197 protein-coding genes and 2 riboswitches are annotated in these 230686 nt (G+C 33.0%); of the genes, 90 read left to right on the top strand and 107 right to left on the bottom strand.

Annotated elements, in window-relative coordinates; genetic code table 11:
- The first annotated feature begins 25 nt into the window (after positions 1–25).
- Both thiH and RC62_RS15790 read left to right on the top strand, forming a co-directional pair.
- Positions 26–1168 (top strand): 2-iminoacetate synthase ThiH, encoded by a 1143-nt coding sequence (thiH, locus tag RC62_RS15785; protein ID WP_055096922.1) that lies wholly within the window; start codon positions 26–28, stop codon positions 1166–1168.
- 59 nt (positions 1169–1227) lie between these two features.
- On the top strand, positions 1228–1938 hold the full coding sequence (locus RC62_RS15790) for a HesA/MoeB/ThiF family protein (RefSeq protein WP_055096924.1): 711 nt from the start codon (positions 1228–1230) through the stop codon (positions 1936–1938).
- Here RC62_RS15790 and RC62_RS15795 read toward each other — a convergent pair.
- The 4 genes from RC62_RS15795 to RC62_RS15810 form a co-directional block, all read right to left on the bottom strand.
- Positions 1935–2729 (bottom strand): MOSC domain-containing protein, encoded by a 795-nt coding sequence (locus tag RC62_RS15795; RefSeq protein WP_055096927.1) that lies wholly within the window; start codon positions 2727–2729, stop codon positions 1935–1937. The genes RC62_RS15790 and RC62_RS15795 overlap by 4 nt on opposite strands.
- Positions 2726–3370 (bottom strand): leucyl/phenylalanyl-tRNA--protein transferase, encoded by a 645-nt coding sequence (gene aat, locus RC62_RS15800; protein ID WP_055096929.1) that lies wholly within the window; start codon positions 3368–3370, stop codon positions 2726–2728. The genes RC62_RS15795 and aat overlap by 4 nt, the downstream gene beginning before the upstream one ends.
- A 110-nt stretch (positions 3371–3480) precedes the next feature.
- Positions 3481–3852, bottom strand: coding sequence for a DUF3127 domain-containing protein (locus RC62_RS15805; protein WP_017497965.1), 372 nt, complete (start codon positions 3850–3852; stop codon positions 3481–3483).
- A gap of 31 nt (positions 3853–3883) precedes the next feature.
- The gene (locus tag RC62_RS15810; protein ID WP_055096931.1) at positions 3884–4759 is read right to left on the bottom strand and encodes a flavin reductase family protein; all 876 of its coding nucleotides are present in this window, start codon (positions 4757–4759) and stop codon (positions 3884–3886) included.
- A gap of 163 nt (positions 4760–4922) precedes the next feature.
- Here RC62_RS15810 and RC62_RS15815 point away from each other — a divergent pair, with 163 nt between their 5' ends.
- Positions 4923–6071 (top strand): sensor histidine kinase, encoded by a 1149-nt coding sequence (locus RC62_RS15815; protein ID WP_055096933.1) that lies wholly within the window; start codon positions 4923–4925, stop codon positions 6069–6071.
- Positions 6072–6142: 71 nt separating this feature from the next.
- Here the strand turns inward: RC62_RS15815 and RC62_RS15820 are convergent, their stop codons facing one another.
- Both RC62_RS15820 and greA read right to left on the bottom strand, forming a co-directional pair.
- Complete coding sequence (locus RC62_RS15820) at positions 6143–6532, bottom strand: HIT family protein (protein ID WP_055096935.1); 390 nt, start codon at positions 6530–6532, stop codon at positions 6143–6145.
- 65 nt (positions 6533–6597) lie between these two features.
- Positions 6598–7074, bottom strand: coding sequence for a transcription elongation factor GreA (gene greA / locus RC62_RS15825; protein ID WP_055096937.1), 477 nt, complete (start codon positions 7072–7074; stop codon positions 6598–6600).
- A gap of 155 nt (positions 7075–7229) precedes the next feature.
- Here greA and RC62_RS15830 point away from each other — a divergent pair, with 155 nt between their 5' ends.
- Positions 7230–7643, top strand: coding sequence for a Rieske (2Fe-2S) protein (locus RC62_RS15830; protein ID WP_055096939.1), 414 nt, complete (start codon positions 7230–7232; stop codon positions 7641–7643).
- A 54-nt stretch (positions 7644–7697) separates the two neighbouring features.
- On the opposite strand, the gene RC62_RS15835 is transcribed toward RC62_RS15830, so the two are convergent.
- The 5 genes from RC62_RS15835 to RC62_RS15855 form a co-directional block, all read right to left on the bottom strand.
- Complete coding sequence (locus RC62_RS15835) at positions 7698–9860, bottom strand: TonB-dependent receptor (RefSeq protein WP_055096941.1); 2163 nt, start codon at positions 9858–9860, stop codon at positions 7698–7700.
- 257 nt (positions 9861–10117) lie between these two features.
- The gene (gene arfB / locus RC62_RS15840; protein WP_055096944.1) at positions 10118–10522 is read right to left on the bottom strand and encodes an alternative ribosome rescue aminoacyl-tRNA hydrolase ArfB; all 405 of its coding nucleotides are present in this window, start codon (positions 10520–10522) and stop codon (positions 10118–10120) included.
- Complete coding sequence (locus RC62_RS15845) at positions 10522–12636, bottom strand: DUF4301 family protein (RefSeq protein ID WP_055096946.1); 2115 nt, start codon at positions 12634–12636, stop codon at positions 10522–10524. The genes arfB and RC62_RS15845 overlap by 1 nt, the downstream gene beginning before the upstream one ends.
- The gene (gene pnuC / locus RC62_RS15850) at positions 12597–13220 is read right to left on the bottom strand and encodes a nicotinamide riboside transporter PnuC (RefSeq protein ID WP_055096948.1); all 624 of its coding nucleotides are present in this window, start codon (positions 13218–13220) and stop codon (positions 12597–12599) included. Before pnuC ends, RC62_RS15845 begins: the two co-directional genes overlap by 40 nt.
- A gap of 28 nt (positions 13221–13248) precedes the next feature.
- Positions 13249–13977 carry a geranylgeranylglyceryl/heptaprenylglyceryl phosphate synthase gene (locus tag RC62_RS15855; RefSeq protein ID WP_055096950.1) on the bottom strand — a complete coding sequence of 243 codons (729 nt, stop codon included), beginning with the start codon at positions 13975–13977 and terminating at the stop codon, positions 13249–13251.
- A gap of 82 nt (positions 13978–14059) precedes the next feature.
- Here RC62_RS15855 and RC62_RS15860 point away from each other — a divergent pair, with 82 nt between their 5' ends.
- The 3 genes from RC62_RS15860 (at position 14060) to RC62_RS15870 (ending at position 15425) form a co-directional block, all read left to right on the top strand.
- Positions 14060–14656, top strand: a complete 597-nt coding sequence (locus RC62_RS15860) for a Crp/Fnr family transcriptional regulator (protein WP_055096952.1) — start codon at positions 14060–14062, stop codon at positions 14654–14656.
- Positions 14657–14736: 80 nt separating this feature from the next.
- Complete coding sequence (locus RC62_RS15865; RefSeq protein WP_055096953.1) at positions 14737–15024, top strand: hypothetical protein; 288 nt, start codon at positions 14737–14739, stop codon at positions 15022–15024.
- The gene (locus tag RC62_RS15870; protein WP_055096956.1) at positions 15021–15425 is read left to right on the top strand and encodes a group III truncated hemoglobin; all 405 of its coding nucleotides are present in this window, start codon (positions 15021–15023) and stop codon (positions 15423–15425) included. The genes RC62_RS15865 and RC62_RS15870 overlap by 4 nt, the downstream gene beginning before the upstream one ends.
- A 179-nt stretch (positions 15426–15604) precedes the next feature.
- On the opposite strand, the gene RC62_RS15875 is transcribed toward RC62_RS15870, so the two are convergent.
- A complete protein-coding gene (locus tag RC62_RS15875; protein WP_055096958.1) occupies positions 15605–16267 on the bottom strand; it encodes a 4'-phosphopantetheinyl transferase family protein in 663 nt (220 codons plus the stop codon).
- Positions 16268–16564: 297 nt separating this feature from the next.
- Between RC62_RS15875 and ahcY the strand changes: the two genes are divergently transcribed.
- The 9 genes from ahcY (at position 16565) to RC62_RS15920 (ending at position 23308) form a co-directional block, all read left to right on the top strand.
- Positions 16565–17881: an adenosylhomocysteinase gene (gene ahcY, locus RC62_RS15880; RefSeq protein WP_055096960.1), complete on the top strand. Its 1317-nt coding sequence runs from the start codon at positions 16565–16567 to the stop codon at positions 17879–17881.
- A gap of 182 nt (positions 17882–18063) precedes the next feature.
- Entirely contained in the window at positions 18064–18348 is a 285-nt protein-coding gene (locus tag RC62_RS15885) for a hypothetical protein (protein WP_055096962.1), read from the top strand.
- A 9-nt stretch (positions 18349–18357) separates the two neighbouring features.
- Positions 18358–19437 (top strand): WG repeat-containing protein, encoded by a 1080-nt coding sequence (locus RC62_RS15890; protein WP_055096964.1) that lies wholly within the window; start codon positions 18358–18360, stop codon positions 19435–19437.
- Positions 19438–19482: 45 nt separating this feature from the next.
- On the top strand, positions 19483–19815 hold the full coding sequence (locus tag RC62_RS15895; protein ID WP_055096967.1) for a DMT family transporter: 333 nt from the start codon (positions 19483–19485) through the stop codon (positions 19813–19815).
- A 132-nt stretch (positions 19816–19947) separates the two neighbouring features.
- Positions 19948–20793 (top strand): methylated-DNA--[protein]-cysteine S-methyltransferase, encoded by an 846-nt coding sequence (locus RC62_RS15900; RefSeq protein WP_055097737.1) that lies wholly within the window; start codon positions 19948–19950, stop codon positions 20791–20793.
- A gap of 73 nt (positions 20794–20866) precedes the next feature.
- Entirely contained in the window at positions 20867–21589 is a 723-nt protein-coding gene (locus RC62_RS15905; RefSeq protein WP_055096969.1) for an alpha/beta fold hydrolase, read from the top strand.
- Positions 21590–21591: 2 nt separating this feature from the next.
- Positions 21592–22305: a 2OG-Fe(II) oxygenase gene (locus RC62_RS15910; protein ID WP_055096971.1), complete on the top strand. Its 714-nt coding sequence runs from the start codon at positions 21592–21594 to the stop codon at positions 22303–22305.
- Between the two features lie 162 nt (positions 22306–22467).
- Positions 22468–22713: an Ada metal-binding domain-containing protein gene (locus RC62_RS15915; RefSeq protein WP_055096974.1), complete on the top strand. Its 246-nt coding sequence runs from the start codon at positions 22468–22470 to the stop codon at positions 22711–22713.
- Positions 22700–23308: an alpha-ketoglutarate-dependent dioxygenase AlkB family protein gene (locus RC62_RS15920; RefSeq protein WP_055096976.1), complete on the top strand. Its 609-nt coding sequence runs from the start codon at positions 22700–22702 to the stop codon at positions 23306–23308. The genes RC62_RS15915 and RC62_RS15920 overlap by 14 nt, the downstream gene beginning before the upstream one ends.
- Before the next feature lie 26 nt (positions 23309–23334).
- Here RC62_RS15920 and RC62_RS15925 read toward each other — a convergent pair whose 3' ends face one another.
- Together RC62_RS15925 and RC62_RS15930 are read right to left on the bottom strand one after the other, a co-directional pair.
- Entirely contained in the window at positions 23335–23655 is a 321-nt protein-coding gene (locus RC62_RS15925) for an MmcQ/YjbR family DNA-binding protein (protein WP_055096978.1), read from the bottom strand.
- Between the two features lie 31 nt (positions 23656–23686).
- Complete coding sequence (locus tag RC62_RS15930; RefSeq protein WP_055097739.1) at positions 23687–24439, bottom strand: NUDIX hydrolase; 753 nt, start codon at positions 24437–24439, stop codon at positions 23687–23689.
- A gap of 306 nt (positions 24440–24745) precedes the next feature.
- Between RC62_RS15930 and RC62_RS15935 the strand changes: the two genes are divergently transcribed.
- Together RC62_RS15935 and RC62_RS15940 are read left to right on the top strand one after the other, a co-directional pair.
- Positions 24746–25003, top strand: a complete 258-nt coding sequence (locus RC62_RS15935; RefSeq protein ID WP_055096979.1) for a hypothetical protein — start codon at positions 24746–24748, stop codon at positions 25001–25003.
- A 403-nt stretch (positions 25004–25406) separates the two neighbouring features.
- Positions 25407–27428 (top strand): DUF3857 domain-containing protein, encoded by a 2022-nt coding sequence (locus RC62_RS15940; RefSeq protein WP_055096980.1) that lies wholly within the window; start codon positions 25407–25409, stop codon positions 27426–27428.
- Between the two features lie 57 nt (positions 27429–27485).
- Here the strand turns inward: RC62_RS15940 and RC62_RS15945 are convergent, their stop codons facing one another.
- The 8 genes from RC62_RS15945 to RC62_RS15980 form a co-directional block, all read right to left on the bottom strand.
- Complete coding sequence (locus RC62_RS15945; protein ID WP_055096981.1) at positions 27486–29711, bottom strand: glycoside hydrolase family 3 N-terminal domain-containing protein; 2226 nt, start codon at positions 29709–29711, stop codon at positions 27486–27488.
- A gap of 6 nt (positions 29712–29717) precedes the next feature.
- A complete protein-coding gene (locus RC62_RS15950; RefSeq protein ID WP_055096983.1) occupies positions 29718–30557 on the bottom strand; it encodes an endonuclease/exonuclease/phosphatase family protein in 840 nt (279 codons plus the stop codon).
- A gap of 172 nt (positions 30558–30729) precedes the next feature.
- Positions 30730–32487, bottom strand: coding sequence for a cellulase family glycosylhydrolase (locus tag RC62_RS15955; protein ID WP_055096987.1), 1758 nt, complete (start codon positions 32485–32487; stop codon positions 30730–30732).
- 63 nt (positions 32488–32550) lie between these two features.
- Positions 32551–34818 carry a glycoside hydrolase family 3 N-terminal domain-containing protein gene (locus RC62_RS15960; protein ID WP_055096989.1) on the bottom strand — a complete coding sequence of 756 codons (2268 nt, stop codon included), beginning with the start codon at positions 34816–34818 and terminating at the stop codon, positions 32551–32553.
- 37 nt (positions 34819–34855) lie between these two features.
- Positions 34856–36316 carry a glycoside hydrolase family 30 protein gene (locus tag RC62_RS15965; RefSeq protein ID WP_055096990.1) on the bottom strand — a complete coding sequence of 487 codons (1461 nt, stop codon included), beginning with the start codon at positions 36314–36316 and terminating at the stop codon, positions 34856–34858.
- A gap of 69 nt (positions 36317–36385) precedes the next feature.
- Positions 36386–37846, bottom strand: a complete 1461-nt coding sequence (locus tag RC62_RS15970; RefSeq protein ID WP_055096992.1) for a glycoside hydrolase family 30 protein — start codon at positions 37844–37846, stop codon at positions 36386–36388.
- A gap of 202 nt (positions 37847–38048) precedes the next feature.
- On the bottom strand, positions 38049–39590 hold the full coding sequence (locus RC62_RS15975) for a RagB/SusD family nutrient uptake outer membrane protein (protein ID WP_055096994.1): 1542 nt from the start codon (positions 39588–39590) through the stop codon (positions 38049–38051).
- Between the two features lie 18 nt (positions 39591–39608).
- Positions 39609–42740, bottom strand: coding sequence for a SusC/RagA family TonB-linked outer membrane protein (locus RC62_RS15980; RefSeq protein ID WP_055096996.1), 3132 nt, complete (start codon positions 42738–42740; stop codon positions 39609–39611).
- 343 nt (positions 42741–43083) lie between these two features.
- On the opposite strand from RC62_RS15980, the gene RC62_RS15985 reads away from it, so the two are divergent.
- On the top strand, positions 43084–45963 hold the full coding sequence (locus tag RC62_RS15985; protein WP_055096997.1) for a triple tyrosine motif-containing protein: 2880 nt from the start codon (positions 43084–43086) through the stop codon (positions 45961–45963).
- A gap of 61 nt (positions 45964–46024) precedes the next feature.
- Here the strand turns inward: RC62_RS15985 and RC62_RS15990 are convergent, their stop codons facing one another.
- Positions 46025–47311, bottom strand: a complete 1287-nt coding sequence (locus RC62_RS15990; protein ID WP_055096999.1) for a UDP-N-acetylmuramoyl-tripeptide--D-alanyl-D-alanine ligase — start codon at positions 47309–47311, stop codon at positions 46025–46027.
- A 116-nt stretch (positions 47312–47427) separates the two neighbouring features.
- Positions 47428–49110: a gliding motility lipoprotein GldJ gene (gene gldJ, locus RC62_RS15995; RefSeq protein WP_055097001.1), complete on the bottom strand. Its 1683-nt coding sequence runs from the start codon at positions 49108–49110 to the stop codon at positions 47428–47430.
- Between the two features lie 213 nt (positions 49111–49323).
- Here gldJ and porU point away from each other — a divergent pair, with 213 nt between their 5' ends.
- The 8 genes from porU to RC62_RS16035 all read left to right on the top strand — a co-directional run bounded on the left by porU (position 49324) and on the right by RC62_RS16035 (position 61526).
- Complete coding sequence (gene porU / locus RC62_RS16000; RefSeq protein ID WP_055097002.1) at positions 49324–53160, top strand: type IX secretion system sortase PorU; 3837 nt, start codon at positions 49324–49326, stop codon at positions 53158–53160.
- Between the two features lie 42 nt (positions 53161–53202).
- The gene (gene porV / locus RC62_RS16005) at positions 53203–54408 is read left to right on the top strand and encodes a type IX secretion system outer membrane channel protein PorV (protein ID WP_055097004.1); all 1206 of its coding nucleotides are present in this window, start codon (positions 53203–53205) and stop codon (positions 54406–54408) included.
- A 77-nt stretch (positions 54409–54485) separates the two neighbouring features.
- Positions 54486–54968, top strand: a complete 483-nt coding sequence (gene cdd / locus RC62_RS16010) for a cytidine deaminase (protein WP_055097005.1) — start codon at positions 54486–54488, stop codon at positions 54966–54968.
- A gap of 158 nt (positions 54969–55126) precedes the next feature.
- Positions 55127–56125 carry a pyruvate dehydrogenase (acetyl-transferring) E1 component subunit alpha gene (pdhA, locus tag RC62_RS16015; RefSeq protein ID WP_026983801.1) on the top strand — a complete coding sequence of 333 codons (999 nt, stop codon included), beginning with the start codon at positions 55127–55129 and terminating at the stop codon, positions 56123–56125.
- Between the two features lie 6 nt (positions 56126–56131).
- Entirely contained in the window at positions 56132–57784 is a 1653-nt protein-coding gene (locus RC62_RS16020) for a dihydrolipoamide acetyltransferase family protein (protein ID WP_055097008.1), read from the top strand.
- A 115-nt stretch (positions 57785–57899) separates the two neighbouring features.
- Positions 57900–59747 carry a hydrolase/aminopeptidase gene (locus tag RC62_RS16025; protein ID WP_055097009.1) on the top strand — a complete coding sequence of 616 codons (1848 nt, stop codon included), beginning with the start codon at positions 57900–57902 and terminating at the stop codon, positions 59745–59747.
- Positions 59748–60014: 267 nt separating this feature from the next.
- The gene (locus RC62_RS16030) at positions 60015–60566 is read left to right on the top strand and encodes a carboxymuconolactone decarboxylase family protein (RefSeq protein WP_055097012.1); all 552 of its coding nucleotides are present in this window, start codon (positions 60015–60017) and stop codon (positions 60564–60566) included.
- Between the two features lie 81 nt (positions 60567–60647).
- Positions 60648–61526 (top strand): helix-turn-helix domain-containing protein, encoded by an 879-nt coding sequence (locus RC62_RS16035; protein ID WP_055097013.1) that lies wholly within the window; start codon positions 60648–60650, stop codon positions 61524–61526.
- Here the strand turns inward: RC62_RS16035 and RC62_RS16040 are convergent.
- Positions 61523–62767: a glycosyltransferase gene (locus tag RC62_RS16040; protein WP_055097015.1), complete on the bottom strand. Its 1245-nt coding sequence runs from the start codon at positions 62765–62767 to the stop codon at positions 61523–61525. The two genes, RC62_RS16035 and RC62_RS16040, sit on opposite strands and share 4 nt — an antisense overlap.
- 114 nt (positions 62768–62881) lie before the next feature.
- On the opposite strand from RC62_RS16040, the gene RC62_RS16045 reads away from it, so the two are divergent.
- Positions 62882–63463 (top strand): tRNA-(ms[2]io[6]A)-hydroxylase, encoded by a 582-nt coding sequence (locus tag RC62_RS16045; RefSeq protein WP_035685975.1) that lies wholly within the window; start codon positions 62882–62884, stop codon positions 63461–63463.
- Positions 63464–63512: 49 nt separating this feature from the next.
- Complete coding sequence (locus tag RC62_RS16050) at positions 63513–66275, top strand: AsmA-like C-terminal region-containing protein (RefSeq protein ID WP_055097017.1); 2763 nt, start codon at positions 63513–63515, stop codon at positions 66273–66275.
- 40 nt (positions 66276–66315) lie between these two features.
- Here RC62_RS16050 and RC62_RS16055 read toward each other — a convergent pair whose 3' ends face one another.
- From RC62_RS16055 to rplU, 4 genes are all read right to left on the bottom strand, one after another.
- The gene (locus RC62_RS16055) at positions 66316–67602 is read right to left on the bottom strand and encodes a hypothetical protein (protein ID WP_245176838.1); all 1287 of its coding nucleotides are present in this window, start codon (positions 67600–67602) and stop codon (positions 66316–66318) included.
- Positions 67603–67659: 57 nt separating this feature from the next.
- Positions 67660–68241 (bottom strand): hypothetical protein, encoded by a 582-nt coding sequence (locus tag RC62_RS16060; RefSeq protein ID WP_055097020.1) that lies wholly within the window; start codon positions 68239–68241, stop codon positions 67660–67662.
- 193 nt (positions 68242–68434) lie between these two features.
- Positions 68435–68695, bottom strand: coding sequence for a 50S ribosomal protein L27 (gene rpmA / locus RC62_RS16065; protein WP_035685981.1), 261 nt, complete (start codon positions 68693–68695; stop codon positions 68435–68437).
- A gap of 24 nt (positions 68696–68719) precedes the next feature.
- Positions 68720–69160 carry a 50S ribosomal protein L21 gene (rplU, locus tag RC62_RS16070; RefSeq protein WP_055097022.1) on the bottom strand — a complete coding sequence of 147 codons (441 nt, stop codon included), beginning with the start codon at positions 69158–69160 and terminating at the stop codon, positions 68720–68722.
- Between the two features lie 274 nt (positions 69161–69434).
- On the opposite strand from rplU, the gene RC62_RS16075 reads away from it, so the two are divergent.
- On the top strand, positions 69435–70757 hold the full coding sequence (locus RC62_RS16075) for a M16 family metallopeptidase (protein WP_055097024.1): 1323 nt from the start codon (positions 69435–69437) through the stop codon (positions 70755–70757).
- 12 nt (positions 70758–70769) lie between these two features.
- A complete protein-coding gene (locus RC62_RS16080) occupies positions 70770–72818 on the top strand; it encodes a M16 family metallopeptidase (protein ID WP_055097026.1) in 2049 nt (682 codons plus the stop codon).
- A gap of 365 nt (positions 72819–73183) precedes the next feature.
- Here RC62_RS16080 and RC62_RS16085 read toward each other — a convergent pair whose 3' ends face one another.
- Together RC62_RS16085 and RC62_RS16090 are read right to left on the bottom strand one after the other, a co-directional pair.
- Positions 73184–73417 carry a hypothetical protein gene (locus RC62_RS16085; RefSeq protein WP_055097028.1) on the bottom strand — a complete coding sequence of 78 codons (234 nt, stop codon included), beginning with the start codon at positions 73415–73417 and terminating at the stop codon, positions 73184–73186.
- 432 nt (positions 73418–73849) lie between these two features.
- A complete protein-coding gene (locus RC62_RS16090; RefSeq protein WP_055097031.1) occupies positions 73850–74716 on the bottom strand; it encodes a DMT family transporter in 867 nt (288 codons plus the stop codon).
- A 102-nt stretch (positions 74717–74818) separates the two neighbouring features.
- Between RC62_RS16090 and RC62_RS16095 the strand changes: the two genes are divergently transcribed.
- Positions 74819–75196 (top strand): heavy-metal-associated domain-containing protein, encoded by a 378-nt coding sequence (locus RC62_RS16095; protein ID WP_055097033.1) that lies wholly within the window; start codon positions 74819–74821, stop codon positions 75194–75196.
- A 66-nt stretch (positions 75197–75262) separates the two neighbouring features.
- Here the strand turns inward: RC62_RS16095 and gldD are convergent, their stop codons facing one another.
- Genes gldD through mutY form a run of 4 tightly spaced genes read right to left on the bottom strand, consistent with a single transcriptional unit; the run spans position 75263 to position 78668 of the window.
- Positions 75263–75823: a gliding motility lipoprotein GldD gene (gene gldD, locus RC62_RS16100; protein WP_055097035.1), complete on the bottom strand. Its 561-nt coding sequence runs from the start codon at positions 75821–75823 to the stop codon at positions 75263–75265.
- Positions 75824–77119 carry a gliding motility-associated protein GldE gene (locus tag RC62_RS16105; protein WP_055097038.1) on the bottom strand — a complete coding sequence of 432 codons (1296 nt, stop codon included), beginning with the start codon at positions 77117–77119 and terminating at the stop codon, positions 75824–75826. It lies immediately after the preceding gene.
- A gap of 23 nt (positions 77120–77142) precedes the next feature.
- Entirely contained in the window at positions 77143–77583 is a 441-nt protein-coding gene (locus RC62_RS16110) for a single-stranded DNA-binding protein (RefSeq protein ID WP_055097040.1), read from the bottom strand.
- Positions 77584–77621: 38 nt separating this feature from the next.
- Positions 77622–78668: an A/G-specific adenine glycosylase gene (mutY, locus tag RC62_RS16115; protein WP_055097043.1), complete on the bottom strand. Its 1047-nt coding sequence runs from the start codon at positions 78666–78668 to the stop codon at positions 77622–77624.
- A 141-nt stretch (positions 78669–78809) separates the two neighbouring features.
- Here mutY and RC62_RS16120 point away from each other — a divergent pair, with 141 nt between their 5' ends.
- From RC62_RS16120 to RC62_RS16130, 3 genes are all read left to right on the top strand, one after another.
- Positions 78810–79100, top strand: coding sequence for an HU family DNA-binding protein (locus RC62_RS16120; protein ID WP_007805026.1), 291 nt, complete (start codon positions 78810–78812; stop codon positions 79098–79100).
- A gap of 400 nt (positions 79101–79500) precedes the next feature.
- The gene (locus RC62_RS16125; protein WP_055097045.1) at positions 79501–81045 is read left to right on the top strand and encodes a ribonuclease E/G; all 1545 of its coding nucleotides are present in this window, start codon (positions 79501–79503) and stop codon (positions 81043–81045) included.
- Positions 81046–81388: 343 nt separating this feature from the next.
- A complete protein-coding gene (locus tag RC62_RS16130) occupies positions 81389–82180 on the top strand; it encodes a hypothetical protein (RefSeq protein WP_055097047.1) in 792 nt (263 codons plus the stop codon).
- Positions 82181–82193: 13 nt separating this feature from the next.
- Here the strand turns inward: RC62_RS16130 and pbpC are convergent, their stop codons facing one another.
- A complete protein-coding gene (gene pbpC, locus RC62_RS16135; RefSeq protein ID WP_055097050.1) occupies positions 82194–84569 on the bottom strand; it encodes a penicillin-binding protein 1C in 2376 nt (791 codons plus the stop codon).
- A gap of 132 nt (positions 84570–84701) precedes the next feature.
- Positions 84702–90383, bottom strand: coding sequence for an alpha-2-macroglobulin family protein (locus tag RC62_RS16140; protein ID WP_055097742.1), 5682 nt, complete (start codon positions 90381–90383; stop codon positions 84702–84704).
- Between the two features lie 219 nt (positions 90384–90602).
- Here RC62_RS16140 and RC62_RS16145 point away from each other — a divergent pair, with 219 nt between their 5' ends.
- Complete coding sequence (locus tag RC62_RS16145; protein WP_055097053.1) at positions 90603–91148, top strand: hypothetical protein; 546 nt, start codon at positions 90603–90605, stop codon at positions 91146–91148.
- Positions 91149–91167: 19 nt separating this feature from the next.
- Here the strand turns inward: RC62_RS16145 and RC62_RS16150 are convergent, their stop codons facing one another.
- Together RC62_RS16150 and RC62_RS16155 are read right to left on the bottom strand one after the other, a co-directional pair.
- On the bottom strand, positions 91168–91800 hold the full coding sequence (locus RC62_RS16150; RefSeq protein WP_055097055.1) for a hypothetical protein: 633 nt from the start codon (positions 91798–91800) through the stop codon (positions 91168–91170).
- 11 nt (positions 91801–91811) lie between these two features.
- Complete coding sequence (locus tag RC62_RS16155; RefSeq protein WP_055097744.1) at positions 91812–92255, bottom strand: nucleoside deaminase; 444 nt, start codon at positions 92253–92255, stop codon at positions 91812–91814.
- A gap of 62 nt (positions 92256–92317) precedes the next feature.
- Between RC62_RS16155 and RC62_RS16160 the strand changes: the two genes are divergently transcribed.
- The 3 genes from RC62_RS16160 (at position 92318) to RC62_RS16170 (ending at position 95981) form a co-directional block, all read left to right on the top strand.
- Entirely contained in the window at positions 92318–93091 is a 774-nt protein-coding gene (locus RC62_RS16160) for a hypothetical protein (protein ID WP_055097057.1), read from the top strand.
- 66 nt (positions 93092–93157) lie between these two features.
- Positions 93158–94945 carry a 1-deoxy-D-xylulose-5-phosphate synthase gene (locus RC62_RS16165; RefSeq protein WP_055097059.1) on the top strand — a complete coding sequence of 596 codons (1788 nt, stop codon included), beginning with the start codon at positions 93158–93160 and terminating at the stop codon, positions 94943–94945.
- Positions 94946–94979: 34 nt separating this feature from the next.
- Positions 94980–95981, top strand: coding sequence for a DUF3078 domain-containing protein (locus RC62_RS16170; RefSeq protein ID WP_055097061.1), 1002 nt, complete (start codon positions 94980–94982; stop codon positions 95979–95981).
- Between the two features lie 94 nt (positions 95982–96075).
- Here the strand turns inward: RC62_RS16170 and RC62_RS16175 are convergent, their stop codons facing one another.
- Both RC62_RS16175 and RC62_RS16180 read right to left on the bottom strand, forming a co-directional pair.
- Positions 96076–97422, bottom strand: a complete 1347-nt coding sequence (locus RC62_RS16175; protein WP_055097063.1) for a deoxyguanosinetriphosphate triphosphohydrolase — start codon at positions 97420–97422, stop codon at positions 96076–96078.
- Between the two features lie 564 nt (positions 97423–97986).
- On the bottom strand, positions 97987–98328 hold the full coding sequence (locus RC62_RS16180; protein WP_055097064.1) for a hypothetical protein: 342 nt from the start codon (positions 98326–98328) through the stop codon (positions 97987–97989).
- Positions 98329–98561: 233 nt separating this feature from the next.
- Here RC62_RS16180 and RC62_RS16185 point away from each other — a divergent pair, with 233 nt between their 5' ends.
- The 6 genes from RC62_RS16185 (at position 98562) to RC62_RS16210 (ending at position 102961) form a co-directional block, all read left to right on the top strand.
- The gene (locus RC62_RS16185; protein ID WP_055097066.1) at positions 98562–98996 is read left to right on the top strand and encodes a helix-turn-helix domain-containing protein; all 435 of its coding nucleotides are present in this window, start codon (positions 98562–98564) and stop codon (positions 98994–98996) included.
- Between the two features lie 149 nt (positions 98997–99145).
- Positions 99146–99874, top strand: coding sequence for a hypothetical protein (locus tag RC62_RS16190; RefSeq protein ID WP_055097068.1), 729 nt, complete (start codon positions 99146–99148; stop codon positions 99872–99874).
- On the top strand, positions 99858–100640 hold the full coding sequence (locus RC62_RS16195) for a toxin-antitoxin system YwqK family antitoxin (RefSeq protein WP_055097070.1): 783 nt from the start codon (positions 99858–99860) through the stop codon (positions 100638–100640). The genes RC62_RS16190 and RC62_RS16195 overlap by 17 nt, the downstream gene beginning before the upstream one ends.
- Before the next feature lie 7 nt (positions 100641–100647).
- The gene (locus RC62_RS16200) at positions 100648–101427 is read left to right on the top strand and encodes a hypothetical protein (RefSeq protein ID WP_055097072.1); all 780 of its coding nucleotides are present in this window, start codon (positions 100648–100650) and stop codon (positions 101425–101427) included.
- 22 nt (positions 101428–101449) lie between these two features.
- Positions 101450–102235, top strand: a complete 786-nt coding sequence (locus RC62_RS16205; RefSeq protein ID WP_157472549.1) for a hypothetical protein — start codon at positions 101450–101452, stop codon at positions 102233–102235.
- Positions 102236–102295: 60 nt separating this feature from the next.
- Positions 102296–102961: a hypothetical protein gene (locus tag RC62_RS16210; protein ID WP_055097077.1), complete on the top strand. Its 666-nt coding sequence runs from the start codon at positions 102296–102298 to the stop codon at positions 102959–102961.
- 104 nt (positions 102962–103065) lie between these two features.
- On the opposite strand, the gene RC62_RS16215 is transcribed toward RC62_RS16210, so the two are convergent.
- A complete protein-coding gene (locus tag RC62_RS16215; RefSeq protein ID WP_055097078.1) occupies positions 103066–103647 on the bottom strand; it encodes an outer membrane beta-barrel protein in 582 nt (193 codons plus the stop codon).
- Between the two features lie 146 nt (positions 103648–103793).
- Between RC62_RS16215 and gldA the strand changes: the two genes are divergently transcribed.
- Together gldA and RC62_RS16225 are read left to right on the top strand one after the other, a co-directional pair.
- Positions 103794–104690 (top strand): gliding motility-associated ABC transporter ATP-binding subunit GldA, encoded by an 897-nt coding sequence (gene gldA, locus RC62_RS16220; protein ID WP_055097080.1) that lies wholly within the window; start codon positions 103794–103796, stop codon positions 104688–104690.
- Positions 104691–105175: 485 nt separating this feature from the next.
- A complete protein-coding gene (locus RC62_RS16225) occupies positions 105176–107299 on the top strand; it encodes an outer membrane beta-barrel family protein (protein ID WP_055097082.1) in 2124 nt (707 codons plus the stop codon).
- 111 nt (positions 107300–107410) lie between these two features.
- Here RC62_RS16225 and RC62_RS16230 read toward each other — a convergent pair whose 3' ends face one another.
- The 18 genes from RC62_RS16230 to RC62_RS16315 form a co-directional block, all read right to left on the bottom strand.
- Entirely contained in the window at positions 107411–108820 is a 1410-nt protein-coding gene (locus RC62_RS16230; protein WP_055097084.1) for a pyridoxal phosphate-dependent decarboxylase family protein, read from the bottom strand.
- 122 nt (positions 108821–108942) lie between these two features.
- Positions 108943–110166 (bottom strand): dicarboxylate/amino acid:cation symporter, encoded by a 1224-nt coding sequence (locus tag RC62_RS16235; RefSeq protein ID WP_055097087.1) that lies wholly within the window; start codon positions 110164–110166, stop codon positions 108943–108945.
- Positions 110167–110261: 95 nt separating this feature from the next.
- Positions 110262–110915 (bottom strand): class I SAM-dependent methyltransferase, encoded by a 654-nt coding sequence (locus RC62_RS16240; RefSeq protein ID WP_055097089.1) that lies wholly within the window; start codon positions 110913–110915, stop codon positions 110262–110264.
- Between the two features lie 235 nt (positions 110916–111150).
- Positions 111151–112107, bottom strand: a complete 957-nt coding sequence (metF, locus tag RC62_RS16245; protein ID WP_055097091.1) for a methylenetetrahydrofolate reductase [NAD(P)H] — start codon at positions 112105–112107, stop codon at positions 111151–111153.
- A 78-nt stretch (positions 112108–112185) separates the two neighbouring features.
- Positions 112186–114861, bottom strand: coding sequence for a methionine synthase (metH, locus tag RC62_RS16250; protein WP_055097092.1), 2676 nt, complete (start codon positions 114859–114861; stop codon positions 112186–112188).
- Positions 114862–115200: 339 nt separating this feature from the next.
- Complete coding sequence (locus RC62_RS16255) at positions 115201–115473, bottom strand: hypothetical protein (protein ID WP_055097094.1); 273 nt, start codon at positions 115471–115473, stop codon at positions 115201–115203.
- 60 nt (positions 115474–115533) lie between these two features.
- Complete coding sequence (locus tag RC62_RS16260) at positions 115534–116103, bottom strand: hypothetical protein (protein ID WP_055097096.1); 570 nt, start codon at positions 116101–116103, stop codon at positions 115534–115536.
- 42 nt (positions 116104–116145) lie between these two features.
- Positions 116146–117150 (bottom strand): homocysteine S-methyltransferase family protein, encoded by a 1005-nt coding sequence (locus tag RC62_RS16265; protein ID WP_055097098.1) that lies wholly within the window; start codon positions 117148–117150, stop codon positions 116146–116148.
- A gap of 350 nt (positions 117151–117500) precedes the next feature.
- Positions 117501–117614, bottom strand: a riboswitch (SAM riboswitch).
- Positions 117615–118057: 443 nt separating this feature from the next.
- A complete protein-coding gene (locus RC62_RS16270) occupies positions 118058–118252 on the bottom strand; it encodes a type II toxin-antitoxin system RelE/ParE family toxin (RefSeq protein WP_245176839.1) in 195 nt (64 codons plus the stop codon).
- 89 nt (positions 118253–118341) lie between these two features.
- Positions 118342–118569 carry a hypothetical protein gene (locus tag RC62_RS16275; protein WP_055097100.1) on the bottom strand — a complete coding sequence of 76 codons (228 nt, stop codon included), beginning with the start codon at positions 118567–118569 and terminating at the stop codon, positions 118342–118344.
- Between the two features lie 337 nt (positions 118570–118906).
- Entirely contained in the window at positions 118907–119959 is a 1053-nt protein-coding gene (locus RC62_RS16280; RefSeq protein ID WP_055097101.1) for an NAD(P)/FAD-dependent oxidoreductase, read from the bottom strand.
- 189 nt (positions 119960–120148) lie between these two features.
- A complete protein-coding gene (locus tag RC62_RS16285) occupies positions 120149–120730 on the bottom strand; it encodes a bifunctional precorrin-2 dehydrogenase/sirohydrochlorin ferrochelatase (RefSeq protein WP_055097102.1) in 582 nt (193 codons plus the stop codon).
- A gap of 42 nt (positions 120731–120772) precedes the next feature.
- Complete coding sequence (cobA, locus tag RC62_RS16290) at positions 120773–121549, bottom strand: uroporphyrinogen-III C-methyltransferase (protein WP_055097104.1); 777 nt, start codon at positions 121547–121549, stop codon at positions 120773–120775.
- Positions 121542–123632, bottom strand: a complete 2091-nt coding sequence (locus RC62_RS16295) for a HEPN domain-containing protein (RefSeq protein ID WP_055097106.1) — start codon at positions 123630–123632, stop codon at positions 121542–121544. Before RC62_RS16295 ends, cobA begins: the two co-directional genes overlap by 8 nt.
- A 100-nt stretch (positions 123633–123732) precedes the next feature.
- Entirely contained in the window at positions 123733–124977 is a 1245-nt protein-coding gene (locus tag RC62_RS16300; RefSeq protein WP_055097108.1) for a sulfate adenylyltransferase subunit 1, read from the bottom strand.
- Between the two features lie 132 nt (positions 124978–125109).
- The gene (gene cysD / locus RC62_RS16305; protein ID WP_042566295.1) at positions 125110–126009 is read right to left on the bottom strand and encodes a sulfate adenylyltransferase subunit CysD; all 900 of its coding nucleotides are present in this window, start codon (positions 126007–126009) and stop codon (positions 125110–125112) included.
- Between the two features lie 348 nt (positions 126010–126357).
- Entirely contained in the window at positions 126358–127068 is a 711-nt protein-coding gene (locus RC62_RS16310; protein ID WP_055097109.1) for a phosphoadenylyl-sulfate reductase, read from the bottom strand.
- A gap of 27 nt (positions 127069–127095) precedes the next feature.
- Positions 127096–127998 carry a sulfite exporter TauE/SafE family protein gene (locus RC62_RS16315; protein WP_055097111.1) on the bottom strand — a complete coding sequence of 301 codons (903 nt, stop codon included), beginning with the start codon at positions 127996–127998 and terminating at the stop codon, positions 127096–127098.
- Between the two features lie 311 nt (positions 127999–128309).
- Between RC62_RS16315 and RC62_RS16320 the strand changes: the two genes are divergently transcribed.
- Entirely contained in the window at positions 128310–129092 is a 783-nt protein-coding gene (locus tag RC62_RS16320; protein WP_055097112.1) for a sulfite exporter TauE/SafE family protein, read from the top strand.
- Between the two features lie 73 nt (positions 129093–129165).
- Here the strand turns inward: RC62_RS16320 and RC62_RS16325 are convergent, their stop codons facing one another.
- The 11 genes from RC62_RS16325 to RC62_RS16375 all read right to left on the bottom strand — a co-directional run bounded on the left by RC62_RS16325 (position 129166) and on the right by RC62_RS16375 (position 142633).
- On the bottom strand, positions 129166–129576 hold the full coding sequence (locus RC62_RS16325) for an RrF2 family transcriptional regulator (RefSeq protein WP_055097114.1): 411 nt from the start codon (positions 129574–129576) through the stop codon (positions 129166–129168).
- 149 nt (positions 129577–129725) lie between these two features.
- Complete coding sequence (locus RC62_RS16330; protein ID WP_055097116.1) at positions 129726–129920, bottom strand: hypothetical protein; 195 nt, start codon at positions 129918–129920, stop codon at positions 129726–129728.
- A gap of 22 nt (positions 129921–129942) precedes the next feature.
- The gene (locus tag RC62_RS16335) at positions 129943–131115 is read right to left on the bottom strand and encodes a trans-sulfuration enzyme family protein (RefSeq protein WP_055097746.1); all 1173 of its coding nucleotides are present in this window, start codon (positions 131113–131115) and stop codon (positions 129943–129945) included.
- Between the two features lie 151 nt (positions 131116–131266).
- Positions 131267–131692 carry an OsmC family protein gene (locus tag RC62_RS16340; protein WP_055097118.1) on the bottom strand — a complete coding sequence of 142 codons (426 nt, stop codon included), beginning with the start codon at positions 131690–131692 and terminating at the stop codon, positions 131267–131269.
- Positions 131693–131882: 190 nt separating this feature from the next.
- Positions 131883–134297 carry a bifunctional aspartate kinase/homoserine dehydrogenase I gene (gene thrA, locus RC62_RS16345; RefSeq protein ID WP_055097120.1) on the bottom strand — a complete coding sequence of 805 codons (2415 nt, stop codon included), beginning with the start codon at positions 134295–134297 and terminating at the stop codon, positions 131883–131885.
- Position 134298: 1 nt separating this feature from the next.
- On the bottom strand, positions 134299–135282 hold the full coding sequence (locus tag RC62_RS16350; protein WP_245176840.1) for an alpha/beta fold hydrolase: 984 nt from the start codon (positions 135280–135282) through the stop codon (positions 134299–134301).
- A 77-nt stretch (positions 135283–135359) separates the two neighbouring features.
- A riboswitch (SAM riboswitch) is annotated at positions 135360–135468 on the bottom strand.
- 188 nt (positions 135469–135656) lie between these two features.
- Positions 135657–135860: a hypothetical protein gene (locus RC62_RS16355; protein ID WP_055097124.1), complete on the bottom strand. Its 204-nt coding sequence runs from the start codon at positions 135858–135860 to the stop codon at positions 135657–135659.
- A 612-nt stretch (positions 135861–136472) separates the two neighbouring features.
- Complete coding sequence (locus RC62_RS16360) at positions 136473–137561, bottom strand: aspartate kinase (protein WP_055097126.1); 1089 nt, start codon at positions 137559–137561, stop codon at positions 136473–136475.
- A 264-nt stretch (positions 137562–137825) separates the two neighbouring features.
- Positions 137826–139130 (bottom strand): O-acetylhomoserine aminocarboxypropyltransferase/cysteine synthase family protein, encoded by a 1305-nt coding sequence (locus RC62_RS16365; protein WP_055097128.1) that lies wholly within the window; start codon positions 139128–139130, stop codon positions 137826–137828.
- 66 nt (positions 139131–139196) lie between these two features.
- Positions 139197–139382, bottom strand: coding sequence for a hypothetical protein (locus RC62_RS16370; protein WP_055097131.1), 186 nt, complete (start codon positions 139380–139382; stop codon positions 139197–139199).
- A gap of 404 nt (positions 139383–139786) precedes the next feature.
- The gene (locus RC62_RS16375; RefSeq protein WP_055097133.1) at positions 139787–142633 is read right to left on the bottom strand and encodes a TonB-dependent receptor plug domain-containing protein; all 2847 of its coding nucleotides are present in this window, start codon (positions 142631–142633) and stop codon (positions 139787–139789) included.
- A gap of 530 nt (positions 142634–143163) precedes the next feature.
- Between RC62_RS16375 and metK the strand changes: the two genes are divergently transcribed.
- Positions 143164–144414: a methionine adenosyltransferase gene (metK, locus tag RC62_RS16380; RefSeq protein ID WP_055097134.1), complete on the top strand. Its 1251-nt coding sequence runs from the start codon at positions 143164–143166 to the stop codon at positions 144412–144414.
- A 340-nt stretch (positions 144415–144754) separates the two neighbouring features.
- Here the strand turns inward: metK and RC62_RS16385 are convergent, their stop codons facing one another.
- Positions 144755–146221: a M28 family metallopeptidase gene (locus RC62_RS16385; protein ID WP_055097137.1), complete on the bottom strand. Its 1467-nt coding sequence runs from the start codon at positions 146219–146221 to the stop codon at positions 144755–144757.
- A gap of 180 nt (positions 146222–146401) precedes the next feature.
- Between RC62_RS16385 and RC62_RS16390 the strand changes: the two genes are divergently transcribed.
- Positions 146402–148177 carry a DUF4153 domain-containing protein gene (locus RC62_RS16390; protein WP_055097139.1) on the top strand — a complete coding sequence of 592 codons (1776 nt, stop codon included), beginning with the start codon at positions 146402–146404 and terminating at the stop codon, positions 148175–148177.
- A gap of 37 nt (positions 148178–148214) precedes the next feature.
- Here RC62_RS16390 and RC62_RS16395 read toward each other — a convergent pair whose 3' ends face one another.
- The 3 genes from RC62_RS16395 to RC62_RS16405 form a co-directional block, all read right to left on the bottom strand.
- Positions 148215–150452 (bottom strand): hypothetical protein, encoded by a 2238-nt coding sequence (locus RC62_RS16395; RefSeq protein ID WP_055097141.1) that lies wholly within the window; start codon positions 150450–150452, stop codon positions 148215–148217.
- A 92-nt stretch (positions 150453–150544) separates the two neighbouring features.
- Positions 150545–153232 carry a carboxypeptidase-like regulatory domain-containing protein gene (locus RC62_RS16400; RefSeq protein WP_055097143.1) on the bottom strand — a complete coding sequence of 896 codons (2688 nt, stop codon included), beginning with the start codon at positions 153230–153232 and terminating at the stop codon, positions 150545–150547.
- Positions 153233–153277: 45 nt separating this feature from the next.
- A complete protein-coding gene (locus tag RC62_RS16405; RefSeq protein ID WP_055097145.1) occupies positions 153278–154183 on the bottom strand; it encodes a GLPGLI family protein in 906 nt (301 codons plus the stop codon).
- 222 nt (positions 154184–154405) lie between these two features.
- Here RC62_RS16405 and RC62_RS16410 point away from each other — a divergent pair, with 222 nt between their 5' ends.
- The 4 genes from RC62_RS16410 (at position 154406) to RC62_RS16425 (ending at position 156666) form a co-directional block, all read left to right on the top strand.
- Positions 154406–155221, top strand: coding sequence for a hypothetical protein (locus RC62_RS16410; protein ID WP_055097148.1), 816 nt, complete (start codon positions 154406–154408; stop codon positions 155219–155221).
- Positions 155221–155835 (top strand): deoxynucleoside kinase, encoded by a 615-nt coding sequence (locus RC62_RS16415; protein ID WP_041516522.1) that lies wholly within the window; start codon positions 155221–155223, stop codon positions 155833–155835. The genes RC62_RS16410 and RC62_RS16415 overlap by 1 nt, the downstream gene beginning before the upstream one ends.
- A 164-nt stretch (positions 155836–155999) precedes the next feature.
- A complete protein-coding gene (locus RC62_RS16420) occupies positions 156000–156296 on the top strand; it encodes a type II toxin-antitoxin system HigB family toxin (RefSeq protein ID WP_055097151.1) in 297 nt (98 codons plus the stop codon).
- Position 156297: 1 nt separating this feature from the next.
- A complete protein-coding gene (locus tag RC62_RS16425) occupies positions 156298–156666 on the top strand; it encodes a type II toxin-antitoxin system HigA family antitoxin (RefSeq protein ID WP_055097153.1) in 369 nt (122 codons plus the stop codon).
- A gap of 69 nt (positions 156667–156735) precedes the next feature.
- Here RC62_RS16425 and RC62_RS16430 read toward each other — a convergent pair whose 3' ends face one another.
- The 6 genes from RC62_RS16430 to RC62_RS16455 all read right to left on the bottom strand — a co-directional run bounded on the left by RC62_RS16430 (position 156736) and on the right by RC62_RS16455 (position 165366).
- Positions 156736–159288, bottom strand: coding sequence for a sodium-translocating pyrophosphatase (locus RC62_RS16430; protein ID WP_055097156.1), 2553 nt, complete (start codon positions 159286–159288; stop codon positions 156736–156738).
- Positions 159289–159402: 114 nt separating this feature from the next.
- Positions 159403–159933: an inorganic diphosphatase gene (locus tag RC62_RS16435; RefSeq protein ID WP_055097158.1), complete on the bottom strand. Its 531-nt coding sequence runs from the start codon at positions 159931–159933 to the stop codon at positions 159403–159405.
- A gap of 132 nt (positions 159934–160065) precedes the next feature.
- Complete coding sequence (locus tag RC62_RS16440) at positions 160066–160665, bottom strand: DNA-3-methyladenine glycosylase family protein (protein ID WP_055097160.1); 600 nt, start codon at positions 160663–160665, stop codon at positions 160066–160068.
- A 50-nt stretch (positions 160666–160715) separates the two neighbouring features.
- Complete coding sequence (locus RC62_RS16445; RefSeq protein ID WP_055097163.1) at positions 160716–161768, bottom strand: acyltransferase; 1053 nt, start codon at positions 161766–161768, stop codon at positions 160716–160718.
- 51 nt (positions 161769–161819) lie between these two features.
- A complete protein-coding gene (locus tag RC62_RS16450) occupies positions 161820–164321 on the bottom strand; it encodes a DUF5686 family protein (RefSeq protein ID WP_055097165.1) in 2502 nt (833 codons plus the stop codon).
- A 67-nt stretch (positions 164322–164388) separates the two neighbouring features.
- Positions 164389–165366, bottom strand: coding sequence for a pyruvate dehydrogenase complex E1 component subunit beta (locus tag RC62_RS16455; protein WP_055097167.1), 978 nt, complete (start codon positions 165364–165366; stop codon positions 164389–164391).
- A 489-nt stretch (positions 165367–165855) separates the two neighbouring features.
- On the opposite strand from RC62_RS16455, the gene RC62_RS16460 reads away from it, so the two are divergent.
- From RC62_RS16460 to RC62_RS16475, 4 genes are all read left to right on the top strand, one after another.
- On the top strand, positions 165856–166602 hold the full coding sequence (locus RC62_RS16460) for an electron transfer flavoprotein subunit beta/FixA family protein (protein WP_055097169.1): 747 nt from the start codon (positions 165856–165858) through the stop codon (positions 166600–166602).
- Positions 166603–166706: 104 nt separating this feature from the next.
- Complete coding sequence (locus tag RC62_RS16465) at positions 166707–167675, top strand: electron transfer flavoprotein subunit alpha/FixB family protein (protein ID WP_055097172.1); 969 nt, start codon at positions 166707–166709, stop codon at positions 167673–167675.
- 163 nt (positions 167676–167838) lie between these two features.
- Positions 167839–168462: a bifunctional nuclease family protein gene (locus RC62_RS16470; RefSeq protein ID WP_042566126.1), complete on the top strand. Its 624-nt coding sequence runs from the start codon at positions 167839–167841 to the stop codon at positions 168460–168462.
- 67 nt (positions 168463–168529) lie between these two features.
- Positions 168530–169381, top strand: coding sequence for a thymidylate synthase (locus tag RC62_RS16475; RefSeq protein WP_055097174.1), 852 nt, complete (start codon positions 168530–168532; stop codon positions 169379–169381).
- Between the two features lie 51 nt (positions 169382–169432).
- Here RC62_RS16475 and RC62_RS16480 read toward each other — a convergent pair whose 3' ends face one another.
- Entirely contained in the window at positions 169433–169729 is a 297-nt protein-coding gene (locus RC62_RS16480) for an isoamylase early set domain-containing protein (protein WP_055097176.1), read from the bottom strand.
- Positions 169730–169966: 237 nt separating this feature from the next.
- Here RC62_RS16480 and RC62_RS16485 point away from each other — a divergent pair, with 237 nt between their 5' ends.
- From RC62_RS16485 to RC62_RS16505, 4 genes are all read left to right on the top strand, one after another.
- Positions 169967–170311, top strand: coding sequence for a 2TM domain-containing protein (locus tag RC62_RS16485; protein WP_055097178.1), 345 nt, complete (start codon positions 169967–169969; stop codon positions 170309–170311).
- A gap of 12 nt (positions 170312–170323) precedes the next feature.
- Entirely contained in the window at positions 170324–170806 is a 483-nt protein-coding gene (locus RC62_RS16490; protein ID WP_055097180.1) for a dihydrofolate reductase, read from the top strand.
- Between the two features lie 578 nt (positions 170807–171384).
- Positions 171385–172116, top strand: coding sequence for a bifunctional demethylmenaquinone methyltransferase/2-methoxy-6-polyprenyl-1,4-benzoquinol methylase UbiE (gene ubiE / locus RC62_RS16500; RefSeq protein ID WP_055097184.1), 732 nt, complete (start codon positions 171385–171387; stop codon positions 172114–172116).
- Position 172117: 1 nt separating this feature from the next.
- Positions 172118–172831 carry a porin family protein gene (locus RC62_RS16505; RefSeq protein WP_055097187.1) on the top strand — a complete coding sequence of 238 codons (714 nt, stop codon included), beginning with the start codon at positions 172118–172120 and terminating at the stop codon, positions 172829–172831.
- A gap of 9 nt (positions 172832–172840) precedes the next feature.
- Here RC62_RS16505 and RC62_RS16510 read toward each other — a convergent pair whose 3' ends face one another.
- Entirely contained in the window at positions 172841–173569 is a 729-nt protein-coding gene (locus tag RC62_RS16510; protein WP_055097189.1) for a TrmH family RNA methyltransferase, read from the bottom strand.
- Positions 173570–173606: 37 nt separating this feature from the next.
- Between RC62_RS16510 and RC62_RS16515 the strand changes: the two genes are divergently transcribed.
- From RC62_RS16515 to RC62_RS16530, 4 genes are all read left to right on the top strand, one after another.
- Positions 173607–176162, top strand: coding sequence for a BamA/TamA family outer membrane protein (locus RC62_RS16515; protein WP_082421309.1), 2556 nt, complete (start codon positions 173607–173609; stop codon positions 176160–176162).
- A gap of 60 nt (positions 176163–176222) precedes the next feature.
- Positions 176223–177290 (top strand): class II fructose-bisphosphate aldolase, encoded by a 1068-nt coding sequence (fbaA, locus tag RC62_RS16520; protein WP_055097190.1) that lies wholly within the window; start codon positions 176223–176225, stop codon positions 177288–177290.
- A gap of 116 nt (positions 177291–177406) precedes the next feature.
- Entirely contained in the window at positions 177407–178261 is an 855-nt protein-coding gene (gene accD / locus RC62_RS16525; RefSeq protein WP_055097193.1) for an acetyl-CoA carboxylase, carboxyltransferase subunit beta, read from the top strand.
- 299 nt (positions 178262–178560) lie between these two features.
- Entirely contained in the window at positions 178561–178953 is a 393-nt protein-coding gene (locus RC62_RS16530; protein ID WP_055097196.1) for a helix-turn-helix domain-containing protein, read from the top strand.
- A 340-nt stretch (positions 178954–179293) separates the two neighbouring features.
- Here RC62_RS16530 and RC62_RS16535 read toward each other — a convergent pair whose 3' ends face one another.
- Positions 179294–180541: an ABC transporter permease gene (locus tag RC62_RS16535; RefSeq protein WP_055097198.1), complete on the bottom strand. Its 1248-nt coding sequence runs from the start codon at positions 180539–180541 to the stop codon at positions 179294–179296.
- A gap of 165 nt (positions 180542–180706) precedes the next feature.
- Between RC62_RS16535 and purH the strand changes: the two genes are divergently transcribed.
- The 6 genes from purH to rodA all read left to right on the top strand — a co-directional run bounded on the left by purH (position 180707) and on the right by rodA (position 187968).
- On the top strand, positions 180707–182233 hold the full coding sequence (gene purH / locus RC62_RS16540) for a bifunctional phosphoribosylaminoimidazolecarboxamide formyltransferase/IMP cyclohydrolase (RefSeq protein ID WP_055097200.1): 1527 nt from the start codon (positions 180707–180709) through the stop codon (positions 182231–182233).
- A 54-nt stretch (positions 182234–182287) separates the two neighbouring features.
- Positions 182288–183316: a rod shape-determining protein gene (locus RC62_RS16545; RefSeq protein ID WP_007804822.1), complete on the top strand. Its 1029-nt coding sequence runs from the start codon at positions 182288–182290 to the stop codon at positions 183314–183316.
- A 110-nt stretch (positions 183317–183426) separates the two neighbouring features.
- Positions 183427–184251: a rod shape-determining protein MreC gene (mreC, locus tag RC62_RS16550; RefSeq protein ID WP_055097203.1), complete on the top strand. Its 825-nt coding sequence runs from the start codon at positions 183427–183429 to the stop codon at positions 184249–184251.
- The gene (locus RC62_RS16555; RefSeq protein WP_055097205.1) at positions 184244–184750 is read left to right on the top strand and encodes a hypothetical protein; all 507 of its coding nucleotides are present in this window, start codon (positions 184244–184246) and stop codon (positions 184748–184750) included. Before mreC ends, RC62_RS16555 begins: the two co-directional genes overlap by 8 nt.
- On the top strand, positions 184747–186717 hold the full coding sequence (gene mrdA / locus RC62_RS16560) for a penicillin-binding protein 2 (protein ID WP_055097207.1): 1971 nt from the start codon (positions 184747–184749) through the stop codon (positions 186715–186717). Before RC62_RS16555 ends, mrdA begins: the two co-directional genes overlap by 4 nt.
- A 15-nt stretch (positions 186718–186732) precedes the next feature.
- On the top strand, positions 186733–187968 hold the full coding sequence (rodA, locus tag RC62_RS16565) for a rod shape-determining protein RodA (protein WP_055097209.1): 1236 nt from the start codon (positions 186733–186735) through the stop codon (positions 187966–187968).
- A 224-nt stretch (positions 187969–188192) separates the two neighbouring features.
- Here rodA and RC62_RS16570 read toward each other — a convergent pair whose 3' ends face one another.
- From RC62_RS16570 to xrtF, 6 genes are all read right to left on the bottom strand, one after another.
- The gene (locus tag RC62_RS16570) at positions 188193–188873 is read right to left on the bottom strand and encodes a DedA family protein (protein WP_055097211.1); all 681 of its coding nucleotides are present in this window, start codon (positions 188871–188873) and stop codon (positions 188193–188195) included.
- Positions 188874–189004: 131 nt separating this feature from the next.
- A complete protein-coding gene (locus tag RC62_RS16575) occupies positions 189005–189346 on the bottom strand; it encodes a heavy-metal-associated domain-containing protein (RefSeq protein WP_055097213.1) in 342 nt (113 codons plus the stop codon).
- A gap of 40 nt (positions 189347–189386) precedes the next feature.
- Positions 189387–191393 carry a TonB-dependent receptor plug domain-containing protein gene (locus RC62_RS16580; RefSeq protein WP_055097216.1) on the bottom strand — a complete coding sequence of 669 codons (2007 nt, stop codon included), beginning with the start codon at positions 191391–191393 and terminating at the stop codon, positions 189387–189389.
- Positions 191394–191506: 113 nt separating this feature from the next.
- Positions 191507–191905: an HYC_CC_PP family protein gene (locus RC62_RS16585; protein ID WP_055097218.1), complete on the bottom strand. Its 399-nt coding sequence runs from the start codon at positions 191903–191905 to the stop codon at positions 191507–191509.
- A gap of 46 nt (positions 191906–191951) precedes the next feature.
- Positions 191952–192398 carry an exosortase F system-associated membrane protein gene (locus RC62_RS16590; RefSeq protein WP_055097220.1) on the bottom strand — a complete coding sequence of 149 codons (447 nt, stop codon included), beginning with the start codon at positions 192396–192398 and terminating at the stop codon, positions 191952–191954.
- The gene (gene xrtF / locus RC62_RS16595; protein ID WP_055097223.1) at positions 192388–192924 is read right to left on the bottom strand and encodes an exosortase family protein XrtF; all 537 of its coding nucleotides are present in this window, start codon (positions 192922–192924) and stop codon (positions 192388–192390) included. Before xrtF ends, RC62_RS16590 begins: the two co-directional genes overlap by 11 nt.
- Before the next feature lie 71 nt (positions 192925–192995).
- Between xrtF and RC62_RS16600 the strand changes: the two genes are divergently transcribed.
- The 10 genes from RC62_RS16600 (at position 192996) to rpe (ending at position 202449) form a co-directional block, all read left to right on the top strand.
- A complete protein-coding gene (locus tag RC62_RS16600; protein WP_055097225.1) occupies positions 192996–193451 on the top strand; it encodes a GAF domain-containing protein in 456 nt (151 codons plus the stop codon).
- A 166-nt stretch (positions 193452–193617) separates the two neighbouring features.
- Positions 193618–193884 carry a 30S ribosomal protein S15 gene (rpsO, locus tag RC62_RS16605; RefSeq protein ID WP_055097227.1) on the top strand — a complete coding sequence of 89 codons (267 nt, stop codon included), beginning with the start codon at positions 193618–193620 and terminating at the stop codon, positions 193882–193884.
- A 163-nt stretch (positions 193885–194047) separates the two neighbouring features.
- Positions 194048–196183: a polyribonucleotide nucleotidyltransferase gene (locus tag RC62_RS16610; protein WP_055097229.1), complete on the top strand. Its 2136-nt coding sequence runs from the start codon at positions 194048–194050 to the stop codon at positions 196181–196183.
- A 229-nt stretch (positions 196184–196412) separates the two neighbouring features.
- The gene (locus RC62_RS16615) at positions 196413–196841 is read left to right on the top strand and encodes a hypothetical protein (protein ID WP_055097231.1); all 429 of its coding nucleotides are present in this window, start codon (positions 196413–196415) and stop codon (positions 196839–196841) included.
- 128 nt (positions 196842–196969) lie between these two features.
- Positions 196970–198727 carry an ATP-binding protein gene (locus RC62_RS16620; protein WP_245176841.1) on the top strand — a complete coding sequence of 586 codons (1758 nt, stop codon included), beginning with the start codon at positions 196970–196972 and terminating at the stop codon, positions 198725–198727.
- Positions 198720–199466 carry a LytR/AlgR family response regulator transcription factor gene (locus RC62_RS16625; protein ID WP_055097234.1) on the top strand — a complete coding sequence of 249 codons (747 nt, stop codon included), beginning with the start codon at positions 198720–198722 and terminating at the stop codon, positions 199464–199466. Before RC62_RS16620 ends, RC62_RS16625 begins: the two co-directional genes overlap by 8 nt.
- Positions 199467–199652: 186 nt before the next feature.
- Positions 199653–199904, top strand: a complete 252-nt coding sequence (locus RC62_RS16630) for a hypothetical protein (RefSeq protein ID WP_055097236.1) — start codon at positions 199653–199655, stop codon at positions 199902–199904.
- A 161-nt stretch (positions 199905–200065) separates the two neighbouring features.
- Positions 200066–200434, top strand: coding sequence for a hypothetical protein (locus tag RC62_RS16635; RefSeq protein WP_157472551.1), 369 nt, complete (start codon positions 200066–200068; stop codon positions 200432–200434).
- Positions 200435–200577: 143 nt separating this feature from the next.
- A complete protein-coding gene (locus tag RC62_RS16640; RefSeq protein WP_007804760.1) occupies positions 200578–201441 on the top strand; it encodes an RNA polymerase sigma factor RpoD/SigA in 864 nt (287 codons plus the stop codon).
- Between the two features lie 345 nt (positions 201442–201786).
- Positions 201787–202449, top strand: a complete 663-nt coding sequence (rpe, locus tag RC62_RS16645) for a ribulose-phosphate 3-epimerase (RefSeq protein WP_055097239.1) — start codon at positions 201787–201789, stop codon at positions 202447–202449.
- 79 nt (positions 202450–202528) lie between these two features.
- On the opposite strand, the gene RC62_RS16650 is transcribed toward rpe, so the two are convergent.
- Positions 202529–203368: an AraC family transcriptional regulator gene (locus tag RC62_RS16650; protein WP_209435108.1), complete on the bottom strand. Its 840-nt coding sequence runs from the start codon at positions 203366–203368 to the stop codon at positions 202529–202531.
- Between the two features lie 83 nt (positions 203369–203451).
- Here RC62_RS16650 and RC62_RS16655 point away from each other — a divergent pair, with 83 nt between their 5' ends.
- The gene (locus tag RC62_RS16655; RefSeq protein ID WP_055097241.1) at positions 203452–204990 is read left to right on the top strand and encodes an MFS transporter; all 1539 of its coding nucleotides are present in this window, start codon (positions 203452–203454) and stop codon (positions 204988–204990) included.
- 11 nt (positions 204991–205001) lie between these two features.
- On the opposite strand, the gene RC62_RS16660 is transcribed toward RC62_RS16655, so the two are convergent.
- Together RC62_RS16660 and RC62_RS16665 are read right to left on the bottom strand one after the other, a co-directional pair.
- Positions 205002–205784, bottom strand: coding sequence for a DNA/RNA non-specific endonuclease (locus tag RC62_RS16660; RefSeq protein ID WP_055097243.1), 783 nt, complete (start codon positions 205782–205784; stop codon positions 205002–205004).
- A gap of 94 nt (positions 205785–205878) precedes the next feature.
- Positions 205879–208065: a carboxy terminal-processing peptidase gene (locus RC62_RS16665; RefSeq protein ID WP_055097245.1), complete on the bottom strand. Its 2187-nt coding sequence runs from the start codon at positions 208063–208065 to the stop codon at positions 205879–205881.
- A 212-nt stretch (positions 208066–208277) separates the two neighbouring features.
- On the opposite strand from RC62_RS16665, the gene surE reads away from it, so the two are divergent.
- From surE to RC62_RS16690, 5 genes are all read left to right on the top strand, one after another.
- Entirely contained in the window at positions 208278–209057 is a 780-nt protein-coding gene (gene surE / locus RC62_RS16670) for a 5'/3'-nucleotidase SurE (RefSeq protein ID WP_055097247.1), read from the top strand.
- A complete protein-coding gene (locus tag RC62_RS16675) occupies positions 209050–209322 on the top strand; it encodes a hypothetical protein (RefSeq protein ID WP_055097249.1) in 273 nt (90 codons plus the stop codon). The genes surE and RC62_RS16675 overlap by 8 nt, the downstream gene beginning before the upstream one ends.
- A gap of 70 nt (positions 209323–209392) precedes the next feature.
- Entirely contained in the window at positions 209393–210511 is a 1119-nt protein-coding gene (gene lpxB / locus RC62_RS16680; protein ID WP_055097251.1) for a lipid-A-disaccharide synthase, read from the top strand.
- 12 nt (positions 210512–210523) lie between these two features.
- Complete coding sequence (locus RC62_RS16685) at positions 210524–211009, top strand: C40 family peptidase (RefSeq protein WP_055097252.1); 486 nt, start codon at positions 210524–210526, stop codon at positions 211007–211009.
- Positions 211010–211065: 56 nt separating this feature from the next.
- Entirely contained in the window at positions 211066–213087 is a 2022-nt protein-coding gene (locus RC62_RS16690) for a ComEC/Rec2 family competence protein (RefSeq protein ID WP_055097255.1), read from the top strand.
- 17 nt (positions 213088–213104) lie between these two features.
- On the opposite strand, the gene RC62_RS16695 is transcribed toward RC62_RS16690, so the two are convergent.
- From RC62_RS16695 to RC62_RS16725, 7 genes are all read right to left on the bottom strand, one after another.
- On the bottom strand, positions 213105–213551 hold the full coding sequence (locus tag RC62_RS16695; RefSeq protein WP_055097257.1) for a hypothetical protein: 447 nt from the start codon (positions 213549–213551) through the stop codon (positions 213105–213107).
- Between the two features lie 263 nt (positions 213552–213814).
- Positions 213815–214255 (bottom strand): hypothetical protein, encoded by a 441-nt coding sequence (locus RC62_RS16700; RefSeq protein ID WP_055097259.1) that lies wholly within the window; start codon positions 214253–214255, stop codon positions 213815–213817.
- A 270-nt stretch (positions 214256–214525) separates the two neighbouring features.
- On the bottom strand, positions 214526–214978 hold the full coding sequence (locus RC62_RS16705; RefSeq protein ID WP_055097753.1) for a hypothetical protein: 453 nt from the start codon (positions 214976–214978) through the stop codon (positions 214526–214528).
- 222 nt (positions 214979–215200) lie between these two features.
- Entirely contained in the window at positions 215201–215668 is a 468-nt protein-coding gene (locus RC62_RS16710) for a thioredoxin family protein (RefSeq protein WP_055097262.1), read from the bottom strand.
- 53 nt (positions 215669–215721) lie between these two features.
- Positions 215722–217206: a peptide MFS transporter gene (locus tag RC62_RS16715; RefSeq protein ID WP_055097754.1), complete on the bottom strand. Its 1485-nt coding sequence runs from the start codon at positions 217204–217206 to the stop codon at positions 215722–215724.
- Position 217207: 1 nt separating this feature from the next.
- Positions 217208–218884 (bottom strand): peptide MFS transporter, encoded by a 1677-nt coding sequence (locus RC62_RS16720; RefSeq protein WP_055097264.1) that lies wholly within the window; start codon positions 218882–218884, stop codon positions 217208–217210.
- 36 nt (positions 218885–218920) lie between these two features.
- Positions 218921–221092 (bottom strand): S9 family peptidase, encoded by a 2172-nt coding sequence (locus tag RC62_RS16725; RefSeq protein ID WP_055097266.1) that lies wholly within the window; start codon positions 221090–221092, stop codon positions 218921–218923.
- Between the two features lie 182 nt (positions 221093–221274).
- On the opposite strand from RC62_RS16725, the gene RC62_RS16730 reads away from it, so the two are divergent.
- Together RC62_RS16730 and RC62_RS16735 are read left to right on the top strand one after the other, a co-directional pair.
- On the top strand, positions 221275–222588 hold the full coding sequence (locus RC62_RS16730) for a hydroxymethylglutaryl-CoA reductase, degradative (protein WP_055097268.1): 1314 nt from the start codon (positions 221275–221277) through the stop codon (positions 222586–222588).
- Between the two features lie 117 nt (positions 222589–222705).
- Complete coding sequence (locus RC62_RS16735) at positions 222706–223626, top strand: GYDIA family GHMP kinase (protein ID WP_055097755.1); 921 nt, start codon at positions 222706–222708, stop codon at positions 223624–223626.
- Between the two features lie 71 nt (positions 223627–223697).
- Here the strand turns inward: RC62_RS16735 and RC62_RS16740 are convergent, their stop codons facing one another.
- From RC62_RS16740 to RC62_RS16770, 7 genes are all read right to left on the bottom strand, one after another.
- Positions 223698–224117: a hypothetical protein gene (locus RC62_RS16740; RefSeq protein WP_055097271.1), complete on the bottom strand. Its 420-nt coding sequence runs from the start codon at positions 224115–224117 to the stop codon at positions 223698–223700.
- 283 nt (positions 224118–224400) lie between these two features.
- Entirely contained in the window at positions 224401–226500 is a 2100-nt protein-coding gene (locus RC62_RS16745) for a peptidylprolyl isomerase (protein WP_055097273.1), read from the bottom strand.
- A gap of 108 nt (positions 226501–226608) precedes the next feature.
- On the bottom strand, positions 226609–227871 hold the full coding sequence (locus RC62_RS16750) for a hemolysin family protein (RefSeq protein WP_055097275.1): 1263 nt from the start codon (positions 227869–227871) through the stop codon (positions 226609–226611).
- Between the two features lie 3 nt (positions 227872–227874).
- Positions 227875–228069, bottom strand: a complete 195-nt coding sequence (locus tag RC62_RS16755; RefSeq protein ID WP_055097277.1) for a hypothetical protein — start codon at positions 228067–228069, stop codon at positions 227875–227877.
- Positions 228070–228071: 2 nt separating this feature from the next.
- Positions 228072–228629: an LPS export ABC transporter periplasmic protein LptC gene (gene lptC / locus RC62_RS16760; RefSeq protein WP_055097279.1), complete on the bottom strand. Its 558-nt coding sequence runs from the start codon at positions 228627–228629 to the stop codon at positions 228072–228074.
- Positions 228630–228681: 52 nt separating this feature from the next.
- Positions 228682–229914 carry a hypothetical protein gene (locus RC62_RS16765; RefSeq protein WP_055097282.1) on the bottom strand — a complete coding sequence of 411 codons (1233 nt, stop codon included), beginning with the start codon at positions 229912–229914 and terminating at the stop codon, positions 228682–228684.
- On the bottom strand, positions 229911–230642 hold the full coding sequence (locus tag RC62_RS16770) for a type III pantothenate kinase (RefSeq protein ID WP_055097756.1): 732 nt from the start codon (positions 230640–230642) through the stop codon (positions 229911–229913). Before RC62_RS16770 ends, RC62_RS16765 begins: the two co-directional genes overlap by 4 nt.
- Between the last annotated feature and the right edge of the window lie 44 nt (positions 230643–230686).

The following is a 230686-nucleotide window of genomic DNA, read 5'->3' on the forward strand; positions in this document are numbered from 1 at the left end:
TCTGCGTGAAACGAAACACAATCCAATGAAAACATTTAAATCAGTTTTTGAACTATATAACTGGGATTCTATTCAATCTAAAATATACCAAACTACATCAAAAGATGTAGAATGCGCTTTATCTAAAACCAAACGTAATCTTGATGATTTTTTAGTTTTGATTTCTCCTATTGCGCAAAATTATCTGGAGCAAATGGCGCAGGAATGCCATGATATTACCAAGAAACGTTTTGGGAAAACGATCCAAATGTATGCACCGCTTTATTTAAGTAACGAATGCCAGAACATCTGTACGTATTGCGGCTTTAGTTTAGACAACAAAATAAAAAGAAAAACACTTTCAGATACCGAGATTAAATTAGAAGTCGAAGCTTTAAAAAACCTTGGTTTCGATCATGTTCTATTAGTTACCGGAGAAGCAAATTATACGGTAAATATTACTTATTTTTTAAATGCAATTGCTTTAATTCGAAAAGAGTTCTCGATTATTTCGGTTGAAGTCCAGCCACTTTCTACCGAAGATTATGAACGTTTACATGAAGCAGGTGTATATTCTGTTTTGGTATATCAGGAAACGTATCATCAGGAGGTATATAAAAAATACCACACCAAAGGCAAAAAATCAAATTTTGATTATAGACTGGAAACGCCTGACCGAATTGGAACCGCCGGAATGCATAAAATAGGATTAGGGGTTTTATTAGGTTTGGAAGATTGGCGAACGGATAGTTTTTTTAATGCTTTACATCTGGATTATCTTCAGAAGAAATATTGGCAAACTAAATATTCGGTTTCTTTTCCGAGATTACGTCCCGCCGAAGGAATTATCGAACCGAATTTTATTATGGATGATAAAGATTTGACGCAACTTATTTGTGCGTATCGTTTGTGGAATGAAGATCTTGAAATCTCAATTTCGACACGGGAAAATGAAAAATTCAGAAACAATATTATCCCAATCGGAGTTACAAGCATGAGCGCCGGATCTAAAACAAATCCGGGTGGTTATGTAGTTGATCCACAATCTTTAGAACAATTTGAAATTAGCGACGAACGTTCAGCAAAAGAAATTGCTCAAATTATAACGAACTCTGGCTATGAACCTGTCTGGAAAGATTGGGATAAAATTTATAGTCATAAAGAGAAAAGTATTGAAGTCTTAAAGTAAAATATTTTTACTTCAATTCTAACTTTCATTATCGACTTTCTAACTTTAAGACTTAAATTATGAGCATTATACAAGAATTTCTCCGCTATAACAGACAAACTATTTTACCCGAAATTGGTGACGAAGGTCAGGAAAAACTAAAAAAAGCAAAGGTTTTAGTTATTGGTGCCGGCGGTTTAGGTTGCCCAATTTTACAATATATTGCCACGGCAGGAGTTGGTTTTATTGGAATTATGGATTTCGATATAATTGAAATTCACAATTTGCACCGACAGATTTTATATACTGAAAATGAAATTGATCAGGAAAAAGTTATTGTTGCCCAAGAAGTAATTTCAAAACTAAATCCGTTAATTAAAGTAATTGCAATTTCAGAAAAACTAACAATTCAAAATGCATCTCAAATCATTCAGCAATATGATATTATAGTCGATGGTTCAGATAATTTTACAACACGTTATTTGGTAAATGATACTTGTGTTGCTTTACAAAAAACATTGGTATATGGGAGCATTCTTAGATTTGAAGGCCAGCTTGCTGTTTTTAATCATAACGGAAGTAAAAATTTACGTGATTTATTTCCGGAAATGCCAGACCCAAAAGAGGTTCCAAATTGTAATTTGAATGGAGTTTTAGGAAGTGTACCGGGAATTATTGGTACAATGATGGCACATGAAACGCTAAAATTAATTTTGGAATTACCAACTTTAAAAAACGAACTCGTACTTTTTAATATGCTGGATTGGAATTTTACAAAACTGAATTTCTAAAAAACAACCTCATCTCCAACTGTAATAATTCCCGAATTTAAACTTACAGCATTCGTCCCAAATAAAACAGAGTTGTCTACTACCCGATATTTACTTAGAGTTTTTAAAGGTTCTTTTTTTAATTTTCCGTTTTTAGGATCATTATTCACCATAATGCATCTTCCGCAAGGTTTGATGTTCTTAAATTGTACTTCACCAATCTTAAAAGTGGTAAAGTCATCTTCTTCATGAGGACTCTGACTGGTTATGACAATATTGGGACGGAAGCTCAAAACAGTAATTTTATCTTCTAATTTTTCATTTAGAAAATCTATACTTTTAGTTCCCACGAATAGATATGGGTAGCCGTCAGCCAGACTTACATTGAAGACTTCTTTTGATTTAGAACTTTCATGTTTGCGGTCTCCAATTCTAATGATTTTAACGAGTTTGCATTTGAATCCCAAGCAATCACTAAACCATTTTGAAGTGGCTTGATTTACCTCAACAACTTCACTTATATCATCCCAAACATCAACTTTTAAAGAATCATCTAAATGTTCATCAATAGAAAATTCATGTTTTTGATTTTCGAAAGTAATAGCAATTTTTCCATCTGAAATCTGCGGATAAAACTGGCTCATAATTCTATGTTCTCTCTGTGTGATCATTTGATTTTCATCATCAATCAACATCCATCTTCGGTCATTTTCGAAGCCCATTTCTTCTGCGAAGGCTTTCTCACAACTAATTCCGGCTAGACTTTTTATTGGATAGATATAAATTTCTTTTACACTATAAATTGCGCTCATTGTTGTTTTGTTTTTAATATCGACATAAATTCTTCACGATCAATTTCGCGGCAGCCTAAACTTTCTAAATGTGGGTTGTAAACCTGACAATCCAAAAGTTTATAATTTTCTTTTTTTAAATAATTCACCAAAGCAATGAAAGCTGTTTTTGATGCATTTGATACTTTCGAGAACATACTTTCTCCACAAAAAACATGTCCTAAATCAATACCATATAAACCTCCAACCAAAACCTCATCTTGCCAAACCTCAACAGATTTTGCAATTCCCTGCTCATTGAGTTTGCAATATGCATCGATCATTTCGTTTGAAATCCATGTTCCGTCCTGACCTTCACGTTTTATGTTTTGGCAATTAGAAATTACATCTCTAAAGTTTTGATTAAACGTAACTTTAAACTGATTTCGATTCAAAATATTTCGCATACTTTTCGATACAATCAATTCATCTAAAAACAAAACCATTCTTGGATCCGGTGACCACCAGAGAATGGGATCACCCTCGTTAAACCAAGGAAAAATTCCGCTTTTGTAAGCCAGTTTTAATCGCTCTGTATCTAAATCCCCACCAATAGCAAGAATTCCTTCTTCATCGGCTTCTGAAACTGGAGGAAAAAATAAATCTTTGATTATATAATACATTTTTTTTAATTGCAATAATTATAAAGAAACGATCAAAAAACAAAATTCCAAACCCCAATTGCATATTTTATGAATTGGAATTTGGAATTTATTTTTGAGACTTAAACTTATTAGAACGGTAAATCGTCTGGTTCGTCTTCGTTTAAATTAGTTGCTGGTGCAAAAGCTTCTGCAGCAGGCATAGGAGGAGTTTGTCCAGGACCTTCAGGTGCTAATCTTTCAATTCTCCAACCTTGAATACTATTGAAATATCTGGTTTCTCCTTGTGGATTAACCCATTCTCTTCCTCTTAAATTGATAGAAACTTTTACTGCCTCACCTTGTTTGTAGCTACTTAATAAATCACATTTATCTTGCGTAAATTCGATCAAAATATGCTGTGGATACTGCTCATCTGTGGTAACAACCAACTCTCTTTTTTTGAATGCAGCACTAACTTGTTGCTCTGGGTTAACCACTTTTACTTTTCCTGTAACTTCCATCTTCTTCTATATTAATTATTGTTTCTTTTCTTTATTTTTTTGCTAAAAGCACTTTCCATGCGGATGAAATATCATCATTGTTAAGATATTTTTTAGCTTCTAAATGTACTTTTTCCTGATCATCTGAGCTGAGCACTCCTTTTACGGAAAAGTTTTCTTTCACAAATATACTAACTTCTTCCGTTGTAGGCAAGGATTCAATATTACCTAATTTGCCAAGATCGTTTCCGTTAAAAACGGGGCTTTCCTTGATGTAATTTGGTATAACATCAACTCCAACTCCCAATGTTGTCAAGGGTTTTGGCACTTCAAACAATCCTTGATTAGATCTTGAATACCAATTACTTCCTAATCTCGAAACCAGGTCAATTTTATGCTGATCAATGGCTCCGTCTTCATCTAAAACAGATTCATGGATATGAATTTTTACTACTTCGCAAAGAATCAAATTTCCTGCTCCGCCCTGATCTCCTAACGGAATAATTTGTGTGACTTTGCACTCAAACTGCACGGGAGACTCTTTTACACGATATGGTTTTACAAAATCTGACGGAATTTGTGTTAACCCTGCTTTTATAAATTCATTTACACCATCACCATATTCAGTACTTGCTAATGATGTTTGTTGTACCAAGTCATAATTTACGACATTAATCACTACTTCACGTGTTGCTTCTGCATTGATTAAGGTATGTTTTACAGTATTGTCACGAACACGACGAGCAGGTGAGAAAACCAAAATTGGCGGATTGGCACTGAACACATTAAAGAAACTAAAAGGAGACAAATTCGGGATTCCTTTTGCACTAATCGTACTGGCAAATGCAATGGGTCTTGGTCCGACAGCACTTTGCAGATAACCTTGTAATTTTGCCGTAGTAATTTCTTTAGGATCGATGCTAATCATAGAATTTTCGTTTTAACCGAATCTCATTTCGGCAAGTACAAAAGTATAGAAATCGTTTTTGCCAAAGAAATAGTTTAGGACTTAAAAACAAAAAAATCTTTTAAAGTCCCACAAAATATTAAATGTGTTTATTTCGTTATATTTATACCTCAAAAATTAGTTTATGCGCTTTTCTGAAAGTAGAAATACAACTCGTTGGATCATTATTTTTATCTCCTTTTTAATCATTTCGCTGATTCTTTGGAATACTTATACGTTTTTTCAAATTTTCAAAAATGAAGAACGGTTAAAAATGAACCTTTGGGCAAATGCACAAAAAACATTGGTTAATGCTGATGAAAATACAGATCTAGATTTACCGCTTAATATTTTAAACAATAACACCTCTGTTCCGGTTATGCTCACAATGTATGACAAAGTGATCAGTTCTGTAAATGTTCCTGAAGAGGTTCTGGCAGACAAGAAGAAATCAATGTCGTATCTAAATAATTTAAAAAACGAAAATGAGCCTATTATTATCGAATATGCGCCTGGAAAACATCAGGAAGTATATTACGGAAACTCTGCGTTGCTTAATAAACTTAAATACTATCCCGTTGCTTTATTATTAATCATCTTTTTGTTTGGTGCTTTAATTTATAACTTCTACAAAAGCACAAAAATGGCTACTCAAAATAAACTTTGGGCAGGAATGGCAAAAGAGACAGCGCATCAAATTGGTACTCCTTTATCTTCATTAATTGGTTGGGTCGAAATATTAAAAACAGAAGAAATTGATCCATCAATAACTATAGAAATAGAAAAAGATATTGAACGATTACAAACTATTACAGATCGTTTTTCTAAAATTGGCTCGGTTCCGATTTTAGAGGAAATAGACATTGTTGCAACAACTTTACATACTTACGAGTATCTACAATCCCGTTTTTCTAAGCAGGTTGCTTTTTCATATCATGCTCCAAAAGAGCCTATTCTGGCTATGATAAACCCAACATTACACAGCTGGACGATTGAGAATTTAATAAAAAATGCAATTGATGCCATGAAAGGCAAAGGATTTCTGGATCTTCAAATTGAACAAGATACTCATCATGTAAAAATAAACGTGAAAGATTCCGGAACCGGAATTTCTAAAAAACAATTTAAAACGATATTCGAACCGGGGTTTACTACAAAAAAACGCGGTTGGGGATTGGGGCTTTCTTTAACCAAACGTATAGTTGAAGAATATCATAGTGGGAAAATAAAGGTCCTTCATTCTGAAATTGGAAAAGGAACTACATTTCAAATTTCTCTAAATAAAAAAGTGTAGCAAAAATTACTTTACTACACTTTTCTATGTTTTTGTCGGGACTTCGACTTCGTTTAGCCTGACATTAGGTTTTACAAATTTGCCTGAATACTTTTAGCCAAAGTTTCAAATTCTTCTTTATAAAGTGACACTTTATCATGAAAACGCATTTCATCCATATGGTTTAATGGAATTAAATGAACGTGTGCATGAGGAACTTCTAATCCTACAACTGCAATACCAACCCTTTTGCAAGGAACGGTTTTTTCTAAAGCAATTGCAATTTTTTTAGAAAACTTCATTAATCCTAAATACAGTTCATCATCCATATCAAAAATCTTATCGATTTCTTGTTTAGGAATACAAAGCGTGTGTCCTTTAGCATTTGGATTTACATCTAAAAAAGCCAAATAATTGTCGTCTTCAGCGATTTTGTATGCAGGAATTTCTCCGTTTACTATTTTGGTAAATATTGATGACATTGTTTATTCGTTTATTTTATTAATTGTTTAACCGATTTAACGATTAAACAGTTAAACTTTAAAAATTAGTCTCTTGTAATTTCAAGAATTTCAAATTTCAAAACTCCGTTTGGAACTGTAATTTCTGCTACTTCTCCAACAGATTTCCCCAGTAAACCTTTTCCAATAGGAGATGTTACGGATATTTTCCCTGTTTTTAGATCTGCTTCACTTTCAGCAACAAGTGTATAGGTCATTTCCATTCCATTGCCTTGGTTCTTGATTTTTACATTAGAAAGCACCAATGCTTTTGAAACATCCAGTTGTGATTCGTCTATTAATCTTGCATTAGAGTACACTTCTTCAAGTTTGGCAATCCTCATTTCCAATAATCCTTGTGCCTCTTTTGCTGCATCATATTCGGCGTTTTCAGATAAATCACCTTTGTCTCTTGCTTCTGCTATATCTTGAGATGCCTTTGGACGCATTACACTTTTTAAATGCTCCAACTCATCTTTTAATTTTTTTAATCCTTCTGCTGTATAATAAGATACTTTACTCATAACTTCGTCGTTTATATAAATACAAAAAATCCCATCGGAACGGGATTTTGTATTACAAATATACTATTATTTTTAATAGTACATAATTATATGTTAATCATATAAAAATCAAATCTAAATAAATTATTTTTGTTTCACTAATTCTTATTAAAATAATGAAAAAATTCTGGCTCTTAATCGTATTTGTTTCTATACTTTTTTCTTGCAGTGACAATAGCGTCAGCAATAAAAATCCTTACATACCAAGTTATGCAGTTAACTTATCAATTGATATGAATTTGCCTGCTTATTCAAATCTTAAATTTGTAAGCAACGGTATCATTGTCCCTAATTATGGTGCAAAAGGAGTTATCATTTTTAATGCAGGAAGTGGTTATAATGCATTTGATGCAGCATGTCCTAATCAGGCTTTAACCTCGTGTACTGCTATGACACTTGATGGTATAAATGCGGTTTGCTCTTGTGATAAGTCAGAATATAGCTTGTTTACGGGACTTGGCGGAAAAGAATATCCGTTAAAACAATATAGGGTTGAAGTTATAGGAACAGTAATTCACGTATATAATTAAAATTAAAAAAGCCTGAAAGTTTATATTTTCAGGCTTTTTTAATATTTTACTATTTTAGAATTTTAGTGTTAATCCTGCCAGGAAATTTATTCCTGACTGAGGATAATAGTACGGATAAACATCATACATATATCCGTTTGAAACATACTTTTTATCTAAAACATTATTTACCAAACCAGTAATCATAATTGATTTAAAGATTGATTTTGGTTTTATTTCATAAGAGATATTCAAATCATTTACAAAATAATCCGCCAATTTTGCTGCTGGCAATTCTATATTGTTCATGTATTGTTCTCCCACATATTTTTGTAATAACGAAATATGTAAACTCTGAACAGGGCTATAAACAATAATATTTCCTGCAATAACATTTGGCGAATACGCAATATTTGTTGTTCCGTAATATGCTCCTTCAACTGCTAAATCAAGATTTTTATTGCTGCTTAATGTAAAGTTTGGCCTAAGAATAAATTTCTCTGAAAGTTTAATTGTAGCATCGACTTCAAATCCCAGACGGTAACTTTTCTCGGTATTTGCACGAATTGGAGCACCAACATCATCAAGTGTTCCCGTTAAGATCAACTGGTCTTTATATGCCATATAATATACATTCGAATTCAATTGAAATTTCTCTGAATTGAATCTCCATCCTAATTCGAAATCATTTAATTTTTCCGGCTTTACATTTCCACCTTCATAATCCGTTCTGTTAGGTTCGCGATTGGCTCTGGCGTAAGAAAAATAAAGGGTATTGCTGCCATTGATTTCATAGTTTAAACCTGCTTTTGGATTAAAGAAGTTAAAATTATCATCTACTAATCCTGTTTCGTTACTATTGGCTTTATATTTTACATTTCTATACTGCAAATCACCATAAAAACTCAACTTTTCGGTGAACTGATAATTGGCTTTTGCAAAAATATTTCCATCTGTTTTAGTAGATGAATCATCATAGTAATGATCTCCTGGTTCTGATTGAGAAGCATATCTGGCCCAGATTACTTTTCCAAAATGATCTCCTTCATATTTATTCCAGCCACCGCCTAAGATAACATCCAGTTTTTCTTCTTTGTATTTTACTGAAAAAGTAGTTCCGTAAAAATCATTATCCAACCATTTCTGACGCACTAAATCTGTTGTGGTTATTGTACCAACCGGCTGTAAATTATAATCAGCCATATCAGCATCTTCTTTATAATTTTCGTAATATCCTTTTCCTTTAGTATAGTGAATCGCTAAATTGCTGCTCCACTTATCAGAAAATGATTCACTCCAGTGCAACTGATAATGATCTTGTTTGTAATTATCCGTCTCATTGTCATAATAACGTGTATTTCCGGCTTCATCAGTATATTGTCCTGCTGAATTATAAGTTCTGTTGTTAACTAGTGTTTCAGCATCAATTCCGTTCCAGGATTGATATGTTTTCTCTGTTCCGCCAAAAACCAGCGCTTTTATCAAAGTTGTTTTACCCACATAAGTCCCTTGCAGGAAATATGATTTTAAATCAGAACTTGCCCTGTCTATATAACCATCGGATTTAAGCGAAGACAAACGCCCTGCAAGTTCAAAATGATCATTTAACAAGCCGGTACTAAATTTTACGGTGTTCTTATTCGAATTAAAACTTCCGTATGAACTTGAAACTTCTCCGGTAGCTTTAGTTGCATAATTATCTGTAAGCATGTTTAAACTGGCCCCAAAAGCTGAAGAACCATTAGTCGACGTTCCTACTCCTCTTTGTAATTGCAAACTCTCTACAGAAGAAGCAAAATCAGGCATATTTACCCAGAAAGTTCCCTGACTTTCAGCATCATTATAAGGAATTCCGTTTATAGTGACATTAACCCTCGTTGCATCGCTACCACGAACTCTGATTCCTGTATATCCAAAACCATTTCCAGCATCTGATGTTGTAACAACTGACGGCAAATAGTTCATAAGAATTGGAATATCCTGACCCAGATTTCTATATTTGATATCCTTTTTATCCAGATTACTAAAGCTAACAGGTGTTTTTGTAGTAACACGAACTGCGGAAACCAACACATCGTCAAGTTTGTTGACTTTTGTAGAATCTTGTTCTTGTGCAATAGAGGAAAGAGAATAGAGTAAAGAAAACAGAATTAAGAAAATAGGTTTAATTCTGCTTCGGTTTTGAACCTTAAAAGCTTTGTAATTTAGTACCTCAGTACTTTTAAAAATAGTTTTCATCCGTAAAAAATTACGAATAAAAGGGGGAATTATTCTTTTGTTAAATATTAATAAATGTTTCACGACAAAATATAGTGTGCACGCTAAAATTGTCGTTTTTTCCCTTAGCGACATTACTCGCTCAGGTTCTTTGGGTATGATCTCAGCTCGTTATTTAGAGCACCCCTTTGAGACAGGGCAAATTTAGGAAAGATTTTTAGATATTTAGATTGTTTGACAAGTAGATTTTTAATTAATTCAAAATCAAAAAATGTTTCTTAATCTAAATTTGGTTTTCTGCGGGATTGTTTGATTTCAGAGATATTCTTTTTGTCTTTAATACGCTTTTTAATCACCGATTTTGGAATTTTCGTTGCCTTCCGAATTTTAGGAACAAACAGTCCTTTTTTAATAATTTCTAAAAAACGTTTAATGACAATATCCTTGTTTTTAAGCTGACTTCTGTCTTCATCACAATTTAAAATAAGGATATTTTCAGATGTCAAACGTGATGCAATATTAGTTTGGAGAAGCAATTTTTCTTCTTCAGATAAGCCCTGAGAAGCATTTGTATCAAAAGTAAGCACTACTTTTGAAGATACTTTGTTTACATTTTGTCCGCCTGCACCACTACTTCTTACCGCTTTAAAACTTAACTCTGATATGATTTTTTCTATATCCATTATTGAGGCTGATGAGCAGGTTTTAATAAATCATTTACCGTTTTTACCGGATTAAAAGTAATTAAAGGAACTGCAACAAAAATAGTTAGCCAATTTGCCATTGCACCATTCCATAATCCTGGCAATTCATAGCTTTTAACTATTTTTCCTTCTACACTTTTCTCTACAATAAAACCTGCTTTGTGATCTACAAATTGTAATAAATTAAATTTTTCGTTTTTATAGTTTCTGATCCCGCAAATTAAATCAACGGGATTAAAATGAGTTGCTTCGGTTAGAATTTGCTGTTGTTTTTTATTTGTCAGATCTACTTGTGAAGTTTCTACAATTTGTAAAGAAACAGATCCTCTGTCATTCATTACCCAAAATGGTCCTCCTCCCGGTTCTCCTTCATTTTTAACCATTCCGCATACTCGAATTGGCCTGTTTAATAAATCTTTGATTTTACTGATCTTATTTTCAAAAGTAAATTTATTAAAATCACTATTTAATTCAACATTTAACCTTTGCAATAAAAATGCAACTATTTCTTCTATATCTTTATCTTTTATCTCTTGCTTTTCGATTGCATTTAAATATCCAAAAACTTTTTGCTGCACTTCAATCAAAACACCAGCCAGAGCTTTTTTATACAATGAAATTTTATCGATATGATTTTGAATTACATTGTCTATATTTTTTATAAAAATAATATCTGAATCGAGTTTATTTAAATTTTCTATAAGCGCTCCATGTCCGCCAGGTCTAAAAACCAACTTATTTTCTATATCCCTGACAGGAATATTTCTTGCGTCTACACAAATAGAATCCGTGCTTTTATGCTGGTAAGAATAACCAATATCTATTTTAACTCCGGAAACATCCTCAACTTTACCTTTAAGAATCTCAACTTCATTTTCAAACAAATTCTGATGTGTTTCAGAAACAGTAAAATGTAAATTTGATATTTTATTTGCCGTCGCATAATGCACACATTCGTTCAAATGCTCTTCTATGGGATTTGCGATGTGAGTTTTATATTGATGAAATGGTAAAACAGCTTTTGGCTTATTTGCAAAATCAAAATAATCCGAAGCCAGTAATGTTTTTATAAAATAATAGTTTTTATAATCTCTGTCTAAAGTTTCAAACTCAGGATAAATCTCTCTAAGCTTATTGTCTAATGCCTCGAAAAAAGGAAATTTATCCATTGCGACAATAAAAATAGACAAATTGCTGTCTTTTTTTCTATTGATATAAGCATTTATAGTTTCTTTTTGGATATCGAAATCATTCAAAAAGGCACTCAAAAACTTAAACATTCTACTTGCTGCGCCTGAGGCAGGAACAAACTTCTTTAATTTAAATTTTTCTTTTTGGAGATCAAAATAATGCGCTTTTTCTTCAAATTCAGCTTCTGACAAGCTTAAAATACCATTATTAATTGTAGCCGGACTAATTAGGTTGCTTTTTAAAATTCCATTTTTAAAAACTTCTAACTGTTTCAAAATTTTATCAAAAGAAATTCCATGATCATAAATCTGGACAAAATCTGCTGATGAAATACCATGCTGTTTTGCAATCGATAAGTTATCAATTATCGAAATCGCTTTTGCCAAACGGCTTTCCTTATTTCCGGAAAGTGTGATAAAAGGCTTCTGAGCATCAATAAGAGTTTGTTTAAAAACCGAAAACACAGTTTCCCTGCCATCAGGAGTATCTCGTATATCATCTCTCTCCCAAGGCACATCTATATCTGTAAGAAAAAACAAATCGTATTCATGTTCTAATGCAGCTTCGTTTAAAAGCGGATCAGAGAAACCATAATACATCTCAGAAAAAACTTTGGTAACCATTAAGTTCGTATCAGAAAACAAATATTTTTTTGCTGATGAAAGCTTTTTATTTTCTAAAGCTACTTGCCCGTAAGCAATAGGCAACATATCATCTGCAACACAAATATGTTGATTTTCTTCCCACTTTTTCTGCAAATAATCGCGTGCAAATTCAGGAACCCATTCGGTTTCATAATATTCCGCAAGTTGTTTTGCTAATGTGGTTTTACCTGTACTTTCAGGACCAAATAAAGCAATTTTTATGATAGCTGTTTTTTGCTGTCTAAGATTTTTCTCCATTCTAAATAAGCTGAAATAGCCAAAATTGTAAAAATTAAATACTGAAGTGACAACATTCCCAAACCGCGATAAGCATAAAGGGGCACAACAATAATATCACCAATGATCCAAAGTGTCCAGTTTTCGATCTTTTTCCTGGCCATATACCACATTCCTGCAAAAAATATCCCTGAAGAAATCATATCGACATAATTGTCATTTTTGATCTCATAATCAAAATACTTATAAATTCCGAAAACTACAAAAATGGTTACAAAAAATAGTATAACTCCAATTATTTTTTCGTTAGTATTTGTTCTCGTAATAGGTAAATTATCTTCTACAGTTCCTCCTTTTGCCCAAACATACCAGCCATATATACTCATTATAGAGAAATATCCGTTAATAATCATATCTCCAATATAACCGGCAACATATAATAAATAGACTGAAATTAAAGTTGCAATCAATCCTGTTGGATATACCCAGATATTTTCTTTTTTAGCAAACCAAACGCTTAATATCCCACAAACAAAAACCAGAAACTCTAAAGCAATATGCCATAAAGGAGCATTTTTGTAACTTTCAAGAAAAAATTCTATCATCAGACGGGTTATTTTGGGGTTTTTCTATTTACGATTCAAAGAAATGACTGTCATTTTCAAAAGCAGTTCCTATAACAACCAGATCTGCGCCAGCATTATAAGCATTTTGAATTCCGTGCAAATCTACAATTCCTCCTCCAACAATAATAGGGATATTAACATTTTGAGCAATTAGCCCTATCATTTCCAGCGGCACTGTTTTTTTGGCTCCGCTTCCTGCTTCTAAGTAAATCAATTTATTACCTAACATTTCTCCTGCTTGTGCAGTGGCCAGAACCAAATCAAAATTTTCCCTGTTTAAAGGTTTTGTTTTACTTACACGTGCTACGGCAGTTTCATTACCGCTTTCGATCAGGATATAACCAGTTGAAATTACCTCAAGATTTGTTTTTTTAAGAATTGGTGCTGCCTGAACCTGATATTCTATTAAATAATCCGGATTTCGTCCGGATAATAAAGACAAGAATAAAATAGCATCAGCCTGAGCCGAAATTTGTGACGGATTGCCGGGAAATATTACAATAGGCAAATTTGTTTTTTGTTTTAGTGCGTCAATTAATTCTTCAATGATCGTAGACTCTACAATACTTCCTCCCACAAAAACATGTGTTGCAGGAGATTGACTTATTTTAAGCAATAAATGATCTAAATTTTCCCAAACAATTTTATCAGGATCCAAAAGTATGGCTAGTAATTTTTGACCATTGTCTTTAGCTTCCAGAATTTGTTCGTGTATATTGGGTATTTTTTGTCTCATAACGGGCGTAAAAGTAAAAGTTTTTTAATGTAGAAGAACTATTTTGAATGAATTATATTTGTGATATAGCTAAAACAGAATTATGATTACAGTTGATCTGCTGCAAAAATATGGTGCTCTGAAAAAATCTTTCGGCAAAAATGAAATTATTTTTGAAGAAGGAAATTTACCATCACATTATTACCAGGTTATTTCCGGTGAAGTAAAAATGAGTAATTACAATGATGATGGACGCGAATTTATTCAGGGTATTTTCTATAAAGATCAATCTTTTGGAGAACCTCCTTTATTTTTAAATCAAAATTATCCTGCTAATGCAATTGCTGTCGATGACTCTGAAATTCTTTTACTGACCAAAAATAATTTCATGAAATTACTGGAAGAAAATCCAGCTGTGAGTATTAAAATAATCGAAAATTTAGCACAGCGTTTATATTACAAATCAGTTATGGCAGCAGAAATGTCTACGCAGGAACCTGAACATAGGGTTTTGAAATTAATGGATCACGGAATTGCTTATTTTAATTTTAAGAAAGATGAAAACGGATACCTCATTAATTTTACAAGACAGCAAATTGGAGATTTAACCGGTTTACGTGTAGAAACAGTTATTAGAACGATAAAAGCTTTAGAAAAAAAGGGTATTTTGAAAATTATAAACAGAAAAGTATACAGATAAAAAAGTTCTTGTTTTATGATTTTAATCATAAATTAGAGCTCTAAAGTGCTTGTACCTTTGTTACTCTAAAAACAAATATTATGACACTTTATCAAACAACATTCGAAAATTTCAATAAAAATTATATGGGTTCTGCAGCAATGGCTGTAATTGGTCAAAGCTGTTTAGGAGGTGCAGCTGCAATGTATATTCTTTCTCACGGAACCTCTATTGGACAAATGATTCAATTGGCAATTATTGTTTTGGCTTGTGTTTTTGCCAACACTTCAATTTTAGCTCAAATGAAACATAAAGTGGTTTTTAACCTTATTATTTTAAGTGCTTTTTTAAGCCTTTTACTTATATTTCTGAATAGTTTTATATTATGAGAAAACAAATAGAAAACAGGGCTGATATTACTTTTTTAGTCCATCAGTTTTATGCTAAAATAAGAGCCGATGAAGAGATCGGCTTTTATTTTAATACGATGATCAAAGATTGGGACACACATCTTGAAAAGCTGACTGATTTTTGGGAAACTAATTTGTTTGCCGTAAAAAAATACAAAGGCAATCCACATGCCGTACACAATGAAGTTGATGCTCATTTTGGAAGCATTATTACAGCTGAAGTATTTGGAATCTGGCTCAATCATTGGTTTCAAACTATAGACGAACATTTTGAAGGCGAAAATGCCGATACGCTAAAACGTCGTGCCAGAAAAATGAGTACGTTTCTATTTATGAGTATGTTTGAACATCGTAAGAAGATGACCGAAGCTGCTAATTAAACATATTGTATATCCTTGCGAGGAACGAGAAATCTCCGCAAGTAACTCCGTAACAAGAATCCAATCTTTGTCGAGCTTCTTGCGGAGATTTCTCCTCTGTCGAAATGACAAGATTGCCGTGGTTTTTGGAATTTGGATTTTTTCTTTCGAAATTCTGGGATTGGAATTTTATTTAAACTTTACTTCTCAAAAGCATAAACCAATGTAAAATCCTGTCCGGAAGTACTCGATTTTATTTCTTCATAATGCACATTAAATTCTATTACCAAATCATTAAAATGAAGACTGGCCGTAGTCTGATTTTCATCTAAAGAAAAAGCATCAATCCGAATGTGATCTTTAAAGCTAATTCCTTTTTCGTTTCTGATTTTAAAGATAGCTTCTTTTGCGCCCCAGATTACGGTAAGCTCCCTGATATAATCGGCTACATTTTGAGTTTCGGAGTTTTTGGATAAATAACTGTTTTCTGTATCGACAAATTTATCGGCTATTCTAAGAATTTTTTCGCGTTGTAATTCCATGTCGATTCCTACCGTTTCGTCGCTAATTATAATTGCTGCAAAATCATGCGAATGTGTAATCGAAATATAATTATGACAATCAAAGTAAGGTTTCCCAAACTCGTCATAATGCAATTCATGATCTGTAAAACCCATTTCCTGTATCAACATACGAACACTCAAAAAAGCACGCTGGTGCATTTGTGACTTCATTCCGTTTAGACGAAGTTGTGTTTTTTCTTTCAAAACTACCTTGCTCAATAACTCCTCAAAAGATTCGGTTATTTGCCAAACTAAGATTTTGGTAGTTTCGTTGAATTGTATGGTTTGAAATAAAGGCATGCTTTTTTAATTATGAATTAGGAGTTTTAAGTTATGAATTATTTTTCTGATTTAAAAACTGAATTTCTTATTTAACGTCTGGTCTTTTTAGCCCTGATGGAAACGGCATCCTTTTGTGGTGGGTCCACCACAAAAGATATAGTGGACAGCAGGATTAGCTTCTAAAAACCACTATTGAACTAATACTCTATAAATTAAGAAATTAAACATTTCACAAATCTGACAGAAAGTAGCCTAAATTAAAAACCTATTCCGTAAATTTGCAAAAATTTTACAATATACAAATATACACTATAAATGAGTACTACAACTACGCCTTATGTGGCTTTCAAAGTAAAAGACATCTCTCTAGCGGCTTGGGGAAGAAAAGAAATTGAATTAGCTGAAGCTGAAATGCCAGGTTTAATGGCGCTTCGTGCTGAATATAAAGACGAACAACCTCTTAAAGGTGCTCGTATTGCCGGATGTTTGCACATGACAATCCAGACTGCAGTTTTGATCGAAACTTTAATCGCTCTTGGTGCAGAAGTTACTTGGTCTTCTTGTAACATTTTCTCTACTCAGGATCAGGCTGCTGCTGCTATTGCTGCTGCAGGAATCCAGGTTTATGCTTGGAAAGGTCTTGATGAGCAATCATTTGACTGGTGTATTGAGCAAACTTTATTCTTTGGTGAAGACAGAAAACCATTGAACATGATTCTTGATGATGGTGGAGATTTAACTAACATGGTTATTGACCGTTTCCCTGAATTAGTTCCTGGAATCAAAGGATTGTCTGAAGAAACTACAACTGGAGTTCACAGACTTTACGAAAGAGTAAAAGCCGGAACTTTACCAATGCCTGCAATCAACATTAACGACTCTGTTACTAAATCTAAATTTGATAACAAATACGGTTGTAAAGAATCTGCTGTAGATGCTGTACGTCGTGCAACTGACTTAATGTTAGCTGGAAAAAGAGTAATCGTTTGTGGATACGGTGATGTTGGAAAAGGAACTGCTGCTTCTTTCAGAGGTGCTGGATCTATTGTAACTGTTACTGAAATTGACCCAATTTGTGCTTTACAAGCTGCAATGGACGGTTACGAAGTTAAAAAATTAAACACTGTAATTACTAATGCTGATATCATCATTACAACTACAGGAAATAAAGATATTGTTCTTGGAGAGCACTTCGAGCAAATGAAAGATAAAACTGTTGTTTGTAACATTGGTCACTTTGATAACGAAATTGATATGGCATGGTTGAACAAAAACCACGGTGCATCTAAAATCGAAATCAAACCACAAGTTGACAAATATACTATCGCTGGAAAAGATATCATCATTCTTGCTGAAGGTCGTTTAGTAAACCTTGGTTGCGCTACAGGTCACCCAAGTTTTGTAATGAGTAACTCATTTACAAACCAAACTTTGGCACAAATCGAATTATGGAAAAACAGCGCTGCTTACAACAATGACGTTTATATGTTGCCAAAACATTTAGATGAAAAAGTTGCTGCTTTGCACTTAGCTAAATTAGGAGTTGAATTGGAAACTTTACGTGACGATCAGGCTGCTTATATTGGTGTTCCGGTTGAAGGTCCTTTCAAACCAGAATACTACAGATACTAATAAATTTTTAGATTTCAGTCCCGAAACTTCGGGATAGATTATCTAATCTAATACCTATTTAACCCCTATAAGTTTTTAGAAACTTATAGGGGTTCTTTTTTTGATTTCAGATATAATTCCAGATTACATTTAATATATTTGAAAGAAAATTCACTTTCTCCCTAAATACACCACAATAAAATATGATTGAAAAAGTTTTATGTGAACAACATGGTTCAAAAGATATGTCTTTTGCGTGTATTCATATTGCAATGTCAATAGATCCAAAAGAAAAAGTTGGCTTTTTTTATTCAGAAGCAGAAGAAGATCTTCCGCAAATTGCCTGGTGTGCAGAATGCGAACAATGGCTTCTTGACAATGGTGAAGAATGGACTGATGTTTTTCAAACCAAAGCTGACTTTAAAATATTATGTGCTGATTGTTTTGATGAAGCCAAAAACAATGAAGTTGAAATTCATATTCGATAAATAAATCTCATGAAAAAAAGTATCATTCTTTATACACTGTTTTTTACAACCTCTTTTTTATTTGCACAAAATAAAGATACCTGGATTTCATTTTGGGACAAAGACACCACGCATATAGGTTTTAAAGACAAAAGCGGTAAAGTAAAAATAGAACCCAAATTTATGGGACTAACTTCTGCCAATAAATTTGATGATATTATCGTAGTTTCAGAAGAAGTAAATGAAAGCTGGAAAAGTTACTATCTAACTAAATCAGGCAAAATCACAGGCCGAGATAGTTTGTACGTTTTTGATAATGGCCCAGATTGCGAGAATGAGGGTTTTATTCGTTTTAAAGATTATAAAACTGATAAAATGGGCTTGTTTAATGGCGAAGGAAAAATTGTGATTCCTGCTGAATACAGTGATCTTACACGAGTAAGAAACGGAATGATTATCGCATTAAAAGGCGCTGTTAAAATAATGGATCCAGGCGGAGACGGGCATTTTTATTGGTCTGGCGGAAAAGAATATCTTCTTGACACTAGTAATAAAATCTTAATAGAAAATTTTGGATATAACGACGAAATCAATTTTTATTCTCTGCAAAAATCAAAAGAACCCAGTAAGGATGAAATAAGAGACAATTTTCCGGCTATTGACGGACAATATTATTCGTTTATAAATTTCGATAAAGAATTTAAATCCTGGCTAAAAAACAATATAATTACTGATCTCTCAAAAGACAATCTATTGAGATTCTCTTATAATAAAATTACCTACTGGAAAGAACCAAACGGCTGGATAAGTGAATCAAAAGCTACATTCATCAATAAAAATTATAAACTTATAAAAGCTAAGTTAGCAGAACTGAACACTAAAAATTGTGATTATAATGTTTTTTCTGAAAGTTTAAATCAATTTATTTATGAAGGAAAAGAATTTGAAGAATATTTCAATAATTGCAATCAATCTAAAGACTGGAAATATCCTGTAAAAAATATTGTGATCTCTAATAAAAATGAAAAACAAGATCATTTTGAGTTTTTAAGAACTGAAAACGGGTATCAGTTAATCAGTGTCTCAGTAGGAAAAGACAATCTTAAATAATTCTTTTCACGTAAATACAAAGCTTAACTTTGTAAAAAATGTGATATGAAAAATTTCTTCTTTTTAGGCATTGCCATTATATTCGAAATCATTGCTACTTCGGCATTAAAAAAATCAGAACAATTTACACAGTTTATTCCAGGCATTATTACAATTGTGGGTTATTTTGCTGCGTTCTACTTTTTGAGTTTTGCCATTAGAACCATTCCTGTTGGGATTGCTTATGCTATTTGGTCCGGAGTTGGGATTGTTTTAATTACTATAATTGGTGCTGTATTCTTTAAACAAATTCCAGATTTACCGGCCATAATTGGATTAACTTTAATTATGATTGGAGTTGTTGTAATCAATGTATTTTCGAAAACTACGGCGCATTAATTTCGAATTTTAGAAAAATTTACAAGTTACTTCAAAACCTGAAAACAAAATAAAACAACAATAAATTGCGCAAGTTTCGGATTTTATAGCCACAGAATCCTGTTGATATTTGTATTATAAAATTGAATGAAAATGAACACACAGGAAAACATCAATTATAATCGAATTGCCGATGCGATCGATTATATTAAAGTCAACTTTAAGGAACAGCCTAACTTAGACGAGGTTGCCGAGAAAGTACATTTAAGTCCGTTCCACTTTCAACGCTTGTTTACAGAGTGGGCAGGAACGAGTCCTAAGAAATTCTTGCAATATATTAGTGTTGAACACGCCAAAAAAATACTCAAAGAAAATAATAATGCTACTTTATCTGATGCCGCTTTTGATACCGGATTATCAGGAACAAGCCGTTTGCATGATTTGTTTATAAACATCGAAGGAATGACTCCTGCGGAATATAAAAATGGCGGTAAAAATTTAGAAATAAATTTTAGTTTCGCCGAAAGTCCGTTTGGAAACATTATCGTTGCATCGACCCATAAAGGAGTTTGTTTTATGGCTTTCGCCGAAGATGAAGAAACTGGTTTTGAGGATCTCAAAAATAAATTTCCAAATGCAGTATTTTCGAGAAAACTAGATTCTTTACAGCAAAATGCTTTGTTTATTTTCCAGAATGACTGGAGTAAATTGCCTGAAATAAAACTGCATTTAAAAGGAACCGATTTTCAATTGAAAGTTTGGGAAACGTTATTAAAAATCCCAATGGGACAACTTTCTACTTATGGTTCGATTGCACAAAAAATAGAAAAGCCAAATGCATCTCGTGCTGTAGGAACTGCAATTGGCAGCAATCCTGTAGCTTTTTTAATTCCGTGTCATCGTGTAATTCAATCTTCAGGAACGTTTGGCGGATACATGTGGGGAAACACCCGTAAAACTGCTATAATTGGTTGGGAAGGTGCGCAAATTAGTTTGTAATTGAGCAAGAAACAGATTTTATTTCCCTGAATGCAAAGGTAATTTTGTCTCATAAATATTAAATTTAACAGAGATGAAAACATTTATTTTAATTCATGGTTCATGGCATAGCGCCTGGAATTGGCACAAAGTTATTCCGGTTTTAGAAAGTAAAGGTCATAAAGCAATTGCAATAGATTTGCCTGGAATGGGAAGAGACAAAACACCCATTCAGGACGTAACATTAAAAACTTCGGTAGAGAAAATTTGCACATTAATTGATACTTTGGATGAGCAGGTAATACTTGTTGGACATAGTAAAAATGGAATCATGATTTCGCAAGTTGCGGAATACCGACCTGAAAAAATAGAAAAACTGATTTATCTCGCTGCCTATTTAATTCCGGATGGCAAAACCCAAAGCGAATATTCTGTTCAGGATATTGATGGTGTTTTAAAACCGTATGTAACCCGATTTCCAGAGTTAAATTCGCATACTTTACAAACAGAAATCTACAAAGAAGGTCTCTATCATGATTGTGAAGATTCTATAACACAAATGGCAAAGCTATTATTGAGTCATGAACCGATAGCGACAGGAATTACACCTTTAGAATTATCCGAAGATAAATATGGCAGCGTTCGTCGTTTTTATATAGAATGTACTGAGGACAAAGCCGTAACACCATTTATTCAAAGAAAAATGTATACTGAAACTATTTGCGAAAAAGTATATTCTATGCCAACCAGCCATTCTCCTTTTTTTAGTAAACCAGAAGAATTATCAACCATATTTTGTGAAATAGCAACACTATAAAAATGCAGAATATACAATCTAAAATTGCTTCTCTTAATTGGGAAAGCATCACCGAATCTATGCACGAAAATGGATTTGCTATCATTCAAAACGTGTTGAATAATGAACAATGTGAAGATCTAAAATTTGATTATGATAATCCTAATTTATATCGAAAAACAGTTGTAATGGAACGCTATCGTTTTGGTTTAGGCGAATATAAATATTTTAATTATCCGTTGCCTGATTTGATTCAGACAATTCGATCATCGATTTATCCTAAACTTGCCCCAATTGCAAACGCGTGGATGAAAGCATTGAATATAAACACCTTTTTTCCAGAAAGTCATGAAAAACTATTAGAACAATGTCATTCAAATAATCAGTTAAAAGCAACTGTTTTAATTTTAAAATATGGCAAAAGCGGCTTTAATACCTTACATCAGGATTTATACGGTGATGTATATTTCCCAATTCAAATTGTGCTTTTCCTGAATGAACCTGACAAAGATTTTACCGGCGGTGAATTCGTTTTAACGCAACAAACTCCCAGAGCGCAATCTAAAGCAATTGTACTGAAACCGAAAAAAGGAGATGTTTTAGTTTTTACAACCAATTTCAGACCTGTTAAAGGTACAAAAGGATATTATCGCGTGAATATGAAACATGGCGTGAGCGAGATTCATTCTGGTGAGCGGCATACCTTGGGGATTATTTTTCATGATGCGTTAAGTTGAGCTTCAAAGGTACAGAGGCACAAAGGTTCAGAGGTTTTAACACACAGTATATCTGTAGAGACGCACAGCAGTGCGTCTACGCAAAGATTGTCGTCATGATTAATTACCTAACGTTAGACGCACTGCTGTGCGTCTCTACGATAAAAACATCTACAAAAACAAATGATTCAACATTACAAAATTTCAGATTCAGATCTCCGGATTAAAATTAAAAATACCGAAATTTGCTTTGGTGGAAACCGAAAACTAAAAATCTACGGCACTTTAAAATGTTCTTCGGGTAAAAGAATGAAACGCGAAAACCGGGTTTTCTTTTTATCTGAAAATGAAGCCATCGAAAATGGTTTCAGACCTTGCGGACATTGCATGAAAACCGAATATCAAAACTGGAAAAATGGACTTATTTAATCCCGAAACTGACGAAACTACGAATTTGCTTCCTAAAGACGGAACCGTTAATTATTATGGCAAATTGTTTTCAAGAGAAGATTCAAATCATTATCTCCATGTATTACTCAATAATATTGAATGGAAAAATGATGAAGCCATAATCTTTGGAAAATTAATTGTTACGAAACGTAAAGTTGCCTGGTACGGAGATTCGGGTTTTGAATATACGTATTCGAATACCACCAAAAAAGCACTTGCGTGGACAAAGGAATTATTGGAACTAAAAGCTGTCATTGAAGAAAAAACAGGAGAAACATTTAATTCCTGTTTGCTTAATTTATATCATTCCGGCGACGAAGGAATGGCGTGGCACAGTGATGCCGAAAAGGATTTGAAGAAAAATGGCGCTATTGGTTCGGTTAGTTTCGGGGCTGAAAGAAAGTTTGCTTTCAAACATAAAGAAACCAAAGAAACTGTTTCTTTAATTTTAGAACATGGGAGTTTGTTAGTTATGAAAGATACAACACAAACGCATTGGCTACATCGATTACCGCCAACAAAAACAACATCGAAACCAAGAGTAAATCTAACTTTTAGAACTATTGTTGAGTAAACCTGTTAGGTTTGCCAGTTCGTAGATTATCTTTTTTTTGATGCAACATTTTGATAGGAAAGCTTTAAAGCATCCTCAAACATTTCTGGTCTTACTTTTGAAAGTTCGACAATTGTCCAGCCTTGTTTTCCCCATTTATTAGGTATTGGATAAAAACTCATTTCGCTTGAAGCACAAAAAACCGATTGATCGATTTCGTTTAATTTTAAAACGGCTTGATTATTCTTTTCATCAAAAGTGGCGAATATTTTTTTATTGATTCGGAAAGACGTTTTCTCAAAATGTAATTCTTCTGTTGTATTTGGATATGACAATGATAAAGTTCTGAATGTTTCAATTGTTATCATAATTGCTGATTTTAAAATGAAGTTTGAATTCTTACCAACCCTGATTTAAACCATTTTTAAGAACCTCATCATATTTATCTTTATCAAAAGTATATAAGTTTGGTGCTTTGTGTGCGACGTTACTTTTCTTTTCATCGAGTTTTGTAAGGATTCCGATGTTGGTGATTTTTCTTAGAAAATTTCTTCTGTCCAGTTTTTTGTCTAAAATGGTTTCATATAATTTCTGAAGTTCCGGAATGGTAAATTTTTCAGGCAATAAGTTATATCCAATCGGCATTAAATTCAATTCGATTCTAAGGGTATTCAAGGCTTTATCCAGAATTTGTTTATGATCTAAAATAAGTTCAGGAACTTCTTTATGGTCAATCCAATCTATAATTTCCTGACTGTTTCCTTTTTGCGGAATGGCTTTTAAAAAATCAACCAGGGCATAATATCCAATAGTTACAAAGCGTTGCGTGAACCATTTTCCTGCTTCTTCGGGAATTTTATAATGCTCTAAAACTGCTTTACCAAAATGCTGATCATTGCGTTTTACTTTTCCAAAGGCTGCAAATTGTCGCAGGAAAATACCATCTATTCCTGTACGTTCATTTAAAACAGTTACTGCCGCTGTATCTATATCCTCATCAATAGGAATAAATCCGCCAGGTAAGGACCATTTGTGTTCATAAGGAGTTTTAATCAACAAAACTTTTAGCTGATTATCATGAAAACCAAAAATGACACAATCAATCGAAAGTCCTGGTTGGTAATTTTCGTTATTTTCTATTATTCCTTTCATTTTTCTTAAATCTGTTTTCATCCTTAAATGAAGATGCAATTTAAGGCATTTTTATAAATGAGAAACATTTTCTCACAATTGAGTTTTTTATCTCCGTAAAAAAGACAGAATTTCCAAAATGTATCAATCATAATTTTCACTTAAAATTAAAATCGAATCAAAAAAATAATTACATTGCGTCATTATAACACAATTAAAAAATAATTTGTTATTATTTTATTTTACAGAAAGAATAATATTACATGAAATTTTGTATTTGTAATTTATTTAATTCAATTAAAAAAGTCGAAAGTTAATGCAGGAGATATGAGTACCAATCTGTTAAAAAATTTAAATGAAAAAATTAGAACAAAAATCTGGACTTCATTCGGTTTTGTTTCTAAGACATATTTGTTAGAAGCTTCTTTAAAATATAGCGAGGAGCAGGAAAGAATTTTCAACCAAATGATTGTTGAAACTGAAGCAAAAGATAAAAAAGCAAAACGTGAAGCTTTTGATAAAGCATTGTTTGCTTCATATAAAGGAATAGGCGCTATGGATTTTATACATACTGTTTTGAAATAATTTCTAAAGCATAATGGGCGATTTCAATTTTAATTGAATGAATTATCCAAAATTACTGGTCTAAAAGTTACTGAACCTTGCTAAAAAAGCAAGGTTTTTTTATGGAACAAAAAAAATATCAGTTTTATTTTACATAAAAACACTTTATACAAATGCCTAAAAGTCAAAACATAAGTATTAGAAAATCTTTTATTTTCACTTAATTTTTAAGTTGAACAATAATAAAAACAGATATTTTTTTAATTTGGATTGTCAATGTCAATAAAATGATGCAAATTTATTAAGAAAATTAAACATATTAATTTTTTACAATCAGTACGTATTCCTTGAAATAGTCTGCCTCGGCTGAACAAAATAAAAAAGGATACTTACATTAATTATTTGAAAATATAAAAATACAACGATGGAAAATCTTATTCAATCAGAGAATTACAAAATTCAAAAACCGGCAGAATGGGCTGCTAATATTAATGACAATCAACTTATTGATTACATTAAAGAATCAGATTTTGCAAGTAAACAAATAGATGAAGGAAGAGACTATTGCTATTTTTTAGATAAAATTTATTATACAAATGATGAAGAAAATAGTGAATATGCGTGTGTAGCTTATACGCTTAATGAACCCTCTAATCTCGAAAATGCTTCGGTAATGGATGTCGTGGTCGAAGAAAACGAGACTTATATCATACACAGAATAAGTGTTTTAAGAGAAGGTGTTTTAATTGATAAAATTGCTGACACAAAAATTAAAGTCCTTGACAGCGAAAATCAAAGTGACGGAGGCGTTTTGAGCAGCAATAAAAAAATAAATATTACCATTAAGGATTTACGTCTTTATGACGTTTTAATAATGGAAGATTCGCGCGTAAAAGTATTTACTGAACGTGACTTTTTGCGCAAGGAATTTTTAAAATTTGTTTGGGTGAGTCCAAGTACATATTGGGCTTACGGAAGTTATAAATTTACATTTATCAATGACCGTAAGAAAGCAATCGCCTATAAAAAAACTTTTTTCAGGGATGAAGATGGAAATGTACTGGCACCGGAAATCAGTTCTCTGGAAAAAGGACAAAGATTTACGATCGAAAGGGAAAATTACATCAATTTTGTTGATTCAAATCGTGAGGTCGCTCCTTTTATTGATTTTGCAACTGATAGTAACTGGATCGACTTGTCTAATTATATTTCTCCTTTATATGAAGATGTATACAATAAAGCGGCTTTACAGGATTTTGCTCCAAATCTGGTTGAAAAACTGGATGCCATTACCAATAAAGATGAGCAATTGCAGTTTGCAATAGATTATGTTCAAAATCACGTTTATTATGTTTTCAATGCAGATGAAATGAACGGTCACAAACCGCAGGAACCTTCTGTGACATATCAAAATAAACAAGGAGATTGCAAAGCAAAATCGGTTTTATTAAAAGTAGTCCTGGATTATATTAAGGTAGATTCTTCAGTAGTTTTGGTTAATTTTAATACAGATCATTATCTGAAATATTATTTACCTTCATTACTTACTTTTAATCACGTAATTGTAAAAATCGATTATAAAGGCGAAACCTATTTTATTGATGCAACAAGCCGTGATGAATTTGGGTTGATTGAAAATCGCGGATTTATTTATTTTATGCATTATCTTGAAGTTAAACCAAATCAGGATTTACAGTTAAAAAAACCACATAGATTCCCATATTACGGTATAAATGAAAAGGCTGATTTTAATGTAGAAAACAATATTGGAAAACTTTCCTTAACCACTACTTACAAAGGAAACCGTGCCAATTATATGCGTAAGTATTTTAAAAACACAAATAAAAGAGAAATCATAGACAGCTGGAATAATTTCTTTTTTTATACGCTGAATTACAATAATGACCGAAACGGAACTGATGTTAGAAACATATTCAAAGATGCAACAATTGAAGCTTTAAGCGATGACAAACAATTGAACGAATACACTATTCAGTATAAAGCGACTGTTGAAGATCCTTATTTTGTAGACTCGCAAAAGAATCGTTTCCTGATGTATTTTGATCGAAATGTAATTAAAAATAATGCAAGGGATTTTCTGCACACAGATATCGCTTTCTGGCATAATTTTGACAACGAAAAATATGAAATCAATCTTTATACGGATCAAAGAATTGATGTAGAAGAAAAATTTACTACTCAGGAAAGCACCATAAAAAATCCGTATTTTGATTATACGAGCCGTAAAAAAGTTACAAAAAATGGTGCAACTATTAATATTGATTATACCCCGTTGGTAAATTTAGAAATTCCGGCAGCAGATTTTGAAGAATTCAGAAATGCCCATCATGAAGTTGCAGATAGTAACTTTGGACTTGGAATTGATATTATTGAACAAGGTTTTATGAATTTGATGAAATTTAATTTCAAGAAATTAGTAAAGTAATGATAACAAAAAAATGGGCTTTTAATAAAGCCCATTTTTTATTTAATCTTGTTTTTTTTAAAGCAATTCAAAATCAGATTTTAATTTGATATCTGCTGATGAAGCTCCGATCATTACTTCAAAATCTCCCGGTTCTGCAACAAACTCTAATTTATTATTGTAGAATGAAAGTTTCTCTTTGTCGATTGTAAACTCTATTGTTTTAGATTCTCCTGCATTTAATTTTACTTTCTGGAAATCTCTTAATTCTAAAACCGGTCTAACGACAGATCCAAATTTGTCTTTTAAGTATAATTGTACCACTTCCTCTCCGGCTACTTTACCAATATTTGATAATTGAAAAGAAACCTTAATCGTTTCATTATTTTTCATTTTAACCGAAGATAATTTTAGATCTGAATAATTGAATTTAGTATAACTCAAACCATATCCAAACGGAAATTTAGGTGAATTTTTTAAGTCAATATAAGCTGAAACATAGTTGGTCTCACTTTCGGTTTTTGCCGGTCTTCCTGTACTGTAATGATTGTAATAAATAGGTACCTGCCCTACTTCTCTCGGGAATGTCATTGGCAATTTTCCAGAAGGATTATAATCTCCAAATAATACATTTGCTATTGCATTTCCTGCTTCTGTACCTAACCACCACGTATATACAATTGCCGGAACATTATCTGCTGTCCAGTTAAAAATTAATGGTCTTCCTGCATTTACCAACACTACAACTGGTTTTCCGGTAGCCTGAATTGCTTTTATCAAATCTTCCTGCACGCCCGGTAAATGAAGATCGCTTCGGCTTTTTGCTTCGCCGCTCATGTCACGTCTTTCTCCTATGCTCAAAATAACAACATCGGCTTGTTTGGCAGTTGCAACAGCTTCTGCAAAACCATCTTTACTGTCTCCATCTACTTCACAGCCTTTAGCGTAAAGCAATTTGGTGTTTTTACCTACTTTATTTTGTAAACCATCCCATTGCGAAACGATCCATTTATTGTAGTCTACTTCAGGTAATTCTACAGACCAGAATCCCATGTTTTCTTTGTATTCTTTTACCATTGGTCCAATAAAAGCGATTGTTTTCAGGTTTTTAGAAAGTGGTAAAGTCTCCTTTTCATTCTTTAATAAAACAATACTTTTTTGTGCTACATCAAGAGCTGCTTTTCTATTTTCAGGATCATTTAAAGCCTTGTCAGCTCTTTTTTGGTCTGAATATCGGTACGGATCATCAAATAATCCCAGTTCATATTTCTTGCGAAGAATTCTTTTTACGGCATCATCTATTAAATCCACAGATACTTTACCTTCTTTTACTAATTTGGCTAAATTATATCTGTAAGCATTGCTTTCCATATCCATATCGCTTCCGGCAGTAATTGCAGAAAGTGCCGCCGCTTTTAGGTCTTTTGAATAACCATGTGCTACCATTTCGCTAATCGAACCCCAGTCTGAAACAACAAAACCCTGAAAATTCCATTTTCCTTTTAAGATATCGCGCTGCAAATGTGCATTTCCTGTAGCTGGAATTCCGTTTAAGTCATTAAATGAGTTCATAAAAGTAGCTGCTCCGGCATCAAGTGCTGCTTTGAATGGTGGTAAATAAGTTTCCCACAACATTCTTTCACTCATATCTACAGAGTTATAGTCTCTTCCGCCAACTGCTGCTCCATAAGCTGCAAAGTGTTTTACACAAGCCATAACTGAGTTTAAATCACCCAATTTATTTCCCTGAAAACCTTTTACTCTTGCATAAGCAATTTTAGATCCCAGATAAGTGTCTTCTCCGGCGCCTTCCATAACACGACCCCAACGAGGATCACGGCCGATATCTACCATTGGTGCAAATGTCCAGTGAATACCACTTGCAGAAGCTTCTGTAGCGGCAACTCTCGCTGCTAATTCGATTGCAGCCAAATCCCAACTTGCAGCTTCTGCCAACGGAATCGGGAAGGTAGTTTTGTAACCGTGAATTACGTCCTGACCAAATAATAAAGGAATTTTAAGTCTCGATTGCATTGCCAGTTCCTGATATTGTCTGGTGTATTTTGTACCAACAACATTCAGCATTGAACCTACAATTCCTGCTTTTATCTCGGCTTGTTTGTTTGGATTAATAGTAATTGGCCCTGTCGCAGAATTATCTCCTGTATACTGATTTAGCTGACCAATTTTCTCTTCGATAGTCATTTTTTTCAACAGAGCATTTACTTTCTGATCTATTGTTTCCTGTTGGGCAACCGCAAAAAAGGACACCATCAACAAGGTAAATGTGGTTAATTTTTTCATTCTTATTTAATTAATTTCTATATAAACAGGTAAGTGATCTGATGGATATTTTAAATCTTTAGAGTCACTTAAAACTGCATGTTTTTGAACTGATAATCCACTTTTTTTAGAAATAAAAATATAATCTAAAAGCAATGTAACAGGCTCATTATGTTTAAAATCGTTAAAAGTTCCTGTTGGTCCAAAAGGTTTTTCTTTCGAAACATCTTTGGTATCATCCATTACTTTTTTTATTGCTACAATTTGTCTGGTATCAGGTTCTGAGTTAAAATCTCCCATTAAAAAAGCGGGATATTTTTTAGTATTTATTTCCTTCATTTTTGAAAGAACCAATTCTACTCCTTTTACTCTTGCTATTTCACCCATATGATCCAGATGAAGATTAAAAACCCAGAATACTTTTTTCGTTTTTAAATCTTTAAAAAGTCCATACGTACAAATTCTATTGCAGGCTGCATCCCAACCTCTTGAAACTTTATCTGGCGTTTCTGACAACCAAAACGTGTTTGATTCCTCTAACTGAAAACGATCTTTTTTATAGTAAATCGTACATGCTTCTCCTTTTCCTTCTTCTTCTCTGCCTATTCCGAATCTATTATAATTTGGCAAAGCCAAAGCTATATCTGTAACCTGATTGGGAGTTGCTTCCTGAACACCAAAAATATCCGGACTGTAAAATTGAATTTGCGAGGCAAAATAATCTTTCCGGTTTGGCCAGGCATTTTCTCCATCAGAGGCAACATCCAAACGGATATTGTAGCTCATAATTTTTAAGTTCTGACTATAAAACGGTGTAATTACAAAAAACAGAAATACTACTAAAAAAATTGATTTTATCTTTTTCATTTTAAAAAATTTAATTCCGTAAAGCTACCATTTCACTGGCCTCAAAGAAAAAAAATAAGTTTAAAACAATGTTAATTATATATTTTCCGATAATTAATATTAAATACAACATAATTATTTATTAAAGTTTTTTCTTTCAAAAAAAAACTTTCTTACTCTTAAAAATCTTGTGCTATTTTTTTGAACTTACTTTTTTACCTTCTGAAAAATCTAAATAATTTAAATTGAATCCTCCTTTTTCAAAAACGGCTTTGATTTTATTTATACCTGCATGTAACTCTATACCAGATAAAACTATAGTTTTCCATTTATCATTTCCTCCGGTTGCCGGAAGTGTTATTACTTGTGATTTATTTCCGTTTTCTGTTTCCAGATAAAATTTTCCTTCTAAGTTTTCGCTTGAATAACGAATAGCAACTTTGTATGTATTTTGTTTTACAACTTGAGCCGTAAACTGTAACCATTCTCCATCTTCGATAAAAGAAACCTGATAACCGTTTGAACCTGAATCCTTACATGGTAAAATATCAACACCATCATTTCGCATCGTGTTTCCTTTATTCCATTCGTCAAATTTTCCGGTTTCTACTCTGTAATTTATAAAGTCCTTATCCAGATAAGCAGAACCATTTGTGCCAAAATCATACTGTGTTGCGGCAATTTTACCGGGAATCATATGTTTTATATAAGGTTTCGTATCATTAGTCTGCACTTGTCTAAACATCGCATCAATTACATCCGGTTTAACTGTTACGTTCTCCATTTTATAATTATCTGCCATTTTCATTAAAGCTTTTTTTGCAAAATCAACCGACGGTTTTTGACCACCATCTTTCCAATATTTTAATAAAACATCGTATTCAGGAATTTTCGTTACTGAGGTTACGCCAGCAATATTTTCGATTTTTTTCATTGGCCAAAAAGCCCACCCAATATTGTTACTTTCTACTAATGTTAATGCATCTTTAAACCAGACATTAGAATTTTCTCCACTTTCGCCTAACCAGATTGGCACATTATATTGCATTCTGTAATCCAACATTTTTTTAATAGATTCTTTGGTATTATAGTTCCAGTATTTATGAAAACTCAACGCCATATTTTCATCCCATAAAGGAAAAATTCCATTGTAATTATTTCCCCAGCAGTTTCCTTCAATAAAAATCAAATGGTTGGTATCAGCCTCACGAATTGCTTTTGTTACCCGAACCATTAAATCTCTCAAAGGTCCGTTTGAATTTTCGTCACAACCGTTTTTATTAGTTCCGGTGAAATTCCAGTTTGGTTCATTGATAATATCATATGCTCCAATCCATGGATTATCTCTATAACGAGAAGCGAGTTTTTTCCATAATGCAATCATTTTTTTCTGATTGGCTTCACTTTCCCAAAGTGATGGTTTTGTGGTATCATAGTCAGAAATTGCAGCATCATTACCTTGTCCTCCCGGAGCAGCATGCAAATCCAGAATAAGATACATTCTATTTTCGGCACACCATTTTAGCAAATTATCGGTCATGGTAAAACCTTCTTCTATCCAGGTAATTTCTCCGTTTTTCTCTTCCTGAATTGATGGTGTGTAAAGGTTATAATGCATTGGTAAACGAATCGAATTAAAACCCCATTTAGCTAAAGAATCGACATCACGTTTTGTAATTCCGTTTGCTTTGTATGCGGCATAAAATTCTTTTGTCCCTTGTTCTCCAACAACTTCCTGAATTTTTTGTTTAATCACATATTGCGGACTTGCAAAGGGTTGTGTTTGCAGCATATATCCTTCCTGAACCATCCATCCTCCTATGCCAAGACCTCTTAATATGATGTTTTTTCCATTACCGTCAACAATTTTTTGCCCGTCTCTATGCAGGAATCCTTGCCCAAAAGTTGTAATGGAAAGCAATAATTGGAATATGATTATGATTTTTTTCATGCTATTTCATTAAAACTGAATACCTGCAAGGCATCAAAACCTTGCAGAATCCTCATTTTGTTTCTACTTTAAAAAGAAATCCTTTTTTTGATTTCCTATCTGAATGGTAAAAGTTCCTTTTTCAGAAATCCATTTCAAATCTTCGTTTACAAATTGTAGATCTTTCTGGTTCAAAGTAAATTTTACTGTTTTTGTTTCTCCCGGATTCAGGCTTATTTTTTCGAATCTTTTCAGTGCTTTGAATTCCGGTGTAATACTGGCTACATTATCTGACAAATACAATAAAACGGCTTCTTTCCCTGCTTTTGACCCTGAGTTTTTAACCTCTACAGAAACATTTACTTCGTCTGTATTATTGATTTCAGATTTGTCAATTGTTAAATTTGAATAGACAAAAGTGGTGTATGATAATCCTGTCCCGAATTCGAATTGAGGAGAGTAACTTTTCTCGTATTTGGCATCATTATTTTGTTCATTTTCAGAAATACTTTCGGTATATTTTCTATTGTATTTCTCTAATGAATTAGGATATTTTGGGTAATTGTAAGGTAATCTTCCGCTTGGGTTTACATCTCCGTATAAGATATCTACCAATGCTCTTGCCCCTTCATTTCCGGGAAGATAACATTGAATAACAGCACTCATTTTATCTTCGAAATCACTGATCAATCTTGGTCTTCCTTCGTTTAAAACTAAAATAATCGGTTTGTTTAATTTTGATAAGGCCAAAGCTAATTTTATCTGAGACGGACTCATATACAGATTGCTGATATCTCCCGGAGTTTCTGTATAATTTTTTTCTCCTAAACACAAAACAATTTTAGACGCTGTTTTAGCTAATTCTACTGCTTTCTGAATTTCGGCTTCATCTTCTTTTTCAAGATCTGTACCTGGTGTATAAAGCACATTTTCTTTTCCTAATTTATTCTGGAAAGCTTCGAGTATTGTAAATTTATCAGCTGCATATGTATCTGAATTTTCACCTTGCCAGGTATATGACCAACCTCCGTTAAGGTATTTCATGCTATTAGCGGTTGCACCTGTAACTAATATTTTTTCGTTTTTATTTAATGGTAAAACAGAAGCGCTGTTTTTTAATAAAGTAATAGATTCTGCAGCTGTATTATAAGCTTCCTGAATATGCTCTGCTGATCCGAATTTCGGGTAATCTTTAAGATCTGCTACTGAATTTTGGAATAAATTCAATTCGTATTTCATTCTTAAAATCCTTGTAACAGCGTCATCTATTCTGGAAACTGGCACTTCGCCTTTTTTTACCAAATCAACTAAATCGGTATAAAAAGAAAATTCTTCAGGAACCATACTCATATCTATACCAGCCATCACCGCAATACGAACTGCATCACGTTTAGATTCAGCAACTTTATGTCTTGTATATAAGTAAATAATGTCTTTCCAGTCTGTCACTACTACGCCTTGAAAACCTAATTCTTTTTTAAGAATATCAGCAATCAAATGTTTACTTGCATGCACCGGAGTTCCGTTGATTTCTCCAGAACTTACCATAACACTTTTTGCACCTGCGTTTATTGCAGCCTGATAAATTGTTAGATCATATTGTCTTAAAAGTCTTTCCGGTATAATACTTGGTGTTCTGTCTTTTCCGGTAGTTGTGCTTCCATAACCTATGTAATGTTTCATACATGAGGCAACACTATATTTTGAACCTACATTGTTATTTCCTTCAAAACCATTTACTAAAGCAACAGCCATTCTTGAGGACAAATAGGCATCTTCTCCAAATGATTCCCACATTCTTGACCATGCCGGATTTCTTGGAAAATCTAAATCTGGAGAAAAAACCCAGGGAATTGAGGATGCTCTGGTTTCGTAGGCAGAAATTTCGGCTCCGCGTTTTACCAAGTCGGTATTAAATGTTGCCGCTAATCCTATTTGCTGTGGAAACAAAGTTGCTCCGGCAGTATAACTTGCGCCATGAATAGCATCTATCCCGTATAAAACCGGAATTTTAAGCCTTGATTTATTGGCTTCGTTCGAAATTGCTGTTAATGTTTCCTGCCATCTTTTTAATGTTGGCGCTCCGGGATTTGGCACATTCAGGATAGAACCAATATGATAATCCTGAACTCCCTGCTTTAGTTTGGCAGCATCAAAATATCCTGGTTTTGCAGGATCTTCAAATATAGTCACGGTAATCTGAGTCATCTGACCTACTTTTTCTTCAAGGGTCATTTTAGACAATAGCTCAGAAACTTTAGCATCAATATCTGATTTTTTATTTTTTGTTTCCTGACTCCATGCTGCTCCACAAATTAATAAAGCCAGCAATAGCAACTTCGTATTTTTCATTTTAATATTTTAAATTAATATTTCATTAATTAAATCTCTAATATTCCAGCGTTTGCATAGCATGAGCCGGTATTGTAATCGTTTTTGTTAGTGTATTCTTTTTGATGGTATAAACCACTTCTTTATCAGATGCATTCATTACAACGGTAACAATTTTGCCGTCGGTATTTTTAAACGAAGTGCTTAGCAAGCTTTTATCACTAAGAGTTGCTTCGATTCGTTTGGCATTTGGCCTGATAAATTTTGATAAATGACCTATATAGAAATACATTGGTGTGTATATCAATTCATCTTTTGAAGTGTTAGCATGAATTGGTGCAAAACAAAAATTACCCACATGATTTGGTCCTCCGTTTTGATCCAACAGGATATTCCAATCTGTCCATGCAACGGTTCCGTTATTAAAATCATTGATCATGTTAAGCCCGTAACGTTCTGCATTTCCCCAAAACTGAAATTTTGCAGCATCAAATTTTTCGATACAACCTTCAGTAAAAATCAAATTTTTGTTTGGGAAAGCTTTATGGACTTCCGCTACAGATTCGAATTTTGGTGTTCCTCCATTCCACGTTTCATACCAATGAAATCCAATTCCCCATGCGTATTTTGAAACTTGAGGATCTGAAAAAACCAGTTTGGCCCTTTCTATTAACATGTCTCCCCGATTATGGTCCCAAATAATTATTTTTTTTGAACCAAGATTTTCTTTTTCTAAAGTTGGCCCAAGAAAGTTTTTTAGAAAATCCTTTTCGGCTTCAGGCGTATAAATGCAGGATTCCCATCTTTGGCTTGCCATTGGCTCATTCTGAATGGTTAATCCCCAAACCGGAATTCCTTCTTTTTCATATGTTTTTATAAATTTTGCATAATAATTTGCCCAGGATTGAGCAAATTCAGGCAATAAAACGCCGCCATGCAAAATATCATTATTGTCTTTCATAAAAGCTGGGGGACTCCATGGGCTAACAAATAATGTTAATTTCCCGCCGGCAGTTTCAATTGCTTTTTTGATTAATGGAATTCTGTACTTTCTGTCGTGATCAATGTTAAAGGTTTTTAAATCTTTATCTCCTTCCTGAATATAGGTATAACTTTCGCTGCTAAAATCGCAACTATGAATATTGGTTCTCGCTAAAGAATACCCTATTCCTTTGCTTTTATCGTAATAAGCGGTTAGAAATTCTTGTTGCTTTTTTGGTGATAATTTGGCAAAAACCTCTGCACTTGCATCTGTAATTGCACCGCCAATTCCCAACAAAGTCTGAAATGTTTTTTTTGAATCTATGGTTATAGAAACAGTTGAATTTGTTTGTGGTGAAGTCGAGATTAAATCATTTGATAATGACAATCTTAAATTGGTGTTTTCAGCAGTAGTGTAAACATTAATTTTTGAATCCGATTTGGATTTAGCAATACCAGATTGTGCTGCAACCTTTGATAAACAACATAATTGCAGGATTAATATTGGAATTATTAAAATTTTATGGGTAGATTTCATCGTATTTTTTAAATGCTATTAAAAAATAAGGGCTAAATAAATAGCCCTTAACTACTAAAAAAAAATAAATTAATACACTAAGGTTTGTATTGCGTGTGCCGGTATTTTTACTACTGTTTTTTGAGTGGCAATTATTAAATTATAGGTAATATCATTATCTGTATGATTCATAACCACTGTAGACATTTTACCATCTGGATTCAAAAATGAAGTGCTTTGCAAATAACTTCTGCTTACCGCAGTGCTCACACGAACCGCATTTGGACGAATGAATTTGGAGAAATGTCCAATATAATAATACGATGGAGTATAAATTAATTCTCCCGTTGTGGTATCTGCATGTATTGGAGCAAAGCAAAAATTGCCAACATGATTTGGTCCTCCGTATTGGTCGAGAAGAATATTCCAATCTGTCCAGCCAACCGTTCCGTTATTAAAATCGTTGATCATTGATGTTCCATATCTTTCGGCATTTGGCCAAAATTGATATTTAGCAGCATCAAATCTTTCGACACAACCTTCTGTAAACATCAGTTTTTTGTCTGGATAAGCTTCGTGAACTCTGGCAACATTTTCAAACATTGGCTGTGCTCCTGTCCAGGTTTCATACCAGTGAAATCCTATTCCCCAAACATATTTTGAAGCTTCAGGGTCTGAGAAAATTACGTTTGCTCTTTGCACCATTAAATCACGATTGTGATCCCAGGCAATAATTTTGATTCTTTCAAGACCTTCTTTTTTAAGAGTTGGTCCAAGATAATTTTTCAGGAAATCTCTTTCGTCTTCGGCAGTATACAAACAAGATTCCCAGGTTTGTGTTGCCATTGGTTCATTTTGAACAGAGGTTCCCCAAATTGGTATTCCTTCTTTTTCGTAAGCTTTGATAAATTTGGCATAAAAATTTGCCCACGGCTGATAAAATTCAGGGAGCAATGTTCCGCCTTTAAGCACATTTTTATTGCTTTTCATAAAAGCGTTTGGCGACCATGGAGTTGCATAAGTAACTAATTTTCCTCCGGCTGTTTTTATAGCTTGTTTTATTAACGGAATACGATATTTTCTGTCATGTTCTATCGAAAATGTCTTTAGATCTTTATCGCCTTCTTCGATATAAGAATAACTCGCACTACTAAAATCTGAACTTTGAATTGTAGTTCTCAGTAATGTATATCCTATTCCTTTTTGGGTATCGTAATAAGCATTTAAAAATTCTTCTTGTTTTTCTTTTGAAAGTTTTGCGAAAATTTCGGCACTTGCATCCGTAACTGCACCACCAATTCCCATAAAAGTCTGGAATTTTTTTGATGGTTCAACAAAAACTGAAATCTCAGTTTCTACTGGTTGTTTAGATGCTGTAAAAGATAAATTATCTGTAGGGGTTAACCTTAATTTTGTATTATCAGCAGTGGTATACACTGTGATTTTTTTGTTATTTGTAGTAAATGCCTGTTGCTGTTTTTGATTTTTTTGCTGTGAAAAAACAGCTAGAGAAAAACATAAACAAGTAATGATAAAGCCGTTTTTTTTCATTGTATGTGTTTTAATAATTAAAACTTTTTTGCAAATCCATTCAAAATGATTAAAAAATAGCCCATAATCACAGTGAACATGGGCTATTTTGACAACCAAACTTAACTTAACTTAAACTTACTTTCGTATGTACTTGTTTAAAAGACTGAGATTTTCATCTCAGTCTTTTTATACAAATGCTAATTTTTTATTCTTATAGATATTAATTATATCCTTGGTTTTGAACCATTTTAGTATTATTAAATTCACTGTAAGGAATTGGGAAGGCTTCATTTTTATTAGCAGCAAATCCTTTGAAAGCAAGTTTAGTTGCTGCCTGACCTGTTCTTACTAAGTCATACCAACGGTGTCCTTCTCCTGCAAGTTCTAATCTTCTTTCAGCATATATAGCAGCCAACGAAACTGGTACTGGTGACAGACCAACTCTCTTTCTTACTTGATCTAAAAGTTCCTGAGCTCTTGCTCCTGTTCCTCCTAAAGCTTCTGCTTCCATCAAATAAGTATCAGCCAAACGAATTACGTATGTATTAATACCAAAGTTCAGGAATGGGTTTGCAGCTTTAATATCTTCGTTAACAGGTGCATATTTTATAAAGTGAAATCCTGTTTCATTGTAACTGTCAGTATATTTTAAAAGTCCGTTTGGATCATCATTTCCACTTCCTCTTGCAGTACCAGCATCAAAAATAGTAGAGGCATAACGAGGATCACCTTTCATAGCAGCTTCCAGATCCTTAGTAACAACCATGAATCCCCAACCATTAATATAGTCCGGTAAACCGGCAGTAACTCCGGCTGCTTTTCTTGAATAATCTCTAATACCCATTAATTGAGCAGCAACGTTACCTTCATCATCACCATTTACTTCAAAATTACTCCAGTCAGCATTTGATTTATCTGAATAACTAATTTCAAGAATGGATTCTGAGTTAAACTCATGTTGTTTATCCCACAATTGACGAAAATCAGACATTAATTTATATCCAAAACTGCTTGTTTGTCCCGGAGTACCATTTACTAAAGCAAATTGTGCAGCAGCTTCAGTTTTTTTGTTATCATATAGATATGCTTTTCCTAAAAGTGCCGTTGCAGCACCTTTTGTCAAACGTCCTAATTCATTAACTGGTAATGTAATTGGCAAGTTTGGAATTGCTTCATTTAAATCTTTTTCGATTTGAGCATATACTTCCTCTGGCTTAGCCTGTAAAACTTCCGGAATTTCGTTTCTTCCCAGTGGTTTTAATATTAAAGGTACATTCTTAAACATTCTAACCAGATCAAGATAGTAGTAAGCACGTAAAGCTTTTACCTCTGCCATGAATCTTGCTTTTTTAGTCTCATCCATAGGGATTGCTGGAAGTTTTACGATCATGATATTACATCTGGAAACACCTTTATAATAATTTGCCCAGATTGCCGGTGGAATATTAGTTGGTGTTATAGAATAGTTTGACGCTACCTGAAGACCTGGCTGATCACCGGCTCCTCCTCCTCCTGCAAAGAAATCATCTGATGCAGAATTTAAGAATAATAACGGTGCGTTTTCCATCGCTCCGGCGTATTTACCCAATTTATCATAAGCAGCTACTAAACCGGAATAAGCTTCTGTTTCGTTTCTGTAAAAATTATCTTCAAGTACGACACCATCTCCTTTTACCTCTAACTTTTCATCGGTATCGCACGATGCAAGTGTCAATAACACTCCAAAAGCGATAAATGATTGTTTAAAACTTATAAGTTTCATAATATTTTATTTTTTTAATTAAAATTGCAAATTAACTCCTAACATGTACGATTTTGCCTGAGGATAAAAACCTCTGTCAACACCTTGTACATTGTTCATCCCAGCTGTTGTAGGTCCTCCAATTTCAGGATCAAATCCAGTATATTTTGTAATAGTGAATAAGTTCTCTCCAGTTAGGTAAAGTCTTACTTTCGTTAACGAAATACTGTCTATCCAATCTTGTGGAAATGAATATCCAACCTGAATTGTTTTGAATCTGAAGAAATCACCTTTTTCTAAATTGAAATTTGATGGATTGCTAAAGTTTTTGTTAGTATCATCTACAGTAACTCTAGGATAAGAATTTGTTGATCCCGGTCCTGTCCAACGACCTAATACTTCAGTCTGGTAATTTGCATTAGTAATATCAAGTCTTCTTAAACCTTGATAAATCATGTTTCCGCCTGCACCCTGACCAAAAACTAATAAGTCAAATCCTTTATAGTCTACGTTTAAAGTTAAACCGTAAGTAAATTTAGGTAATGAAGTTCCTAAGAAATCTCTATCGTTACCATCAATTTTACCGTCACCGTTTATGTCTTGCCAACGGAAATCTCCTGGTTTAGCATTTGGCTGAATTAATCCTCCTGAAGCATTTTTATATGCATTTACTTCATCAACACTCTGGAAAACTCCAGCTGTTTTAAATCCGTAGAATGAGTTATAAGCCTGACCAACCTGAGTTCTGTTAATTTCATAAGAAGTCGATTGTACTGTTTCATCACCTGCGATAAAATTCACTCCTTTATCTATATAAGTAATTTCATTTTTGATATAAGAGAAGTTTCCGTTTAATGAAAGGTTTAATGCTCCAATTTTTTTACGGTATCCTAACTCAACATCAATACCTTTATTTTGCATGTCAGCTAAGTTTGCATAAGTGTCTCCACTTGCTCCAACGAATCCAGGAATTGGCACTTTCATTAAGATACCAGATGTTTTTTTGTTGAATAAATCGATACTGAAATTAAAATCATGAAAAAGTGTACTTTCAAAACCAATGTTTACTTGTTTTGTTTCTTCCCATTTCAAATCAGGATTTGCAATTGCGTTTGGACTTTGTCCTGTAGCAGGAGTTCCGCCAATTGTATAATTTCTTTTATTTCCAATAGTAGAAAGGTATAAGAAATCCGGAGATGAATCATTTCCTGTAACTCCGTAACCTCCTCTAATTTTTAAGTTGTTTACAACATTATTTTCTTTCCAGAATCCTTCTTTAGAAGGTACCCATCCAAGAGATACAGAAGGGAATGTTCCGTATTTATTGTTAGGTCCAAATCTTGTAGAACCATCACGACGAAGAATACCTGTAAAAATGTATTTCTCTTTGTAATCATAGTTTAATCTTGAGAAAATAGACTCAACTCTATGCTCAACAGCTAATGAATTATAAGCATTAACAAATTTATCAGCAAGAGGAATATCTACGTTAAAAGAAGCCTCAGCATGTGTTGTTGCAGGAATTCCCTGGTAAGTAGCATCATTACCAGATGTAATGTTATCTACATAAGTACCTTTACCTAATAAAATACTGAAGTTGTGGTCTCCAAATTTTTTAGCATAGTTTAAAGTATTCTCCCAGTTCCAGCTAAATGATTTTTTGTAAGATCTGAATAATTCATTTTTATCTCTTTTTGTAGCTCCGTTTAAGAAGTATACCGGAGTAAAGTTATCAGAACCATAGTACGCTAATTTAGCACCCGCTGTAGATCTGAATTTTAAACCTGGCAAAATTTCAGCTTCAACAAAAATATTCCCAACAAAATTTTCAGAAAAATCATTATTTCCTAATCTTGTCTGAGTATATGCTAATGGGTTTGTGTTTTCCTGAGTTACAATAGTCGAAATACCATAGTAATTTCCATTTGCATCTTTAAGCGTATTTGGATTTGCATATATAGAACCTGGTCCGGTTTTAGAAGGATCAGTTTCAATCATTGGAGTCAATGGATCTAAGTTGATTGCTGATGCCAATGGCCCTCCAAATTCGTCATTTGTATTTCCGATACCAACAGTTTTTTCGTTAGAATATCCTAAAGTCTGACCAATTTTAATGTATTTTCCAATTTTATGATTAGAGTTTAATCGGATATTTTTTCTGTTGTAATTAGAAATATCAGTAGTAATAATACCTTCCTGATCAGTTAATCCAAAAGACATATAGAATGTAGAAACATCATTACCACCACTAAAACTTAATTCGTGAGAAATACGCTGTGCATGATTGTTAAAAATAGCATCCTGCCAATCTGTTCCTTTGCCATAATTAGTGTTCGTAGCAAAAGGTGCCGGCTTTCCACCATTTGTATAAGCCTCATTCATAATTGTTACATACTGAGAAGCATCTAACAAGTCTAATTTTTTTGCTGCCTGAGACGTTCCGGCATATCCTGTATAATTTACAGAAATTTTACCTGCTTTCCCTTTTTTAGTTGTTACCAAGATAACCCCAGCAGCAGCACGAGAACCATAAATAGCTCCAGAAGCACCATCTTTTAATACCTCGATAGATTCAATATCTGATTGATTCAAATATCCAATTCCACCGTTATCTACAACAACACCATCAACAACCCATAACGGATCATTATTGTTCAACGTAGTAAAACCACGAATACGTATTGTAGAAGCTGATCCAGGCTGACCTGCATTTGCAGCAATAGAAACTCCTGAAACTCTACCTTGTAAAGCTTGTTCTACTCTTGTTATAGGTAAACTTTCTAAGTCTTTTGCTTTTACACTTGATATTGCTCCTGTAACAACACTTTTCTTTTGAGTACCATATCCTACTACTACAACCTCATTTAATGATTGAGATTCAGGACGCAATTTAATTTCAAGTTTTGTTCTTCCGTTTACCGGTTCCTGAACAGTTACGTATCCTACAAAGCTAACAGTTAAAGTTCCGTTTGAAGGAACTGTAATTTGAAATTTTCCATCAAAGTCAGAAGCTGTCGCTTTACTTGTACCCTTAATTAAAATTGTTGCCCCAGGGACGGGTAATCCACTTTCATCATTAATTGTTCCGCTTACCGTAACATCCTGTGCCATTGCGATAACTGAAAACAGTAGAGACGAAATACAAAAAATAAGTAATTTTGTTAATTTCATTTTTCTAAAAATTTTGGTTAATTAATTAGTAATTTGATGCAATAATAAAGTTAAATTTTTACTATCAACAATAAAATTTCATTACAAAAACACATCAAAGCTTATTTTAATACGCTACAAAAACACATCAAATTATTTTTAAATTATTGATTTTTAATATTTTAAATGAAATAATATATTGTTATAAAAATGTTAAGTAAAAAAATAAACACTACATTTATAAAATAATAACATTTTCATGATATATTCAAAATAATTCTGTGAAAAGGCAAGATTGCAAATAAATAATTAAAAAATAAAACTCTTTATAAAACATTTCTAATAAAAATACATTATAAATTTTATGAAATTCATAAATACATTTTTTACACTAATTATAATTATTTTCTTACATAGTATTGGTATTGCTCAGGTAAAAGATATAGGTTTGCCTGGAATTAAAAATTATAAAAGAGCTGATTACCGCGGTGGGACTCAAAATTGGAGTATAGATCAGGATAGAAAAGGCAATATGTATTTTGCAAATAATAATGGCCTGATACAATTTGATGGCTCAAGCTGGCATAAATTTTCTCTTCCTACTCAAACCGAAATAAGAAGTTTAAAAATAGATGCTGCAGGGAAAATTTTTGTGGGAGGAAATAATGAATTTGGTTATTTTCAGAATGATGAAAAAGGCAATTTAAAATATCATTCTCTTTCTGATTTAGTCGAAAAAAAAGACAAACAAAACATAAACCTGATTTGGAGAATACACATCTTTAATGGTGAGGTAATTTTTCAATCCTTCACAAAAGTATTCTTCTTAAAAAATAACAAACTAAGAGTTATAAATGCCCCAACAAAATTTCAGTTTTCATTTTTGGTAAACAATCATCTTTATTTCCAGGACAAATCATTGGGTATTCTTGAGTACAAAAATCAAAAATTAAAACAAATAGAAGGAACAACTGTATTTAATGACAAAGAAATCTGGTCCGTATTTCCTTTACCAAACAATAAAATGTTACTGGCAACCTTAGAAAAAGGATTATTTATATCCGATGGCAAATCTGTTCAGCCCTGGGAAACGGAAGCCAATGCTTTTATCAAAAAAAACACATCACTTGGGGGTTCTATAATAAAAGGAAGGTTTATTGTACTTAACTCTGTTTTAGACGGTGTTATAATTTGCGATTTAAAGGGAAAAATAATTCAACATTTAAATCGCCAAAAAGGACTTCAGAACAATACCATCTTAACATCCTTCATTGATAACAAAAACAATATTTGGTTAGGATTAGATAACGGTATCACTTTTATTAACGAAAATTCTCCTTTCTCCTATTTCGATTACAGTTATAATATAGGTACCGTATATGCTTCGACTATTTACAATGGAAATCTATATGTAGCTACAAATCAAGGATTATTTTATCATTCCTGGAATAATCCTTTTAAAGACAGTCCTTTTATAAGAGTAGAAGGAACGATTTCGCAAGCCTGGAATATTCAAGTTTTAAATAGAGTACTTATTTGCGCCAGTAATAGCGGAGCATTAGTTATTGATCAAAATAAAGTCTCTAAAAAACTCGATACAAAAGGATATTTTGGTTTTAAGAAGATACCCAATCATGATAACTATATTATAGGAGAAAGTTATAACGGATTTACTATTTTTAAAAAGACAGCTTCAGGATTTGAATATTCACATCAGGTTTCAGGATTTGACGAAACCACAAATACATTTTCGATAGAATTGGATGAAAACTATTTATGGCTAAAAAAAGATCCTTTTCTCTACCAGATGACTTTATCTGAAGATTTAAAGAAATTTGTCTATATCAAAAAACACAAAGACATCAATCCTTTATATCCCGGAATTGGGAGTCTTCAAAAGATAAATAATAAAGTTTATTTTCAGACAAAAAATCATTTCTACCGATTTTCTAAGGAGCAGGGAACTTTTTTTGAAGACAAAAAAATAACTGCACTTTTTAAGGACATTCCAACTATTAATACTTTAATAGAAGATTCTCAAGGTAGTTTATGGTATGCTTTTAATGAATCTTTGGGTGTTTTAACGAAGAATAAAAATGGAAATTTTATAAAAAAACAAGCTCCATTTTCTAACCTGTCCGGAAATCTGGTAAACAACTATATTTCTGTAAACACAATTGACCCTGAAAATATTTTTATCGGATTAACAGATGGACTGACTCATTATGATTCTAAAATTTCGAATACATTTATAACAAAACCTAAAGTATTTATAGAAAGTTTTTCGTTTCCGGGAGATACAATTTTAACGGGTAATATACCAGATAATGAGCAAATATACACAGTTCCTTACAGCTCGAATCATGTTAAATTTACCTTTTCTTCACCTACATATGAAAATCAGGAAAACGTAACATATTCATACAAATTAGAACCTTTTGAGGAGAATTGGCGCAGTTGGTCAGCACTTTCTATAAAAGAATATACCAACTTGCGAGAGGGCACTTATATCATGAAACTTAAGGCTAAAAATAGTTATGGTATAGAATCTGATGTCTCTGAAATTACTTTTATCGTTTCACCGCCATGGTACAGGCATTTTTTAGCTTATTTAGTTTATATCATTTTACTGATCACATCAGTTTACATCATTTCTAACCGAATTAAATTGAAAATTAGAAAAAACAGATATTATGAAACAATTGAGCAAAGAAGATTATATCTGGAAAAAGAATCAAAAATCAGACATGAACAACATGAACTTGAAAAAGAAATCGAGAAGTTAAAAAGCGATAAACTTCAAATAAAAATCCTGGCAAAAGACAAAGAATTAGTAAACAATTCATTACAGGTAGTTAAGAAAAATAAGATTCTAAACGGAATTATTCACAAACTAAAAGATATTGATACAAATATATTAGATGATTCGACCAAATTCGAATTCAATAAATTGCACAAAAGTATTGTAAAGGAGGTAAATACAGATAAAAGCTGGAAAGACTTAGAAAAACACATCAAGAACGTTCATTTTGAATTTCTAAAGAGATTAAAAGAAAAATATCCAACTATATCACCACGCGAACTGGATTTATCTACTTATTTATTAATGAATATGTCGACAAAAGAAATAGCCGAAATTATGAATATTTCAACCGGAGGTGTCGAGTTAGCGCGCTATCGTTTAAGAAAAAAACTAGGACTGAACAAGAAAGAAAATCTAATTGGTTTCTTAATGAGTATTTAAATAAAAACAAAGCCTTCCGGCGATTCGGAAGGCTTTGTTTTTATTTAAATACTCATTATTACTATTCAATAAATTCTAATGTTCGCTCCAGGGCCATTCCTCTTGAGCCTTTTACTAAAATTGTATTTTCATTAAAATGAATTGTTTTAAGATAAGCGACAAAAGCATCAAAAGTTTCAAAAAAATGAATATTATCTTTAACGATCTTATTGTCATAAAATGATTTACCTATAAGATAACACATCGATTTATCCTGATTTACTAAAGAATCAACAATTAATTTATGCTCCTGATGACTTTCATTTCCTAACTCAAACATATCACCCAAAATCATTATTTTATTCTGATTCTCAAGTTGAAGGAAATTTGTTATTGCAACTGCCATACTACTAGGATTAGCATTGTATGCATCCAGAATAATCTGATTTGAACCAATTCTTAACAATTGCGACCTGTTGTTCTCCGGTATATAATTTTCGATTGCTACTTTTATATCCTTTTCGTCTACTTTAAAATAATGTCCTATAGCAACTGCAGCATTAATATTATTAGCGTTGTATAAGCCTATTAAATGCGATTCTACACTAAAATTATCATAGTCGATTACAACAAAAGGGTTCGCTTTTATATTTTTGATATTTACATCAGCTGTCGCATTATTAACCCCAAAAGTAAAAGATTTAATACTTGTGGATTTTTCAATCTGTATTGGATCTTCTAAATTTACAAAGGCTACTTTATTATTCTTTGCCAGATATTGATACATCTCGCTTTTACCCTCGATTACCCCCTGAACACCGCCAAAACCTTCTAAATGTGCCTTTCCGAAATTGGTAATATAGCCATAATCCGGTTGGGCAATTTCACATAAAAATTCAATTTCTTTTTTGTGATTTGCTCCCATTTCAACAATACCTATTTCAGTTTCTTTGGTAAAAGACAGCAAAGTCAACGGAACTCCAATATGGTTGTTTAAATTACCTAAAGTAGCTTTGGTTTTGTATTTTTTAGATATTACTACATTGATTAATTCCTTTGTGGTCGTTTTGCCATTACTTCCAGTCAGGGCAATTATTGGCAGCTTTAGATAAGCGCGATGAAATTTTGCTAATTCCTGTAATGATTCTAAACTATTTTCAACAAGAATAGTTCTCTCGTCAATAGCATATGAAGCATCATCAATAATAACGAACAGAGCTCCTAATTCCAATGCTTTAGCAGCAAAAGTATTGGCGTCAAAATTATCGCCTTTAATCGCAAAAAACATAGAATCCTTTTCAATTTTTCTAGTATCTATTGAAACTGATTTGCACTGCAAAAACAAGTTATGAATGTCTTGAATATTCATTTATAAAAATTTTTATTGGTCATAAAAATAGAAAAAAACAATAAAAAAGTTCCAAATTCCATACTGAATATTCAGCTTTTGGAATTTGGAACTTTTTATATTAAAATTTCTAAGACTTAGTTTCTAGGCGATTTTCTTTTTTCAGCTTTTGCACCTACTCTTGACATTGCACATCTAAATCCGATATAATCTGTTGCCATATCTTGAGGGAAATATCTTCTTTGAGCTGGATCTAACCAGTAAGCTCTATCTCTCCAAGAACCACCTTTGTAAACTCTTACGTTATCATCGATAAACGTTGTACGTTTACTAGAGTTGTCATATTTTCTAACCATCTGACCTAAACTATCTGTTGTTACATTATGTTTAGGAGCATTATACATTGAATGATCCGCTTTAGATTCTGACTCGTCTCCAAAATCAAAATATTTAGATGATTGTTTATCACCATCTCTATAGTTGATGTTATCACTTGTACTGAAGTTTTGTCTCAAATAAGTTTCATTTTCATCAACTGGAACCTGAGCAATTTCTCCTGGTAAGTTTGTTGCAACTTTTTTACCGTTACTTAAGGTTTTGTATTGAATGTTATCTTTAGTGATAATTTCAATTTTACCATCTTTACCAATTTTGTTTTTAGCATATTGATTTCCTCTAAAGTAGTTAAAATCATTTGCTTCATTATCAATAATAGGTCTGTAAACATCGGCAACCCATTCGGCTACGTTTCCAGCCATATCGTATAATCCAAAATCATTAGGAGCATAGCTTTTTACAGCATTTGTAATATCTGCACCATCATCAGACCAACCTGCAATTCCACCGTAATCACCGTTTCCTTGTTTAAAGTTAGCCAATTGATCTCCTTTGTTTTTACGTTTAGATGAACGTGTATAATCTCCGGACCAAGGATATTTCTTTTGTCCTTTATATATATTGTATTCTCTTTGTCCAACATCTGCAGCTGCAGCATACTCCCATTCTGCTTCAGTAGGAAGTCTGTATTCTGGCAAGATAACCCCTGAAGAACGTTGTGCGTAAACATTTTTCTCTTCTGGCACTACACCATCTTTTCCAGCTTTTGGTTTTCTACCGTTAGGGTTTTTCTTTAACACAAGTTCTTCATTACCACCATAAGTAGTACTTGGAGAAGCAACATAAGCTTCTGTGTTAAACAAACTTTCAGCGCTAACGTCTTGTGTTTTAGCACCTTTTTTAAGGTAACCGTTTTTCTCTAAGACAGCTTCGTTTACACGATCAGTTCTCCATTTACTAAATTCAACTGCCTGAATCCAGTTTACACCTACTACAGGATAGTTGGCATAAGATGGGTGTCTTAAATAGTTATTAGTCATCGTTTCGTTATATCCTAAACGATTTCTCCATACAAGTGTATCCGGAGATGCACCTTCATAAATATTTTTGTAATTCTCTTCTGTTGGAGGGAAAACCTTCTTTAACCACTCCAGGTATTCTAAGTACATACCATTTGTAACTTCAGTTTCATCCATATAGAATGACTGAACGTGCTGTTGAGTAGGTGTGTTATTCCAATCGTGCATAACATCATCTTGTACTTTACCCATAGTAAATGTACCTCCCTCAACAAAAACTAAACCAGGACCAGCCTGTTGTTTTTTTCCTGCATTTCTGGCAGCAGTTCCATTCTGACTATCTACATCCCAACCAGTTGCTCTGGAAGCGTGACTGGAACTCGATTTTTTGCTACAACTAGCCGTGCCCAACATCAATACCATTGACATCATTAATTGCAAGACTACAATTTTGTTTACTTTCATACTCATTCTTAGGTGATAAATTTAGGTGCTGCAATATAATAATTAACATTTAATTAGCAACATCTGTTCTAATAATTTTATTTAGCTGTTTTTTACCAGAAAATAACCTATAGTTACGAACGCAAAAATATACTTTTTATTATTTACTATAACATGAAATACTATATTTTTACTTACTAAAATATTTTTAATTTAAAACCGATTTATTTACTGATGAAACAAGCCTTAATCTTATATCTTTTTTTACTTCCTTTTATCTCCTTTTCCCAGATAAACAGGGAGTTTACAATAGATTGGCAAAATAAAAAAGAAATGAGTTTTGGTGATTTAAAAATAAAAATCCCATACTTCTCCGGAGGCAGTTTTAGATATGATACTACTAAAAAAAGCATAACGTTATTGCTTAACCTGAACGAATCAGGCTATTCGAACAGCAATTCTATACAAATTACGAACATAGTATACGAATCAATTTCACTTACAGAATTAGGGGATTTAGCAATTGAAAACATTCCTGAAACGCCAAACGAAGCATTAAAAATAACTAATTCAAGAGATAAAAGACAAACTTTTTTGTTTTTGTCACCTATAATAAAGGAAGGAAATAGTTTTAAACGAATTAAATCATTTTCTTATTCCACAACCACTTCTACATCAAAAAGCAGTAATGCATCCTCATTTCAAAAAACAAATTCAGTTTACAATTCGGTTTTGACATCCGGCGACTGGTATCGTTTTTATGTCGAAAAATCAGGAGTTTATAAAATTTCCAGATCTTTTCTGCAAAGTTTAGGTTTTGATCCTGCAAAGACTGACCCAAGAAGAATCAAGATTTATGGAAATGGCGGAAAAATGCTTCCTTTAGCCAATAACACTTATTATCCCGAAGACCTGATCGAAAATGCTATTCAAATCATAGGAGAAAGCGACGGAATCTTTAATAATGAAGATTACATTCTTTTCTATGCCGAAGGAGTTGAGAACTGGAACGCTGAAAGCCAGACTAATCTCAATTTATACGACACAAAATCGTATTACTACATCACCGTTAATGGTGCCGAAGGAAAACGTATTTCAAATATAAATCAACCAACAGGAAATACAACTTTAGAGCTGACCACTTTTGACGACTATCAATTTCATGAAATCGACAAAACAAACATTGCGCATTTAGGCCGCCAATGGTTTGGAGAATCATTCGATATTAATCAGGAACAGGAATTTGAGTTCAATTTTCCAAACATTGAAACTTCAGTTCCTGTAAAAATAGAATTAAATGCAGCTTCTGCAGCATATACCCAAACCTCATTTACAATTTCTGCAAACGGTCAAAACATCAACAATATTAATTTCCCAACTTTAGTAGCGAATTCTGATGAGAAATTCTACACTCAAAAACTCCGTTCAAACAGTACATTTACAGGAGCTCCAACCGTAAAAATCAAACTTACCTATAATAATAATGGTGTCCCGGGATCAAAAGGATACCTTGATTATATTAATTTGACCGCCAAAAGAAAACTTTTAGGAACTGGAAAACAATTTAAATTTCAATATGATTTAGCAGGCTCAACCGCAGGAATTGTAAATTATACTATAGGCAGCGCTACAGGAATTTCTCAAATTTGGGACATTACAGACCTCTATAATGTATCAAAAATAGAAAACAGCAATCAGTCGACTTTTAGTTTCAAAGCATCTTTAGGAGAAATTAGAAAATATATCGCTATTGATCCTGCTGATTATTTTACACCTTTAAAAGAAAGTCAGCCAAAAATCACCAATCAAAACTTAAAAGGCAGCCTGTTCAAAAACACCCAAAACAGCTTTCAGGATATTGATTATGTAATTGTAACTCCAAAATTTTTAGTTTCTCAAGCCGAAAAATTAGCGAGTTTTCATCGTACCTACTCTAATTTGAATGTAAAAGTAATCACATTAGAAAGTATCTATCAGGAATTTTCTTCAGGAAAACAAGACATTGCTGCAATCAGAAACTGCATTAAATACATTTATAATAATGCATCCTCACCGGATAAGAGAATAAAATATTTAAATTTATTTGGAGACGCTTCATTCGATTACAAAAACCGAATCACAAATAACAATAATATTGTACCTATATATCAATCCGTAATTAGTAACACTACGGGCGAGGCTTCATTTGCTTCTGATGATTTTTATGGATTAATGGATGCTGACGAAGGCGTCGTTGTTTATCCTTTTGGTGGAATCGACATTGCTGTTGGCCGAATGTTGGTTTCTGATAATTCGCAAGCTGCCGAAATCGTAAACAAGGTTCTGGAATATCACGACCCAAAATCTTATGGAAACTGGAGAAATAATATCGTTATGGTCAGCGACGATTCTGATAAAGCTTCAGATATAACCATACAATCTCATCAAAACAATCTTGCCGATAAAATATCTACTGAGAAACCTTTTTTCAACATGGATAAAATCATTCTGGATTCTTATACACAAGAAGCTTCTGCCGGAGGATCGAGATATCCTAAAGCCAGAACAGATTTATTTAACGCTTTCGAAAAAGGCGCTTTGGTATTTAATTACCTGGGACACGGTGGTGAAGATGGATTGGCAAGTGAGCGAATTTGGGAAAAATCAGACGGGCAAAACCTAAACAATCAATACAAATATCCTTTATTTATTACTATTACCTGCGAATTTTCCCGATTTGATGATCCAACAAGACCAACAGCCGGAGAATATACATTTTGGAACCCAAAAGGCGGCGCAATTTCAATGTTGACCACCATTCGTGCCATTGGACAATACAATGCAGAAGATTTTAATGACAGCCTAAGCAAAAATTTATTCTCATACGGCTCCAATCAATATACTACTATTGCAGAAGCACTGCGAATTTCTAAAAACGAAAATCCGAGTTCTGCCAGTAATGTTATTTTTTATTTGGGAGATCCTGCTTTAATGCTGGCAATTCCGAAACCAAGAATTAATTTAACAAAAGTAAATGATATTGTGATTTCTCAAGCGATTCCGGATTTTAAATCTTTATCAAAAATTAAAATTACCGGCGAAATTACAGATGAGAACAATACTCTTTTAAGCAATTACAATGGCGAACTATCAACTGCAATTTTCGACAAATTAATCACAACTACCACCCTAAATAATGATGGTTATAGCCCTGCAATGTCATTCAAAATTCTGGGAGAAACTATCTTTAGAGGAAATGCATCAGTAACCAACGGTCAATTTGAATTTAGCTTTGTTGTACCCCGCGACATCCGTGTTCCTGTTGATTTTGGCCGAATCAGTTTTTATTCGAAAAAAAATCAGCTTCAGGAGAATCAATCAGGCTATAATACCACTATAAAAATTGGTGGAATAAATGAAAATGCTCCTCAGGACAATATAAATCCAAAAGTTAAGTTATATATGAATGATGAAACTTTTGTATCAGGTGGAATTACCAATGAATCCCCATTTTTATTAGCATTTCTTGAAGATGAAAACGGAATCAATACAGCAAGCGGAATCGGACATGATATTGTAGCAATTCTAGATGGAGATGTAAGCAATCCTTACATTTTAAATGATTACTACCAAACTAAATTAGACGATTATACGAATGGAAATTTACGATTTCCGTTAAGAAATTTAGCCGCAGGAATGCATACAATAACGTTCACTGCATGGGATGTTTATAATAATCCCGTGACAAGTGAGATACAATTTATAGTTGTTGGAGACGAGTCCCTGACATTAACACACGTTCTTAATTACCCTAATCCATTTTCGACCTATACCCAATTTTGGTTTTCACACAACAGGCCTTACGAACCCTTAGATGTTCAGGTTCAGGTTATGACAATTACCGGAAAAGTAGTATGGACAAAAAATCAGGTTGTCACAACAGAAGGCTTTTTATCCAGAGAAATAACCTGGGACGGAAAAGATGATTTTGGCGACAGAATAGGCAAAGGAGTTTATATTTATAAACTTACCGTCAAATCTAATTTGACAAATAAAAAGGCAGAAAAATACGAAAAGCTTGTCATATTATAATTATATATATATTTGTAATCTAAATACCATTAAGTTCCCTAAATGAAAAAAATATCACTACTTTTAATTTGTTCTTTTATTCTTTTTAAAGTACAGGCTCAGGAAAATCGACCTATTACCACAGGAGTCCCTTTTTTATTAGTTGCAGCAGATGCCAGAGCAGCAGGTTTAGCTGATCAGGGTGTCGCCACATCAGCTGATGCTTACTCTCAGCAATGGAATCCTGCAAAATATGCTTTTTCAGTAGACAAGCAAGGCTTCTCTCTAAGCTACACTCCTTATTTAACAGACTTAGCCAATGATATTTCTCTTGGACAAGTTACTTATTACAACAAAATTAATGAACGAAGTGCTTTTGCAACTAGTTTTCGTTATTTTGGTTTTGGAGATATCGAGCTAAGAACAACAGGAGATCCAAACGAGGCCGCAAGGATCGTTTCTCCAAACGAATTTGCGCTGGATGGTTCCTATTCTTTGAAACTAAGCGAAAAATTCTCAATGGCAGTTGCTGCAAGATACATTCGCTCAAACCTGAAAATTGCTTCAGAAGATGTAGACGCTTCAGCAGCAAGTACTTTTGCCGTAGACATTGCAGGATTCTACCAATCTGAAGAAATCGCTTATTCAGACTTCAACGGAAGATGGAGAGGTGGTTTTAACATGCAAAATATGGGTCAGAAAATAAGCTACGACAACGATGATTTAAGTTCTAACTTTTTACCGGCAAATCTTAGATTAGGTGGTGGGTTTGATTTTATATTAGACGACTATAATAAAGTAGCACTTAGCGTGGAATTTACCAAACTTTTAGTACCAACTCCTCCGGGACCAGGAACTCCGGTAGATGCTAATGGAGATGGAGATTATAATGATGTTGGAGATATTTCGCAAGAACAGGCAGATGCAACAAACTTCAAAAACTACAATAACATTGGATGGGTTTCCGGAATTTTTAAATCTTTTGGAGATGCTCCGGGTGGTTTCAGCGAAGAATTAAAAGAAATTACCTATAGTGTAGGTGCAGAATATATGTATCAGGATGCTTTTGCATTAAGAGCCGGATACTTTCACGAAAGTCCTGAAAAAGGAGCAAGACAATTTTTCTCTTTAGGAGCCGGATTTAAATATAACATCGTAAAAGTTGATGTTTCTTATTTATTTTCAACATCAAAAATTAAAAATCCTTTAGAAAATACACTTCGCTTTTCTTTAACCTTTAACTTTGGCGACAAATACGAAGTTTATTAAACAGATAATACAATAAAACAATAACAATCCAAATTTCTATTTTTTAGGAATTTGGATTTTTTTTCCCTTAAAAACAAATGAAAGAAATTAGCATAACATCATCCTTTATAGTTTACGACAGCTTACAAGAACTTGCACAAGACATCCAGGACTTAATGAATCAGGCTGTTGAAGTTCGTAAAAAAGCTTATGCCCCATATTCACAATTTAGAGTTGGAGCAGCTTTATTATTAGATAACGGAAAAATAGTTCTGGGATCAAATCAGGAAAATGCTGCTTACCCATCTGGATTATGCGCAGAAAGAGTCGCTATTTTTCATGCCGGAAGTATTTACCCTGAAGCCAAAATCTTAAAAATGGCTATTACAGCAGCTTCAGACACTAATCAGACTACGGCGCCAATTCCGCCTTGTGGTTCATGCCGACAATCTATTGCAGAATACGAAATCAGGCAAGACACCCCTATAGAAATCTTTTTTATGGGCGAAATAGGCGAAGTTTATAAATCTGCATCCCTGAAAAATTTGCTCCCATTTATGTTTGATAAAAAGTTCTTGTAAAAAAAAGCCAAAAAGTACCTTTTAAATTTTACTTCTTAATAGGAATGTCTTATTTTTGCATCCCGACCTTTCGGGCGCAAATTTGTGGGAGGAAACTATTTTGCGTTATAGGCAACAATTGATAACACAAACAAACTTTAGCAAAAGAAAGAATTCAGATGAAAGAAGTTACAAAAGAAGTATATTTAAAGTGGTACGAAGACATGCTGCTTTGGAGAAAGTTTGAAGACAAACTTGCAGCATTATACATTCAACAAAAAGTTAGAGGTTTTTTACACCTATATAATGGTCAGGAAGCTGTACTAGCAGGTGCCTTGCACGCTATGGACCTGACTAAAGATAAAATGATTACTGCTTACAGAAACCACGTACAACCGATTGGTATGGGAGTTGATCCCAGACGAGTAATGGCTGAACTTTTAGGAAAAGCAACAGGAACCTCTAAAGGTATGGGAGGTTCTATGCATATTTTCTCTAAAGAACACCGTTTTTACGGAGGACACGGAATCGTAGGTGGACAAATTCCGGTAGGAGCTGGTTTAGCTTTTGCTGATAAATATTTTGAAACCGGTGGAGTTACTATGACCTATTTTGGTGATGGTGCTGCAAGACAAGGTTCATTACACGAAGCCTTCAACATGGCTATGCTATGGAAATTGCCAGTTGTATTTATCGTTGAAAACAACGGTTATGCAATGGGAACTTCTGTAGAAAGAACTGCAAATCACACTGACATCTGGAAACTTGGTTTAGGATACGAAATGCCTTGCGGACCTGTTGACGGAATGAATCCTGTAAAAGTGGCTGAAGCAATGACTGAAGCTATCGACAGAGCTCGTCGTGGTGACGGACCAACTTTCCTTGAAATGAAAACGTACCGTTACAGAGGACACTCTATGTCTGATGCACAACTTTACCGTTCTAAAGAAGAAGTTGAAGAATACAAAAAGATTGACCCGATTACTCAGGTTTTAGATGTAATTATGGATCAAAAGTATGCTACAGAAGAAGAAATTGAAGCAATTGACCAAAGAGTTAAAGATCTGGTTGAAGAATGTGTGAAATTCGCTGAAGAATCTCCATATCCTGAATTACAACAATTATACGATGTAGTATACGCACAAGAAGACTATCCATTTACACCTCATAAACTATAATATATTATGGCGATAAAAGTAACAATGCCTCGTTTGAGCGATACTATGACGGAAGGAACGGTAGCGACTTGGTTAAAAAAAGTAGGCGACAAAATTAGCGAAGGTGATATCCTTGCTGAAATTGAAACAGACAAAGCAACAATGGAATTCGAGTCTTTCAACGAAGGAACTCTTTTACATATTGGAATTCAGGCTGGAGAAACTGCTCCGGTTGATTCATTATTAGCAATCATTGGTAACGAAGGAGAAGATATTTCTGCTCTTTTAGCTGGTGGTGATGCTCCTGCAGCTGCAGAAGCGCCAAAAGCGGAAGCTGCTCCTGCTGCTGAAGCAAAAACAGAAACTCCTGCTCCTGCTGCAAAAGCTGCAACTGAATTACCAAAAGGTGTTGTAGTTGTAACTATGCCACGTTTGAGCGATACAATGACAGAAGGAACTGTAGCAACCTGGTTGAAAAAAGTAGGTGATGCTGTTGCCGAAGGTGATATTCTTGCTGAAATTGAAACTGACAAAGCTACTATGGAGTTTGAGTCTTTCAATGAAGGAACATTATTATATATTGGAATTCAGGAAGGAAATACTGCACCAGTTGATAGTTTATTAGCTATTATTGGACCTGCAGGAACTGACATTACAGGAATTGCAGACAATTATACTGCCGGAGGAACTACAAGTGCTCCTGGAACTGAAGAAAAAGCTGCTCCTGCTGCTGAAAAAGCTACAGAAGCTGTTGCTGAAACTTCATCAAATGGAGGAAGAATTTTAGCTTCACCATTAGCAAAGAAAATCGCTTCTGACAAAGGAATTCAATTAACTCAGGTTAAAGGTTCTGGAGAAAACGGACGTATTGTAAAAAGCGATATCGAAAACTTTACTCCATCTGCGCAAGCACAACCAGCTGCAACCACAACTGCTGCTGCTCCAAAAGCTGAAACTGCTGCTCCTGCTGCACCAAAAGTATTTGTTCCTGCCGGAGAAGTTTTCACCGAAGAGATCAAAAACTCTCAAATGCGTAAAATTATCGCAAAACGTTTGGCTGAATCATTATTTACTGCACCTCACTATAACTTAGTGATCGAAGTAAGTATGGACGAAGCAATGGGCGCAAGAGCGACAATCAATACTGTTCCGGATACTAAAGTATCTTTTAATGATATGGTAATTAAAGCTTGTGCTTTAGCATTGAAAAAACATCCAAAAATTAACTCTCAGTGGAAAGAAGATGCTATCATCATCAACCACCACGTTAACATTGGTGTTGCCGTAGCTGTTGAAGACGGATTAGTAGTTCCTGTATTGAAATTTACAGATGCTATGAGTTTATCTCAAATTGGTGCTTCAGTAAGAGATCTTGCCGGAAGAGCTAAAAACAAAAAACTTGGACCACAAGAAATGGAAGGAAGTACTTTTACAGTATCTAACCTTGGAATGTTTGGTATTACTGAATTCAATTCAATTATCAACCAACCAAACTCTGCCATCCTTTCTGTAGGCGCAATTGTTGAGAAACCAGTAGTTAAAAACGGTCAGATTGTAGTAGGAAACACAATGATGTTATCATTAGCGTGTGACCACAGAACAATTGACGGTGCAACTGGCGCTCAATTTTTACAAACATTAAAACAATACATCGAAAGCCCGGTTACAATGTTGGCATAATTTCAATGTCAGCCTGAGCCAAGCTTAAGGTTATTTATAATAAAATCCCGTCCCGAAGTTTTTCGGGACGGGATTTTTTGTTTAATTTCCCTCCACTAATTCAATACTTCATAAAATGAAAAAAATAATCCTTGCCACTTTATTCCTGACCATAATTGCCTGTCAGAAAAAGGAACAAACCGAAAAAGCAACTGGCGTTACAGACGAACACAGCTATTCTAAACCAGAACTTGCTGTTGTAAAACATTTGGATCTGGATATAAAAGTTGACTTTGATACGCAGACTATTTCAGGAAAAGCTTCCTGGTTAATTAACAATGTAAGCAAAGGAAATGAAATTATCTTTGACGAAAATACACTTAACATTACAAAAGTAACTTTAGGCGATGATGAAAAAGAAACTAAATTCGAGCTTGGAAAAGATGTTGAATTTCACGGTAAACCTCTTCATATTACCATCGAACCTACTACCACTAAAGTAAACATTTACTACAGCACCACTAAAGACGCCGTTGCATTGCAATGGTTGAAACCAGAACAAACTGCTGATAAAAAGAAACCTTTTCTTTTCTCACAAGGCGAAAGCGTTTGGTCTCGTACCTGGATTCCGTGTCAGGATTCACCGGGAATTCGTTTTACGTATAATGCAAAAGTTACGGTTCCTAAAGATTTATTAGCTGTAATGAGCGCCGTAAATCCTCAAAAGAAAAATGATACCGGAGTTTATACTTTTAAACAAGACAAAGCGATTCCTTCTTATTTAATGGCAATTGCCGTTGGAGATTTGGAATTTCAATCTATAGACAACAGAACCGGAGTTTATGCAGAACCATCAATGCTAAAAAAATCGGCCTGGGAATTTGCCGAACTTGGAAAAATGGTTGTAGCTGCCGAAAAACTTTACGGTCCTTACCGTTGGGGACGTTACGATGTTTTGGTTTTACCTCCAAGTTTTCCTTACGGAGGAATGGAAAATCCAAACTTAACTTTCCTTACTCCGGGAGTAATTGCCGGAGATCGTTCTTTAACTAGTTTATTAGCGCACGAATTAGGTCACAGCTGGAGCGGAAACTTAGTTACAAACGCAACCTGGGATGATATCTGGTTAAACGAAGGTTTCACGACTTATGTTGAACATAGAATTGGTGAAGCAATCTTTGGAGAGAAAGAATTTGAAATGCAAAATGTTATCACTCGTAAAGAATTAGTCGATAATGTTGCCGAATATGGAGACACAAGCCCGGATACAAGATTAAAAGTGAGCCTTACAGGAAGAAATCCAGACGACGGAATCAGTATGATTCCTTATGTAAAAGGATATGCTTTTTTAAGAGTAATCGAAAATGCTGTTGGACGTGAAAAGTTTGATGTATTTATCAAAAATTATTTCGACGCACACGCTTTCAAATCTATCACAACAGAAGATTTCCTTAAATACTACAACGAGAACCTTATAAAAGGAGACAAGGCACTTGCAGATAAAATAAAAGCCGAAGACTGGATCTACAAACCTGGAATTCCATCAAATATTACTACTGTAAGTTCTGCCGATTTTGATGCAATTGACAAAATTCAGACAAGCTGGAGAGAAACAGGCGTAAAAGGATTGAGTCAAAAAATCACAACAACGAGTGAAAAACAGTATTTTATAGATCACCTTCCAACAGATATTACGCCAAAAGAAATGGAAGCAATTGATGCAGAATTCAACTTTACAAAAGGTGGTAATTTTATTATCAAACGTCAATGGTTTGTTCCGTCTATTCGTTATAAATACACCGCAGCATATCCTGCAATTGAACAATTTTTAATTGGAAGCAGCAGAACAGGATCAGTAATGATGCTTTATAAAGAAATGGCAAAAACTACGGAAGGAAAAGTTTGGGCAAACAAAATTTTTGACAAAGCAAAATCAGGTTATCATGCTACGACTGTTCAGGCAGTTGAAGGCATTTTGAAGTAGTTTTCAGTCTCGGTGTTCAGTTTACAGTCGAAGTCTCAGTCGCAGTTTCAGCGAGACTGTAAACTGAAAACTGTGACTGCAACTGTAAACTAAAATTTATCATCCCCGATTACACCTCGTAATCGGGGATTTTTTTTATCAAAAAACAATCATAGGGAAAATTGTCCATTATATAGCGTAAATCCTCCATGTTCTAAAATCTGTAATCGTCGCACCTTTGTAATGTCAAAAGACAACAACTAATAAATAACATAAAAATTAAATAAAATGACACGATTAACAGCATTAAACCCAGAAGAAGCAACAGGAAAAACTAAAGATTTATTCAACGCTGTACAAGCTAAACTAGGCGTTGTGCCTAACATGATGAGAACAATGGGAAATTCTCCGGCAGTTCTTGAAGGATATTTAAACTTAAGCGGTGCATTAAGCCACGGAAAATTAAGTGCAAAAACAGGCGAATTATTAGCCTTAACAATTTCAGAAAGCAACTCTTGTGATTATTGTGTAGCTGCTCACACTTTTATTGGAGAAAAACTATTAAAAGCAGATCCACAGGTTTTACATGACGCAAGAACAGGAAATTCTGCTGATGCAAAAACAGGCGCTATTCTTCAATTTGCCAAAACATTAGTAAGTAAAAATGGCTTAGTAAATAATGAAGATGTACAGGCAATTAAAAACGCAGGAGTTTCAGAAGCAGAAATTGCAGAAACCGTAGCGCATGTAGCGTTGAATGTTTTAACAAACTATTTCAATAATACCGCTAATACACAAATCGATTTTCCAGCAGTTCCTAGTTTAGAATTACAAAACTAATCGAGCAAAAAACAATTTATATAGATAGTCGTGAATTCTTTTTCATGACTATCTTTATATTTTCAAAAAAGTAGTTTTATTATGAGCAATCAAAACGTGTACACTTTAATAAATCCGCAAAATGGTAATTTAGCATTCAAATTACTTCCGTTTGATGACAACAGCCACTTCGATCACTTACAGCGCAATAATTATTTCTCGCTAATATGGGTAACCAAAGGAAAAGGGAAAGTAAAAGCTGATTTTGCCGAACACCATTTTGAAGAAAACTCACTCCTCGCCTTTTCTCCATATCAGCCATTTATGCTTTGTGTGAGCGAACCAATAGAAGGAATTGCAATACATTTTCATCCTGATTTTTACTGCATTCATTACCACCAAAAAGAAGTTTCGTGCAATGGCGTTTTATTCAATAATGTGTATCAACCGCCATTTACAATAATTACTGAAGATGCTGCTTTGACTTTTAAAATGGTTTTGGACCAGATGAAAACTGAAATTCAAAATACCGGATTAGCACAATATGACTTGTTGATTTCTTATTTAAAGATATTCCTGATTACAGCTTCAAGATTAAAGAATCAGCAATTAGAAGAAATGAAATCTGCTCCGGATTCTAAAGAACCTTTTATTCTTCAAAACCTGAAAGATGCAATTGAGCTTAATTTTAAAATTAAACATTCTGCAGGTCACTATGCAGAAATGCTCAATATCTCGGCGAAAGCCTTGGCGAAATTATCCAAAAACTATTTCAACAAAACCCTTACCGATCTAATTGCCGAAAGAATCATAATCGAAGCCAAAAGAGAATTATACATGACCAATAAAACGGTAAAAGAAATAGCTTATGAATTAGGTTATGATGATGAACATTATTTTAGCCGATTCTTTAAAACTAATGCTGATGTTTCGCCACAATTATATCGTGAAACAGTAGGTTTTGGTAAAATGGAAGTTTAATTTTTATTCTTAGCTTCAATCCATTTTGCCATGTATTTTGTGCTTTTTAAAGTATGATGCTGCAACAGGTTTCCCATGAAATTATGCAGGCGATGACTTTCAGAATTATTTAGCAATGCATTAATCACCTCGATTAATTGTACTGAATATTTACTGATTTGATAGCATTCATTTATAAGTGTTATTCCATTATTTTGAGATTGTTTCCAGAGATTTTCATCCTGATACAACTCAACGGCTTTTTTTGCAAACTCTTCAACATCATCCGTGATAAAACCATTCCACGGTAGATTATTATGCATGGCTTCAGAACCAATTGTTGTCGTTATACTTGGCGTTCCGCATTGCATAGCTTCTAATAGTTTACCTTTTAAACCTGCGCCAAAACGAATTGGAGCCAAAACAATTCTGGATTTTTTTACAATTTCATTAGCATCAGCCGCCCTTCCCATAATAAAAAAACCGTTTTTTGGCTGATGCAATTGCAGTACTTTTTGCGAAGGATATGCCCCGTAAACTTCTAAAACAGCGTCAGTAAATTGTTTTTTGATTAAAGACCAAATTGTTTCTTTAAGATACTGAACCGTATTCCAGTTAGGTTCATGAAGAAAATTACCAATGAAAACAAAATTCTTTCGTTCCTGAAATGATGGTAATTTCACTAAATCTCCCTCAGACATTTCATCGATCAGAAAAGGCAAATAATGCAGTAAATCTGAATCGATTTTAAAAACATCTTTTAGAATTTCCATTTCAAATTCAGAAATAATAAAAGACAAATCACACCTTAAAATACTGGCGATTTCTCGTTTTGCAACTTCTTCAGACAGTAAATTATTCAACTCAAATATTCTGTTTTCTTTAAATGCTTTTTGTCTTGCAGTTCTCAAACAATGCAAATCTTCGGTATCTAATAAACGAATCGCTTTTGGGCAATTTTCAGAAACCCGCCACCCAAATTGTTCTTCGATCATAAAGCGATCAAATAAAACTATGTCGGGATTAAGTTCGATTATAAAATCATCAAAACTGGAATTATTCAATTCAATTGATATTTTCTTTACGCCAAATTCAGATAAATCGACCATAAAATCGCTATCTAAAGCAGGGCTTGCAAACGTAATTTCAAATCCATTTGCCACAAAAATAGAAATCAATTGCATCATTCTTCCGCCCGCGGCAGATGAATTTGGTTCAGGCCAAACAAACCCAATAATCAACAGTTTTTTTATCTGACTCATTTTACTTGTTTCAAGTTACAAAATAATGCTTTTTTGAGCGCATTTGCACACTATTTACTGACTTTCGGTGATAAAAAAGACTAATTTTGCAGTTAACTTTTTTTCAATATCGTTATGTTAGGATTAAAATTAGCCACAGACCCACGCTGGGTAAATATAGTAGAGTCGAATATCGAAGAAATTTTGACAGATCACGCCTGGTGTGAGCAAAAAGCCGCTTCGAATGCCATTAGTCTGGTTACTTATAACTCTGAATTAGAGGAATTAGTAACTGAAATGCTTGTAATTGCCAGAGAAGAATTAGAGCATTTACAAATGGTGCATGACATTATCAAAAAAAGAGGTTTGACTTTGGGACGCGAAAGAAAAGATCATTATGTAAATGAACTTTTTAAATTCATGAAAAAAGACGGAAGCAGAAAAGATGCACTTTGCGATCGCTTATTGTTTTCGGCTATGATCGAAGCCAGAAGTTGTGAGCGTTTCAAAGTACTTTCAGAAAATATCAAAGACGAGGAATTGGCTAAGTTTTATCGCGATTTAATGATTTCTGAAGCAGGTCATTATACTACATTTTTAGGATTTGCAAGAAAATATACAGACAACATAGATATCGATAAACGATGGAAAGAATGGATTGAATATGAAGGTTCTATTATCACTAATTACGGCAAAAGCGAAACTGTTCACGGATAATTATCCTTTACCAAAATACAAATATTTCCTGTAAACACCTCAATTTGTTATGTCTACAAATAAAACGAAGTCCATTTTATTAAAAACGGCAAAATATCTCGCAATAACTTTTGTCGTTGTTATAGGATTGTTGTTTTTGACCCCAATTGTATTTGCTGATAAAATCAAAGAGCAAATTAAAAAGACTGCCAATGAAAAACTGAGCGCAGAATTAAATTATTCTGATGTTTCGGTTTCGTTTTTTCATCATTTCCCTTCATTGACTTTAACTTTAAATGATTTAAGCCTTAACGGATCTGCTCCTTATAAAAATGAAAAATTTATTACCGCAAAAGAAGTCTCTTTTGGGATAAACGTAGCAAGTTTAGTTTTTAGCAAAGAAGTAAAAATTGATCAGATCTATTTGTCTGATTCTTTTATTAATGTAAAAGTAAACGACAAAGGAGAAGCGAATTACAATGTTTATAAATCATCAAAACCATCAAATCCTAAAGATAGTACTGATGCTGATGCATCGCTAAAACTGGAAAAAATTGAAATCATAAACAGTAAAATTATTTATGACGATTTATCCACTAAAGTACATTTTGATGCCTTTGGTTTTAACTACTTAGGAAAAGGAGATTTAAATCAGGCCGTTTTTGATTTATACTCAAAAGCTAAAATCGAAAAATTAAATATTGTTTATGAAGGCGAACCGTATTTAATGAATAAAAAAATTGATGCTGACTTAATTACTAAAGTAAACGTTAACTCCTTATCTTTCTTTTTTGAGCAAAACAACCTTAAAATCAATCAGCTTTTAGTAGATTTTAAAGGGAAATTTGATTTTCTGAAAGACGGCTACAATATGGATTTTATCATAAAATCTGACGACAGTAATCTATACGATCTTTTTACAGCTTTACCTCCCAAATATATTACCTGGCTGTCTAAAACAGAAATAACAGGTAAAACAAATCTGCTTTTTACCTTAAAAGGAAATTATATCGCCTCACAAAATATTGCTCCTGATCTAAATTTGGATGTTAAAATAGACAATGGCTTTGTAAATTATAACAAAAGTGCTTTTCCGGTTTCGAATTTAAATTTAGAAGTTAAAACTACAGTTCCTTCTTTAAATCCGGACCTTTTGACTGTTGATGCAAAAAATTTATCTTTAAATATAAATAAGGATTATTTAAAATCTAAATTTTCTGTAAAAGGTGTGAATACTCCTGAAATAAATGCTGATTTTAAAGCAAAAATCGATCTTGAAAAACTAACAAAAGCACTTGGGATTCCAGATATCGTTTTAAAAGGAAGTTTGGCAGGAGATGTAAAAGCAAATGGAAAGTTTGATCAGAAAAACAAACTTTTCCCGGTTACGAAAGGAGTTATCGATTTGGAAAATGGTTACTTAAAAACCAAATATTACCCAAATCCGATTACAAATATTACAATAAAATCAAAAATTGAGAATCAAAAAGGAACATTTGATGATTTAAAAGTAAGCCTAAAACCAACACAGTTTACTTTTGAAGGAAAACCTGTTTTTGTAGAAGCTGATTTAAGTAATTTTAATGATTTAACTTATGATATTAAAGCAAAAGGTGAACTTGATATCCATAAAATCTACAAAGTTTTTTCTCAAAAAGGACTTGATTTAGATGGTTTTATAAAAGCTGATTTAGTCTTGAAAGGTAAACAAAGTGACGCCGAAAAAGGAAATTACAGCAAACTTTATAATAAAGGAACACTTGAACTTAGAAACATAGGAATTGCATCAGAATACCTGCCTAAAAAATTCATTATCAAAGAAGGGATTTTTAAAATCAATCAGGATAAAATGTCTTTTAATAACTTTTTGGCCACTTATGGGGAATCTGATTTTAAACTGAATGGGTATTTACAAAACGTCTTTAATTACATAACTACAAATACGGGTGTTTTAAGAGGTTCTTTTAAAGTTACATCACGATACATCAATGTAGATGAATTTATGTCTAGCACACCGGCAAATACATCTGTAACACAAACCAAACCCGAAGCTTCGACGCCTGCTCAAAGCCAGGCAAAACAAACCGGAGTTATCATAATTCCAACAAATTTAAATTTGAATTTTACAGCTAATGCTCAAAAAGTAAATTTTGACAAATTGAATCTTCAAAATGCGACAGGAAATTTAAACATGAACAAAGGAAAATTGAGCATGCAGAATACCGGTTTTAATTTAATTGGCTGCAATGTTGCCATGAATGCCAATTACCAGGCTATAACGACTCAAAAAGCGAATTTTGATTTTAGTCTTAAAGCATCTGATTTTGATATTAAAAAAGCATATAATGAAATTGAAGTTTTTAGAAAAATGGCCAGTGCAGCTGAAAAAGCACAGGGAATTGTATCTGTAGATTATCAATTAAAAGGGCGTTTAAATGGCAATATGAATCCTGTTTACCCATCGCTTACGGGAGGCGGAATACTTTCTGTAAAAGATGTAAAAGTACGAGGATTGAAAATGTTCAATGCCGTAAGCAAGGAAACCAGTTCTGAATCGATGAAAAATCCTGATGTCTCTAAAGTCGATATTAAAACTACTATCAAAAATAATATCATGACGGTAGAACGATTTAAATTCAAGTTTGCAGGCTTTCGACCAAGAATTGAAGGCACTACAAGCTTAGACGGAAAACTGAACTTAAAAATGCGTTTAGGCCTACCTCCTCTTGGTATATTCGGAATTCCGCTAACTGTTACCGGAACACAAAATAGCCCTAAAGTAAAAGTGGGACGAAAAACCGAAGATCTTGAAGAAACAAAAGACACTGAGTAAAATAAAAAACCTGTTCATAACTGAACAGGTTTTTTATTTTTTAACCAATATATACGATCTTTGAAACATACAAAATACCTTTCGCCAACAGCCATAATAAAACTGCCATTCCTAAAAATCCCCAAGCTGATCTTCTGCTTCTTTTCCAGCTCATAAAAAAGGTTGGAATCTCCCAATACTTTATAATAATATAAATACTGGTTCCAACTAAAGACGCCCAAATCATTTCTCCGGAATGAATATAAAAACTATAAAACAGAGTTGCTGAAAGAAAGAGAATTGTAATAATCTGCAGATAATAGTAATTCTTATAATTGTCTTTAAAATTATGTTTAAGCGATAAAATCAAAAATGATATAATAAGCATACTTGCTAAGGCTGTTATTACATATGAAAAAAGTGGATTATGCTGTGCAATAAAAAAACCTAAGATAACTAAAGCCACAATAACACAAGCCGCCAGCGAGTAAATACTTCTTTCGACCCAAGTATCTTCAAACGGAATTAAAATTGGTGAAATGTATTTTTCTAAAACACGCCAAAAAGGCAAAGCACAAACAACCGCCATACTAGACACGACGATTTCGTAATTATACAATACATCACCGGGAATTTTATATAATACATATAAAAGAGCAATAGTAACAATAATAGCGGGCAGACAAATTGTTTTTACCGTTTCCCATTTATTACTCCCCCAGAAATTATTCCTTATTTCAAAAACATATTTCTTAACTAGATATTTCTGAGTAAAAATAGCCGTTGACTGGCTCCACAATAAAAATAAACCGGTATGGATTACCACAGTTCGCAACGTCATTTCTTCTATATAACATCCCAAAACAACACAAGCAATACCTGCCAATAACAATTCATAAGTTAATAAAATTGCCGAGAATAAAAGCCTGAAGATTGGCGCAAATTGTTTTATCAGTATATCTATTAGCAAATTCCAGTAATTGCGTAATAAACCTATTATGGCACATATCGCAACAAATGCCGCCAGATACAGCATCCAATTGGTAAGAGATTGTGTCTGCATCCATAATTGAACAGCAGAATTTTTTACTGGACTATAAACGACATGCGAATTGATATAAATTTCGTTTGCCAACTGATTTCTAAGCGTATCGTTAATTACAGAAAACTGATTCTTGTGTTTTTGCCAATATGCATTTGCATTAGAACCGCTTTTTTGAAGAACAGCAAATTCGTATAAAATCTTTTTTTGGTTATCGTTTAATGATACGATTTGTTCAGCAGGATGAATTTCTTTTGCAAATAAACTTGTGCAGAAAAGAAATAAGAAGAAAACTATTTTTTTCAAAATTTGAGTAGATTTATCCAACCAAAAATACAAATAATAAGTCCAATATATAATCTGTTATTTATTAATCTTCTGCTTTCTCGAAACTACAGCAAATAAAAACCTTGATATTATATACAAAAATACTGGTCGAATACACAGATACAAGAATGCACCAATTAATGCCAATATAAATCCAATTCCTGTTGGGAGAACAGCGCCAAATGTAAATGTCATACCAATTACAAACCCAAGAATATATTCGGCTCTGTAAACAGGAAAAAACAAGCCGGATAAAAGAATTATTAAAAGTATATAAGCCGGGAAATTTGCATACCCCAAAGTAAAAAATACTGAGAGAATTACACCCATAATCAACGCTCCCAGAAATCCGTAAAATATTGCGAAAACAGATTTTTTTGATTCATCATCTTCAACATTTATCACTCTCTTTTTTATCCAATAAAACAAAACCCATGAAAGTAAAGGAAGTAAAAGAGCTCCCCACCAATTAGAAATTTCAGGTAAATTTTTATCATTCAAAACATGATGACTTGGCACTCCTCCGTGATAATAATTCCATGCTAATAACAACCAAATAAAAATTGCTATTATGCCTGTAAAATAAAGGCGAATTTTAAAGAATCTTTTTTCGCTCATAAAAATCTGATTTTAAATAATTAATATCGAATGTACACTTTTATAACATATGTTGTATTATGACATAAAATGTTACACTATTATTACTATGTGATTTATTTTTACTCAAAAAAATTATTTTATAAACTTTATTAATTTAAAACAAAAAACCCGTTCGCAATGCGAACGGGTTTTGTAATAAGTAATCTAATGATTATGCTTCGAATGGAAGGATAGATACATAAGATTTGTTATCTCTTTTCTTTTGGAACTTAACAACTCCAGCTACTCTTGCGTGTAGTGTGTGATCTTTACTGATGTAAACATTTTCACCTGGATTATGTTTTGAACCTCTTTGTCTAACGATGATGTTCCCAGCAATAGCAGCTTGACCTCCAAAAATCTTAACGCCTAAACGTTTTGATTCTGATTCTCTACCATTCTTCGAACTACCGACACCTTTCTTGTGAGCCATGACGTATGAGTTTAAATATTGTTATTATTCTTTAGTAGCTTCTTTTTTTGCTTTTGGAGCTGCTGCTTTTTTCACTTTAGGAGCTTCTACTTCTTCAGTAGATACTTCTTCTGCTACAACCGCTTTTTTAGCTGCTGCTTTTTTAGTTCCTCCAGCTGCAGTAATACCTTCAATTACAATTTGAGTAAGATATTGTCTGTGACCATTTCTCTTTTTGTATCCTTTTCTTCTTTTCTTTTTGAAAACGATAACTTTATCTCCTTTTAAGTGTTGTAACACTTTAGCTTCTACTGAAGCACCTTCTATAGCTGGGGCGCCTAAAGTTACGCTACCATTATCATCTAATAAAAGAACTTTGTCAAAAGAAACTTTTGAACCTTCTTCGTTAGTCAAACGGTTAACATAAACCTTTAAGTCTTTGCTTACTTTAAATTGTTGCCCTGCTATCTCTACGATTGCATACATACCAAATTGATTTATTGATTTTTAAGGTTGCAAATATACAATTAATAATTTACTGTGCAATTTCTTATTCTAAAAATATTTATTTCGCTTTAAAGTCTGTTTTTCAAGGGATTTTGTCTGTCGAAAAAGGAGTTTTAAACATGAATGATTGTTAAAGTATCACCAAAATGAGACTTAACACTTATTTGATAATTAAAAAAAGTTAATTTTGATGTAACGATAATCAACTCTTGGCTACCTACATAATATAGGTAAATAAAAATTATTAATCTTTATGAAAAATTCAATAATGATGTTAAGTGCAGCACTAATGCTCGGCGGAGTGGCTCATGCTCAAAAGGTAGCTTTTGAAGAATATAATCTAGATAACGGCATGCATGTTATTCTACATAACGACCCATCTGCTCCGGTTGTGATAACCTCAGTAATGTATCACGTAGGATCAAAAGATGAGCGCCCTGACCGAACGGGTTTTGCACATTTCTTTGAACATTTATTATTTGAAGGAACACAAAATATAAAACGTGGCGAATGGATGAAAATCGTCACTGCAAATGGCGGAGTGAATAACGCCAATACTTCTGACGACAGAACGTATTACTACGAAGTTTTCCCTTCAAACAGTCTGGAACTTGGTTTATGGATGGAATCAGAAAGATTAATGCATCCTATCATCAATAAAATTGGTGTTGAAACACAAAATGAAGTCGTAAAAGAAGAAAAAAGAATGCGTTACGACAATCAGCCGTACGGAAACATTCTTCCGGAGGTTAAGAAAAACATGTTCAAAAATCATCCGTATCGCTGGACAACTATAGGATCTATGAAAGATCTTGATGCCGCAACACTCGAAGAGTTTCAGGCTTTTAATAAAAAATTCTATACGCCTAACAATGCCGTTCTGGTCGTAGCAGGAGATTTTGACAAAACCAAAACTAAAGAATGGATTCAGAAATATTTTGCTCCAATTCCGAGAGGAGAAGAAGTAAAAAAACAAACTTTTGTCGAAGAACCAATTAATCAGACTATAAAAGCAACTTACGAAGATCCTAATATTCAGATCCCAATGATTGTTGCTTCATACAGAACTCCTTCGATGAAAACCAGAGACGCCAGAGTTTTAGACTTGATCTCTTCTTATTTAAGTGACGGAAAAAGTTCAAAATTGTACAAAAAAATAGTCGACGATAAAAAGATGGCGCTTCAAATTGGAGCTGTTGGTTTTAGTCAGGAAGATTACGGAATGTACATTTTATATGGTTTGCCAATGGCGCCAAACACAACAGCCGATATCTTAAAGGAAATGGATGAAGAGATTGTAAAAATTCAAACTGATCTGATTTCTGAAAAAGATTATGAAAAATTACAAAATAAATTCGATAATAATTTCGTGAATGCCAATGCCAGCGTAGAAGGAATTGCCGAAAATCTAGCTTCTTATTACCTTCTCTACGGAGACGTTAATTTAATTAATACAGAAATTGACCTTTATCACTCTATTACAAGAGAAGAAATTAGAGAAGTGGCTAAAAAGTACCTAAATCCTAACCAGCGTTTAATTTTAGACTACATTCCTTCAACTAAAGTTCAAAACTAAGCTTATTGAATCATGAAAAAAATACATACATTTTTAATCCTTTTATTCCTGACTGGAATTATGCAAGCACAAGATCGTCCACAACCAAAACCAGGCCCTTCGCCAGTAGTCAATATCAAAAAACCTCAAACTTTTGTTTTGGCAAACGGCATGAAAGTTTTGGTAGTTGAAAATCATAAATTACCAAGAGTAAGTTTTAATCTAACACTAGATAATGCTCCTTTTACAGAAGGAAACAAAAAAGGTGTCGACGAATTAACCAGCAGCTTAATTGGCAACGGAACTAAAAAAACAACCAAAGAAGCTTTTAACGAAGAAATTGATTTTTATGGAGCAAGTATTAATTTTTCGTCATCTGGTGCTTATGCAAGTTCACTTTCTAAATATTCAGGACGTGTTTTAGAACTTTTGGCCGAAGGCGCTTTACAGCCCAATTTTACTCAAATTGAATTTGATAAGGAAAAAGCAAAATTAATCGAAGGCCTTAAAGCCGATGAAAAAAGCGTTCCTGCAATTGCAAACCGAGTTGTTGACGTTTTGGCTTTTGGTAAAAATCATCCTTCAGGAGAATATTTATCAGAAGAAACCGTAAAAAACGTAACTCTTGCTGATGTTCAGGCAAATTACACTACTTATTTTGTTCCTGAAAATGCCTATTTAGTAATCATAGGAGATATTAAATTTAAAGAAACAAAAGCAGCTGTTGAAAAACTTTTTGGCGGATGGAAAAAACAAAACACACCAAAAAATACGTATCCAAACCCGGAGAATGTTTCTAAACTTCAGATAGATTTTGTAGATGTTCCAAATGCGGTTCAATCTGAAATTTCACTGGTTAATACCGTGAACTTAAAAATGAGCGATCCTGATTTTTTTCCTGCAGTAATTGCAAATCAAATTTTAGGTGGAGATTTCAATAGTTATTTGAACATGAATTTACGCGAGCAGCACGCCTGGACATATGGCGCAAGTTCAAGCATTGGAGCCGGAAAATATGTAACCAAATTTAAAGCTTCATCTGCCGTTAGAAACACTGTTACTGACAGCGCAGTAGTTCAGTTTATAAAAGAAATTAAAAGAATCAGAACCGAGAGAGTTCCTCAGGAAGTTTTAAGAAATGTAAAAGCAGGATATATTGGCCGATTTGTAATGCAGGTTGAAAAACCACAAACTGTTGCCCGATATGCTTTAAACATTGAAACAGAAAATCTTCCGGCAGATTTTTACGAAAAATATATTCAGACTATAAACGATGTTACTGCCGATGATATTTACCGCGTTGCAAATAAATATTTCCTTCTGGACAATATAAGAATTGTGATTGCCGGAAAAGGTTCTGATGTAATTACTGGTTTAGAAAAACTTCAAATTCCGATTTTCTATTTTGATAAATACGGAAATCCGGTTGAAAAACCTGTTACTAAAAAAGAAGCTCCAACCGGAATTACTGCTAAAACTGTTTTCGAAAATTACCTTAAAGCAATTGGAGGAGAAAAAGCAGTTTCTGCCGCAAAAACATTGGCAATGACCGGAACCACAACTGTTCCTCAAGCGCCGGGACCTTTGACTTTTACTTCTAAACTAGATTCTAAAGGCAAAATGATGGTTTCGCTCGCAATGGGAACCATGAATTTAATGAAACAAGTGGTAAACGAAAAAGGAGCTTATATCGAGCAACAAGGTCAACGCAAGAATCTTGAAGGTGCAGATCTTGCCGATATGAAAGCCAGCGCTGCTCCTTTTGAAGAATTGCAATTACAAAAAAGAACAGACTTAAAAGTAGACGGAATAGAGCCTGTAAATGGCAGCGATGCTTATGTAATAAAAGATGGCAAAACAACGTATTACTACGATGTAAAATCAGGCTTGAAAACAGCAAAAGGTAAAGTTCGCGAACAAGACGGAAAATCGTCTTCTCAAATAACCAACTTTAACGATTACAGAGAAGTAAAAGGCATTAAAGTTCCTTTTAATCTGGTGCAAAATGTAGGTTTTGAATTAGATATTAAGATGACCGATATTAAGATCAACGAAGGAGTTTCTGAGAAAGATTTTTTATAAAAAAGGTTCAAAGGTGCAAAGGCTCAGAGTTGCAAAGGTTCTGGGTCGTTATCCCGAAGCTTTGGGATTATGATTTTAGAAGCTTTGTCAAAGTTTAAAATTTTGACAAAGCTTTTTTTATGCATTTTTTTGTCAGGCTGAGCGAAGTCGAAGCCCTTTCTCACGCTATTATCATAACCGCAATCTTGTCATTTCGACCAAAGGGAGAAATCGCACAAGAAACTCTATTCCTAAAATTATCAACCTTTGTCGAATTATTAGTGTGATTTCTCCCTTTGGTCGAAATGACAAAACATACTTAAAACTTTTACAAAATTCATTAAAAGCAAGAAAGGCTGTCGATTATGACAGCCTTTCTTGTTTAATCATTCAACATCCAGATAAGGACTTAGAATTTCTGCTAATTCATTCAACCAATAAAAACCGTTTTCAAGATTTGTTTTCTCGGTTTCGAGTGTTTCACAATCCCGCATTAAGCTTAAAGCAAGCATATGATTTACTTGTCGGATTGTTTTTGCCATAAATTGTGGATCAATTGAATTGTTGAAAAAATCAGTTAATCGCAATTCTGTTTCTTTTGAAAGGGTGTTTGTACTCATAATTTAGAACAGTTAGGAAATATAAAACCCACACATTTTAGGTGTCCTACGCTGTTCAAAGCGTTGCGATTGTTTCCAATATCGCCACCATATTGCGCGGGCATAAGTTTTTTCGTAGTCATAATTTGAACAGTTAGGACTACGAAGATAGCCAAAACTTTCATATAAGTAAGAATTTTCTTTAACAAAAGCTTTGTCGGGCTTTCCCTCTTTTTTTGTCATCCCGAGGAACGAGGGATCTTCGCAAGAAACTAACACAAGTTCTTACTCTATACTGTCGAGTAACTTATGGAGATCCCTCGTTCCTCGGGATGACAAAAATACGCATACAATAATTGTGGAGAATTTTGCGTGAAATATTTTTTAATCCTAATTTTCAAATCTTTACAACCTTGAGTCTTCGACCTGACAAAGGTATTCAATTCAAGGCTCTTATTTCTTAGCTGATAAATAAACTCCAATCAAAATAATAAAAGCTCCAAAAAACTGGATTGGCGTTAGCATTTCGTTATCTAATAATCCCCAGAAAAATGCTACTATTGGTATTAAATAGGTTACTGATGTTGCAAAAACAGGCGATGACATTTGTATTAACTTAAAGAATACAACATTAGCGATTCCGGTTCCTAAAACACCCAGAATCATTACAAAAAAGATAGAATGCTGCGTAACATCCAAGCTTATTCTTTGAGAAATATCTGTGGTGCTTAAAATAATCAAAGCAGGTATAAGTAAAACGGTAAAGTTTCCGGTTGTGATACTTACAGAATTTAAATCAGACAAATATTTCTTGATCAAATTGACATTGATTGCATAACATAATGTTGCAATTACAACAAGAACTACATAATAATAGTTTTGTCCGGGATGAGCAGATGCTCCGCTTAAAACCAACAACATACAACCAACCAAGCCTACAAAAACACCTAAAACCTGACGTTTTTGAAACTGGATTCCAAAAGCAATTATTCCTAACACTAATGTATTTAAAGGTGTAAGCGAATTTAAAATAGCCACTATCGAACTATCTACTTCCGTTTCTGCAATAGCAAAAAGATAAGCTGGGGTAAAAGTCCCGAAAATTGATGTTATGGCAACAAATTTCCATTGGCGACGCGAAATTTTCTTTAGACTATTAAAGCCAAAAATCAATAAAAAGAGCGCTGCAAAAATAATTCGGAACGAACCAACCTGAATTGCCGTTAAACCAACCAAACCTCTTTTTATTAAAATAAAAGAACTTCCCCAAATAAGCGAAAGAACAAATAAATACGCCCACTTTAATTGCTTTGCATCCATAAATACCATTTTGATACAAATTTGTAATAAATTTATGAACTGACCTCTTCATTTTTATTAATTTTGCAAAAGAACATCACTATTAAATTAAAATCATACACAATGAAATTTACAAAGATTATAGCCACTTTTGCCATAGCAGGTTTAGTATTGGTAAGCTGCAAAAAAGAAGAAGATAAAAATCTGGCAAACATAAAATCAGAAACCACAGCTGTAAAAGAACATAAAGCAATTGCTGCCGAAAATGTTCAAACCGCAAGTTTCGAGATCGAAGGAATGACTTGTGCAATGGGATGTGCAAAAACTATCGAAAAAGAATTATCTAATCTTGACGGAGTAGAAAAAGCTACTGTTGATTTTGATAAAAAAACCGCTACTGTTGTTTTTGACAAAACGGTTCAAAACCAAGATAATTTGACAAAAGTTGTTCAGGCAACCGGAGACGGAAAAACATATAAAGTATCAAATTTCAAATCGTAATTTTGAAATTTAACCTATAAAAAAGGGCGTTCAATTGAACGCCCTTTTTTATGCTTGTGCTTTTTTTTATTTCCACTTCAGAGTTTCCATCAACCTTTGCATATCATTTTTGATATAACTCGCCGCCGGCATAATAGAATCAAAATTAGGCTTTGCATAAAAATAAACTGATCCGGTTATAAAATGCTTTGTACTGTCTGTTACGTAAAACTGAGAGTTTGTAGCCGCGTTTCCGTCAACTTGATAAAACATACCGTAAACCTTTTTTTGCGGGTTTAAATACGGTTGTTCTAATATATCATCTGCTTTAATAACATGCTCATAAGTTAGTTTTTGAGCATCTTTTAGCAATTTCTCAATATTGCCATTTACAGGTTTATAAGTCAGGTAGATAGTGGCTTTCATTTTTGGATATGTAATTGCAAATCCGCAATCTTTTTCACCTTTAATTACTGCCGCCTCATTCATTTCAAAAGCAAAGGGACAATTGTTTTCAAAACCAACATATTTTGCTTCGGGATAATCTAAACGCAAATAACCTGAAGGCTTAGGCACCACATCATTTTTACAACTTAAAACAGTCAATGCCAGTAAAATTGTTGCTATTGAAATTGTTTTTTTTAACATTTAATCTATTGTTACTTTTATTTGTTTCACACGCTTTTTATCCACCGTTTCTATCGTAAAGACACAATTATCAAAAGCTACTTTTTGATCTTTTTTAGGAAAATTACCCAGGATTTCTAAAATAAACCCTGCTAATGTTTCGGCTTCTCCTTTATGTGATTCGAAAATATCTTCATTAACATCAACAATTCGATAAAAATCTTTCATGTTGATTTTTCCTTCAAATAGAAAATTCTTCTCATCTATTTGAGAAAAGTTTAAATTTTCATCGTCAAATTCATCACTAATATCCCCTACTATTTCTTCAATAACATCTTCAAGAGATACTAATCCTGATGTTCCTCCATATTCATCAACTACAATTGCCAAATGACTTTTAAGACTTTGAAAATCCTTTAATAAGTTATCCAGTTTTTTATTCTCAGGAACAAAAAAAGCTTCTCTTATCAAAGACCACCAATCAAATTCTTCTTTATCAATATGTGGCAATAAATCTTTTACAAATAAAACGCCTTCAATCTGGTCGATATTATCTCTGTAAACCGGAATTCTAGAAAATCCTTTTTCAATTATTTTCGGACAAATAACCGAAAATGGTTCTGATATTTCTAAAGCAAAAATATCAATCCTCGGGCTCATAACCTGCTTTGTATCTGTGTTTCCAAAAGAAACTATCCCTTCCAGTATTTTTTGTTCTTCGCTTGATGTACCCTCAGAATCTGTAAGTTCTAAGGCTTGTGAAAGCTGATTTATTGAAAAACTATTCTTTTGTTTTCCCAATTTGTTGTGCAAATATAGTGTAACACTGCGCATGGGCAAACTAATTGGCGATAGTAATGTATCTAAAAATGCAATTGGGTATGCAACGCGTTTTGCAAATTTTATATTGTTTCGACTGGCATAAACTTTTGGTAAAACTTCTCCAAACAACAAAATAAGAAAGGTAACCAGAATAATTTCAAGAATAAATTTAAAGACTGGTGAATTTACGCCTGCAAAAATATTTTGTCCTATAAAGGAGAACAATATAACGACTCCAATATTAAAAAAATTATTGGCGACTAGTAAGGTTGCGAGAAGTTTTTTGGGTTTATCTAAAAGATTGGAAATAATTTTTCCTTTCGGATTATTTTCCTGCAGTGTTTCATCAATGTCTTTTTGAGATAAAGAAAAAAGCGCAACTTCGGCACCTGAAACAATTGCCGAAAGAAACAGCAAAATAAATATTCCAACAAAACCAATTATCAAATTGGTGTCTAATGTGGTATTAAAAAATAAACTGGGCTCCGGGTCCAAATTAAAAAAGATTAGTTAAACAATCAAAAAGGTAAATCATTTACAGGTAAACCTTCATTTGTCGCATCAAAGTTAGTGTTTTTTGCTGATTCTGATTCCTGATGCGGTTTATGATTTCCAGTTTCTTTTTTGGTAGTCAAGAAAGTAAACTCTGTTACCTGAATCTCAGTTGTATATTTCGTTGTACCATCTTCTGCCTGCCATTGACGCGATTTTATACGCCCTTCTATATAGATTTTATCTCCTTTAGAAAGGTATTTTTCGCAAATTTCGGCGGCTTTATTACGCACAACTAAATTATGCCACTCCGTTGAAGTTATTTTTTCGTTGGTCGTTTTATTGATATAAACCTCATTTGTAGCGAGCTGAAAACGTCCAATGCAATTTCCTCCATCAAAATAATGCATTTTCACATCATCGCCCAAATGGCCAATTAGCATCACTTTATTTAATGTTCCGTTCATAATTATTTAGTGGTATTTACCCCAAAGATACATTTTTTTTAGCAATTTATTTCCTGCTTTTCTATAAAATTATAAATCACAATAGGAAAAGGAAATGTTTTTAATTTACTGGTATTCAATCCGTTTTCGATTATTTCTTCAATTTTAATTTTCCAAAACTGGATATGAAGATGTTGGTGCGAGAGTTTATGAATTACAGTTGTTTCGCTACATTCCTCTATACTTAATATAGTATAAGAAGAGAAAAAATCGTTCTGAGCCGCTACTGAAACAACATCAAAGCCTACAATTTCAGTAGTTTCAAATAAAGGAAACTCGTATAAATTATGCCAGATTCCTTTAGCGGTTCTTTTTTGAATTAAGGTATTTCCCAAAACATCTTCTAAAATAAGATAATTAAAGAAACGGTTTGTTACTTTAAGTTTTTTAGATTTTACCGGCAAAACAGATACTTTCTTTTTTTGCAAAGCTGCACAACTTTCATTAAAAACACAAACAGAACAATCAGGACTTTTAGGCACACATTGCAAAGCACCAAATTCCATTATAGCCTGATTAAATATTGCAGGATTATCTTTTGGCATTAATTCGTAAGCGAGCGCTGTAAATTCTTTCTTTGTTGCCGGCAAAGCAATATCAGATTCTATATCAAAATAACGCGAAAGCACTCTAAAAACATTTCCGTCGACAACAGGAACAGCTTCATTATAAGAAAAAGATGCAATTGCTGCTGCAGTATATTCACCAACTCCTTTTAATTTTAATAGTGCATCATAGTTCTCAGGAAAAATTCCATTTAGCTCATTTGCGACATATTGAGCCGTTTTATGCAAATTTCTGGCTCGGGAATAATACCCTAATCCCTGCCAAAGTTTCAAAACCTGCTCTTCTGAGGCATTTGCCAAATCAAATACGGTAGGAAATTCCTGCGTAAAAGCAAAAAAATATGGCGTTCCTTGCGCAACTCTAGTCTGTTGCAACATAATTTCTGAGAGCCAAATATGGTATGGATTGGCCGTTTTTCGCCATGGTAAATCACGTTTGTTTTGTAAATACCATTTTATCAATATGTTAGAAAAATTCATTGCAAAATACTTAGAATACAAAAGTAAATGTTTATGTAATTAAAATTTAACGAATTAGCTTGATTAATTATTTTTTTAATTCCTATATTTGCAAACTCAAAAAAATAGTACACCATTTATAAAAATAAAATAGGAAAGAAAATGACGAAAGCAGATATCGTAGCGAAAATTTCAGAGAAACTAGGTCTTGAAAAAGGAGATGTTCAAGCAACAGTAGAAACTTTTATGGAAGAAGTTAAAACTTCATTAGAAACTGGGGACAATGTTTACCTAAGAGGTTTCGGAAGTTTTATCGTAAAAACCAGAGCTGAAAAAACAGGTAGAAACATTTCTAAAAATACTACTATCAAAATTCCAGCACACAACATTCCTGCTTTTAAACCTGCAAAAGTTTTTGTGGAAGGAGTAAAAACGAATAACGAAGCAAAATAATATTAATTAATCATAAAATCGACACGATATGCCAAGTGGTAAAAAAAGAAAGAGACATAAGGTAGCTACGCACAAAAGAAAAAAAAGAGCGAGAGCTAACCGTCACAAAAAGAAAAAGTAGTTTTAAACTACTTTTTTCTTTTTAAACGTTCATTGAAATTGGAATTTAGTCCCAGTAAACTGTCACAGTCCGCAGCGTAAAACTGCTCACTAATACTGCAAACTATTTACTAACATTCCCCCGGGTTCAATACCTGTTAAAAAATATTGTTTAATCCATCTGTAAATAAGATTTTAGATCTTAGTCCCGATAATTATCGGTATAGATTTTAGATTTAAAAAAATCTAAAATCTATTCTCTATACTCTATTTTCTGAAAAAACAGATAAAAATTTACAGTGTGAATAAAGAATTAATCATTAGATCTAGTTCTGAAGCCGTAGATTTTGCCTTATTAAAAGATGGAAAACTAATTGAATTACACAAGGAAGAAGAGAAAAGCAACTTTCAGGTTGGTGATATTTTTATTGCCAAAATACGAAAACCCGTTGCTGGTCTTAATGCTGCTTTTGTAAATGTAGGCTTCGAAAAAGATGCTTTTTTACATTATCACGATTTAGGACCTAACTTAGCTTCCCAACTGAAATTCATAAAACTTGTAAGCGCAGGTAAAATAAAAGATTTCTCCCTAAAAACCTTTCAGTTTGAAAAAGAGATTGACAAAGATGGCATCATTACTGATATTTTAAGTGCCAATCAATCTGTTTTAGTTCAAGTTGTAAAAGAACCTATATCGACCAAAGGTCCAAGGATAAGCGCTGAGCTTTCATTGGCAGGAAGATTTATTGTTCTCGTTCCGTTTTCTGACCGTGTTTCTATTTCTCAAAAAATAGAAGACAAAAAAGAAAAGGATCGTTTAAAAAAACTTGTTCTATCGATCAAACCTAAAGGATTTGGTGTTATTGTTCGCACAGTAGCCGAAGGCAAAAACGTAGCCGAATTAGAAAAAGATTTGCAGAACCTGCTTGGCAGATGGACTGCAATGTGTAAAAAATTACCAACTGCTCATCATCCTTCAAAAGTATTAGGAGAGCTCAACAGAGCTTCTTCGATATTAAGAGATGTATTCAACGATACCTTTAGTGGTATTCAGATAGATGACGAAGAGTTGTACCATCAAACGAAGGAATATCTGCAAGAAATTGCACCTTCAAAACAATCGATTGTTAAGTTTTATCAATCAAATGACACTCCAATTTTCGAGAAATACAATATAGAGAGACAAATCAAAACTTCATTTGGAAGAACCGTTTCCATGAGCAAAGGTGCTTATCTTATAATCGAACACACTGAAGCTCTTCACGTTATAGACGTAAACAGCGGAAACCGTTCGAATAAAGCAACCAATCAGGAAGACACAGCCATGGAAGTAAATATGATTGCTGCCGCTGAAATTGCCAGACAACTTCGTTTGCGTGATATGGGCGGGATAATCGTAGTTGATTTTATTGATATGTCTAATCCTGAAAACAGGAAAGTCTTGTTCGACTTCTTGCGAGAAGAAATGAGCGACGATAAAGCAAAGCATAAAATCTTACCGCCTAGTAAATTTGGTTTAGTTCAAATTACCAGACAACGCGTAAGACCAGAAGTTAATATTAAAACTAGAGAAGAAGATCCAAACAATGAACATGGCGAAATTGAAGCGCCAATTTTAATCATTGATAAAATCGCATCTGATTTAGACAGAATTTTAAAAACCCACAAGGGTGTTGTACTTAATGTACATCCGTTTGTGGCTGCATACCTCAGTAAAGGTTTTCCATCATTACGTTCAAAATGGTTTTTTGAACATAAGAAATGGGTGAAAATCATACCTCGTGACGCTTACACGTACTTAGAATACCATTTCTATGATAAAAAAGGAAATGTTATTTCAGAATAAAAAATCAAAACCGCCTCTCGAAAGACTGGCGGTTTTTTTGTGACTATTTTTCTTTTTTTTTGCCACGAATTGCACGAATGAACACGAATTAATTTGTCGAATTTTGTGCAATTCGTGGCGAATAATTTTATTTAGGAACAATTTCCAGCTATCCTTTTCAAACGAAGTTCACTGAACTCCAATTAAAATAAAAATTAAATGAAGTAATCTTTTATTTTTCTAAAGAAAAAAAATAAAAGGATTTTTCACTTCTATCCGCGCCAGCACTTAGTTTTCATAAGAACATTATTTATTTTTAAATACTTTTCTTATATTTAATCAAACAAAATACTCAATACTTATAATGCTATTAAACACATCAAAACCTTATTTTAAAAATAAGTCTCTTTATATTCTGTTCGTTTTAATGCTTTTTACAATTAATACTTCTGCACAAAATGATACTCTTTTTTTTGATCAAAATTGGAAAAACACTATTAAAGAGTCTGCTATTTATTACAGAACTAAGCCTGTAAAAATAAAAACTAAAAATGCAATTGGTTACAAATTAGCAGCTACTGATTCACTTTACATAATTAATGATTATTATTTAAAAAATAACAAACTTCAATTTGAAGGCTATTCTGAAGACAGCGAAGGCAAATATCTTGTTGGAAAAGCAAAATGGTACGATGAGAATAATAACCTTTTGGATTCAAGAGATTTTAATTATAAAAATTACAATAAAAGTAAATTTGAATTTCCAAAATGGCCAATTCTATATCTGGACTATAAAATTGCAAGCAAAAATCAATTTATTGGAGGCCTGGAATTTTGCTTAGATTGTGAAAGCAAAAACAAATTATTTTTAGGATTAGGATTCGGAGTCACTTCTTATAATCATACTTACTACGGCTTACCTGATTTACATTTATCCTATAACACTGAAAAATTCTTATTTATAAAAAGTGGTATTTCAGATAAACATGCATATGCCTTAGCAGGAGCGACACTTTTAAATTTTTTAGATTTAGGTTTTGGTTATTCACAATCTTTTAATAAAGACAAAATTCCGGTAATCAATGGTTTTACTTTTGGAGCGACTTTCAGATTTTCAAGCAATCAAAAAGTATATACCCAAATCAAAATCATGTAATCAAATCTGAATTTTATTCTCTTACGATCTCTATTTTTCTTCTAATTTCATTTCCATAAGCATCTACAACCGTGATATAATGTGTTCCTGAACTTGGCGTAACAGGCAATTCGTGAAACGTTTTAGTTGTTGTTTTATAAACATCATCAACATACCAAAACAGTTCCTTATCTCTTTCTGAATAAGCGACCTTAAGAATTACAGGCTGCACCTGGCTATTGAAATTCTTTGTTAGATATATTTTACTGTTTGCTTTTGGATAAATAAAATCCATTGTTGTGGTTTGTGTTCCCTGACAATCTTCCTTAAAAGGCGGTAAGGGCAAATACTCAATATGCTGGCTTTTATAATACCACGCCATTACCGGAGGCAAAACAAACCAGTTTTTAGTCACAATATTATCTATGTTTTCGCAACTGCTGTTGACCTGAAATTTTTCTGCTTTATCTAAATGTACGGTTTTATGATACGGACAAACTACGGTTGATTTTCCTTTTTTAGGAACCCATTGCTTGATTTTAGGGCAGCCTTCTTTTGCTAAATAACCACTTAAACGACACACCTCAACTTCATCCAGATCTTTATATGGCGTTTGAAACCATCTTTGTCTTGGTAATAGATTAAAAACATCAAATAAAATTGGCGCGGAACTTGTAACTCCTGTTAAAGTTGGCCTTCCTTCTCCTGTAGCATTTCCTACCCAAATACCTACTACGTATTTAGAATTTGTGCCAATTGCCCAGGCATCTCTGTTACCAAAACTAGTTCCGGTTTTCCAGGCAATTTTCAGGGAACTGTCATAAAATTTCCAGGCTTCGTCTCCTTCCGGCCTGTTTACTTCTTCCATCGCGTTATAGGTTAACCAAACTGATCCGGCACCTAATATATTCTTCTCATCTGTTTCTGAACCAAAATCAGTCTCAAAATCGCTTCTGTAATTAAGTTCTGCAAATTCATTAGTTCTATATTTCTCTTGATTTTTAGTATAATAATTAACCGTAGAAGATAAATTAGCATAGGTTCTGCATAAATCCCACAAATTACTTTCAGCACCGCCCAGAATAAGCGATAATCCGTAATGGTCCGGTGTTTTATTAATATCTCTTAATTTGAATTTTTGCAATTCTTCATAAAATTTATTCACTCCAAAATCCTGCAACATCAAAACGGCAGGAATATTCAATGATCGTGACAAAGCTCTGTGCGCAGGCACAGCTCCATCAAAAGTAAGATTAAAATTCTCTGGTGTATATCCTGAAATTTGTGTTGGAATATCAGGTATCAGCGTATTTGGCAATAACTCTCCATCGTCTAACATTGCAGCATATAAAAGAGGTTTTAAGATACTTCCGGTACTTCTTGGAGCATCAATAATATCTACATCTTTTTGATGATCCTTATCTGTAGGTGCGTTCCCAACATAACTCATTACGTTTCTATTTGAAACATCAATAACCAAAATCGCCAAATTATTTACTTCATTCTGTTTGTATTGATTATAATAATAGCGGGCAATTTGATTCACCCTGTTTTGTAAAGCATAATCAATAGTAGTTTTTACTCTTGTTCCTTCATCTTCTTTTGCCACTCTTTGCAATAAATGCGGTGCAATTTGAGGTAAATTATATGGTTTCTGTGGCAATGGTTCTTCGATGGCAAGCTCATATGTTTGTTTATCAATAATTCCTTCCTGCTGAAGTTTTAGTAAAAGCCTATTTCGTTTATTCAACAACTTAATCTGATTTTTACCCGGATAAATCAAACTCGGCGCATTAGGTAAAACAGCTAAAGTAGCATTCTCAGCCCACGACAATTGATTCGATTGTACGCCAAAATATCGCCATGAAGCCATTTCAAGTCCTACAACATTCCCGCCAAAAGGGGCATGAGCAGCGTATAACTCCAGAATTTCGTTTTTAGAATACCCTAATTCTAATCGCGTTGCCATGATAATTTCTATCACTTTTTCGAAATACGTTCTTCCTTTTCCTTTTCGGGATAGTCGGATCACTTGTTGCGTTAATGTACTTCCTCCTCGAACTACTTTACCCGCTTTTCTATTTTGTTTGATCGCATTTACCATCGCAACCGGATTAAAACCCGGATGTTTATAAAAGTATTCGTCTTCAAAATAAACAATACATTTTTTGAATTTATCTGGCACACTGTCTTGCGCAGGAAAACGCCATTGTCCGTCACGAGCAATTTTAGCTCCTAATAATTCTCCTTCTTTACTCTCGATAACGGTAGAATATGGTTCCTGAAACAACGTTCGGGGTATAGAGAAATAATAAATCAGCAAGAACAGAAATGCAATTGCTGATTTTATTTTATTCTTTTTAATCCAATTTATAATGCGTTGAGAGAACGCTATTAATTTATTTTTCAAAGCTTTTAGTTTTAGCCCACGGGTTATACAGATTGAACTGGTTCGCACGGATCTTTTTTTATTTGGATCGTAACAAATTAAATTTAATCTGTGAACATCCGTTTAATCCGTAAAACCCGTGGGCCATATATTTTATTTCACCACCTCAACCCAAAAACCTTTTGTTCTGGCCAGGAATGTATTATCGTACATCGCTTCACATTGCAGTCCCGGTAAATAATAATTCCCTAAATACGATGCGTTTAGCAGGATTCTGAAAACTTTTGTCTCTCCCGCTTTTAATCCAAAATAGAAATTAGTTCTGTCATCGCGAATGTCAATGTAATCGGCAATATTGTTTGTTGCATCTCCATAATCTGTAAAACGCGTATTTACAATTTCGAAACCTGAAGGCAAAATTTGCGACAATGCTACATTCTGAACCCCTTCATTTCTTTGATTTCTAATAGTTACCTCTGCAATAAATTCGGTTCCCTGATTTATTTTCGAAACATTTACGGTTCCTCCTTTTCTGTTTTTGAAAACAATAGCTGCCGAAACATCGCTCTGAATCACATTTTCTTGCCCAATTGGCAGTATTCCGGTATTTAAAACACGAACATAGATTGTATTGCTTTTATTGTTTTTTAAAGTAATACTATTAGAACCCGTTTGAACAACCAGACTTCTGTCTGCAATTGTTTTTTGAGTATTTATAGTTTCACCTTTTCCGTTTTTACTAAATTGAATATTAATTCCTTTTGGACCATTACCAGCTGCAAATTTTGACATTGCATACAAACAATAAGCGGTTGTTTGTGTACTCATCCATTGATTATTAGACATTTCTTTGGCTAATTTCGAAGCCATTGTAAATGCTTTTTGTTTTTGTCCTAAAAGCAACATAGTTTCCAGGGCCATTGCTCTGTTTCTTTCGCCTGAGCCATAATAGTAATAATTATAATCACTCGATTCATTATCAATACTGGTTTGCAACAATAGATTTTGTCCTGCTGATTTTTGACCTGCTAAAACATATGCTGCTGCCAAACGAAGCTTACTTTCGTTCGAAATTCCTTTTGTCTCGCGCAATCTGTTCATTGAAGATAAATCAGCATTTCCTGCTAAAGCCAGCGTGTATAATCTATAAGCCTGAGCGAGATCATTTCCATATTTTTGTTCAAAGCGCCATTGTTTTGCTTCTTTTTGTTGATAAGAAGTCCATTTTGATTTGAAGTTTATTGGTAAAACATATCCTTTTTTCTCTGCTTCTATCAGGAAATGTCCCGCATACGAAGTTCCCCAATCATCAGCGATCGTGTTACCTTGCCAATATGGCAATCCTCCGTTCGACAATTGAAAACTTCCTAATCTGGTAATTCCTGCTGTGATATTTTTTTGAATTAGAGTTTTACGATTTGCATCCAGATCAACCACATCATCCAGAAATAACTGAGGAAAAACAGATGAAGTCGTTTGCTCTACACATCCATGTGGATATTGAATAAGAAATTGCAATCTTCCGTTTAGATTAATGGTTGGCATTGACGAAACTTCCAATCTCGCTTTATTGCTTCCGGACACTCCAAAGGTTTTCCATGAAACTGTTTTTGTAGCGTTTGGAGGTAAAATAATATCTGTAAAAGTACTCGTAACCGGATTTGGGTTCGTCATATCAATTTCGACATCATAAACTGATTTCTCACTTCCAGAAGTTGCAATAACCTGAACTTTCGCAATGCCGGTTGCAGATCCTACTACAAGATTAAAATAAGCCATTTTTTCATCAGGTTGTGCAAAAGTCAATTTTTGAGTTGCACTTCCCATTACTTTTAATCCTGCACTTGTTTTAATTTGAATCGAAACGTTTTTAATCTTATTTTCTGTTGCAAAAACGGTTACAGGAATTGTTACTTTCTCTGATGGTGATATCTTTCTTGGTAATGAAGCCAAAACCATCAACGGACTACGAACCGGAGTTGCTTTTTCTACACTTCCGTATGCGCTTGTGTTTGCATCACCTGCGACAATCATAGTTCGAACAGAACCAATATATTTTGGTAATTTTAACTGATGTGATTTCGTTTGTCCTTTTTCTAATTTAAATGGTCCATAATACAATACAACCGGTTTAAAACGATTGGCTTTTTTAGCTTTTCCACCACCTAAATCCTGATCTCCACCAATACTGAAAATCTGATTTATTTTTCCGCCATAAGCACCAATAACATCATCATAAATATCCCATGTTTTTACTCCTAAGGCTTCACGAACATAGAAACTATCCCAGGCATTTGGCGTTTTAAAACGAGTTAAATCCAGCAAACCTTCATCAACAACCGCAATAGTATAGGTCATTTCCTTGCCTGTTTTCTCTCCTGCTTTTACAGTAAATGTCTGTTCTGGTTTTAGCACGTCAGGCATTGAGAGTGTAGGCGCGAGAATAGTGTTTTTATCCACTACTTCGATAGGTACGATACCGTACATACGAATAGGCGAATCATTTTTAGTCGATGCATGAGGCTGTAAAAGTGTAATATTAAAATACACGTTTGGCGCCATTGCTGCTGTTATAGGAACTTCGACTTTAGTCTCTCCTTGTTTTGTTTTAGCCCATAATGTCTGCACAACTCTTGAACCATTTTCGATTGAAATTAAAGCACGGCCGCCTTCACTTGAAGGAAAAGATATTTGCGCTTTTTCTCCCACTGCATAATTTTTCTTATCGGTCGAGAACACTAACATATTAGCTGTTGAAGCATCTCTGTTGCGTGTTTTTCCGGACCAAATTGGCCAATCGATATTTACTGTCAAAGCTGTTGCATGACCATTTGTATCGTCTGAAACGCGAATTAAATAACGCCCCCATTCTTCATCTGTCAAAGAAAACTGAATACTTCCTTTTCCGTTCGAATCTGTATTGATTACAAAGGTTTTATATGAAGTGGTTGCATTCGAAGAATTATAATTTGACAGATTATCATTCGAAGCATCCCACCACCAACGCCAATCGACTTTAAAAACTTTTACTTCAAGGCCATTGACTGATTTTGGTCTTCCGTTTTCATCAACCGTAACAATATCAAAACGATTATTAGTCCTGGTTTCCAACATATTGTACTTATTAAGTTCCGGAGCTTTTATACCCACATAAGTTTTATACGGAGAATAAGTTGTTGAAATAACATCTGTACTAAAATCTCCTCCTTCTTCATATACTTTTGTAATGAATGATGCACGAAGCATTCCCGGAGCCTGACCTTGTAATTTAGGTTCAATATTTACGGTTGCTTTCCCATTTTCATTTAATTTTCCTGAGAAAACATTAATTTCCTCGGTACTAAATTGTCGTACAATATCATCAAAAGTAAATTTCTCATATCCTTTAAATGTTGTTGCTTGTTGCGAAAATTTAGCCTGCATTTCTACATTCAGATTTTTCGCAATTGCACCATGAAGCCATGTAACTTCCAGATTACTTGTATTTGGATAAGAAGATGAAAGTGTCTTTCTGGAGAAATTATTCTTTATTTTTAAACGATTCGGCTTGATGGTCTCAATTTTAATACTCTTATAAAATTTAGCTCCACCAACACTTATCATAGCTTCCCAATTTCCTGTTGGCGCTTCAGCACTTGTTGGAACTATAAAAGAATAATGGTTTAAATCGTTCGTTTTCTGAATGGTTTGATACGTTGTTTTACCGCTCGGGTCATTTAATCTAAATTTTATAGGATGTGATTTTGGTAACTTATTCGATGCATCATTTAATATAAACGACAAATACAAATTATCGCCCGGACGCCAAACGCCACGTTCCCCGTATATAAATCCTTTTAACCCTTTTTGTAAAGTCTCACCGGCAACATCAAAATTACTCACAGACAAAGAAAGTCCGTCATCCAGTTTTACATACGTCGATTGATCGCCCAAAGTAACGATTGCAAAATAAGCGAATTTATCCAACTGAAAAGAAGCAATTCCGTCACTGTTTGTCGCTCCGGTCGTTATTTTTTGTTGCTGATAAGTATACAAATCAACCCTTGCATTTGAAACAGGTTCTGTCGTTACAATATTATTTACGGCAAATAAATAAGATTTATTCTCTCCTCTTTTGGCAATAACTCCTAAATCTGTAGCAAGAATATTGGTAGCAATTTTTGCATTATAATAATATGAGTTTGTACACGGATTTTCGCTTTCTCTCCAGTCATAACCTTCATAATCATAGTCATAATCATCGTAGGAGTTTCCGCTGTAGTTTACATCATTTTCATCTACTTCGTCTTCGTCTTCATTATTCTGATCCGTATCTGATGTTTCGCATTTATAGAGCGAATATTTCTTTTTATAAACAAATTCTACCCTGTAAATTGCTCCCGGTTCCGGCGTTATTATTTTAGATAGATCCAGGGCAAACGTATTCCATTTACTTGGAGTTATTAAGCCGCTTTCATTTAATTTAAGCGTTGTTTTAGCAATGGGCTGTGCTACTTTTTTAAGATTCTGGCTTCCGTTTAATTCATTATATTGAAGAAACTGAAGAATATTATTTTTGTAAATTTTATATACCTTTACATCAACGGCACTTAAGTTTACAGCTTCAAAATTCAGCTTTAAATTATTTGAACTTGGCAAAATTGTTCCGTTTTTAATAAAACGAACACTTGGTTTTATTTGGTCAAAAGTAATTTTCTCGGTATAGTTCGAGTCCATTTTTTTTCCGTATTGACTTTCGATACCTTCAAAAACTTCCAGAAGCAATTCTCCGGTAAGTACGGGCTCAGGTTCTTGATCAGGAACAACCTCAACGACATCTTCAGCAACTGAATCAACAGCAACCGCAGCAGAATCAACAGTAACCGAAGTAGAATCAACACTTGAATAATCTGTCTCTTCTACCACAACCGGGGCAGGAACGTCTTTTTTAGCCGGAGCTTCATTAGTAAAATAAACTTTTAGTACGTTTCCTTGTGTAGAAAATTTTAAGTTATTGGTATTCTGGATTGAAACCAAACCTTTAAAATCCTGTCCTTTTTGTAATGGCTCTGAAAAATTAATTAAAACCGACTGATTACTTCCTTCCGGAACATCAACTTTTACTATTTTAAATTCGTTTATGCTCGAAATTGCATAATCTAATTGTCCCTTCTGATCAATATCAAAATCGTTTCCGTCATAGGCAATTTCAAGATTGGTTGCTTCATCGTAGCGCTGAATACTATCAATTATAAAATTGAATTCCTTAGCAGAGCCTGATTTTTTTTCGAATTTAATTTTAAGGTTGTTTCCTTTCTGACTTGCCGAAACTAATTTTACAGCCGTTTCAACATCAATATTGTCTGCTGTTTTTAAGACACAGTTCAAATATTGGTATTCTTTACTATACGACTGAATATCTGCTGTATTTATAGTAAAATCCTGCTTGATTGTTTTTACCGTAAAGTTAAATTTTGAGAGTTCCTTTTCTTTCTCTTTCGGAATCGTGATTAGTTTATCTAAGTTTAAAGTAACCTGATATTCTGTTCCGGGTTTTAATTTTTTCTCCGGAATAAAAGCAAGAGTATTGCTGGAGAGCGCAACAACTTTTCCGTCGACACTTGGCGAAATATCAAGCAAATCACTGTCTAGAACCTGATTGACTTTCCAGTCTTTTTTATCGAATGCTAAAACCACCCGAATATCAGATTCTGAAGAGACGATTCCTCCCGTAAAACTAACAATATACTCTTTGAATAGTGAAAAATCGGAATTAAAATCGGCAGCTGATTTTCTACCGCAAGATTGAAAAATAAAAAACACACAAAACACGAGAATTAATCCTTTTTTTTTCAATTTCATTTAGAGTTAATGGTTAGCAAATTACAATTTTAGTTCGATTTACCGTTGTAAGCGATAATAGCAAATTACAAATAAAACTATGATAAATGTAAAATATTTTCTTCTTCCTTTAAGAAGAAAATTCTCTAACAATAATTATTTAACTTTTGTTGAAGTTTTGCATGAAATCAAACAATAAATGTATTATATTTCGTACGATTTAACTTTTATATGATGTCAAACAATTCACAAAAATATTCCTCCCAAAATGAATTTATTATAAGAAATAAAAAATTTGTAATTAATAGTCTATTGGTATTAACCTTTTTAATTTCTTTATTATTTATAGATTTTTATTTACTACCAAAGACTAAAACCAAAGACATTCTTATTTCTTATTCAACTAATAGAGCAAGAAAAAGCAGATATGGAAAAGACAAGGAAACGGTTTCATATAACTACTACACTAAAAAAGAACACTCTTTTTCAACCAAAAATTTCCTTATAGAGGAAAATGAAGTAGAAATTGAATATTCATTTTTATTAAAAAGTGTTTCAGAAGTTAAATCAAAAGATGAAGATTATTCAAAATATCTAGTTAATGGTTTAAATCCTAACGGAATCCACATTTATTCTTGTACTGTACTTCTTCTTTCAATAGCAGTAAGTCTAAAAATACTGCTGTTAAAAAAAGGTTGTTCTGAAAATACATTTTATAATATTGTCTGTTTTAACGGATTCATTTTATTTGTATGCCTTTATATGGCGTATTTATTCTAATACAACAAAAGCAGAATTATTAAAGTAACTCTCCAAGTTTAGATAATGCCTCATCCAGATCAGTAAAATGTTCTTGAGAATTTGCCGCGTAAAACATTTGGTTACCACCCAGAATTATAATTACATCATCATCATGGTTTCCATAAAATTTAATTCCCTCAAGCCATTGTTTAAATGACACTCCTTTGTCTGAGAAATTTTTGATGATAAAATCCAGATCGTGCTGCTCTAATTCATAAAATGTATTACCGGCAAATTCTAATCCAAAACCGGCCTGAAGAAAAGCCATTGCAGTAAAAAAATCTGATAATTTCTCTGTTTCCAGATTCCATTCCTTTTCATCAAAACTCATATAAACCGGCGGATCAGATTTTGATAAATCATCTTTATGAATTCCCCAAACACAAGCTTTCTGATTTTCAGAATAAAATATCAAATAATCATTGTGTTTATAATATTGAAAACGTTCCGGTACAATTAATAAATCCTGAGTATGATTTAAATTTTGAACTTTTCCTAATTCCTTATAATAATCAACAAATACCTGAGGAAGATTGCCGAAGATATTTTTAATTAGTTGAATTTCATCATCAGAAAATCCATTAGGTTCTGTAATATGAAATAAGCTTTTTATTATTGGGAAATATGTCATAATTATTGAATTTACTTACGTCTTTCAACAAAAAAACGTTTCATCAAATCTGCAGCTTCATTTGCCATAATCCCGGAAACCACAGTAGTTTTAGGGTGCAATTTTGTTCCCATGGCCATAAAACCACGTTGTTCGTCACGAGCGCCAAAAACAATTTTCGAAATCTGACTCCAATACAAAGCACCTGCGCACATTTGGCAAGGTTCAAGCGTAACATATAAAGTACAATCTTTTAAATATTTACCGCCAAGAAAGTTAGCAGCGGCTGTTATTGACTGCATTTCGGCATGAGCCGTAACATCATTTAACAGTTCGGTTAAATTATGGCTGCTTGCAATTACTCTGTCAGCAACAACAATTATGGCACCAACAGGAATTTCGCCTTTCTCAAAAGCTATTTCAGCTTCCTGTAAAGCTTTTTTCATAAAATATTCGTCGGTGAAGGGATTTATCATAATTGCAAAAATAAGGTTTTCATACTTATTTTTTATTACATTTAAATTCTGATATTCAAAAAATGGAAAGAAATTACAAAATAACAATTCCTGAACCTTGCCACGAGAACTGGGATAAAATGTCGCCAACAGATAATGGTCGTTTTTGTTTAAGTTGTTCTAAAACTGTTGTTGATTTCACGGCAATGCTTCCGGAGGAAATTCAGCAGTATTTTATTTCACATAAAAATGTCTGTGGAAGACTTAAAAGTGAACAGTTAAGCGAAATAAATATTCAGATTCCATCTCAAATATTACACAGCCAAATCCATTATCAAAAAATGTTTTTATTAGCACTTTTTATAGCTATGGGTACTACATTATTTAGTTGTCAAGACAAAGACGGAAATAAGAAAAAAATAGATACAATTGAAGTTGTAGAAGATGTCAAACCAGAACAACATGCTACTACTGGAATTATTTTGATGCCTATAGACAAACTTAACGCCGAAGAACATTCTCAATCTGAACAAGAAGAACCTCAATCTGGACATTACGGAATTATTTATAATTCAAATGATTTAGACATTGCAGCTGTTCCAAAAAATGGAATAAAAAAATTCAATTCTAATTTTTCAAAAAATCTTATCACAGCAAAACAAGGAGAAATATCCGTTTTATTTGTAATTGAAGGCGACGGAAGTCTTAGCAATTTTAAAATACTTGAAAATACAACGTCAGCAAGTGAAAAAGATATTATCGGAATTTTAGAAAAAACTCCAAAGTGGATTCCTGGAAAACTAAAAAACAAAATCGTTAGATCAACTTACGTTTTACCCATTACAATTAAAAAGTAAAATACTGCTGATAGAACCTTATGCCCTAATTAAATTTAAAACCGTAAATTTGCTTTTTACCTTACAATGAAAAGCAATTTACTCTTAAACATACACAATCCAACAGATTTACGCTCACTTTCTGAAGCGCAACTTCCTCAAATTGCCCAAGAATTACGTCAATTTATTATAGATGTTGTTTCGGTCAAAGAAGGACATTTGGGTTCTAGTTTAGGCGTAATCGAATTGACAATCGCGTTGCATTATGTTTTTAATACACCTGAAGATCAATTAGTTTGGGATGTTGGACATCAGGCTTACGGACATAAAATCCTGACTGAAAGAAGAGAAATTTTTAATACCAACAGGCAAATCGATGGTATATCCGGTTTCCCTAAAAGAAACGAAAGTATTTATGATACTTTTGGTGTCGGACATTCTTCTACTTCTATTTCTGCCGCACTGGGAATGGCAATTGCGTCTCAGTTAAAAGGTGATTTCAACAAACAACATATTGCGGTAATTGGCGATGCTTCTATCGCATCCGGAATGGCATTTGAAGGCCTGAATCATGCCGGAGTAACTGATGCCAACTTATTGGTTATTTTGAATGATAATGCAATTGGGATTGACCCAAGTGTAGGCGCACTTAAAAAATATCTTACTGCTGTAAAAGAAGGCAAAAATCCCAGACAGAATAACATGATAAAGTCTTTGAATTTTGACTATTCAGGACCAATTGACGGACATGATATTCCAGCTTTAATTAAAGAATTAAAACGTTTAAAAAACATAAAAGGACCTAAATTCCTGCATATTGTAACTACAAAAGGAAAAGGCCTGCAACAAGCCGAAGAAAATCAGGTAAAATATCATGCGCCTGGAAAATTTGATGCTTCAACCGGCGAAATTCATTTAAAATCTGAAGAGAATTTACCGCCAAAATATCAGGATGTTTTTGGTTTGACCATTTTAGATTTAGCCCGAAAAAACGAAAAAATTATCGGAATCACGCCAGCCATGCCTTCAGGAAGTTCATTAAAATTTATGATGGATGAAATTCCGGAACGCGCTTTTGATGTTGGCATTGCAGAACAACATGCGGTAACGCTTGCTGCCGGAATGGCAACGCAAGGCATGATTGTGTATTGCAATATTTATTCTACTTTTTTACAACGTGCTTATGATCAGGTTATTCATGATGTGGCGTTACAAAATTTACCGGTTATTTTTTGTTTAGACAGAGCGGGTTTGGTTGGTGAAGATGGTGCAACGCATCATGGTGTTTTTGATATTGCCTATTTGCGTGCAATCCCTAATATAATTATCTACGCTCCTATCAACGAAATTGAATTGCAAAACATTTTATATACAGCTCAATTAGGGCTAAATCATCCTATTGCTATTCGATATCCAAGAGGTCGCGGCGTTCTGCCAAAATGGGAAGTAGAAAATTTCGGACATTATGAGAAAATAAATATTGGAGAAGGAAAGTGCTTAAAATCCGGAACAAAGACTGCCGTTTTATCAACTGGAACAATTGCAAATAATGTGACTTTGGCAATTGCTGAATCCCAAGATCCGGAAGCAATTGCCCACTACAACTTTTCTTTTATTAAACCACTAGATATCAAATTATTAAATGATATATTTTCTAATTTCGAAAGTATAATAACGATTGAAGACGGAACCATAAATGGCGGATTTGGAAGCGCTGTTTTGGAGTTTGGAGCGCTGAATAATTTCAAAAATAAAGTAAGAATTTTAGGTGTTCCGGATATGTTTATTGAACACGGAACGGTAAATCAGTTACAACAATTGTGCAACATCGACGTTAAAAGTTTGATAAATCTTTTTTCTAACGATACAAAATAATTATTTTGCACCACCAAAAAAAACTGAAATCCTAATGAAATTATTGCGTTCTACCCTTTTGCTTCTATTGCTTTTGTGTACCTCACATAACTTTGCCCAAATTATACAAACGACTTTAGCCCCAAACGAATTACCGCCGCCGCCATCAAACTGGACGAAGAAAAATCAGGTGGGTTTTGATATTTCAGAAATTGCATTTGTGAACTGGAGCGCCGGGGGAACAAGCTCAATTTCAGGATTGTTTAAAGGTGAATTTACAAGAACTTTCATAAAAGGAAATCATAAATGGGTGAATGAACTTATTGTTAAGTATGGCTTAAATAAACAAGACGGTACTGAACTTAGAAAAACTGATGATGCCGTTTTGCTGAATTCTACTTATGGATTCAGAAAAGATTCGCTTTCAAATTGGTATTATTCGGCTAAATTTAACTTTAATACGCAATTTACAGACGGTTATAATTACCCTAATAGAGATATTGCGATTTCTAAACCTTTTGCTCCGGCATATGTGTTTTTAGGAGCTGGAGCTGAATACTCTGACAAAAAGAAAAATCAAACATTTTATTTCTCTCCTATTACGTTAAAAACTACTTTGGTATTAGATCAAACTTTAGCAGATCAGGGATCTTTTGGTGTTAAAAAAGCTGTTTATATGACAGATCCTTTAAATCCTGACAATAAGATCCTGATAGAAAACGGACAGAAAGTAAAAGCCGAATTTGGTATTTTATTAACCGGATATATGAAAAGTGAGATTTACAAAAACATTTTCTACGAAAACAGATTAAGTTTATATACAGACTATTTAAATAAGTTTGGTAACGTCGACGTAGATTATGACACTCGTTTAGATCTGGTTGTTAATGCTTATGTAAAAGCAAATATTGGTATTCATTTAGTTTATGATGATGATATTAAAACTAAAGTCGATGTTGTTGACCCTGTTACAGGATCTACTTCTCAGGTAAACGACGGACCAAGAGCACAGTTAAGGCAAGTTTTAGGTGTGGGTCTTGTATATGCTTTTCAATAAATAAAAAATTTATAGCTCGCTATTGAGCAAAAAATAACCCATAAAATATAGTTTTATGGGTTATTTTTTTGAGATCAACTAAAATTAAGGTCTATTAATTTTTCTTTCTTCCGTTAATGGTTTCGAATAATTCTAACGCATTTCCGTCTGTTAGCAACGAAACATAATGACAAATATGAAGTAAACGTTCGTATAAATTTTCTTTTTCTAATTGATGCTTTTCCGGCAACATTTTCAAAATTAGCTTATCATAGTTTGATGCCGTTCCTTCATTTTTATTATTAAATGCTGTTATAAATTTATCTAATAAAGTCTGGATGATTTCATAACCCACAATTTCTTTCTCGATAACCTCACGGCTTTGATAGATTTTTTCAACACTTAAATTGATGATATCATTCATCTGTGCTTTATATTTACTCTTATCTGTTAAAGCAAAAGGAAATTTTCCCGCCAGAATAGCTTCTTCATTTTCAATAAAAACATCAACAGCATCATTAATCAAAGCGCCAATAGCCAAAGCACGCAAATAACTAATTCTGTCTTCTTTTGTTTCTAACAATTTATATTTAGAAACGCCAATATTATCTTTTACCAGTTTTATTAGATATTCTAAAGCATAATCTTCAGATACAAGGCCTAAATTTATTCCGTCTTCAAAATCTATAATAGTATAGCAAATATCGTCTGCAGCTTCAACAAGATAAGCTAGAGGATGTCTTTCGTAACCAATATCGTCTCCTGATTTATTGGCGATCATTCCCATATCTTTTGCTACTTCTTCAAAAAACGATTTATCAGTCTGAAAGAAACCATATTTTTTGTCAGCAATATCATTTGTTGGCTTTTTTGGCAAACTCTCTTTTGGATATTTCATAAAAGCACCCAATGTGGCGTACGAAATTCTAAGTCCTCCTTCGATTCCCGGGCGACTTGCCGTAAGAACCGAAAATCCGTTTGCGTTACCTTCAAAATCAATTAAATCCTGCCATTCTTTGGCCGTTAACTGATCTTTATATTTTAATCCGTTTCCTATCGAAAAATATTCTCCTATTGCCTTTTCACCAGAATGCCCAAAAGGCGGATTCCCAATATCGTGTGCCAAAGAAGCTGCAGCTACAATAGCTCCAAAATCATTCATATGATAACCGTGAATTTCTTTTAGATGAGGATATTTCTCAATGATTTTTTTACCAACTAAACGTCCTAAAGAACGTCCAACGACAGAAACTTCTAAACTATGAGTAAGTCTTGTATGAACAAAATCGGTTTTAGAAAGCGGAATAACCTGTGTTTTATCCTGTAATGATCGAAACGCTGCCGAAAAAATAATCCTGTCATAATCAACCTCAAAACCTAATCTGGTGTCATCTTGTTCTACACGTAATCTTTTGCTTGTATCGCCTTGGCGTTTGAGTGATAAAAGTTGTTCCCAGTTCATTTTGATATTTTAGATTGTAGATTAACGATTTTAGATTATTGATCTAAAACGTCAAAAATACATTTTATTTTAGGATAATATTGTATAAAACATGCCACAGATTAATTTGATCAAATGTTTTATTTACCACGAATTTCTACAAATTTACACAAATCATTGTGTTTAAATTAATTCGTGAAAATTGGTAGAAATTCGTGGAAAAAAAATATTAAAACTCCAGAGCTGTACTATGCTTGATTTCTCCCATTACAAAAATACTGTTCGTGTTTCCTATGTTTTCTATTGTAGATAATTTTTGTTTTTTATATCAACTGGTGAGGTCGAAGTTCTTGTAGTTATAAATTAGTTTCGACTTCACACTGTTGGCATTTTTATGTTTTGGGTTTTGCATTTTTTGGAATTTCTTTTGAAGCATAAAATTCAGTTTTCAAAACACCTTTTGTCCCGCTATCCGCTATATCTTTTTCTTCCGCCACGGCGGGCACAAAAGGATATCGCTTCTATCGGGGCTATTGGAGAAATTTTGTTTTCAAAACGCTTTAAAAAAGAAAATAAAATAATCTGTCACGTTGCCTCAACAGGATTTTGCGAATCTGTAATAAGCAATTGATTTATTTTACTTAACAGCTCAAATTCATCCAAAGGAAAAATTTCAAGTATCATTTCTAAAATAAGAGATACATTAACAGGACTTTTGTTTGTATCTAAAATTTTGTGTTTATCCTGATCCAGCGTCAAGACACACATTTTTAGCATATTGGTTATAACGCAGCCAAGCTCATAATAATCCAGCATTTTTATTTGAGCCGTATACAATTCTGATTTATTATCCGGTTTTAAAGTGTTGAAATACGGAGCAATTATTTTTTTGAGATTCTCGTTTTGTTTGATTTCATGTATTCCCATAATTATTCTGTTTTTTTTGATTTGTGTTATTAACTTAAATGTTCGACTATTGTAATCGTTTACAGAATATCTCTTTTTTACTTATTCTGTACTAAAAATCGTACTTTTGTTTACGACCGCAATTAACCTATAGATAATTGTAGTAGCAAACCAAAAGTGATTGTATTTCACAATTGACGATTGTATTTCACAAACCAGAAAACTTTTACAGAATTTTTAAATATCTTTGACTTATGAACACTACAGCAAAACCCAAACACATTGGCAGAAATATTAGCCGAATAAGAGAGCTTCGAGGTATGAAACAAGAAGCACTTGCCATTGCAATTGGTGTAAGCCAGCAATATGTTTCTAGTATTGAGGGAAGCGAAAATGTTGATGAAGAAAAACTAAATGCAATTGCTGAAGTTTTAGGTGTTTCTGCCGAAGCAATTAAAAATTATAGTGACGAGGGAGTTATTAATTATTTTAATACTTTCACTGAAAATGATTTCAGTAATATTCAAGGTGCTATTGTTGGAAACGTTAATACATGTACATTCAATCCTTTAGACAAATTAATCGAAGCTTACGAAGAAAACAAAAAGCTTTACGAACGTTTGCTTCAGGCAGATAAAGATAAAATTGAATATTTAGAAAATTTCATAAAAGAAAAATACCCTTTATAAGATATATATTAATTACAAAAAAGAGACTTTAGGGTCTCTTTTTTGTTTTAAAGTCAATTATGTTAATATATTAGATAACATTGCGTAAGAATTATTTTATATTTATTATTGCTAAAAATAAGTAATAACCTATAAAATATATATACGCCATGTTTGACAATTTTAATGATTTTACCAATTATAGTACTTTTACGAAAGATGACGATTTGGGACAATATACATCCTATGCAGCTTATAACAGAGATTTATTGCGAGTAGTCGATTTTTACGGACGAACTCCGTTTGATTGGTACCGAAATAAAATAACCGGACAAATAATCTGGCTTGATGGAAAAGCTGAAATTAATCACTATTCTAATTTAGGGCATATTTGGGGAAAAACATTTCCTAATAATGACAGAATTTTGTTAGATGGAAATACCAAAAAAATATATTTCAACAACGAGGTCATTTATGATTTTAGTCCAAAAAAATCGTTTTTTTCAACCTTAGGAATAGCATTTTCTGATGGTTCAAATAGTCAAAATCCAGGCGCATTGCCCAGAGGAGGAAGAAATGTTACCTGGATTGATTTTGGAGGTTTATTGGAAGCACTCACAACTATATTTGCATTTGAAGTAAGAGGCAATAAACCAAAAGGAAAAGGAACAAATGGCGGAAAACCGACACAGGAAGACAAAGTTGATGATTTTATAAATGCTAATGATTTTGGAGCTAATGGAATAAAAGCAGTTAAAGAAACTTTAGACAAACAAAAAGCTAAAGAAAATAATGCAAATAGTACTAAATCTAATAAAAATATAAGAACAACTTGGTATGATAAAAGTGGAAAAGAAATTAGAACAGAGGTTAAAATACACGATGACAAAAAAAAATAAAATTTTAACAATTATATTTTTTTCAATTCTATTAGGAATCGTCGTACTCTATTTCTGGTCTAGTACTGAAAAAAAATATGTTTTACGTGAGTATTATCCAAACAGAAAACAAGCTTCAGAATATGAATACGTCATTAAAGATGTTGATACTATTTTGCATGGTAAATTTATCCGCTATAATAAAGAAGGAAATAAAATAGCGGAAGGGAATTTTGTGAATGGAGAACCAACCGGAAAAAGCATTTATTATTTTGATAATGGTACAATAGAATCAATATTTTATCGTAAAAACAGTAAAATTATACAGGAAATTACTGAAAACTATCCATCAGGAAAAATTATGCAATACACACTATATGATTATTTAGGCTTGTCAGCGTTTATTGCCGGTTTTGACAAACAAGGAAATATTGATAATTATGAAGGTTATCCAATAATGGAAACATATCAATATAGAATCGCAAACAAAAAGAGATTTAAAACAAAAATTGAGCAATATCTTAAAGTTGGAGACACCTTAAAACAGCAATATTTAGTAGCAAATATTCCTAATACTAAACGTAGTCTTAAAATTGAAAATTTAGATATAGACAATACAAAAGCTAAACGAACATTCAAAAAAACGTCTCAAACAGGTATTGAAGTAAAAGAAATATTAATTAAAAAAGGAATTAATAAAATTAGAGCTGTTGTGAAGTATGAATTTAATGATAAAAACAAAACAGTTATTAATGATACGATTTCTTTTAAGGTTAAAGTGAATTAGCTAGGAAATGAATAGAAAATACAAAATAATCTTACTATTAGCTATTATAGTAATTAGTTGGGTATTGGTGTGTTTTTATTTTAAGAATGAAAAAGTATATACTTTGAAAGAATATGATCCCAATACAAAACAAATAGACATTTCTGAATATGTTATCAGAAGTGGAGACACTATTTTTGAGGGTAAGTTTACTCAATATAATAAAAAAGGAAATAAAATAGCGGAAGGTAATTTTGTGAATGGACACATAAAAGGAAAAAGCATTTATTACTTTGATAATGGTATTATAGAATCAATTCATTATAGAAAAAATAGTACGATTACAGAAGAAAGCATTTATAATTATCCAAATGGCATGGTTAAAAAATACCTAATGTACGATGATTTTGGAATACTTGATTTCTTAATTCGTTATGATGAACTTGGAAATGTAAAAAGCTATGAAGGTTTGCCATTAATAGAAATTTATCAATATAAAATCGCAAACCCAGAAGAATTTAAAAGAAAAATTGAGCAGTATCTTAAAATTGGAGACACCTTAAAACAGCAATATTTAGTAGCAAATATTCCTAATGCTAAACGTAGTATTAAAATTGAAAATTTAGATATAGACAATACAAAAGCTAAACGAACATTCAAAAAAACATCTCAAACAGGTATTGAAATAAAAGAATTATTAATCAAAAAAGGAATTAATACAATAAGAGCTGTTGTTAGGTATGAGTTTAATGATAAAGACAAAACAGTTATTAATGATACGATTTCTTTTAAGGTTGACGTGAATTAAAATTATTTAGCTAGAAAAGAGAATGAATAGAAAACACAAAATAATATTAATATTAACTATTATAGTAATTAGTTGGGTATTAGTGTTTTTTTGTTTCATATATGGAAGAGTGCAGGTTTTAAAAAGATATAATACCGAAACAAAAGAGACCACAACACTTGAATATATAATTAGAAATGGTGATACTATTGCACATGGTAAGCTTGCACGTTATAATAAAGAAGGAAAAAAAGTAAAAGATGCTAATTTTATTAATGGTGAGATTAGTGGTGAGGTTATTAATTATTTTGATACTGGTGTTATAAAATCAATGTACTATTATAAGCTTGATAATAATAGAATTCCTGATGAAAATATAGAGAACTTTCCATCAGGAAAAATTATGAGCTATACATTATATGATGATTTAGGTATATCAGCTTTTACAATTTATTTTGATGAAAAAGGCAGTGTAAAAAATTACGATGGTTATCCAATATTAGAAATTCATCAATATAAAATAGAAAATAAAGAAAAATTTAAAACCAAAACAAATCGACATCTTAAAGTTGGAGATACTGTAAAATATCAATTTTTAATAGCCAGCATCCCAAATGTCAAACGCGACATTACAATAGAAAATTTAGATGTAGATAATTTAACAGCTAAACGAACATTTAAACAAATGTCTCGAGTAAGTTTTGATGTAGAAGAAATATTGACAGAAAAAGGAATTAATACAATAAGAGCTGTTGTGAAGTATGAATTTAATAATAAAGAAAAAAAAGTTATTAATGCAATGATTTTTTTTAAGGTCGAAGTGAATTAACCATAACTGTACAATCAATATAGAAGAAAAACAAACATTTATGAATCTCAACAGAAAATTATGAAAAAGAAAAATATAATAATAGTGACTGCTATACTTACTTTGATTGCCGTGTTTTTTTATTTTAAAAATGAAAAAGCTAATACATTAAAAGAATATTCGTCGAATATACAAAAAGAGAAGTCTCAGTATGGTATTAAAAAGGGAGATTCAGTTTCTAATAGCAAATTAACTCCTGATAGTGAGCAGGTAAATGAAGGTATTGAAGAAAAAATTGAGAATTTCCCGTCAGGAAAAATTATGCGCTATACATCATACGACGATTCAGGCAAGCAAGCTTATACTATTCTTTTTGATGAAAAGGGGAATATAGAAAACTTTAAAGGCCTGCCATTAAGAGAAACGTATCAAAATAAGATGGCAGAAAAAAGAAGACTTAAACAAACTGTCAATCAAAATCTAAAAGTGGGAGATACCCTAAAATATCACTATTTAATAGCAAATATACCTAATTCTAAACGTAATTTTAAGATTGAAAATATAGGTGTAGACAATACAAAAGCCAAACGAACATTACAAAAAGTATCTAAGACAGGTATTGATGTAAAAGAAGTATTAACCAAAAAGGGAATTAATACGATCAAAGCAGTTCTTACTTATGAATTTAATGATAAAGAAAAAAACTCTTATACTTATACAGAAATTTTTGAGATCATTGTGTATTAAACAAGAATCATATTACCCCGCTTTTATTAAAGTATTCAGTACTAAAAACAAAAAAAGCATCAGCCGCGGCTGATGCTTTTCTGAAATTGAATATAAAACTAAGATTAGAAGTTTTTAGAAATTCCAATGTTAAGTGTTTGTCCAAAATTGAAGTAGAATTTACTGTAATCAGCACCGTTATTATCATAACTTAATGTTTCGTATCCTAAACCACCAATACTGAAGTTAAGACCAAAACCTTTTTTCATGTTGATAAAAAGAGCCGGAGTTACACCAATATACATACCATCTGCTGTAGATTTTGCATAAGCATTTCCAGGACCGTATTCTTTGTATTTTTGGTTTTGAAAACCTACACCCATATCAGCAAAAACTGCAAAAGTCTGGCTCAATGGCACAGAGTAACGTGCAAATGCTCCTAATTTGAATGCATTAGTTTTTTCTTCGATAGTTCCGTTATCTTGATTAGAAGATGCTACTGTAAATTCACCACCAATAGTCCAGTTATCAGTAAATTGGTAACCAACTTTAGGAGAAAAGCTAAAAGTATTTGTTTTTTCTTCGTTAAATCTGAACTCAGATTTTTCAGAAGTAAATGCGATGTTACCACCAACTAAGATTGTTCCTTTTTGTGCATTTGCAAAGCCAAAAGTAGCTAAAGCAAGAATAAGTAAAATTTTTTTCATTATAAATTATTTTTTTAATTTAATACTCCTTTAACAATAACGGTGCCGTAGGTGTTGGTCTTTAAGTTTTTTTTATGATTTCTTTAAAAGATAAAAATGTAGCAATCGAGCGTATTTCTGTTTACTTTTGTAGCAAATAAATATTCATGTCGATAGAAGTAAACAACATATCAAAAAGTTACGGAACTCAAAAAGCTCTAAATTCAATTTCTTTCTCTATACAAAAAGGAGAAATCGTTGGATTTCTTGGTCCAAATGGAGCAGGAAAATCTACTTTAATGAAAATTTTGACCACCTATTTATTGGCAGATAACGGCTCAGCCCTTGTAAATGGTCACGATGTCATGACAAATGCAAAAGCAGTTCAGCAATCTATTGGATATTTACCGGAGCATAATCCATTGTATCTGGATTTGTATGTTCGTGAGTATTTGGCTTTTAATGCCGATGTTTATAAAGTTGCCAAATCAAGAATTGAAGAAGTTATTCAACTGACAGGACTGACACCGGAAAGTCATAAAAAAATTGGGCAACTCTCTAAAGGATATCGCCAGCGTGTGGGACTTGCGAATGCTTTATTGCATAATCCGGATGTTTTAATTCTGGATGAGCCAACTACCGGATTGGACCCGAACCAGTTAATGGAAATACGTAATGTTATTAAAAATGTAGGGAAAGATAAAACCGTTTTTTTATCGACTCACATTATGCAGGAAGTTGAAGCAATTTGTGATCGTGTCATAATTATTGACAAAGGACAAATTGTTGCTGATAAAAAATTAGATCATTTAGTATCCGGAGACAAAGAACAAGTAATCGAGGTAGAATTTGACTATCAGATTCAAGAACAACTTTTAGCAAAGCTTGAAAATATTACCTCATATAAAAATATCCACGATATGACCTGGGAATTAACTTTTGTTGCAGATAAAGATATGCGTCCGGCTATTTTTGATTTTGCCAACGAAAACGGTTTAAAAACATTACAGCTCAATCAAAAGAATAAAAATCTGGAAGCAGTATTTAGAGAAATTACTAAATAGGTTACAGTTTTCAGTCTCAGTCTCAGTTTATATAAAAAAGCCAATTCTTTAAAAAATAAAAAGAATTGGCTTTTTTATGGTATATATTATTTGTTGTGTCTAATCTCCGGGTGCATAAACCTTATATTTTTAGGGCTTTTATCTTAAAACTCTTCCTTCTATTTATAATTTCTGATTTTTTGCAAAATCAGAAATTACTAGTTATCAAATTATTACATTTTTAGTTTACAAATTTTAACTATTTTTATTTAGACTTGATATAAATAGTGTTATATTTGAAAACTGAAACTTCAAATACCATGTAATGTTTTCCGCACTCAGCTCAATCAAAATCTATATTTTTAAGTTATTAAGCCGTTTTTTGCATCTTCGAAAAACACTTTCTGATAAACTGGAAAGTATTGTTTTAAAATAAAAAAACTTCTTAAATCAATTCCATTCTATATTAAACCTCCTACTCCAACAAAAAATCAACTCCAGATATCATGAAGAATTTTATAACATCTATTATGCTCGCATTTTCGGTCTACGGATATTCGCAGACAGAAAAAGAAACCGACAGTATTGTCGAAACTTCTATAAATGTTTTAGATGAAATAGTAATCACAAAAAAGAAAGTTTTATACACTCAAAAATCAGACAGATTAGTTTTTAATGTCGAAAATAGTATTGTTTCTGAAGGCGGAACTGCATTAGATGTTTTATCCCGCGCTCCCGGTGTTGTAGTATCTCAGGATGGCGAATTGTCTATTAGAGGACAGCAAGGAGTTGGTGTAATGATAAATGGCAAACTAACACAACTTTCTCAAAAGGAACTGGCAAATTATTTAAAATCGACAACCTCATCTAATATCAAACAAATAGAAGTAATTACCAATCCTTCGTCTAAATATGATGCGACCGGAAAAGCCGGAATTATTAATATTGTTTTAAAAAAGCCAAATGCAGGCGGGCTTAAAGGAACTGTATTTACGAATTATGGGCGAGGCCGAAAAAACAGAACAAACTCAGGTGTAAATTTAAGCTACAATAAAGAGAAATTAGGCGTTTACGGAAACTATAGCTATACTTTTAGAGGCGAAGAAGAACGTAAAGAATTCGACCAAAATCAATATACGGATGCAATACGCCAGACCATTTCGACAAAAAACCATCAAACGGCAACTACAGATGAACCATTGACATCTAACAATTTTAAAATAGGAACAACTTATGAGGTTTCTCCCAAAACAAATTTAGAAGTTTATGTTGATGCAAAAATTGGTCGCTATCAAAATATCGCCAACGGTAAAAATACATTGCTCAATGCCTTAGATCAGGTACAATTTGATGCTTTGACGTATAATGACAGCAAAGAAAAATGGAATGATTATACGTATGCTTTTTCAGGAGTTCATAAATTTAATACCGAAGGAAAAAATATGTCTTTTGATTTTGAATATGAAACGTCAAAATTCAGATCGAATCAATTTCAGAATGCTAAAAACATAGATCCGGAAAGCACCGCTGCCATTAATGACAGAAGAGGTTTTATCCCGTCTCAATTGAAAGTTTTTACAGGAAAAGTTGATTTTACAAATCCGCTAAACGAAAAACAATCTATAGAATGGGGATTCAAAGCCAGTCTAAAAAATAATGATAATCCATCAGTTTACGAATACAACGAGAATAATCAGTGGATTGTCGATAGTAATTCGACGAATCATTTTGAGTACAAAGAGCAAATTTATGCGGCTTACGTCAACTATAAATATCAACTGGAAAAATTAAATATTCAGGGTGGTTTACGATCAGAATATACTGCCATAAATATTTTGCAGAAAACCTTAAATGAAGAGCACAAAGACGATTATTTAAAATGGTTTCCAAGTGTTTCAATGAAATATGAATTGAGCAGTAATCATTCCTTACACGCATCATACAGTAAAAGAATTAACAGACCAAGTCAGTTCGATTTAAATCCGTTTCGCTTTTACGATGATTCGTTTAATTATTCTCAGGGAAATCCAAATTTAGTTCCTGAAATCACACATTCAGCGGAAATTGGATACGCCTGGAAAAGTGCTTTTATGGCGTCATTATATTTTAGCAAAACCAAAGATGTTTTTACTGAAGTTTACCTCTATAATCCAGATAATAATACAACAGTCACTTCACAAATCAATGTTGACAAATCATATAATTATGGTGCTAATATTACCAATACAGCCGAAATTTATAAATGGTGGTCTGTAAATACGCTTTTTAATATATTCGAAAATAAATTCATGGGGAATGTTGTAAATACTGATACAATTGATCCTATTGTGACTTTAAATCTAAGCGTTCAAAACTCATTTACTATTACAGAAAGCTGGAAAGCCGAAGCAAATGCGCAATATCAATCGAAATCAAATCTGGGTATTTATGAAAGAGATCCTTTCTTTGATTTTAGTATCGGAATATCTAAACAGGTTCTTTCTAAGAAAGGCAATATCAAACTTAATATTACAGACATTTTTAATACCAATAATTTTCACATCAATTCAGTTTTAGCCCAAACAAATATCAATAAAAGATATGATCTTGATAACCGAATTGCCACAATAGCTTTTACGTATAGGATATAATATTTGGATCTTTAGTTTCCTTGTTTTTTGTTTTTTTTTGATGGAAAAGAGTCTGTTTGTAGTTAGCAGACTCTTTCTGCTTTTATTTAAAGTACAGCACAAAAATATTGATTACAAATCCAGATCTGAAAGTGTTTTTATTAATTCTTCGATAATTATTTTAATATCTTTTTCAGTTGTTCTCCAATTGACAAATGAAGCCCTGATCCCTTTTCTATTTTGATACACAGTTGGCGTCATAAATACTTTTCCTTTATCATTTAAGTGAGTTAAAAACGCAGAAACTTTTTCCTGATTGTGATCTCCTTTCAAAGTAAAACAAACATTATTGAGACGAATTGGAGCCAAAAGTTCAAAATTATCATTTTCGATAAGTGCGTTTGCAAAATGTAAAGCCAGTGCGGCACTATTTTCTATAATATCCTGAAAACCTTGTTTTCCATAAGCGACTAAAGAAAACCAAACTGGTAAAGCTCTTAAACGGCGCGAGTTCTCAGGCAACACATTCAGGTAATTAAAATTATCCAGCGGATTTCCTAAATACGGCGCATTAGAATTCTGAAAAGTTTCTATTTGAAGATTCATATGCTCTTTTTTAATTAAATAAAAAGCACTTTCATAAGGAACATTCAGCCATTTATGACAATCAATTGTAATACTATCTGCTCCTTCCCAACCTTCGGTAAGGTGTTTAAATTTATCCGAAACAGCAGCAAAACCACCAAAAGCAGCATCAATGTGCCACCAGAATTTATGCTTTTCTTTAAGTTTTGAAATGGCTTCAAAATCATCAAAATCTGCTGTATTCACAGTTCCGGCGCTTGAAATAAGGATAAAAGGTTTTCCGTTTAAATTTTGAATATGCTGTTCTAAATCAGCAATATCAATTGCTTCACGATTGCCTTCTATGGTTTTAATTGTGGTGTAATTATTACTGCCTACACCTAACATTGATAGTGTTTTTATCGAAGATGAATGTGGTGTTGCAGTTAGGATATTTATCGTTTCTGAGATCCCGTTTTTAGCAAAGTCTTTGCCTGATTGAGCGCCAAACCATTGTCTTGCCACACCTAAACAAGTAAAATTAGACATTGTTGCTCCGGTTACAAATCCACCTGAAAATGACTTAGGCAAGTTTAGTAATTGCAACAACAAATTGATCGTTTCAAATTCTATTAAAGCAGAAACTCCTCCCTGTGCTTTTACAGCTTGTGTGTTTTGATCATAAACAGTTGTGAGCCAATCTCCAACAATTGAAGCAGGTGTAGAACCTCCGGTTACAAATCCCAAATATCTTGGCCCTGGAGAAGCAACCATCAAAGGTGCTAATCTCTCATTAAATTCTTTTAAAGCAGCTAATGATCCTAAACCTAATTCGCTTAAATCTCGGGTTGGATCGATTGTATTTTTATTTGAAGTTGGAATATTTTCAAGATTATGCAGAAAATCTATTCCTTGTTGTTTTACCTTGTTAAGTATGTTTTCGATATCATTAAGATCGTGTTGAAGTATTGAATTCATTATATATTACTTAGATGCTTAGCCCAAATATCATCCCGTATTAAAAATAATACGCAGACTTTATAGATTAAGCTGATTAATACTGATTTAATTATAAAAAGATTTGCTTTGGAAGTTTTGTGTTACCACTTGGTTTTTTCAGAAAAACGAGAGACCATCATAGAACAAATCACATCACCGTTTGCATTTAATAAAGTAGCAATTGGATCAACAAGAGTTCCTAAGATCATGGCAACCGGCAAAGCTTGTTCCATTGGCAACCCATAAACGGTAATAGCCAAAACTTCTCCAATATATCCGCCATTTGGAATTCCGCCTTCAACAATCGAGACAATTACTGTAATTCCTAAAGCAAGAAGTATTGTCAACGGATCTGTAAAATCTTTTCCAAACATAGCAAAAAGAACGGTAATTTTTAAAATCGAAGACATACTCGAACCATCTTTATGTAAAGGTCCTCCAATTGGGATAACGAGATTCCTGACATGTTTTGGAATATTCATTTTTTCGGCAGCATCAAGATTTGCCGGAATTGTAGCAATACTGCTGCAGGTTCCTATCGCGGTTAAAGATGGCGTAATATTGTTACTCCAAAACACTACAAATGCTCTTTTGCCTCCTGCTAATAAAGCATATAAGCTAAAAAAAACAAAGAAATAAAAAGTACACGCAGCATAATAAACACCTAATGGTTTTGCATAAGCCCCAAACAATTGCGGGCCAAAAACTCCAACCTGATAAGCAAAATAAGCGCCCAGACCAATTGGTGCCAATTTCATAATCATAGTCAGAAGCTGCTTCATGACTTCGTTTCCGGAATCGAGAAAATTTCTAAAACCAGCTCCTTTTTCTCCAGATTGTAAACTGGCAAATCCTAGCAAAAACGAAAAGATTATAAGAGCTAACATACTCTTTCTGGACAATAATTCGAAAAAATCATTTACTGTAACCAATCTTGCTATTTGATCACCAATACTTCCGGATTGGATATTTTCTATAGGAACTTTAGAGACTATAATACTCTGATGAATTGGAAAGATATAAACCGCCACTATCATTACAATAGCCGAAATAAGAATTGTTCCTAAAAAAACGGCGAGCATAATTAGAAAAAGCTTTCCTAATTTTTCCGTTTTTTCTAAATTGGCAATAGACGAAGCAATCGTAAAAAAAATAAGCGGAATAATTGCTGTAAAAAGTAAGTTCAGGAAAATATCTCCAAGCGGTTTTATTACCTCAACATCTTTTCCGAAAACTAAACCCAAAATACTTCCAAGTATGATTCCGCCAAGAAGTAAAAGAATACTACTGTAACTTTTGAGAAAATTGATTTTTTTAACCTCCATAAATTTAAAGTATTACGATTCAAAAAAGAAAAATGAAATAAAAATCAATTAAAGTAGTCAAAAAAAGAACTCGAAATATAGAATACTTTCTTTTCTTATTTTTCTAAAACTAAAGTAGTAAAAGCTCTGTCGACCAATTCACCAGTCTTACTTTTTACTTTCTCTGTTAAAGTTTCTTTGTTGATTATTTTGAAAGCTGTTTTATGAACCAATTTTTCCGCTTTTTCAGTACTATAAAGATCAAATTCGAATTGAGTAAAAGGAAGCTGCTTCATAAAGCTTTTCTCAGCAAAAGTGATGCATAAAATTCCTTTTGGCTGTAAAACCCTGTAAATTTCCAAAAGTAATTTTTCAGGTTGCTGCCAGAAATAAATTGTATTTACGGTAAAGATCTTATTGAAAAATGCATCTGCAAACGGAATTATATTTCCGTCATAAACTGAAAAGAAAGCTTGTTTTTGGGAGACAAAATTCCTGTTGATCTGGCGTGCTTCCTGAAACATTAATTCAGACATTTCAAGTCCGTAATATTTAATATTTTCAGCCTGTTCAAAGATAAATTCTACATGTCCAGCATTTCCGTGACCTAATTCCAGAATTATATTTCCTGACTCTATATGTAGATTTTGAATCGAATGATGCGTCATATTGATGTTGGTTTCATTCATCATATTGCCCATTTCGATCCCTTTTTCTCCCGTAGGATGTTTCAACTGAGAAGCTATTGCTTGTAATTCTTCTTGTTTCATAATGGTAAATTTAAATAAAATTCCAAATTAAAAAATTCCAAATTCCAAACTGTTTGATCATTGCGAGGAACGAAGCAAAAGTATATTTTTACGTTTTTTTGTCATTCCCAGGAACGAGGAAGCTCCACAAGAAGCTCGACAAAGATTGTCCGCTTTTCTGTGCGGAGTTACTTGCGGAGATTCCTCGTTCCTCGGAATGACAAGACTGGGTTCAATGACTAAAACGAGTAAACTCTTAAAAAAGATGGCTCGCAATCTGGCGAATATTCTCAGATTTACCCATTGAATAATAATGTAAAACAGGAACTCCGGCAGCTTTTAATTCTAACGATTGCTGAATCGCCCATTCAATCCCCACTTGTCTTATTTCTGCATTATTCTTGCACGAATCTACCGCATGAATCAAATCTTCTGGCAAATCTATACGGAAAATTTGAGGTAAAACCTGTAAATGCCTTTGAACCGCGATTGGTTTAATTCCAGGAATAATAGGAATTGTGATTCCCATTTCTCTTGCCTTTTCTACAAAGTTGAAATATTTTGCATTGTCAAAAAACATCTGCGTTACCACATAATCAGCTCCCGCATCTACTTTTTCTTTCAGTCTTTTTAAGTCAGATTGTAATGATGGAGATTCTAAATGTTTCTCCGGATAACCGGCAACTCCTATACAAAAATTGGCTCTGTTATCAGCATCCATTACTTCATGAAGATATTTTCCCTGATTTAGTAAACTAATTTGTTTCACTAAATCAATCGCATAATCGTTTCCTCCGGCTTTTGGCATGAAATATTGTTCGTCTTTCATAGCGTCACCTCGTAAAGCCATCACATTGTCGATTCCCAAGTAGTTACAATCTACCAAAAGATATTCGGTTTCTTCTTTTGTAAATCCTCCGCAAAGTACGTGAGGCACGGTATCTACGTTGTATTTATGTTTTATAGAAGCGCAAATTCCAAGCGTTCCTGGACGCATACGAGTTAATTTTTTATCTAAAAGCCCGTTACCTTTGTCTATATAAATATACTCTTCGCGAGAAGTCGTTACATCAATAAACGGTGGTTTAAACTCCATCAACGGATCGATATTATCGTATAATTCCTGAATGCTTTTCCCCTTTTGAGGCGGAATAATTTCAAATGAGAATAATGTTTTTCCTTTGGCGTTTTCTATATGTTCTGTTACTTTCATTATTAAGTCTTAAAGTTGTAAAGTCGAAAGTCGAAAGTCTTTCCTTTCGGACTTTAAGACTTTTGACTTTTGACTAATTTAATCTGCTATATTAGGGTTTAACCATTTCATTGCGTAATCTGTTGGAACGTTTCTTCGTTTGGCGTAATCTACCACCTGATCTTCTTTTATTTTTCCGAGTCCGAAGTATTTACTTTTCGGGTTTCCGAAATAATATCCAGAAACCGATGAAGCCGGCCACATTGCCATGCTTTCCGTCAGGGTTACTCCAATTTCATCGGCCACGTTTAAGAGTTTCCAGATTGTTGGTTTCTCTAAGTGATCTGGACAAGCCGGATATCCTGGAGCAGGACGAATTCCTTTATAATTTTCTTCGATCAAATCTTCTGTCGAAAGCGATTCTTCAGCATCATAACCCCAGAAATCCTGACGCACTTTTTCGTGAAGATATTCGGCGAAAGCCTCAGCAAAACGATCGGCTAATGCTTTAACCATAATTGAATTATAATCATCCAAATCTTTTTCGAATTCGGCTGCCCATTCATCTACGCCAAAACCAGTTGTAACACAAAATGCTCCTATATAATCTGTAATTCCGCTATCTTTTGGCAAGATAAAATCAGATAAAGCGATATTTGGTGCCCCTTTTGTTTTTTGAGATTGCTGGCGAAGTGTTAAGAATTTCTCCAACACTTTTCCGTTTTCATCACGCAATTCAATATCGTCATCATCAATCTGGTTTGCCGGGAAAATCCCGTAAATACCTTTTGCTGATAATTTTTTCTCTGCCAAAATCACTTTCAGCATTTCCTGTGCATCTGCAAAAACCGAAGTCGCTTCTGTTCCCACAACCTCATCTGTTAAAATTGCCGGATATTTCCCGAACAATTCCCATGTTCTAAAAAATGGCGTCCAGTCGATATACGGAACCAAAACATCCAGTTCTACTTCGATGATTTGTTTGCCTATTACTTTTGGTTTGGTTGGCGTATATTCGTCCCAATCCAATTGTAATTTGTTTTTACGTGCTTGTTCGATTGTTAAAAAGTTTTTATCTCTAGAACGATTCAAAAACGTTTCTCTAAACGCATCATATTCTGCACGAATATCGCTTGCATATATTTTTCGGTTATGATCTAACAGGTTTCCTGCAACAGTAACGGCTCTAGAAGCATCGTTTACGTGAATTACAGTTTCTCTATATTGTGGCGCAATTTTCACGGCTGTATGCGCACGCGAAGTCGTTGCTCCACCAATCATAATAGGAATTTTGATTCCTTGTTTGTCTAATTCTTTGGCCAGATACACCATTTCGTCAAGCGAAGGTGTAATCAATCCGCTTAAACCAATAATATCTACATTGTGTTCAATCGCCGCAGCAATAATTTTTTCCGGAGGCACCATAACACCAAGATCTACAATCTCATAGTTATTACACGCCAAAACTACCGAAACGATGTTTTTACCAATATCATGAACATCACCTTTTACGGTTGCCATCAAAATTTTTCCGTTTCCTTGTTTGTCTCCCGCTTGTTTGCTTGCTTCGATATAAGGCAATAAATACGCAACGGCTTTTTTCATTACACGTGCTGATTTTACAACCTGAGGCAGGAACATTTTCCCGCTTCCGAATAAATCTCCAACGACATTCATTCCCGTCATCAAATTGATTTCGATAACTTCAATAGGTTTTGTTGCTGCCAAACGAGCTTCCTCAACATCTTCTTCAATAAAAGCGTCAACTCCTTTTACCAATGAATGCGTAATACGTTCCTGAACCGTTCCTAAACGCCATTCCTGAATCGCCTTTTCATCACTTTTTACTTCGCCTTTTACGTTCTCAGCAAAGTCCAAAAGTCTTTCTGTTGCGTCGTCGCGTCGGTCAAGAATTACATCTTCAACGTGTTCTAATAAATCTTTAGGGATATCATCATAAATCGAAAGCATTTCCGGATTTACGATTCCCATTGTCATTCCGTTCTTGATCGCATGGTATAAAAACACCGAGTGCATCGCTTCACGAACCGTATCATTTCCTCTAAAAGAGAATGAAACGTTACTCACACCACCACTAATATGCGCATGGGGCAAGTTATCACGAACCCATTTTGTACCTCTAAAAAAGTCCAAAGCATTTAAGCGATGTTCTTCCATTCCGGTTGCAACTGGGAAAATATTCAAATCGAAAATAATATCCTGTGGAGGAAAACCAACTTTGTTAACCAAAATATCATACGAACGCTGACAAATCTCTACTCTTCGGTCAAAATTATCGGCCTGACCTACTTCGTCAAAAGCCATAATAATAGCCGCAGCTCCGTAACGTTTGATTAATTTAGCATGGTGAATAAAGGCTTCTTCGCCTTCTTTCAACGAAATCGAGTTTACAACACTTTTTCCTTGTACTACTTTTAGACCTGCTTCAATGATTTCCCATTTCGAACTGTCGATCATAATCGGCACTCTCGAAATATCGGGTTCTGATGCAATTAAATTCAAAAATTTAGTCATTGCCTGAACCCCGTCAAGCATTCCCTCATCCATATTAATATCGATGATTTGCGCTCCTCCTTCTACCTGCTGTCTTGCAATATCAAGTGCCTCGTCATACTTCTCTTCCTTGATTAAGCGAAGGAATTTTCTTGAACCCGTAACATTCGTACGCTCTCCAATGTTTACAAAAACACTGTTAGGCGTAATAATCAACGGTTCTAATCCTGCTAATACAAGGTCTCTTCTATTTTCTGCCATTTTCTTTTTTCAATTTTCCAACGGAATAAATTCCGTTGCTACAATATGTTTCGTTCCTCTGGAACTTTTATTTTAACGTCTTGCTTGTCTTTGCGAGGAACGAAGCAATCTCATTCTTATATTTTACAATCTTATTTTGTTATTTTGGGCGTGCCCCTCCGGGTCGGGCTATCCGCTATTAGTCCTCGCACTTCCTTCGTCAGGCTGTGGGCTAGCCGCTTCTATTCCTCACGCGACACTCGGTTTCAAAATAACTTTATATTCTTCACGATTTCAATTATCGTTTTTTAAACAATTTTATTTTGCTACCGATCTGTTGTTCCTACGGAACATTTATTTTTAATTAAATTCGTAGTCAATAAAAACATGTTTTTCGAATCCTCCGCAAAACACCTTTTCTATCCATGTCTTAAATTCTAAATTTGTCGTAATGTGATATATTTTACCATTACTTTCTATTTTGAATTTTTCGTTATTATCAATCTTGCTTCTAATACTTTTTAGTTCAGAAACACAATACAAATATGGACTCGCTGTATCGTACCAATGTGAATTTAGAAATCCTTTAAAAACTTCTCCATCTTCTGAATAAACAATATGGTCTCCATCCATTTTTGATATTGCTTGTATTTATAGAAATCTATATTAAAAATAAATTTTCAAAAAAAAACTTTATTTTGCAGGCACCGGTGAGATGCTTGCGCTAGCTGTAATATTCAAAGCTATTTCGTTTAATGATCGAAGTAACTCATTTATATTATTTTTTGCCGAAACTTCATTGGCTAATCGTAACCTTTTTGACCCAATAAGTGCATCTGACATTTTAGCGCTACCCGATTGTTTAATATTCTTACTAAACTTTAATTCATTTTTGTAATAAAACTTATACTCTATTGTCGTTTTGACCGTAAAAGTCGTACCAAAAAAAGGTTGATCTACAGAGATTAAATTAATTTCAAGAACCCAGTCGTCGTCATTTGTAATCGAATCTATTTTCGAAAATACTTCAGATTCAATAACAGACTTTTTAAATGCCTCTTCAAAATTTTCATTAGAAATCTTAGACGTCCATAACGGATTTGTTTTTTTTCCGCCTGTAACAGATTTTATGTAAATTTTATCTCCAATTTTTTTTTCTGCTTTATAATTTTTAACCGTCATCCCTTCAATGCTTGCTGACGAAGCACATTGCGTAAGTAAAATTGAAAGAAAGACTAATAAACCTAAATATTTTAATTTCATATTAATTCTTCAAGAACAACTATATTTTCTTTATATAAATTTTTACACCAATACTGGCGCCACTCTCGGCTTATAATCCTTCGCAACTTCAGCAATTAATCTGATGTGATCCGGAGTTGTTCCGCAACAACCACCAATAATATTGATTAAATTATCGTCTAAATATTCTTTGATAAATGCCTGAGTTTGTTCCGGTGTTTCATCGTATTGTCCGAATGCGTTTGGTAAACCTGCATTTGGATGTGCCGAAACATTAAAGCTTGTATGTTGTGCTAATGTTTTCAAATACGGTTTCAACAAATCGGCTCCAAGAGCGCAATTGAATCCTACACTCAATAACGGAATATGCGAAACTGAAATCAAAAACGCTTCTACGGTTTGTCCCGAAAGTGTTCTTCCTGAAGCATCTGTAATTGTTCCTGAAACCATGATCGGGATATCAAGATTACGTTCATCTTTTACTTCTTCGATTGCAAAAAGTGCTGCTTTGGCATTTAAAGTATCAAAGATTGTTTCTACCAAAAGTAAATCGCAGCCTCCATCTATTAAGGCTTCGACTTGTTGTTTGTACGCAATACGTAAATCGTCAAATGTTACGGCTCTGTAACCCGGATCGTTTACATCTGGTGACATACTTGCTGTACGGTTTGTTGGGCCAATTGAACCGGCTACAAAACGTGGTTTATCCGGATTTTTGGCTGTAAATTCATCGGCTACTTCTCTGGCAATTTTAGCCGATTCGTAATTTAATTCGTAAACCAAATCTTCCAGGAAATAATCGGCCATACCGATCGTAGTTCCTGAAAATGTGTTGGTTTCTACAATGTCTGCGCCAGCTTCATAATAAGCGGCGTGGACATCGCGGATTGCTTGTGGTTGTGTTATGGATAGTAAATCGTTGTTTCCTTTTAACGGATGTGGAAAATCTTTGAAACGCTCTCCACGAAAATCTTCTTCGGAGAAATTATAGCGTTGCAACATCGTACCCATTGCTCCATCAAGGATTAGGATGTTTTTTTTTATTGCTTCCTGAATTGTTATTGACATATCTTTTTGACTTTTAGCTGTTAAGACGCTAAGGTTCTAAGTTGCTAAGTTTTTTATTTAATTATAATTCTAACGTTTACTAAACCAGACGGGTTTTTAAAAACGCATCAGGTTTAGTACGATATTTTGATTCACATTAATTCCAAAAATTCACTATTGATGGCTCATTAGCCCCGATTGAAGTGGAAATCCTTTTGCTTTTTTCTTTAAAAAGCAAAAGATTGCAACGAAAAGCGGGAAAGATTGACGGCAAAAATGCGCCAATGATTCGCTCATGATACCAAAGTGAATTCGGTAAAATTATATTGTAAGTTGTCAGGAAGAGTTTTGAGAAATACTTTTATGTATTTGTGTTATCTATCTTTGATACTAAGAATAGTATAAAGTAGAATGTAGCACCTTCTTTATGATAAAGGGTTGCTAAGGTTTCATTGGGTCTTTCCCTCCGCCTTTCGTGATAACTTTCAGTAATTTTAAGAACAGTGCAAAGTAAAGACATAACCTGAACAATTGCAAGTGTTTTTTAAAGTTTCTAAGTGGCTAAGATTCTGAGAGTCTAAGTTTCTTTTTTTTAAGGTGCTGAGAGACTAAGATTCTAAGATACTGAGTTTATAAGTAAAATATTAAAAGCTCCGAAGGAGCTTAATGTTTATAGCAAAAAAACATCATTTTTATAGAAAGCTCCAGCGGAGTAACATAGTGATCATGTTTTGAACATAATATTTCACCCCGCTGGGGCTCTATTTAAAAACTCAATTATGCTATTCTATAAATATATCATCCCTCTGGGATTCTTAATAATAGTGAATAAAAAAGAAACCATAATAGTTTGAGCTTTATATATAAAATCTTTTATGACTAAATCCCTACAGCCAGCAGTCTTAACTTTTTAGTTTACAAATTGACCTTAGTGTTTAGGCTTTTGTTTTGTTCCTCTAAAATTGATAATCTCAACACTATTGGATTCCTTATTTACTCTATAAATTAAATAATTATTTTTGTCTACAATTGCTTTATGTAGCGATGCGCTTTTTTCAGATTTTGGAAATTGTTCTGGATTATGACTGATTTGATTTATTACTTGCTGGATTTTATTTTCCAAATTCAAAATTTCTTTTGCTGTCCATTTAGCTTCCAAATAATCAATAACTTTATTAAAGCCTTTTACAGCTTGTTAAGTCCAAATAAATTTTAATGCCATTTCGAAAATCTTTTCATAACATCTTCATGGCTGGTAAATTCACCTTTTTCGGCTTGGTCTAATCCAATTTGAATTTCATTTTTCTCAGATTGTGATAATTCATCAAACCAATCATTTTGATTTGCCTTCAAAACTAATTCGAGTTTTTCTAAAATTCTTTCATCTTCCACCTTAACCAACTCTTGAATAAATTGATATTTTCTAGCCTCTAAATTCATGATAATCAAAATTTATAATTACAAAGATATGTTTTTTTTGAAGGTTCTGAGAGGCTAAGATACTAAGGTTCTAAGTTTTTCATCTTTTATGCGATTTAGCTCCGGAGGAGCATCATATTTATAGAAAAAACAATCAGCATAACACAAAAACTCCAGCGGAGCGAAATATATGTCGCTCCGCTGGAGCTCTTTTACAAACGAATAATTTCTTTTCTATAAACATGTCATCCCTCTGGGATTCTTAACAATAGCGAATAAAAAAAGCCCAAACTAAAAGTTTGAGCTTTTTTTATAAAAATCTTAGAGCCTTAGTTACTTAGAACCTTAGCGTCTTAGACTAAACTATCGCCTTAACAACCGCTTTTGGAGCTTCTTTACGAGTTCCGTCAAAACCGTCTACACCAGAAACTGTTGTATATTTAAGGACATATTTTTTACCCGGATTGATAATTCCGTATGCTGCCTGACACATTAAAGTTGCTTCGTGGAAACCACAAAGAATTAATTTTAATTTCCCGGGATATGTATTGATATCTCCAATGGCAAAGATTCCGGGAATATTGGTTTGGTAATCTAATGCATTGTTAACTTTAATAGCATTTTTCTCGATTTCTAATCCCCAATCTCCTATTGGACCTAGTTTTGGTGTTAGTCCGAAAAGTGGAATAAAGAAATCTGTTTCGATTTTACGGTGTGCTCCGTTTTCTTCGATATCTAATGATTCAACATGCTCTGCACCATTGATTCCAATTACTTCTGCAGGAGTAATTAATTTGATTTTTCCGGCTGTTTTTAATTCCTGTACTTTTTCTACTGAATCAAGAGCTCCTCTAAATTCATTTCTACGGTGAATCAAAGTTACTTCTGAAGCTACATTTGCTAAAAAGATACTCCAGTCTAATGCTGAATCTCCTCCTCCGGCAATTACAACTCTTTTATCTCTGAATTTCTCCGGATTTTTGATAAAGTATTTTACTCCTTTATCTTCATAAAACTCGATATCTTCGATAAGTGGTTTGCGAGGCTCAAAACTTCCTAAACCTCCTGCAATAGCGATAACCGGTGCATGAAATTTAGTTCCTTTGTTTGAGGTTACAATAAAACTTCCGTCTTCTTGCTTGTCGATTGTTTCTGCACGTTCTCCTAATGTATAACCTGGTTCAAATTGTTTAATTTGCTCTTGTAAGTTATCAATTAAATCTCCTGCTAAAACTTCAGGGAAACCAGGAATATCATAAATAGGCTTTTTAGGGTACAATTCTGAAAGTTGTCCTCCTGCTTGTGGCAAAGCATCTAAAATATGACATTTTAATTTTAATAATCCTGCCTCGAAAACGGCAAATAAACCTGTTGGTCCTGCTCCAATTATAAGTATATCTGTTTTAATCATTATGGTATTTGTTTATAATCATTCTTAATAACACAAAGAAACGAATAATTTATTCTAATTTCAATGATTTTTATCATTGATTTCTTTGGGGGATTTTTTACTCTCTATTTTTTTATGAAGCGGTAATCTGGCTCATACATCGGGTTAAAACCCGACGCTACAATATGAACCGTTCCTCCGGAATTCTTATTATTCCTTATTTTTCAATGAAGCTGTGATCTCATTCATCTTTTTAACCTTATCTTCAAAATCACCTTTTAATGTTTTTCTGTATTCATTAAGGTTCTCAACCATTTTGTTGATATCATCGGGAATCACTTCTTCAAAAAACTCCCGAAGTCTTTTGGCTGTTGTTGGTGATTTTCCGTTGGTCGAAATGGCAATTTTCACATTTCCTTTTGTTACGATTCCTCCTAAATAATAATCACATAAATCCGGCGTATCGGCAATATTGCAAATCAAATAACGCTTTCGGGATAAATCATATACTCTTTTATTGACTTGTAAATCATCCGTACAAGCGATAACCATATGACGTTTTTTGAGCATTTTCTTTTTGAACTTCGATTTTGTTAATGTAATCGAAGGATGTCTCTCGGCCAAAACCTTTATTTCTAAATGGAAATTTGGCGCTACTACCTCAACATTTGCATTGGGACTCGACTTTAATAAAAAAGAGAGCTTTTCTAACCCAACGTTTCCTCCTCCCACAATTAAAACATTCAGACTATGAAGTTTTAAAAACACAGGATATAATTCGTTTTGTTCCATTTTAATTTATTTTCATCCAATCAAAATTAGATGATTTTTTTCTTATCGAACAATTTCTTTTGACAAAAACTCTTCGTAAAAACCTTTTAGTTTATTGCTTTCGCGAACAACGTTTCCAAGAACAATAATAGCTGGTGAACTCAGTTTTTGCTGTTTTACAATCTCTAAAATCGAATCTACAGTCCCAACTCCTACTTTTTCTTCGACTGTTGTTCCGTTTTGAATAATCGCTACAGGCAAATCTCCTTTATCTTCTTTTTGAAACAAATCGATAATCTGAGGCAATTTGTGCATTCCCATCAAAATAACCACTGTTGCAGAGGATTGTGCTGCCAAAGCTACATCTGATGATAATTTTCTATCAGATGTTGTTCCGGTAATCGCCCAAAAACTTTCTGAAACACCTCTTTTTGTAATGGATATTCCCTGACTCGCAGGAACTGCCACTACTGAAGATATTCCTGGAACTACAATTGTTGGAATTCCGAAACTTTCGATAAATTCAATTTCTTCGCTTCCGCGCCCGAAAATAAATGGATCTCCACCTTTTAAACGCACTACATTTCCATACGTTAATGCATTATCTACAATTAACTGATTGATTTGATCTTGCGTGTAAGCGTGATTTCCTATCTTTTTTCCAACAAAAATTTTGATGGCATTTTTAGGTGCATGTGTTAGTATTTCATCATTGGCTAATGCATCGTACAAAACCACATTCGCTTCAGCAAGTGCTTTTACGGCTTTGAGCGTAAGCAAATCCGGATCGCCGGGACCTGCGCCAACTAAAGTTACTTTGGGTTTTATTGTATTAAGCATTTGCTAATTCTTGAGCTCTGTATTTTTCTATTATATCAAAAAATGAAATTCCTTGTTGAATATATGCTTTCGCAAATGCTTCTGAAGGCTCATTTTGATTGATTTGATATACCAATTCTCTAAATGTTGTTGGTAATTCTATTTTTGATGTTGCAATGAAAACAGTATCAAATAAGTCTACAATTCCTGCATGGTTATTTGTTTTTTCGTTTTCTGAAAGCAATAATGCTTTTGCCCCATTTACAAATCCTGCATAAGCATGATAAATTGCATCTGACCATTTTCCTTCGTCGAATGATTCCTGAGCGAAAGTCAATTTGTCTTTTGCTTCTAATAATAAAGTAGCTACTAAATCGATCACAACTCCGGCACATTCTCCAACTCCAACAGCTTTTACGTAGTTATCTGCGTTACCCCAGTCTACGAAATCAGCTTCGGTTAAATTGGTTACATCAGCGAAAGGTTTCAAAATTTCGTAGAAATATTTCTCTCCTTTTTGATCGTAATAATTCAGGAATTTTTCTCCGTTTGCATTCGCATCAAAATCATTTAAGATTGTACGCAAAGCATCCGGACCTCTACGGCTTGGAATTTTAATTACTTTATCGGCAAAACGTCCTGATCCGTTTCCTAATCTTCCTCCACCTAATAAAACCTGCAATGCCGGAGCTACTAATTTTCCTGAATTGATTGACATTCCCTGAAAACCAATTGCTGACATATTGTGTTGCCCACAAGCATTCATACAACCCGAAATTTTAATTTCGATTTCCTGATTGTTTAAGTATTGAGGATATTCTGCATTTAACACTTTTTCTAATTCTTCTGCAATACCGGTACTACTTGCAATCCCCAAATTACAAGTATCTGTACCGGGACATGCTGTAATATCTGCGGTTGAATTATAACCTAAATCAACAAAGTTCAACTTAGCTAATTCCTGATAAAAGAAAGGCAAATTAGCCTCTTTTACGTGACGTATTACAATATTTTGACGCAATGAAAAACGTAATTCGTTTGCTGCGTAATTTTTAATTAATGCGGCTAATAATCTGGCTTTATCCGTATAAAAATCTCCTAATAAAACTTTGATTCCAATAGCATAATAACCTTCTTGTTTTTGTGCAATTACATTCGATTTTTTCCACGCTTCATAAGCTTTTGTATCTTCTATTGTAACTTGTGGCACTTCTAATAATGGTTCCGGAATTGGCCCGTCAAAAGCGGTTGTGTCGATTTCGTATGTTTCAAAAGCGATTGCTTTTTTCTCTTTTTCAACCAAATCAAGGAAAACATCTCTTCCCATTTCTTTGATTAAAAATTTCATACGGGCTTTCATTCTTTTTGCACGTTCACCATATCTATCAAAAATACGGATGATTCCTTCTGCCGTTGGAATAATTTCATTCGCCGGAACAAACTCTGAAAGCAATTCAGCATGTGCTGGTTGCGATCCTAAACCTCCTCCAAACATGATTTTGAAACCACGAACACCATCAACAATTTTCGGGATAAATCCTAAATCGTGTAAATAACTCAAAGCTGTATCTTCGTCTGAAGAAGAGAACGAAATTTTGAATTTACGTCCCATTTCCTGACAAATCGGGTTTCTTAATAAGTATTGAAACAAAGCGTGTGCATAAGGCGAAACATCAAATGGTTCGTTTACGTCTACACCTGCTAATTCGCTTCCTGTAATATTTCTAACGGTGTTTCCACAAGCTTCACGCAAGGTGACATCATCTTTAGCCAAATTTGCCCAAAGTTCCGGAGTTCTGTCTAAACTTACATAGTGAATCTGAATGTCCTGACGTGTTGTAATATGCAAACGTCCTGTAGAATATTCATCAGAAACTTTAGTGATACGCACCAATTGTTCGCTCGTAACTTTACCGTACGGTAATTTGATACGAATCATTTGAACACCTTCCTGACGTTGTCCGTAAATTCCGCGTGCTAAACGAAGACTACGAAAACGCTCATCATCAATTTTTCCTCCACGGAATAAATGAATCTTTTTTTCTAAATCGATGATCTCTTTCTGAACAATCGGATTTTCTATTTCTGTTCTAAAACTTTCCATTTGTTTTTTGCTTTAGGCTTTAAGCTATAGGCTATAAGCTTTTTTAACTTTGTATTTTTTTTTGCTTAAAGCTTATTGCTTAAAGCTTACAGCAGTAAAACTATCTAATGAATCCTACTCCTGCTGTGGTATTTGTTGCTGTATCAATTAAGATAAAAGCGCCGTTTGATTTATTATCATTATAGGCATCAAAATATAATGGTTTACTTAATTTGATGCTTACTTCTCCTATTTCGTTTATCGCTAATTGCGATGCTTCTTTTGTTCCTGAATAATCTGTTGAGATGGTATTTTTGATACTTTCTACTTTGGCTAAAACTGAATTTGTATTGTGTTGTACAATATATTTTGTACCTGCAACCAGTTTTTTACTGTCCATCCAGCAAACTGTTGTATTAATTTCTTTTTCAATTTTTGGAAGTTCTGATGATTTTACAATCATATCGCCTCTTGTTACATTGATATCATTTTCTAATTCGATTGTGATCGAAGATCCTGCAACGGCTTCATCATATTGTTTATCGAAGAAGTGAATTTTTGATACTTTTGATTCTGTCAAAGAAGGAAGAACGGTAACGGCATCTCCAACTTTAATAGAGTTTCCGTATAATTTTCCAGCATATCCTCTAAAATCATGAAATTCTTCTGTCTTTGGACGAATAACTGTTTGAACTGGAAAACGTGCTTTTCCTGTTTCAAAAACATCTGAAGAATGCAATCCTTCTAAATGCTCCAGAACAGTTTGTCCTGTATACCAAGGCATATCTTTTGACTGATCTACTACATTTCCACCATTGATCGCACTTAACGGAATGTAACTTACATTTTGTTCCTTAAAAGTACTTTTAGCGTTTAACGCCTGAAAATCTGTTTTGATTTTATTGAAAACTTCTTCAGAATAATCTACTAAGTCCATTTTATTAATGGCAACAATTACCTCTTTTACTCTCAATAAATTATTGATAAAAAAGTGACGGTATGTTTGCTCAATTACACCTTTTCTGGCATCAATTAAAATAATAGAAACCTGAGAAGTCGAAGCTCCTGTAACCATGTTTCTGGTATATTCTACGTGACCCGGAGTATCAGCGATAATATAACTTTTCTTTGCTGTCGAAAAATAAATGTGCGCAACATCAATCGTAATTCCTTGTTCTCTTTCAGCCACTAAACCATCAGTTGCTAATGAAAAATCCAGATAATCATATCCTTTTTGTTTACTGCTTTTTTCGATTGCCTCGATTTTATCTGTAGTCAATGATTTTGTGTCGTACAATAATCTCCCGATCAAAGTACTTTTTCCGTCATCTACACTTCCTGCTGTTGCTATTTTTAAAACTTCCATTCTTAATATATTGTTTCAGGTTTAAAGCTTCATGTTCTTTCGAAACTTATAAATCTGTATGTTTTTGTTTTTTTGATTCTAACTTTTAATTCTGAATTGCATTTATAATTTATAATTCACAACTCATAATTATTAAAAGTACCCTTGTTGTTTTCTCTTTTCCATTGCGGCTTCGGAACGTTTGTCATCAATTCTGGCTCCTCTTTCAGAAATGGTAGATTCTCTAATTTCTCCTACAACTTCCTGGATTGTTGCTGCATAAGATTCAACAGCGGCTGTACAACTCATATCTCCAACGGTTCTGAAACGAACAATTCTTTCTTCGATTTGTTCGTCTTCTTCCTGATACACATAAGGAGAATGCGACCAGATTAAACCGTCTCTCAAAAAAACTTTTCTTTTATGTGAAAAATAGATTGACGGAATTTCGATGTGTTCTTTTTCGATATAACTCCAAACATCTAATTCTGTCCAGTTTGAAATTGGGAAAACACGAACGTTTTGTCCGTTTTCTATTTTTCCATTCAAAATATCAAATAACTCAGGTCTTTGATTTTTTTCATCCCATTGACCGAAATCATCACGAACTGAAAAAATACGCTCCTTTGCTCTTGCTTTTTCTTCATCACGACGCGCACCACCAATACAAGCATCGAACTTAAATTCTTCAATTGCATCTAAAAGTGTTGTGGTCTGTAAACTGTTTCTACTTGAATATTTCCCAGTTTCTTCAACCACTTTTCCTTCATCAATAGCATCCTGAACATTACGAACGATTAATTCCAAACCTAACTCTTCAACCAATTTGTCTCTGAAAGCAATTGTTTCAGGAAAATTGTGTCCTGTATCAACATGCAATAGAGGAAACGGAATCTTAGCAGGAAAAAATGCCTTTTGTGCCAAACGCACTAATGTTATAGAATCTTTTCCTCCAGAAAAAAGTAAAACAGGCTTGTCAAATTGTGAAATTACTTCTCTGAAAATGTATATCGCTTCACTCTCTAAAGCGTTTGTTTTTAATACTGAACTCATTGTGTTTTTTTGTTTAATGCTTGAAAGTTTATAGCTCCAGATTATTATTGTGAGTTAATCTAAAATCTCTAAAACGATCGTTATTCTGTGTATTTTGTTTTTGTTTTTTCAACGGAATAAAATTCCATTGCTTCATTCTAAATCCATCGGATAAATTGGCTACCTCATTATAGAAACATCGGGTTAATCCCGAAGCGTCGGGACGACGCTACAATACGAATCTTCATTTCCCCCGGATTAAAATCCGGCGCTACAATATAAATCGTTCCTCCGGAACTTTAATCTATTGTCTTGAATCTATATTCTTGCTTCTTTATTCTATTCTCTTCCTTCTATTCTCTTTCCTCTTTACTCTTTTTTAGCACTATGCAAACCACACTCTTTATGACTGGATTCCCACCACCATCTTCCGGCTCTGATATCTTCACCAGGAAAAATTGCTCTTGTACATGGCGCACAACCTATACTTACGAAACCTTGTTTGTGCAAAGCATTTTGAGGAACATTGTTTTCTGACAAATACGTTTCTACTTCTTCTAAACTCCATTTCAATAATGGATTAAATTTTATGATTTCGAAACCTCCATCGTATTCAAACAATTGTAAGTCATGTCTGTTTTCAGATTGTTCGGCTCTTAGACCTGTAATCCAAACTGAGTTTCCTGCCAATGCTTTTCTCAATGGAACTACCTTTCGAATAAAACAGCATTCTTTTCTATTTTCTACCGAATCATAAAAGCTGTTTGGGCCTTTATGTTTTAATAAATTCTCTACAGCTGTTGTTTCTGGAAAATAAACTTCTATAGGCTTTTTATATTTTTTTAATGTTTTATGAAAAACATCGTATGTTTCCTGAAATAATCTTCCGGTATCTAATGTAAAAATGGTAATATCTGTATTACTTTTTGCAATAAAATCTGTAATTACCTGATCTTCCTGACCAAAAGAAGTTGAAAAAATCACTTTTCCCGGAAATTCATTTGCTAAAAAAACCAGCGTTTCATCCAGCGAAAAGTCTTTTGTCTTATCTAATAATAATTGTATAATAGTCGCACTCATATTCTCTCTTTCTCTTTCTAAAAAATATTACAATAATTTAGATAATGTTTTTAAACTCAATAATATAATTAATATTCCAACTGCTACCATCATTGGTTTTCTTTTGATTTTATTTACCAGATAAGCCCCAATTGGCGCTGCAGTTACTCCTCCTAAAATCAAACCTATAATAACCTGCCAACCGTGAATTCCGCCAAAAAGCATGAAAGTAATTCCGCTTGCAAATGATACTGCAAATTCAGCAGCATTAACAGAACCAATAGTATAACGGGGGTTTCTTCCTCTTCCTAATAATGTTGACGTTACGATTGGTCCCCAGCCGCCACCGCCAACAGCATCCATAAAACCTCCAAAAGTGGCTAAAAATCCTAATTTTTTAGTTTTCTTTTTAACAATGGTTTTAGCTAAAGCTTTTCTGATAATTATAACGGCCAAAACAATCATATAAACAGCAATAAATGGCTTTATAACATCACCATTAATAACATCAGATAATAAATAAGCTCCAATAATAGAACCTAAAACTCCCGGAATCAATAAATGTTTTACCAATTTTTTATTGATATTTCCAAATCTATGATGAGAAATTGCTGATGCTCCGGTAGTAAACATTTCTGCAACGTGAACTCCTGTGCTGCTGATTACAGGTGGAACTCCGTAAGCTAATAAAAAAGATGTAGAAGTCGCTCCATAACCCATTCCTAATGTTCCGTCTACCAATTGGGCAAAAACTCCTATAGCAAAAAACACCAAAAACTCCTGATCAAATCCTCCAACAAATCCATCTATAGAAAACTCAGCATAATGGTTGTATATCAACACAGATAATAACCCTACCAACAAAACAACAGGAATTACAACCCATAGTTTTTCTTTTAATAAGACATCCGGTTTGATGCTGACATTATCTATTTTCAGTTCCTTCTCCATCGTAGAATGATTAAATTTGTTTTCAAAAACTATTACCCTATCGGGTTAATAGATTACTTTGCAAAAATACTATTTATTTCTAAATAACAAAGTAATATTTTCGATTTTTTAAGTGTCTAATTACAGCTATATTACATTTAAAGCTGTTCTGAAAAATTCAATAAATTAATTTAACAAATAATATCGATCACGATATATTTAAAACAGTATTTCATTAAAAATGATTTGCATTTCAAATACCTTTCCTAATCTCTACAATATCTATAGGATAATTATAAAATTGTTGTTATTTTAGCAACAAATTTTTATTCATGGATTTTCAAATAGGTCTTGTAATCGCCGGTTTAGTAGTAGGTTTCGTAGTTGGATTAACAGGTGTGGGAGGCGGCTCATTAATGACTCCAATTTTGCTGTATTTTGGTATTCCGCCTACGACTGCAGTTGGAACTGATTTACTATATGCTGCTTTTACTAAAATGGGAGGCGTATTTGTACACCATAAAAAAGGTAATATCAATTGGACAATTACGGGTTGGTTAACTTTAGGAAGTGTTCCTGCCGCTTTATTGACTTTATGGATATTGAATAGCATAAAAACCGACATATCAACCATAAACGCTGTAATAAAATATAGTTTAGGCTGGGCTTTGCTTTTTACTTCGATTGCTATTTTATTCAAAAAGAAGCTTTTGGTATATTCTCAAAAACATGCCGGTGATAAATTTCACAGCGAAAGTCATACTCAAAATATGCTGACTATTGGTATTGGTGTTTTACTTGGGGCAACCGTAACATTAACATCTATAGGAGCCGGAGCTTTAGGAACTGTAACTTTATTTTTTCTTTATCCGCTTTTACCAACGCCACGTTTGGTAGGTACCGAAATTGCCCATGCTGTTCCGCTAACTCTGGTTGCCGGAATTGGACACGCCTCAATGGGAAATCTTGACTTAATTTTATTAGGCCAATTGCTAATGGGATCTCTTCCGGGAATTTTTATAGGAAGTATGTTAAGCGGAAAAGTACCTGACACTTTCCTTCGAAATGCAATTGCAGTAATGCTTTTCCTGGCTGGATATAAATTGATTTTTTAATTTATCTACCATATAAGTGATATAAGTCCTGAATTAAATGAACTTATATCACTTATATGGTGAAAAAACTGGTTTAAAATGCAATATCAGCCAAGGAATTACTCTCTAATATTTTAAGCGTATTATCACGAACTTCCATCATCAAACGTCTTGCTGCACAAGTAGTTTCATCGTCACAATCATCGCATCTTTCATAAAAATTATGACTCGCACATGGAAGTAACGCAATTGGACCTTCAAGAATTCGGTATACTTTTGCCATACTAATATCCTTTGGGTCTTTTATGAGATAGTAACCTCCGCCTTTTCCTTTTTTTGCCCCCAGAAAACCGGAGTTTCTAAGTAACAACAATATACTTTCTAAGAATTTTATCGAAATATGTTCACTTTTTGCAATTTCGGCAATTTGTACTGGTTCATTATTTTCACGTCTAGCCAAGTAAGTTAAAGCCTTAATTCCGTATTTTGTTTTCTTTGAAAGCACTTTTTAAATATTTTAGACTTTAGAGCGTAGATTTTAGATTTCTGATCTAAATAAACATTCTAAATATTTTTCTGCAACAAAAATAAGCTTTTTGAACGAGAATAATAACAGATTAGAAAAGTAAGTTCTACTAAATTAGTATAGTTTAACTAATTTACTTCCGGAACTCCAATTAAATTCAAATCATGGAATTTAATATCACTGTCTAAGGCATTTTTATCAACAACATATGTAGCAGAAATAGCATCATGCCATATCCTTCCTGACTTTCCTAAAAAGGATAATGCATCAAAAAAGAAATGACGACTTTTAATTATAATTTTATCATAGTTAAAAATCGCCATTTTATTATAATTATCTAATTCTTTAAGAAAGTGCTTGTTTCAAATCAGCAATTACATCTGCTACTGTTTCTAAACCTACAGAAACACGAACTAATCCTTGAGTAATTCCTACTGCTAATTGATCTTCTTCAGACAATTTACTATGCGTTGTTGAAGCCGGATGCGTAACAATTGTTTTTACATCGCCAATATTTGCTGAAAGAGAACATAATTTAATCTTGTCCAGAAATTTTCTTCCTGCTTCAAGACCGCCTTTAATTTCTATCGCAATAATATTACCACCTAAAAGCATTTGTTTTTTGGCAATTTCATATTTTGGATGAGATTTCAAAAATGGATATTTCACCGTTTCTACATTTGGATGGCTTTCTAAAAATTCAGCTACTTTTAAAGCATTTTCACAATGTTTATCAACACGAACTGCCAAAGTTTCTAAACTTTTTGATAAAACCCATGCATTAAATGGCGACATTGCCGGTCCTGTATTTCTTGAAAACAGGTAAATTTGACGAATTAATTCTCCTTCTCCAACTACAACTCCTCCTAAAACACGACCTTGACCGTCTATTAATTTTGTTGCAGAATGAATGACTAAATGCGCACCGTATTTAATAGGCTGCTGAATATATGGTGTAGCGAAACAGTTATCGATTATTAAAATCAAATTGTGTTTTTTTGCAATAGTTCCTAATAATTCTAAATCAATTACATCAACACCAGGATTTGTAGGCGTTTCAGCGTATAGAATTTTAGTATTTGGTTTAATAAAACTTTCTATTGTTTCTGGTTTATTGATATCAAAATAAGATGTTTCGATTTTCCATTTTGGAAAATAAGTCATGAACAACGCGTGAGTTGATCCAAAAACACTTCCTGCAGAAACAATATGATCTCCTGATTCTAACAATGCGGCAAACGTAGAATATATTGCAGCCATTCCGGTTGCAAAAGCATAACCGGCTTCAGCACCTTCCATCGCACAAACTTTGTCAACAAATTCTGTTGTATTTGGATTGCTAAAACGGGAATAAATATTGCGGACTTTTTCTTCCGTGAAGGATGCTCTCATGTCCTCTGCATCTTCAAATACAAAACTTGAAGATAAAAACAAAGGTGTTGAATGTTCCTGAAATTGTGTTTTTTCTAAATGTGTACGTATGGCTAGAGTTTCAAAGCCAAATTCTTGTTCGTTCATTGTGTGTTTTTGTTTTTTTTTTGTTCCAAGTTTCAAGTTTCAAGTTTTTCGCTGAGAAAAACAAAACTTAAAATCTAAACTAAAGCGAGTCAATTTCATTTATACCCGATCTGAGCATTTTCTAATTCACAAATTGACTCATTTTCTAATTTTATAATGCTTCGTTGTTCAATACAACTTTATATTTGATTGTAGCTGTTGGTTCAACTGTTTTGGCTACTGAACAATATTTCTCGAAAGAAAGTTGCGCAGCTTTTTTTGCTTTCTCAGGATTGATATCACCTTCTAAGTAAAAAACCACATTGATTTCTTTAAATGGTGTTGCTTCTCCAACTTTTACACGTTCTCCTTCAACTTCGGCGTTAAATGATGTTATTTCCTGACGTTGTTTCTTTAAAATTGAAATCATATCAATGGCGCTGCATCCTGCAACTCCCATTAATACAAGTTCCATCGGACTTGCACCTAAATCGCTTCCGCCAAATTCGGCTCTGCTGTCAACGTCAACTACATGACCTCTTTCATTTTTGAGTTTAAAATGAAAAGCGTCGTTTACTCTGTCTAAAGTTACTTTCATTGTGTTGTTATTTTTTTGTTTTTTGTTGTTTTATTCTTCGCAATCTTGTCATTTCGACGTAAGGAGAAATCACACCAGATTGGCGACAAAGATTGAACGAATTTCGTGTGTGATTTCTCGTTCCTCGAAATGACAAACTAGGCGTATAAATCTAAAATCTGCAATCTAAATTCTAAAATCCAAAATCTTCCTACCCTTTATCAGATAATCTCAAAATATCTCCAAAAACTCCTCTCGCTGTTACTGCAGAACCTGCACCGGCTCCCTGAATTACGATTGGTCGGTCTCCATAAGATTCTGTATAAATTTCGAAGAAAGAATCAGATCCTTTTAATCCGCCTAAAGCAGTATCAGAAGGTACTGAAACTAGTTTTACTTCCAGAATTCCTTTGTCATTTTGCAAATCTCCGGACAATTCACCAATGTATCTTAATACATGATTTGGTTTTTGATCTGCTTTTATTTTATCGTAAATTGGGTCAAATTCTTTTAGTTTAGTTAAGAAATCTGATACATTTCCTTCACGCAAATGTTCCGGAATTAGATTCTGAATTGAGATTTCTTCAAACTCATTTTGTAAATCTAATTCTCTTGCCAAAATCAATAATTTTCTACCAACATCATTTCCACATAAATCTTCACGCGGGTCCGGTTCTGTATAGCCGTTATCGATTGCTTCTTGCAATATCTGGCTAAACGGAGCATCTTTTGCTGAGAAATTATTGAATAAATAACTCAATGTTCCGGAGAAAACCCCTTTTATTTTTGTGATATTTTCACCCGAAAGGTGCAATAATTTTATGGTATCAATTAATGGTAAACCTGCACCAACATTGGTTTCGTACAAATAATTCTTTTGGTTTTCGGCTAAAGCTTTCCTTAATTCTTTATAAAAGCCATAACTTAAAGTATTGGCAACTTTATTCGAAGAAATCAAGTCGAAACTGCTTTCTGCAAGCGTAATGTAGTTTTCTACAAATGTGGCACTTGCGGTATTATCTATTGCAATTAAATTTTCTAAATGATATTGATTTGCATAAGCAATTACATCATTTATAGTATAATCAAGTCCTTCTTTCTGAATATCATTTTTCCATCCGGAAGTTACGCCGTTTTTGTTTAAAAGTAATTTCTTAGAATTTGCAATTGCAAATACATTCAGTTTAATGTCTTTACGTTTTTCGATTGCAGCAGCAGATTCTAAAATCTGATTGATTAAAGTTCCGCCTACTAATCCGTGACCAAAAATAGCAATATTGATCTTTTTAGAAACTCCAAAAATCTCTCCGTGAATTACGTTTAATGCTTTATTTAGTTCTGCTTTTTTAACTACCAAACTCACGTTCTTGCCAGTAACCGTGTTGTTAAATAATATTGGAACTATTTTATTTTTTATTAAAGCCGTATATGGTTTATGAAAAGTGCTTAAATCCTGACCAATAATCGAAATTACCGAAACATTATCTGTAACCGTAATTTGGTTTACATCTTTAGAATAAAAGTCATTTTCAAACTCTTTTTCAAGTTCTACCATCGCAAGAGTCGCTTTATCTGTTGCAACAACAAGACCAATTCCTCTTTCTGAAGAACCTTGTGAAATAATACTTACGCTGATATTATGATCGCCCATAACCTTAAAAATTCGGGCATCAACTCCGGCTTTTCCAAGTAATCCACGGCCTTCAAGATTCACCAGCGACACGTTTTCTAAAACCGAAAGAGTTTTGATTCCTTCTTTAGTCGAATCTGAAGTGATTAAAGTTCCGCGATTTTCATGATTGAATGTATTTAAAATACGTAGCGGAATATTTTTTTCTAATAAAGGAATGATGGTTTTTGCATGTAAAATCGTTGCTCCAAAATTCGCTAATTCATTTGCTTCATTAAACGATAAAAACTCTATTTTTTTTGCATCAGCAACAAGATCCGGGTTTGCTGTATAAATTCCGTCAACATGAGTGAAGTTTTGTAATTCTTCGGCATTTAGATAATTAGCAATTAATGATGCGGTATAATTACTTCCGTTTCTTCCTAAAGTCGTGGTGTCGTTATTGTTGTTTGATCCAATAAAACCGGTTACAATATTTACGGTTGAACCGTTATGTTCTTTAAAATAATTGATGACATTTTTCTTGGAAAGTTGTTCCAAAGGTTGTGCATCACCAAATTTAGAATCGGTTTTTAGCAATTCTCTCGAATCAACAAAATTAGCCGGAACTCCTTTTTCTTTTAAAATAGCAGTTAATAATTTAGCTGAAAGCAATTCGCCTTTCGACAAAATCTGATCTTTTATTTTGTTACTATAATCTCCAATTAAGCTAACGCCTTCAAAAAGTTTTTCTAAAACATTAAATTCTTCAGACAGATCTACTTTTGGATAATCTGATATTTGATAGGCTTTAAAATTCTCAAATAATGGTTTATAATTGCCATTTTTAGCGGCAAGTTTCAAAATATATTCTAATTCATCTGTTGCATTTCCGCGTGCTGAAACTACAACTGCAATTTGTTCTCCTTGATTTACTTTATCAGAAATGATTGAAACTACTTTGTTAAGTCCTTCTCCGTTTGATAACGATTTGCCTCCAAATTTTAATATTTTCATTTTATTTTTCTATTGTTTCTGCCTTAAAAATATCGGCAAGTAAATGATCTAGTTGTTTGTACTCGATTAAAAAAGCGTCATGTCCGTGAACCGAATCTATTTCGCTGTAAAAAACATTCTTTTTGAACTTCTTTAATTCCTGAAATGTTTCACGATTTTCTTTTGGTGTAAAAAACAAATCTGAGTTGATTCCGATAATATGGATCGCAGTATTTGTTCTGGACAATAAAGTTTCAAAATCGTCACTATTTCTGGTAATATCTATGGTTTTAAGCAATTGGTTCATCAGTTTATACGATGCCAATTGATATCTTTTTTGTAATTTTTCGCCGTGATGTGCCAACCAGCTTTCGATATTAAAAATCGAAAGGTTGTCGTTGATCGTACGTTGAAATTTTTCTTTGAATGATTCAGGAGAGCGATAACACAACATGGCATGAATTCTGGCATCTTCGATAGGTCTTGAAGAATTGTTCAGGATTTGCTCTTGTAAATAACAATTAGCAATCATCCAGTCTGTCGATTTCCAGTCTGTTGCAATCGGAATTAAGTTTTGGGTAATATTAGGTTCTAATGCAAGAATTTCCCAGGCAATTCCTCCACCAACAGAACCGCCAATAATGGTGTGCAATTGGTTGATATGTAAAGCTTGAATTCCTTTTATAAAAATTCTGGCAATATCTCTGGTTGTAAAATCCTGATAGTTTTCTATTACGAAAGAATCGTTTCCGTTGCCGGGAACATCAAATGCCAAAATGGTATATTTGTTAGTATCTATTGTTTTTTCGTTCCCAATTAAATCATTCCACCAACCATTTTCGCCTGTAACCTGAGCATTTCCAGTCAATGCATGATTCACCAAAACAATAGGCGCGCTATGTAATGGTAAGCCAGAAAGTGTAAAACTTAGCGGTATTAACGGATATGATGCACCACTTTGTGTGATGAAATCGTGAATTATAATGGGACTTGGTATATTTTCCAATTTCAAATCTTTTTATTATTGATTTGTATGTGGAAATATTAGAAAGAAAGTACTAGAGTGAAACTAGAAAATTCTTGTTGTTATCTTTCCACGTTTGGGCGTGGTAGAATGCAGCACCTTCTTCGATTTAACGAAGGGTTGCTAAGGATTCATCGGGTCTAATCCCTCGTCCTTTCTTTATAACATTTCAATACGTTTTTGAACTTAAAGGTGCAAATTAACTACTAATTTCTTAAACAAACAAATTTTATCGAAACTGATTCCGCAATTTCTTAAATATAATTCAAACAAAAATTATTGTACGCAAAAAATTACCGAACAAATTGCCCAGTAAAATTAAGCAGGTATTCCCCTATTTTATGATACTTTTTGATTTAGATAAAAAGTGTTTCATTTTCTTTTGAATACATCAAAAACAATAATGAGTTTGGCTCTTTTTTCTCCGCTATTTTATCTGCCTCAGTAATTCCAAATCTTGGATGTACCAATTCATTTGCTGGCGGTGGCGGATTGTTTCTTCTAGCTTTCAAATTTTTTAATGTAGAAAAAGTTTTTGTTATGTAGTTTAATTTGCTCATGATATTTAAGTTTATGTTCGTTAATGTTTTATAATCTTTATTGTTTGTTTATTTTTTTGTTATAGCTACTAAATGAAATAAAAAAACCCTTTTGGGTTTTAATACCAAAAGGGTTTAAGTTTTATACAACTTATATATACTTTTAGTATCAACAGACGCGTACACAAATACGTGCGACGTTAAACATCTTGTTCATCTGTAGGGATTTATTCATCTGTGATTTACTTGCTATTTTAAAAAATTCTTGCATTTGTTTCATTTTAATAAGCTTCTCGAAATTATTGAAAAATACTTTTAACTTAATCTTCTTTTAAAATCAATAAGATTAAAGTTCATTCAACTTTTGATCCCGATCGACATAACAATATGTTAAATTCTAAATTTACTTCTGGTAATTTTGAGGTATTACAAATGTGCGAATATTTTTTCAATTATGCAAGTGAGGATCAGCAAATTAATCCTAAAAAACGTTAAAAAACATCTTTTTATCGTTAAAAAACATCTTACAAATTTAAGATTTAAATAATTGAGCGTTAAAACCTACAAAAAAATACGTTAAGAACTTTCCTGTTTCAACATATCAAAGAACAACTTACTACTAATAGAAACCACTTACAGCCAAACTGCTTCTTTATTTTTTATTTTTTCAGCGACTTTCAAAATGTCAGTTATTATCCCTCTTGAAATAGCTTGTTTACATGCCGAAGCACTTTGAATTGCAATTGGAACATCTGCATATGATTGTGTATAAATCTCAAAAATGGTATCTGAACCTTTTAATTGTCCAATAGCAGATGAAACAGGTTCTGAAATTAATTTAACTTCTAACGTATTTTTCTGCACATCAAATTCACCTACATATCTTAATACATGATTCTCTGCCTGGGTTATTTTTGCAATTTTAAACGATTTGTCGATTGCGTCTTTATTAAGGATTCCGTTTTTCTCCAGATGTTCTTCTGTAATAAGAGAATTGATTTTTATATCTGAAAGTTCAAAATCCTTACCAATTTCCCTTGTCAAGATCAGCAATTTTCTCGCTGTATCATTTCCGGAAAGGTCTTCCTTAAAAGTAGAACGCATCAGGCCCAGTAAACTTGCATCTTTTAAAAGGGATGAAAACGAAGCTTCTTCAGTTGCAAATCTATTAAAGACGTAACTCAGATTGTCAGAGAAAACACCTCTTATTTTCGTAATTTTTTCTCCGGAGTAATACAAATCCCTCAGAGTTTGCAATACCGGAAAACCTGTATCTACTGATGTTTCATACAAAAACTCTTTATCGTATTTTTTAAGATTTGTCCTGATCTCTTTATAGAGATCAATGGGCAATGTATTGGCTTTTTTATTTACCGCTACAATATTAAATCCGTTTTCGATCAAAGTATTATAATGGTGAATTAGCTCATCACTTGCTGTCGCATCAACCGCAATTAGGTTCTCAAATTCATTTTGCTTTGCAAATTCAATAATATCCTGTACTTTAAAAGGAACTGCCAATTCTAAGAAATTAGTTTCCCAAGCATATCCTACGCCTTCTTTCTCGAAAAAAGCAACTGTTGAATTTGTTATAATCGGAAAATGAAAGTCAACATTTTTACTTTCGAGAAAAAACTCCTGACTTTCGATAATTTGATTAATCAAAGTACTTCCGATATTTCCAATTCCAAAAAGGATGATATTTATTTTAAGCTTTGACATGATTTTTGATTTATTGGGGGTTAATTAAACCATATAAGTGATATAAGTTCATTTAATACTATCAACGTATATGATTTAGACATACTGTTTAGACAACTTAGACGCACTGCTGTGCGTCTCTACTAAATTGTGCGCCTCTACTAAAATGAACTTATATCACTTATATGGTGAAAAAACTTTTATATAGATCGTTTTTTATAAAAAATCACCTCTAGCAGAACTCACGCTACTAAAGGCAATTTTTCAAACAAAAAACAAAAAAACCTAATTTTTATTAATGCTGTATTGCGATTGGGTAACGCTGGCGAAAGCAGCTTGCAAATCAGCAATTAAATCTTCGATATCTTCAAGTCCTACAGAAAGTCGGACTAAATCTTTTGAAACTCCCGTTTCTAACTGATCTTCATCAGATAATTGTTGGTGCGTTGTACTTGCCGGATGTATAATTAGTGATTTTGTATCACCAATATTGGCCAGAAGCGAGAACAATTTTGTTTGGTCAACTACTTTTTTAGCCGCATCAAAACCACCTTTTAGTCCAAAGGTGATAACACCACTTTGTCCTTTTGGTAAATATTGTTGTGCGAGATCATAATATTTATTGTTTTTTAAACCTGGATAGTTTACCCAAACTACCTCATCTTGTTTTTCCAACCAAGAAGCTAATGCTAATGCATTCTCGCTGTGTTTCTGAATTCGGATTGGTAATGTTTCTAATCCCTGAATAATCTGAAAAGCATTAAACGGACTTAAAGCTGCACCAAAATCACGTAAGCCTTCGATTCTTGCTTTTGCTATGAAAGCTGCATTTCCTAAGGCTTCGTGGTACACTAGTCCGTGATATCCTGCAGAAGGTTCCGTAAATTCAGGAAATTTTCCGTTTGACCAGTCAAAATTTCCTGCATCTATAATAACACCTCCTAATGAAGTTCCGTTGCCTGAAATATATTTGGTTAAAGAGTGAATCACAATATCTGCTCCGTATGCAATTGGATTCAATAAATAAGGAGTAGCTACAGTGTTGTCTACAATAAAAGGTACTTTAAAGTTTTTGGCTTCTGCCGAAATTCCTTTCAGGTCTAATACATCTAATTTTGGGTTTCCTAAAGATTCTACAAAAAAGGCTCTTGTATTTTCTTTGGCTGCTTTAGTGAAATTTTCCGGTTTAGACGGATCTACAAATGTTGTCGTAATACCCAAACGAGGTAAAGTAACGCTTAACAAATTATATGTTCCTCCGTATAAACTGTTCGAAGCCACAATATGATCGCCCGCTTTTAGCAAAGTCAGGAAAGTTGTAGAAATTGCAGATGCTCCTGATGCTGTAACTACAGCTCCAATTCCACCTTCGAGCGCCGCCAGTCGTTGTTCTAAAACATCATTTGTTGGATTATTTAATCGGGTATAAATAAATCCGGCTTCGGCAAGACCAAATAAATTGGCAGCGTGATCTGAATCGTTAAATACATATGATGATGTCTGGTAAATTGGTACAGCTCTGGTTCCTGCGTTTTTAGTAACATCATGTCCTGCGTGTAATGCGTTTGTTGCAAATTTTTGTGTGCTCATAATTTCTTAGTTTTTAGGTATTGTTAATACTTATATATTGATATTGTAATTAATTTTTGAATTGATTTAAACAAAAAATTCTTCTGCTTCTTCTTCAAGATCATACAGATGAAACAGTAATGATTTTTGACTTTTTATTTTTTGCTCTGTATTTATTCTTATAACTTCTGTAGTTATCTCTTCTGATTTATTGTTTTTTTGAGAATCGTTTCTCAATAAATATTCTATTGCAATTGAGTTTAGTGTTTTCATAATTTGAAATTTAAAAATGTTAAAAAAAAAAGCCCTTTCGGATGGCGACCAAAAGGGCTTATAGATCTAACTATAACAAAGATTTTATCTTTTACTTTTGGCAACAACGAATTGGGATGCACATTTGCATCATCTCACAACATATCATCATATTTTTCGCTATTGTTTTCATTTTTATTTTATTTGAATTATTCTTATTTTTAAACTCGACTAATTTGATAGAGTAAATATATAAAGTATTTTTAGATCTACCAAATTAAAAATTGACATTTTACATTATTTTTTTAGAAGCCCTGTAAATACAGGTGTTTCTTTATAAAAAAAGTTAGCCACAGATTAAAATGATTTAAAAAATTTGTGCAAATCAGTTCGATCCATTTAATCTGTGGTTAATTATATTCTGCTTAAAATTTGAAACTTAATCTGGCAAAACCAAATCTTCCGTTTAATCCAAATTGTGACACTGCTCTTGAATAAGCAAACTGATTTGCATTTGTTAAGTCGGCACTAGGCGCAGGAGACAATGTTGGTGTTGTATTAGTAAAGGCCGGAGTAGATGGATTATTTCTATCCGGATATACATCTCCTATATTATTAAAACCAACTGTGAATCTGAATTTCTCGTTGATTTGATATCCAAAAGATAAATCAGTAACTATTTTTGAGCTGTATTCAGGATGTTCGTAAACTGAAGATGATCCGTCAAGATTTACATCTGTTGCTCCGGGATCTGTAACTTTTCCGAAATAGCTGTTTCTTAAATAAATATCCAATTTTTTGATATTGAAAGTTGTCATTAAATTCGCTTTTAATTTAGGAATTGCTTCTTCTAAATAAATACGGCTTGATTCCGGAAAAAATGAATATATATAAGGATCACCACCTGCATCAATAATAGATTGAGGAACATTTAATTTCCCCACTCTTTTTGTTGTATTGTAACTTAAAGCAAAATCATTTCGAATTGTAAAATCCTGAATTACATCATATTTTTGAGAAATTACGACATCAATACCTTTCGTTTCAGAGTTGATTCCGTTGGTCCAGAACGAAGCTCTTTCCACTCCTTTTAAATCAAATGCTTGCTGAAACAATGTCAATGCATCTCTTTGCTTGTCAGATGTTGCACCTGCTATCTGGGCATCAGTTGGTCTTGCATATTGTCCGGTTAATACCACTCTGTCATCGATTCTTGTAAAGTAAGCATCTGTTGCAATGGTAATATTTGCTTCTGGAATCTTGAATGTAAATCCTGTACTGATACTTTTAGATTTTTCAGGTTTCAGACTTTCAACTCCAATACTTTTTGCTGCTTGCGAATCGTTTGTAAAATAACCTACCTGATACGGAGAACCATTTATAAATTGAGTAGAACTTGCTTCAAAATATTTTTGTTGTAATGATGGTGCTCTAAAACCGGTTTGACCTGAAATTCTCCAGTTAATATTATCATTCAATTTTAAAAGAGATGCCAGTTTAAAAATAACTGTACTTCCAAAATCTGAATAATTCTCGTAACGGGCAGCTCCGTTTAAAAGCCAGTTTTTAGTGGCATTCAATTCTAAATCAACATAAGCCGCACCGCTTTTTCGGTCTTTTTCTTTAGCATCTGCTGGCTGAAATCCAGAAAATCCCTGCGCTCCTGCTCCACGTTTGTTGCCAAAAAAGTCAGTCACAATTAACGGTGAATTACTTGGCAGAATTCCTGAAACTAAATTTCCGTTTATATCATACAACCCGTAAGAAGCTTCTTCTCCAGATTTGATCTGATAATTTTCATATCTGAATTCTCCACCAAAAGCAAGGTTTAATCCTTCTAAAACATCCAGCTTTTTACTGAAATCTAAATTGGTCGTACTTTGCAAAAACGAAACTTTACCGGCATCAAAACTGGTACCTGAATTGGTTCCTAAAGTTGCATTGATCGTGTTGTTTACATCATATTTAAAAGAGTTCGTTCCCAGGTTTGTACTAAGATCAGTATCAAAACCAAATAATTCTGTTGTAACTCCAACCGCAGATGAAGCATCTAAAATATCCGATTGTATTTCCGGCAAAAATCCGTTTTCATACACTTGCGTGAAAGTTCCGGAACCATTTGGCAATCTGTTAAACGCATATGATTTACCATTTCTATACGAAACTCCACCAAAAGAGTATAAAGCTGTGGTTTCTGTCAGGGGATATTTAGTATTATAGTACAATTGTCCCGAAGCTAATTCTGACTGACCAACACTCATATTATAATCACTTCTTTCCTGCCCTCTGTAAGCAATTTCGTTATTGGTTACATCAAAATTTAAAGCCGTTTGCATTTGAGCCAATGTAGCTGCAGATGAGATTGCTGTTTGTTGTGCCGGTGTAAAATAACTTACTTGTGGCGCATATTGCTTTAATGAAGTAAGAATTTGTGCAGAATTGGGCGTGTTATTTATATTACTATATAAGGAGTTAATAGCAACTCCATTTTGAGCCGCTCTGTTTTCGACAGCATTATAGGCATTAAAAATAGCATTATTCCTAATTCCGGCTCTGCTCGTGGCTTGTCTTGTTACGGCACTTCCGGTAATATTAAGGAAACTTCCGGCTTTCCCTAAAGAGGTTCCGTAATTTAAATCTACTTGTAAATTTTGACCATCGGCACCACCTTTAAAATTATTAGATCCTGATGATAAATTTGTACCATATTGAATTCCTCCTGAAATATAATTAGCATTCTTTTTTAATACAATATTGATCACTCCCGCAATTGCATCAGAACCATATTGAGCTGCAGCTCCATCACGCAAAACTTCAATTCTTTCGATAGCAAATGACGGGATTGCATTTAAATCTGTTCCTACAGAACCTCTTCCGGGAGATCCGTTTATATTTACCAGAGCACTTGAATGTCTGCGTTTACCATTTACTAATATCAAAACCTGGTCCGGTCCCAAACCTCTTAATTGTGCCGGATCAACGTGATCTGTAGCATCTGCAGTAGATGTTGCATTACTTGTAAAAGAGGGTGCAACATAATTTAAAATCTGCGTAACGCTGGTTTGTGGCGATCCTTTTGTTATATCTGAGATATTAAAAACATCAACCGGAACGGGAACATCTGTTTTTACACGGTTTTTACTTCTGGATCCTACTATTGTTACTTCTGATAATTCATTGTTCTTTAAAGTATCCTGCTCTTTTTTATTATCCTGGGCATAGATTCCGGAAAATGTTAAAAGACCTAATGCTAATACTACATTTTTTTTCATGTGTTCTTCTGATTGATTACTATTTTGATTTGAAAGTGTGGTTTAATACTCTGTTGCTTTTTGAGCAAAAAAAAACCTCTGCAATTAGCAGAGGTTCTATATATATTTTTGAAAAAAATCTACAATAGCGTCTCTGCGGAAGGCTCCGGCATCTTACAAGACATATTGCAAATTGTTGATTTCATCTTTTCTTTTATTTTGATAGGGCAAATTTGCAAACTATTTTTTAATCGACCAAACAAAAGCAGAAATAATTTCTATTACCCTATCAATTTAGTATGTTTGTGTTAAATTTCTACTTATAAAAATAAAAAAAGTTGAACTTTAATTTGCAAATCAAAATGGTTTTATACCTTTGCACCCGAATACAGAGGAAAAATTTGAACTGATTGCAACCTCTTCATAATGAAACGGTTCGTTATGAATGCTGAAAGATTAATTTCAGTAGTAAAAAATGCTAAAGCAGGATACCTCCTTTAGCACTTTCAGCAATTACTTTTCCTCGCTTAATGTTAATTTAATAAATTATTATGGCTTATTTATTTACGTCAGAATCTGTTAGTGAAGGGCATCCAGACAAAGTTGCAGATCAAATTTCGGATGCTTTAATTGATAACTTTCTGGCATTTGATGCTGACTCAAAAGTAGCTTGTGAAACTCTTGTTACAACTGGTCAGGTAATTTTAGCAGGTGAAGTAAAATCGAATACTTATCTTGATGTGCAGCAAATTGCCCGTGAAGTTATCCGTAAAATCGGATATACTAAAAGCGAGTATATGTTTGAAGCAAACTCTTGTGGAATTCTTTCTGCAATTCATGAGCAATCAGCAGATATTAATCAGGGTGTTGACAGAGCTAAGCCAGAAGAGCAAGGTGCTGGAGACCAAGGAATGATGTTTGGTTACGCAACTAACGAAACTGAAAACTACATGCCATTGGCACTTGATTTATCTCATAAATTATTACAGGAATTAGCAATTTTAAGACGTGAAAACAAAGAAATTACTTATTTACGTCCTGATGCAAAATCGCAGGTAACTTTAGAATATAGCGATGATAACAAACCAACTCGTATTGACGCGATTGTAATCTCGACTCAACACGACGATTTTGATGAAGAAGCTACAATGCTGGCTAAAATCAAAAAAGATATTATCGAAATTTTGATTCCAAGAATCATTGCAAAAAATCCAGCTCACGCGCATTTATTCAATGATAAAATCAACTACCATATTAACCCAACAGGAAAATTCGTTATTGGAGGACCTCACGGAGATACTGGTTTAACAGGAAGAAAAATCATTGTAGATACTTACGGTGGAAAAGGTGCTCACGGTGGTGGTGCATTCTCTGGAAAAGATCCTAGTAAAGTAGACAGAAGTGCTGCTTATGCTACACGTCATATCGCTAAAAACTTAGTGGCTGCAGGTGTTGCTGACGAGATTTTAGTTCAGGTTTCTTATGCAATTGGAGTTGCTGAACCAATGGGAATCTTTATTGATACTTACGGAACTTCTAAAGTAAATTTAACTAACGGTGAAATCGCTAAAAAAGTAGAAGCTATCTTTGATATGCGTCCTTACTTTATCGAGCAACGTTTGAAATTAAGAAATCCAATCTATAGCGAAACTGCTGCTTACGGACACATGGGACGTAAACCAGAAGTGGTAACTAAAACTTTCTTTGCTCCTGGAGGACACGAAAAAACAGTTACTGTTGAGTTGTTTACTTGGGAGAAACTTGATTTCGTAGATAAAGTAAAAGCTGAATTTGGATTGTAAATTTAGATTATTGGACTAACTTAGATTATTAGATTTTTTTGACAACTAGTTACTCTTAAACATAAAAAAGAGGCTATCTATTCATTTAGATAGCCTCTTTTATTTTTAATTGATATCGTTTTGTAATATCAAATCTGTGTGTTTATTTTGAACGCGGATGAAACTGATTTACTTCGTAAAGACGCGGATAAAACGGATTTTTTTCTTGGGTTATGTTGTTTCAAAATTTAAAGAATAATTAAATCTGTTTTTATCTGCGTTTTCGCGATAGCGAATCCGTTTTATCCGCGTCTTAATTTCAGCGCTAATAAAATGGTTTTTTATTTTTTTTAAGATTATTCTATCGCTCTAATTGTACGTTTGGTAATGTTTTAGGACGACCTGCATCATTAGATAAAATCCAGCCTGTACGGTACATCCACTCTGTCATTTTATGCAATTTTACGAAATCAATATTTTCAGATTCATCCATTGGGGTGTGATATTGACTGTGCAAAACACTGGTGTAAAAAACAGATGGAATTCCTCTTTTTGCATACGGTAAATGATCTGAACGAAAGTAAAAATACTCAGGATGTTCTGGTCTGTCCCATAATTTATCTAAATCAAATTTAGGCCCTTCGTCATTTGCTCTTTTAGCAATTGCCACTAAATCTGATGAATTTTCATGAGGAGAACTAGAGCCTAAAAGCGCTGCCTGGTTTACATTATTTCTACCAATCATATCTCCGTTTAACACTGCAATAATATCCTTTTCCGGAACTGTTGAGTGTGCTGCATACCATCTTGAACCTAATAAGCCACGCTCTTCTGAACCGTGAAATACAAATAGAGAAGTTCTTTTTCCGGGTTGTTTTTTATACGCTCTTGCAATGGCTAACATAGCGACACAAGTACTTGCGTTATCATCTGCCCCGTTATAGATAGAATCCTTACCGTATTTTTGTCTTACTCCATCGTGATCCTGATGTCCGCTAAAAAGAACATATTCCTTTTTTAATTTAGCATCTGTCCCTTCAATTATTCCTACAACATTCACAGATGGATATTTGTAGGTTTCAGAAATTACTTCTGTAGACAATAAATCTTTAGTGCTTTTAAGATATTCTAACTGATCATTGTGTACCCAAAAAACTGGCATTGTCGCACCAATTTTATCGCGAAAACCTTCTATTCCGTAAATACCTCTTGTCATTTGTGGTTCAACCTGAGACCAGCTTTCTTCAGCCAATGCATCTGCTACCATAATAAGTGCCGTTGCTCCTTTTTTAACTACAAGATCGTAATATTTATTTCTAACAAGGCCTGGATAACGTCTGTCAAACAACGAAATATCATCAGCAATTCCTTCTTTTGAAGCTAGTAAAACAACTGCTTTTCCTTTGATATCTGCTTTTTCGATTTCTTCTTTTGTAGCAGCTCCCAAATATACTAATGATGCATCTACTTTAATATTTGTAGTTTCTGCTACAAGAACATCTTTCCACAATTTATATTCTTTTTGCCCAATTTTAAACTTTGTATTTGGCGTCACCTGATGCCTGTACATATCAAAAAACTGAAAATAAGTTCCGTCATCACCAGCCGGAGCCATTCCTGCTTCTTTTGCTTTATTTGCCAGCCACATTGATACTTTTAACTCATCTAAAGTTCCTGCTTCACGACCGTTAAAATGATCACCAGCCATCTGGTACATATCTGTTTTAAGGTCTTTGTCTGTAATTGCCGAAACGAGAGGTTTTTTAATTGCCTGCGAAAAAACTACTCCTCCATAAGCAATCAAAACGAGGATCATTTTATTTTTCATACGTTTTAATTTAGTATTCCAAACTTAGTAATTTATTGAGAAAAAATCATCCATTTGGTTTTGAAATAGTACTGAAATGTAAAATCAATAAAATGCTGATAACATTTTTTTGTCATTACTATTATTATTTGGTTATCTCTTACAATTTACCTTTCTTAGTACAATATAACTGATTAAAAAATGAGCAGACTTCCTTCTTTACAAAACGTTCTAAACGCAACACTAAAAACGGTTCTCAGATTTCCCCTGGAAAATATAACGGCCATTTTAGGAACTATTTTCGCCATTATCCTTAATGAGAAAAACTATAATGATCCTAATAAAGAGTTTTATGAAAAAGCATTAATGAGTGCTTCTTTATGTCTTGTATTATTTCTTTCTGTTAGTTTGTTTTTCCTGGCCTCAAAAAAGAATACTATTTTACGCTTTATAACCAGTATAATACTTGGAAGCTTTATTGTTCTGTTTGTGTTTAATTTTCATAAGGATATTACAGATCTTGAAATACAACAGTTTTTAGTGCTTAATATCGCTTTGCATTTGTTAGTTTCATTTGCCGGTTTCTTGCCCAGATCATATGATCAGGATGAGTTTTGGGAATTTAACAAACAGCTTTTTCTAAGAATTTTAACCGCTGGATTATATAGTGTTGTACTTTATTGCGGATTATCACTGGCTATTTTGGCAATTGACAAATTATTCAATGTAAAATTTTATGATCACATTTATATTCATATCTTTTTTGTGATTGCCGGGATCTTCAATACTATATTCTTTTTAAACGGAGTTCCTGAAACGAATAACAGCGAGAATCCTTTGATTTTAAAGTATCCTAAAGGGCTTAAAAATTTTACGCAATATGTTTTGTTACCTTTAATAAGCCTTTATCTGGTGATTTTAATTTGTTATGAAGCTAAAATACTTGTTACGCTTTCTTTGCCTGTTGGATGGGTTTCGTATCTTGTTTTGGTATTCGCTATTTTTGGTATTCTGTCTTTTTTATTGGTTCATCCTATTGCGACCGAAACCAACAATCTATGGATGAGAACTTTTAACAGATGGTTTTATTTTTTGTTGATTCCGTTACTGGGACTACTTTTTTGGGCGATTTTATACCGAATCAATCTTTACGGATTTACACATGAACGTTATTATGTTCTTTTATTATCGATATGGCTTTCTGTTATTGTGGGATATTTTTTAATTCGAAAACAGCCTAAAATAAAGTTCATTCCGGTAAGTTTGTGTTTGGCAGGAATGCTTTCTCTTGCTGGTCCGCAAAGTGCTAATTTTATTTCAAAAAACAGTCAATTATCACGATTTGAATCTTACATGAAAAAGTCAAATCAAAAATTGACTTTCGAACAAGAACAAGATTTAAGCAGTATTGTTTCTTTTCTTGAAGATAATTATGGTGTAGAAATAATGGTTCCTTATGCCAAAACAAAACTTGAGACGCTTCTTAAAACAGATAAATTTCCAAGCGATTATGAAATCATGGAAGCTTTAGGATTTGAATATAGATCTCCTTATGATAAAAAAGAAAAAAACAAAGATGAGTTTTATTACTATTATTACGAAAATGATCAAAATAATGTAGAGAACATTCACGGCTATGATATATCCTTTACTCTTTCTTCTTATCAAAACAAATTCGAGTGTAATGATTGTATAAAAATCGAAAACAAAAGCTATTCAATTCAATCTCATGATAAAGACTACGGTTTAGATCTTCAAATTAATCAAGACAATATTCCAATACAAATCAATGATTTTGTAAATAAAAATGCAGATTTTAAAGAGAACTATAATGCAAATAAAAAAATAACTCAGGAAGTAGAGACTCCAAAATATAAAATTATGATTACCTATCTTAATGCGAATGGGAAAATCAAAAACAATAAAAAGATATTAAACAACTACAACATAAAAGTGCTGATAAAAATTAAGAACTAAAAAAAAGCCTTTGAAATATTTCAAAGGCTTTCTAATTTTAATATGTTCCGTTTTCCATTTTACTTAATGTTTCGCGAATCTCTGTAGCGGTTTCTTCTTCTACATAATCCGTTAAATATTTAACTGCGAGAGTCTGCGTTTGAATGGCTTTTTCTTTTTGTCCGTCTTTATAATACAATTGTGCTAATGTATCTAAATAATAAGGATTGTTTTTAGTGACAACCAAACTATATTCTGACCATGTAATAGCTGATTTTAAAAATCCTAAATTACCAGGTTTAGAGACTACTGTCCATGCTGCCGAATTGCATAGGTTTGAATGGTATTCTTTAAAGGCGTTCCATCCGTTATAGGCATAATCAGAAGTAGGATCCATTGAAGTAAACATAGTATCTAATCTTTCGATAACACTTCCTTTATCTGTAGCCAGATTGGTATTGAAATAAGTACCAAACTCTTTTAAATAATTTGTATTTGAACCGTCTTTATCTTCTACCTCAGCTAAATAAGTAAAATAATTTTGATAACATTCAAAGTTTCCTTTTCCTGCGGCGATTAGTTTTTTATAGACTGAAATTGTTTTACTTTCATTTTTTTCTGCTGCAATATCATTTTCTGCAACATATTTATTTTGCTGTAAAGCTGCTGCAATCTCTGTGTTCAAACTTCCTATTATATGCGTTTCTCCTTCTTTAGCAGTAAAAGCTGTACGTTCTGCGTCGATCGCATCATAATGTTTTATCAGATAATCTATGGCAAGAAAATCAGTATCATTTAAAACCTTGTCTTCTTTAAAAAATTGTTTTGAGAATCCTTGATTTTTAATTTCTTTCAAAATAGTTTCTGCCAGATACAGGTTTGGTTTTGTATCTTTTTGATGTGTCTCAATTAGTTTTTTCCAGATTTGGGCAACCTCTTTTTTATCTAAAGCTGTATGTACAAATTTAAATTCAGCAGCATTATCATCTGTTGTTACTGTATAATCTGTGTCGTAATCATAAGGTATTTCAAGAATTGCAACTTTATTAAAAGCCTGAATTAAATCAGTGTCTGTAGCTTTTTTATTTTTTACTGTTTTACTAAAAGCAGCTAGTCCATCTATTCTTTGTAGTTTTTTGTACAAACCGTCATAATAACTTAACTGATATTGTTTTTCTGTTAGATTCGATTTTGCAGTTGCTAAAATTTCTCCATTACCATTTAAAATAATTACACTTTGAGTATCAGCAATTTTATTCGTTTTGAGCCATTTTTTATCATCAGCATTCGCCAGATAAAAATTATACAAATCATATTCAGGATTGTATCCCTCATACATATTATAGCTAACCTGTGATTCCTGATTTTTGATAAAAGTATCAAAATCAACTTTCGCCGAAGTATTTTTACCATCAACTGCCATTACTAAAAATTTATTCTTAGCATTTTTTGTCGATGCAAGAGCACTTTTTAAATTATCTTCAATCTTAAACTTAAAATCAAAATTTGTTGATGGATAAGATTCTACTGCAACAGCTGTAGAATCACTTGCCAATCCAAAATCCTCTGTTACTAAAGGTTCTTTTCCTGCATAAGTCCAATTTACGACTGTCTTATTTTCCAGCGGAACTACTTTTGAAACCTTTTCCGGCTGTACATCTTTTGCATTACGAAAAACCAAGGGATCTTTTCCTGACTGCTCTGAAATCATCAGTTCATTTGATTTCTGATTAAAAAAACCTTTAATATTTAAATCCCCTAAAACCTGAGGCTGGTATTTAATTGTAACTTCGGAAACATCTTTTGGCAAAGCAAATTTAGATACTTTGCTATTTCCTCCATATTCTTCGTAAACCAGGTATAAATAATCTGCACGATCGATTTCAAAATCTACGTCAAGTTTATCGCCTTCAGGATTTACTTTATCTCTAATATCTGACAATCTTTGATATTGAACATCCCCGGAACCGGTTTGTGTACCCAGATAGAAAGAATAATAGTAGACAGCATCTGAGAACTTTACTTTTACTTTTTTTGCTTTTTTATCATTTTTAAACGTCAGATCAAAAGCGCTTTCGGCTTTTACACTTGGAATAAACAATAATGAATCGCCTTTAACTTCATAGTTACCTGAATAAAAAACCAATTCGTATTTATTATCATCTAATAAATTTAGCTTGATCTTCTGACCTTTGTTTGTAGACAGATAAGATCCTTTTTCAATATTTTTTGTTTGAGAAAAAGAAACAGATATTAAACAAAAGAACGCTGAGAAACTCCATATAAAATTACGCATGCTTAAAATTTTAGTTGTTACTATTTAAAACAAAGATATTTCTTTCTTATTTAAAAAAAGTATCAAAAACATAACGCATTGTAATTAAAATACTATAAATTATATTTCATCGAAAATATGATGTATCTAGGCTGTACAGTGTATTGCGAAACTCGGGTAGAAAACTGCGAGAAGCTGTCATCGTTGAGGTACTTGGTATTTAATAAATTTGTGGCTGCTATTTTATATTCCCATTTGCTGTCTTTTTTTTGATAAATTAAACTGGCGCTTAAAAAATCATATTCATTATCGACTGACTTATTCCCATTATAATAATGATAAAACTCATACTCAGAAACAAACGAAAAACTGTTGAGAAAATAATAATCTAATCTTGCAAAAGGTTTATCTGTATAATAAGTTGAGCCGCTGTATTTGTTAATCAGCGCATTATAACCAAATTCCAAATTCGGGAAATTTTTATAATTTGTTGAAGCTTTTACGGTATAACTTTGACTAAAACTTTCTGTAGTTGCCAAAACATTATTCTGGATATTATTAAATTTAGACCAATTGAAAGTCGCATTTACTGATGCTTTATAATTCTTTAAAAAAGAACGTCCATAATTTCCCATTCCGGTAAAAGTTTCATCGGCTAAATTTGAATTATAAGGCGTTGACGATTGATTAATACCATCAAAATCTGCTTTTGTTTTAATAGCATCAACTTTTTTGGTATATGTTGCGTTAGCAAAAATATTTTCAAAATTGAACATATTATACTTAAAATAGCGCAATGAATGTACTTGCGAAGTAGCGTTTTCCAGTAAGCGATTTCCCCGAAACAAACTACTGTAATCTGATAAAACAAACCCCGAAGCCAATTGATTAATATCTGTAAAATCATTTGACAAAGAGAAATTATAGGTTAGTGTTTCTGACTTTTTTATTTGATATAAAGCGAAAAAATCAGGCAGCACTTTCATAAAACTCTGAGAATAATCAGTTCCTGATTGTGTATTTTTCATAGTATAGGAATGTACACTAACACCTGGTGTCAAAGTAAATTTTCCTGCTAAAATTTTATAATGAAACCCTAAAAACACATCATTGAAATTATAGTTTACCTGATTGTTATTTTCAGCACTATTCAGGTCATTTTTATCTCCATTATCCAAAATCTGAAAAATATGCGAATTAAAATCCTGATACGAGAATGTGTTTCCAAGTGTAATATTGATATTGCTTTTTGGTGTCACCATATAATAGTAATCCAATTTAGCATCTAATTTATTAGTTTTTACATATCGATCCTGATTAAGGTCATTTCTGTCTTGTCCTGAAATATAGCCCGAAAAATCAAAAGGCTGTGTACGTAAATTGGCATTATAAAAGGGGTTTTCATCCTGATACAAATGCTGCATTTCAAAGGCAAAAATATTCTTGTCGCTTTGTGTATAATACAAACTCAGATTTTGATTTATAGATGTTGGATCTTGTTTTTTATTGGTCAAAATGGTTTCTAATGATGAAACATCGCTTACAACTGATTCTCGCAATAATTCTGTATCTTCATTTTGTTTGGAGAGTTTCGTTAAAATATCATAATCAAACTGAAACTTATCGTTTGGTTTATAAGTAGAACTTAGTTTAAAAAGGCCTAAATTATTTTTTTGATGTGTTAATTCATCTCTTTTTTGCTCATCTCCGGAATCTAAAATTGTTGTTTGCGACTTTGTTTCAAGATCTGTTTTTGAGGTCGATAATATTCCGAAACCACTAATATTCCATTTTTTGGTGATGGAATAAGCAAAATTTGTTGCTCCAAATTTCGTTTCAATTTCTTTTGCGCGGTTGTTTCTTAAAACCGAAATTCCCAAATCGTTTGAGGAGACATTAAAATTACTCCCACCCTTCTTCATCATGTTTTTAAATCCGCCTGTAAATTTAAAATAATCCTGGGCCGTTAATGGTAATTCTCCTATGTTGTTAAAATTTGTAATTAAATTAATGCTGTACTTAGGACTGTAATAAAATAGTTTGGGATTAATAATGTATCTGCTATCCAGTTCTCCAACACCAGTTCCCGCGGTTACATCGCCAAACCAAAAGTTCTTTTTACCTTCTTTCAGCTTTATGTTCATTGCAACATTGTCCTGATCATTTTCTAAACCTTTTAAAGCTCCAACTTCATTATAATTTCTCAAAACCTGAATTTTATCAATTGCATCTGCAGGAATATTTTTAACGCCAAGTTTGGTATCTCCATCAAAAAAGTCTTTTCCTTCAACCATTAATTTACTGACTTTTTTACCTTCGACTTCAATTTCTCCATCGGCATTTACCTCAACTCCCGGAAGCTTTTTAAGTACATCTTCCAGCTTTTTTTCGGTTCCGGATTTAAACGAATCTGCATTATAAACAATAGTATCGCCTTTTATAGAAACAGGCATTTCACGAACAATTTCAACACCTTCGAGTTCGATTCCTGCATCATCCATAACAATGTTCTGAACGATATTTGTATTTTGCGTTGACAAAGCAATTTCTTTCGATTTCATACCCAGATAACTCACTTTAATCGAGTAAGACGTATTGGGCTTTAATGTGAGTTGAAATTTTCCTTTATCATTTGTAATTCCGTAAGAATCCATTGCTTTTGTAGCATTATTAACTGCCATGATATTGGCCATTTCTAACGGATTTTTTTGTTCGTCCTGAATAAAACCATCAAAACGAACACTTTGTGAAAAACATATGGAGGTAAACAGAAAAACCAGGATAAAGAGAGTCTTGTTCATTATAAAAATGATTAGAATAAATAAAAAAAAACTTAGAATTGATGTTTATCTTCCCATCATTGGCGGTGGTCCTCCGGCGCGGCCACGATTCATTTCTCTAAATTCTTCCATTTTTTTAATTACGGTTTCGTCGTACTCTTTTTGAGAAATTACTTTTCCTTTTTTAGCAGGTTTTATCTCGACTTTATCTTTAGCATTCAAAACAATTTTAGAGCACAAAATTGTTGTTCTTCCATCATTTACTTCTAATATTAAACCCGGCAGTCCCCAATAATTTTCAGGACCTTGATTTACAGGAATCTCTGGCGAATACCAAGCTGTGATTGTAATTTCTTTTGGCATTTCAAAATTATCCTCAAAGTTGGTTTTTGTTTCTCCCGAAGTTTTCTTTGCATCCTCTTTTTTGTCTTCAGGTTTTTTATCGTCGTTGTTTTTTGGTCTGAAATTTCTAAAATCAGTTTTACTGGCTTCTTTCACCGCAGTTGCCTTGTAGCAGGTATATCCACCTATTTGTTTGGTTTCAGATTCCATTTTCCAGTTCAGTTTTGGTAAAGAATCTATAACCAGAAATTCTTTTCCCATAAATTCCTTATCAACTGTATATGATTTCGTTTTTACATCTTTATAGAAAGTTCCGCCGCCGCCCATGAACGAATTCATCATAATACGCATTCCGCCGCCTTGCTGTCCCGGAGCTTCTAATTTTTCTTCTTCTTTGTAAATAGAGGCCGATTTGTCAAAATTCAGAATAAAAGTTTTTTCCAGCATTTTTTTCATTCGCTCTTCCATGTTTTTTTGCATCTCAGGAGTAATATCACGATTACCCCGCATACCTTCAAATTTTGGAGCTTGCGTTTTTGACTCATAAACAGCCATTCCCTGAAAATCTTTTTGAGCTTGCATCTGAGTAAATACAAGCATTAAGGATATATAATAGATTACTTTTTTCATTGTGTTTTCTTTAAATTGGAGTAAATCCGATAAAATGTATATTCAAATGTATTATTTATTTTAAAATACCGAAAGTTAAATATATCAATACCTGTAAGATATAGACAAAACCGACTATTACTTAGACTATTAAGACATAATGAGGTTTAAGCACGAAATCTCTAATTATTTAAGTATTCTTATTCTCGTTTTTTGTAATTTGGCTCTTTAGAAATTACTATTATGAGCAAAACGGTGCATTTTTTTTTAAACCTTCTTTTCATCGCCTGCTCTTTTTCAGCTGTATTTTCACAAAATCCAAAAATAAAAACCAGCTTGATTTCTCATTCTGCAATTGATGCTGATGAGTTTTCAGGATATGATTCTTTTGGATATTGGTACCAGATTAAAAATAATGTTTTTAGTAAAGTTAAGGACAAAGAAGTATTTGAATATAAGAATGTTTCCCTGGGACAAATCACAAAAGTCGATTTACAAAATCCGCTTAAAATTGTATTGTTTTACGAAGATTTTAATACTGTCGTTTTATTAGACAATCAACTGAATAAAATTACAGAGATTAATTTTTCTCTTAACAATACGCCAATTGTTGCTTCAGCGATTGGAATGTCTACACAGAATCAGTTATGGATTTATAATGCATTAAACCAGCAAATTAGTCTTTTTGATTATTTAAAAAATGAGTACAAAACAGTTTCTACTCCATTAGTAGAATCCATAAAACATTACCAAACAGACTTTAATACATTTTATTGGATCGATAAAAAAAACAACTGGTTTTCCTGTGATATTTTCGGAAAAACAACTGCTTTAGGAAAAGTACCTGATTTTGATGAAATAGAGATTATTAACAATCATCAATATCTTTACAGGAATGCTAATTTGTTGTATTTTAAAGACATTGCAAGTACAAATTCTAATGCATTTTCAGAAATTGAAATTTTAGAAAAATCGTTTGACAAATTCTGCTACAAAGACCAAATTTTATCTATTTTTACAGCTAAAGAAATAACAAATTATAAAATCGTAACACCGTAATGCACATAGCAATAGCAGGAAATATAGGAGCAGGTAAAACAACTTTAACTAAATTATTAGCGAAACATTTTAAATGGGAACCTCATTACGAAGATGTAGTTGATAATCCGTATTTAGATGATTTTTACCATCAAATGGAGCGCTGGTCGTTTAATTTGCAGATTTATTTCCTGAACAGTCGTTTTCGTCAGGTATTGCAAATTCGCGAAAGTGGAAAGAAAATTATTCAGGACAGAACGATTTATGAAGATGCTTATATTTTTGCTCCCAACTTATATTCAATGGGATTAATGACAAGCCGTGATTTCGAAAACTATACTTCGCTTTTTGAGTTAATGGAATCATTGGTAAAAGCTCCTGATTTATTAATTTATTTAAGAAGTTCTATTCCTAATTTAGTGGGACAAATTCACAAACGCGGACGTGATTACGAAAACTCTATTTCTATTGATTATTTAAGCCGTTTGAACGAAAGATATGAAGCTTGGGTTCAGACTTACACAAAAGGAAAACTATTGATTATTGACGTCGACAATATAAATTTTGTTGATAATCCGGAAGATTTAGGAAACATCATTAATAGAATTGATGCTGAATTGAACGGGTTGTTTTAAAAATACTAATTTCACAATTTACTCAAATAAAAAAATGCCTCTAAATAATTTTAAAGGCATTTTATTTAAAAACTCAATTACTTGTAATTATTTTCTTATTTTTATTCAGATTTGAAATAATTTCCCTTATTGGGAAAAATTAAGTATATTTGTCAAAGTTAATTATGAGAGTCATAGCAAAAAAAACACTGCAAAATTTTTGGGAGAAATTTCCAAATTCAAAACAACAGTTATTATCATGGTATCAGGTTTTTGACAAAAATAATTTTGATAACTCAAATGCGGTAAAAGCTGTTTTTGGTTCTGCAGATTTTATAGGAAACAATAAAGTTATATTTAATATATGCGGAAACCATTATCGATTAATTGTAAAAATTAATTATACTACACAAATTGTCTATATTTTATTTGTTGGAACTCACAGTGAATATGATAATTTAAAAAATATTAAGACTTTATAATATGGAAATAAAACCTATAAAAACAGAAAAAGATTATGACCTAGCTTTAGAAAGAGTAAATGCTCTTTTTGACGCCGAGCCTAATACAGTTGAAGCTGACGAATTAGATATTTTAGTAACACTGATTGAGAAATATGAGCAAATACATTATCCAATTCCTGAACCTGATCCAATCGAAGCTATCAAATTTATGATGGAGCAAAATGGACTTACGCCCACAGATTTAGGTATTCTTTTAAATAGTCGTTCAAGAGTTTCAGAAATTTTTAAACGAAAAAGAGCTTTAACAATAACACAGATTAGAGTTTTAAATGAAAAACTACATATTCCTGCCGAAACCTTAATCAAGGAATACGCTTTAAATAAATAAAAAAATGCCTCTAAAAATTTAGAGGCATTTTTTATTTCTAAAACTTTGACAAAGCTATCCAGTTATGCTTTATTTCGCTGCTTCAATTTTTGCTTTTACTTCAGCTTCTGTACCTTCATAAACTTCGGTGGTTGTTTTACCATTTTCTGTTTTTGTCACAGTTCCGGTTGTAACTCCGTTTACTGTTGATAAATTAACCTCAAGTCTGTTTTTGCTGTATTTCGTTGTATCAAAACAATCTGTTCTCTGGTTGTTTACATATTTTCCGTTTGCATCATAATGCGCCAAACATTTTGCAGTTTCTTCGGCAGTGCAGCCTTTTTCTTTGCACATTTTTATGCACTCTTCTTTTGTCATCATCGAAAGGTCACCACATTTAGAAACTGCTCCGGCGTGCATTTCGGTTTTAGCACAACACGAGCCTTTTTCAGCTAAACCTGAAGTGGAATGTCCTTCTCCTAAAATAGGCGCAATTACCAAACCAATCAAACAAGTTAATTTGATAAGGATATTCATTGATGGTCCTGAAGTATCTTTAAACGGATCTCCAACTGTATCTCCCGTTACGGCAGCTTTGTGTGCATCAGAACCTTTATAAGTCATTTCGCCATTGATTAATACTCCTGCCTCAAAAGATTTTTTAGCGTTGTCCCATGCTCCTCCTGCATTATTTTGAAAAACTGCCCAAAGTACTCCTGAAACGGTAACTCCAGCCATGTATCCTCCTAACATTTCAGCAATTAACTGGTTGTTATCTGCATAAACTAATTTTCCTAATATTACAATTGCAATCGGAAAACCAATCGTTAATATTCCCGGCAGCATCATTTCGCGTAAAGCGGCTTTTGTTGAAATTTCAACACATTTTCCGTATTCCGGTTTTCCGGTTCCTTCCATAATTCCGGGAATTTCCTTAAACTGACGACGTACTTCGTAAACCATATCCATCGCGGCTTTTCCAACAGAATTCATAGCCAAAGCCGAGAAAACTACCGGAATCATTCCGCCCACAAATAACATGGCTAAAACTGGCGCTTTAAATATATTGATTCCGTCAATTCCTGTAAAAGTTACATAGGCTGCGAATAAAGCTAATGAAGTTAAAGCTGCAGAGGCAATTGCAAAACCTTTTCCGGTTGCTGCAGTTGTATTTCCTACTGAATCTAAAATATCTGTTCTGGTACGAACTTCTTTTGGTAATTCGCTCATTTCAGCAATTCCTCCGGCATTATCGGATATTGGTCCAAAAGCATCAATAGCCAATTGCATAGCAGTAGTTGCCATCATTGCAGAAGCTGCCAGCGCCACTCCATAAAAACCTGCTAATGCATAAGAAATCCAGATCGCCGCTGCAAATAATAATACAGTTGGAAACGTAGAAATCATTCCTGTTGCTAAACCTGCAATAACATTTGTTCCTGCTCCTGTAGAAGATTTTTGTACAATTGCCATAACAGGTTTTGTACCTAATCCTGTATAATATTCTGTAACTGACGAAATAGCGCCACCAACAACTAAACCGACTAAGGTTGCATAAAAAACCCTCATTGATGAAATATCTTTAGAACCTTCGCCAAAAAAGCTCATTTGCATGGTTTCCGGCAACATATAACGTACTAAAAAGAAACACGCAATTGCTGTTAGAACAATCGAAACCCAGTTTCCTATATTTAATGCTTTTTGTACCTGGGCTTCTTTTGCATTGTCATCGGTAATTTTTACCAGTGTTGTTCCAATAATCGAAAATAAGATTCCGAAACCGGCAATTGCCATTGGGAGTAAAATTGGGCCAATACCTCCAAAAATATCCTGAATATTTCCACCCATATCTTTGATCACGTAATTTCCTAAAACCATTGCTGCCAAAACAGTTGCTACATACGAACCAAATAAATCAGCTCCCATACCTGCAACGTCTCCAACATTATCTCCTACGTTATCTGCAATTGTAGCAGGATTACGAGGATCATCTTCCGGAATTCCGGCTTCGACTTTACCTACTAAATCCGCACCAACGTCAGCCGCTTTTGTATAGATTCCGCCTCCAACTCTTGCAAACAGTGCGATAGATTCTGCTCCCAGTGAAAACCCTGCTAAAGTCTCTAAAACTTTAGTCATATCATCTGATGAAGTCCAAACCCCATTCATGAATATTTGAAAGAAAACAATAAAAAAACCTGTTAATCCTAAAACTGCCAGACCTGCAACACCCAAACCCATTACGGTACCACCACCAAAAGAAACCTTTAAGGCTTGTGGCAAACTTGTACGGGCAGCCTGAGTTGTTCTGACATTTGTTTTAGTGGCTATTTTCATTCCCATGTTTCCGGCTAAAGCAGAGAAAAATGCACCAAAAATAAATGCCACCACTATTAATATATGTGTAGTAGGAACGATAAAAGATATTCCGGCTAAAACTAAACTGGCTCCAATTACAAAAAAAGTCAGTAATCGGTATTCCGCTTTTAAAAATGCCAGGGCGCCTTCATAAATGTGATCAGAGATCTCTTTCATCTTGCCATCGCCAGCATCCTGTTTTAAAACCCAAGTCCTTTTTATTCCCATGAAAAGTAATCCTATAATTGCCATGACAATTGGCAAGTAAATCATAAATTCGTTCATAATATTTTAATGGTTATTGGTTAATATTCAATAAACTAACTAAAACGAATTTAAACAAAAAAGCAATACTCCTGACGATAGTATTGCTTTTTTTATAATAAAATAGGGTATAAATTATTTAATACTAAATAATCCTTCCGGTTTGTTTTCAATATCGTTAAAACGTTTTGTACACTCAGCAATAATTGCAAAAGCTTCGTTTACGTCTCCCCATCCTTCTACATCTACTTTTTTATTTTCAAGATCTTTATAAACCTGAAAGAAATGCTCAATTTCTTTTACTAAGTGTGGGTTCATATCTGAAAGATCTGTCAAAGAGTTCCAGATTGGATCTGAAACAGGTACACAAATAATTTTTTCATCCGGTCCTTTATCATCTGCCATATGGAAAACACCAATTGGTTTTACTTCCATAACACATCCTGGAAAAGTTGGTTCGTTTACCAAAACCAATACATCAAGAGGATCTCCGTCAAGTGCCAAAGTTTCAGGAATAAATCCGTAATCAGCAGGATACATCATTGAAGAGAATAACATTCTGTCAAAACGCATTCTTTTGATTTCAAAATCGTACTCGTATTTATTTCTACTTCCACGTGGTATTTCGATTAATACATCGAAAGTTGTTAGTTTGTCTGCGGTCATTTTCGTTTTTTATTATTTCTATAATTTCGATTGCAAAAGTAACTAAAGAATCCTTTTTTGCAATACAAAAAGCACATTAATCTATGTATTTATTCATTAATTAATATACTTTTCCATTTATATAACAGACAGTTAATAGGTAATCTTTCTATTTCGTTTATTTAAATAATAATGCCAAAGCAAATATGTCGCATAAGAGCGATACGGACTCCATTGTTGTGCATGAATTTCCATTTCGGATTTATCGTGAATATTAAGCAATTCTTTGATCGTATTTATAACTGCAATATCACCTAACGGAATTAAATCTGGTTCCTGAAGACAGAACATTAAGTAAATATCGATAGTCCAATTTCCAATTCCTTTTAATTTAATAAGTTCTTCTCTAACCTCTTTTGCTGATTTTGAAGCTAAACTTTCAATGTCAAGTTCTTTATTTAAAACAGCATCAGCCAGAATTTTAATATATTTTGTTTTCTGACGACTTACTCCAAGCTTTCTAAATTCTTCATCTGATAAAACCGACATGGTTTGTGGGGCACAAGTCGTATAAGTTTTGATTTTTAAGAAGGTGGCTTTCGCCGAATCTATCGAAACTTGCTGTTCAAGTATCAGTAATACTAAAGTTTCGAAACCTTGCGGACGTTTGGGGATTTGAGGCAATCCATACTTCTCGATGATTTCCTGAAATATTGGATTTTTAGTCGATAAAAAATCAATAGCTTCTTGCATAATTAGGAGTTTAGCTCTAATTACAAAAGTACATTATCTATTTTATTATTTTATCCTGATATATATTTACCATAAGGCAATTTATTTATAGAATATATAACCACAGTAGAAATTAATAGACAAATTAAAGTTACTAAAGGAATTGCAAATAAAGGATTTATAAAATCATAATCTATTTTAATTGCCCACATGAATCGTAAAATTAAAATGTGTACCAAGTAAATGCCATAACTGTATTTACTAATAAAATTACTGATTTTTAGCATTATCGGATTAGAGATTTCTAAATTCTTAAAAAAAAGAAAAAGGCCAACACAAACCATTAAAACATTTAAGGTATCGTAATCATAAAAATATCCCTCAAAATTATTGTTGTCGTGAGATAAAAAATAGGTTCCAAATATTGTAATACTGACTCCAATAAGGATTAGAAAGAGGGCAATCACATTCATTATGCTCTTGCTATAAGTAAAAGACTTAATTGACAAATAATATCCTAAAACTAAATATCCAATAAACCCCGAGAAATAGGTTAAATCGATATTAATTCTGAATCTGCATAATAATGGCTGATTGATAAATAAAGTAAAAATCCATATGGATATAAAATATAAGATTTCTTTTTCCGTAGCGTTTTGAATCCATTTACTTATGATAGGTACAAATAGATATATCCCAATAATCATATAAATATACCAGAGATGATAGGAACTGCCATTTAGTAATAGATGAATTACCCATTCGATAATTTCGAAAAAAGACATTTCATGACCTGCAGCAATATTATCATTTACTGCAAACATTGCATAAACAAAGCTCCAAAATAGGAAAGGTAAAACTATTCGTGAAAATCTTTTTTTAAGGAATTCGTTTAATTCATATGTTCTGCTTAACATCAATACTCCGGTTAGCATCACAAATACAGGTACACAAAAACGCGCTAAACTATCATAAACATTCCCTGTGGACCAAACAAAATTCGAGACATAACCATATTGATATAAAATCTCCGCTGTAACATGTACAAGAATTACACTAATCGTCGCTACAACCCTTAGATTAGTTGTCCAGCTCATTTTATTACCCACTTGGTTTTCACTCATAAAATATTATTGGTTAATTATAATTATGAAAGCGAAGAATCTAAATGATGTTTAGAAATAAAATCCAAAAGATCCTTTTACTGCAAATTTATTGGCATCCGGAGTATTTAAGTAACTGCCTCTCCAGGAGAAATCAATACGGAAAACTTTAAAGATATTTCCAATTCCGGCATTATATTCCCAATACACATTTTCTGGTGCATTATAAGGTTGATCTGATGCGTTTATTGCTCTATTTGCGTTTGAAATTGTTCCGTAAACTCCTTTTACACCAATGAATTCTCTCCAGTTTAGTTTTCTCATAAATGGAACTCTGGCAAATAATCTTCCGCCAAAATCATGATTCCATTGTAAAGTAGTATACTGATCTGTAATAAATTCGTAGAAGTTTAAGTTACTAAACGTATTCTCTATCGTAAAATAAGTCTGGTTACCCGGAATTACGCTCATTAATCCTAACGGAATTGTTCCAAAGGTTTTCCCGGTTTCAAGGATAATATTTGATCGCCCTAATGGTCCAATAATAATAGGCTGTTTGTAGAATAATTGTATTTTCTCGTAAGCAAAATCACTTTGCATAACTCCTTTAAGTCCATAACTAAAATTAACGAAGAAGTGGCTAAATGGGCTATCTACAAGATCTCTTTCTACTCCAAAACCAATCGTTTTACGTTTTGGCATAAGTTCAAACTGTACATTAGCTTCAAACTGTTTTACTGCACTTTGTATTACACCTGCAGGATTTACGGGCGTTGGCAAAGTCGTATAATAATCTAAACTAAAAGTTGGTGATGCCGATTCTAATGTTCTGTACGAAATACCGGCCTGAACAACAAAGTTTTTTATGGGCTCCATTTCTACAGAAACATTGCTCAAATTAATATTGGTTAGTTTTCCGTTACTTCCTGTTGTAAACAACGCCGAAGAAGCAAAACTTCGTCCTAAAATATCATTTGTTGTGGTTAAACTTGCACCAATTTGCTCGATATCACGCCTGTTCCCTCCGGAGATAATTACACGTTTTTTCTTGTCGACCATCCATTTTCCTGAAACTCCGTATTTGAATTTATTATCATCAAATCCGTAAGCAGTATAGGCTTGTACACGCCATGGATCATTTGGTCCAAAATAAGTTCTTCCTCCTACTCTTAACCTCAATCCTTCTACTTCATTATATCCAAATGTGGAAAAAATAGGACCGTAGTCGAAATTTTTAAATTCTACATAACCACTTCCTAAAATAGAAACTAAATTATAAAGTTGTTTAAATCGCTTGACTGTCTGCAAAGTATCCAGCATTTTATAAATACCTGCTTCATCTTTATTTAATTTCTCAAAACGATTTTCTTCCCAAAATTCTGCCGGTCGTTCATAAACAGCGTTGTCTATAAAATTGACTTCTTCTTTATAAAATTTCTCCGGTTTTTGAAGATTAAATTTATGGTTACGGTACAAAGTTGTTCTTTTACCATAAACACCCTTAGATTTTTCTTTTTTATTCAAAGCAAAATCAGACATCATATAATCGCGGGTCAATAGAAAAACAGAATCATTTTCTACTTCAAATTCCTGCTCTATATAAATATCTTTTACCCAGTTAATATTGGCGCTTTTAGTAACGCCCATATTAATTTTCTTAATCGCAAAAGTGGTGTCGTTTACCCAAAAATCTCCTTTAAAAGTTAATTCGTTTTTACGTCTTGGGTAAAATACAATATTATAGCACCATTTTTTATCGATGTACGCACTGTCTTTCAACACATAATTATAAACATCGATTCCGGTTTTTGACAGCGGACTTGTAAAGCTTTTATCAAAAAATGTAAGGTGATTGTCGTAGATATTATAATCTGAATAAAGATCCTTGACAAATGATAAAATCTGTTGATTTCCGTTGAAACCGGATGTTTTACTTCCGTTCAGATTTTCTTTTACTTTCTTTAATTTATTATCGCCATAAACATCATAAACAGATTCATTGATGAAGATTGGCAAATACGTTTTTCCGGTAACATCTGAAGTATCAACATGATTAAATACAAACTCCATTCCTTTAAAGAGTTTGTTTTTCATAAAAGCACTATCGATTGTGTTCATATCAAACTCAACTTTCTCGTACTTTTGCATTTGATATTGGTTAAATTGGTAAAGACCGTTTTTACGTTTTCTTTCCCAAATTTTTCTCAATATATCCAATGCCGGATTATTTTTCTTAGAAGTCTTTCCGGTAAAGATTACAACTTCATTAAGCGCTTCGGCTTCTCCCAGGATAATTTTAAAATCATAATTTACAGCCTTTTCCAATGGAACTTCCTTATCTGAAAATCCTGCAGATGTAACTAATAAAGCCGTATAGGTATTTGGTGATTCCAGATAAAAACGTCCGTCTTCATTAGACACTATTCCGGTATTCGAACCTTTAAAAACAACATTTGCGAAAGGTATTGGCTGATTAGATTTATCCAAAACAATTCCGCTCACTTTCGTTTGTGCAGTAGCAATATTTGCAAGCGCAAATACAAAAAATAGGCTGAGTAAAATTATTTTTTTCATAATCTGGCAAAAAAAAACTTCATCAATTAATATGACTGATGAAGTTTTATAAGTATCGTTTAATTTACTATTTGTACATTACTTTCTTTACTGCTTTTACTACATCAGCTGCATTTGGCAACCAGTCTTTTAGTAAAACAGGAGAGTAAGGTGCAGGTGTATCTGCAGTTGTAATACGTTGAATTGGCGCATCAAGAAAATCAAAAGCTTGTTCCTGAACGATATATGTAATTTCAGATGAAATACTGGCAAATGGCCATGCTTCTTCTAAAATCACTAAACGGTTTGTTTTTTTAACAGATTTCAGGATAGCATCTTTATCCATTGGACGAACTGTTCTTAAATCGATAATTTCACATGAAATACCTTCTTTTTCTAATTCATCAGCAGCAATAAAAGCTTCTTTGATAATTTTACCAAAAGAAACAATAGTTACATCTTTACCTTCACGTTTAACATCAGCAACTCCTAACGGAATCGTGTATTCTCCGTCCGGCACTTCACCTTTATCACCATACATTTGCTCAGATTCCATAAAAATTACAGGATCATTATCACGAATTGCAGATTTTAAAAGTCCTTTTGCATCATAAGGAGTCGAAGGCACAACAACTTTAAGACCAGGAGTATTTGCAAACCAGTTTTCTAAAGCTTGTGAGTGAGTAGCTCCTAATTGACCTGCAGAAGCAGTTGGTCCACGAAAAACGATAGGCACATTAAATTGTCCTCCTGTCATTTGACGCATTTTAGCAGCGTTATTTATAATTTGATCAATACCTACTAAACAGAAGTTGAAAGTCATGTACTCCACAATAGGACGACAACCGTTCATAGCTGATCCTACTGCAATTCCTGTAAAACCAAGTTCAGCAATTGGAGTATCAATTACTCTTTTTTCGCCAAACTCAGCAAGCATTCCTTTTGAAGCTTTATATGCTCCGTTGTATTCTGCAACTTCTTCGCCCATTAAATATATGGATTCATCGTGACGCATTTCTTCGCTCATCGCTTCGCAAATGGCCTCTCTAAATTGTATTGTTCTCATATTTATATTGTATGTTGAATTTTCTGAAGAGCAAAAATAAATATTTTAAATAACTTAAAAGCATAAATTAGATTTAAAATCACATGAACTTCCTCCTGCCTTGTGCTTTTAACTTTTTAAAAATTATTGTGATATTTACGAAATCGATATAATAGCAAGTTTTAATTATCAAAATGCTTATTTTACAAATTCAGCTCTTTTTGTTTAATTCTAAAATTAACAGAATTATCTCTCTAAACGAAACAATGGGCAAAGCAGTATAAATCAGCCTAAATTTAACAGTTGTCCAGACTCCCCAATTTGCAAAATTACTAAGAATCAGTACAAATGAATGAATTATTTATTTTAGTTTGCAACAAAAAGAGTTCTAAATTTCAGAATCTGCGAAATCGTAATAGTTTTTAAAAAATATTATGCGTGCATAGTATATTATTCCGATTTTAATTTCTAAATTTGTAAAAGCATATTATAAATATAAAATATATACTTATGAAAATATTAGTTTGCATCAGCCACGTGCCTGATACTACTTCAAAAATTAACTTCTCCAATGGTGACTCAGAATTCGATACCAACGGTGTACAATATGTAATTAATCCTAATGACGAGTTTGGTTTGACACGTGCTATCTGGTTTCAGGAACAACAAGGCGCTACTGTAACAGTAGTAAATGTTGGAGGCCCTGATACTGAACCAACTTTGCGTAAAGCATTGGCAATTGGTGCAAATGAAGCAATTCGTGTAAATGCTAACCCAACTGATGGTTTTTTTGTTGCAAAACAACTTGCTGAAGTAATTAAAAACGGAGGTTACGATTTGGTAATTGCAGGAAAAGAATCTCTTGATTATAATGGAGGAATGGTTCCCGGAATGATCGCAGGAATTACAGGGTCTAACTTTTTAAACTCTTGTACCTCTATTACTGTTGATGGTAATAATGTAAAAGCGGTTCGTGAAATTGATGGCGGAAAAGAAACTGTAAGCACTACTTTACCTTTAATAATTGGTGGTCAAAAAGGCCTTGTTGAAGAAAAAGATCTTCGTATCCCAAACATGAGAGGAATTATGACTGCAAGAACAAAAGCACTTACTATTCTTGAGCCAGTTGATGCTCCTGTAAATACAAAAGCAGTGAAATTTGAAAAACCAGCTCCTAAATCAGCAGTAAAATTAGTTTCTCCTGACAATTTAGATGAGTTAGTTAATTTATTACACAACGAAGCGAAAGTAATCTAGTAATCAGTTTTCAGTCGCAGTTTTCAGTTTAACACACTTGAAACCTGACCCGAGAGCTTCGCTCGAACAGGCGAAGCAAACTTTAAACTTTTAAACAAAAAAATATGTCAATATTAATATATGCAGAATCTGCAGAAGGAAAATTTAAAAAAGTTGCTTTTGAACTAGCTTCTTACGCTAAAAAAGTAGCTGAATCATTAGGGACAACGGTTACAGCTTTAACAGTAAACGTTAGCGATGTAAGCGAATTATCTAAATACGGAGTTGATAAAGTACTTAAAGTAACCAACGATAAATTAGCAGGTTTTACAGCTAAGGCTTACGCCGATGTTATCAAGCAAGCTGCTGAAAAAGAAGGAACAAAAGTAGTATTACTTTCTTCGACTACAGATAGTATTTATCTTTCATCATTAGTTGCAGTAGCTTTAAATGCTGGTTTCGCTTCTAACGTTGTTGGATTACCAGTTAGCACTTCTCCTTTTCAGGTAAAAAGAAATGCTTTCTCAAACAAAGCTTTCAACATTACTGAAATCAGTACAGATGTAAAAGTTCTTGGATTAGCTAAAAACTCTTACGGAATTTTTGAAAGTGCAGGATCTGCAACCGAAGAAGATTTTAATCCGTCAATTGGCGACAATGATTTTGGAGTAAAAGTAGAATCTGTTGAGAAAGTAAGCGGAAAAGTATCTATCGCGGATGCTGATATCGTAGTTTCTGGCGGACGTGGATTAAAAGGTCCGGAAAACTGGGGATTAGTTGAAGATCTAGCAGCGGTATTAGGTGCTGCAACAGCATGTTCTAAACCGGTTTCTGATTTAGGATGGAGACCTCACAGTGAACACGTTGGACAAACAGGAAAACCTGTTGCTACAAATTTATATATTGCAATAGGAATCTCTGGTGCAATTCAGCATATTGCGGGTATCAACTCATCAAAAGTAAAAGTGGTTATCAACAATGACCCTGAAGCTCCTTTCTTTAAAGTAGCAGATTACGGGGTGGTTGGGGATGCTTTTGAAATTGTTCCTAAATTAATTGAGAAATTAAAAGCTTTCAAAGCACAACATTCTTAATTTAAAAATCCTATAAAAATATAGCTGCCTAAAAACAAGATAATCGTATCTTTGTTTTAGGTGGCTTTTTTGTTCCATATTTTTTGATTAAAATTGCACCTTTATTTTCCAATCAAAAAAAGTATTAAAATGAGGCATTAATTGCCCTTTTTTACCCACATATATGAGTCTAGTAAAATTATCCATAAAAGGAATTTCATACAGTCAAACTCAAAATGGCGCTTATGCCTTAATTTTGAATGAAGTTGATGGCGAAAGAAAATTACCAATTGTTATTGGCGCTTTTGAAGCCCAGTCAATTGCTATTGCTTTAGAAAAAGAGATTAAACCTCCACGCCCGCTAACACACGATCTATTTAAAAACTTTGCAGAAAGATTTGATATTGTCGTAAAACAAGTGATTATTCACAAACTTGTTGACGGTGTTTTTTATTCCAGTTTAATTTGTGAAAGAGATAAAATCGAAGAAATTATTGATGCGAGAACTTCTGATGCAATTGCGTTAGCGCTACGCTTCAACGCTCCGATTTTTACTTATAAAAACATTTTAGACAAAGCAGGTATTTATTTAAAATCAAATACTGCCGAGACAGATCAGGGTTCTCAGGAAATTGATGATGTACTTTCTAATCCGGAAACTTTTGGCCATGAAGAAGAAAGCAATCAATCCGGTGATGTGTATGCCAAACATAGTTTACAGGAACTGAATGAGCTTTTAGATCAGGCTGTTTCTCAGGAAGATTATGAAAAAGCAGCTAAAATCAGAGACGAAATCTCAAAAAGATAATTTTAAGGCTATAGGCATTAGGCTACAAGCTTAAACGCAAAATACAAAACACAAGCTTAAAGCAATCATGAAGCAATATTTAGATTTAGTACAACATGTTTTAGAAAACGGTTGTCAAAAAGGAGATAGAACAGGAACAGGAACCAAAAGTGTTTTTGGCTACCAAATGCGTTTTGATTTAAGCGAAGGTTTCCCAATGGTGACCACCAAAAAATTACACTTAAAATCTATTATTTACGAATTGCTTTGGTTCTTAAAAGGAGACACAAACATAAAATATCTTCAGGAAAACGGAGTAAAAATCTGGGATGCTTGGGCAGATTCTAATGGAGATTTAGGACCTGTTTACGGACATCAATGGCGTAATTGGAATAGCGAAGAAATTGATCAGATCTCTGAATTGATTACAGAACTAAAAACGAACCCAAACAGCCGAAGAATGTTAGTTTCGGCTTGGAATCCATCGGTTTTACCGGATACAAAAAAGTCATTTGAAGAAAATGTAGCCAATAATAAAGCTGCTTTACCTCCATGTCATGCCTTTTTTCAGTTTTATGTAAGTAGTCCTGATCCTGAAAAAGGAGAAACAAAAGGAAAATTATCCTGCCAATTGTATCAACGAAGCGCTGATATATTTTTAGGAGTTCCGTTTAATATTGCTTCTTACGCATTATTAACAATGATGATTGCTCAGGTTTGCGAATTAGAATACGGCGAATTCATCCACACATTTGGAGACGCACATATTTACAACAATCATTTTGAACAATTAGAATTGCAATTAACACGTGCCCCTAAGCCATTACCAAAAATGATCTTAAATCCGGAGATCAAAAATATTTTTGATTTTGACTATAATGATTTCACACTTGTTGATTATGAACCTCATGCGGGAATAAAAGGAAGTGTTGCTGTATAAATTATAAAAAAATCCGCTTAATGAATTAAGCGGATTTTTTTATAGTTTCAGTTACACAACCAATACACTATTTTCACTTCCGGCAAAATCATTCCATTTATATGAATCTGCCTCCGGATCATTAACATAACTTCCATCAATTACGTATTTAAACTCGTAAATTGCATCTTTAACCAAGTCATAAGTAGCTTTAAAAGTACCGTTTTTTAACTTACTCAAAGTTCCTTCTTCAATATTCCAGTTGTTAAAATCACCAACAACCGCCGCCGAACTTGCGTCTTTAGCATCTATAGAGAATGTTACTTTACAAACCGGCTTTGTTTTAATAAATTGTTTCTTTAAAGACATAACTATTTAGTTTTTAGATTTATAGACTAAATTACAGAAATTCACATGAACTTTTGATATCTTCACATCCGATTTGTGATTATATCAAAAACGATTTATGTTTTTAGCTATATCAATAAATAAAACCCCTTAAAATTTTGAATTTAAAACTCCATGCTTATTTTAGACGAAATATTCGAGAATCTAAATAGGGTGATTACAAAATAAATTTTAACTTTATAACCTCATTTAAATCTTATGGAAAAAGAAGTGCACGAACAATACGAATATGCCCGAAGAAGACTTAGACAAAAAAAAATCCTGTATTTTCATTTTGTACTTTTTCTGCTAGGAAGTCTATTTATATTTATTGCCAATAGATTTTTTGGTTTTGGGGCTAATACAGAACAGAATTGGTGTATTTGGGCTATCACAATATGGTTCTTTATCTTTATTTTGCATTTTATAAAGGTATATATCACAGACAGGTTCATGAACAAAAAATGGGAAAGAGAACAAATTGACCGACTTGTTGCTTTGCAGCAAAAAAGAATTAGTCAATTAGAATCCAGATTAAATGAGGATACTGAAAATAAAATTTAGTTTTAGAATACCATGATTATAATGATAGCGGCTGTTGCCGAAAACAACGCACTTGGAAAAGACAATGAATTGGTTTGGCATTTACCAAATGATTTTAAGAGATTCAAATCGCTTACAACAAATCACCACATCATTATGGGAAGAAAAACTTTTGAAAGCTTTCCAAAACCACTTCCTAACAGAGTTCACGTAGTAATAACACGTCAGAAAGATTACAATCCGGAAGGCTGTATTGTAGTTGACAGTATTGAAAATGCAATTGCTGCATGTCCTGAAAATGAAGATTCATACATTATTGGCGGAGGCGAAATTTATAATCTCGCTTTACCTTATACCGATATTATAGAAATTACAAAAGTGCATCACACTTTTGAAGCTGATACTTTTTTTCCTAAAGTTAATAGTAATGAATGGCAACTTGTAGAATCTGAGGAAAATTTTAAAGATGATAAGCATCTTTATGATTACACTTACGAGACATACATCAGGAAATAAAAAAACATCCTCTTGTGAAGGATGTTTTTTAAAAAACGATTGACTTTTAGATCTGACTTATTCCAGAAATAGTTTTGGTAAAAAAAATCACAAATGTTAAAAACATTTGAATAACTGAATAACATTTAATAAATGTTAATTGAGAACGAATCTCAAAAACGCCTTTAATAACAAATACCACTAAGATATTAAAGGCAAGAAAATTAAAATTTCCAAAAACAAATTTAATCCTAAGAACGTATTTCACACTTTAAAATAGTATTGGCCCCAAGAACAATACTTTCAAAACTACTTCAGAACAAATGAAATTACCAGTGCAAAAAAGCATTCATTTGATTTAGTCTATTATTCCATCAATCATTAAAACTTTTCTTTTAACTGAAGCAAAGTTGGCTATAAAATCAGCATCCCACAATACCCACTTTCAGTGATTTTTTAATGATACCTACTTCTGGTGATAGCCAAAAAATAAAAAACTAATAAACAATTCTGAACCTTTGCCTAAAACATTTATTTACAAATTAAAAAACTCAATTACAGTTAAGTCAGATTGTATTATATTTGCGTAAATAAAAAAAATGTCTGAAAAAATAACCCCATATAAAGACTCTTCTTTAGGTAAAAAAGAGCAAGTTGCCCAAATGTTTGATAACATCTCTGGGAACTATGACAATTTAAATCGTGTAATTTCATTTGGAATTGATATTAAGTGGCGAAAAAAAGTACTAAAAATTGTTTCAGATAAAAAGCCGAAAATCATTCTTGATATTGCAACAGGAACTGGTGACTTAGCCATTTTAATGGCACAGACTAATGCTGAAAAAATAATTGGCCTGGATATTTCTGCAGGAATGCTTGAAGTTGGAAAAAAGAAAGTTGAAGAAAAAAAATTAGCAAATACTATTGATTTAGTTCTTGGAGACTCAGAAAACATTCCTTTTGGCGACAACTATTTTGATGCCATAACAGTTGGTTTTGGAGTTAGAAATTTCGAGAATTTAGAAAAAGGATTTGCTGAAATTTTAAGAGTCCTAAAACCAAACGGAGTTTTTGTTATCCTGGAAACATCTGTACCGGATAAAACACCTTATAAACAAGGCTATAAATTTTACAGCAAAAACATACTTCCAATCATCGGGAAATTGTTTTCTAAAGACAATTCTGCTTATGGATATTTGTCTGAATCTGCTGCTGTTTTTCCTTACGGAGAAGCCCTGAACAATATTTTGAGAAAAATTGGGTTTATAGATGTTGTGGCTATGCCTCAAACTTTTGGTGTCGCAACAATTTATTCTGCATCTAAAAAATAGTATGAAAAAAACTGTAGTCTTAATTTTATTGGTCTTAACGACAACGCAAGGATATTCTCAATTTGCTAAAAGCATGTTTAGTAAGGATCCAATCATAAATCTTGAAAACTGGCAAAAACAGCGCCTGTATTTTGGATATTATCTGGGATTTAATAGTTTCGATTTTAAATTTGATTATAAAAATCCTGCTCAGGATATTCAGGTAAAAAAGACTACTGGTTTTAATGTTGGTGTTGTTGCCGATTTAAGATTACAGGAATATATTAATTTGCGTTTTGAACCAGGTCTATATTATACAAAACGCGATTTGTATTATCCAAACCTAGCTTTAGAAAAAGATTATTTAAGAGAAGTAAACAGTACTTATATTCATTTTCCATTATTACTAAAATTCTCTTCTTTACGTACCGGGAACATTCGTCCGTATTTAGTTGGAGGAATGTCTACTACATTAAATTTATCCAGTAATTCGAAATCAAAAGATGATAATTTTGAGGGCAAATTCAGAGTAAAACAATGGACTGCGGCTTACGAGCTTGGTTTTGGAATTGATATTTTCTCTGAATACTTCATATTTTCTCCTTCTATTCGAGGTATGTTTGGTATTACTGATGAATTAATTCGAGACAATCCGGCAAATGGACCAAGCCCGTGGACAGGAAATATTGATTCGATGAAATCCAGGGCGATTTTAATAAATTTTACTTTTCATTAAAACAAAATCCTAACTATTTCGTTTAAACTCACTAAGAATAATTGCGGTTGCAGTAGCTACGTTTAAACTTTCAGTTTTTTGCAGCTCTCCAAACCTTGGAATTGTGAGTCGGCTTGTAACCATTTTTTCAATTTCTAATGAAATCCCGTTGGCCTCGTTACCCATAATAATGATGCCGTTTTGAGGTAAATTAGATTGATAAATGTTATCTCCGTCCATAAAAGTTCCAAAAACCGGAAGATTAGTTTCTGCAATAAAACTTTTCAAATCAACATAATTCACATTTACCCTTGCAATCGACCCCATTGTCGCCTGCACTACTTTTGGATTATAAATATCGACAGTTTCTTTTGAGCAAATAATTTGCTTGATTCCAAACCAGTCACAAAGACGTAAAATCGTTCCTAAATTTCCAGGATCGCGAATATCGTCTAAAGCTAAAATCAAACCCGAATTGATGATTTTATTTTCGGACGGGATTTTAAAAACCGCCAAACATGAATTTGGAGTTGATAAGGCACTTATTTTTTTAAGTTCCTGCTCATTAATAAGCGTACGTTTTGAAGAATGAACTTCTTCAAAATCATTTAGAGTCGTGTATAAATGCTCTAATTCAAAATTGGATAACAACAATTCCTGAATTACTTTTACTCCTTCGGCAAAAAATAATTGATTTGCAAAACGTTGCTTTTTTTGATGTAAACCTGAGATAAGTTTTATTTGGTTTTTACTAACCATAAAATAATGTACTTTTGAATTAAATATTTAAGAACACTTGAAAAAGAATTCCACAAAAATAACAGCATTTATTCTAATAGCAATATTTATTTGCGGTTGTAATGCTGTAAAAAGAGTTCCTGATGGAAAAAACCTTCTTGTTAAAAACAATATTCTGGTAAACGGAAAGCAAACCAATGATGAAATAGCATCTAATCAAATGTATCAAAAACCAAATGGTACTTTGTTAGGATATCGTTTACGCTTAAATTTATACAATTTGGCCAATTTAAATCCAGATTCTACTTATCAGGCAAAATTTAAAAATCATCCGGGTTTATATGAGCGACAAGCAAAAATTTTATCTGCAAAACAAGTAGACCGACTTGGGCAGTCTTTTATAAATAAAGGAATTAATGAGTTCTTAAAAAACACAGGCGAACCTCCTGTAATTATTGATACGGCAAAAACAAAAAAATCTCTTTTACGTTTAAAGTTTTACTATTTTAATAATGGTTATTTTAATGTTGCAACAGATTACAGTATTGATAGTGTTGCGAGAAAAAAAGCCAAAATAAATTATCTTATTACAACTGGTCCTGCCTATACTCTTGACACTATAAAAACTAATATCATGACTCCGGCTTTGGATTCATTATACAAAAACAATAATGAACCATCATTTTTAAAAACCGGCAAACAATATAAGACAGCTGATTTTGAAGAGGAAAAAAACCGTCTTACCACATATTTTAGAAACCATGGCGCTTACTTTTTTCAGCCTACTTATGTTACTTTTGATATTGATACTATAGGTAAAAAGAACAAAGCTGATGTTACGCTGATTGTAAACAACAACAATATTCAGGAAAGAGACTCAAGCAGAACTGAGCCTTTTAAATTGTATAAAATAAGCGATGTAAACATCTACACGGATTATTCTCCTGCAAATGCAAAAGCAAAAATTGCAGATAGTACAACTTACAACAACTTTAATCTATACAGTTATAAAAAGCTAAAATACAAACCAAGAGCTATTACTGATGCTATCTTTATCAATAAAGGGAGCACTTTTTCTGACACGAGAACGACTCTTTCTTCCCGATATTTAAACAATCTGAAAATCTTTAATTATCCTTCGATTCAATATGAAGTTGATAAACGCGATTCTACAGCGCAATCATTGATTGCAAATGTTTATTTAACGCCAAGAAAAAAATATAGTTTTGGAGCTACTTTTGACGTAACACATTCTAACATTCAGGATTTTGGAATTGGAGCCAGTATATCTGAAACCATCAGAAACGTATTTAACAGGGCTGAAACTCTGGAGATTTCTACGCGTTTAAACATTGGGTCCTCAAAAGATATGGCCAATCCTAATGATAATTTCTTTAACGTGTCAGAATATGGTATCGATTTAAAACTGAATTTTCCAAGAATCTTATTGCCTTTTGGAACAGAAAAAATTATTCCAAAGAGAATGATTCCTTCCACCAGTATCTCAGGTGGTTTCTCTAAGCAAAGAAATATTGGTCTGGACAAAGAGAATTTTACCGGCGGAATCTCTTATAACTGGTCGCCTAAACGAAATAACACAGCAAAATTAGAATTACTAAATGCTCAATTTGTTCGAAATTTAAATCCAAATAATTACTTTAAAGTTTACACTTCTTCTTATAATGAGTTAAATGGCATTGCAAGCACTTATAATACTGATACAGAAAATCTTGATGCAAATAAAAATTTAAAAATTCCAGACGGAACTGCTAATTTTACAAATCAGGTATTAACGAATCAAACTGCTTTGCAACCGGGAGATCCTGATTATAAAGATGTAGAAAGTATCGAAGAAAGAAGAGTTCGTCTGACCGAAAATGACTTTATTTTAGCAACAAGTTATACTTTTACCAAAACAACTAAAAAAGATCTTGCTGATAATACTTTTTATCAGTTTAAAACCAAAATAGAATCTGCAGGTACCTTATTATCTGCTGTTTCGAGTATAGCAAATCTTCCAAAAAATGCAAACGGTAACTACGATATATTTAACTTAGAATATTCTGAATATATAAAAACCGAATTTGATTATATCAAACACTGGGATTTTGGAAAAGAAAAAGTATTGGCTGTAAGAAGCTTTTTTGGTATCGCAATTCCGTTTGGTAATTCAAATTACATTCCGTTTTCACGAAGCTACTATTCAGGAGGTTCAAATGATAACCGCGGATGGCAGCCTTATGCTTTAGGACCGGGAAGCACGAACGCAGTAAACGATTTTAACGAGGCAAATATGAAAATTGCCATGAGTGCCGAGTTTCGTTTTAAAATATTTGGAGATGTCAAGGGAGCGATCTTTGGAGACGCCGGAAATATCTGGAATGTGCTCGATAATGTGATTGATGACAAGGCAAAATTTAACAACTTAAACGATTTAGCTGAAATTGCTTTGGGTACAGGATTTGGTTTACGTTACGATTTAAGCTTTTTTGTTATTCGTTTAGATTTAGGCTTTAAGACTTATAATCCGGCGCATGAGAAGGGAGACCGCTGGTTCAAAGAATACAATTTTGGCCATTCGGTTTTAAATTTTGGGATAAATTATCCTTTCTAATGCTAATTAATTCTTATTTTTGCAACCTAAAAACTAAAAACAACTATAAAAAAAATTACAATGGCACACAATATTAAACCGGGAGTAGCTACAGGAGATCAAGTACAGGAGATTTTTAATTATGCGAAAGAAAAAGGTTTTGCTTTACCAGCTGTAAACGTTACAGGGTCTAGTACAATCAATGGAGTTCTTGAAACTGCGGCAAAACTAAACGCGCCAGTTATCATTCAATTTTCAAACGGAGGAGCACAATTTAACGCTGGAAAAGGATTATCTAACGCTAACGAGAAATCAGCAATCGCTGGTGGAATCGCCGGAGCAAAACACATTCATACTTTAGCAGAAGCTTATGGTGCGACTGTAATTTTACATACTGACCACTGCGCAAAAAAATTATTGCCTTGGATTGATGGTTTATTAGACGCTTCTGAAAAACATTTTGCAGAAACAGGAAAACCATTATTCAGTTCTCATATGATCGATTTGTCTGAGGAGCCAATCGAAGAAAATATCGAGATCTGTAAAGAATATTTAGCCCGAATGAGCAAAATGGGAATGACATTAGAAATCGAACTTGGTATTACAGGTGGTGAAGAAGATGGTGTTGACAACTCTGATGTTGATAGCTCAAAATTATATACTCAGCCGGAAGAAGTAGCTTATGCTTACGAAGAATTATCTAAAGTAAGTCCTAAATTTACAATTGCAGCTGCTTTTGGTAACGTTCACGGGGTTTACAAACCAGGAAACGTAAAATTAACTCCAAAAATCTTAAAAAATTCTCAGGATTTCGTTCAAAACAAATTCAATACAGGTGCTAACCCTGTAGATTTCGTTTTTCACGGAGGTTCAGGTTCTACACTTGAAGAAATCAGAGAAGCTATTGGATACGGAGTTATCAAAATGAATATTGATACAGATTTACAATTTGCATATACTGAAGGAATTCGTGATTATATGGTTAAAAACATTGACTATTTAAAAACTCAAATTGGTAACCCAGAGGGTTCTGATGTTCCTAACAAAAAATATTATGACCCAAGAAAATGGGTACGTGAAAGCGAAGTGACATTCAATACAAGACTTGAGCAAGCTTTTGCAGACTTGAATAACGTAAATACACTATAATAAATAAAGTGATCAGTAACAGTTTTCAGTTTTCAGCCTGCAAGTGCTGAAAACTAAAAACTGATTATTAAAAACTGAACACTGGAACTGATTACTGAACACTGAAAACTAAACAAATGGCTTGGTTTAAAAGACAAGAAAAAGGGATTACGACTGCGACCGAAGATAAAATGGACGTTCCGAAAGGATTGTGGTACAAATCTCCTACTGGAAAAATTATTGATGCTGACGAATTAGCGAGAAACTTATTTGTTAGCCCTGAAGATGATTTTCACGTTCGAATTGGAAGCGCAACCTATTTTGAAATTTTATTCGACAATAATGAATTTGTTGAATTAGATAAAAACATGACATCAAAAGATCCTTTGCATTTTGTTGATACAAAAAAATATGCAGAAAGATTAAAAGATGTAATGGAGAAAACCCACCTTAAAGACGCTGTGCGTACTGGAGTGGGAAAATCTAAAGGAAAAGAACTTGTAATTTGTTGTATGGATTTTGCCTTTATTGGTGGATCTATGGGAGCTGTTGTTGGAGAAAAAATTGCCAGAGGTATTGATCACGCGATCAAAAACAAATTGCCTTTTGTAATGATTTCTAAATCTGGTGGAGCTCGTATGATGGAAGCTGCTTATTCATTAATGCAATTAGCAAAAACATCTGTGAAATTAGCTCAATTGGCCGAAGCAAAATTACCTTATATTTCGCTTTGTACTGATCCAACTACCGGAGGAACAACTGCATCATATGCCATGTTAGGAGATATTAATATTTCTGAGCCTGGAGCTTTGATTGGTTTTGCAGGTCCTCGTGTTGTTCGAGATACTACAGGAAAAGATTTACCAGAAGGTTTTCAAACTGCAGAGTTCTTATTAGAACACGGTTTCTTAGACTTTATCACGCCTAGAAAAGAATTGAAAGACAAGATTAACTTGTACATCGATTTGATTCAAAACAATACACTTAGATAGTTTTAAACTGCTAAAACATATAAAATCCCATTCGCCTCGGCTGATGGGATTTTTTTATTCTATAAACATGTCATTCCTATGTTGCTACCAATACTTAATTCCTACGGAATATTTCCTGATTTACAATTTCAATCCTAACTAATAAATACTTGTCTGAAAAATTGTATTTTTGTTTTTTACACATCAACAAAATAATAGTATTGTACCCAAGCAAACTACTTTAAAATGTATCAAACATAAACTGATCTGTTTTTTACCAAAACCTATTTTCTTTAAAGTAATATAAATATCTTTGAATTATGAGCACAGCAACAAAACCAAATCATATAGGGCGAAAAATTAGCCGTATTCGTGAACTTAGAGACATGAAACAAGAAGCCTTGGCGCAAGCTTTAGGAACAAATCAGCAAACTGTATCTGCAATAGAAAATAGCGAAACGATAGAAGATGAAAAACTTACAGAAATTGCAAAAGCCCTTGGAGTAAGTGTTGAAGCTATAAAAAACTTTACCGAAGAAAATATGATTAATTATTTCAATACATTTTATGATAATAGTGTTGCTAATGGAATAAATAATCCTGTTAATTGCTCTTTCAACCCATTAGATAAAATAATTGAACTTTATGAGCGTATGCTTCTGGCAGAAAAAGAAAAAGTTGAGTTTCTGGAAAAATTATTAAAAGACAGATAAGAGCTTCAAAAAGCATATTGAGCACAACAAAAAATCCCAAGAAATAAATCTTGGGATTTTTTATTATAATAGATTTTCTTAAAAAAGTATGATCTAAAATTATTTGGCTAAAGCCTAAATCTTTATCTATAATTAGATCTCCAGCTAAAGCTGAAGGCTATTCAAAAGAATCAATTTCATATTCAACGGAATAAATTCAGCCTCTACAATATAAATTCTTTCTCCGGAACTTATACAAACTAAAAACCTCTCCCCTTTGCAACTTTAAACTCTTTTACAAAACCTTTGAACCTTTGCAACTCTGAGCCTTTGAACCTTTTTCAAAACCTTCAAAAAAAACCTACATCCCTGTTCTTATCGCTTCAACAGGATCTAATTTTGCTGCTGAAATTGCAGGAAGAATTCCGGAAATCACCCCAACAAGAATTGATAATCCTGCCCCGATAACTACATTCCAAAAACTCAAAACAAATTCAAAATCTAATAAATTGGTCAAAAGAACAGACATTAGAAAAACAATCAATAAACCAATTATTCCACCAATTAAACAAAGTATAACAGCTTCAAACAAAAACTGAAATAATATAAATCTATTCTTTGCTCCTAATGATTTCTGAATTCCAATTAAGTTGGTACGTTCTTTCACAGAAACAAACATGATATTTGCAACTCCAAAACCGCCAACAAGAAAAGAGAAGAAACTTATAAAAATCCCTCCAAATCTTAGACTTCCTAAAATTCCGTCAACAAAATCAGTAAAACCAGAAAGTACATTTATAAAAAAGTTGTCCATCTCGCCTGCTTTCATTCCACGAATTGCTCTTAGTTTTTGAGCGACTTCAGCTTTATAAGCATCCATATCTACCCCTTTAATCGGTTTTAAAACAATAACCGGAGTCATCGAATCGCTGTCGCCATACATACGGCGTAAAAAATTAGTTGGCAAATAAACAGAGGTGTCATTACTATCACCAAAAAAACCTGCTCCTTGTTTTGCTATTACGCCAATAACGGTAAAACGCTGACCGTATAAACGGATATTCTTCCCAATGGGATCACTTGTTCCAAAAAGTCCTTCGGCAATATCATATCCTAAAACAATAACCGGACTCCCGGAATTTGATTCAGATTCATTATAAAACCTTCCTTTATCAAAACTTAAACCCTCTATATCTACCATTTCGTTAGACGAAGGAACTATATTAACATCACTTACGGTTTTTGAATCATATTTTAAAGTCTCATGATTTACAAAAAGCTGATAGGCTACCTGATCTGTATTATTAAGTGAATTTTTCAGATTGACGTATTCATCATATTTTACGTTAGGAAACTGCTCTCTCTTCCATTGTGGAATTTCAGAAGGCCCAAAACAATATTTCATTAAATAAATCGTATTTTTATCCAGGCTGCTTAAATCTTTCGAAATCTTTCGATCTAAAGAATCTACTGCTGCCAATACGGCAATAATCGAAAAAATACCAATCGTAACACCTAACAATGACAATAAGGTACGTAATTTATTATTTCGTAAAGCGTTTATGGCAAAGCGAAAGCTTTCTTTTAATAACCTTAGATAAAGCAGCATATTTATGTATTATTCGTTAAAGTAAAATTCAATAAATTAAAATCAAAAACCTAATAAAAGTTAACTTACTCATCAGTAGATTTTTTTAGCATAATGTTACATTAATTTTCTTTAAAATAATATTTAAAAAAACTACTTTTGCAGTCTGAAAATCATAACTACACAATGAGCACAACTAAAACAATACAATCAGCATTAATATCTGTTTTTTCGAAAGATGGACTAGAGCCAATCGTTAGAAAATTACACGAACAAAACGTAACACTTTATTCGACTGGAGGAACAGAAGATTTTATAAAAAACCTGGGAATTCCTGTAGTTCCTGTTGAAGATATTACTTCGTTTCCTGAAATTCTTGGCGGAAGAGTAAAAACTTTACATCCTAAAATTTTTGGCGGAATCCTGAACCGTCAGGATAACGAAAGTGACGTTCAGCAAATGAAGGAATTTGATATTCCGCAGATTGATTTGGTAATTGTTGATTTATATCCTTTTGAAAAAACTGTTGCTTCTGGTGCAAGCGAACAAGATATTATTGAAAAAATTGACATTGGCGGAATTTCATTAATCCGTGCAGGTGCAAAAAATTTCAAAGACACTGTAATTGTAGCTTCAGTAAATGAGTACAGCTTGTTGCTGGATTTGATTACAGAGCAAAACGGAGCAACAACACTTGAAAACAGAAGATTGCTTGCAACAAAAGCATTTCATGTTTCCTCTCATTATGATGGTGCGATTTTTAATTATTTTAATACTGACGAAACTATTTACAAAGAAAGTATTGCAGATGGACAGGTTTTAAGATATGGTGAAAACCCGCATCAAAAAGGTTTCTTTTTTGGAGATTTTGATGCAATGTTCAAAAAAGTACACGGAAAAGAATTGTCTTATAATAATTTATTGGATGTTGATGCGGCAGTAAACTTAATCAATGAGTTTAAAACTGACGGACCAACTTTTGCAATTTTAAAACATAATAATGCTTGTGGTTTAGCTTCAAGAAAAACAATCAGCGAAGCTTATTTAGCGGCACTGGCTTGTGATCCAACATCTGCTTTTGGCGGAGTTTTGATCGCAAATACTAAAATTGATCTTGCTACAGCTCAGGAAATCAACAAATTATTTTGTGAAGTTGTAATCGCTCCAAGTTATGATGATGATGCGATTGCCGTTTTACAAGAAAAGAAAAACAGAATTATATTAGTTCAAAATGAAGTTGAATTACCTTCAAGACAAGTAAGAACATGTCTTAATGGTTTGTTAATTCAGGACAGAAATAATATTACAGATACTAAAGAGCATTTAAAAACCGTTACTACTACAGAACCTACTGCTCAGGAAATAGAAGACTTGATCTTTGCTTCTAAAATATGCAAAAACACAAAATCGAATACAATTGTGTTTGCTAAAAACGGAACTTTAATTTCTTCAGGTACTGGCCAGACATCAAGAGTTGACGCCTTGGTACAAGCTGTGGATAAAGCAAAAGCTTTTGGCTTTGATTTAACAGGTGCTTCTATGGCGAGTGATGCATTTTTCCCATTTCCGGATTGTGTAGAATTAGCTAAAAAAGCAGGAATAACAGCTGTAATTCAGCCGGGAGGTTCAATAAAAGACGAATTAAGCATAAATTATTGCAACGAAAATAATCTTGCAATGGTATTTACAGGAACACGTCATTTTAAACATTAATTTGTTTAACTTTGTTCAAAATAATTTATAACATTTTAAACCCCTAAAAAACTTATGGGATTTTTTGATTTCATGACCGAGGATATTGCGATAGACCTTGGTACCGCAAACACTTTAATCATACATAATGATAAAGTTGTTATTGATAGTCCGTCGATCGTTGCACGTGATAGAATATCAGGCAAAATCATTGCTGTTGGTAAGGAAGCCAATATGATGCAGGGTAAAACGCATGAAAACATCAAGACCATAAGGCCTTTGAAAGATGGTGTAATTGCAGATTTTGATGCTTCAGAAAAGATGATCAATATGTTCATCAAAAGTATTCCGGCATTGAAAAAAAGAATGTTTACTCCAGCTTTAAGAATGGTAGTATGTATTCCTTCTGGTATTACTGAGGTGGAGATGAGAGCTGTAAAAGAGTCTTGTGAAAGAGTAAACGGAAAAGAAGTTTACCTTATTCATGAGCCAATGGCAGCAGCAATTGGTATTGGTATCGATATTATGCAGCCTAAAGGAAACATGATTGTTGATATTGGTGGTGGTACTACAGAAATTGCAGTTATTGCATTAGGTGGTATTGTATGTGACAAATCTGTAAAAATTGCAGGTGACGTTTTTACAAATGATATCGTTTATTACATGCGTACACAACACAACCTTTTTGTTGGAGAAAGTACTGCTGAAAAAATAAAAATTCAAATTGGAGCCGCAATCGAAGATTTAGACGGACCTCCTGAAGATATGTCTGTTCAAGGTAGAGATTTACTTACCGGTAAACCAAAACAAGTTGATGTTTCTTACCGTGAAATTGCAAAAGCATTAGACAAATCGATTCAACGTATTGAAGATGCTGTAATGGAAACATTATCTCAGACCCCTCCTGAATTAGCAGCAGATATTTACAACACTGGTATTTATTTAGCCGGTGGTGGATCTATGTTAAGAGGTCTTGACAAACGTATCTCTCAAAAAACAGATCTACCAGTTTATATCGCTGAAGATCCGTTAAGAGCAGTAGTTCGTGGAACTGGTATGGCTCTTAAAAACATTGCAAAATTTAAAAGCATCTTAATCAAATAAGATTCAAAAAAATAATAAAAATACCTTCTAAGAGTCCGATTAATTGAATCTGACTCTTAGAAAATTTGAAACTTAATAGCATATCCTGAAACAAAATAACCGAACAAGAAATGCAGCAAATTTTTAATTTTATTATAAGAAACAGTAATCGATTGCTGTTTTTGCTGCTTTTAGGTATTTCGTTGGCACTCACAATTCAATCTCATTCCTATCATAAAAGCAGAGTAATCAGTTCCGCTAATTTTTTAAGCGGAGGTGTTTATGAAAAAATTAATCGTGTAAATGAATATTTGAATTTAAGAACCGAAAACGACGAACTGGTACTTGAAAACGCAAGATTAAAAAGTCTTTTATTCAATAAGGAAGACACCACAAAAGTACCTTTGGCCGATAGCATAAAAGGAGTAAAACCTGCTGACATTATTGTTTCAAAAGTAATTCACAACTCATACAATACACACGAAAATTATATCACTTTAAATTCCGGATCAAACGACGGAGTTAAACCTGATATGGGTGTAATTAACAGTTTAGGGATTATTGGTATTGTAGATAATACTTCGCCAAGATATTCTACTGTAGTGAGTATTTTGAATATGAAATCACAAATCAATGCTAAGATTAAAAAATCAAACCACTTTGGGTCTTTAACCTGGGATGGTAAAAGCACTGGATTTGTTCAATTAGTTGATGTTCCCAGACTGGCTTCGATCAGAAAAGGAGATACTATCGTAACTGGTGGTCAATCAGTAATTTTTCCTGAAGGAATTAATATTGGAACGGTTGATAAAATATACATTCAGGACAAAACAAGCTTCTATGTCATTAACGTTAAATTATTCAATGACATGACTAATCTTGGACATGTTTACATTATTAAAAGTAAAGACAGAGAAGAACTTATTAATTTAGAAAAAAAGGGAAAAGATGAATAGCGCATTGTTAGTCAATATCTTTCGATTTATTATGTTACTGGCAATTCAGGTTGTTATTTTCAACAATATGAATTTTCTGGGATACATAAGCCCTTTTCCATATATTCTATATATAATTCTTTATCCTGTAAACAGTAATAGATCAGGTCTGATTATTTCAAGTTTCTTACTTGGATTAACGATGGATACATTTTGCAATTCTGGCGGAATCCATGCTACTGCTTGTGTTATTCTGGCTTATTACAGACCTTATATTTTTAAATTCTCATTTGGACTGAGTTATGAATATCAAACCATTAAGTTAAATGATTCATTAACTCCCGAGCGATTCTCATTTATTTTAGTATCGGTTGTACTGCATCATATTGTATTATTTGTACTGGAAGCTTTTCAGTTTAAATTTATTGCAGATATATTACTCCGAACTTTATTTAGCTCCATTTTTACAATAATTACTTCAATTATAATAATTTACCTTATTAAGCCCAATAAACGATGAGAAAAGTTCTGCTGCCCTCTTTAATTATCATTGCAGCATCTTTGCTAGTGATCAGGGTATTCTATTTGCAAATTGTAGATGATTCTTTTAAATTAAAATCAGAAAACAATGCAATAAAGAAACAGTATGACTATCCTGAAAGGGGTTATATTTATGACAGATACGGAAAACTATTGGTTGCCAATCAGGCTTCTTACGATATCATGGTTATCCCGAGAGAAATCAAAGAAAATCTTAATATTGGCGAATTCTGTACTTTATTAAATATTACAAGAGAGGATTACGATAAAAGAATTGCAAAGGCTAAAGTATATAGTCCCAGACTACCATCTGTATTTTTATCTCAATTAAACAAAAACGAATTCGCTGCTTTTCAGGAAAAAATCAGAAAATATGAAGGGTTTTATTTTCAAAAGCGTTCACTTCGTGATTACGAAGTAGATTATGGCGCGAATATTTTTGGTTTTATTACACAGGTAAACGAAAGGCTAATTTCAAAAAACCCTTATTATAACAGTGGAGATTTAATTGGAATGCAAGGTGTAGAACAGAGCTATGAAGAAGTTCTACGCGGAATAAAAGGTGTAAAATACATTCAGAAAGACAAATACAACAGAGAAATTGGTTCTTATAAAGATGGTAGATATGACACTATTGCCGTTGCCGGAGAAGATATTAACTTAACTATTGATGCTGAACTTCAAAAATATGGTGAAGAATTAATGATCAATAAAAGAGGTGGTATTGTTGCTATCGAACCTAAGTCTGGTGAAATATTAGCACTAGTTACCGCTCCTTCTTACGACCCTGGAATTTTGGTTGGAAGACAAAGATCTAAAAATTACACACTTTTATATCACGATTCTATAGCAAAACCACTTTATGACAGAGGACTTTTAGCAGAATATCCTCCTGGCTCTCCGTTTAAAATCTTAACGGGATTAGTTGCATTACAAGAAGGTGTTATCAATGAACAAACTACCTTTATGTGTCATCACGGATTTAGCTATGGTAGAGGTCGTTTTATGAAATGTCACGGATTTGGTCCGCATCAGTTACACAACGGGATCTACAATTCATGTAACACTTATTTTGCACAGGCTTATATGCTAACTATCAACAAATATGGAAATCCGGGTAAAGCTGTTGATGTTTGGAGTGATCACGTAAAAAGTTTTGGATTAGGTCAGTTTATGGGTTACGATTTACCAACAGGTAAAAAAGGAAATATACCTACATCTAAAACATATAAAAAGATTTATCCTAACGGCGGCTGGAGAAGTACAACAATCGTATCTAATGCTATTGGTCAGGGAGAGGTTCTAATGACACCAATTCAATTAGCGAATATGATGGCAACAGTTGCCAATCAGGGATATTATTATACACCTCACATCATTAAAAAGATTGAAGGAAAAAAAATTGATGCTAAATTCACAACCAAGCACGTTACCACGGTTGATCAAAAATATTTCCCGCCTGTTATCAGCGGTTTATTTGATGTTTACAACAAAGGAACAGCTTATGCTCTTAGAGTAAATGGTATCGATATTTGCGGAAAAACGGGTACAGCAGAAAACTTTGCCAAAATTAACGGGAAAAGAACACAGCTTAAGGATCACTCCATTTTCGTAGCCTTTGCTCCTAAAGATAATCCGAAAATTGCAATTGCAATTATGATTGAAAACGGAGGTTTTGGTGCAACAGTCGCAGGTCCTATCGCAAGTTTAATGATAGAGAAATACCTGAGAAGGAAAATTACAAGAAATGATTTAGAAATAAGGGTTTTAAACAAAAGCCTTGCAGGTGAATATGCAAAATTAGGCGGAATGACAGAAGCAAACGCAATAGAATCTACTCCAAAAGATTCTATTTTAAAAGCCAAAATAGTTGTCCCAAAACCAGCAGCAGTTACCCCTAAAACAGAAGTAAAAAAAATAGCATCAGACACTACTAAAAAGAACTAACAAAGATTATTTCAAATGAAAAATCAAAGTGTAAAAAATAACATTGACTGGATAAGCGTTTTTATCTATACTGCGTTAGTGATATTAGGGTGGCTAAATATCTATTCCTCATCATTACTATCAACCGAAGGAACATATCAAAAACAATTAATTTTTATTGGTTGTACTATTCCTTTGATTTTTATCGTACTGTTTGTCGATGGAAAATTTTATGAAAAATACGCTAGTATAATTTTTGGTGTCTCTTTATTATCATTAGCCGGTTTATTTCTTTTTGGAAAAACTATTGCCGGTCAAAGATGCTGGTATGCCATAGGAGGCTTTACATTACAACCTTCAGAATTTGCTAAAGCCGCTACATCATTGGCATTAGCAAAATATTTAAGTGATACTCAAATAAACCTGAAAGAAGTAAACAGGCAAATTCAGGCACTGGCAATTGTATTTTTGCCTGTAATGCTAATTCTACCGCAACCAGATCCCGGGAGCGCTTTAATCTATAGTATTTTTATTGTAGTACTTTACAGAGAAGGATTACCTTCCTGGTATGTCTGGACTGGTTTTATTACTATTTTATTATTTGTACTAACGCTCGTTTTAGAACCCTATGCCGTTATTTTAATCGCATTGGGAGTATTGATTATTATACATTTTAAAGGTCGGGCTGTTGATCGCAACATTATCCTAAGCGGGATTTTATTAGCTGTTATATCTGCTTTTGTTCTTTCTGTAGATTATGTTTTTGACAATATTTTTAAACAACACCACCGTGACCGTTTTAATATCTTACTAGGTAAAACTGTCGACATGAAAGGTATTGGATACAACACAAATCAATCTGAGATTGCTATTGGTTCCGGAGGATGGCTTGGAAAAGGCTTCTTAGAAGGCACTCAGACCAAAGGAGGATTCGTTCCTGAACAACATACAGATTATATTTTTACCACAGTTGGTGAAGAATGGGGATTTGTAGGATCACTCGTTGTAATCTCTCTTTTTGTTGGTTTATTGTTAAGGGTAATTTACCTTGCTGAAAGACAAAAAACGAAATTCAGCCGAGTTTATGGTTATTGTGTAGCAGGAATTTTATTCACTCACTTTTTTGTAAATATTGCGATGGTTATTGGTATTTTTCCAACCATTGGGGTTCCGCTTCCTTTCTTTTCGTATGGAGGATCAGGACTTTGGGGATTTACGATTTTGTTGTTTATCTTCTTAAAAATGGATGCAAATAAGGTAAATGAATGGTAATCTTTATCTTGAAAACTTTAATATAATTCCAGACTAATACGAAGATTTCCCTACAACAAAAGATTTGTTTTAAATTGAATTAAAGACTTTCCAAAAGCTTTTTAATATTACTCAGAATATCAAGAACACCCATTTATTCAAGGATTATAAAAATCATACATTCAAGCATAAAAAAAGTCCGAAGCTTTAAAACTTCGGACTTTTTTTTGTGTGTTGTATTTCAACTATATCTTTTCGCTTGGTCTTTTCTTTAAAAGCTTTACTAAAACCGGGAAAGTAGAGATTATAACGATTATAATAATGATATATTCAATATGATGTTTTAGATCGATTCCTTGTTTTAAAAACACTCCGTATAAATAGTGTCCTGCAAAAATCAGGATAAACGACCATAAAAAAGAACTCAAAATATTATAGAACATAAATTTCTTTTTATCCATAGAAACTATTCCTGCAATAATTGGTGCAAATGTTCTAAAGATTGGAAGGAAACGTGCGTAGATAATCGCTTTTCCACCATATTTTTCAAAAAAATCTTTAGATTGTAACAGGTATTTCTTTTTAAACCAGAAAGAATCTTCTTTTTTAAACAGGTAATAACCGCTTTTAGCTCCAAACCAATATCCGGTCATATTTCCTAAAACTCCCATTATTGCAACCAGAGTCGAAAGAACGAAAACATTTATAAAATCTGCCGGAATATCTACTACATTCAACATCAAATCACGGCTGTAAATACCCGCCAAGAAAAGTAAACTATCTCCGGGAAGGAAGAAACCTGCGAATAATCCTGTTTCAGCAAAAACTATAAACAAAACTATAAATAAACCAATTTGAAAGCCGCCGATACTTAAAGTGATATAAAATTCCGGGTTGATTAATTGAGTCCAATCAAAATTATTCATAAATGCGTTTGGTTATATTTATAAGTTTGTGAAATTAACAATAATTTGCTTCAACACCAATAAAATGCTATATTTTAAAGATAAATTAACTATTAAAAAGCCCAAGTATAAACTTGAGCTCTTTAGAATAATTATTCTCTTACATACTTACAACAAGAATGCAGATTTTCATAATCAGTTTCAGTTGCCTTAACATCCTTAGTATCATGACCTACTTTAGCAATAGCATTATTTAAATCTGCCGGAGATGATTTTTCTTCATTTAAAATCACCGCCAATTCATGCGAACTAATATCCCAGGTTGCTGTTTTTACTCCAGGAACACTAAAAGCAGCTTTTTCTATACGTTTTTTACATTGTTCACAATTTCCATTTACCTCTGTAGTATATTTTAGATTCTTATTTTTTTTAGTTTGGGCTTGCACCGAAAATCCTAAAAAAGTTACTAATGCGATTAAAAGTATGTTTTTCATCCTATTATTATTTATTGTTGTTAAATTAGTACTGAATTCTTTATTTTATTTTAAATCGTAATCCTGCGTAATACATTTGCCCAAAAATTGGTGCATATGCTATAGAAGCATCAAAATTAGGACCAAATGGATCTTCGGAACCTAAAATAGCTTTTTGCTGTTTATAATTTCCAATATTTTCACCCCCAACGTACACTTCTAAAACTGGCGAAATTACTCTTGTAACCTGAACATTCATAACTGCATATGATGGTGAAAAATCAGGAAACTGATCTTGAGCCGGATTAGATGCCGTATATGGCAATTGCTGCTTTCCGGACCAGTTAAAAGTATAATCAAACTTCCATTGTTTACCATCACTTACGTTTGTTTCGTATTCAAGGTTTCCTAAAAAACGATGTTTTGCCTGCAACGGACGCTGAAAAGTACCGGTTAAATAATCTGTTTGAATGTCGTAGTATTTATATGCTGTTCTTAAATTAAAATTATGAATCAGCTCATAATTAAATTCAACTTGCAAGCTATTGGCAAAAGAACTTCCTTTTAAGTTATAAAACGAAACTTGCTGAGGACTTTGCATCAAATCCACAACTGCCTGATTTTGAAAATCGGTGCGGTAGAAATCAAACCCAGCTTCAGCATTTTTACCAAAAACTTTAAATTTCTGAGAGAAACTCACACCATAATTCCAGGCAATTTCAGGATTCAAACCGTAAATTTTTCCGTTTGTATCCAAAATCGAAAACGTTCTTGAACTAGCAAAAAGTTGTTGGTTCTCTGCAAAAATATTAGCCGAGCGTTTTCCTCTTCCTGCAGAAAAACGAATTACTCCATCTTTCCATGGATTGTATCGCACATGCAAACGCGGTGTTACAAAAAAACCTAATCGGTTATGATTATCAACTCTCCCGCCCAGAATCAAACTGAAGTTATCTGTATTATCATACGTATATTCAAAGAATGCTCCTACTGAATTATCAATTCGGCTATAATCATTTACATTCACAAATTCCTGATATTGATCGTAAGTAAAATTTAAACCGGTTGAAAATTTATGCATCGTATTATTGATAATCGAATTGAAAATTAGATTTGAATAAAAACTATTCTGTTTTATATCGTATAAGTTCAACCCAAAATAAGAATTTTGATTATGACTATTAAAAGCATTCTGAAAACCGATGCTTTGATAAGGCATATCCTTAAATACATATCCAATTTTTGTAGAAACATCAAAACGTTCTGTATTGATTTCTGAACCCCAATAATTTGTTGTTCCGCGATCTCTGTCTTTATCAAAATCGACTTCTCCGGTTTGTTTTTTATCATTCATATATCTAAAATTGATAAAACTAACCAAACCACTTTCGGGATTATAATATTGATAGCGATTAAGGACATTAATTTGTTTCCCTAACGGATTATCCAAAAATCCATCATCGTTCATATCATTTTTTGCTACACGCGCATTTCCGTGTACAAACAAACTTGTAGCCCATTTATCCGATAATTTTTTATTAAAATGTGTATTCACCTCAAAACGTGCATCTGTAGAGCCATAAACATTTAAAAAAAACGGAATATCGCTTAGAGGTTTTAAAAGCTCCGTATTTATTTGTCCGGAAATACTCTCGTAACCATTAATAACACTTCCCGCCCCTTTAGTAATCTGAACACTTTCTATCCAGGTTCCGGGTGTAAATGATAAACCGTAAGCCTGAGAAGCTCCACGAACGGAAGGAATATTTTCTTCGGTAATCATTAAATAAGGACTTGTTAAACCAAGCATTTTTATTTGTTTTGTTCCCGTCAAAGCATCTGAAAAATTGACATCAATTGATGGATTTGTTTCAAAACTTTCAGCAAGATTACAACACGCAGCTTTAAGCAGCTCTTTGCTTGTAATAACACTTGTATTGGCAGTAAGGGTATAGGATTTTTTGATTCCTTTTTGCTTTTTGGTGATTTTCACTTCCTCTAAATCTTCTTGCGAAAAAGCAGAAACGGAAAGCAAAACCATACACAAAAGCATAATATTTTTTTGCATAAAAAAGATTTTAATGTTATTAGAAAAGCTGTTTTTATCGTATTCTCAACAAATGAGACATAAGCAAACAGCATAGCGCAAGCCATTAAAAGGCTTGATTCTAAACATTAAAATCAGGAATAAAAAATATATTGGCTATATAGTTTAAATAACGGAGGTGCATTCGCATCAGAATAATACGAAGTGATCTGATTGCTTTTGAAATTTGGAATTGATAAAAAAGCAATTGGATTAAATTCCTGTATTACAGCAGGAAAAGCAAATTGAAAAAAGAAAAACTTAAGAGTTGCATTATCAGATTTTTTCTCAAAATGAACTACTTTGTCTTTACAACAAGAAGATTTTTTTTCAGAAGCACCACAACATTTTTTTTCAGGAGATGCAGCAACAGAAGTATTTAATGAAACAGAAGCGATTTCGCCTCCACAATAGTGCACATCAAAAGCAAACCCAATGTTGGAAACCAACAATAGGAAAGCTAAAAATAATCCTGTACACTTTTTTAGATTCATACTGCAAAACTACCTAAAAAGACTTGAAAAAAGATTTAATGAAATGTTATTTTTTAAGATTTTGTTGTTGATAGTAAAAAGCAGGGATAAACAACAATACAAAAATGGGTTGTATAATAAATCTTCGCACATAAAAAAGAAGCCAATTACCGTCCGGAAAATAATTGAGAATAATAAAAAACATTCCAAAAAGTATCAACAAAAAGAAACCATATATTACCGCACTAAACTTCAAGATTTCACGATCCCTGAATAAAGTATAAATTAACATTAATGAGAGGATTGTATTTAGAAAATACCGAAGCAAAAGCCCATAAAACAGCTTAAATGCATCTACTTGAGGTATTGGGAGATTTTTAAAATCCGATTCAAAATAAATCAAAAACGGATCATAAAACAATTGAACCTCAAAAATTCTTATTACAACAAAACATACTATAATAAGGAATGCAATTATAATTTTGATTTTATGTTTAAGCAGACTATTTAGCATACTTTGAAAATTTATTTACCCAGATAATCCACAAAATAAAAACTGCCCCATAAATAACTAACGGAAACAGAACTCCATGCAGCATATGTTGTTGTTCAGGAACATGAAATAACAACACGGCCAATAAAGCAATTCGAACAACATTGAGAATATAAATAAACAAAATACCAAACATAATAAACAAGATCGTAGTTTTAAGTTTACCGGAAAAAGCAAGTACAAAAGAAATAAATAAAATAATAACACTTACGGCATTACACCCTTCAACGATTCTAATAACATACTTTTTATTGTACCAAACCTCTAACCAGGAATCTGAAAGACTTTTAAAAATTTTAATATCACAATTGAATGCATTCATTAACTGCAACACATTTTTACCAACAACAGATGTAATTCCATCTACATCATTTGTCTCAAAAGTGTTCAAATAAAATTTATAAACCATTGTAAGCAAAATATATGCTGCAAAAAATGTGCTTATAAATATTAGAAATGGCTTAAATTGTATCAGGTATTTTTTCAAAGGAAATTTTTTTCAAATTTATGTATTTTTTGAGATTAGCTTTAAATACTTTTGTATAAAATTTTAATATCATGACATTTCAGGAATTACAACCAAAAATAAGCACTATTATAGCTGATACAACATTAGTTAGAGACGAAAAATTATTAGCAATTTGCCAATTATTAAACGCAAATGTAGAATATTACAACTGGGTTGGTTTTTATTTTGCCAATCATGAGGCCAAAACCCTTCATTTAGGACCATATGTTGGCGCTGAAACAGATCATACTGTAATTCCTTTTGGAAAAGGAATTTGTGGCCAGGTAGCAGAAAGCAATGCGAATTTTGTAGTTCCGGATGTTGCAGCGCAGGATAATTACATTGCTTGCAGCTTTACTGTAAAGTCAGAAATCGTAGTTCCTTTATTTGTTAACGGGCAAAACATAGGACAAATTGATATTGACAGCCACGTTATAGATCCTTTTACAGAAGCTGACGAACGATTTTTAGAATTTGTAAATCAAGAAGTTGCAAAATTATTCTAAAAAATCAGGCATCTAAAAGAATAAAAAAATATTATTTTCAATCAAAATTGTTTAATCTTTAATTTTTTCAATCTTTAAATTTATTTTTTCCAAAAAAAAGTATTATTTTTGCACCGTCTTACAAGAGATGTAAAGACATACATAAAAATCATTAAATAATATTGGAATGTATTTAACTAAAGAAAAGAAGGAAGAGATTTTTGCACAACACGGTGAAGCAACAAACACTGGAAAAGCAGAAGGTCAGATTGCATTGTTCACGTACAGAATTTCACACTTAACTGAACACTTGAAAAAAAATCGTCACGATTACAACACAGAGCGTTCACTTGTACTATTAGTAGGTAAAAGAAGAGCTTTGTTGGATTACTTGAAAAAGAAAGAGATCAACAGATATCGTGAGATTATCAAAGTATTGAATATCAGAAAATAATCAATATAGAAAAGAGGTGCGAGAGTGCCTCTTTTTGTTTTTACATTACAAGCATTTTATAAGAAAAAAAGTTTGGTTTTTCATTGGGTTTTAGATTAACAACAACTACACACAACAACTACAACACAACTAAAACCCATTGTATAACCAATAAGGAAAAATTATGATTCCACAATTATTTGTAGAAAAGATCGATTTAGGTGATGGCAGAAGCATCACAATCGAGACAGGACGCTTAGCAAAACAAGCTGATGGTTCTGTAGTAGTAAGAATGGGCGACACGATGATACTTGCAACAGCAGTATCTGCACGTAGCGCTAACCCAGCGGTAGACTTTTTACCATTAACGGTAGATTATCGCGAAAAATTTGCAGCAGCAGGTCGTTTTCCAGGTGGTTTCTTCAAAAGAGAAGCTCGCCCAAGCGATAGTGAAGTATTAACAATGAGATTAGTAGACCGTGTTTTACGTCCACTTTTCCCAGACGATTACCATGCTGAAACACAAGTTATGATTCAATTAATGTCTCATGACGAAGAAGTTATGCCTGATGCTTTAGCTGGTTTAGCTGCATCTGCTGCATTAGCTGTTTCAGATATCCCTTTTTACAACTTAATCTCTGAAGTACGTGTTGCACGTATCGACGGTAAGTTTGTAATTAACCCTAGCAGAGAAGACTTAGCTAAATCTGACATCGATATGATGATTGGAGCTTCTATGGATTCAGTTGCAATGGTTGAAGGAGAAATGAAAGAAATCTCAGAAGCAGAAATGGTAGAAGCTATCAAATTTGCTCACGAAGCTATAAAAGTTCAAATTCAGGCTCAATTACGTTTGCAAGCTGCTTTTGGTAAAAAAGAAATTCGTACTTACGAAGGTGAGAAAGAAAACGAAGAGATTTACAAAAAAGTAAAAGCTGCAGCATATGACAAAATTTATGCTATTGCAAAAGTTGGTTCAGCTAAACACGAAAGAAGTGCTGCATTTGCTGAAGTAAAAGAAGAAGTAAAAGCTTTATTTACTGAAGAAGAATTAGCCGCTGACGGAGATTTAGTTTCTAAATATTTCTACAAAACAAACAAAGAAGCTGTTCGTAATGTAGTATTAGAATTAGGTGTTCGTTTAGATGGTAGAAAAACAACAGATATCAGACCAATCTGGTGTGAAATTGATTATTTACCAAGAGTTCACGGTTCTTCTTTATTTACACGTGGAGAAACTCAGGCCTTGGCTACAGTAACTCTAGGAACATCCAGAGAAGCAAACCAAATTGATTCTCCATCTGAACAAGGTGAAGAGAAATTCTACCTACACTATAACTTCCCTCCTTTCTCTACTGGTGAAGCAAAACCATTAAGAGGAACTTCAAGAAGAGAAGTTGGTCACGGTAACTTAGCTCAAAGAGCTTTAAAAAATATGATACCTGCTGATTGTCCTTACACAATTCGTATTGTTTCTGAAGTTTTAGAATCTAACGGTTCTTCTTCTATGGCAACAGTTTGTGCAGGAACAATGGCTTTGATGGATGCTGGAGTTCAAATGGTAAAACCAGTTTCTGGTATTGCTATGGGATTAATTACTGATGGTGAGAAATTTGCTGTATTGTCTGACATTCTTGGAGATGAAGATCACTTAGGAGACATGGATTTTAAAGTAACCGGAACTGCTGATGGTATTACAGCTTGTCAAATGGACATTAAGATTGATGGTTTACGTTACGATATTATGGAGCAGGCTTTAGGGCAAGCACGTGAAGGACGTTTACACATTCTAGGAAAATTAACTGAAACTATCGCTGCTCCAAGAGCAGATGTTAAAGCACACTCTCCTAAAATCATTACCAGAACTATTCCTGGAAACTTTATTGGAGCATTAATTGGACCTGGTGGAAAAGTAATTCAGGAATTACAAAAAGCTACAGGAACAACTATTGTTATCAACGAAGTTGATGAGCAAGGTGTTATCGAAATCTTAGGTACAGATCCTGCAGGAATTGAAGCGGTATTGGCTAAAATTAAGTCAATCACTTTTAAACCACAAATGGGAGAAGCTTATGAAGTAAAAGTAATTAAAATGTTAGATTTTGGAGCTGTAGTAGAATATACTGCTGCGCCAGGAAATGAAGTTTTATTACACGTTTCTGAACTAGCTTGGGAGCGCACTGAAAATGTTACTGATGTTGTAAACATGGGTGATGTATTTGAAGTGAAATACTTAGGTGTTGATCCTAAAACTAAAAAAGAAAAAGTGTCAAGAAAAGCACTTTTACAAAGACCTCCACGTGAGGAGAAAAAAGAGTAATCAGATCTTAGTTTACTAAAGGTTTATTCATAGAAACCCCAATTCATTTATTTGAATTGGGGTTTTTCGTTTTTATTGCAAATAGTAATAAAATTACAAGAACATCTACTCTTTTAATTTTTAACGAGAATAAAACTAAAAAACTACATCAATTTCACACTTTATTCAAAGAAAAAAAATACCTTTAGGCATCCAAAAATAAAACTTATTAACCCTAAAAAACCCTATTATGACATTAAAAGTTGTACAAACTAAAAAAATCAATACTGAAGATTTTAAATTTAAAGACATACAAAATCTAACCTACCCTATTCCTCCGCTGGCTTCCGCAAACTTTTATGACAATGATGGAGTATTAACCTTAAAAATTGCTGCTACCTTATACATCAATTCTAAAGATTCAGAAAAACCTACTGTGCAAACAGCTAAAGAAGAAGACAATACTTTCACAATTTATTTTGACTATGATTGGGATAATGACTCTCCGGACACTTATGATGTTTGGTATGTAGAGACTGACTATACATCTGAAACCGTTGGAAACATAACCGAAGTTATATCTTATTTGCAAAATTCAAGTTCAAAAACTGATGTAGATGGTGGCGTAGGAGAAGATCCAAAACTATCAAGAGGCACAAAGACAAGTGCAGCAGACTAATCTTAAAGAAAGTGATTCGCTGGATTCATAGATTTATATCATTTTTTTAGTAATGATACTTTTTTGAGGTAGCAATTTAAAAATTATTAAATCTACAATTCATAATTCGTTAATACAATCCAGTTTTAATGTTTTTATACGATACAATGATGACTCAAAAAGCACATAACTTTCTTTTGACATTTCTTTTTTTACCATTATTTATTTTTTCACAACAAGAAAAAGGTGCTAATTATTTTGAGGTTGCTATTCAAAAAAAAGTAAGATCATTAAAAAGCAAAAATAATTTTAATAAAGCACAATACTTTTTTTTTAAAGAAGAATGGGATTCTACATTAGTATATTCAATGAAACAATTGAATTCTAATATTGATATAGAAACAAAGCAATATTGCCATTATTTTAGAGGCTATTCATTAAGAAAGAAAGGACTATATAAACAATCAAGCATTGAATTCGGATTCATAAACAAATCTTTCCAATATTATTATTTAGTCGATAATAATATTGGATTGTTGTTTTATTATGAAAAAAAATTTAACGAAGCTATTATTTATTTTCTGAAGGCTGAAAAAGAGATATTGGAAAATAAAGATGAAAGCGAAATAACTGATATTTATACAAATATTGGAATATGCTATTTACATTTAAACCAATACGCAAAAGCTGAATCCTATTTAAAAAAAGATGTTTTATTAAACCCAAAACAGATTACAAAAAGCGTGGTTCGATCCAATATAAATATTGCAAATTTCTACTACGAACAATATAAAGACTTACAAGCTATATCCTATTTTAAAAAAGCATATAAATTATCTAAAAATATAAAAGATTTCAACTTAAAACAAACTACAGCATTCAATATGGCTGTTGTAGAAGAGAATAGAGGTGATTATAAAAAGGCTTTAGAATATCGAAAAGAAGCAGAGGACTTAAAAGATTCTCTTAACAATCAAAACAAAATATGGGCAGTTGCTGATTTTGAAAAAAAGTTTGCCGTAGCGCAAAAGCAAAAGCAAATTAAAGTGCTTCAGGTTGAGAATAAGCTTAAAAACACAGAACGCAATAGCTTGTTTTTCGCGGCAATAGGATTACTTTTAATTTTAACAGGAGGAGTTTATCTCTATGGTCAAAAAGTAAAAAATGCTAAAACTATTCTACTTCAAAAAAATAAGCTTGACGAACTAAACGCTACTAAAGATCAATTATTTTCTATAGTAAGTCATGACTTAAGGTCCTCGGTAAATGCATTAAAAACGAGTAACTCGAAACTATCTGCAACACTTGAAACTAAAAATTACGATGAACTCAATAGGCTAATTATTCGGAATAGTACCATTGCAAATGGCGCTTATAGTTTATTAGATAATTTACTGCATTGGGCGATGTTACAAACCAAACAATTGTACTTTCATAAAGAATCTATTCATTTATATTCCATCATACAACAAATAGAATACAATTATAAACCTTTACTTCTTGACAAAGCGATTACTTTTGAAAATTCGGTTTCAAAAAATATTTTTATTTATGTAGATCTTGATTCTCTAAAGATCGTTCTTCGAAACTTATTAGACAACGCTATTAAATTTTCTAATGAAAACGGAAAAATAAGCTTTTATACCCAAGAAACTAACCCTGATTTTTCTGATCTTATTATTCAGGATAACGGAATAGGAATGAGTCATGAAACAATTAAAGAATTACTGACTGACAGTGAATTATTAGCAAAGAAATCCAACTCTGAAATTATAGGAACCGGTCTAGGTCTGCAATTGTGTAAACAAATGATCAAAAAAAATAGCGGAACACTGAATATTGAAAGCGAAATCAATAAAGGAACCAAAATGATATTAACCTTTCCAAAAACAAGAACCAATGGATAATATTAACGTTTTAATCATAGAAGATACTCAGGAACAAAGCGATGCTCTTATTAAAGTTCTGGCTGAAAACAATTATACTATTACAGGTGTCGCTACAAACTTCACAGATGCATTAAAGCTTTTTTACGAGAATACTATAGATATTATTATTATCGATGTTTTTCTGGACGGAAAACCAGACGGAATTACCTTTGCTGAATCTATTAATATAATCCCGAATGCATCGAAACCTTTTGTGTTTCTAACCAGTTCTCAGGATCGTCAAATTTTTGAAAGAGCTAAACTCACTAAACCTTTTAGTTTTTTGATGAAACCTTTTAATGAACTTGAAATTCTGTACGCCATAGAAATGGCTGTAGAAAAATTCTACGCTCAAACAAATGTTTTTATGAGTGAAGAGCAAGACACTGTAATCAGTAATGATTTTTTATTTATAAAGAAGAAAAACTCACTTAAAAAAGTAGCGATAAACGATATTCTATATATTGAAGTCGAAGAACGTTATTGCAATATCATTACTGAAAAAGAAAAATTTGTTATTCAAATCTCGTTGACTAAAATCAGTAACTTATTGGATAAAACCAAATTTGTAAAAACACATCGCAACACAATTGTAAATAGAGATAAAATCGAAGAAATCATCCTTGCAGATAATCTCATTATTTTAAAAGGGGACCATAAAATAAACCTAAGTGACACTTATAAAGATTTTTTGAAAAAGATGAATATTTTATCTTAACAATGTCGACAACACATTATAAAAATCCTCTCAATACTGAGAGGATTTTTTTTGATCTAAAGAAATAGTCCGCTTACAAGTTTGTAGTATTTTTCATGGCATAAAAAATGGCTTTCATGACATTTTTAATCTCAAAAGGGAAAATCAAAATTACTTTTACCAATAAAAACCCCAAAACCAATATAAATGAGACTTGCAATAATCAAACAACCAGACATGAAGCTTTTATCTGTTCTAAAAAAAATAAAAAATAATCCTTGGGTTGGTATTGCTGTTTCTTTAACACTAATTATTCCCAGTTTATACGAAATTCTTGATGATGTAACTGTCTTAAGAAAAGAATATATCTTATTAGTTATCGCGTTTCCGTTGTACATTAAATCATTAAAAAAAATATTTGATGATATGTTAGATGCCTATGATGATCAATCTGAATAAAAATAAATTTTGCCCCTTTTTCATAAATACTTCGACTTAATTTTTGTCCTGATGTTTTAAAAATCTTAATAGATTAATTTGAACCAGGATTTTTTTTATTTCTACGCAACCTTTTTGACTTTAAGATAATATTAATTAGAATCAAGCTAAAAGTCATCGGGATGAAAACATTTATGAAAGTTACAACCGTTATATTTTTTTTACTGTTAATTTCTTTATTTTTCGGATGCTCTAATTTCGAAGATAATTTGCACGAAGTAGTAAACGTTGATAAGGGAACACCTGGAACAACAATCGAAAGAAGTTCTGAACTTTACAAAACTTTACAAAAAGCAACAACGAGTAAAGTGCTCCAAGGCGAAATTATCCCATGTGTAGAATTTGTTTACCCTTTAAGTTTAAGAATATACGACAACAATTTAAACACAATAGGTTCTACTAATCTATTTAGTGATTCTCAGTTTAGTAAAATTCTGGAAAACCTACCAAACGGACAATCATTAAACAGGACAATCATTAAACATAAGTAAAAATAACATGCTAAACCTTATAGTTTATCGATTCAATCTGGTATAACATATAAATTTTAAAATATTTTTAAAATAATTGTAACCTTTTCGCATCTCTTTACGTATAATAATATGTACACTTAAAAATTGAGGAGACAAAAAACATGAGACAACTTAAAATCACCAAGCAGGTAACAAATCGTGAAACTGCATCGTTAGACAAATACCTACAAGAAATTGGAAAAGTTGACCTAATTACCGCTGATGAAGAGGTAGAATTAGCACAAAGAATAAAGGCTGGTGATCAAAGAGCTTTAGAAAAATTAACAAAAGCCAACCTACGTTTCGTTGTATCGGTTGCTAAACAATATCAAAATCAAGGATTAACTCTTCCGGATTTAATTAATGAAGGAAACTTAGGTTTAATTAAAGCGGCTCAACGTTTTGATGAAACTCGTGGTTTCAAATTTATTTCTTACGCTGTATGGTGGATTCGTCAATCGATCCTTCAGGCTTTGGCAGAACAATCCCGTATTGTTCGTTTACCATTAAACAAAATTGGTTCTATCAATAAAATCAACAAAATGTATGCTTTGTTAGAGCAATCTAATGAACGTCCGCCTTCTGCTGAAGAAATTGCAAAAGAACTTGACATGACTGTAAATGACGTAAAAGAGTCTATGAAAAACTCTGGTCGTCACTTATCTATGGATGCACCTCTTGTTGAAGGTGAAGATTCTAACCTTTATGACGTTTTACGTTCTGGAGAATCTCCAAACCCTGACAGAGAGTTAATTCACGAATCATTACGTACTGAAATCGAGCGTTCATTAGAAACATTAACTCCTAGAGAGGCAGATGTTGTTCGTTTGTATTTTGGACTTGGCGATCAACACCCAATGACTTTAGAAGAAATTGGAGAAACTTTCGACCTAACTCGTGAGCGTGTTCGTCAGATTAAAGAAAAAGCGATCCGCAGATTAAAACACACTTCAAGAAGTAAAATTCTTAAAACCTATTTAGGATAAATAATATTGATTTCGGGTTTAAAGTTTCGGGTCGTGCAAAACAACTTGAAACCTTAAACTTGAAATTATTTTAACGCAAACAACAGTTTGATTGACTGTTCGTTTTTTGATTGATGATTGAAACTCCGGCTGATTACCGGAGTTTTTTATTGGCTTTTTTCTAAACCATTAAGACTTTAAGTTCCATAAAGTCAGATCATCAATAAATTAATAATAAGCAAATTAAGTAAGCAAAGCTTAATTTCTTAATAACTTAATGGTTCAAAAAAATGAAATCTAATTTCATTGTAAACGAAACTAAAGTCTTACTTTTGCAAAAAATAACACAACACACAACTACACAAAATGAAGAATACACTTATTGCTCCTTCTGTTCTTGCAGCTGATTTTGCTAATTTACAACGTGATATCGAAATGATCAATAACAGCCAGGCTGATTGGTTTCATATTGATATTATGGATGGAGTTTTTGTTCCTAATATTTCTTTTGGAATGCCGGTTTTAGAAGCAATTTCAAGACATGCTAATAAAACGATCGATGTACATTTGATGATTGTTGACCCGGATCGCTACATCAAGACTTTTGCAGATTTAGGCGCAAATATTCTGAGCGTTCATTATGAAGCTTGTACACATTTACACAGAACACTTCAGGCTATTAAAGCTGAAGGAATGAAAGCAGGAGTAGCCATTAACCCTCATACTAATATCGATTTATTAGAAGATGTTATAAATGATATCGACTTAGTTTGTATTATGAGTGTCAATCCAGGTTTTGGCGGACAATCATTTATAGAAAACACTTACGACAAGGTTAAGAAACTTAAAGCTTTGATTACTCGTAAAAATGCTTCGACAATTATTGAAATCGATGGTGGTGTAACCAGTAAAAATGCAAAACAATTAGTAGAAGCCGGAGCAGATGTTTTAGTTGCCGGAAGTTTTGTTTTTAAAGCTGAGAATCCAACTCAGACTATTGCTGAACTAAAATCTTTGACTGCTTTCTAAGTTAATAAGATGAAAAATACCAGCCGAAGATTTCTCTTCGGCTTTTTTTATAACCAAATTTCAAAAAACTGCCTAAATATCAATTCACCAAAACTTTGGCTTTTCTATAACCAGTCAGGCTAATGTCTTTATGCTTTTTGAAAAATTTATTAAGATGACTTTCGTCTGAAAAACCAAATTCTTCCACAATCTCATTAATTCTCATATCACTAAAGCGTAAACGATGTTCTATAAGTCTAATTTTGTAATTTGAAACAAATGACTGAATTGTTTCTCCACAATGATTTTTGAAATAACTTCCCAAATAAGTTTCTGATATATCGAATTTGGCTGCTATAATTGAAATCTTTATTTTTTGAGGAAAGTAAATATTTGCCTGAATATAATTTATAATTTCCAAAACCCTTTTATCAGAGCTTTCCAGAACTCCTGTTGGTTTAATTTTCGCAATATTTCTAGCAGCAATAACAATAAGCGCATTTACATAATGCGTAATTAAATCTTCATCATAAATATCCTTATTATTTATAGCATAAACTAATGATTCTGATATCGATTTAACAAGATACTCATCTGCTTTTCGTTTCAAAATACAACCTGACAAATGCGATGCATAATGCAACAAACATTCAATATGATCGATACTTTTTGATTTATAGTTCCTTACATATTCACTATTTAGTTTTACCAATAAAAACTCCGTGGGAATAGTGATATCAAATGTGTGATAATCATTTGGAGTAAGCAACATTAGATTTCCTGTTTGATAAGAAATTGCATTTCCATTAATATGAAGAAATCCAGAACCTGAAATAACATACACCATCTGAAAAAAACTTAACTGCAAGTTCACCAGCGGACATTTATCTACCTTTTTATAAATTACTTCAACTGATTGATGCAAATTTTCTTTTACCATCCTACAAAAGTACTTTTTTATGCTTTAATTATACTGATAAAAACATATAATTCAGTCTATTTTTGCTTAAAATTAAATAAAAAATGAAGCAAAAATTTTACTCAGGCAAAAACAATATCGTCTTAATTGCTATTTGTCTCGCTACTTTAATGTTCTCTCTTGAAATTTCAAGTGTACCGGTAATTCTTCCAACACTAGAAAAAGTACTAAATGCCAATCTTAAGGATATGCAATGGATTATGAATATCTATACCATAGGCTGCACAACGGTATTAATGGCTGCCGGAACATTAGCTGATCGATACGGCCGAAAACGGATCCTTATAATTACTTTAATTTTATTTGGCATTTCGTCCTTAATTTGCGGTTTGGCACAAAATGTTACCTTATTGGTAATAAGCCGTTTTTTTCAGGGAATAAGTGGTGGTGCCATGCTAATTTGCCAGGTTGCGACTCTATCACATCAATTTCAGGAAGGAAAAGAACGAAGCAGAGCTTTTAGCATCTGGGGAATCATTCTTGGAGTTGGATTAGGTTTTGGTCCCATTATAGGAGGTGCAATTATCGCTATATTATCGTGGCAATGGGTGTTTTTAATACACGTACCTATTGCTATTCTTGCCATTATGCTTGTATATGGTTATGTAGACGAATCTAAAGATGCTGATGCTAAAAAAATTGATATTTGGGGCATGATTACCTTATCAATTGCTGTTTTTGGGTTAACGTATTTTATAACACAAGGACCTGATCTTGGTTTTACAAGCCCTATAGCTTTAGGTATTTTAGCTATTACATTAATAAGTTTTGTGTTATTTATATGGATCGAAAAAACAAATCCTTACCCAATGTTTGATTTTTCGGTATTTAAAATACGTAATTTTTCTGGTGCTATTTTTGGTTCCGTTGGTATGAATTTTAGCTTTTGGCCCTTTATAATTTATTTACCTATTTATTTTCAAAGTTATTTAAATTATGATGTAGTAGCTGTTGGCCTTTCTTTACTGGCTTATACCCTTCCTACTTTAATTATTCCGCCTTTTGCCGAATATCTCTCTGTTCGATTTCGTTCAGGAATTGTAATTCCATTAGGATTATTCGTAATCGGACTTGGATTTATAGCCATGAAATATGGATGCAGTACAGAACATGCAAGTTGGATTAGCATGTTGCCGGGATGTTTACTCGCAGGAATAGGATTAGGCTTAACCAATACACCGGTTACCAATACAACTACAGGATCAGTTTCTGCAAATCGTTCCGGCATGGCATCAGGAATAGATATGAGCGCCAGATTAATTACTTTATCTATTAATATTGCTTTAATGGGTTACATTCTTGTCAAAGGAATTTTCTCTTATTTAAATAATGCTTTTTCAGGAGTTGTTGATACAAAAACGTTACATACTATTGCTGAAAAAGTAGCTGCAGGAAACTTTTCAACTCTTAAGCAGGATTTTCCTCAATTAAACACATTAGACTTCTCTGAATCGATTTTACATGCAGCGCTCGCTCATGGTTTCGAAATGGTTCTTTTATATGGCGGTATTGGCGTCTGGATTTTAGCAGTACTAAGTTTTATATTATTCAATACAGGAAATCACAAAGCAGTTCGCAATTAAATTTTCGTCAACTAGAAATCCTTACTACTTTGTAAATTTTTTAGATTTGGGAAAAAATCAATTCCTGTCATTTTTTCCAGGGTTTCTATTGGAACTACAAAATCATAAAGTGATTTATCGCTATCTTCATTTGGAATCAAAAAAGCAATTGCTTTATGTTCTTTGTCCGTTTTAGCTAAAATAATTTTATAAAAATATGTAGGAACAGATACTTTCTCTGTTCCTATTTTTTTATCTGAATCTTTCAAAATTCCGCCTGTGACTACATAAATATCATTGTATTTACCGGCCCAGTATCGTGTTTTTTGCTCTAATCTATTCCAGATTCCGCTATTAAAATCGTGATCCTGAGGTGAAATATTCGACGTATAAAAGGTGTCATTATAAGCACTTTCATTAAACTCCATATCTCCGGCAGGACAAAGATGTCCTTTATCATATCCTGATTTTTTATAATTTCTCCAGTCGGCAGAACCAGTTGTCACACTGGGATCTTCAATAAAGTAAGGACGTTTATAATTTCCATTTTTCAAATACTCTTTCTTTAATTCATAAGCAACCCATTCAGCCTGCTCGAACTTCTCATTATAAGAAAGTGTATAATACTTATGTTTTACAATTTGTTTAGTTGTCGAAGTTGGCAAATAAGTAAAATTATATAGAGAATCTCTACTGTTTGAGTTAGAAATAAAAGAAGTTTCCTGATTTTGCATCACTTCATTTTTATCCTTTATTTCTTTTTTGCATGATAAAAACAAAAAACCAATCAAACCTAAAACAATATAACTCTTCATTTATGCTGTATTTTATATTTGTTAAACTTACAAAAAAAATGCTCCAAAAAGCAGCAGCTTTTGGAGCATTTTACAAATTAAATCAATAATTAAATTATGATTTTACGAGTTTATCTTTTTTCATTTTAGGAGAAACAGTTCCTTTTGCAACTCCACCTTTTGATTGCAAATCATCTAAGACATTCAATGCTTCTTCAACATAAACATCTTTAGATAATGCCTGATGCCAGACATCTCTTTTCTCTTTTAAGGTTGCATCACTTTTCATTTCCAATTCTTCATAAGGTAAAGATTTAAAAACCAGACTATTTTTATACTCTGAAATTGGTTTATATTTCTTTCCTTCATTTTCAACTTGTTCCTGAGTCGCTTTGAAACTATTAATATTCAAGCTATAAGTGTTCTCTTTATTTTTAACATCAATCCATTTTGCATTGTCTTCGATCAATTTGAATTGAGCATTTTGTGAAATTCTGTTTTTACTATTCAAAATTGCTTTCGAAAAGTTTTCATTAGAAGTCCATGTGCTATAATCAGCCGGGTCTATTTTATCCCAAGGCATTGCATTATCAATATCGCGTTCTCCCATTTTCAGGTAAGCATAACGATCTGGCATAACCACATCACTATGAACTCCTTCTAATTGCGTTGAACCTCCGTTGATTCTGTAAAACTTTTGTCCTGTAATTTTCAAGGCACCTAAATCACCATAATTTGCATTACGAACAAACTGATTTAAATCAAGAACGTTTTGCACAGTTCCTTTTCCGTAAGTTTGTTTACTACCAATGATAACCCCACGTTTGTAATCCTGAATTGCAGCAGCCAAAATCTCTGATGCCGAAGCTGAGAAGCTGTTTACCATAATTACTAATGGACCATCCCATTCGATTTTTTTATCTTTATCGTATAAAACTTCTTTCTTTTTACCGGCAGATTTTACCTGAACAATTGGTCCTTCTTCGATAAACAAACCAGCGATGTCAACAACTGTAGACAAAGATCCACCACCATCATCACGAACATCCAGTACAATACCATTAATATCTTCTTTTTTCAGTCTTTCAACTTCAAGGGCAATATCTTTTCCGGCATCACGGCCATCTTTATTTTCAAAATCAATATAAAATTTAGGTAAATAGATCACGCCGTATTTCAATCCGTTTCTTTCTACAATACTGGATTTAGCATAGGTTTCCTCAATTTCAACTACATCTCTTATAATCGAAATTACCTTAATTGTTCCATCTACTTTTTTAACGGTAAGTTTTACTTCAGTTCCTTTGTGTCCTTTAATTTTTTTCACAACATCATCTAAACGCATCCCTACAACATCTACAGGTTCTTCGTTTCCTTGTGCTACTTTCAAAATTAAATCTCCCGCCTCAAGTTGTTTTCCTTTCCATGCAGGACCTCCTGAAATCAATTCGTCTATTTGGGTAAAATCATTTTTCTTGGTTAATCTTGCACCAATACCTTCTAATTTACCACTTATATTAACATCAAAACGATCTTTTTCTTCAGGGGCAAAATAGCTTGTATGCGGATCAAAACGAGTCATTATTGAATTTACATAAACAGAAAACCAGTCTTCTTTATTTAAATCTTTAATAAGACTAAAATTGTCGTCTAATGATTTTAATGAACTCTCGCGGGTTTCTTTTTCTAAAGTTTCGAAAGTTTTTACTTTATATTCAGGATCTGTTTTCTTTTTATCTTCTTCTAACTTTTGTTTTGTTACAAGTGATGAAAGTGTCGATAATTTAATTTGTTTTCTCCATCTTTCATTGATCTCTGTTGCATTTTTTGCATAAGGGAGCTTATCATAATCAGCATTGAATGTTTCGTCAACATCATAATTAAATGGCTGCGCTAAAATAGTCTTATAACGTTTTTTGCTTTCTTCCATACGTTTCATCAATCTTGTATAAGTAAGATTGAAAAAAGTCAGGTCTTTATTTAAAAACTGATCATCCAACTGCAGCTCATATTGTTTGAATTCATCAATATCAGATTGCAAAAAGAATCTTTTTGAAGGATCTAATGCTTCAATATAATCTTTAAAAATCCCTTTAGAAAACTCATCGTTTATTTCTGCCGGGCTATAATGTCCTTTTTCAATAACGAACGCAAGTAATTCTAAAAGTGTTTTATCTCTGTTTGGATCCGGATCAGCACTCTTATCTGCATTAATTTTAAAAGCAAATAAGGTTAAAGACAAGCATAATACGGCTATAAGTATTTTATAATTTCTTTTCATAAACTTAATAATAGCATTCATCAAATTTTTTAATCTAAGTTAACTGTAAAAATTGTGCCAAGTTGCCAAGTTGACTATAATTTTTTGTTAAAGATATAAAAATGTTTGATGTTCAAAAGTCTTCTTTAATTTAGTTTGCAATTTTTATCTATTTGTTAGTATTCTACCAAAATCTGTTACTACATTTGCTTTTACAAGCTTTAATTTTGACAAATCAGAACAAAAATTTCATCATGAAAAATGAAAAACCTTTAATATTAGTTACAAATGATGATGGAATTTTGGCTCCAGGAATCAGGGCATTAATAAGTGTTATGGAAACTATTGGCGATGTTGTCGTTGTGGCTCCTGACAAACCTCAAAGTGCTATGGGACATGCGATTACCATCAATAATACTTTATTTCTGGATAAAATTTCCAAAGAAGAAGATTTAATAACAGAATACAGCTGTTCCGGAACTCCTGTAGATTGTGTTAAACTGGCAGTAAATGAAATTTTAAAACGAAAACCGGATTTATGTGTTTCCGGAATTAATCATGGTTCAAATTCCTCTATAAATGTTATTTATTCAGGAACTATGAGCGCAGCTGTCGAAGCCGGAATTGAAGGTATTCAGGCAATTGGTTTCTCTTTATTAGATTTTGACTGGAATGCAGATTTTGAGCAGATAAAATCATTCGTAAAAAAAATCACTTTAGAAACGCTTAAAAACAAACTACCTCCAGGTGTTGTTCTGAACGTTAATTTTCCAAAACTAAAAGAGAAAGAAATTAAAGGAATAAAAATTTGTCGTCAGGCGAAAGCTTATTATGCTCAAAAATTTGACAAACGACAAACTCCTTATGGAAAAGATTATTACTGGCTTACAGGAAAATTCACAAACGAGGACCAAGGCGAAGATACAGACGAATGGGCTTTAGAAAATGGATATATATCTGTAGTTCCCGTACAATTTGACCTGACTGCACATCATTCTATGCAGCAACTTAATACCTGGAATTTAAATGAATAAAAAAGATATTTTAATTGGTTTTATAATTGGAATTTTTACGGCATTGCTGGGAAGTTATTTGTTTGTTACTTTCTTTACCAAATTTGATTTTGCAACAGGACTTCAAACCATAAAGAAAGAAGGTTATTTAGGAAAAGTAATCACTATAGGTACGGTTTTAGATCTTGCCGTTTTTTGGATTTTATTAAAAAGAAATGAAGAACTTAAAGCAAGAGGCGTAGTTTTGGCAGTGATTGTTCTGGCTATTTCTACTTTATTTATTTAAATCTTATCTTTGCCTTGCAAAAAAATGCCGGTGTTTTAATTATCAAAAATACACTTTCAATACAATTCATATGAAATATTACATAATCGCAGGTGAAGCCTCGGGAGATCTACACGGTTCAAATTTAATGAAAGCTTTATACGAAGAAGATCCTCAGGCCGATATTAGATTTTGGGGAGGAGATTTAATGCAAAAAGCCGGAGGAACTTTAGTAAAACATTATCGTGAATTGGCTTTTATGGGTTTTGTTGAAGTGATTTTTAATCTAAAAACCATTTTGAACAATATTAAAATTTGCAAAAAAGACATTCTGGAATTCAAACCTGATGTTTTGATTTTTATCGATTATCCCGGTTTTAATATGCGAATTGCAAAATGGGCGAAAACCTTAAATTACAAAACACATTACTATATTTCGCCCCAAATTTGGGCTTGGAAAGAAAACCGAATTAAAGCTATCAAGCAGGATATTGACAAGATGTTTGTCATATTGCCTTTTGAAAAAAGCTTTTATGAAGACAAACATCACTTTCCGGTAGATTTTGTTGGACATCCGCTAATTGATGCCATCCAGAATCAGCCTCCTTTTGATGAAACTGTATTTAGAAAAGAAAACCAATTAGGCGAAAAACCTATTATTGCGGTTTTACCAGGAAGCCGTAAACAAGAAATTACAAAAATGTTAAGTGTTATGCTTAGTGTTGTTGATGATTTTCAGGATTATGAATTTGTAATTGCAGGTGCTCCAAGTCAGGATTTCGAATTTTACCAACAGTTTATCAGTAATAAAAACATCAAATTTATTTCGAATAAAACGTATGATTTACTTCGTTCGTCAACGGCAGCTCTGGTAACTTCAGGAACAGCAACACTCGAAACTGCTCTTTTTAAAGTTCCGGAAGTGGTTTGTTACAAAGGAAGTTCTATTTCCTACCAAATTGCAAAACGCATCATTACCCTAAAATACATTTCGCTTGTTAATTTAATTATGGACCAGGAAGTTGTTACAGAATTAATTCAGAGCGAATGCAATACCAAGCGTATTAAAGAAGAATTACAGAAATTATTAGAACCAGACTATCGCCAGAAACTGCTTAAAAATTATGATATTTTAGAACAAAAATTAGGCGGAGTTGGCGCGAGTAAAAAGACAGCAAAACTTATTGTTGCTGATTTAAAACAAGTTTAAAGATTCATTGGTTTGAAAAAAATAATTTTATTTCTGTTTTTAGTGCTATTTTTTGCTTCTTGCAAATCGACTTCGACGGCTGTTAGCAAAAAAGAGTCTAAAAGAGAGAATAGAAATACAGTTAATAATCTAGTTGAAAAAGCTACAGCCAATATTGGCGTAAAGTATAAAGCAGGCGGTACAACAAAAAACGGCTACGATTGTTCCGGATTGGTATTTACTACATTTGAATCAGAGAATATTAAATTACCAAGACCTTCTTATGAACAAGCAAAAGTTGGAAAAGTAATTAAAGTTAGCGATGCTCAAAAAGGTGATTTAATCTTTTTTAAAACCAACAAAAGCAAACAAATTAATCATGTTGGGCTTATTACCGAAGTAAATTCAAATGAAATAAAATTTGTTCACTCTTCAACATCAAAAGGTGTTATAATATCCTCTACAAAAGAGCCTTATTATCAAAATTCTTTTGTGCAGATTAATCGAATTGTCGAGTAAATTCAAATAAATAAAATATCTTTTTTTTCTTACAAAATATTTAATACTTTTAGCAAATGAAAGTATTAAGTTTTCCTTTAACCAAAATTACAATTTGGTTTCTATTTGGTATTATATTTTGTTATTACAGCAACCCTGAACTTGATATTGTTCTGGCTTTCTTTATTGCCTTTATACTTCTATTTTCTACTTCATATTTTCTCATCAAAAAAAATAAAAAATTTAATCCTGTTTTTGGAATCAGCGTTTATAGTGTCTCTTTTTTTATTGGCGTAATAACTTTGTCTCTTCATACTAATTCAATTCAAAAATCGAATTACATTCATTGCAAAAAGGCATTTGAAAATCCTCAAGCCTTAACATTTACGCTACGCGAAAAACTCAAAAGCAATACTTATAACGACAGATTTACAGCGTTCATAAATACCATAAACGACAAAGCTTATTCCGGCAAAATAATTGTTAACATTCACAAAGACAGTCTTCAAAATCCTATCATAGGAAGCGTCATAAAGGTTAATACTGCTTTACTGGGAAATAGCTCAAGTAAAAACCCGAATCAGTTTAACTACAGTAAATATCTGGAGGACAAACAAATTTACGCACAGGTATACATTAGCAAATCTGAGATCAGCATTAACAAAAAATTCAAAAAAGACATTTGGTATTATTCCGGAAAGCTCCATTCCAGGATTGTAAGAAATCTTGAAACAGCTCATTTTAATAAAGAAGAAATGAATGTAGCCCTGGCACTAATCTTAGGGCAACAACAAGATATTTCTACAGAGATTATTCAGGATTATCAATATTCAGGCGCAACACATATCCTTTCGGTATCAGGACTACATGTAGGTTTTATTATGCTATTTATTAATTTTATTTTAAAACCAATTCCTAACACCCGCAAAGGTTCATTTATTAAATTATTATCAATTCTAATTTCCTTAACGATTTTTGCTGTAATATCAGGTTTATCACCATCCGTTTTACGTTCTGTTGTAATGTTTTCATTTTTAGCAACCGGAAATCATTTACGAAGAAGCGGAAGCATTTATCATACTTTATTAGTCTCGATGCTTTTAATATTACTTTTTGAACCTTATTTTTTATTTGATGTAGGTTTTCAATTGAGTTATCTGGCATTACTTTTTATAGTATGGCTTCAACCATTACTAAAACGCATATGGACACCAAAACAGAAAATTTTAGTTACTATCTGGAATGCACTAACCGTTTCGTTTGCAGCACAAATAGGAACGCTGCCTTTGTGCCTGTACTATTTTCATCAATTTCCGGGACTATTTTTTGTTACCAATATTGTGATTATTCCGCTTTTGTCTTTTATAATGATTGCAGGAATTATAGTAATGATTTATGCTGTCTTTACTTCACCTCCAATATTTATAATCGAAATTTTTGAAAAAAGCATTTATCTTCTCAACAAAACAATACATATTGTCGCCTCGTTTGAATGGTTTGTAATACGTGATATTAGTTTTAATTTCTACTTCCTTATAACTTTTTATCTGTTTATTATTGCTGCAATTATTTGGAATAAAAACCCCAATTACAACAAGTTTGTAGTTTTTTTAATTACAGTCATTTTATTGCAAATTTCTTTTCTCATCACTAAAAAGGAAATAGAAAGCAAACACGAATTAATCGTTTACAATACAAAGAAGAATACTTTGATATCTGAAAGAAGAGGAAAAAAGATTATAATTTTTACAACTGATACTATTTCAAAAAATAATATTTTAAACATGTACTTAATTGGAAATTTTGCTGAATTAAAATCGACTCATAAAATCAAAAACACTTTATTTTTCAATGGAAAAAAAATAGCCCTAATTGACAGCTCAGGAATTTACACAACTAAAATACAACCTGATATACTAATCCTTACGCAATCACCTAAAATAAATTTAGAACGCATTTTGAACGATTTGCACCCAAAAATTCTAATTGCAGATGCTTCTAACTCCTATAATATGCAGAAAATCTGGAGAACGACTTGCCTTAAAAAAAACATCCCTTTTCACACAACAAACGAAAAGGGATTTTATAGATTAAACTAGATTTCAATAAAATCTGATTATTCTCCGCTCAGGATCATTTTAGCATCTGATATCCATTTTTTTGCTCCTCCAAGTTTATATTCGAGCAAACCTAGTTTATTAATAGTGGGTTTATTTTTTCTAATAGAGGCTGTAGCAAGACAAACCTGAGTTAGTTCTTCGATACCTAAAGCCTCTTTTAATCTATTATTTTGTTCTCTTTCTTCGTTTGATGCAGCATCAGACAAATCAAGTTTTAATAAGACAACATTTTCACCAGACCAGTCGGCAAAATCAGTAGTAGCAAAAACCTCGCTCTGTATTTTCTGGGAAATGCCAGATGAAGTAAACAATATCAACAAAGGTTTTCTTTGCTCATCACTGGATATAATAGCTTCGTTCATATTTGTTTTCCAGACTAAACTCTGCGAATGCAGAAAAAATGAACCTAAAAAAAATAGTAGAGTAAGTAGTTTTTGTATCATGTTAGTTCTGTTTTTGATTGTGTTTATTTGACTAATTTAACACAAATAATACAAAATACGAATACAAAACAACATTTCATTAATTAAAAAACAACAAAAATAAATATTAAGCAATAAAAGCGCAACAAATCTATAAAAAAGAAAAAAAAACGCACTATAAATATTAAAGTATTGATTAGCAGCAGAAAAACTATATATAAAAAATCCCTTATTGCTAAGTGAGCAAAAGGGATACAAATTTATGCAGGCATTTACTAAATCATTTATGGATTCAAAATCAAATTGGCATCATTTATCCAGCCTTTTGCTCCTCCTGGTTTATAAGGAACAATACCCAGATTATTAAAAGTTGTTTTTCCTTTTCTAACAGAAGCCATTAAAAGACATGCTTGTGGCAATTCATCAATACCTAATGCATTTTTTAATTTTACATTTTGATCTTTTACAGTATCAGATACATTGGCGTCAGACAAGTCAAGTTTAACTAAAATAACATTATCACGCGACCAAACCACAAAATCCGGTGTTCCAAAAATTTCGCTTTGAAATTTCTGCGAAACACCCGCCGCAGTAAAATAAATTAACAAAGGTCGTTTTTGTGTATCACTTGCCATGATAGCATCATTCATATCAGTCTTCCAAACTTGAGAATGCAGAAAAAACGAACCTAAAAAAAATAGTAAAATAAGTAGTTTTTGGGTCATATTAAATTGGTTTTAAGTAGGTTTACGCGACTAAATTAACATAATATCTGAACCAAACAAATGAAATTAAAACAAAAAATATAGAAAAAACACCAAAAACAATAATTCATTAAAAAAATCTCAATTTTTTAGCAAAATGAAAAAAAATAGTAACTTAAAAAGTAAAATCTTAATTGCAATTATTTGATTAACGGGTAAAAAAAATCCCTTTTCACCGTAAAGCGAAAAGGGAACCTACAAATTAAACTAAGAAACTTAATTTAAATTTAATTATTCACTAGGATGCAAAATTGAATTTGACTCTGCTATCCATGCTTTTGCACCACCTGGCTTATAGGCGATTTTTCCTAAAGCACTAAACGTTGTTTTATTTTTTCTAACCGAAGCGCTTGCAAAGCATACTTCAGGTAAATCCTCAACACCAAAGGCATTTTTTAATTTAACATTTTGTTCTTTATCACTATCATCAGCTGAGTTATCAGACAAATCTAATTTTACAAGAACAACATTATCACGTGACCACACCGCAAAATCCGGTGTTTTAAAGACTTCGTTCTGAAGATTGTCCGGTACACCTGAGGCAGTGAATAAGATCAACATTGGTTTTCCTAGTTCATTACTTATTGCAATAGCATCAGTCATGTTTGTTCTCCAAACTAAATTTTGCGAATGCAGAAAATATGAACCTAAAAAAAATAGTAGGATAAGTAATTTTTTAGTCATAGTATAATGGTTTTGGTTAGTATAGCATGACGAAATTAACATATTATTTTAATTTTCCAATTTTTATTAATACAAAAAATACATTATGTGTTTTTTTTATTGTAAAAAAATATCAAAGTCTTAAAAACAGCAAAAACAAACGATAACTTTTCTTACTAAACAAAAAAAACTCCTTACAAGAAAGTAAGGAGTTTTTATAAAACGGTATAGATTTTTATTCTCTTAAGATTTTTTTGGATGAACAATTCCTTCAGCAACTGTTAACCAGGCAGATGGACCACCTGCAACATAACCTGTTTGACCAAGGCCTTTAAAATTAACTTTTCCATCCTTTGACTCAGCACTTGTAAAAAATACTGTAGGGAAACCCTGAATGCCAAAAGCTTGCTGTAGTTCATTATTCTGATTTTTAATCTCAGGCGTCTGAGGTGTTCTTCTAGGATAATCTAATTCAACTAAAATAACATTATCCTTAGCCCACTTAGTAAATTCAGGCGTTTTTAAAACTTCATTTTGCAAACGAATACACCAACCGCACCAATCACTTCCGGTAAAAAACATCAACATTGGTTTTTGTTCTTTATTACTTACAGTAATTGCCTCTCTTACATCAGTATACCATTTTAGTTCCTGCGCTTGCGTTGCAAATGCCCCAACTAAAAACAATGTTATTAAAAATATTTTTTTCATCTTTATTTTTATTTTCGACAAATTTAAACAAAAAAAGAATCGCTTAATACGGTCTATTTTACTTCTTGCATTAATTTTCTAATAATAGGTGAAATCGCAATTAAAATAACACCTGCAACAATAGAATAAATGGCTAATTGATAATATCCTTCTGTATAGGATTGAAGCTTAGAAAGCAAAGTATCTCCTGTATTTGATCTTGAAATTTCTGCACCTAACTTTCCTGCAAATAATTGCCCAAATGCACTGGCCAGAAACCATAATCCCATCATCATACCAAACAATCGTTTTGGAGACAATTTAGTAATAATAGACATCCCGATTGGTCCTAAACAAAGTTCTCCAATTGTTGTGATCAGATAAGCAAAAGTAAATACATTTAGCGACGCTATACCTTTAGAATTCGCGAAGAACTTAGTTAGATAAAAAATATAAAACGAAGCTCCAAGAAATAAAAATCCAATTCCGAACTTAATTAATGTGTTTGGTTCAATTCTTCTTTTTCCAAGCCAAAGCCATAATAAACCAATAATAGGACTTAAAACTACCACGAAAAAGGTATTCGAGCTATTATTTACCACATTAGGATCTATTGTAAAAAACAACAATTTGTTACTAAGATTATCTTTTGCAAAAAGTGACAGTGAACCACCACTCTGCTCATAAATAGCATTAAAGAGCAAATAAAAGAATACAAACAAGAACGCTGCAAAAAGCTTTTTCTGCAACTTTATATCTCCAAGTTTAATCAGTTCATATGTAAAATACAAAACAGCCACTATTCCAATTGTGTACATGAAATAATCTGTATAATCTGTATTTTTTACCATTATAAAAATGAATGGCAAACTTAATATTGAAATTGTATATACAGCAATTTCACGAAATCTTCTTTTGGCAGGTTCTAAATCCAATAAAGGAGAATCCCCAATTGGTCCCAGATATTTTTTAGTAAATAAAAAGGTAACCAAACCTAAGAACATTACTACTGCTGCTGATAAAAAGCACAATTGCCAAGAGTAATATTTTCCTAAATAAATACACAAAGCACCTCCTAAAAGACCTCCTACATTTATTCCGGCATAAAACATTCCGTAACCAGCATCTCTTCTTCCGTCATCTTCATGATACAACTCTCCTACCATCGAAGAAACATTTGGTTTAAAAAACCCTGTTCCAATAATCGAAAAAGCAATACCGTAATAAAACATAGTCTGCGGAGAAAAGGCAATCAAAAGATTGCCCAGAATCATAACGATTCCTCCAAAGAATAATGACTTTTTGAACCCCAAAACCTTATCAGCAAAAATACCGCCAATAAAAGTAAAGGCATATACAAAAGCCTGAATAGCCCCGTATTGCAAATTGGCATGTTCATCTTTTAATAAAAGCTGATCTACCATAAAAAAAGTAAGAACACCACGCATTCCGTAAAAACAGAAACGTTCCCACATTTCAACAAAAAACAAATACCACAATTGTTTTGGATAATTGCCTTTAAAATTTTGAATTTCTTCTAATGTTATTGTTTTCTCCATTTTATCTAACGCCATGCATCATTTTTTTCAAGAACGGAGTCAAAGCAAATAATATAATTGCAGCGATACCTGTAAGCACAACAAATACCATAAAAAACTCGTATAAGTTATGAATTTCAAAACCGGCAAAAAAGTGATTATGAGCGCTAATCTGATGTTTTTCTAAAAGTGACAATTGTTCAGCAGTAGGTACTATTTTGTTATCTAAAACAGCCTGAAGATCAATTCCTAATTCTTTTGCTTTTGCAAATTTATCTCCTGTCGCAGGTAAAATAGAACCTAAAGTTCCTCCTAAAGCATAACCAGATGCATTAGACAAGAAAAATACCCCGTATAATAAAGAAGCAAAACGTTTTGGAGACAATTTACCTACCAATGATAAACCAATTGGCGACAAACACAATTCAGCACAAGTATTTAAGAAATACAATAAAATAAGCCATTTTACTAATAACAATCCTGAAGTTCCAATATACGAAACCTGAGTTGCGATCATAAAGAAACTCAAAGAAATTACTACTAAACCAGCTGCTAATTTTACCGGCGAAATTGGCTCTTTATCTTTTGCTCTTAACGTATCCCAAAGTATACTAAATGGTACTGCCAGGATAACTACGAATAATCCGTTAAAAATCTGCACCATAGAAGGAGGCATTAACCACCCAAAGAAATGTCTGTCAGTTTGATTGTCCGCAATAAAGGTCAATGACGAACCTGCTTGTTCAAAAGCCGCCCAAAAGAAAATAATAAAGAATGAAACGATATAAATTACAATAATCCTGTCTCTTTCAATTTTTGTTAAAGAAGTGTCCGAAATAATTAATCCGGCTAATGATAAACCACTTGAGTATATTAATGTATAAATCAAATTTTGCCCTACAACATAATGAAAAAAGAATCCTAAAGCAACAAATGCAAGTACAGCAATTGTCAAAGCCTTACTAGAAAAATTAGCTTTTTGCGCTTCTCCTTCTTCAAAATCAGAAGCATCATTTTTAGACGGCAAACCACCTAATGGTTTTCCTTCCGGAGATACTACATATTTATTTTTTAAAAAGTAAAAAAGAACTGTTCCTAATAACATCGCAACAGAAGCCGCCATGAATCCCCATCTAAAAGCATGAATATCTCTAATTCCGCCAGCATCTTTTACATCACCTAACAAAGGACAAATAGACTGACCTAAGAAAGCCCCGATATTGATACCCATATAGAAAATAGTGAAAGCACTATCTAATTTTGTTTTTTCCTGTTTAGGATATAAACTTCCAACCATACTTGAAATATTTGGCTTGAAGAATCCGTTACCAAAAACGATAACTCCTAATGCAGAATACATAATAATTTTAGCCAAAGGTAAGTTAGCTTCAAAAATACTTCCGCTCGTAAAAAGCAACATTTGACCTATTGCCATTAATAAACCTCCTAACAAAATACAGTTTCTGTTCCCTAAAAAACGATCGGCAACAAAACCTCCCAACATTGGCGTTAAGTAACAAAGTCCAAGGAAACCTCCATAAATTAAAGACGCTTCTTCTTCTTTCATCAATAATGAATTCACAAGAAATAAAGTTAATAAAGCTCGCATTCCATAAAAATTGAATCTCTCCCACATCTCCGTTCCAAACAATACCCAAAGTCCTTTTGGATGCGCCGTTTTTACTTGAGTTTCTCCCATATTATTCATTATTTGTTAAAGGTTAAAAATTTTAGATTATAAATTCTCTTTGATAAAGTTAGTCATTTTATTGTAAAGCTGGATTCTCGTCTGACCTCCATAAATTCCATGATCTTTGTCCGGATATATCTGAGAATCAAATTGTTTATTAGCCTGAATCAACGCTTCCATCATTTGCATAGAATTTTGCACATGAACGTTGTCATCACCAGATCCGTGAATCAATAAAAACTTACCTTTTAATTTATCAACATGATTTATTGGAGAATTTTGATCGTATCCGCTTGCATTTTCCTGTGGAGTCTGCATGTATCTTTCTGTATAAACACTGTCATAAAAACGCCAGTTTGTTACCGGAGCAACAGCGATTGCCATTTTAAAGACATCATTTCCTTGAAAAATACAGTTTGAAGCCATAAAACCACCATAACTCCATCCCCAGATTCCAATTCTTGATGCATCAACATACGGATAAGCACCAATTACTTTTGCCGCATCGATTTGATCTTCTACTTCGTATTTACCTAATTGCTTTTGTGTTACTTTTTTGAAATCAGCACCTTTGTAACCTGTTCCTCTACCATCTACGCAAGCTACAATGTAACCTTGCTGTGTAAGCATCATAAACCAATATTCATTAGAACTTCCCCATTGATTAACAACTTGTTGAGATCCCGGACCTGAATATTGAATCATAAATACAGGATATTTTTTAGAAGCATCAAAATCTTTTGGCTTCATAATCCATGCATTTAATTCATTTCCTTTAGCTGTTTTTAAAACAAAAAATTCTTTAGTTGGCAGGTTATACCCTTTCAGTTTAGCAGCAAGTTGCTGATTGTTTTCTATAATTTGAATTTCTTTTCCGCTTTTTGCCTCGTTTAAACTGTAAGTTACAGGTTGAGAAGCATTTGAAGAAGTATTTATAAAATACTGAAAATTAGGACTAAAAGTAGCTGCGTTTGCACCTGTAGTTTTAGACAAACGAACTTTATTTTTCCCGTCTAATCCTATGCGGTAAATATCTCTGTTTATAGAACCATTTTCTACAGATTGATAAAAAATAGTTTTGTTTTTTTCGTCGAAACCGTAATACGAAGTTACTTCCCAGTTTCCTTTTGTAACCTGATTTTTAAGTTTTCCTGTTTTATCGTAAAGATATATATGATTAAAACCGTCTTTTTCGCTTGTCCAGATAAAACTATTGTCTTTCAGAAATGTCAAATTATCCGTAACATCAACATATGCTTTATCTTTTTCGTTCAAAACTACTTTTGCAGTTGCTGTAGTTCCATCAACAAATACCAAATCGAGATTATCCTGGTGGCGGTTTAAAACCTGAGCAGACAATACATTGTTATCATTTGTCCATTGTAATCTCGCAATATAGAAGTCATTATAATTTCCTAGTTGTACTTTTTTAGTGGCATTGCTGGCCGCATCATATATATGCAATGAAACTTCTGAGTTTTTTTCTCCTGCTTTCGGATATTTGAACGTTTCAATAGTTGGATATAAATCTTTTTTGAAAATTGACATTGAGTATTCCGGAACCTGACTTTCATCAAAACGAATATACGCTAGTTTCTTACTGTCTTTACTCCAATCAAAAGCACGCACAAAAGCAAACTCCTCTTCATAAACCCAATCCGTAATACCATTTATAATTGCATTCTTTTTTCCATCAGTTGTAACTGCCGTTGATTTCTTTGAAGCTACATCATATACATAAAGGTTGTTTTCTCTGGCATATGCAATTTTAGTCCCGTCAGGAGAGAAAGTAGGCTCCTGAATCTGAAAATCAAAAAGTTTAGTTAATGATTTAGATGCTATATCATATAAAAAGTAATCTGCCGTAAAGGAGTGGCGAAAAATTTTATTAGTATTACAAGCAATGAGTATCTTTTTTTCAGAGGCATCAAAAGTATAACTATCAATTCCCTCAGCAAGTGCTGCATGATTTTTAGTGTCAATTAAGTTCGATACTTTTTTAAGTGTTGCAAAATCATATAAGTCAATCTGCATACTTCTACTTGCCTGATCTACATTTAAAACAGTATATTGATCTGTATTCTTTAAAGATTGCAATTCGTCCATGCCTTTTGCCCGAAATACCCCACCATAAATATCTTCGATAGTAATTTTTTGTTGACCAAAAACAGTAGCAACTAAAAATAAAAGTATTACAGTAATTTTACTTGTATTCATTAGAATTATTTTAAATATAAAAAAGAGCCCAATTTTAGTAAAAAAAATGAACATAATACACATTTCAACTGTTAAATGTTAAAAAAAATAACGTTTGCGTACTTTTCAAATTTCAAATACTTTGCAAACAAAACTCTTAAAATGGTATCTTTGCCGCGACATTATTATTTAAAATACTGAGAATGAACAACGCTGTTGCCGGATTTTCTAAATTATCCAAAAAAGAAAAAATAGACTGGATTGCCAATACTTATTTTTCAAACCCTGAAGAAGCGCTGAATATTATAAGAAATTACTGGAATTCAGACGAAAAGCTTCAACAATTGCATGATGAATTCATTGAAAACACCATTACAAACCTATATATACCACTTGGAGTCGCTCCTAACTTCTTAATCAACGGAAAATACAAAACTATTCCAATGGCTATTGAAGAAAGTTCTGTAGTCGCAGCAGCATCAAAAGCAGCAAAATACTGGTCAACCAGAGGAGGTTTTAAAGCAACCGTAATAGATACTGAAAAGATTGGTCAGGTACACTTTATTTACAACGGTGATGCAGAAAAACTTCAATCATTTTTTGATCAGATAAAACCTAAATTTTTCACTGAAACACAAAGCATTACAAAAAATATGCAACAACGTGGCGGTGGAATTTTAGATATAAAACTAAAGGATAAACGAAGCTTACTTGAAAATTATTTTCAGCTTCATGCAACTTTTGAAACAAAAGACAGCATGGGAGCCAATTTTATCAACTCCTGTCTAGAGCAATTTGCAACAACTTTAAAAGATGAATTTCAAAATTCAGATTTATTTTCTGAAGATGAATCACTAAAGGTTGTCATGAGTATTTTATCTAATTATGTCCCTCATTGCGTTGTAAGAGCAGAGGTTTCCTGCCCTATTCAAGATCTGAAAGAGAAACATATAGATAATCCGCAAGAATTTGCCGAGCGTTTTCTACAAGCGGTACAAATTGCCGAAGTAGAACCTTTTAGAGCCGTAACCCACAATAAAGGAATCATGAATGGTGTTGATGCAGTAATTCTTGCCACCGGAAATGACTTTAGAGCGGTTGAAGCCGGAGTTCACGCTTATGCTTCCAGAAATGGTCAATATTCAAGTTTATCGCATGCTAAAATCGAAAACGGAATTTTTACTTTCTGGCTTGAAATTCCTTTGGCTTTAGGAACTGTTGGCGGATTAACATCTTTACATCCTTTGGTAAAATTATGTTTCGATATCCTTGAAAAACCTTCTGCAAAAGAATTAATGCAAATTGTTGCTGTAGCCGGTTTGGCACAAAATTTCGCAGCTTTACGCTCCTTAACTACAACCGGAATCCAGGAAGGCCATATGAAGATGCACCTGAACAACATCATCAACCAATTTGAAGCCAGCGAGGAAGAACGTCGCTTAATTAAGGCTCATTTCAAGAAAAATGCAGTTTCACACAGTGCTGTCGTAGAATTTATTGAAAACTTAAGAAAATAATTTAGTCAGAAAATCAGAAGCTATTCCCGCTATTCTTTGCAATCTTTTATTTTTTTTAAAGTAAAAGTAAAGGATTTGTCCCGAGGCTTCGGGACTATCGGGGCTAAAAAAACAAGAATGAAAACAACCTTTTACAGTAACGGAAAACTCTTAATTACAGGTGAATATTTAGTATTAGATGGCGCCAGGGCATTTGCATTACCCACAAAATTTGGACAGAATTTAATTGTAGAAAATGGTTCAGATCAGGAAATTCAATGGAAAAGCTACAATTATGATGAACAGCTTTGGTACGAAGACACTATTTCATTTTCAGAAATCATTACTAATGCAGATATTAAGATTGAAACTGTAAAAACAACTTTAATCAATATTCTTCACGAAGCTTACATTTTAAATCCTGATTTTATTAATAACTCTCCAGGATATAAAATCATCACAGAACTTACATTTCCTAAAAATTGGGGATTAGGCACATCATCAACTTTATTAAACAACATTGCACAATGGACAAAAGTTGATGCCTTTACACTGCTTAAAAACAGCTTTGGAGGAAGTGGTTATGATATTGCCTGCGCACAAAATAATACTCCAATTGTTTACAGGCTCGAAGATAATTTGCCGGTAGTTGAAACCGTTACTTTTAATCCGGATTTTACGCAGCACATCTACTTTGTTTACCTTAATAAAAAACAAAACAGCAAAGCTGCTATTAGCGCTTATTACAACAACAAAAACCAAAATTTGGTTCATAATATTATAGATAACAATAAAATTACTAATGCAATCCTGGAATCTAAAACCCTTAAGGAATTTGCCCATAATGTCGAAAAACATGAAATTCATTTAAGCAACATTTTAGAAATACGCACTATTAAAGAAATTGCTTTTCCGGATTTTAATGGTGTAGTCAAAAGTCTTGGTGCCTGGGGTGGTGATTTTGTGATGGCAATTTCAAAAGAAAATCCTGAAACCTATTTTAAATCAAAAGGATATGAAACCATTCTTTCGTATAATGAAATGATTTTACAGCCATAAGTTATTCATCTGCAAATATCATAAAACAAAAAAAGTAAACTTCTCAGTTTACTTTTTTTTATCCTTATTTCTTATGATGATTTTTCCAGACGTCGAACTTTTTGAGTTTCTAACTCATTAGATTCGATTAGCGTATTATGTAAACGCTCTGCCATTTTTTCTATGCTGTTTGTAATAGAATCATACACAACTTCCATCCGGCGATGTTTTTCTTCTTTAACTGCCCTTAATACATCTTCGACAAAAACCTTATCGTATTTTTCAGCAACAGAGTCACGGGTATTAGTAAGTCTGATCACATAATCGTTACTCAATATAGTAACCTTAAAATGCTGCTCTTCGTTACTTAAATAGTATTTTCCACCCAATTCATCAACATTGATGTCAGTACTGCCAACTTTTAAAAGCTCCGTAATAATTCCGTAAATATGATTTTCTATTTTGGAATATACCCGAGGTTTTCTTTTGAACAAATTAAACTTATAAAACATTCAGCATCTGATTATTAAAGTCGTTTTTTTTTATTATTAGTTTTATTTTTTACCTAATGCTTATGTAAAATATTTTACATTATTAGAATAAAAATTCGGACAAATTAACTGTAATAATTTGAATATCACAAATATTTTAAATTATATTTCCATTATTCCCATGTAGTTAAATAAATAGATAAAACATTTACTACAAAACAGTTACAAATTATATTTAACAAAAAACCCGAAACATTCAAATGAATGTTTCGGGTTTTATATTTAAACCTTAAATTACTAAAAACTAGTAATTAAATTGTAATCTGTTATCTTCAATTTTAGCATTGTTTTTCAAAGCCGGTAAGATTCTGCTTGCGTCAGATGCGCTTTGAGCTTTTACTTTAGCAACATATTCAGCATGATTAGCAATTGCAGGTGCTTTTACAGTACTAATGTTTTTTACCACATAAACTCCTGTGTTTCCTTCGATTGGAGCAGATACTTTATTAGCCGCTAATGCAAATGCATTACCAACAACTTTAGGCTCTTGTCCAACTCCACCAGGCAGAACCGGATTATCCATAGTTACGTTAGTCGCTTGTTGAACAGCAACACCAGCACTTTTAGCTGCAGCTTCTATTGTAGAACCTTTTAATTTCTCTTTTAAGATTTCAGCTTTTTTCTTGTTTTTCAAGATTGACTCCACATAAGGTCTTGCCAATGTTACAGATACTAAACCAGATTTGTTTTCGCTTTTGTATTGTGCAATTACGTGACCAATATTAGCGATCTCAAAACGTTTTACGTCTCCAACATTCGTTTCTTTATCATAAGCCCATCTTACAATGTTACGTTGGTTTCCTAAAGGACCAAACGCTTCATCCATAGCTTTTGCAGTTACAGGAGGAGCAACTTTTAAGCCTAACTCTTTTGCTGTAGCATTAAAATCTTTATCAGCAGCATCCATTTCGAATTTAGTTGCCAATGTAAATACTTTATCAGAAGTAGCTTCAGAAGGCTCAATTTTTTGAGCAATTGTAGCTAAACGAATTCCGTCTTGTTTATCTGTAATTTTGATAATATGAAATCCAAAAGGAGTTTCAACTAAACCAACTTTTCCAATTCCGTTGTTGAATACAAAATCATTGAATGGTTTTACCATTTGGTTTGATCCAAAATATCCTAAATCACCACCTTGCTGTGCAGATGAATCATCAGAGCTTGTAAAAGCCAACATCATGAAACTATCCGGATTTGCCTGAACCTGAGCAAGAATTTCTTCTGCTTTAGCTTTAGCTTCTTCTTTAGTTCTTTTTTCTTTTTGGTTTGGAGTCTGAGATCCTTCGTAACCAATTAAAATATGACTTGCTTTTGCATTAACACCAGCTTTAAATCCTAAAGATTTAGAGATAGCATAATATTTTCCGTAAACGTATGGTCCGTAGATTGCTCCTGCTGGTAAGCTGAATAATTTATCAGCATCTACAGCTGGTAAAGCATTTTTAGGAACATAAGTAGAATCATAAGGAACATCAGAATTTGAGTTTACAAATTCAGCAATGTTAGTTGCGGTTCTAAAACCTGGCAAAGTATCGTTTTTACCTGTTTTAGCATTGTATTCTACTCTTCCGTTTAATAATGCCGTGATTTTAGCTTTAATTTCAGCTTCATCTTCTTTTGAAGCTTTATCTTCTACTAAAACATATTGAATTTCACGAGTAGCATCTGCTTTGAATTTTTTCTCGTTTTTCTTCATGTAATCTACAATTTCCGAATCAGAAATTTTTACTTCGCTATCTTTTATAGAAGAATATAAAGCTGCAGCATAAGCAAAGTTTACTTTGTTAGCTTCCATTTCATATTTTAATTTTCCTTCGCTAGCTGTAGTATAAAGACCTGCTTTTACTAATGTATTGTAGATTTGAAATTTTGCGTTTAATTCAGCATCTTTTTCTTTTTCAGAAATATATTGTGCTGCTTCAGGATTAGCTTTAAAGTATTCTTTAAACTTTACAACATCAAAAGCACCAGCTGCGTTCAAAAACATTGGATTTTTACCAATATTTGGATCTGATTTTAAAACTTCAAGTAAGTGTTTTTCACCAACTCTTAATCCTAATTTATCAAATTCAGCTGATAATAATGCGATCGAAACCTCTTGATCCCAAACTCTGTTTGCAGCTTCAGTGGAAGTAATTCCTTGTCCACTTTTTTCAACATTACTAACTTTAACTCTAAAGTCTTCAAATGAAATATCTTTTCCATCGATGCTTCCTACATCTTTTGAACTTTGACCGAAACTTCCTCTGGTGAAAAGATCTTGTATTATAAATGCAAATAATGCAAGTGCAATAACTCCTATCAATAAAGCGGAACGCTGTCTAATTTTTGCTAAAACTGCCATTTTTATTATCGTTAATTTTATATTCAGTTTGCGAAAATACAATTATCTAGTTAATAACAATACAACTAGCGTTTTATTTTACACAATTTTTTTTATTAATTAAAAAAATCACTCTTTTATTGTCAATTTAACCAATTCAATTTTCTTATTTGTGGCTTCTTCAATTACAAAATGATAGCTGTCAATCACTATTTCTTCTCCCTTTTGTGGGATTTCTTTTGTAGAATTCACAATAAATCCTCCCAAAGTTCCGTAAGAATCTTCTTCAGGAATATTCAATTTATAGGTTTCATTTAAATATTCAACATCTAATCTGGTCGAGAACAAATATTTACCCTCGCCCAACTCCTCTTCGATCAACTCCTCTTCTTCTGAATCGTGCTCATCTTCAATCTCTCCAAAAAGCTCTTCGACTATATCCTCAATAGTTATAATTCCTGAAGTTCCTCCATATTCATCTAAAACGACAGCAACATTCTTTCGTTTTTTGATCAATAAATTCAAAGCATCTTTAATCAGGATAGTTTCCGGAACAAACTCAACGGTCATCAAAACCGATTTTATTGTTTTAGGTTTTTTAAACAAATCAAACGAATGCACATATCCCACAATATCATCAAGCGAGTTTTGACTCACCACTATCTTAGAATAACCGGTTTCGACAAACAGTTCTTTAAGATCTGTAATACTGTCAAACAAATCTATATCTACAATCTCTGTACGTGGCGTCATGATATCACGTGCCTTTACGCCTGAAAACTCCAGCGCATTCTGAAAAATCTGAATCTCTGAATCTAATTCTTCATCATCTTCAACAGAGTTCATTTGTTCTGTGATATAATTTCCAAGTTCAATTTTACTAAAATATAATTGCACCTGATCGCCTTCTGTCTTGAAAAATTTTCTCAAAACAAAATCCGAAATCCAGATAAAAAATGTCGAGATGTAATAAAACAATCGGTAAAACAGATAAGCCGGAATTGCAAAAATCTTAATCAGTGAATTGGCATAAATCTGAAAAAAAACTTTCGGAAAAAACTCTGCCGTTATCAAAACTATAAAAGTCGAAATTATGGTTTGAACCAACAAACCAGTTGCATCAGAGAAATGAAATCCTAAATTGCCAAAGCATTTCAGGACTAAATCACCCATGTAAAAACCATAAACTACCAATGCCACATTGTTACCAATAAGCATTGCAGCAATAAATTTTGAAGGATTCTCGGTAAGTTTAGTCAGGATTTGTGACAAAAAATTATCTTGTTTTTTTTCTATTTCAAGATAAATCTTATTCGAGGAAATAAAGGCTATTTCCATTCCTGAAAAAAAGGCTGATAGTATTAAACATAGTATTATAATACTAATTTCCATTTTTTATTGTTTTTTATAATGGTCGTCAAATTTCTTGGCGTATTTTCTCCTGAAGAAAAACATAAAAATGCTCACACCTGCAACTATAAAGCTTAACCACGGATTTTCGCCAGGTGAATTTAACTTCGTAACTCCATCATAAATGAATGCAGCTGCAATTAATAAATAAAGATATTGTGTGTATTTTAAAATGCCCATAATTATATTTTTTCGTCTGATTCTATTTCACCGCTTACGCGCTGTGAATTAATTACTTTAAAGTCTTTACTAAAATCGATACCCTGACCATAAGAAACTCCTTTTGCATCTGTAAGCTTGAATTTTCTTTCGGTATAAAACCATTCATTTTTCTGATCAAAATACAACTGCTCCGTTTCAAGCATTTGCCCTGTTTCTGATGTAATTTTTACTTTTCCCTGTAAATCTATTATCTGGGTTGGCTTATAAGAAACGGCATAATTTGACACGATAAAAGTACGCTTTTGTTTTTTATCATATAAAGTAACATCAATTCCTTTTGGAAATTCAGTAAAAGGAAAATCCAGATTAGAGTAATCTAACATTTTACGGCTTTTTAAAACCGCTGTTATAAGACCGGAATCTGTATATTTTATATTTACTGTATCTGCATCACTTCCGGGAACAAACTCTGAGAAGTTAATTTTTTGAACTTCTTTAAAATTACTTTCACATCCAAAAAACAGTGTCACAGCAAAAACTGTGACAACGGTTATAATATATCTTTTTGGTAAATTCATTTGCCAAATGTAGTAAATTGTAATGAGCTTAGAAAAACATAAAAGCTAACAATTAGTTGAATTTGCTTTTCACGAACCATCTGTCGTTAAAAGAGAAACTCAAACTAAAGTTGAAATAATTTTCCTGAACTAAAGCTGCTGAAGTAGTACCTCTTTTTCCAAATTCTATACCAACGTTAACATTAGAAAAAGAACCATTTCCTAAAGGAATTCCTGCACCTAAAGACATTCCAACATCATTGATTGATTCGTTATTAACAATCAATCCAAGTTTTTCATATTTTAAACCTGCTCTGTATGTAATTCTGCTTAAGTAACTTGTAAACGATGCATAATTAGGAATATAATATCCACCTACTGCATATTTTTGATATTTTTCATAACTTATGTTATCTGCCGCATTGTAATAATTAGCAAGTTGTCCGTTACCCTGAAACGCAAATGTTGTACCTACCAACCATTTTCTAGGCTGCCCAATACCAGCACCAAATGTTACTTTGTTTGGTATCTTTAATTTATCTTCATGTGGAGCTCCTTCATAAGGATCAGCATCACCATCTACTGAAATAACTCTTGTATTATTTGCGGTTAGATTACTTGCAAAAGTATAATTCAAACTGGTAAACAAAGTCAATTTTTTATCAATTTTTGTTTGATACATGGTTCCAATATTAAAACCAACACCAGATAACTCAGATGCATTTGTTTCTGCAGTAGCATTTTGAACTCCAGTAACAAGCTCAACACTTGTTGTTGTAATTTTACCAAAATTATATTGTGCATCAGCACCAATAGTCCAGTTTTTCTTAATTTTATATCCTAAACCAAAAAACACTCTGTTAACTCCACCTTTTCCCTGAAGCTGCGTACTTGTCGCTCCTTCTGTTCCTGTATTGTCATTTTGAATTTTATATCCAACTGAACTTACGGGAATCAAACCAAATGCTGCACCAAATTTTCCCATTGGGATTCCAACAGCTAAATAATCAAAAGTTGATCTTTGTGCTTTTTCAGATTTCTCAGTAGTTTTTAGTACTGAACTTGCAAAAGTACCTCCAACAGTAAAAGTAGTTTGTCCCAAACTGGCGTAACTGGACGGATTTTCAATATTCAAATGGATACTATCCTGCTCTACCGAAACCCCGGCCATAGACCTGTTTTCCAGAGTCCCTTTAAATCTGACATCACCAATCCCGAAGAAAGAATAAGGAGAAGCAGTACCCTGTTGAGCAAATGAAACGAACGAGATAAGCAAACAAGCGCTTACTATAATTTTTTTAATCATTGTCGATTTTTATATTGAAATGTTTGGTTCAAACTCTCTAATAGAAAATTTGAATTGGCAAATATGGTATTTTTTAATCGTTTAGCCAAAAAATCTGCATCTCCTCCCGTTAAAATTATTATAAAATTTGAAAAGTTTGCCCGATATTCATCGATAAAACCGTCAATCTCATAGACGAAGCCATTTACAACTCCGGAATGAATTGCCTGCGCTGTAGAGTTACCTATATATTGTTCCGGCAATTCGAAAGTTAACAAAGGCAGTCTGGCCGTGTAATTGTGCAGGGCTTCATAACGTAATCTTAAGCCAGGAGAAATCGCCCCGCCAAGATAATTATCGTTTTCGTCGATAAAATCGTAGGTAATACAAGTTCCTGCATCAATCACTAATCTGTTTTGTTTAGGAAACTGCAAAGTTGCCCCGGCTGCCAAAACCATTCTGTCAATTCCTAAAGTTTTTGGGGTGGCATATTTATTTATAAACGGAAAATCGTCTTCATGAGTTAAAAAATGAATATTCAAATCATTTTCGAAAGCCAAAAAAGATTTTTTTTCTACATTTCCAACAGATGCAACAACCAAATCAGAGCAATTTTGAAATTTTTCTAAAATTTTTTTAATTCTTTTTTCAAGTTCGTTTTTCTCAAAAACAAAATTCTCCAGAACAGTATTTTCCTCAAAGACAGCTGCTTTAATTCGAGTGTTACCAACATCGACAGTTAAAATCATGTTTACATTTTTATAAACGCGAAGATACGAATTCATTTTTTTTT

Source organism: Flavobacterium aquidurense (genome assembly GCF_001404985.1).
GTDB classification, from domain to species: Bacteria; Bacteroidota; Bacteroidia; order Flavobacteriales; family Flavobacteriaceae; genus Flavobacterium; species Flavobacterium aquidurense_B.

What these genes read in the sequence shown, in the direction of transcription:
- RC62_RS16240 (WP_055097089.1), bottom strand. Translation starts at nt 110,915, where the DNA reads ATGAAACAAGAAGAATTACAAGCAATAGCTTCTCAGTTGAAACATCCT.
- RC62_RS16625 (WP_055097234.1), top strand. Translation starts at nt 198,720, where the DNA reads ATGGATAATATTAACGTTTTAATCATAGAAGATACTCAGGAACAAAGC.
- RC62_RS16030 (WP_055097012.1), top strand. Translation starts at nt 60,015, where the DNA reads ATGACACGATTAACAGCATTAAACCCAGAAGAAGCAACAGGAAAAACT.
- RC62_RS16730 (WP_055097268.1), top strand. Translation starts at nt 221,275, where the DNA reads ATGAACAACGCTGTTGCCGGATTTTCTAAATTATCCAAAAAAGAAAAA.
- RC62_RS16360 (WP_055097126.1), bottom strand. Translation starts at nt 137,561, where the DNA reads ATGTCAAAGCTTAAAATAAATATCATCCTTTTTGGAATTGGAAATATC.
- RC62_RS16485 (WP_055097178.1), top strand. Translation starts at nt 169,967, where the DNA reads ATGGAAAAAGAAGTGCACGAACAATACGAATATGCCCGAAGAAGACTT.
- RC62_RS15835 (WP_055096941.1), bottom strand. Translation starts at nt 9,860, where the DNA reads ATGAAAACTATTTTTAAAAGTACTGAGGTACTAAATTACAAAGCTTTT.
- purH (WP_055097200.1), top strand. Translation starts at nt 180,707, where the DNA reads ATGAGCACAACTAAAACAATACAATCAGCATTAATATCTGTTTTTTCG.
- thiH (WP_055096922.1), top strand. Translation starts at nt 26, where the DNA reads ATGAAAACATTTAAATCAGTTTTTGAACTATATAACTGGGATTCTATT.
- RC62_RS16675 (WP_055097249.1), top strand. Translation starts at nt 209,050, where the DNA reads ATGAATAAAAAAGATATTTTAATTGGTTTTATAATTGGAATTTTTACG.
- RC62_RS16720 (WP_055097264.1), bottom strand. Translation starts at nt 218,884, where the DNA reads ATGGGAGAAACTCAAGTAAAAACGGCGCATCCAAAAGGACTTTGGGTA.
- RC62_RS15980 (WP_055096996.1), bottom strand. Translation starts at nt 42,740, where the DNA reads ATGAAATTAACAAAATTACTTATTTTTTGTATTTCGTCTCTACTGTTT.
- RC62_RS15900 (WP_055097737.1), top strand. Translation starts at nt 19,948, where the DNA reads ATGAACACACAGGAAAACATCAATTATAATCGAATTGCCGATGCGATC.
- RC62_RS16120 (WP_007805026.1), top strand. Translation starts at nt 78,810, where the DNA reads ATGACGAAAGCAGATATCGTAGCGAAAATTTCAGAGAAACTAGGTCTT.
- RC62_RS16255 (WP_055097094.1), bottom strand. Translation starts at nt 115,473, where the DNA reads ATGGATGGAGACCATATTGTTTATTCAGAAGATGGAGAAGTTTTTAAA.
- RC62_RS15960 (WP_055096989.1), bottom strand. Translation starts at nt 34,818, where the DNA reads ATGAAAAATACGAAGTTGCTATTGCTGGCTTTATTAATTTGTGGAGCA.
- RC62_RS16340 (WP_055097118.1), bottom strand. Translation starts at nt 131,692, where the DNA reads ATGAAAGTAACTTTAGACAGAGTAAACGACGCTTTTCATTTTAAACTC.
- RC62_RS16450 (WP_055097165.1), bottom strand. Translation starts at nt 164,321, where the DNA reads ATGAAAAAAATAATTTTACTCAGCCTATTTTTTGTATTTGCGCTTGCA.
- RC62_RS16410 (WP_055097148.1), top strand. Translation starts at nt 154,406, where the DNA reads ATGAGCAAAACGGTGCATTTTTTTTTAAACCTTCTTTTCATCGCCTGC.
- RC62_RS16035 (WP_055097013.1), top strand. Translation starts at nt 60,648, where the DNA reads ATGAGCAATCAAAACGTGTACACTTTAATAAATCCGCAAAATGGTAAT.
- RC62_RS16610 (WP_055097229.1), top strand. Translation starts at nt 194,048, where the DNA reads ATGATTCCACAATTATTTGTAGAAAAGATCGATTTAGGTGATGGCAGA.
- RC62_RS16755 (WP_055097277.1), bottom strand. Translation starts at nt 228,069, where the DNA reads ATGGGCATTTTAAAATACACACAATATCTTTATTTATTAATTGCAGCT.
- pdhA (WP_026983801.1), top strand. Translation starts at nt 55,127, where the DNA reads ATGAAAGAAGTTACAAAAGAAGTATATTTAAAGTGGTACGAAGACATG.
- mutY (WP_055097043.1), bottom strand. Translation starts at nt 78,668, where the DNA reads ATGAATTTTTCTAACATATTGATAAAATGGTATTTACAAAACAAACGT.
- rpmA (WP_035685981.1), bottom strand. Translation starts at nt 68,695, where the DNA reads ATGGCTCACAAGAAAGGTGTCGGTAGTTCGAAGAATGGTAGAGAATCA.
- RC62_RS15950 (WP_055096983.1), bottom strand. Translation starts at nt 30,557, where the DNA reads ATGAAAAAGATAAAATCAATTTTTTTAGTAGTATTTCTGTTTTTTGTA.
- RC62_RS16185 (WP_055097066.1), top strand. Translation starts at nt 98,562, where the DNA reads ATGAACACTACAGCAAAACCCAAACACATTGGCAGAAATATTAGCCGA.
- rodA (WP_055097209.1), top strand. Translation starts at nt 186,733, where the DNA reads ATGAAAAATCAAAGTGTAAAAAATAACATTGACTGGATAAGCGTTTTT.
- RC62_RS16165 (WP_055097059.1), top strand. Translation starts at nt 93,158, where the DNA reads ATGAAAAGCAATTTACTCTTAAACATACACAATCCAACAGATTTACGC.
- RC62_RS15910 (WP_055096971.1), top strand. Translation starts at nt 21,592, where the DNA reads ATGCAGAATATACAATCTAAAATTGCTTCTCTTAATTGGGAAAGCATC.
- RC62_RS16395 (WP_055097141.1), bottom strand. Translation starts at nt 150,452, where the DNA reads ATGCGTAATTTTATATGGAGTTTCTCAGCGTTCTTTTGTTTAATATCT.
- RC62_RS16285 (WP_055097102.1), bottom strand. Translation starts at nt 120,730, where the DNA reads ATGGAACAAAACGAATTATATCCTGTGTTTTTAAAACTTCATAGTCTG.
- rpsO (WP_055097227.1), top strand. Translation starts at nt 193,618, where the DNA reads ATGTATTTAACTAAAGAAAAGAAGGAAGAGATTTTTGCACAACACGGT.
- RC62_RS15805 (WP_017497965.1), bottom strand. Translation starts at nt 3,852, where the DNA reads ATGGAAGTTACAGGAAAAGTAAAAGTGGTTAACCCAGAGCAACAAGTT.
- RC62_RS16235 (WP_055097087.1), bottom strand. Translation starts at nt 110,166, where the DNA reads ATGGAGGTTAAAAAAATCAATTTTCTCAAAAGTTACAGTAGTATTCTT.
- lpxB (WP_055097251.1), top strand. Translation starts at nt 209,393, where the DNA reads ATGAAATATTACATAATCGCAGGTGAAGCCTCGGGAGATCTACACGGT.
- RC62_RS16370 (WP_055097131.1), bottom strand. Translation starts at nt 139,382, where the DNA reads ATGAAAACACTAAACTCAATTGCAATAGAATATTTATTGAGAAACGAT.
- RC62_RS16415 (WP_041516522.1), top strand. Translation starts at nt 155,221, where the DNA reads ATGCACATAGCAATAGCAGGAAATATAGGAGCAGGTAAAACAACTTTA.
- RC62_RS15820 (WP_055096935.1), bottom strand. Translation starts at nt 6,532, where the DNA reads ATGTCATCAATATTTACCAAAATAGTAAACGGAGAAATTCCTGCATAC.
- RC62_RS15810 (WP_055096931.1), bottom strand. Translation starts at nt 4,759, where the DNA reads ATGATTAGCATCGATCCTAAAGAAATTACTACGGCAAAATTACAAGGT.
- rplU (WP_055097022.1), bottom strand. Translation starts at nt 69,160, where the DNA reads ATGTATGCAATCGTAGAGATAGCAGGGCAACAATTTAAAGTAAGCAAA.
- RC62_RS16745 (WP_055097273.1), bottom strand. Translation starts at nt 226,500, where the DNA reads ATGGCAGTTTTAGCAAAAATTAGACAGCGTTCCGCTTTATTGATAGGA.
- cobA (WP_055097104.1), bottom strand. Translation starts at nt 121,549, where the DNA reads ATGCTTAATACAATAAAACCCAAAGTAACTTTAGTTGGCGCAGGTCCC.
- RC62_RS16275 (WP_055097100.1), bottom strand. Translation starts at nt 118,569, where the DNA reads ATGAATTTAGAGGCTAGAAAATATCAATTTATTCAAGAGTTGGTTAAG.
- RC62_RS16510 (WP_055097189.1), bottom strand. Translation starts at nt 173,569, where the DNA reads ATGGTTAGTAAAAACCAAATAAAACTTATCTCAGGTTTACATCAAAAA.
- RC62_RS16635 (WP_157472551.1), top strand. Translation starts at nt 200,066, where the DNA reads ATGAAAACATTTATGAAAGTTACAACCGTTATATTTTTTTTACTGTTA.
- RC62_RS16405 (WP_055097145.1), bottom strand. Translation starts at nt 154,183, where the DNA reads ATGAAAAAAGTAATCTATTATATATCCTTAATGCTTGTATTTACTCAG.
- mrdA (WP_055097207.1), top strand. Translation starts at nt 184,747, where the DNA reads ATGAGAAAAGTTCTGCTGCCCTCTTTAATTATCATTGCAGCATCTTTG.
- pnuC (WP_055096948.1), bottom strand. Translation starts at nt 13,220, where the DNA reads ATGATAGAATTTTTTCTTGAAAGTTACAAAAATGCTCCTTTATGGCAT.
- RC62_RS16545 (WP_007804822.1), top strand. Translation starts at nt 182,288, where the DNA reads ATGGGATTTTTTGATTTCATGACCGAGGATATTGCGATAGACCTTGGT.
- RC62_RS16020 (WP_055097008.1), top strand. Translation starts at nt 56,132, where the DNA reads ATGGCGATAAAAGTAACAATGCCTCGTTTGAGCGATACTATGACGGAA.
- RC62_RS16575 (WP_055097213.1), bottom strand. Translation starts at nt 189,346, where the DNA reads ATGAAAAACATACTTTTAATCGCATTAGTAACTTTTTTAGGATTTTCG.
- RC62_RS16110 (WP_055097040.1), bottom strand. Translation starts at nt 77,583, where the DNA reads ATGAACGGAACATTAAATAAAGTGATGCTAATTGGCCATTTGGGCGAT.
- porV (WP_055097004.1), top strand. Translation starts at nt 53,203, where the DNA reads ATGAAAAAAATATCACTACTTTTAATTTGTTCTTTTATTCTTTTTAAA.
- RC62_RS16095 (WP_055097033.1), top strand. Translation starts at nt 74,819, where the DNA reads ATGAAATTTACAAAGATTATAGCCACTTTTGCCATAGCAGGTTTAGTA.
- porU (WP_055097002.1), top strand. Translation starts at nt 49,324, where the DNA reads ATGAAACAAGCCTTAATCTTATATCTTTTTTTACTTCCTTTTATCTCC.
- rpe (WP_055097239.1), top strand. Translation starts at nt 201,787, where the DNA reads ATGAAGAATACACTTATTGCTCCTTCTGTTCTTGCAGCTGATTTTGCT.
- RC62_RS15970 (WP_055096992.1), bottom strand. Translation starts at nt 37,846, where the DNA reads ATGAAAAAAAACGGCTTTATCATTACTTGTTTATGTTTTTCTCTAGCT.
- RC62_RS16740 (WP_055097271.1), bottom strand. Translation starts at nt 224,117, where the DNA reads ATGTTTTATAAGTTTAATTTGTTCAAAAGAAAACCTCGGGTATATTCC.
- RC62_RS15920 (WP_055096976.1), top strand. Translation starts at nt 22,700, where the DNA reads ATGGACTTATTTAATCCCGAAACTGACGAAACTACGAATTTGCTTCCT.
- RC62_RS16355 (WP_055097124.1), bottom strand. Translation starts at nt 135,860, where the DNA reads ATGAGCAAATTAAACTACATAACAAAAACTTTTTCTACATTAAAAAAT.
- RC62_RS15830 (WP_055096939.1), top strand. Translation starts at nt 7,230, where the DNA reads ATGAAAAAATTCTGGCTCTTAATCGTATTTGTTTCTATACTTTTTTCT.
- RC62_RS16725 (WP_055097266.1), bottom strand. Translation starts at nt 221,092, where the DNA reads ATGAATACAAGTAAAATTACTGTAATACTTTTATTTTTAGTTGCTACT.
- RC62_RS16425 (WP_055097153.1), top strand. Translation starts at nt 156,298, where the DNA reads ATGGAAATAAAACCTATAAAAACAGAAAAAGATTATGACCTAGCTTTA.
- RC62_RS16490 (WP_055097180.1), top strand. Translation starts at nt 170,324, where the DNA reads ATGATTATAATGATAGCGGCTGTTGCCGAAAACAACGCACTTGGAAAA.
- metK (WP_055097134.1), top strand. Translation starts at nt 143,164, where the DNA reads ATGGCTTATTTATTTACGTCAGAATCTGTTAGTGAAGGGCATCCAGAC.
- RC62_RS16130 (WP_055097047.1), top strand. Translation starts at nt 81,389, where the DNA reads ATGCTATTAAACACATCAAAACCTTATTTTAAAAATAAGTCTCTTTAT.
- RC62_RS16265 (WP_055097098.1), bottom strand. Translation starts at nt 117,150, where the DNA reads ATGTCAATAACAATTCAGGAAGCAATAAAAAAAAACATCCTAATCCTT.
- fbaA (WP_055097190.1), top strand. Translation starts at nt 176,223, where the DNA reads ATGGCACACAATATTAAACCGGGAGTAGCTACAGGAGATCAAGTACAG.
- RC62_RS16050 (WP_055097017.1), top strand. Translation starts at nt 63,513, where the DNA reads ATGTCTACAAATAAAACGAAGTCCATTTTATTAAAAACGGCAAAATAT.
- RC62_RS16075 (WP_055097024.1), top strand. Translation starts at nt 69,435, where the DNA reads ATGAAAAATTCAATAATGATGTTAAGTGCAGCACTAATGCTCGGCGGA.
- RC62_RS16455 (WP_055097167.1), bottom strand. Translation starts at nt 165,366, where the DNA reads ATGAGAACAATACAATTTAGAGAGGCCATTTGCGAAGCGATGAGCGAA.
- RC62_RS15870 (WP_055096956.1), top strand. Translation starts at nt 15,021, where the DNA reads ATGAGAAAACAAATAGAAAACAGGGCTGATATTACTTTTTTAGTCCAT.
- RC62_RS16230 (WP_055097084.1), bottom strand. Translation starts at nt 108,820, where the DNA reads ATGAATTCAATACTTCAACACGATCTTAATGATATCGAAAACATACTT.
- metF (WP_055097091.1), bottom strand. Translation starts at nt 112,107, where the DNA reads ATGAAAGTAACAGAACATATAGAAAACGCCAAAGGAAAAACATTATTC.
- RC62_RS16630 (WP_055097236.1), top strand. Translation starts at nt 199,653, where the DNA reads ATGAGACTTGCAATAATCAAACAACCAGACATGAAGCTTTTATCTGTT.
- arfB (WP_055096944.1), bottom strand. Translation starts at nt 10,522, where the DNA reads ATGGATATAGAAAAAATCATATCAGAGTTAAGTTTTAAAGCGGTAAGA.
- RC62_RS16200 (WP_055097072.1), top strand. Translation starts at nt 100,648, where the DNA reads ATGAATAGAAAATACAAAATAATCTTACTATTAGCTATTATAGTAATT.
- RC62_RS15815 (WP_055096933.1), top strand. Translation starts at nt 4,923, where the DNA reads ATGCGCTTTTCTGAAAGTAGAAATACAACTCGTTGGATCATTATTTTT.
- RC62_RS16460 (WP_055097169.1), top strand. Translation starts at nt 165,856, where the DNA reads ATGAAAATATTAGTTTGCATCAGCCACGTGCCTGATACTACTTCAAAA.
- cysD (WP_042566295.1), bottom strand. Translation starts at nt 126,009, where the DNA reads ATGAGTTCAGTATTAAAAACAAACGCTTTAGAGAGTGAAGCGATATAC.
- RC62_RS15905 (WP_055096969.1), top strand. Translation starts at nt 20,867, where the DNA reads ATGAAAACATTTATTTTAATTCATGGTTCATGGCATAGCGCCTGGAAT.
- RC62_RS15855 (WP_055096950.1), bottom strand. Translation starts at nt 13,977, where the DNA reads ATGAGACAAAAAATACCCAATATACACGAACAAATTCTGGAAGCTAAA.
- RC62_RS16580 (WP_055097216.1), bottom strand. Translation starts at nt 191,393, where the DNA reads ATGCAAAAAAATATTATGCTTTTGTGTATGGTTTTGCTTTCCGTTTCT.
- RC62_RS16085 (WP_055097028.1), bottom strand. Translation starts at nt 73,417, where the DNA reads ATGAGTACAAACACCCTTTCAAAAGAAACAGAATTGCGATTAACTGAT.
- gldA (WP_055097080.1), top strand. Translation starts at nt 103,794, where the DNA reads ATGTCGATAGAAGTAAACAACATATCAAAAAGTTACGGAACTCAAAAA.
- RC62_RS16190 (WP_055097068.1), top strand. Translation starts at nt 99,146, where the DNA reads ATGTTTGACAATTTTAATGATTTTACCAATTATAGTACTTTTACGAAA.
- thrA (WP_055097120.1), bottom strand. Translation starts at nt 134,297, where the DNA reads ATGAAAATATTAAAATTTGGAGGCAAATCGTTATCAAACGGAGAAGGA.
- RC62_RS16640 (WP_007804760.1), top strand. Translation starts at nt 200,578, where the DNA reads ATGAGACAACTTAAAATCACCAAGCAGGTAACAAATCGTGAAACTGCA.
- RC62_RS15890 (WP_055096964.1), top strand. Translation starts at nt 18,358, where the DNA reads ATGAAAAAAAGTATCATTCTTTATACACTGTTTTTTACAACCTCTTTT.
- RC62_RS16310 (WP_055097109.1), bottom strand. Translation starts at nt 127,068, where the DNA reads ATGAGTGCGACTATTATACAATTATTATTAGATAAGACAAAAGACTTT.
- accD (WP_055097193.1), top strand. Translation starts at nt 177,407, where the DNA reads ATGGCTTGGTTTAAAAGACAAGAAAAAGGGATTACGACTGCGACCGAA.
- RC62_RS16160 (WP_055097057.1), top strand. Translation starts at nt 92,318, where the DNA reads ATGGAAAGAAATTACAAAATAACAATTCCTGAACCTTGCCACGAGAAC.
- RC62_RS15940 (WP_055096980.1), top strand. Translation starts at nt 25,407, where the DNA reads ATGGAAAATCTTATTCAATCAGAGAATTACAAAATTCAAAAACCGGCA.
- RC62_RS16465 (WP_055097172.1), top strand. Translation starts at nt 166,707, where the DNA reads ATGTCAATATTAATATATGCAGAATCTGCAGAAGGAAAATTTAAAAAA.
- RC62_RS16705 (WP_055097753.1), bottom strand. Translation starts at nt 214,978, where the DNA reads ATGACTAAAAAATTACTTATCCTACTATTTTTTTTAGGTTCATATTTT.
- RC62_RS16180 (WP_055097064.1), bottom strand. Translation starts at nt 98,328, where the DNA reads ATGGGAATACATGAAATCAAACAAAACGAGAATCTCAAAAAAATAATT.
- RC62_RS16390 (WP_055097139.1), top strand. Translation starts at nt 146,402, where the DNA reads ATGAGCAGACTTCCTTCTTTACAAAACGTTCTAAACGCAACACTAAAA.
- RC62_RS16090 (WP_055097031.1), bottom strand. Translation starts at nt 74,716, where the DNA reads ATGGATGCAAAGCAATTAAAGTGGGCGTATTTATTTGTTCTTTCGCTT.
- RC62_RS16045 (WP_035685975.1), top strand. Translation starts at nt 62,882, where the DNA reads ATGTTAGGATTAAAATTAGCCACAGACCCACGCTGGGTAAATATAGTA.
- RC62_RS16385 (WP_055097137.1), bottom strand. Translation starts at nt 146,221, where the DNA reads ATGAAAAATAAAATGATCCTCGTTTTGATTGCTTATGGAGGAGTAGTT.
- RC62_RS16695 (WP_055097257.1), bottom strand. Translation starts at nt 213,551, where the DNA reads ATGATACAAAAACTACTTACTCTACTATTTTTTTTAGGTTCATTTTTT.
- RC62_RS16600 (WP_055097225.1), top strand. Translation starts at nt 192,996, where the DNA reads ATGACATTTCAGGAATTACAACCAAAAATAAGCACTATTATAGCTGAT.
- gldJ (WP_055097001.1), bottom strand. Translation starts at nt 49,110, where the DNA reads ATGAAAGTAAACAAAATTGTAGTCTTGCAATTAATGATGTCAATGGTA.
- RC62_RS15985 (WP_055096997.1), top strand. Translation starts at nt 43,084, where the DNA reads ATGAAATTCATAAATACATTTTTTACACTAATTATAATTATTTTCTTA.
- RC62_RS16505 (WP_055097187.1), top strand. Translation starts at nt 172,118, where the DNA reads ATGAAAAAAACTGTAGTCTTAATTTTATTGGTCTTAACGACAACGCAA.
- ubiE (WP_055097184.1), top strand. Translation starts at nt 171,385, where the DNA reads ATGTCTGAAAAAATAACCCCATATAAAGACTCTTCTTTAGGTAAAAAA.
- RC62_RS15895 (WP_055096967.1), top strand. Translation starts at nt 19,483, where the DNA reads ATGAAAAATTTCTTCTTTTTAGGCATTGCCATTATATTCGAAATCATT.
- RC62_RS15875 (WP_055096958.1), bottom strand. Translation starts at nt 16,267, where the DNA reads ATGCCTTTATTTCAAACCATACAATTCAACGAAACTACCAAAATCTTA.
- RC62_RS16650 (WP_209435108.1), bottom strand. Translation starts at nt 203,368, where the DNA reads ATGGTAAAAGAAAATTTGCATCAATCAGTTGAAGTAATTTATAAAAAG.
- RC62_RS16765 (WP_055097282.1), bottom strand. Translation starts at nt 229,914, where the DNA reads ATGATTAAAAAAATTATAGTAAGCGCTTGTTTGCTTATCTCGTTCGTT.
- RC62_RS16365 (WP_055097128.1), bottom strand. Translation starts at nt 139,130, where the DNA reads ATGAGCACACAAAAATTTGCAACAAACGCATTACACGCAGGACATGAT.
- RC62_RS16430 (WP_055097156.1), bottom strand. Translation starts at nt 159,288, where the DNA reads ATGAACGAATTTATGATTTACTTGCCAATTGTCATGGCAATTATAGGA.
- RC62_RS15945 (WP_055096981.1), bottom strand. Translation starts at nt 29,711, where the DNA reads ATGAAAAAATTAACCACATTTACCTTGTTGATGGTGTCCTTTTTTGCG.
- RC62_RS15885 (WP_055096962.1), top strand. Translation starts at nt 18,064, where the DNA reads ATGATTGAAAAAGTTTTATGTGAACAACATGGTTCAAAAGATATGTCT.
- RC62_RS16195 (WP_055097070.1), top strand. Translation starts at nt 99,858, where the DNA reads ATGACAAAAAAAAATAAAATTTTAACAATTATATTTTTTTCAATTCTA.
- RC62_RS16715 (WP_055097754.1), bottom strand. Translation starts at nt 217,206, where the DNA reads ATGGAGAAAACAATAACATTAGAAGAAATTCAAAATTTTAAAGGCAAT.
- RC62_RS15790 (WP_055096924.1), top strand. Translation starts at nt 1,228, where the DNA reads ATGAGCATTATACAAGAATTTCTCCGCTATAACAGACAAACTATTTTA.
- RC62_RS15925 (WP_055096978.1), bottom strand. Translation starts at nt 23,655, where the DNA reads ATGATAACAATTGAAACATTCAGAACTTTATCATTGTCATATCCAAAT.
- gldD (WP_055097035.1), bottom strand. Translation starts at nt 75,823, where the DNA reads ATGTTAAAAAAAACAATTTCAATAGCAACAATTTTACTGGCATTGACT.
- RC62_RS16335 (WP_055097746.1), bottom strand. Translation starts at nt 131,115, where the DNA reads ATGAACGAACAAGAATTTGGCTTTGAAACTCTAGCCATACGTACACAT.
- RC62_RS16175 (WP_055097063.1), bottom strand. Translation starts at nt 97,422, where the DNA reads ATGAACTGGGAACAACTTTTATCACTCAAACGCCAAGGCGATACAAGC.
- RC62_RS15975 (WP_055096994.1), bottom strand. Translation starts at nt 39,590, where the DNA reads ATGAAACTTATAAGTTTTAAACAATCATTTATCGCTTTTGGAGTGTTA.
- RC62_RS16330 (WP_055097116.1), bottom strand. Translation starts at nt 129,920, where the DNA reads ATGGCGATTTTTAACTATGATAAAATTATAATTAAAAGTCGTCATTTC.
- RC62_RS16530 (WP_055097196.1), top strand. Translation starts at nt 178,561, where the DNA reads ATGAGCACAGCAACAAAACCAAATCATATAGGGCGAAAAATTAGCCGT.
- RC62_RS16170 (WP_055097061.1), top strand. Translation starts at nt 94,980, where the DNA reads ATGAAATTATTGCGTTCTACCCTTTTGCTTCTATTGCTTTTGTGTACC.
- RC62_RS16660 (WP_055097243.1), bottom strand. Translation starts at nt 205,784, where the DNA reads ATGAAGAGTTATATTGTTTTAGGTTTGATTGGTTTTTTGTTTTTATCA.
- RC62_RS16280 (WP_055097101.1), bottom strand. Translation starts at nt 119,959, where the DNA reads ATGATTAAAACAGATATACTTATAATTGGAGCAGGACCAACAGGTTTA.
- RC62_RS16770 (WP_055097756.1), bottom strand. Translation starts at nt 230,642, where the DNA reads ATGATTTTAACTGTCGATGTTGGTAACACTCGAATTAAAGCAGCTGTC.
- RC62_RS16665 (WP_055097245.1), bottom strand. Translation starts at nt 208,065, where the DNA reads ATGAATGCTATTATTAAGTTTATGAAAAGAAATTATAAAATACTTATA.
- cdd (WP_055097005.1), top strand. Translation starts at nt 54,486, where the DNA reads ATGAAAGAAATTAGCATAACATCATCCTTTATAGTTTACGACAGCTTA.
- ahcY (WP_055096960.1), top strand. Translation starts at nt 16,565, where the DNA reads ATGAGTACTACAACTACGCCTTATGTGGCTTTCAAAGTAAAAGACATC.
- RC62_RS16420 (WP_055097151.1), top strand. Translation starts at nt 156,000, where the DNA reads ATGAGAGTCATAGCAAAAAAAACACTGCAAAATTTTTGGGAGAAATTT.
- RC62_RS16300 (WP_055097108.1), bottom strand. Translation starts at nt 124,977, where the DNA reads ATGGAAGTTTTAAAAATAGCAACAGCAGGAAGTGTAGATGACGGAAAA.
- RC62_RS16700 (WP_055097259.1), bottom strand. Translation starts at nt 214,255, where the DNA reads ATGACCCAAAAACTACTTATTTTACTATTTTTTTTAGGTTCGTTTTTT.
- RC62_RS15795 (WP_055096927.1), bottom strand. Translation starts at nt 2,729, where the DNA reads ATGAGCGCAATTTATAGTGTAAAAGAAATTTATATCTATCCAATAAAA.
- RC62_RS15865 (WP_055096953.1), top strand. Translation starts at nt 14,737, where the DNA reads ATGACACTTTATCAAACAACATTCGAAAATTTCAATAAAAATTATATG.
- RC62_RS16585 (WP_055097218.1), bottom strand. Translation starts at nt 191,905, where the DNA reads ATGAATCTAAAAAAGTGTACAGGATTATTTTTAGCTTTCCTATTGTTG.
- RC62_RS16320 (WP_055097112.1), top strand. Translation starts at nt 128,310, where the DNA reads ATGGATTTTCAAATAGGTCTTGTAATCGCCGGTTTAGTAGTAGGTTTC.
- RC62_RS16590 (WP_055097220.1), bottom strand. Translation starts at nt 192,398, where the DNA reads ATGCTAAATAGTCTGCTTAAACATAAAATCAAAATTATAATTGCATTC.
- RC62_RS16735 (WP_055097755.1), top strand. Translation starts at nt 222,706, where the DNA reads ATGAAAACAACCTTTTACAGTAACGGAAAACTCTTAATTACAGGTGAA.
- RC62_RS16315 (WP_055097111.1), bottom strand. Translation starts at nt 127,998, where the DNA reads ATGGAGAAGGAACTGAAAATAGATAATGTCAGCATCAAACCGGATGTC.
- greA (WP_055096937.1), bottom strand. Translation starts at nt 7,074, where the DNA reads ATGAGTAAAGTATCTTATTATACAGCAGAAGGATTAAAAAAATTAAAA.
- RC62_RS15915 (WP_055096974.1), top strand. Translation starts at nt 22,468, where the DNA reads ATGATTCAACATTACAAAATTTCAGATTCAGATCTCCGGATTAAAATT.
- RC62_RS16750 (WP_055097275.1), bottom strand. Translation starts at nt 227,871, where the DNA reads ATGGAAATTAGTATTATAATACTATGTTTAATACTATCAGCCTTTTTT.
- RC62_RS16480 (WP_055097176.1), bottom strand. Translation starts at nt 169,729, where the DNA reads ATGTCTTTAAAGAAACAATTTATTAAAACAAAGCCGGTTTGTAAAGTA.
- RC62_RS16435 (WP_055097158.1), bottom strand. Translation starts at nt 159,933, where the DNA reads ATGACCGCAGACAAACTAACAACTTTCGATGTATTAATCGAAATACCA.
- RC62_RS15860 (WP_055096952.1), top strand. Translation starts at nt 14,060, where the DNA reads ATGATTACAGTTGATCTGCTGCAAAAATATGGTGCTCTGAAAAAATCT.
- RC62_RS16475 (WP_055097174.1), top strand. Translation starts at nt 168,530, where the DNA reads ATGAAGCAATATTTAGATTTAGTACAACATGTTTTAGAAAACGGTTGT.
- RC62_RS16025 (WP_055097009.1), top strand. Translation starts at nt 57,900, where the DNA reads ATGAAAAAAATAATCCTTGCCACTTTATTCCTGACCATAATTGCCTGT.
- RC62_RS16375 (WP_055097133.1), bottom strand. Translation starts at nt 142,633, where the DNA reads ATGAAAAAAAATGTAGTATTAGCATTAGGTCTTTTAACATTTTCCGGA.
- metH (WP_055097092.1), bottom strand. Translation starts at nt 114,861, where the DNA reads ATGGCAGAAAATAGAAGAGACCTTGTATTAGCAGGATTAGAACCGTTG.
- RC62_RS16150 (WP_055097055.1), bottom strand. Translation starts at nt 91,800, where the DNA reads ATGACATATTTCCCAATAATAAAAAGCTTATTTCATATTACAGAACCT.
- RC62_RS16155 (WP_055097744.1), bottom strand. Translation starts at nt 92,255, where the DNA reads ATGATAAATCCCTTCACCGACGAATATTTTATGAAAAAAGCTTTACAG.
- RC62_RS16555 (WP_055097205.1), top strand. Translation starts at nt 184,244, where the DNA reads ATGAATAGCGCATTGTTAGTCAATATCTTTCGATTTATTATGTTACTG.
- RC62_RS15930 (WP_055097739.1), bottom strand. Translation starts at nt 24,439, where the DNA reads ATGAAAGGAATAATAGAAAATAACGAAAATTACCAACCAGGACTTTCG.
- RC62_RS16535 (WP_055097198.1), bottom strand. Translation starts at nt 180,541, where the DNA reads ATGCTGCTTTATCTAAGGTTATTAAAAGAAAGCTTTCGCTTTGCCATA.
- RC62_RS16570 (WP_055097211.1), bottom strand. Translation starts at nt 188,873, where the DNA reads ATGAATAATTTTGATTGGACTCAATTAATCAACCCGGAATTTTATATC.
- RC62_RS16295 (WP_055097106.1), bottom strand. Translation starts at nt 123,632, where the DNA reads ATGGAAAGTTTTAGAACAGAAATAGAAAATCCGATTGTTCAGAAAGAG.
- RC62_RS16620 (WP_245176841.1), top strand. Translation starts at nt 196,970, where the DNA reads ATGTTTTTATACGATACAATGATGACTCAAAAAGCACATAACTTTCTT.
- lptC (WP_055097279.1), bottom strand. Translation starts at nt 228,629, where the DNA reads ATGAATTTACCAAAAAGATATATTATAACCGTTGTCACAGTTTTTGCT.
- RC62_RS15965 (WP_055096990.1), bottom strand. Translation starts at nt 36,316, where the DNA reads ATGAAATCTACCCATAAAATTTTAATAATTCCAATATTAATCCTGCAA.
- RC62_RS16690 (WP_055097255.1), top strand. Translation starts at nt 211,066, where the DNA reads ATGAAAGTATTAAGTTTTCCTTTAACCAAAATTACAATTTGGTTTCTA.
- mreC (WP_055097203.1), top strand. Translation starts at nt 183,427, where the DNA reads ATGCAGCAAATTTTTAATTTTATTATAAGAAACAGTAATCGATTGCTG.
- RC62_RS16710 (WP_055097262.1), bottom strand. Translation starts at nt 215,668, where the DNA reads ATGAAAAAAATATTTTTAATAACATTGTTTTTAGTTGGGGCATTTGCA.
- RC62_RS16215 (WP_055097078.1), bottom strand. Translation starts at nt 103,647, where the DNA reads ATGAAAAAAATTTTACTTATTCTTGCTTTAGCTACTTTTGGCTTTGCA.
- surE (WP_055097247.1), top strand. Translation starts at nt 208,278, where the DNA reads ATGAAAAATGAAAAACCTTTAATATTAGTTACAAATGATGATGGAATT.
- RC62_RS16210 (WP_055097077.1), top strand. Translation starts at nt 102,296, where the DNA reads ATGAAAAAGAAAAATATAATAATAGTGACTGCTATACTTACTTTGATT.
- RC62_RS16615 (WP_055097231.1), top strand. Translation starts at nt 196,413, where the DNA reads ATGACATTAAAAGTTGTACAAACTAAAAAAATCAATACTGAAGATTTT.
- RC62_RS16655 (WP_055097241.1), top strand. Translation starts at nt 203,452, where the DNA reads ATGAAGCAAAAATTTTACTCAGGCAAAAACAATATCGTCTTAATTGCT.
- RC62_RS16400 (WP_055097143.1), bottom strand. Translation starts at nt 153,232, where the DNA reads ATGAACAAGACTCTCTTTATCCTGGTTTTTCTGTTTACCTCCATATGT.
- RC62_RS16440 (WP_055097160.1), bottom strand. Translation starts at nt 160,665, where the DNA reads ATGCAAGAAGCTATTGATTTTTTATCGACTAAAAATCCAATATTTCAG.
- RC62_RS16470 (WP_042566126.1), top strand. Translation starts at nt 167,839, where the DNA reads ATGAGTCTAGTAAAATTATCCATAAAAGGAATTTCATACAGTCAAACT.
- RC62_RS16080 (WP_055097026.1), top strand. Translation starts at nt 70,770, where the DNA reads ATGAAAAAAATACATACATTTTTAATCCTTTTATTCCTGACTGGAATT.
- aat (WP_055096929.1), bottom strand. Translation starts at nt 3,370, where the DNA reads ATGTATTATATAATCAAAGATTTATTTTTTCCTCCAGTTTCAGAAGCC.
- RC62_RS15990 (WP_055096999.1), bottom strand. Translation starts at nt 47,311, where the DNA reads ATGAATATTCAAGACATTCATAACTTGTTTTTGCAGTGCAAATCAGTT.
- RC62_RS15935 (WP_055096979.1), top strand. Translation starts at nt 24,746, where the DNA reads ATGAGTACCAATCTGTTAAAAAATTTAAATGAAAAAATTAGAACAAAA.
- RC62_RS16145 (WP_055097053.1), top strand. Translation starts at nt 90,603, where the DNA reads ATGTCAAACAATTCACAAAAATATTCCTCCCAAAATGAATTTATTATA.
- RC62_RS16060 (WP_055097020.1), bottom strand. Translation starts at nt 68,241, where the DNA reads ATGAGCGAAAAAAGATTCTTTAAAATTCGCCTTTATTTTACAGGCATA.
- RC62_RS16445 (WP_055097163.1), bottom strand. Translation starts at nt 161,768, where the DNA reads ATGAGTGAAAACCAAGTGGGTAATAAAATGAGCTGGACAACTAATCTA.
- RC62_RS15845 (WP_055096946.1), bottom strand. Translation starts at nt 12,636, where the DNA reads ATGGAGAAAAATCTTAGACAGCAAAAAACAGCTATCATAAAAATTGCT.
- RC62_RS16260 (WP_055097096.1), bottom strand. Translation starts at nt 116,103, where the DNA reads ATGAAATTAAAATATTTAGGTTTATTAGTCTTTCTTTCAATTTTACTT.
- RC62_RS15955 (WP_055096987.1), bottom strand. Translation starts at nt 32,487, where the DNA reads ATGAAAAAAATCATAATCATATTCCAATTATTGCTTTCCATTACAACT.
- RC62_RS16205 (WP_157472549.1), top strand. Translation starts at nt 101,450, where the DNA reads ATGAATAGAAAACACAAAATAATATTAATATTAACTATTATAGTAATT.
- RC62_RS16040 (WP_055097015.1), bottom strand. Translation starts at nt 62,767, where the DNA reads ATGAGTCAGATAAAAAAACTGTTGATTATTGGGTTTGTTTGGCCTGAA.
- RC62_RS16225 (WP_055097082.1), top strand. Translation starts at nt 105,176, where the DNA reads ATGAAGAATTTTATAACATCTATTATGCTCGCATTTTCGGTCTACGGA.